Source organism: Brachybacterium avium (assembly GCF_002216795.1).
GTDB classification, from domain to species: Bacteria; Actinomycetota; Actinomycetes; order Actinomycetales; family Dermabacteraceae; genus Brachybacterium; species Brachybacterium avium.
Map to the genome: position 1 here is coordinate 2,337,363 of NZ_CP022316.1, position 230,686 is coordinate 2,568,048.

A 230,686-nucleotide genomic window follows, 5' to 3' on the forward strand; every position below is an offset into this window, starting at 1 on the left:
CTGCTCGAGCAGCCCGAGCCCGCAGAGCACCCCGGTGCGGCCGGCTCCCGGCCCACGCTGGACGCGGCGATCACTGCACTGTTCGTGCGCCTGGACGCGGACGGCCTGGAGAGCCTGTCACCGCATCGAGGCCATCCCGGCCACCTCGCCCGGCCGCGCCCCCTCGAGGTCCACGCCGCCGTGAATCGGTACCGCGGCCTCCGGCTCCACGAGGGCTGACGGGCGCCTCGCCTCCACTGGGCGTAACGACCCCCACGCGAGCATGGCGTGGAAGACTGGGGCAACGCACTCAACACCCTCGAAGGAAGCAGCATGAATACATTCCTCGGCATCGGGATCATCGGGTTCATAGCCCTGGTCGTCGTCGCCCTCCTCGTCATCGCGGCGATCGCCTTCTTCATCATCCGCCGGTGGATCAAGGTCGCCCGCGCGGATGAGGCGCTCGTGGTCTCCGGCAAGAGTCAGAAGAACGAGGACGGCACCACCTCGGCGACCACGGTCGTGGTCAACGGGAAGGCGATCGTCAACCCGATCACCCAGCGCCACGAGGTCATCTCGCTGCGCCAGCGCCAGGTGAACATGCGCGCCGAAGCGCAGTCCGCGGACAACGTCACGGTCACCGTCGAAGCCGTCGCGCTGGTGAAGATCGGTTCGAAGAGCGATCTGGTGCGTCGGGCGGCCGAGCGCTTCGGCTCCCAGGACGAGGCGATCGAGCCCTTCACCCAGGATCAGCTCGAGGGCGTGCTGCGCGGCGTCGTCGCCCAGCAGACGGTCATCTCCCTAATGCGCGACCGCAAGGTGTTCTCCGAGCAGATCGCCGAGACGGTCATCCCGGAGCTGCGCGAGCAGGGTCTCATCCTCGACTCCTTCCAGATCCGCGGTATCACCGACGATGTCGGCTATATCCAGTCCCTCGGCGCCCCGGAGATCGAGGCGAAGCGCCAGGCGGCCGAGATCAGCCAGACCAACGCCGAGCGTGCTGTCGCCAAGGAGCAGATCCGCAACGACGAGCAGAACCTCGTCGAGAACCAGGCGCTGGACACGAACCGCGCCAACGCCCAGGCGGAGGTGGGTCGTGCGCGGGCGAAGGCTGAGCAGGCCGAGGCCCTCGCCGGCGAGAAGTCCCGCCAGGAAGTCCTCCAGCAGCAGGCCGAGAACAAGCAGGCGCAGCTGGATGCGGACGTCAAGCGCGTCGCCGACGCCGAGCAGTACCGTCGCCAGAAGGATGCCGACGCCGACGCCTACGAGCAGCGTCGTCAGGCGGAGGCCCGCGCCGAGGTCGCCGAGGCCGATGCGCGCGCCGTGAAGATGCGCGCCGAGGCCGACGCCGAGGCCGAGCGCCTGGCCGGCGAGGCCCGTGCCGATGCCATGCGCGCCGAGGCCGAGGCTCTGAAGGAGAACCAGGAGGCGCTGCTCGCCCAGCGCGTCGTGGATCAGCTGCCCACCCTCATGGAGACCTTCGCCAAGGGCTACGCGCAGATCGGCAACATCACCGTGGTCAGCTCCGACGGCAACGACGGGGACGTGGCCGGCAAGCAGTTCTCCGGCGAGTCCGCCGGGGCCCTGCGCGGGGTGTTCGACACGGTCGAGTCCACGCTGGGGCTGAACATCCCGGACCTCATCCAGGGACGCGTCACCGGCGCGGCCCAGGGCGACGCGCTCGGCGCCGCGCTGCGGGAGCAGACCGGCGATCAGCCGGCGGGGAATGCGGCGGGCAAGCGCGCCGCCACGGCTCCTGCCGGTGACGCGCCGACGGATGCCGGAGCGGACCAGACGCACTGAGACGGAAACGCCGCGCGCCACCGGCGCGGGGCGTCACCCACACTGCAGGGGAACCGGCGGCGCACTGAGCGCCGCCGGTTCCTCATGTGGTGCCCTCGGTCAGGCTCGCGGGCGGCAGCCAGTCCGCGCCGAGCAGCTGGGCGACGCCCTCGAGACCGGTGGTGTCGCCGCCGACGGTGTCGGAGGCGGCAGCGATCCGCTCCACCATCACCTTGGAGACCTGCTCCTCGACGGTGCCCTCCGCGTAGGCGATGTGCCAGGGGGAGACCTGGTGGTCGCGGTGGGTGCGGCCGGTGACCTGCCGGCCCGCGATCCCGGAGAAGCGGGCCTGATGGAACAGGCCCATCCTCGGCTCGGTGCTCGCCTGACGGCCGCCTTCGAGGGTCTCCCCGGCGTGCAGGCTGATCGAGGCGACCGTGGTGAACACGCACACCTTCGCCTGCCCGGTCTGGAACCGCAGCCGCTCCGCCTCGACGTCGAACCGGCCCTGGCCATAGATCGTGGCGACCTCGAGACCGGCATCGCGCAACCGTTCGGTGATCGGTTCGGCGGCGGTCCCGACGAACTCGACCGAGCACGCCACCTGTCGTTCGGCCTCGACCTGCTGGGAAATCCACGCGACCGTCGAGTCGACGCGGATCAGCCCGGCCTTCTGCCGGAAGCGCAGCAGGGCTGCGCGGCCCTTGGCGGTGTTCCGGCCGCGTCGGGCGATGTCCATCTCGCGGCAGAACTCTCCCCATTCCGCCTCGTACGCCGCGCGTTCGGCCGGGGTGAGCGCCACCGGCATCCCGGAGATCGGCACCGGCCCCCACGGCGCGGCGCGATGCAGCATCGCGGGCGGCTGCTCATCCTCGAGCCAGCCGCGCACCAGCGATAGATCCGCGGCGCGACGGCTCGCCTCGGTGGTCCAGGTGGCGCCGTAGCGGCCCTTCTCCACCCCGACCCCGTGGCGCTCCAGCGCGGTCGCGAAGGTGGCGCCGGGCTGGGTCGCCGTCGTCCACTCCTTCATCGACTCCCCGTGGTGCTGGGCGTAGGCGGGGGCGAGGTAGGGCAGCTCGAGCGGCGTGTGGCCGGGGGTCGCCGTCGTCGCGATGACGAAGGGCGCCTTCTCATGCGGTGTGCTGTGCCCGGAGAGCCTCGCCCAGAGCTTCCACCGCTTGGTGGTGGTGCGCCTCAGCGCATGGGCCTCATCGGCGATGATCACGTCCCACTCGTGGGCGAGGACCTTCTCCAGGCGGTCCCAGGTGATCACCACCCATTCCAGGCCGGCATCGCCCAGCGCCGTGATGGTGCGGCACCAGTGCCCGATCGTGATCGCGGCGGGCCGGTCGGCGACCACCAGCACCCGCTGCGCACCACGGAGGTCGCCCACCGCGCTCGCGCCGAGGACGGCGGAGATCGTCTTGCCCACGCCCGGCTCGTCGGCCAGCAGGAACTGCCGCCCACCGTTCGCGGCCCGCTCCGCGATCGCATCGGCTGCCTCGTACTGGTTCTGGCGGGGTTCGAGATCCTCGGCCGGCTCCGGGCTCGGCGTCGGCGCTCCGGGGTTCAGGGTGTTCTCGAGGAACCGCCCGAGCGTGTGCGGGCCCGGGGCATACGGCGCGAGGTGTACCGGCAGGGTGCGGCCGACGAAGAGGTGCATCTTCACAGCCGGATGCCAGGAGGCGCCCTCGACCTGGGTGCCGTAGGGGACGTCCAGCACCCACAGCCGCTCGCCCGGGCCGACGAACGGCAGCGGCCGCTGCGACTGCTTCATTCCCGACCGGCGCGGGGACCTGCGGCGACGGCGGGTGCTGGAGCGGCGAGGGGTCGTCACTCCGCGACCCTACCGGGGTCGTCCATGACCAGGCGTCCCTCCGCTGAACTCGTCACTCGGGGAGCGCATTGGGCATTGTGCGGGTTCTCGTGGAAGCTTGTCATGCATGCATCTCCGTCATCGGAGTGAACGCTGGTTGCCGTTTCGGGGACGCTCGTCGGACGGCTGAGCCGCTTCGACAGCGGTCGCGGACGCGTGGAGTTCCCCGCGAACCGGTTCCCCGCGGTGCTCGCTGCGCCGGATGCGAAGAAGCGAGTCCGGTCCCTCCCCGCGTGCTCAGCGCTCGAGCTCGGCTGCGAACCCCTTCATGTATCCATCGAGCAGATCAGCGGCGAGTTCGCTGCGCATGTGGCGCAGCAGCACCGGTCTCAGCCGGGCATCGTGGAGCGTGTCGAGCACCGCTCGGCCATCGGCGGGGGCGAATGCCTCGGCGGCGCGGCCCGCATAGTGGTAGCTCGCTGCGGCGACGATGTCGTAGTCGGTGGCTGCGAGCGCTTTCTCGTCCTCCCAGACCGGATCGTCGAACGGGGCCTCAGAGAGGGCCGCGAGGATGACTCGCAGGTCGAGCCCGTCTTTCGGGTTGACAGCATGTCGGTCCCTCCATGCAAGCACCTTGAGTGCTGTCTGCGCCGGAGCACTCGCGACATGGATCTCGGTGCCCTGCGGCATCCGCACCGAGACTGACGTGGCGTGCGCTTCCTGCAGCCCGTTCACGTCCAGGAGGTGATCGTCGGCGAAGCGGACCTCCCGACCCTGCTCGTTGCTTCCGAAGGGGATGATGTCGATGTCGACGCCGCGCACCGTGAACTTATGCTCCGAGGTTCCCTTTCGACTCAAGCGATCCGCCAACTCTGTGAGCTGTTCACCGACGTGGATTGCGACGCCAATATCGATGTCCTCCGTGGCACGGATCGGAACCGTGTGCTGAAGGGCATGGATGACGAGATCGCGCGCTGCGGCACCGACCACGATGTACTCGAGTCCCAGCTCCGTGCAGAGGGTGGACAGTTCAGCGAGGACCTCTTCGGCGACCGGTATGTCGGTGCGACCCGTCAGATCGATCATCAGGCGTCGCCGAACAGCTGAGCACGGATCTCATCGACCCGAGGGTCGTCCTCGAGCAGCAGATCTGCCCTGAGCAGCGGCCTCGGGGCGAGGCCGTCCGATCCCGGCGGTGGCGATGTCCAGAGCGTAGGGCGGATCCGCACCGGTCCTTCGATTGATCGGCGAAGACGTCCCTGGCGGATGAATTCCGGCCGGGCTTCAGGCGGAAGGTGGACCAGAGCCTCGGACGGCCGGATCGGTGCGCCGAGCTGCGCGGCGGCGAGCTCGGATCCGAGAAGAGCACCCTGGGGAAGGTCTGCCTTCAGGAGGTCCGACGGATCGTGCCAGACGTCGCTGGTGAATCGCGTCTCTGGCCACGCAGTCGGCTGCACCGCCGAATAGGCGACGACCCATTCGTCCTCGAGTGCGGCGGGACGCAGTACCAGATTGCTTGTGTCGAGCATGGAGGGTGTGCGCTCGCGCAGCGCGCGGACGACACGATTGACGGTGCCGATCGACGCGCCGGAACTTGCTGCCAGGTCGCGCTGGACGACTCGACGGCCCTGCTGGTGCGCTATCAGCAGGGCGAACGTGACGGGGAGGCCCGCACGTGTGAAAGGAGCTGCGGCGGGTGTCCGAGTTGTCCCGGCGTCTCGGTTGCCGGCGATCTCGATGAGCAGTCCTGGCGACCGCAGAGAGGCATTGCCCGTCGAATCCACGTACCCTCCCCAACCTCGTTCGGCGAGGGCCTGTGCACGGGCCGGGGTGATGTGGCGGGTCAGCAGGATCGTCTGCTCATCGTGGGGCAGGAAGGTGAGCCCGGCGGAACTGACGGTTGCGCTGGCCACTGCGCGGAACTCGTACTGCGTGGTTCCGGTGTCGAGGAGCAGAGCTCCGGTGGAGATGGTTCCCTCCAGGGTCGTTTCGTGACGCCACTCGACTCGGATGCCGGCCGCCGTGAGGTGCTCGAGCGCGCTCGTGATGACTGCCTGGGCTCCGCCTCCCGGATGTTCAATCATCTGCATGTGTTCAATGTACTGGAACGGGATCAGATATTGAACATCTTGGTCCGATGGCGAAACTGGCGGGTCGGACGTCGCTGCTGCGTCCTCGAGGTGCTGGCTCTCATCGCGGTGCGCGCCGCTCGTGAGGGCTTCTCCTCTCACCCGTCGGCGCGCAGCCCCACCCCGAACCCGGTCTCCGGGTCCGCCACGGCCACCGCCAGCGTCGTATCCGACTGCCCGTAGTACGCGAACCACGCCCCGCGGAACTTCACGAGCCCCTCGACGAAGGTGACGTTGGAGATCAGCCCGTGGGTGTCCTCGTAGGTCTGGGGTCGCAGCCACGGCTCCTGCAGGCGGGCCATCACCTTCGTCGGCTCGGCGGGGTCGATGAGGATCTGACCGCAGCGGTAGTCGACGTCCACGGTGCCGTCCGCGTGGATCTCGCGGGTGGCCCCGTTGGTGAGCATCAGCAGCAGGCCGTCGTCGGTGAGCACCGGGGAGGTCCCGATCTCGACCAGGGCCTCGTCGAAGGTGCCGGGGGTGGGCAGGTACATCGGTTCGTCGTCGGTGGTGCCGGGGGTCCAGTGGATGAGGTCGTCGCTGGTGGCCCAGTAGATGCCGCCCTCGCCGAAGTACATCCACCATCTGCCGTCGATCTGTTGGGGCACGATCACGCCGGCCTTGGACCAGTTGTGGCCGCGCGGGTCCATGACCTTGAAGGTGTCGAAGTCGGTGAACAGCGGGCCGTGCTTGGTCCAGCTGCGCAGGTCGGTCGAGGTGGCCAGGCACAGCTGCGCCATGGTGCGGTCCCAGCCGGTGTAGGTGAGGTAGTAGGTGCCGTCGATGAACGCGATCCGGGGGTCCTCGCAGCCGAACCGCTCATAGTCGTGCTCGGGGGAGAGGATCGGGGCGTCCTCCCGCTCGAAGGTGAAGCCGTCGTCGCTGAACGCGATCCCGATGTGGGAGACGATGTCCTCCGCATGCGCCCGGTACAGCAGCACCACCTGGTCGTCGATGACCAGCGCGGCGGGGTTGTACAGGTTCGAGGACTCCCAGGAATCGCCCTTGGGGCGCAGGATCGGGTTGTGCTCGTAGGGGATGAAGGGGCCGAGCGGGAACGTGGCTCCGCCGAACAGGGGCACGGTGGACATGAATCTCCTCGAGAAGGGTGAGAGGGCGGGGAGGGCTTTCAGCCCTTGACCCCGGAGCTGATGTCGGAGGCCTGGAAGTAGCGCTGGAAGAACACGAACAGCAGCACGACGGGGAAGGCGAGGGTGGCCGCGCCGGCGAGGATCGCGCCGTTGGGGTTGGTGGCGGTCTGGGAGACGTTCGAGATGTAGTTCGCCAGCGCCACGGCCAAGGGCTGCAGCTCGGCGTTCTTGGTGATCAGGAACGGCCACAGGAACTCGTTCCACGGGCCGATGAAGGTGATCAGGGCGACCGTGGCGATGGCCGGCTTCACCAGCGGCACTGCGATCGAGGTCATGATCCGCAGCTCGGAGGCGCCGTCGATGCGCGCGGCCTCGAACAGCGACTCCGGCAGCGACAGGAAGAACTGACGGAAGATGAACACCGCGGTGGTGTTGATCAGGAATGGCAGGATCATGCCCAGGTACGAGTCGCCGAGCCCGTAGGTGCGGGTCACCTGCACATACAGCGGGATCATCAGCAGCTGGAAGGGGATCGCCTGCACGCCCAGCATGATCGCGAACAGGGCGCCACGGCCCCGCCACTGCAGCCGGGATAGCGAGTATCCGGCGGCGAGTCCGAAGGTCAGGGTGCCGGCGAGCACGCCGATCGTGAAGACCAGCGAGTTCACCAGGGACCGGATCAGGTGCAGCCGGGCGTTGATGTCGGTGAAGTTCTGCAGGGTCCAGCCGCCGGTGGGGAACAGGTCCGTCGGCGAGCTGGTGGGGCTCGATTGGAAGGCGCCGACCGCCATGAACCAGAACGGGAAGATGAAGGCGAGCGCGCAGAGGGTCAGGACCGCGTACAGCACGAGGAGGCTGCGCCGCGTGCCGTGGTGGGAGGCGCCGGCGCCGGATCCCTTGGTGCGGGTGCGGGAGGCCATGTCAGTTCTCCTTTCCGGTGCGGGCGGCGAGTATCGACAGCACGCCGATGCCGATCACCAGCAGCACGCCGATCGCCGAGGCGACATCCGGATTGGTCTGCTGGATGCCCTTCTGGTAGATGAGCAGCACCGGGGTGGCGGAGGCGCCGTCGGGCCCGCCGCCGTTGGTCAGCAGGTACGGCTCGGTGAACAGGTTCGCGCCGGTGATGATCGCGAGGATCAGCACCAGGGCGGTCACGGAGCGCACCCCGGGCACGGTGACGTTGCGGAACCGGCCCACCACGCCGGCACCGTCCATCTCCGCCGATTCGTACAACTCCTTCGGGATGCCCTGCAGCGCGGCGAGATACAGCAGGATGTAGAACCCCAGTTGCTTCCACGTCACATACAGCGCGATCGAGGGCATCGCCAGCGTGCTGTTGACCAGCCACGACGGATCCGGGGCAAGCGGCCCGAGGATCGTGTTGACCAGGCCGTGGCGGGAGAACAGCAGCATCCACACGCCGATCAGCGACACGCTCGCGGTGACGTACGGGATGTAGAACGCGACCCGGAACGCGGAGGCGAAGCGCACGATCCTGTTCAGTGCGGAGGCGAGCACCAGCGAGAGGACCGCGGTCAGCGGAACGTTGATCACCAGGAACACAGCGATGTTCTTGAAGGACTGGCGCACCTGCGGATCGGTGACTGCGCTGATGTAGTTGTCGAACCCCACGAAGGGATGCTCGACCACCGCGGTGGGCGCGGTGAAGAAGTAGTCCTGGAACGAGATCCACACCGCCTGGATCAGCGGCCAGGCCATCACCGCCGCCAGGAACAGCACGTACGGCAGCGCCAGCAGCACACCCAGCGGCTGAGCTCTGAGGGCGCCGCCGAGCGGGCGCCGGGAGCGCCGGGGCCGCGCGGGGGCGTCGTGCGTGGTGGTGGTCATGATCAGCCCTGGACGAGCTGGTCGATCTTCTCGGCCGCGGTCTGCAAGGCGTCCTCAACGGGCTGCTTGCCGAAGATCACGGCGGCGGAGTACTCGTCGCGGAAGGTCTGCCACACCTCGATCGAGTTTTGGATGTTGGGGACGTCCACGACCCGCTCCGCCTGGGAGGCGAACACCGTGTAGTCGGGGTTCTCCTCGAAGTAGTCGGGGTAGGCGTCCAGCAGCCCGGCACGCAGCGGCATCTGCCCGGTGGCCTCGAGGAAGGCGCCGTCCTGCTCCTTCGAAGTGGCGAACTTCAGGAATTCCCAGGCGGTGGCCTGGTTCTTCGAGGTGGTGAACATGGAGACGTTCTTCGAGTCGGCGAAGGTCTTCACACTCGAAGGGTCGGAACCGTCGGCTGTGGGGACCGGCATGAAGCCGACGGGGAAGGCGTCCTTGTAGGAGCTGATCGCCCAGGGCCCGGCGCTCTGCATCGCGGTCTTGCCGGTGGCCATCGCATCATCCGTGGAGGCCTCCTTCGGGGCGAGCTCCTCGGAGTAGATCGAGGCCCAGAGATTCGCGACGGCCAGACCGTCCTCGGAGGCGAAGGTGGATTTGCCGTCCTCGACCAGCTGCATGCCGTCGGTCTGCGCGATGTACAGCGGATAGAAATCGAACCAGGGCTGGAAGAACTCATTGGTGGGCGAGGGCCAGATAGCGGCCTGCGCCGCCCCGGACTCGACGATCTTCCGGGCCCCTTCGAGGAAGGACTCATGGGAGTTCATCCCGGGGTCCTCCGGATCGATCCCGGCCTTCTCGAACAGGTCCTTGTTGAACATGATCATCACGGGGTTCGACTTCCAGGGCAGCAGGTAGTACTTCCCCTCCTCGTCCGCATATCCCTTCGCGACCTCGGCGCCGGAGCGCTCCTCGATGTAGCTCGCGCCGTCCTCGAAGGTGGTCAGGTCGATCAGGCCTCCCTGCTTCACCCAGCCGGGAGCCGCGGCGGTGGAGATGTTGAAGATCAGATCCGGGGTGGTGCCGGCGGTGATCGCGGCGGTGATCGCCTCCTCGGAGCTCTGCCCGGCAGGGATCTCCTGGGCCTTGACCTGCTCGTCGGGGTGATCGGCGTTCCACGCCTCGACCACCGCCTTGCCCCAGGCGACCTCCTGCTCGTTGTTCGACAGCCAGACGGAGATCGCGCCGCGAGCCTCGACGGCGTCACCCCCGGAGCCTCCGCCGCTGCTGCAGGCGGCGAGAGTGGCGGCGGCCAGCGGTGCGGCGATCACGCCGGTCGTGAAGGTGCGGCGGTTGATGTTCATCGTTGAACTCCTCGGGTGTGGCGGTGGTCAGGGCCGCGGCGGCGGGGCGATGCTGTCGCGCGGGAGGACGGTGGTGTGATCGGCCAGGACTGCGCCGGGGTCCTCCCCGGCGAGTGCGGCCAGCAAGGTGGTGACGGCGAGCTGGCCGCGCTGGACGGCGCCAGTGCTCACGGTGGTCAGGGCGGGGGAGAGGTGGGCGGAGAGCTCGCTGTCGTCGTAGCCGGACAGCGAGAGGTCCTCGGGGACGCGAACGCCCCGGCTGCGGGCGAGGGAGAGGCCGGCGATGGCCATCATGTCGTTGGCGAACAGGATCGCGGTGGGCGGCTGGGGCAGGTCCAGCAGCTGTGCGGTGGCGTCCCGGCCGGAGGAGGCGGTGAAGTCGCCTTCGATGACGAGGGAATCGTCCAGGCCTCGCTTGCGCATGGCGGCGCTGAAGGCCTCCTGGCGGATGCGGCCGTGGATGTAGTGGGCCGGGCCTGCGACGTGCGCGATCCGGGTGTGCCCGGCCTCGGCCATCAGCGCCACCAGCTCGGTGATGGCGGGGGAGTCGTCGGAGAAGACGGTGGGCAGCCCGGCGGTCTCGCCGCGGGTGGGCTCGTGGGCGCTGAGCACCACGGCGGGCAGGCCCAGGCGCTGCACGAGGGCGAAGCGGGGATCGTCGATCTCGACGTCCAGCAGGATCACGCCGTCGGCGCGACCGGCGGCCAGCCGCTCGTAGACCAGGTGCTCGGCCTCGGCGGTGGTGACGGCATGGAGCATCAGCCCCATGTCGTGCTCGGCCAGCACCCGTTCGCAGCCGGAGAGGAACTTGGAGAAGAAGGCGTCGGTGGCCAGCACCTCGGGGTCCCGGGCCATGACCAGACCGATCGCGCCGGTGCGGGCGGTGGCCAGGGCCCTCGCGCGATGGCTGGCGGTCCAGTTCAGCTCCGCGGCTGCGGAGAAGATGCGCTGGCGCGTCTCCTCGGAGACCGGGCGCTTGCCGGAATAGGCCAGGGAGACGGTGCCCTTGGAGACGCCGGCGTGGCGGGCGACGTCGCCGATCGTGACCTTGCTGGGGGCGCTCACCGAGTGACTCCTCCTCGAATGCTGGTCATGGTCCGCGCGGGCTGTCGAGGCCGCGCGCAAACCGGTTTGACAACTCACTATCAAACCGGTTTGTTCTCGGGGTGTCAACAGGTCTGGTGAGCTTCCGGGTCTCGGATGCGCACCGATCCTCGCTGTGGAGGCCGCCCGCAGGGCCCTGTGGGGCGACGATGTGCGGTCATCGAAGGGCTCCGCGTGCTTCCCGTCGACTCCACGCCGCCCGTCGTGCACGGCGTGCGTATCGAGGACTGTCGGTGGGGCTGGCCGACCAGCCCGCAGTCTCCGCTCCTGCGCTGCCGTCGCCGAAGCCTGTCAAGAGGCTTGACAGGGTCGATAGGCTCGTGGTCTTCGTCCCTCAGCTTCGAGCCTTGACGCCCCGCGTACACCCGTGAGGTCTGAGCCGGAAAACCGGCCCTATCCTGGGTATATGCACAACTCTATCTCTGCGCCCACAGCGCCTTCGGGCGGTTTCGCTGCGACGCTCCTGCGCCGCCCGGCCCCGGGTGCGGTGCTGCCTCTCTTGCTGGCCGCGGTGCTCAGCGCGCTGCTGCTGTACGTGGCCGCAGTGATCCTCCTCGACGTGCCGATCTCCTCGGTGCTGACCGTGATCGGCCTGGCCGCGGCGCTGCTGCTGTGGAGACTCCCGCGGGGAGGGCTGCTGATCGCGGATGCCGTGGTGCTCTCGCTCGTCGGCCTCGTGCTCTACCTCGCCGGGCTCGATCTGATCACCTTCTGCCTGGCGGGGATCGTCGGGGCGCTCGCGCTGCGGCGGTACACGCGCGGCTGGCTCTACCTCGCTACCGGTGCGGTGGCGCTGGCCTCGGGCTCGTCGAGCATCACCATGGCCCTGAACGAAGGGCTCGTGCCGAGGCTGTTCACCGAGGCGGTGCCGTGGATAAACCTGCACCTGCCGGTGCTGGTGCTGGGCCTGGTCATGACGGGGATCGCGCTCGTCTTCCTGGCGGTGGGCACCTGGAAGCTCGCGCTGCACCTCGACGTGCTCGCCCTCGCCCTGCTCGTCGCCGCGGCGGCGCATCTCGCGGCCGGTGTGCTGGGGTTCGTGTCGATGAACCTGCCGATGATGCTCGCCGAGCTGTTCCCGAACGTGTACTCGTTCGACGAGGACTCGCTGGCGATGACGAGCTCCATGATCGCGATGCTGCAGATGAACTCCAAGGCCGTCCTCATGGGCGCGCTCATCCCGCTCGCGGCCGTGGTCGCGGCGATCGTGCGACTGGCCCGTCAGCCCAGGATCTCGCTTCGTGGGGCTCCCCTGGAGCCGACGTCGATGCTCGTGGCGGGACTGACCGCGGTGACGCTGGCAGTCCCCGGCCTTCTCCTCCTGGTGCTGTCGCGGATCGGCGATGACAACCCGGGGCAGATCATCCTCCCGTTCGTGATCGACGGAGCGGGCCTGGCGCTGTGGATCGTCGCCGTGATCGCCTGGTGGCGGCACACCGAGGTGGTGCGCGACCAGTACGCGCCCGGCGGCGACATGACGAGCACGGACCTCGCGGTCACGCTGCTCCTCGCCGCCGCTCCCGGACTGCTGGCGGTGCTCGGCATCGCGCTGGAGTTCATTCCGTGAGCCGATGAGCCGGCGGGAGCATCACGGCGGTGCGGCATCCAGGGCGCGAGATGAGCAGCCGGTGCGGATCGCGCTGCCGACGGTGACACGGATGCCACGGGGGTCCGTCTCGAGCAGTGCGCTCAGGAGACGCCCACCGTGCGGAACCCGGCATTGCCCATCGAGGAGTCCGGCGTGTTCTGGGAGCGCGCGGAGCAGCGGTAGCGATTGCAGTACGAGGCGTGGCACAGATAGCTTCCGCCGCGCATCACCCTGCCGCGTCCGCTCGCGGGACCGCGGGGGTCCTCACGGGGCGAGGCCCGGTAGTAGTTCGGGGAGAACCAGTCCGCACACCACTCCCACACGTTGCCGACGGCCTGCCAGAGGCCAAAGCCGTTGGGCTGGAACCAGCGTGCCGGGGCCGTGGTCGCGAACCCGTCCTCGACCGTGTTGGAGCTCGGGAAGGTCCCCTGCCAGATGTTGGCGCGCCAGCCCCCGTGGTCGACCTCCTCGTCACCCCAGGGGTACCTCGCCCGGTCGAGCCCGCCGCGCGCCGCGTACTCCCATTCCGCTTCGGTCGGGAGTCGGCGTCCCGCCCAGTCGCAGTAGGCGACGGCGTCGTGCCAGCTGACGTGCGTGACCGGGTGGTCTCCGAGGTCGTCGAGGCTCGAGTCGCGCCCGCCGGGGTGGCGCCAGTCCGCGCCGCGCACCCCGATCCACCAGGGCGTGCGCGCGGCGGGCCCCTCGAGATCCTGCGGGGGTGCGGAGACCGCTACGTGGAACACGGCGGAGACGCCGAAGCGCTCCGCCTCGGTGACGTACCCGGTAGCCGCCGTGAAGCGGGCGAAGTCGTCGTTGGTCACGGTGGTGGCATCCATCGTGAAGGCGTCGAGCGCGACCTCGTGCAGCGGGACCTCGCCGTCGATCGGATGGCGATCCCCGGAGGAATCCCCCATCACGAAGACGCCGGCGGGGATCGGGGCCTGGGGAACGAGGTGCTCGCCGGTGCCCGATGACCCCGCATGGTGCAGTGCCGCGGGCGCAAGCGCAGGCTCGGGCGCAGGGGCGACGGTGCGGGAGCTGTCCCGCCCCGGCGGATGGCAGCCGCATCCGGCCGGCTCCTGCGGTGGTCCGAGCCCCGAGGCGGAGTCCGGGCTCTCCTGGCGATTGGTCATAAGGGCTCCTCGCTCGCCCCGGGCGCGGGGATCGGCTCTGCGAGGGCTGCCACGGCGCGTGCCGCGGCGGCCACGATCTCCTCGGCCCGGGCGTCATCGCGGTCCACCAGCCAGCCGAGGGTCAGGCCGTCGGTGAGGGAGACCAGGAGCTTCGCGGCCGTGGGCAGCGGTACCGTCCAGCAGTGGCCGGTGTGCTCCGCGGCCAGCTGCAGCGAGGCGGCCGCGATGCGGGTGTACTGCGCGTACAGCTCTCGGGCGAGCGGGGGCCGGGCGCGCAGGGCGTACTGCGTCAGCTCGAGCATCGCCTGCTCGTGGAGGGGATCGGCCCGCAGGTGGTCCAGGTAGCCCCTCAGGCCCTCTGTGAGCAGCTCGACCAGCGATTTCCCGGTGAGGACGGCGGGCAGCACGGCCTTCTCCTCGTTCGCCAGCACCTCGGTGATGAGCAGGTCGATCAGCTCGTCCCGGGACTCGAAGGCGTAGTGGAAGCTCGCCAGCGACATCCCGGCCTCCGCGACGATCGCACGGGTCGATGCCGCGCCCAGCCCCTGCGAGGCCACGACCCGGAACGCGGCGGCGATCAGCGCGCGGCGGCGCTCTTCGACCGGGGTCCGGGCCATGGGTCATCCTCCTGGGCCATCCGTGGATCGTGTCCGTCGCCGCTGGTGGATCCGGGGATCTGCGGGCGGCGCGAGGCTTGCGCTTCGGGTATGTGACCTCCTACACTACCGGAACTGGGACGAGTGTCCCACTGTGTGAGCATTCGCTGCGGACGTCGCTGTCCGCATACAGGAGACGATGATGTCCGACCGCAGCCACAGCAGTTCCGACACCGCCTCGATCGGGCGGATGCTGCCCCCCTCGTTCGTCGTCGGCACCGCGACCGCGTCGGCGCAGATCGAGGGCGCGACCCGTGCCGGGCGCCGCACCGCCAGCGTGTGGGACCGCTTCAGTGCGGAACCCGGCCGCATCCAGGACGGCACCACGACTGCGGTCACTGCCGATCACTATCACCGGTACCGCGAGGACGTCGCCCTGATGGCCGAGCTCGGCGCCGACGCGTACCGCTTCTCCCTGGGCTGGACGCGACTGCAGCCGGAGGGGCGCGGGCCGCTGGACCCCGGCGGCGTCGCGTTCTACGACCGGCTCCTGGACGAGCTGCACGAGGCGGGCATCTCCCCGTTCGTCACGCTGACCCACTGGGATCTGCCGGCGGAGTACGAGCAGGGCTGGCTCGACCGTGACACCGCGGCCCGGCTCGGGGAGCTCGCCGCGCTGGTGGGGGAGCGCTTCGCCGACCGGGTGGACCACTGGATCACCCTGAACGAGCCGGCAACCGTGACCCTGAACGGCTACGCCCTGGGCCTGCACGCCCCCGGCAGGGAGCTGACCTTCGACGCCCTCCCGGCGGTGCACCATCAGCTGCTCGGCCACGGCCTCGCGGTACAGGCGCTCCGCGCCGCGGGCGCGGACTCCGTCGGCATCACCAACGTCCACTCGCCCGTCCAGCCCGCCGGGGACGGGGAGGAGGACGCCCTCATGGCCGCCCTCTTCGACATCGTGCACAACCGGGTCTTCGCCGATCCGGTCCTGCTCGGGCACTACCCCGAGGTCCCGTCGGAGCTCGAGGAGCTGTTCGGGGCGTTCGCCGGCGTGCCGCAGGAGGATCTGGCGACCATCGCCCAGCCGCTGGACTTCTACGGCCTGAACTACTACATGCCCACCAAGGTCGCCGCCGGCGCCGGGACCGGCCACAGCCCCGACGGCACGAGCGAGGCGATGGCCGGGCTGCCATTCCGCCTCGAACCCTTCGAGGAGTACCCCACCACCGGGTTCGGCTGGCCGATCGCGCCGGAGTACTTCGGCGCCGCGCTCAGCGAGATGCAGCAGCGGTACGGGGACGTGCTGCCGCCGGTGTACATCACCGAGAACGGCGCCAGCTTCGCCGAACAACCCGACGAGAGCGGCCGGGTCCAGGACACCGACCGCATCGACTACCTCGCAGGCCACCTCAGCACTGCCCTGGCGGCCGTCGCCCCCGGCGGCGAGGCCGAGGGGATCGACCTGCGCGGCTACTTCGTGTGGTCACTGATGGACAACTGGGAATGGGCGGCGGGCTTCACCCAGCGCTTCGGGATCGTGCACGTCGACTTCGAAACCGGCTCCCGCACCCCGAAGGCGTCCTTCCAGTGGCTGCACGACGTGATGCGCGCTCGCCGGATGGCCTGAGCATGGACATCGCGGCAGGGGCCCCGCCGCAGCCGGCAGCGCGGCTGGCCCCGGTGAGCGGGGCCTGGCTGGTGCTGTTCGCCCTGGCCTGGTTCGGGTTCTGGCTGCTGGTGATGCTGCCGGGACAGTTCATGGTGGTGCACCTGGCCAGCGCCATCGACCCCGCCGAGAAGGTCGCCGTCGGCTCGTTCCTGATCGCCGAGATGGCCGCGATCATGGTGGTCGGGGTGCCGGTGATCGGCTGGCTCTGCGACCGCACCCGCAACCGGTTCGGCCGCCGACGCACCTGGGCCCTGGCCGGCACCGTCGTCGCCACCGCCGCCTTCGCCGGGGTCGGGTTCCAGACCTCGCTGCGAGGAGCGGCGGTGCTGCTGGGCGTCGTGGCGCTCGGCCAGGCTTCGGTGCTCGTCTCCCTCTCGGCGATCATCGCCGACCGGGTCCCGCCCGCACAGCGCGGCCGGGCCTCCGCCGCGATGGGCCTGCCGCAGGTGATCGCGCTCGCCGCCGGGATGATCATCGTCACCGAGCTGGTGACCGGGATCCGCGCGAGCTGGGCGGTGATCGCCGGGCTCGCCCTGCTCGCACCGCTGCCGTTCCTGCTGATATTCGAGGAACAGGCACCTTCCGAGGGCGTCCGTCGCCCGCGCATATGGCGCTGGAGGCCGGAGGCGCTGCGCGGCTACCGCGATCTGGGCTGGGCGGGGCTCTCCCGGGTGCTGGTGAACGCCGGCAACCTGGTGGGCACCACCTACCTGCTGTTCTTCCTCGCCGACGTGCTGCACCTGCCCCACCCTGAGAGCGGCCTGCTCGTGCTCACCCTCACCTACCTCGGCGCCAGCGCGACCGCCTCCTGGCTGGGTGGGGTGCTGACCGACCGGTGGCGCGCACGAAAAGTGCTGGTCGCGATCAGCGCAGGCCTGCAAGCCGTCGCCGCGCTCACGCTCGCGCTGGTCCCGACCTGGCCGAGCAGCCTTATCGCCGCGGTGCTGCTGGGCCTGGGATACGGACTGTTCCTCTCCGTCGACCAGGCGCTGCTGACGGATCTGCTGCCCGACCCCGCGACCCGGGCCCGGGACCTGGGCATCGTGAACTCGGCCCAGCACCTGCCCATCGCGCCGCTGGTGGGATGGGTGGTCCTGACCGTGGCCGGCTACGCCGAGCTGTACATCGCCGCAGCGACGATCATCGCGCTGGGCGGCATCGCCGTGTTCCGCATCCGTTCGGTGCGGTGAAGGGAGAACTGATGAAGGCCATCATGGTCATGTTCGACACGCTGAACCGCAGGTTCCTGCCCCCGTACGGGGCGACCGGTGTGCACGCCCCGAACTTCACCCGCCTCGCGCAGCGCTCCGTCCAGTTCGACAACTGCTATGGCGGGTCCATGCCGTGCATGCCCGCCCGACGGGAACTGCACACCGGAAGGTATAACTTCCTGCACCGCGGCTGGGGTCCGCTGGAACCGTTCGACGACTCGGTGCCGCAGATGCTCGGCGACGCCGGCATCTACACCCACCTGGTCACCGATCACCAGCACTACTGGCTGGACGGCGGAGCGACCTACCATCCGCGCTTCCGCACCTTCGAGCTGTTCCGCGGCCAGGAGGGCGATGAGTGGAAGGGCCGCGTCGCCGATCCGGACCTCACCAACGTCTCGCCGTATGCGAGCAACCGGGATCTGCGCCGCCAGGACGTGATCAACCGGGAGTACATGGCCACCGAGGCCGAGCACCCGCAGACCAGGACCTTCGACGCCGGCCTGGAATTCATCGAGACCAACCTCGACAGCGATGACTGGTTCGTGCAGATCGAGACCTTCGACCCCCATGAGCCGTTCTTCAGCTACGAGCAGTACCACCAGCTCTACCCCGAGTCTGGAGAGGCCGGCGGCCGCGATTTCGACTGGCCCGACTACAAGGAGGTCACCGAGACCCCCGAGGAGCTCGCCCACCTGCGCCGCCGCTATTCCGCCCTACTCTCGATGTGCGACCAGTCGCTGGGCCGGGTGCTGGATGCGATGGACACCCATGATCTGTGGGAGGACACGATGCTGATCGTGTGCACCGACCACGGCCTGCTGCTGGGCGAGCACGACTGGCTGGGCAAGAACGTCCCACCGTTCTACGACGAGACGATCCACCTGCCCCTGTTCGTGTGGGATCCGCGCTCCCGCGTCGCGGATGCGCGCCGTGACCACGTGGTCCAGATGATCGACATCGGCCCCACGCTGCTGGACCTGTTCGACGTGCCGGCCACCCCCGACATGCAGGGCGAGAGCCTCGCCTCCGTGATCACCGACGGCCCACCGATGCGGGAGGCAGCGATGTTCGGGATCCACGGAGGCCACGCCAACGTCACCGACGGGCGCTATGTCTACATGCGCGCCTGCGTCACCCCCGACAACCAGCCGCTGAACGAATACACGTTGATGCCGACCAACATGCGCGGCCGGTTCCCGACCGACCTCCTCCAGCAGGCCGAGCTGGTCCCGCCGCTGAGCTTCACCAAGGGGGTGCCCGTCATGAGGGTGCCGGCGCTGGCGCCGACCAACCCCGCGGCATTCGGGAGCCTGCTGTTCGACCTGGAGACCGACCCGCGCCAGGAGAACCCGCTGACGGATCAGGCGCTCGAGCTGCGGATGGCGCGCCTGCTCGTGGACGCCATGCGCGCCAACGACGCCCCGCTCGAGCAGTACGAACGGCTCGGACTGCCCGCGACCGGTGAGGTGGCCACGGATCACCTGGTCCTGGAAGCGCAGGATCTGCCGAGCGACGCCCCGGTGCTGGACCGGGACGCGCTGCAGCACTCGATCGTCGCCACCCGCACCGTGCGCGAGCTGCTCGCGGACCCCAACACCCGCGCCGTGCTGCGCGCCGTGCTCGGCGAGATCGTCGACGGGCCGCTGCCGCCCGAGGCGCTGGAGATGACGCTGCTGGACATCGCGACGGTGACCGTCGGGATGATCCCGCCGGAAGCCGTGCACGCGATCGCCGAGCAGCTGGACGGGCCTGCCGCATCGGTCGATGCCGACGGGCCCTGAGCGCCTCAGGTCAGCAGCCTCACTGGTCTGACAGGGAGAAGCGGTTCGTCATCCGGTTGCTCGCGGTGAACAGCACAGAGCCCAGCAGAGCATCGGTCGCCTCCCGGATCTGCTCAGCGATCCGAGTGTTCGCCGCGGCCAGCAGCTCCGGGACGTCCTTGGCGGAGCCGGCCCCGGTCGCCGCCGCGTCAGCGGCGTGCACGGCGGCGCGGCCGAGAGCGAGGGTGCTCAGCTGATAGCTCTCGATGAGCGGGATGGTCTCTGCAAAGTGCGCATCGGCCAGCGCCGCGATCATCCGCGAGGCCCAGTAGAAGCTGTCGGTGCTGACCGTCCCGGTGGTGGTCGCGAGATACGCGGGGGCCTCCTCGACGTTCGTGAACATCGGGATCAGCGTATTGAACGGGTTCGAGGCATAGGAGATCCACTGCAGGGCCCGGGAGGGCTCGGGATTGTCCGGCCGGATCTGCAGGATCGCCAGCGCGTTGTGGCGGTTGATGCCGATCGGGCGGAAGGCGCGGCGCTCCGCCTCGGTGCCGTGGGACGAGTACGGATCGAACACGGTGCCCTGGTAATGGGAGCTGAGCACGTCCTTGACGTCCTCGATCGTGAGCCTCCGCTCGGGGCGCCGGCTCCACGGGAGGTCATCGGAGTCCGGGCTCGCACCGGGGCGGCCGCTGTCCCAGTCCTCGCCGTGGGGGTTCAGGGTGCGCTGCATGAACCAGGCGCGGGGCGTGTTGTAGACGTGATCGTGCGCGGAGTGGGAGCCGAAGGCCTCGCGAGGATTGAACACCGCGGCGTCTGCTGCGGGGCTGCCCGGCAGAGTGAGATCCAGGTGATGCTCGCGCACGAACTCTCGCAGATCGGGGCTCGCGAGATGGTCGCGTCCGGGGCCCTCGGCGTCGTCGAGATCGAAGGAATCGATGCCCAGCTGGTTCGGCATCGTCACGTAGTGATCCTCCGGCACGCGTCGCGCGATCCAGTGATGCCCGCCCACGGTCTCCAGCCACCAGATGTCCTGCTCGTCGCTGAAGGCGATCCCGTTCATCTCATAGGTGCCGTGCTCGGCCAGCAGCGCACCGAGGCGCTCCACGCCCTCGCGGGCGCTGCGGATATAGGGGAGGACCAGGGTCACGAAGTCCTCCTCACCGAACCCGCCGGGCTGCTCCGGCCGGTGCTCGCTCGTGCCGGGCTCGCCGACGGCGGGGACAAGCTCGACCAGAGGATCCGCGCCGAGCACGCGGGGGTTGGAGGTGATGGTCTCGGTGGCGCTCATCGCGACGTTCGCCGCGTTGATCCCGGCGCAGGCCCAGATCCCCTCATCCGGCAGGGCATTCGGGATAGCGGTGTACCGCAGCGGATCGCCCGGCAGCTGGATCGTGCGTCGACCGATCACGCTGGTGTAGGTGCGCGGCTGGTCCGCCGGGCGCACCACCACGACCCGCTTGGGGTCGAACGTGCCGTTCGAGGAATCCTCGGTGCGGGCGACCAGGGGCGAGCCGTCGGCGCTGGCATCGCGGCCGACGAGGAGGGTGGTGCAGGGCATGGGGCGATCTCCTGAGACAAAACGGGGTCGGGCCTTCAGAGCGGGGACCAGGACAGGGCCCACGGTAGACCTCGTGACGGGATCGGTCGCGGTGCGTGAGATCCGGCCAGCACTCCGCATGGATCGTGCGCCGCCGAGCGGGATGACGTCCCGAACTCTCGCGCATCACAGGCCCCGATTTGGTCACGCCGTTCTGCCATGCGTGACGTTGCAGAGTCGCGCGAGGGGTGATGAGCATGCATGATGCACCTCCTTCAAACCAACGAACACTTGCAACCGATTCACCTATCGGTGCTGCAACCCCGTGACCGCGACTATTGCGGGTAGCGGTCCGGCAGACTGTGTGCATGTCCAATAACTATGTCGACGAGGGCGCAGAGGCGGCCACCAGAGCGTCCCGGCCTGCCCCAGAACTCAAAATCGCGGCCGAAGGCGGCGAGGTCATCGCTCACATGCTCGGAGACGGTCGGTCCGTCATCAACCCGGCAACGACGATCTGGACCGCGGCGTCGTCGGAAGAGCTTCGGGCCAGAATCGGGGACAACCTGAACATCGGGACAGCCGAAAGCCAATGGGACAAACTCGATCAGCAACTCCAGGGCGCCTCCCAGGAGGTGATCCTCCTTGCGGCCGAACTGGCGTTCCTGCGCGAACATGCCCTGCGGTCGGCTCGGCCTGAGACCCGCCGTGCTCATGTCGAAAGGGTGCTGGCACACCTACAACACCCGGTAGCTATTCCAGAGCCGATGTCGACCTGGCTGGCCCGCCCCGTCGGGACGGGGCTGCCGCACGATCAGGTGACAGTTGGGGTGTCAGGCCGCGAGGCTCACGACCGGGTTCATGATGGTCTCGTATTCGATGGGGGTCAATCGGCCCAGGCGGGCCTGCCGGCGACGTCGGTGGTAGCTCCTCTCTATCCAGGTGATGATCGCGATCCGGAGCTCCTCTCGGGTCCGCCACCGCTTGCGGTCCAGGACGTTCTTCTGCAGTAACGAGAAGAACGATTCCATTGCGGCGTTATCCCCGGCGGCACCGACCTGGCCCATCGACCCGATCAGGTGATGACGGTTCAGGGCATGCACGAATTTCCGGGACCTGAACTGCGATCCTCGGTCCGAATGCACGATGCAACCGGCGGCGTCGCGACGTCTGGATATCGCGTTGTCCAGGGCATTCACCGCGAGCCGGGCCTTCATTCGGTCGCTGATCGAGTAGCCGACGATGCGGCCGGAGAACACGTCCTTGATGGCGCAGAGGTAGAGCTTGCCCTCATCGGTCCAGTGCTCAGTGATATCGGTCAGCCAGAGTTCGTTGACGTCGTCTGCGGAGAAGTCTCGCTTGACGAGGTCGTCGTGCACGGGCGGTCCGGGGCGTTTCCCGTTCTTGCCGCGCTTCTTCCCGAACACGGACCACCACTGGTTGTCCCGGCAGATCCTCCACGCCGTGCGTTCACACATCTCCTCGCCGGCTTCGGCGGCTTCGTCGACGAGGAGCCGGTAGCCGTACTCGGGGTCGTCGAGGTGGGCGTCCAGCAGGGCGTTGGCTCGGTAGGCCTCGATCAGCTCGGCGTTGGTGACCTGTTGTTGCCGCCAGCGGTAGTAGGGCTGACGGGAGAGCTTCAGGACCCGCAGGGACACCGCGACGGGGATGCCGTCAGCGGCGAGCTCGCTCACGAGCGGGTAGAACCTTTTCCCGGCAGGTTCGCCTGCGAGAGATAGGCGGCCGCGCGGCGCAGGACCTCGTTCTCCTGCTCCAGCAGCCGAATCCGTTTGCGAGCGTCGCGCAACTCCGTGGAGTCCTCACGCGTCTTGCCTGGGCGGTTGCCGTCGTCGATGTCGGCTTGGCGGATCCATTTGTGCAGCGTCATCTCGTGGACGCCGAAGTCCTTCGCGATCTGAGCGATCGTGACGCCGTCCTCACGGGACCGGGCCACTCGCACAACGTCTTCGCGGAACTCCTGGGGGTAGGGAGCGGGCATGGCGCACATCCTTCCAGGCCGCCCTACGGGCAAGCCAGACCAGATGTCACCCATCGGTGCGGCAGCCCCTATCCTGCAGTGCCATCGCGTCCTGCGCGGCCTGCGCCGCCGAGGGCCCAACGATTTCTCCATCCGCAGCACGGCGGACATAATCGGAACTCATCTTCCGAAGAGCGTCGAGAACATCGTTGTCCACGGTGTGAAGGACGTTCTGCCTCAACGACGACATGGAACTGCTCCTCCCGCGACATCCGTGTCACTGCTCGTTCCGCGAACGACGTCGCGGCGCTACCGCAGCTCGCTGTGCGGTCCGTTCCGCATCTTATGGGGCGAGTGTGACAAGGTGAGGGACAAGTTCCCTCCACCGCGGTCACCGAGTATCACTTGCGAAGTGGTCAGCGCTTCAGCCGGCACAGTTTTCTTCTGCATGCATGGACCGCCCAGGGGAGAGCGCCGCGGGCACGTGTTCCAGTTCGCCGCGGTTCGGCGCGTCGCCCGGCTCGTTTCATTTTCGCCAGCGTGTGTGATGCGCTGACGACCGGGGTGCGTGCGCCTCCTCCAGAGCAGACGAACCCTCAACGTTGTATCGGTCCAACCTGGCACCGCGTATCGAGCGTGCTCGCTCACGACAGTTCGTTCGCCCGTAGTTGGGACGAGGCGGAGGTGTTCGCGGACGCGATGAGGATTCTTGTGGCCCAAGCGCCGAAGCTGCTTGCCCGTCCACTCGCGTGGAGTATTGCCGGAGCCATCAACCGTAAGAGGGCGCAGGCGGGACTCGCGCAGGCGAAGGTTCATGGCGAACCCGGCGAAATCACGAAGCCCGGCCCCAGACGTGCCATCGCGCCTGCCAGCGACCTCGTATCGCATCTCGGGGAGTCTGCCGCGGGACAGATAGGACCTGATCGCGTTGATCTCGATGGTTGCGCATTCGGCAGAGACGTTGTCCATACGCCACGCGGAGAGACGGTTCCCGCGATCAGTGATCACGAGACCCATGGTGGTCGGGAGCCCATGGACATCCTTCAGCGTCGCATAGGGCCGACCGAATCCTTATCGACTCTCCTGCAGCGCATCAGCGCTCACCACGAGTGCGAACCGGTTCTCGAGCGCGTCGAGGAAGACGCCTGTGACGTGTGGTTGCTTTCCTGCGTGCAACGCGCTGAATACGGCTGTGAGTGCAGTGAGCCCGGACGCGAAGTCCTGCGCGAGATCGGTCTCCCGAAGAGTCCGGAGCAGCGGAGAGGCGGTCTCCGGCGCGATATGAGGCACGATCTGGAGGGTCGAGTCGTGCCTGGCGGCCCTCTCCACGGGAGGGACGGAAGCCTTCGATCCTTCGCGTGAGGGAGCCGAGGTGTCCTGTGCCCCCGGGGTCGGCTCCGGCGTGGGAAAGAGCTGTTGTGACTTCAAGGTCTACAGAACGCGCTCCGCCATCCTTGACGCGGTCTCGCTCGGAAGCTCTTTTCGAAGCTCCTGGCGCACGAGGGTGGGGACTTCGGTGTGGGGGACGTGCCGCGAGTGGGTCGTCGCGATGACGCGAATGATCGCTTCCCGCACGGAGTCGAGGGGAACCCCGGGCAGACGCTTCCACTTGGCGCGAAGGGTCTTGTCGACGTGGCTGATCAGATCCGGAGGTGCAGTCCCCTTGGCCTGCTTCGTCCAGAACGCCAGGCGTTGCTCCGCTTGCAGCTGCTCAGCAGTGGGAGCCGCCCAACCGAGTTGTGGACGCAGACCGGCCTTCTGCGGCAGGCGCGATGCCTTCGGCGCTGGCTGTGGGGAACGCACCTGCGTTCCGGTTGCAGGTCCCGCTGTGGTCACCGATCCGTAGCCGACCGCGCTCTTTCGCGCTGCCCTGGGTTGTGCACCGTCGCGCGGCAATGGGTTATCTGAATCGCGCCGCCTCGATGCCTTCGATCGCCGGTCTTCCTGTTCTGCGGCTGGACGCTTACGTCTGGGATTTTCGGGTTCGAGTTCCCGTCGGAGCGCCTGAAGCGCCGTTTGCGCACCAGGATGACTGTGGTGAGCATGTCGAGTTCTTCCCCAGCGACGATATGTGATCTCATGCGGTGGTGCTGGCCGAGGCCCGTCGAACGAGCGCCCGCCAAATGTGCCATGCCCCGCTTCGGAGATTCTCCCTGTATAGGACGACAATCCTGGAATCTATCGCCGTCGCAAGTGGCCGGCTCGCCGTGAGCTGCGGGTGCCTCGATGAACTGATCGCCGTCATCTTCCAAGTCGACCGTGGCGCAAATCGTTGAGGTGTACCGCTTCTGACAGGGAAGTGTATCCCGGCCCGGATCGACAAGACCGGCCGGAAGTGTCGGGGACCCCCGGTAACGTTGGGCATGGGCCAAAAGTGCAACCCATGGTCCAAAAGTGCAACCTAAGCCGCACGCCCAGGCGCAGAGGAGTATGACCTGATGAAGCGCAGAGCAGCCAGATCGATCCGCTGCGAAGACCGTGGAGCGCTCGCAGCCTCGACGCGTCTGTCGCGCGTGTCCTCTAGGAACTATCGATGACGGCTTCGCTCACCGACTATCAGTCAAAGTACTTCGCTCATGAGCTGCAGCGCAGCTACGCCAACGACCACGTCGGCAAGCTCGCCGGCCTGTTGTTCGACGCTCAGGTCGAGCCGAAGCCTCACCAGATAGACGCCGCACTCTTCGCGTTGCAAACCCCGTTCTTGCCGGGGGTGATCCTGGCGGACGAGGTCGGCCTCGGGAAGACGATCGAGGCGGGCATCGTGATCTCGCAGTACTGGGCCGAGCGCAAGCGGCGCATTCTGATCATCGCGCCGTCGAACCTGCGTCAGCAGTGGAAGCAGGAGTTGTACGAGAAGTTCCTCATCTCATCCACGATCCTCGACGCCAAGTCGAAGGACTCGCTGCTCGCGAAGACCGACGCCCGTGCCGCTGAGGTGCTCATCTGTTCGTACGAGTTCGCCCTTCGCCACGAGACCTCACTGCTGAAGTCGTGGGATCTGGTAGTGGCTGACGAAGCACACCGCCTGCGCAGCTACTGGAACGGCAAGGCGAAGATGGCTGAGGCCGTCTCGCACGTCGCCCGCAGCGCGCACAAGACGGTGCTGCTGACGGCGACGCCGCTGCAGAACAAGCTCGAGGAGCTGTACGGCCTCGTCTCGATCTTTGACCCTGACTACTTCTACTCGCTGGACGCGTTCCGTGAGCGGTACATCAAGAACCGCGACATGACCGGCGATGATGATCTCGTCGAGCGTGTGGCATCGATCTCGAAGCGAACGCTTCGGAAGAACGCCAGCAAGTACATCCGCTTCACCAAGCGTGAACCATTGACGGTGCAGTTCACGCCGTCGCCCGACGAGGTGCGCCTGTACGACCTGGTCAACGACTACCTCCAGCGCGACGAGCTGTTCGCCTTCGCGGGCTCGCAGCGTCATCTCTCAGCGCTGATCATTCGTAAGCGCCTCGGTTCGTCGACGTATGCCGTGGCGAGCACGCTGGAGAACATCGCTAACCGCCTGGCGGACGAGGTGGCCGCTGGCAAGCTCCGTGACAACCGTGGTGGCCTGTTCCTGGCTGACTTAGAGGTCGGTGACGAACTCGAGGAAGAGATCGTCGAGGAGGCTGAGGAGACCGCGGCTCAGGCCTCAAGCGCGCAACTCGATGCCGAGACCCTCAAGCGTATGCGCGCCGAAGTCGATGAACTCCGCGAGTACGCCGCGCTTGCCCGTTCGATCACCGTCAACCAGAAGGCGGTCAAGCTGCACGAGGCTCTCGACATGGGCTTTGAGCGCCTGCGGGAGCTGGGTGCTGCCGAGAAGGCAATCATCTTCACCGACTCGACCAAGACGCAGGAGTACATAGCCCGCACGCTGGCCGCTGCCGGTCGTGACGAAGGCGTCGTGCTGTTCAATGGCTCGAACACGTCGCCGGAGCAGACTGCGATCTATCAGGCGTGGCTGACGGCGAACAGGAACGGCGACCTGATCACGGGCATCCCGGCGGTCGATCGCCGCAAGGCCCTCGTAGACTACTTCCGCGAGCAGGGCACGATCATGATCGCGACTGAGGCGGCGGCTGAGGGTATCAACCTGCAGTTCTGTTCGATGTTGGTCAATTACGACCTGCCGTGGAACCCGCAGCGCGTCGAGCAGCGAATTGGCCGTGTGCACCGCTTCGGTCAGAAGCACAACGTCGTCGTCGTGAACTTCAGCAACAAGGGCAACGTCGCCGAGCAGCGCATCTTGGAGTTATTGACCGACAAGTTCCAATTGTTCTCGAGCGTGTTCGGCGCCAGCGACGAGGTGCTTGGCGCGGTGGAGGACGGCCTCGACTTCGAGAAGCGGATCAGTGACATCCTCACCCGCTGCAAGACGGCCGTCGAGATCGGTGCAGCATTCAAGCAACTCGAGGACCAGTTCGCAGGCGAGATCTCGAAGGAGATGGCCAGCGCGAAGGCGAAGGTCTTCGACCACCTCGACCCGCACGTGCAGGACCGCCTCAAGGCGTACGACGAGCAGTCGGGCGAGGTGCTCAACAAGTTCGAGCGTCTCCTGCTTGCGATCACCCAGCACGAGCTCCGCGATGTCGCGACGTTCGAGGGCGACGGCCGCACGTTCGTCCTGAACCAGGCGCCGACCAAGGATGCGCCGACCGGCCGCTACTTCTTCAAGTCGAAGCCGCTCCCGAACGCGCACCAGTACCGCTACGCCAGTCCACTCTCGCAGCACGTCGCAGACACCGCGAAGTCGCACGAAACACCCGAGCGCGAGCTAACCTTCTCGCTCGGCCAATCGAAGCGCGCCAGCAACGTTGTCAAGGCGCTCGAGGGCCAGAGCGGCGAGCTGACGGTCAATCTGCTGACCTTCACGATGCGGGCCCGCGACGAGGACATTTCCGAGTCGTACATGCTTGCCGGTGGCATGGCCGACGACGGCCAGTACCTGAACGAGGAAGACGTCGCTGACATCCTCGACCTCGCCTGCCTCGACGTGGGTGAACAACCAGTCGCGGTCGACGTCGCGAAGGTCGAATCGCAGCTCAAGGCGCGGTTCGGCGAGTTGGAGAAAGAAGTTCAGGGGCGCAACTCTCGCTACTACGACCAGCAGGAGGAACTGCTCTACCGTAACCAGCAGGATCGCAAGGCCGAGCACGAAGGCAAAATCCGCGAGTACCGTACCAAGGAGAAGGAAGCCCGCAAAGCGGCGAAACAAGCGGATGACCCTATGGAGCAGCTCGAGCTCAAGCGTGAGGCTCGCAAGTGGCAGCGCCGGGCTGACGAAGCCGACGATGACTTCCGCGATGCGCGCCGCAAGTTGCAAGCCGAGATCGACGAGAAGCTCGACATGATCGAGCAATCCCTGCAGGGTAGCCAGGACACTGAGCACCTGTTCGCGATCCGTTGGCGCATCGTCGCGTAGCGGTCAGCGTTCACAAGAGGCATCGAAGTTGTTCAACTTAGGAAAGAGAAACACCCGATGAGGGAAGAAATCCACGAAACACTATCCACCACCCCGAACTTCCAGACCGAGCTGGCAGCGCAGCTTGCTGAGTTGATGCCCGAGGTCATTGCCGACGGTAAGGTGGACGTGGAAAAGCTCACGGAACTGCTGGACGGCGACGCCGCCGAAACCAGCGAGCGATTCGGGCTGTTCTGGCCTGGCAAGAAGCGCGCCCTGCGTGCGGCGCAGGAGCCGACGACCGCAACGCTGCGACCGGACTTTGAGAAGTCGAAGGACTGGGATACGACGAAGAACGTGTTCATCGAGGGTGACAACCTCGAGGTGCTGAAGATCCTGCAGAAGCACTACCACGCCAAGATCAAGATGATCTACATCGATCCGCCGTACAACACCGGCAAGGACTTCGTCTACCCGGACAACTACAAGGAGGGGCTCGACACCTACCTCGAGTGGACGCGCCAGGTCAACGAAGAGGGCAAGAAGCTCTCGACCAACGCCGATACAGAGGGGCGCTACCACTCCAACTGGCTCAACATGATGTACCCGCGGCTCAAGCTCGCGCGGAACCTGCTGACCGAGGATGGCGTCATTTTTGTCTCGATCGATGATCACGAGCAAGGGCAGTTGCGTCGATTGATGGATGAAATTTTCGGAGAATCAAATTTCGTCGCACAAATTGTCTGGGAGAAGGTTCACACTCGAAAGAACTCTGCGCGTCAGTTCTCCGTGAGTCATGACTATGTGCTCTGTTACGCGCGAAAGAAGATGCAGGAGCCTGGCGATGGGGGGTTTCAGCGTTCACTACTTCCTCGCGACAACACGAGCGCCTATAAGAACCCGGATGGTGATCCGCAAGGCCCCTGGAAGGCTGACCCAATCTATGCGAACAACCCTTACGACGCTGATTATGTGATTACGAAGCCCGATGGCACAGAAATCAGTCGGCCAAGCGGTCAATACTGGCGCTACAGCAAAGCGACGATCGATGAGGCAATCCGAACGCGAGCACTCATTTGGGGTAGCGGTTCTTCGATGCCCATGATTAAGAGGTACCTCGCTGACGTGCAGGATGGTATGGTGCCGGTCACCCTGTTTAGCAGGGTGTTTGCTGGCGACAATTCGTCTGCCAAGTCAGAAGTGAAAGATCTCTTTGGTGGCAAGCCGTTGTTTAGCTACCCCAAGCCGACTCGCCTGATTCAGCGCCTTATTCAGATTGCTGGTGTTGGGGCGGGCGATTACGTGCTGGACTTCTTCGCTGGATCTGGGTCGACTGCGCACGCGACAATGGCCTTGAGTGCTTCGGATGGAATTTTTAGGCGCTCAATTTCGGTTCAACTTCCTGAGCCGACACTTAGCGACTCGGAGGCCGCCTCGGAAGGATATGGCGATATTGCAGCGCTGAGTCGTGAGCGCATTTCGCGTGCAGGGGTAGCCATTGCAAAGAATTTCCCCGGAACCGGTGTGGATCTAGGATTCCGGGCGTATGTACTGATCGACACGAATTTCGCCAAGTGGAAGGTGTCAAGCGACGTTGACCGCAACCAGCTCGAGCAGCACCTCTTCGACCTGCGTGAGTCCAGCAGCGAGGATGGCGTGTCGGCGGACGATCTTCTCTCTGAGATCCTCCTCAAGCAGGGTTACTCGCTGGCCGAGCAGATTGCTCCGGTCGATGTGGCCGGCCTCAACCTGCGCTCGGTGGGCGATGGCATTGTGCTCGCCTACCTGAACGAGCACGTCAAGCCGACACTCGAACAGCTGCGAGCGGTGACGGATGAGGATCCGCAGCGTCTGATCGTCCTTGAGGATGCGTTCCAGGGCGACGACCAGCTCAAAACCAACCTGGCCCAGCTCTGCAAGAGCCGCGGCATCGAACATTGGACGGCGTAATGAGTAGTGGATTCAAGTTTGACGCCAGCCAGGAGTACCAGCTCGATGCCATCAACTCGGTTGTCGACCTGTTGGATGGGCAGCCGAAAGATGGCGAGAAGCTGGAGACGACGCTTCGTGGCCCGGTGGCCGCTGCCGACTTGAGTGACAATGTGGCGCTCGACCTCGATCTCTCGCAGGAGGTCGGCGCTGTCGGTAACCGCCTAGTGCTCGACCGCGACACGGTTCTCGCCAACTTGCAGCGAGTGCAGGACAAGAACGGCCTCGAGGTTGCTTCGAAGCTCTTTGATGATTCTGCGCTTGATTTCGACATCGAGATGGAGACGGGTACAGGTAAGACGTACGTGTACCTCCGCACCATCTTTGAACTGGCCGAGCGGTACAACTTCACGAAGTTCGTCATTCTCGTTCCGAGCGTGGCGATCCGTGAAGGTGTGAACACGAGCATCCGACTCATGCGCTCGCACTTTGAGAACCTCTACAAGAAGCGCAACATCACCTTCGACTCGTCTGTGTACAGCGGTAAGACGGCCGAAGAGGTGCAGTCGTTCGCGACGTCGACCAACGTGCAGATCATGGTCATGACGATCGATTCGATCCGTGGCAACGCGAATACGCGCATCATCCACCAGACGCGCGACAAGCTGAACGGGCTCAAACCGATCGACTACTTGAAGGCCACGCATCCAGTCGTCATCATGGACGAGCCGCAGAACATGGAGTCCCTGCTCTCTCAGTCGGCCGTGGGCGAGCTGGACCCCGTGTTCACGCTGCGCTACAGCGCGACGCATAAGAGACTCCGCAACGTTGTCTACCGGCTCGATCCGGTCGATGCACACGACCTCGGTCTGGTTAAGCAGATCGTCGTGGCTGACGTGCAGCAGCAAGGTGCGGACGCGTCGCCGTACATCAAGTTGGTCGAGGTCAAGAACGACAAGGGTTGGGTTGCCCGGCTGGAACTGTCCGGCCGCAAGGCCGACGGTTCGCTCGAGCGGCGCGTGGTGAACGTGAAACAGAACCAGGAGCTGTCCGACCCTCGCCTGACGAACAACGCGAACTACGACGGCTGGCGCGTCAACGAGATGAGCATCGAACCCGCGTACGTCGACCTGACGCTGCACGGCTACCTGTATCAGGGTGAGAGCATCGGCGGATCGTCGGGCGCGATTTACAAGGAGATGATCCGCGAGACGATCAAGGAGCACCTGCGCAAGGAGACGCAGTTGCGCGCTAAGGGTATCAAGGTGCTCAGCCTGTTCTTCATCGACAAGGTCGAGAGCTTCCTCGGTGACGGCTCGAACAACAACGATGCGAACGGCCAGTTCGTGCAGTGGTTTGACGAGTTGTTCCGTGAAGAGCGCGCCAAGTCTCCGCAGTGGCAGGAGTTGCTCCCGCAGGATCCGGCCGAGCTGCGTCGCGGCTACTTCTCTGTCCTCAAGGGCAAGAAGGGTGCCGCAGATAGGTTCCAGGACACGTCCGGCACCACCAAGGCTGACGACGACGCATACGAGCTGATCATGCAGCAGAAAGAGCGTCTGCTCGACGAGAATGAGCCGACGCGGTTTGTGTTCAGCCACTCTGCCCTGCGCGAGGGCTGGGACAACCCGAATGTCTTTCAGATCTGCACGCTGCGTGAGATGGGGGCCGAGACGGAGCGACGCCAGACGCTCGGCCGTGGTCTGCGCCTGCCAGTTGCGAAGGGCGAGGGCGGTTTCGAGCGCGTTGCAGACCGCGGTATCGCGACGCTCACGGTCGTGGCGAACGAGTCGTATATGCAGTTCGCCGATGCGCTCCAGAAGGAGTACAAGGACGCGGGTGTCGAGATCGGTCGAGTGCGCAAGTCGGAGTTCTCGAAGATCCCGCTGCAGGATTCTGATGGCTCGATCACCGATGAGAACCTCGGCTATGAGGGATCTGTGTCGATATGGGAGTACCTGCTCGCGCAGGAGTTCATCGATCGGGATGGCATTGTTCATCCGAAGTTCCAGCCAAACGCTGAGGGTTTCAGCCTCAACATGCCTGCAGACTTCATGTGGGCCGAGCCGTTCGTCATCGATCTGATCAGTCGCACCCATATCGGTAAGTACGTAAAGCCCAAGAGCAAGCGTCAGTCCCGCACGCTCAACAAGGAGCTGTTCGCGAACCCGGAGTTCGAGAAGTTCTGGGAGACGATCAGCCGCCGCACCACGTACCGCGTCGAAGTCGAGCGCGACAAGATCATCGAGAACTCGGTCAAAGCGATCAAGGAAGCCCCGGACATCGACCCGCTGCGCATCCAGGTCACCCGCGCGGGCGTGAAGGTGCTTCGCGGCGGCGCGAAGGGCCAGGAACTCGGGTCACGTCAGCAGGAACTCCGAGGCAGCTACGACCTGCCCGACATCATCGGAGAGTTGCAGGAGGCCACTTCCCTCACCCGCAAGACCATTGTCGACGTCCTCGTCGGCAGCGGGCGGCTGGGCGAGTTCATCGCGAACCCGAACGACTTCATCGCCATGACGAAGCGCCTACTGCAGACCGAGCTCGCCAAGCTCGTCGTCCACGGCGTGCAGTACGAGAAGATCGCAGGTTCCGTCTACGAACTACGTGAGTTGCGCAAGGACGGCGAGGAGGAGAAGGAACGTTTCCTCGACCAGATGTACAAGCTGGAGAACGCTGACAAGTCGAACTTCGACTACGTCGTCTACGACTCCGACCCCGAGCGCCAGTTTGCGGAACTGCTCGACGGTCGCGAGGACATTAAGTTCTTCATGAAGCTGCCCAACAAGTTCAAGATCGACACCCCGGTCGGTCCCTACAACCCGGATTGGGCGATCGTGAAACACGAGGACGGCGAAGAGCATGTCTACATGATCCGCGAGACGAAGAGTACCGAAGACGAAATCAAGCGCCGCCCGACGGAGAACGCCAAGATCAAGTCGGCGAAGCAGCACTTCGAGGCTATCGGCGTGCGGGACTACGCGGTGTCGGTGCCGGGAAGCTGGAGGATCTAGCTGTAGTTGGTCATGGCGTGAATATTCGCCTCGCTGGGGCTGATGCGCGTGAATGTGTCACATTGACCTGTGGCACCCAACGGCGCTGCAGGGAAGGATGTACATCTTGCCCGCGCCGGGTGGCCGGTGAAAGCTTTCTGTCGCCCCAACGCAGTCCACTGACCGACGCCCGCCGTCGCGCACCGGTGCCGTGGAGGTCTCGGCACTGGACCTGGAACGCATCAGTCTGAACGTCGTGCCTCGGCCCGTCGCTCCTCCATGAGTTTGCGATACGGCTCCTTGAGCCGCCTCAGCTGGCGTCCGTCTGGGAGAGACCAGAAGGCCCAACCATTGGTCGAACCGCCGCGCGCCACTTTGCCGGCTCCGGAGGGCGTGTCGTAGGCCGTGCCGTTGAAATCGATCCTCCCGTCGGCCAGAACTGTGGCGGTGGCGTCTCGGCCGCCTCGTGCACGCAAGGTGGTCCCGGGCTCGACGAGTCCCACAGCGACGATATGGCGGAAGTCGATCCATGAAGTGTCGAGTCCCGCCTTGCGGGCCTCTGGCACCACGGTGTGGCCTTCAGGCACCGGCCACGTGCGCTTCACAGCGTTCACGTTGATCGTGGTCCTTCGGTCGATGCTCGCTTCATTCCACTCTGCCGTGTCACGCAGGGAACGGTTCAACAGGAGGACATCGTGCCGCGTCATCGCCTCCTGCTTTCCCGACCACACTCGATTTGAGACCGAGGAGTTCAGCGGGGTGGTCAACAGAGTGAGGTTGCCGAGCCGGTGGACGTGCTCGTCGCGATCGATCTCCGCCTGTTCAGTACTGACCGGCCAGTTCTGACGCCATTGCCGGGGAAGGATGTGCTCGATGTTCATCGTGTCCCGGGGAACGCGGCTCCCGCTCCAGGCACCCCGTCCCGACGTGTACCCGCGGGCGTCATCCTCGATGGCTTCAAGCACCATCCGCAGGCGGGCCCTGGGGAGCGTGCGGTAAAGGGGCACGGTATGAAGCGCGCGCTCGATCTCTGCATCCGGCGGCCAGTAGTTTCCTGGGCTGTCGAATCTCTCGAGCAGGGCGCGTAGCGTCGCCGCGACCTCGGTCGGGTTCGCTGCGCGGAGATCCCGGATGAGCTGCGCAACTGTGCGGGACATGTCCGCGGCGGTGAGCCCGAGAATCGCGCGCCGGACCACCCAGCTCTCGAACCATTGAAGTGCCTCTTCCGCCTCGTCCCGCCCGATGCCGTTGGCACCATCGAAGAGCCACAGGACGAGCGGGGTGGCTGCTCTCGTACCCGCAGCAAGAGAGCGATAGAAGAACAGCGCCACCGGTTCGATGGCACCCTCTTTAGCGCTTGCTGCGGCGATCCATCCTTGGTATGCCACCGCGTGAGCGTGGAGGACGCGGACCACATCGATCACGGACCCGGAGTTCTCGTACTCGAGCCAGTGCTTGAACCGTGCGAACGTGGCAGGGGTGCGCACCTCCTCGCCGGTCTGAGCGACGAGCCAATGGTTCAGGAAGAGAGACACCTGGGGAAGTGTGAAACGGCCCAGCCGCACCTCGCTCGTCCAGAACGGTTCATCGAACAGCCGCCAGTTCGCCTCGTACGCTATTCGGATGTCCGCGCCTTCGGCCTCCAGCTTCTGGAAGACGAGGTTCTTGACGAGGTCCGCCTGGGTCAGAGGTGTTCCGCGTGCGTTCAGCGTCTCAAAGATGGATTGGGAGTCCTCGTCGGTGCGGAGGCTGATCACGACGATCTCGAAACCGCGACTCAGCGTCATCGCGAGCGACGTTGATCGTTGGCCGGCGTGCTCAGGGTCCCCGCGTCCCACCCATGCGGTGACCTGATCGTAGAAGTATCGGTGGGCGGCCAGGATCAGGTGGGGCGCCGTCGGCGTCTCGAGGTCGAGGGGGCCGCTCCGGAGCATCGCCTGCTGGAACGGGATCCCGTCCCCGTTGGTGTGGCGCAGCTTGAGTCGCTCCGTGCCTTCGAACCCGAGGTCCTCGTCGTGAAGGGTGAGTTTTCGGAGGTTGTTGGCGGGCGCGATCTGCCCCGCATCTCGCAGCGCCGCGCTGGCTGCATTGAGCAGAAGCTGGAGCGTGGTGAGGCGCTGTTGTCCATCGATGAGTGAGTATTCCGCAGCGAAGCCCATCGGTCCACTGCTCTGCTGCATGACCACGGCCCCGAGAAAGTGCGTGGCGGTAGGCGCCTGAGCCATGCGCAACTCGACGAGGCGCACCACGTCCTCCCAGAGCGGAGCCCATTGGCGTTCTTCAGTCCAGACGTACGGCCGCTGGAACAGCGGGATCTCCAACGTTTGGGTCAGCTGGAAGAGCTGGCCGGGGGTCTGAACTCGGGTTTCCATACCCCGACCCTATTCATATCCAGTGCGGAGCGGTGCGTGATCAGGCGAGTGGCTCGAGCCGAAGCGGTTCCCACCCCAGTGCCCGGAACAGCAGGTTTACCATCTCCGCATGATGGGCCCGCACATCCTCGTCATTCCAACTTCCCGTCTCCGCCCGTCGGGCCATGATCTCCAGCTTTAAGCTCTGCCGGCGTGCAGCGTGGTTGTTCGCCTTCTGGGCCGGGAGGTAGTTGCTGAACTTGGAGTTCGTGCTGACGGTGACGAGCGCCAGATTCCCCAACCAATGCAGCAGGCCCTGGTCGCGCAGGCGGTACTCATGCGAGCTGTGCTCGACGTCCTCGGTACCGGGGGAGAAGTGCTCCACAGACGTGCGGTAACTGAAGGTGAAGTCCCACTGATTCATCTCCTCCACCAGCAGATAGTCCAGGTAGGTGTACACGATCCGCGGGATCGCGAAGCCGAGAGGGAGGCCGTCCGGACTGGTCTTCTCCTTCTCGGGTCGGGGGTGATCGCGTCGCGGACCCGCTCGCGCGCGTGCGCCTCGAGTCGGTCCAGGAAGCCCTGCGCCGTGACCGGTTCGCTGCGGTCAGCGAGCTCGGTGACGTAACGGAGCGCGTCGGTCATCCAGTGCATCGTGCGTGGTGACGTGTAGGTGATGCGCAGGGCCGATTGCAGCAGCAGGATCCGGCGCTGCAGGCTGCCGGACCCGGCCCCCGACTCGCCAGCTGCAAAGGTCGAGGGGTATCTCGGAGTGTCCTGGAGCAAGCGACCGCGGCGCGATGTACCCCGCGCAAGCCGGTATAGCGACCAGCTGCCGGGCTCCTCATCGGTGGTCGACTCATGGCCCGTGGTCAGAGTGGCGTCGCGCTTGAGGATGTATTGATCGAAGAGGAATCGGATCCGCAGCAGATCGGTGGTGAACGTCCGGACCCAGCTCCCACGGTCGGAAGTCGGCAGGTCATCGAGATGCTCGGAAAACCGTTGCACGAGAAGTTTGTCGTCGAGCTGGCGGTCGCTCCGTGCCGAGTTGTCGTCCGGCTTGCGAACGGCGAGCACGTGCAGGAGCAGGGTCGGGAAGGTGATCTGTGAGGTGAAGCGGTCGCCTTCGTCCGCATCGTCGGCTTCCGCCATGACGTCGGAGCGGGAGTACGCCGTGAGCGCTTCGTCAAACGACATCGCTGCGGAACCCGGAGCGATGTCCTCGTCGTCCGGGGGATGGTTCTTGTTGGACCGTCCGTCCACGAGCTGCGACCGGAGCCTGATGAAGTCCGCGGTCGGCACGGTCTCCCATTCCGGGCCGAAGACCTCTCTGCGCAGGGCAGTATTGCCGGCGGTGGTCGTCATGCCCACGTAGTGCTCCATGTCGGAGCACGCGGTCCAGACGTGGTTCAGCAGTGCCCGGTCCAGTGGGTCCGTGAGGTGGCGCAGCAGGCGCGCTTTGACGATGTCGACCGGACTGAGCTGGGCTCCGCGAGTATTCATGATCTCGAAGTACCGATTCAGATCGGTATTCCGGTCGATCGGCATCCTGATGAGCATGACCTGGTGCAGCAGGTAGTTGATCACCCCAGGGGCGAGGAACCGTGCGCCTTTGGGGTCGCCATCGAGGAACTCGTCGATGATCTGTGCGGCGCGCAGGATGCCGGAGTCCTCGCGGTCTGCCTCATCGTCGGGCAGCGCAGCTGCAGAGTCCGCGACGCCGCGCAGAGCCCGGGTCGCCTTCTCGCGAGCCTCGTAGGTGAGGGGTTGCAGCTGGTCGAGGACACCCGACAGCGCGCCCCGGACGCGGAGCTTCATGAGCAGGATGTACAGCGTGGTCAGGCGCTGCTGGCCGTCGATCACATCGAACGGATCATCGGGCCGGCCCGGAGGGGCGACCACGAGATTGCCGAGGAAGTAGTCCTTCGACTCGTCCTGTTCGGCCTCGTCGAGGACGTCGAGGATCAAGCGGTGGATCTGCTCCTCACCCCAGGTGTAGTTGCGCTGGTACAGCGGGATCGAGTATCTGAGTGCGTCGGGACTGAAGAGGCGGCCCACGGAGACGGCCTGAACCTCGTTGGGTGCAATCGTCTGGGTCATCTCAGTGGGCCTCCGTCAGCAGGGCGTGAAGGTGCAGATCGTCAGGGTTGTCTGTCCGTGAGGACTGTGGTGAGCGCATGTTCTCCAGCGCGATGCCGCGAGGGTCGAGGCTGTCGCGGATGGTGGCGAACAGATTCAGCTCATTCATGCCATCGAGGCCTGTGCTGAGGCCACGCGCATAGTTGTCCGTGCTCTTCCAGCCGAGACGCTCGTACGCGAGGCGCAGCGCATAGGCCCAGCGGAAGAGGTGCCGCCTGGCCTGCGGCAGGTCCTGCTCCGAGTACTTGTTCGTGTAGTACAGCGCTGCGGCGACGTAGAGCTCCCGGCAGTATCTATATCGAGCACCCTCATGGAACACCGACAGATCCGATTTCGAAACACCATCGCTCGTGGCATCGTCGAAGAGGACCGTGTCGAGGCGTTGCGATTCCTCGAGCATGAAGGCCGCGTAATCGAAGAAGGACTTTCCAGCTGACACGGGGGCATCCAGCTGATGACGAGCGCGCTTCAAGTCCCGGATGGCTGCTGCATCGGCCTCGGGGTGGGCCCACTCCTGCAAGCCGGGCAGGACAGCCTTGGCTGCGCGGTGGTATTCCGCGCCAGGCAGTCGGCGCGTGGCGCGGCTGACCCCTTGAAGAGGTCGAGATCCGCTGTGGTGAACGCATGAGCGGGCAGGTTCCGGCTCCACCAGTGGATGCGGGCGAGATAGGTGCCGAAGAGCCGGTCGAGGTCGTTCTCGTCGGCCTTCTCCCACTGCTCCACCACGGCCCGCTGCTCCGACGTACTGGCCTCGGACATCTCCCGCAGGTGGAACGCCTTCAGCAGATCGTGCGGGCGCAGCGCCTTGCCGCGGAAGTTCTGCGAGTCGAAGAACTGGAACGCCTCGTCCTCGTCATCGGTGACGATCTGCAGAACCTGAGCCCGGGTATCGAGGAAGTCGCGGTATCGGGCGAGCTGCTCGTCGGAGTGCCGAAGATCAGTGACCCGTCGGGACAGTTCCTGATGCACGAGGTGGATCGGGGTGTTCCCGCTTTTCGGAAGCGGGAGCTCCTGCCCCCGCAGCAGAGCGCGAAGCAGGTGAAGTGTCAGCAGACGCTGCTGCCCGTCGACCACCTCGAAGCGTGAGTCGTCCGGGCGCCTGAGCAGGATGACCGTGCCCATGATGTAGGGGTGCTCGGGCCTATGCGTGAGGGCGTCGGCTACGTCGGTGAACAGCTGCGCGGCTATGCGCGGGGTCCACGAGTACGGTCGCTGGAAGTCCGGGATCCGCAGCGTAGGGGCGTGGGGGCCGAGGAGCCCGTCGACGGAGACGAAGTCCAGCAGCTCGGTGTTGATCGCCATGCATTCGACAGTAACGGAGAGACCGGCGCGCAAGGACGGGGATTCCGAAGGCAGCGTTCGCAGGTCGGACGTGAACGTAGGGGACAACGACTGCCCGGCGAGGGCCCTCGAATGTCGGCATCTCCAGGCAGAATAGAGCGGACGCCGTCGGCGATGGGCTGGCAGGCAGCAGAAACGAGGGGTCGATGAAAAACCTGTCTGCAGTGACTACGGATGATATTCGGGAAGCCGCGCGCCTCCACGATGAGCTCGGCGAGCGAGAGTTCCTGTCCCGCTATGGCTTCGGCCGCTCGACGAAGTATCGATTGGAGCTCGACGGAGTCTCGTACCCGTCAAAGGCAATCCTGGGCGTGGCACATGAATTCGCGACGGGGACGGCACTCGTCTCGGAGGAGTTCACGGGTGGGCTACAAGAAACGGTCCGCGTTCTGGAGCGGCTGGGCTTCTCGGTCTCCGGAGGCCCAACTGCGAGCGGCACCGAGACTGAAGACCGAGATCACGCCACCTACATGCTGCTGTGGAATCCATCGAACTTCCGTTGGGACGATGCACACCGACTCGAGATCCTGGACGCCTCGCTGGACGGCGAGACCGTAGAGGGGCAATGGTCGATCTACGCAAATCGGAAACAGATCAGGGTTGGAGACCGGATCTTCTTGCGGAAGACGGGGCAGCACGCACCCGGAGTGATCGCCTCAGGGTGGGTGGTGAGCGAGGTCTACACGGCGCTGCACTGGGACCAGACACGGCCGGGCGAGACCTACTACATCGACATCGAATGGGACGCAATGCTCGACACTGAGGATGTTCTCGAAACATCGGCGCTTGCCAGCGAGTTCCCGCACTCGGTGTGGACGGCTGCCGGAGGTGGGGCATCCATCCCCGACGACATCGCGGCGGAACTCGAGCGAGATTGGGCGCGGCATCTGGCCTCCGAGATCGCTACAGGCGGCGGAGAAGATTCAGGAAATCGAGCATATCGAGAAGAGATCAAACGCGAATACGGCGAGGTTCTCGCCCGTCGCCGCAAGCACCAACGCGCTTTTCGGAAGCTGTTGCTGGCCGAGCGAGAGCACCGCTGTGCCTACGACCAGTGCGACATCGATGAGCCCAGGATCTTAGACGCCGCGCACATCATTCCCGATTCCGAAGAAGGGGAGCCGGTGCTCGAGAACGGGCTGCTTATGTGCAGGAATCACCATAGAGCGATGGACCTGGAGCTACTCGTCTACGACGGCGCCGAGTTCCACTGGTCTGGGGACGTCACACCCTTCTGATCTCCGCTCCAACGGATTTCGAAGGAGGGCCCCTATGAGCAGCTCCGCTTCGGCCCCATTTTCGACGCCCAGTCGATGTTCTGTTGCTGGAACCGGACATCCCTCCAATTTGCCGCGTACCTCTGAGAATCGCATTGCTTGCGACAGTCATGAAGATGTGCTCCGCTCACCCCCGCACGGCCGCCACCGTCGCACTGCCCGCACCCAACACCCGCGCCTGCTCCTCCGCCACCAGCCGCTTCGCGATCGCCACGTCGCCCGTCTCCACGGCGTCCAGATCGGAGTCCTTGGTGGCGGATTCGCGCGCGTACTCGTCGAACACCTTGGTCTTCTCGCCCAGCAGCTCGACCACGCGTGGATCTACTCCCTCGTCGGAGAGGAGCCGGTGCACCTGCACGGAGCGTTGCTGGCCCATGCGGTAGGCGCGGGCGATCGCTTGTACTTCGAGCGAAGGTTTGAGCTGCGGTTCGCAGATCACCACCACGGAGGCTGCCTGGATGTTGAGTCCTTCGCCGCCGGCTTGAATCTGGGAGATGAGCACGCCTCCTCCTGGAGCGCTGGAGAACTCATCGATGATCTCCTGGCGCCGCCCCGCGCTCACTGCACCGCTGATGGGGCCGTGCACGGTGCCCGGCAGAAGCTCGCTGAGCGAGTCGATCACGGTGCGGAAGAACGAGAAGACGATGACCTTGCGGCTGTTCGCCTTTGCATCGTCAACGATCTCCTGGAGGCGCTCGACCTTGTTGGAGCGAGTCCCCGCCTCCATTGCCGCGCGTCGCATGCCCATGAAGTTCCCGGCGGCGACCTGCGCCTCGTAGGCACGCTGGTCCTCGCTGGAGAACTCGATCCAGTCCGCGATCTCGTTGAGCTCGGGCAGCTCCTTCAGCACGTCCTCCTGGTTGCGCCGCAGGTATGCAGGGGCGATGTGCTGTCGGAATGCCACCGGCAGCAGCCCCTCGGAGGAGCGGGCGAGGGAGGGGTCGAGGTAGCTGAGCAGCGTGCGGAACTCCTCGAGCCGGTTCTCGATGGGAGTGCCGGTCATGAGGATCGCGTGGGAGGCGCGCTCCAGCTGTGCCACGCTGTTCCGGGTTCGCCTCGCCTCCGGGTTTTTGATCTTGTGGGCCTCATCGACAACGACGGTGTCGAGCCGGTCGAACTCGCCAGAGCGTAAGAGACGGCCCAGCGTCTCGAAGGTCGTGACGGCGACCCCGCCATGGCGCTGCCAGTGCGATGCGGCCGTGTCCCGCTCTGCGCCATGCAGACGGTGTGCGGCGATCGAGGACTTCGACTCGATCTCCCGGATCCAGTTCGCGACCACTGCTGCCGGACAGACCACCAGCGTGTGGCTCTGACCCCTTCGGGTGAGATGGGCGATCGCCGCCAATGCCTCGATCGTCTTCCCCAGCCCCATCTCGTCGCCGATGATCACCTTCCGCTGACGGACGATGAATCGAGCGGCGAAGTGCTGGTACCGGCGCAGACTCTCCAGCGTGAGCAGCTCGGTGTCCAGCTCGACGCTCTCCACCAGCCGGATCAGACGCTCGGGAAGGTCACCGTGGGTGTTCTGGGCGAGGCGATCCTCGTAGCCTAGCTCTGTCAACAGGGCGAAGTAGTCGCTTGGCCGTGCGGTGAAGTCCTCGTCCACTCCGGCGGCAAGTCGTGCACACTGCTCCGCGTCCAGGTGCAGCCCTGCGTTTCGCGCCTCCTGTCGCTGTACGAAGGAGCGCAGGGAATCCTGGAGGGCGCGACCCTGGGAACCGTTCTTCCCGATGAGGAGCGCAGGCGCATGGCCGGCCTCTGAGGAGTAGGGGGTGGTCCATGTGCCGTGCTGCGTCGCTTCGGCGACGCGACGGGCGAAAGCCTCCATCCGCAGGCTCAGCTGCCGGTCTGCGGTCGCGCCACGTTCACGCAGCCGGTGGTCGAGCAGCGCCTTGAGGGCGCATCGCAGGTTGGCTGCGTCCGGGATCTCTGCTGCGAGGTCGATCTTCGCCTGCTCGCGAGCGTGCCCTTGCACCTGCTGCGCCGCGATCGCCAGAGTGTGCGCGGTGTCGGAGCCGATGCCGTCGAGCGCGGCGAGCCTGGCAGCGTGCCAGCCCGCGAGATCGGCGACGGAGAGTATCCCGGCTCGTTCGAGTGCCTTTGAGGGAAATCTGCCGACGGAGACCCGGGTGCGGAAATGATCCATGTCGATGTCCGCCAGCAGCGCCTGGGCGGACCCGTCGACGACGGTCTCTGCTGCGGCACGTGCGCCGTCCTCGAGGACAGCACCCTCGCGGGCTGCCTCGGCGCTCGTGAGCAGGGCAATGGTGATGTCGCGCAGCTCGTGCGTGGGCAACACCATGATCCCGCTGCCGTCCGTTCCGAGCGCTGCGGCGGTCGCCTGACGGAGATGGTCGGGATCGAGCGCGGAGCCGGCGTTATCGACGGGCCGTGCGCGTGCGAGGTCGCGCTGCGTCTGCGGTGTGCCCGCGAATTCGAGATGCGCCATCAGGCCCGAGGTGGCGCGGTCCCGTGCCTCCGCATCCGGTGCGCGACCGAGGAGCCGGCGGAAGAGGCCTTGCGGGGTGGCGAGCGGGATCGCCTCGGGAATATAGCCGACGAGCTGCTCGAGCCAGGAATCGAAGGGCGGCGGCAGGGCCTCCAGCTGCTGCGCGGCGAGCTCTGCATGGAAGAGGTCGGCATCGCGCGGGAGGAGCGGGAGGAGCCGGCCGTGGATGCCGTCGACGGCGGCGGGGGTGCCTTCGCCACTCGGCACGAGGTCATGAGCCGCGGGCAGGAGCAGCGGGACCGCGCGCTTCTCGAGGTGGTGTCGCGCCTCATCGCCGGCGTCCCGGGTGGCCTGTCGGGCTGTCAACAGAGCACGGGCCTGGTCCTGTAACGCGGTGGCGTCGGTGACCACCTGTGCTCGGTCGGCGCGGGTCAGATCCACCATCGTGTCAGGCGCCGACCATGCGTGCGAAGGCCTCTTCGGTGATGATCGGGATCCCGTACGCGCGGGCCTTGGCCGCCTTGCCGGACTGCGAGTTCGGATCCGCAGCCACCACCAGCGCGGTCTTCTTGGTGACGCTGCCGGGGACGTAGTCGAGCTCCCGGGCGAGAGCTTCCCATGAAGCACGGTCGCGGACCATGGCGCCGGTGAAGACGATCCGGTCACCGGGAGCGAGGTCGATGCCGGCCGTGCCGAGCCTCAGGGCAGCTCCATGTCCGCCAGGAGCATTGCCGTGTCCACTGCCGCCAGCAGCGTCGAGCGACCGGATGCTCGTGGCAGCCTCGAGCGCGCGGACGACGTCCCCCTCCCGTAGTCCCAGCGCTGTGGCGATTCGGTCCAGGTCGCTGCGCTCCTGCTCGGTGACCACTCCGTCCTCGAGCGCGACCTCCGCCATCGCGTCGAGATATCGCCCGTGCAGGTCCAGAACGGCGCCGCGGGTAAGTCCCAGGGCGTATGCGACCTCGACCAGTGCGTCCTTCTCGTGCTCGGCGAGCACACCGTCGAGCAGAGCGCGCTCGAGGGTCTCGAGGTAGGAGTCGACACGCGCGTCCGCCGTGCGCGGCATCCGCGAGAGGATCCGGTCCAGCCAGGCGTCGGGTCGTGCGGAGAGGGTGGCTTCGCGGGGGTGCACCCGCGCTGGAGCGCCGGTCACGGGGAGGGCCAGATCTGCGCCGAGGAGATTTCGTGCTCCTCCTGCCAGGGGAGCGTACCGCTGCCCTCGAGCAGCGAGAGGTAATGGCCCAGCAGTTGCGCGGTGGCGCGGGCGTCGGCCAGCGCGGAGTGCGCGTCCACGAGCTCGATGCCGCTGGCGGCACAGCAATCGGCGAGCTTGCGGGACGGCGCCTCGAGGAAGACGCTCGACCACTGCATCGTGCAGAGCCCGGACAGCGGCAGCAGGGCGGGCGTCATCTGCGCCTGCAGCAGCTCCGCCTCGAGGAAGCGCAGGTCGAACGGAGCGTTGTGAGCCACGATCGTGCGGCCCTGCACGCTCTCCAGCAGTATCGGAGCGAGGTCGCGGAAGTGCGGGGCACCGGCCACATCGGTGGCAGTGATGCCGTGAACGTGCGAGTTGCTGATGTCCCGGCCCGGGTTCACGAGCGAGGCCCACTCGCGTTCGATCTCGCCACTCTCCGAAACCTCCACGACCCCGATCTCGAGGATGCGGTGATGTTTCGCTGGCGAGAATCCAGTCGTCTCGAGATCGATGACGGCGTACCCGGTCAAAGCTCCTACCTTCCTACGGCTCTCCTGGTCACACAGAGCTTTCCACCGGGACCCGACAGTTGTAGGAGAACTGTGGTCTCGAGATGATGACGATCTCGGCCGGCGTGGGGGTCGATAGAGGACTATGCGAGCTGCGAAACTGGTGTCCGAGCATGTCCAAGGGTGCTCGGCGCGAGATCCGTCGCTGCCCTTCGGCGGTGCTCACACCAGGACGAATGGTTCGGTCGACGCCCCTGAGTCGAGTGCGCCCCTCAGCAGCTCACCATGCGGTCGTGATGCTCTCTCACGTCCTGGTTGTTCCGGTTCCCAGTCTCCGCTCGGCGCTCCATCGGCTCGAGTTTCAAGCTCTGCCGCCGCGCAGCAGTTGAGTTCCGAACAGTGGCGTAACGCGGTGCCCCCGTGATCGTCTCTGACGAGGGCGCGGCCGGCAAGGGCATGCTGGTATGGATGCTCGGAGTCCCGGCAAAGTCGCTCGAGGTGGACGAACCGGAACGAGGCGCTGAGCTGTCCGATGAGGACCTCACGGCCGGCCGCAGCAGCAGAGCTGGCTCGCTGAACCAGACCCTCACACCGCTGCGAAGCACCCCGCCGCCACAGGCGCCTCGTGGTCGTCCTCGGCGGTGAGTCCCTGCCTCGGAACCTTCCGCGTGATCGCCTCAGGCCACCCGTACCGAGATCTCGACCGGCTCCACGGGTGCCTCGAGCGTTCCATGGCTCTGGTCGCAGTCCTCTTCGACCTCTCGGGTCCGCGTGCAGTACAGCACCCGCACCGTCGTCTCACCGGCGGCGAGCCCGTGGATCTCGACGGCGAACTGCTGGGTGCTGCCTGGGGCCTGGGTGCTGTCGGACGCCGGCTCCACGCCGAACACCTTCTCACCGATGGCGACGTCTGCCTCGACGATCGCGGGATCGCCCATGGAGACCACGCCCCAGTAGTCGCCCACGCCGAGCGATCCCTCGGGCAGGGAGACCTGCACGATCTCGCCTGCGGTCACCTCGACCGCGGCCGTGCCCTCCGGCAGGAGGGTGCCCTCGCTCGGTGCGGCCTGCGTCGTGGTCGCCTGGTCGCTGGGTTCCGTGCTCGGGTCCTCTCCGACCGGGAGGAGCGAGCATCCGCTGAGCAGGACCGCGCCCGTCGCCGCGAGGAGGACCCGTCCCCGGCGGGCGAGGCGCGCTCTGCGCGAGACCGTCGCGCCGGGTCTCGTCATCGCTGCCTTCCTGATGGGGGCCACTCCCCATTCCCTTCGCCCGAGATCGAATCCACTGTGCCATGGAACACGATCGCAGTTGCTCGAGGACGGCCGCCCGATGACCGTGGACAACGGCGGGATCACCGAACCGGCGCATGGCGAGATCGCCGGTGAACATGCGTACAAGGTCTCCGCCGTGGACGTGGAGAACGGCACGGTCACCGTGGTGAACCCCTGGGGCGATGAGGAGCCTGTGACGATGAAGTACGACGAATACGTGGACACCTTCCAGGGCACTGCCGTGGGCAGGACCGAGGCGCCGTCGCTCGGAGACCGCTTCGGAGAGCTCTTCGACGGGACCAGCGGTTACTGACTTACGGGTCAGCGTGGGTCGCAGTGTCCTCACCCTCGACGATGTGACGCGGGCACACGTCAGACGTGGTCGCCTGCGATGACGACGCTGGACCTGACAGCGTGGCGTTTGCGGCCCTGGGTCCGGAGCACACGAACATTCGGGAAGCTCGGCCCCGGGCCCGTCCGGAGACAGCGGCTCACCCCGCGACTGCCTCCACACCCAGCCGCTCCTGCTCCTCCGTGGGCCGCGGCGTAGGCATCGCTGAGCGCCGAATGCGCCTGCTGGTTCGTGAAACCCATTGCGGCGCAGCAGTCCCCGAGCTTCCTGCGATGGGCGACCTGATCGAGCGGTCCCACGAGAACCCCTTCCGGCCAGCGGCAGATGAAGACGTGATCATCGCAAAATGGGCTGACGGGCAGCGCGGCGTCGTGACAGTTCGTTTGTCAGAGTTCGTGGTCTGTCGGAGCCCGTGGGGAGACTGCCGGTGATGATCCGCCGAACAGCGCGGGCCCCAGGACGAAAGGATGCGCCGAAGTCGGCGGCGCAGGTGATGACATGACCATGCCTCCCTATCGCTACGACGGCGGAACGCCGAGCGACAGCGCACCCGCCGGCCCCGGCACGTCGTCCGGACCCCCGGCGGCGACAGCGACCTCGGCGCCGCTCGCCACGGCCGCGCTCATCGTCTGCATCGCCGCGTTCGTGCTCGGGCTGGTGCCGCTTCTCGGTGCCGCGCTCGGGCTCGTCGGCATCGTCCTGGTCATCGTCGCAGCCCGTCGTGGGCTCGCGACGAAGCGCACCTATGCCGGTGCGCTGGCTGCGGCCGTCGGCGCTTTGGCATCGATCGCGGCGTCCATCGCGCTCGTCGGCCTCGTGCTGACCCCGAACGATCCCGGCACCTCGGGGCCGACGGTCGCTGCGGAGGGGATTGAGGAGGCCGACCAGGACGTGGATACCGAGACCGAGACCGAGACCGAGCCGTCGGACCCGGCGGAGGAGGATTCCGCCCCCGAGGCGGACCCGGTGACGGAGAACGAACCGCTCGCCGAGGAGGAGCCCGTCGCCACGCAGGAGGCGCCCCGCGAGCCGACGGAGGGGCCCAGCCCGGCGCCGACCGAGGCGCCGGATCTCAGCATCTACGAGGAGCTGGACGAGCGCACCCTCGCCCAGATCGTCAAGGCGCCGGATGACCACCTCGGGCGCCAGGTGATCGTCTACGGCGCGATCACCCAGCTGGACGCCGCGACAGGCAAGTGCTTCGTCCGGATCTCCATCGCCGAGGCTCCGCAGGATGCTTGGTACGACTATGAGCACAACTCCGTCGGTTTCGCGGGCGATGGCGAATCCGACTGCCCGGTGCTCGACCCCTTCGTCGCCGACGACGAGGTGAAGCTGTGGATCACCATCGGCGGGAGCATCAGCTACGACACCCAGATCGGCGGCAGCACGACCGTGCCCGCCTACCTGATCGATGAGGCCGAGCTGCTGTGATCTCCGCAGGGGAGCGCGGGGTACGGGAACCACGTCTCCTTCGACGATCCGATGCCGGCGAGCGTCTTCGTGCAGGCGATCCACAACCCTCATGTACTAGAACTAGTATCCAGATGTACAGTGGTGTCATGGCCGACGTGACCCGGACCCAGCTGAACCAGCAGACCGCTCGTGTCCTCGCCCGCGTCGAAGCCGGCGAGGAGATCACCGTGACCGATCGTGGCCGCCCTATCGCCCAGCTGAGCCCGGTGCCCTCGGACCGCCGGGCGCGTCGGTTGGCCACGGGCGCGCTCCGCCGCGCGCCGGAGCGAGGCATCCCGGAGATCCGCAGCCCGTTGCGCGGATGGAGCACCGAGCAGATGCTCGAGGACATGCGCGGGGACCGGCCGTGATCTACCTGGACACCTCCGCGGCGTACAAGCTCCTCAGCCGGGAGCCCGAGGTGAGCGAGGTCGAGGCGCTGTTCGCTGAGGGGACCGAGCTGCTGTCCTCGCGGCTGCTCGAGGTCGAGCTTCAGGCGACCGTGCTCCGCCGAGGGGGAGCGCTGGAGGACGTCGCGGCGATCCTGCGCCGCGTGGAGCTCGATGCGGTCGACGACGAGATCATCGACCACGCCTTGTCCCTGCAGGCGGGGCTGCGCGCGATGGACGCACTGCACCTGTCGACCGCGCTGCTGTACGGGACGGACGTCTCCGCGATCGCGACCTATGATCGCGAGCTCGCCCTCGCGGCCGAGCGGCACGGCCTCGCCATTCATCGCTGACCTCGGCCCGGTCGCTGCCCAGAACCGGTCCTGGCTGCTCACGCCGCCCCCAGGGCTCGGCGACGCCCCGCTCGCGGAGGACCAGCCGAACGTCATGCACATCGACGCCGTCGCGCTCGCCGAGGGCACGGAAAGACCCGGCCTCGCGCACCTCCGATGCCAGTACCGTGGCCCCATGTCTTCGGATGACCCCACCGATCATGAGCTCATGCGCCACTTCCGCGAGCAGCTCGGCACCATGAGCCACGAGGAGATCCATGCGGTCCTCGCCGGCCTGCTCGACCCGTCGGGCGGGGAGATGGCGCGCCCCACGCGGCCAGACCTGCGCCGTCCGCCCTTCGGTGAGCCGGCGCTGCTCCGGGTGCGGGTGGACCTCCAGCACGCGGTCCCACCGATCTGGCGCCGGCTCGAGCTGCGCTCGGACCTCACCCTCGAGCAGACGCACGAAATCCTCCAGACTGCCTTCGGGTGGTTCGACGCGCACCTGTGGCGCTTCGCCGCCGGCGGGCACCCCTTCGACCTCGACTCGCAGCTGTTCCTGTGCCCGTACGACGTCGAGGATGGGGAGGACGACGGGCTCCCCGCCTCGCAGGTGAGGCTGGACGAACTGCTGCAGGTCGATGGTGATCGCCTGGCCTATGTCTATGACTACGGCGACGACTGGCAGCTGCGGTTGCGCCTGGAGTCGGTGCGCCCGGCGGCGGATGGGTCCCCGCCGGTTCGGGCACTCGGGGGTCGGCGCGCCGCGCCGCCCGAGGACTGCGGAGGGCTCACCCGCGCCGAGGATCTCGCCGAGGTGCTCCCGGATCCGGCGCATTTCGACCTCGCCGAGCTCCAGCAAGCCCTCGAGATCTCCGATCTCGACCCCACCGCGTACGGAGCTTCTCCCGTCCTGACCGCAGTGCTGACCCGCCTGCCTCCCTCCTCGCTGCGGGAGGACCTGCTCGCGCGGGCGCTGCTGATGACCACGGCCACCGAACCGCCGGAGCTGGACGAGCTCCGCACCGCGCTGCGCGGGATCTCCTGGTTCCTCGACCGCGCGGCCGCGGGTGGCCTGCCGCTGACCTCGGCCGGCTATCTCACGCCGAAGGAGGTCGAAGCGGCGAGCCAGGTGGTGCCCGAGATGGCCGACTGGATCGGGAAGAACAACCGCGAGAACCTGGCGCTCCCACTGCTCCATGTGCGCGAGGCTCTCCAGCATCTGAAGATCCTGCGGAAGTTCAAGGGGCAGCTGCTGCCCACCCGTCGGGCGCTGCCCGCGGCGGAGGACCCCGGCGCCCTGTGGTCCCTCCTCGCCGCCTCCCTGATCCCAGCCCCAGGCTCCTTCGAGCACGACGCCACCGTGCTGCTGCTCGCCCACATCGGCTCCACCCCGAGCGGCACGGCAGTGGACCCGGAGGCGACCCCGACAGCGCTCGGGCGGCTCGGCTGGCGGACCCCTGAGGGGGTCGTCGATCGCTGGATGGTGCGCGATCTGCCCGCCGCCACCGTGCTGCGGAATATCACTCCGGAGCAGGGGCGCCGGGCGGTGCGCGGCGGCTGGTCCGATGCCGCGCGGGCGCTCGCGCGGGCGGCGCTCGCGCTCGGGTGAGCCCCTCAGATACCGCACGTCCAGTCGGGCTCGGGGAGCGCCACCGCTGTCTGCCCCGGTGCTCACTATGGGTCGGTGAAATCGAACCGGAGGGCCCTGTTGCGGGGAGTCATGTAGGCGTCGCCGGGACCAGGCAGCGATGCGCTGCGTCCACGAGGCCAGAGCCATGTCGAGCTCGAAGCTACTCTAAGATTCTTCGAGTAGCTTCGAGTAGCTTCGAGCAGCTTCGAGTCGGCACCGACGGCCGTTGCACTCTTCACGGCAGTGACCATGTGGCACGGGGGTCGCGAGGCGACTTCCCGTCCCAGCGGATCACTCCGCTGGTGCGCATCTCCTCGAGCTGCGCCCGCACCCAGGGGCGGGAGCGTCCGGTGGCCGCGACGATGTCTCCGGTGCCGAGCGGGTGATCGCCGCGGCGAAGCACGGTGAGGATCTCTTCAGCCCCTCGGGGCAGTGCCGCCTGCTGTTCGGGACTCATGCGGCTGAGCGCAGTCAAGGTGAGGCGCACGCTTCCGCTGGTCTGGTGGTAGTCGGGATCCGTGAGGCCGACCAGGCGCATCTCCTCGAACATGCGTCGGATGCCCTCTCCGCGTTCCTGGGTGATTCCGAGGTCGGCGCACACGCGCGCGATCCGAGGATTCCGTGCGTATCTGGCGATATCCAGCGGCTTGGTGGGTCCGCGAGTCCAGGGAATCGGCCGGGGCTCTCGATCTCGATGCGTGAAGGGAAGATGTCCACACGGATGTGGTCTCCCGCCATCGAGTAGCTGCGACGCACGACGGCATTGACGAAGCCTTCGAACCAGGCGTCCTTCGGTACGAGGGAGTGGTCGGTGAACCGACCGCCGGACCCGAGAGCTCGGCGGTGCGGCATCCATGACTCGATACGCGCAGCGGCATCATCGATGACGCGGGCGATCGGCCCCTCGAGGCGCACATCCATGCCGGACTCGACGGTCTGGCGCCGGCCGGTCCCGGCGATGTCATCGCTGAAGCGCGTGACGCGGACGTGCGCCTGCGGAAGCCAGTCCTGCGGGCGCTTGCCGAGCAGGAGGACCGCGGCCTGGGTGAGCGTGCCGTCCCGGCGAAGCAGGCTCCGTGCCTGGAGCGCAGTACGGTCATCAGCGGCCGCACCGATCGACTCGCGAAACTCGGTGAGCTCTTCGGTGTCGAGGTCCTCGATGGTGGCACCGGTGGCCGGTTCGTATTCGAACTGTGCGCTGCCGCGGTCGTAGTCGAGCTCACGGCGCTGGGGGTAGGAGAGCTTCTTCGATTCGTCTCCGACGCGCAGGAACACGTCGCCGTTCACGGTCTCGTGGACGTGCTCGCTCGGAGGGATGTCGATGCGGAGGACGGAGCGGTCGCCATCGAGTGGCAGTCGATTGACGTGTGTGCGCACCGGAGGAACCGTGAAATCGATCCCGGCCTGTCGGAGCGGGTTCTCCTTGTCGACGGTGATCACATCACCCCTGGCGCAGCGCCGCCCGAGCCGTCTCGCGCACCGGGTCCGTGGGCGCCTCGAGCAAGGACGACGGGGTCTGGCTGAAGCTCCAGTCGGAGCAGGACGAGCGCGGCGCCCGGGTCCCGCACCGGGACGTCGCCCTGGTGCTCGAGCACTACGCAAGGTGGTGCCGCCGGTGCGGCCGCCCCGTCGTCTTCCGGCCCCTGGACGTGCCCGGGCACTGAGTGCAGTGGGAGCGACCTTCGCTCCCCAGCGCGTCCGCCTCGCGACCACCAGGCCGGCATCCACCACCCTTGAACCCCACCCCACCCAGTGCTACGCTCCCGCATGGAAACGTTTCCATCAACGCTGATGACGAGGAGCCGCAGATGTCTCGACCCACCATCAAAGACATCGCCGCCGAGGCGGGCGTCGCGCTCGGCACCGCCTCGCGCGCCCTCTCCGGCAACGGCTCCGTCGCCACCGAGACCCGCGAGCGGGTGCTCGCCGCGGCCGAGCGGCTGGACTTCATCCCCAACGCCCAGGCCCGGGCCCTGCGCTCGGAGCGCACCGAGACGATCGGCCTGCTGATCCCTGATGTGCGGAACCCCTTCTTCGCCGAACTGGCCCACGTCGTCGAGCGCGAGGCCCGCTCCTCGGGCCTGTCCGTGGTGCTGTGCAGCGCGAACGAGGATCCCGAGCTGATGCGCCAGTACATGCTGGTGCTGCGCCAGCAGCGGGTGGACGGGATCATCGTCGCCCCCTTCTCCACCGCCCACGACACCCTGCAGGCCGTCAAGGGCGCCGGGATGCCGCTGGTGTTCGTGGACCGCACCATCCCCGGCATGGATGTCCCCGCCGTCGTCTCCGACACTGGGGCCGCGATCCGTGACGCCGTCCACGCCCTCGTCAGCGGGGGAGCGCAGCGGCTGGGGTTCCTCTCCGGCCCCGCCCAGGCCTCCACCGGCGTGGAGCGGCTTGCCGAGTTCACCGCCGCGGTCGAGGACATCGGCATCGAGACGGTCGTCCAGCACGGCGACTTCCAGGAGGAGGCCGGCCACGACGGCATGCGGGCCCTGCTCGCCGCCGGGGTGGACGCGGTGCTGGCGGCGGATTCCCGGATGACGCTCGGCGCCGTGCGGGAATGCCTCGAGACCGGGATCGTCCCCGCCCGCGACCTGCCCTTCATCGGCTTCGACGACATCGCCCCCTTCGCGCTCCTGCAGCCGCCGCTGCCGCTGATCTGCCAGGACCTCGAGGGCATGGCCACCACCGCCGTGCGCCTGCTGAACGCTCAGCTTCGCGGCGAGACCCCCCGCACCGAGCACCGCCTGCCCGCCCACCTGCGCCTGCCCACCGGCGAGGCGCTCACCAACCCCTCCACCTCCACGGAAGCCGAGGTCCCACACCATGACTGACGCGCAACCCGCCCTGCTCACCCTCGAGGGGGTGAGCAAATCCTTCGGCCCGGTCACCGTCATCGATGACGTCACCGTGCATGTCCGCGCCGGCCAGGTCGAGGTCCTCCTCGGCGAGAACGGCGCCGGGAAGTCCACGCTAATCAAGATGATGTCCGGCATCTACCAGCCGGGCGCCGGCCGGATCCTGGTCGACGGCTCCCCCGTCCAGCTGCCCGATGTCAGAGCCGCTGAACGGCACGGCATCGCCACCATCCACCAGGAGCTGAACCTGGTGCCCCAGCTCAGCGTCGCCGAGAACATCACGCTCGGCCGCACCCCGAAGCGTTTCGGCATGGTCGACCGCCGCCGGATGCACCAGATCGCCCGGGACGCGCTCGAGCAGATCGGTCTCGACGTCGACCTCGATCAGCCCGTCGGCGAGCTCGGCATCGCCCGCCAGCAGCTGGTCGAGATCGCCAAGGCGCTCTCCCAGAACGCGCGCCTGCTGATCCTCGACGAGCCGACCGCCGCCCTCACCGGGCGCGAGATCGATGCCCTGTTCCGGGTGGTCGAGGATCTGAAGAGCCAGAACGTCGGCATGGTGTTCATCTCCCACCATCTCGATGAGATCCCCCGCATCGGCGACACCGTCTCCGTGCTGCGCGACGGCAAGTTCATCGCCACCGTCCCCGCCGACACCTCCCAGGACGAGCTCGTCTCCCTCATGGTGGGCCGCGACATCGCCGACCAGTTCCCCCGCAAGCGCCCCGAGACCCAGGGCGAGGTGCTGCTCGAGGTCGAGGGCCTGACCAGCGAGGGCACCTTCGAAGGCGTCGACTTCACCGTCCACGCCGGAGAGGTGCTCGGCATCGCCGGGCTCGTCGGCGCGGGACGCACCGAGGTGCTGCGCGCCGTGTTCGGCGCCGATCCCTACGACGCCGGCTCCGTGACCCTGCAGGGCCGGCCCCTGCGCAGCCACGACGTCGGCCGCTCCATCGCCCGGGGCCTGGGCCTGGTGCCCGAGGACCGCAAGACCCAGGGCCTGGTGCTGGATGCGGGCGTCGCCGAGAACGCCGGCTACGCCACCCTGCGCTCCACCGCCAAGAGGGGCCTCGCCGACCGGCGCGGCCAGCGCCGCCGCGCCGCGAAGGTCACCGAGCAGCTCTCGGTGAAGATGGCGGGCCTGGACCAGCCGATCCGCAACCTCTCCGGCGGCAACCAGCAGAAGGTCGTCTTCGCCCGCTGGGTGATGGCCGGCTCCACCGTGCTGCTGCTGGACGAACCCACCCGCGGCGTCGACGTCGGCGCCAAGGTCGAGATCTACGAGCTGATCAACGAGATCACCGAGGCCGGCGGCGCCGTCGTCATGGTCTCCAGCGAACTGCCCGAGGTGCTCGGCATGAGCGACCGCATCCTCGTGATGAGCAACGGCCAGGTCGCCGGGACCCTCGACGCGAACGACGCCACCGAGGACTCCGTCATGAGCCTCGCCGTCTCCGCCATCTCGTCGGCCGTGACCGACGAGGACCCCACCACGCCGACCGCCGAGGCGTCCTGACGGGCCCCGCCCGCCGCCCCACCCTCCCCTCCGAAAGGAGCCGCGGCATGACCGCGACCACTACCTCACCCAGCCCCACCACCCGCAAGGGCCCCACCACCCTGTCGCGCCTCGGCCACTGGGCGATGAACAACGGCGCCCTCGTGGGCCTGATCCTGCTGTGCATCGGCCTGTTCATCGCCACCCCGAGCTTCCTGACCGTCCCGAACCTCATCAACATCGGCATCCAGGCCTCCGTCGTCGCGATCCTCGCCTTCGGCATGACCTTCGTGATCGTCACCGCCGGCATCGACCTCTCCGTCGGCTCCGTCGCAGCGCTCGGCGCCGTGGTCTCCGCCTACTCCTTCGCCTCGCTGAACCTGCCCGGCATCCTCACCCTCGTGGTGGGGCTGCTGATCGGTGCACTGGCCGGCGCGATCTCGGGCCTGTCCATCGCCTACGGCAAGCTGCCCTCCTTCATCGCGACGCTCGCGATGATGAGCGTGGCCCGCGGCCTGACCCTCGTCGTCTCCAACGGCACCCCCATCACCACCTCGAAGTCCGTCTCCTTCATGGGCGGCAGCCTCGGCGGCTTCCCCGTCCCGATCCTGGCGATGGTGGTCGCGGGGGTGGTGTGCTGGTTCATCCTCACCCGCACCGTGCTGGGCCGCTCCATGTACGCCATCGGCGGCAACGAGGAGGCCGCGCGACTGTCCGGCCTGCCCGTCAAGAAGATCCTCGTGATCGTCTACGCCCTCTCCGGCCTGTTCGCGGGCCTCGCCGGGATGGTCCTCGCCGGGCGGCTCTCCTCCGCCGGCCCCCAGGCCGGTGTCGGCTACGAGCTGGACGCGATCGCCGCCGTCGTCATCGGTGGGGCGTCGCTGGCCGGCGGCTCCGGCCGCGCCACCGGCACCCTGGTCGGCGCGATCCTGCTGGCCGTGATCCGCAACGGGCTGAACATCCTCAACGTCTCCTCGTTCTGGCAGCAGGTCGTGATCGGCCTGGTGATCGCCCTGGCCGTCGGCTTCGACGTGCTGCGCCGCAAGACCTCCCGCTGACCCACCCCACCACCCCACTGACAACCCACGGGAGCCCGAGCTCCCCGCAGAGAAGGAGATCGCCATGATCACCATCACCAAGTCCATGACCAGCCGCCGCGGCCTGTTCGCCCTCACCGCCGCGGCCGCCGCCGGCGTCACCCTGACCGCCTGCAACCGCGGCGGCGGCGAGGCGGAGGGCGGCGGCCAGCGCGTCATGCTCGCCGTCTCCACCCAGACCAACCCCTTCTTCGTCGAGCTCGTCGAGGGCGCGAAGGCGGAGGCCGAGGCCCAGGGCGTCACCCTGGACATCCAGGATGCCTCCGACGACTCCGCCACCCAGGCCAACCAGCTCGCCAACGCCATCACCCAGGGCATCTCCCTGGTGATCGTCAACCCCACCGACTCCGACGCCGTCTCCACCTCCGTCGAGGCGCTGAACAACGCCGACATCCCGTCATCGCCGTGGATCGTGACGCCACCTCCGGGGAGCTGGCCAGCTTCGTCGCCTCGGACAACGTCGCCGGCGGCACCCAGGCCGCCGAGGCGCTCGCCGCCGCGATCGGTGAGGAGGGCCAGGTGATCGTGCTGCAGGGCGTGCCCGGCTCCTCCGCCTCCCGCGACCGCGGCCAGGGCTTCACCGAGGGCATCGAGCAGTTCTCCGACATCACCGTGGTCGCCCAGCAGACCGCGAACTTCGACCGCGCCGAAGGCCTGAACGTGGCCACCAACCTGCTGCAGGCCAACCCCGACGTGGTCGGCATCTTCTGCGAGAACGACGAGATGGCGCTCGGCGCGATCGAGGCGCTCGGCGACCGCGCCGGCTCCGAGGTGATGGTGGTGGGCTTCGACGGGACCGAGGAGGGCATCGCCGCGGTCGCCGACGGCACCCTGGAGGCCACCATCGCCCAGCAGCCCGCCGAGCTCGGGAAGCAGTCCGTCGCCGAGGCCGTCAAGGTCCTCGCCGACGAGGATGTCGAGCCCGAGGTCTCCGTCGAGGTCGTCACCATCACCGAGGACAACGCAGGCGAGTTCGAGTGAGCCCCGCAGACACGATCGCGGTGGTCGGGTCGATCAACGTCGACCTCAGCGCCCAAGTGGCCCGCCACCCCCAGCCGGGGGAGACCCTCCACGGCCGCGGCGGACAGATGACGCCCGGCGGCAAGGGCGCGAACCAGGCCGTCGCCGCCGCGAAGCTCGGCGGGAGCGTGCAGATGATCGGCGCCGTCGGCACCGACGCCCAGGCCGAGGTGGGCCTGTCCGGCCTGCGCGCGGCCGACGTGGGCCTGGACGGCGTGCGCGAGATCGAGGGGCCGACGGGCCTGGCGATCGTGACCGTCGCCGAGGACGGCGAGAACACCATCGTGGTGATCGCCGGCGCCAACGACGCCGTGGACGCCGCCCAGGTGACCGCCTCCCGCGAGGTGCTCGAGGGTGCGGCGATCGTGGTGTGCCAGGGCGAGATCCCCCGAGACGGGATCGAGGCCCTGCCCGCTCTCGTACAGGGACGGTTCCTGCACAACCCCGCCCCGGTCATGGAGCTGGACCCGGCCGTGCTGCGGGCCTCCGACCCGCTGGTGGTCAACGAGCACGAGGCCGCCCTGGTCCTCGCGCAGCTGACCCCCGAGATGGACCCGCCGCAGCAGCCGGAACTGATCGCAGGCGCCCTGCGCGCCGCCGGCATCGCCTCCGTGGTCCTGACCCTGGGGGCGCAGGGCTCACTCGTGGCCGACTCCGACGGGACCCACAGGATCCCCGCGGCGCCGGTGACCGCAGTGGACACCACCGGCGCCGGCGACGCGTTCATCGGCGCGCTCGCCGTCGGCCTCGCCCGCAGCGAGTCCCTCCCGGTCGCGGCCCGCTTCGCCTCCCGGGTCGGGGCCTTCGCCGCCACCGGCCACGGCGCCCAGCCCAGCTACCCCGGCAGCGAGGACCAGCTGCCGCAGCTGGACGGAGCAGGGGCATGAAGCGCCGCGGGATCCTCCACCCCGAGCTCAGCGCGCACCTGGCCCGCCTCGGCCACACCGACACCTTCGTGATCGGCGACTGCGGCCTGCCCATCCCGCCGGGAGTGGCGCGCGTGGACCTCGCCGTGACCCTCGGCGTGCCCGGCTTCGCCGAGGTGACCGACTCGATCCTCGCCGAGATCGAGGTGGAGGCCGCCGTGATCGCCGCCGAGGCCGCGGGCTCCCCGGCGGGGGAGGTGCTTCGGGCGCGGTTCCCGGGCGCCGCGAGCGTGGCGCACGAGGAGTTCAAGCAGCTCACGGCCCAGGCGCGCTTCGTGGTGCGCACGGGGGAGACCACCCCGTTCTCGAACGTGATCGTGCGATGCGGGGTGCCGTTCTAGACGCAGCGTTCCCCTCAGGATCCAGCCCCGCAGCATGCCGGCCCAGGCGTCGGCCGTGCTGCGGGGCTGACCCGCACGAGGACCTGCTACTGCCGGTCGTCGATCGGCTCGACGTCGTCGGGCTCTTCGGGGACGTGCGGGCTGGGATCGGTGTGCGGCACGCGGGTCGGCGTGATCACGGACTCGTAGGCGTGCTCGTTGGAGTACTGCAGGAACGCCAGATGCGCCTCGTACCGGTCGATGACGTCGTCGATCACCTGCTGGGACGTCAGCCCCATGAGGTCGTACCCCTCCGAGCCGGTCTGCGTGAACACCTCGAGGCGGTAGTACACATCCGCGCCCCGGGACATGCTGCGGGCACCGAAGGTGGGGACGGCGGCCTGCACGGGCGCGACCCGGTACTGGAAGTCCCGCTGCCCCTCGGGCATCGTCACCACCAGCGTGTACTCGGAGATCGCGCCGCCGGCTCCGGGGCCGGTCGTGAGCGAGGCCGTGTAGCCGAGCTTCGTGAACTCCGCCGAGACGTCCCGCAGCGCGGGGGAGATCACGTCGGTCTCGAACCGTGCGACGGCGCGCTCGGTGGGGTAGGACCGGATCTGCGCGAGCCGCTGCCGCCACGTCTTCTCGGGCGCGTGGCCGCCGTGCGCGGCGACCTGCGGCGTGCGCCTCGTGATCCCCTCGCGTTCGGCGCGTTCCATCCGCAGCACCTTCGAGAACGAGGCCATCACCAGATAGACGATGATCGTCACCGGCAGCGCGAAGATCAGCGTCGCCAGCTCCATCGTGCGCACGCCCCCGGCGATCAGCATCCCGATCGTCAGCACCGCCGTGACCAGCGCCCAGTAGATGCGCAGCCACTTCGCGCCGTCCTGCGCGGGATCGGGGATGGAGGAGGAGAAGTTGGCCATCACCATGGCGCCGGAGTTGGCGCTGGTGAGGTAGAAGAGCATGCCGGAGAGGGTGGCCAGGCCGATCAGGAAGCTCGCCCCGGGCAGGGACTGCAGCAGGGCGTACCAGCCGTGCTGCGGGTTGGCCATCGCGAGCGCCGCGAACTCGGAGTCCCCGTCCAGCACCTTGCGCAGTGCGGAGTTCCCGAAGATCGTCACGATGAGGAAGTCGCACAGCACCGGCGCGGTGATCGCCGCGATCACGAACTCGCGCAGTGTGCGCCCGCGGGAGATGCGGGCGAGGAACAGGCCCACGAACGGCCCCCACGCGAGCCAGAACGCCCAGAAGAACAGGGTCCAGCTGCTCATCCATTCGGCGCCGCCGTCGACGTATCCGAAGGTCTCCAGGGTCCGGGCGGGCAGGGTGAAGACGAAGCGGCCGATGTTCTCGACCATCGTGCTGAGCAGGAAGGCGGTGTTCCCGCTGATCAGGATGTACGCGATCATCGCGCCGGCCACCCAGAGGTTCAGCTCGGAGATCATGCGGATCCCCTTGTCGACCCCCGAGGTGCAGGCCGCGATCGTCATCACGACGGCGACGGCGACCAGCGCGATCTGCAGCGCCAGACCCTCGGGCAGCCCGAACAGGAGGGAGAAGCCGACGTTCAGCAGGACCACCCCGATGCCCATCGAGGTGGCGACGCCGAAGACGGTGCCCACGAGGGCGAAGATGTCGATCGCGTCGCCCATCCGGCCGCGGACCCGCTTGCCGAGCAGCGGGTACAGGGCCGCGCGGATCGACAGCGGCATGCCCCAGCGGTAGGCGAAGTACCCCATCGCCATGCCGAGCAGGGCGTAGACGGACCAGCCGGCGATCCCGTAGTGGAACATCGTCCAGATCACCGCATCCTGCGCCGCCTCGGCGGATTCCGGCGTCACCGACGGGGGAGCGATGTACTGCGTGACCGGGCCGGTCACCGAGTAGAACAGCATGTCGATGCCCACCCCGGCGGCGAACAGCATCGAGACCCAGGTGAACAGGTTGTACTGGGGCCGGGAGTGGTCCGGTCCCAGCCGGACCCCGCCCTCCTTGGAAAAGGCGACCCAGAGCACGAACAGGATCGCCAGCGTGATGGTCAGCACGTAGAACCAGCCGAGGTTCACGGAGATCCAGTCGACGGCGAGGTTCATCGTCCCGGCGGCGTGGTCGGGGGAGAGGATCGCCCAGACCGAGAACGTGAGGATGATCAGCGATGCGCTGACGAAGACCAGCCAGTTGATGCGCGGCTGCGCACGGTCGGCGAAGTCCGCAGGGCCCTTGGTGCGCAGCTCCGTGCTCGAGGACGGGGGCGCGTGTCCTTGTCGGCGGTGCGGCGCTCGGTGGCGCCGAACTGGCCGCGCTGGACTTCCGGTGCGGGCAGGTGCTCCGCGGATCGCTGCGCGTCATCGGGCTCCGGCACGTCGTTCTCCTTTCGCTCGAGGGGCGGCGTCCGAAGCGTACCTCCGGTGCGTCGTGACCTGCGGGGGCGACCGTTGCAGGGTGAGCACGTCGACGCCAGCGCGCGACGGTGCGGTTCCCGGGCGCCGAGGCGGTGCCGCATGACGGGCTCACGCAGTGCACGGCCCGGGCGCGATTGCAGGTGCGCACCGGGGAGGGGACGCGCCTCCGATCGCGAGGGGTGCTCACACCATGCGAACGCAGGGGTGGACCGTGGTGCCGCCGCACGATAGACTGAATCACCCTTGCGATAGTGATTCAGGAGGTGTGGTGATGGGCGTGATGATCGCTGCGATCGAAAGCGCACGCACGGCAGCCGGCCTGTCGCAACGCGAATTAGCGGACAGGGCGGGTGTTTCGCAGCCGACCTTGCAGCGCATCCTCGCTGGCACACGCCCGGCCAAGATGCCGGAGATCGTCCTGATCGCTGACGCGGTGGGGTGCACCGTTGCTCAGCTCACCGGAAGTGCCGTGGCGGACCGTGTGCAATGCGCGGCCCGCTCGACGAATGGCGAGGGCATGGACGCTATGCGTCAGCGCCTCCTGCACTTCATGGAGCTTGACGCCTACCTCGATGACCACGCGATCCCAGCGCTCTGATGGTCGGCGCGGAGCAGCAGGCCGAGACGGCCGCTGAGGCATTCCGGCAGCAGTACCGCCTGGGAGTTCAACCTCTCGGGGATCTCGTAGCACTGATCGAGCAGACTACGGGGCACGATGTCGCAGTGCTTGAGGCGCCGGCGGACTCCCATGGGCTGACGATGCGTGACCCGGTGCGAGACCGGACGTTCATCGGCGTCGCTCGCACTCGGCATCCGATGCGTCAGCGCAGCACGCTCGCCCACGAGCTTGCTCACGTGGTGTTCGGCGATTGGACACAGGGCCTCGCGAAGCGTTCACCGGAAGAGATCCGTGCCGATGCCTTCGCCCGGCACCTGCTGACTCCCCGTGCGGGGCTCACCGCGTTCCTCGGCGAGGGGCACCATGCCGAGGCGTCCACGCTGTCTGCCGTCGTGCAGAGATTCCTCGTCTCACCCGCGATCGCAGCGATCGCGATGAGGGACGCCGGATTGATCGACTCGAGTAGATGCGATTCCTGGAGGGTGCTGAGCACGCCTCACCTGGCCACACGCTTCGGGTGGAGTGATCATTACGCCACGCTGCAAGCGGACTCCGACCGCCTTCGTGCGCCTCAGGGACTGGTCGCTCGAACGATCGCCGGGTACGCGGCGGGGGTGATCTCAGCCCAAGCCGTCGCCACCGTGCGAGGCGTGCCCGTCGAGACGGTGCAGGATGAACTGGCCGCTGCCGGAATCGTTCCAGAGCAGCTGGACCCGGAAGACTATGAACTCCATGAGCTGCCCGAGCCCACGATCGACGTGAGCGATCTGGAGGATGCGGACCCGTCGACATGACTCCGCGGCCGATCATGGATGCCGGGCCGGGCCTCAACTTCTTCGCGCTCACCAAGGAGCGGATGCTCTTCGCCACGGTGGGCCAGCGCGTACGTGCCACCAAGGACCTGGGCGAGATGATGGTCGTTGCTCACGCCGTCGTCGCCGCTGAAGCCGGCGATGAGATGACTGTGCTCATCGATGACGGGGGAGGGCGACGTCTGGCTGCTCTGGAAGCACAACGACTCGACCGTCTTCGTGGTGCAGGGCGCCCAGTGGGCCAGATGCGCCTCATCAGCACGATGACGGTGCTGAGGAACGCCGCGGGCAAACGGGAGCTCCCGGATCGCCAGTCGATGCGCGATCTGTACACGCGGATGCGCCGCCTCGACGATGGCCTCGTGCCACTGGATCAGACGGACCTGATGACGCTGCCCTGCTGGTCCGTACCGCGTGAAGTGCGTTGACTCTGAGCCTCGATCCACCGATGGACTGAGCGGCGACTGGCCGCGGGAAGATGGCTTCACGGATCGCTGACCAGGCCGTTTCCGAGGGGCGATCCTGGGCTGGCGCAAGCGCTTCCGGCCCAGCGCCGGTGCCCTGGACCTGATCGGGATGACACCTCCGCGTCGTGAATTTCCATCGGCCTGGGCTGATCCCCGTGCTCGACCCACTCCTGCGGGGCAACGTGCGGTGCGGGGTGCCGTGGTGAACGGAGCATCCCTCCCCGGGCCTCACCCCCGCAGCGTCCGATGCGCGATCGCCGCCGCGATGACCATCAGCCCCGCGCCGATCCCGCTGGTCAGCAGAGCACCGGAGTCGAAGGCGTGCTGGGCGGAGTCCAGCAGCACCTGACCGGTGCGGGCCGGCAGCTCGGCGGCCACCGTCGTCGCCCCGCCGAGGGTCTCCGAGGCCGCGGCGTGCTGCGAGGCTGTGAGCCCGGCGGGCACCTCGAGGTGGCTGCGGTAGGCGGCGTTCAGCAGGCTGCCCAGCACGGCGGTGCCGAGGACGGCCCCGGTCTCGTACGCGGTCTCGGAGATCGCCGAGGCGGCCCCGGCCTTCTCGGCCGGGACGGCGGAGAGGATGAGGTCGTTGCTGATCGTCTCGGCAGTGCCCACCCCCGCGCCGAGGACCGCGAACGCCAGCAGCAGCACGAGGTCGCCGCCCCAGAAGCTCGAGACCATCACCAGCGCGAATCCGGTGGCGTTCAGGCAGAGCCCCACCACCACGGCGGTGGCCGGGGTGATGTGGCGGACCACCCGCACCACCAGCAGCCCGGAGGCGATCGTCACCACCAGGCCCGGCAGCAGCAGGAGCCCCGCCTCCATCGGGCTGTGGCCGCTGACCAGCTGCAGGTGCTGCGAGACGAAGTACAAGAACCCCACCAGCGAGAACACGCTGAGCAGGTTCGCGGCCACCGCGCCGGTGAACACCGGGCGGGTGAACAGCGTGACGTCGAGCATCGGCACCGGCCGGGCCAGCTGCCGGCGCACGAAGGCCGCCCCGCACAGCACCGCGATCACCGCGCAGGCGATCGCGGGGATATCGAGGCCCGTGGTGGAGACGCGCTTGATCGCATAGACCAGCGGCGTCATCGTCGCCAGGGCGAGCAGCACGCTGGGAGGATCCACCGGTCCCGGCGCAGGATCCTTCGACTCCGGGATCAGGAGCGGGCCGAGCAGCAGCAGCGGGAGCATCACGGGGACGGAGAGCAGGAACACCGAGCCCCAGGCGAAGTGCTCCAGCAGGAATCCGCCGACGATCGGGCCCAGTGCCGCTCCTCCCGAGAACCCGGCCGCCCAGATCGCGATCGCGGTGCGGCGCTGGGTGGGGTCGGTGAAGATGTTACGGATCAGTGAGAGCGTGGCCGGCATGAGCATGGCCCCGAACACGGCCATCAGGGCGCGTGCGGCGATCAGGATCCCGGCGGTCGGGGAGAACGCGGCCAGGGCCGAGATCAGCGTGAAGCCGCTGCCGCCGATCAGCAGCAGCCGCCGACGCCCGAGACGGTCGCCCAGGCTGCCCATCGGCACCAGCAGGCCGGCGAGGATCAGCGGGTAGATGTCCACGATCCACAGCAGCTGCTGGCCGCTGGGGGTGAGCGCCTCGGAGATCGCGGGCAGCGCGAAGGCGAGCACCGTGTTGTCGATGGCGACCAGCAGGACCGGGAGCATCAGCACCGCCAGGGCCCACCACCGAGAGGGGGCGCGGACGGGTGAGGCAGCCGTGTCGAGGGCAGGCGGCACGGGAACCTCCAGGATGTGTGCGGGACGAGCTCACACTAAACCGTCCAGACGGTACAGTTCAAGGCGGATCAGCCCCGAGGGCGCGTAAGGTCGCTCTCATGTCCGCCCGCGATGCCCTGCTCACCGCCTATCAGACGCTGCTCCTGGCCGAGGGGCAGCGAGCGACCACCCTCGAGGCGGTCGCGGCCGAGGCCGGGGTCTCCAAGGGCGGGCTCCTCTACCACTTCCGGTCCAAGGACGCGCTCGCCGAGGCCCTGATCGACCGGCTCGAGGAGCTGGTCGGCGAGGACCGCGAGGCGATGCGGAAGGCCGAGGACGGCCCGTCGCACTACTACGTGCGCACCTCCGTCTGGACGGATTCCCCGCTGGACCGAGCGCTCGTCGCCGTGGCCCAGCTCGCCCAGGAATCCCATGCCGGTGCCCGCGCGGCGATGGCCCGGGCGCGCGAAGCGTGGCTCGAGCTCATCATCGAGGAGGTCGCCCACCTGCCGACCGCCCGCGCGATCCTGCTCATCGGCGACGGGCTCTACTTCGATGCCGCGCTCACCGGCGGCGACCACGCCGATGCCGCGCACTTCGGACCCGACGAGCTGATGCCGGTGATCGGTCACCTCCTCGACAGCGCCCCGCGCTGAGCACGGCTGCGACGAAGCGGTCCCGCCGCAGTGAACTGCACGCGCGCGGCGGTCGCAGAGCCCCGCTGTGAGCGGGCGGTGGACGGCGTCGTGCCGGCCAGGGATGCTGAGGTCATGACGGCAAACCTGTATGAGCTGGCCATCCGGTGGCGCCGGGAGCTCCATCGGATCCCGGGTATCGCCTTCGACGTCGGCGAGACGGCGGACTTCGTCGCCCGGATCTGCACGGATCTCGGATGGGAGGTGACGACCGGCGTCGGCGGTAGTGGTGTCGTCGCCTCGTTGACGCGAGGTACCAGCACCCGCTCGATCGCGCTGCGCGCGGATATGGACGGGTTGCCGATCGAGGAGCGCACCGGGGTCGCCCACAGCTCACGCAATGCCGGCGCCATGCACGCCTGCGGCCATGACGGGCACATGGCGATGGTGCTCGGTGCCGCCGCCGCGCTGACGGAGGGCGCCGACTGGGAGGGCACCGTTCGCCTCGTTTTCCAGCCGGCCGAGGAGCCCGGGACCGGCGCCGAGGCCATGCTCGCCGACGGACTGTTCGCCCGCTTCCCCATCGACGAGATCTACGGACTGCACAACCTGCCCGGGCTGCCCGAGGGAGAGATCCACACGCGCAGCGGACCGCTCATGGCCGCGGAGGACAACTTCGAGATCGCCGTCACCGGCAGAGGCGGGCATGCCTCGGCCCCGCACCTCGTCCTCGACCCCCTGGTCATCGCCGCGGGGATCGCCCGCGCCCACCGGGCCGTATCCGAGGTGTCCTACACGCGCGTCTTCCGCCCGACGATCAACGACCCGGGCTGTGCCCGCCACGCGACGGCCGCGGCCGCGGCGGCCGTCGGCGATGACCGGGTCGACCCGACTTGCCAGCCGATCACCGCCAGCGAGGACTTCGCCGCCTTCGCCCGCGCCGTGCCGGCCTGCTTCGCCCTCCTCGGCGCCGGGGAGATCGCCGACGACGGCACAGCGCCGCTGCACAGCCGGCGTTTTGACTACAACGACGCGATCCTCCCCGTCGGGATCGACTACTTCACCGCACTCGTCCGTGCCCGACTGACAAAGGAGAACCAAGCATGAGCACTGCCGAGCCCACCGCCCGACGCTGGGTCGCGAGTGACCGCGACCCGTCCTGGTCCTGCCCGGACCCGGACGAGGCGGCGCAGCTCTTCCACCGCACCCTCGACGGCTACGCCCCGACCCGCTGGTGGAACTGCCGGAGCTGGCCCGCGAGCTCGGCGTCGGCGCCGTCGTCGCGAAGGACGAATCCACCCGGCTGGGGCTGCCGGCCTTCAAGGCCCTCGGAGCGTCGTGGGCGGTCCACCGCGCGCTCCAGACAGCGGGCCGACGACCCGGGGCCGAGGTGGTCACGGCGACCGACGGCAATCACGGGCGGGCCGTGGCCCACTTCGCCCGCGCGGCCGGGCGCCCGGCCCGCATCATGGTGCCGGCAGGAGGTGTCCACCCCTCGGCGATCGCGGCGATCCGTGCCGAGGGCGCCGAAGTGGTGGAGGTGGACGGCTCCTACGACCAGACGGTCCGCGCCGCCGCCGACTATGCGTCGGAGCACGACGGGGTGCTCGTCCAGGACACCGCCTGGGACGGCTACGAGGAGGTGCCGGGGTGGATCGTCGAGGGCTATGCGACTCTGTTCTCGGAGATCGATACCCAGCTGCGCGATGCCGGACGGGGCAGCCCGGATCTCCTGCTCGTCCCCACCGGGGTCGGCTCGCTGCTGCAGGCCGCGCTGGCCCACCACCGCTGCCGCAGCAGGTCCGGCAGCACTGCTGTCGTCTCCGTCGAACCCGACGCCGCGGCCTGCATCGGGCCCAGCCTCGTGGCAGGGCGTCCCGTCACCGTGGAGACCGGGACGACGATCTTGTCCGGGCTGAACTGCGGCACCCCCTCCTCGCTGGCCTGGCCGCTGATCCGTGGCGGGCTCGACGCCGCGGTCACGGTGAGCGATCAGGGAGCGATCGACGCGGCGCACGGCCTGGCGGCCCTCGGGGTCGAGGCCGGGCCGTGCGGGGCGGCTTCCCTGGCGGGCGCGCGGGAGGTCCTGACGGGCCACGAGGGGCAGGCGCGCAGGCGGCACCTGGGTCTGGGACCGGACAGCGTGGTCGTGCTGCTGATCACCGAGGGGGCTGCGGCCAATCCCGTGGCGGCGGCCTGAGCATCCAGCCGTGCGCACGAAGGGATGCCGGGCGTGCGGAGGTCAGCGGATCCCGCGCGCTCGCGCCTGCAGCTCCCGGATCTCAGCGCTGAGCTCCGCATCCGGCCCTGCCACCTCGACCCCCGGCGCGACCACCTGGATTGGCAGCGGAGCGACCGGCCCCGCCGGTGCTCCCCACTCCTGGCCCCACGCGCTCAGCTGCACGGCGCTGCTGGCGTAGACGATCCGGCCGAGCCCCACCCAGGCGTGGGCGGCGGCGCACATCGGGCAGTGCTCGCCGGAGGTGAACACCGTCGCAGCCGCGCGCTGGGCGGGGGAGAGGTGCTCGGCGGCCCAGCGCGCGATCGCGAACTCGGGGTGCTGGGTGTCGTCGCCGCCGGCGACCCGGTTGCGATCTGCGAACAGCTCCGTCCCCTCCGCGTCGACCAGGAGCGAGCCGAAGGGCTCGTCCCCGGCTGCGAGCGCCTCTTCGGCGAGGTCCACGCAGCGGCGCAGCCAGGCGCGCTCGGCATCTGTGAGAGCAGCGTTGGGGCGGGCGGCAGGATCAGTCATGGCTCCACTGAACCATGCGAACTCGAACCAGGCACGGGTGCACCGCAGGATGTCTCCGTCCGCCCGCAGGCGGCTGCGTCCAGGAACGGAGCGCAGCGGGCGGAGGCAGGCGCCGAGGTGCTCGTCATCCCTTGATGGATCCGGTCAGCACCCCCTTGGTGAAGTACTTCTGCAGGAACGGGTACACGCAGAGGATGGGCAGCGTGGCCAGCACGATCACCGCGTTCTGCACGCTGACGGCAGGGGGCGGCGGTTCATTCGGATTGGTCACGCTCGCGATGTCCGAGTTCTGCACCACGAACTGGTTGAGCACCACCTGGATCGGCCATTTCTCCGTGTCGTTGATGTAGATCATCGCGTTGAAGAAGACGTTCCAGTAGCCCACTGCGTAGAACAGTGCGATCACGGCGATCACCGCCTTCGACAGCGGGATGACGATGGTGAAGAAGATCCGCGGCTCGGAGGCGCCGTCGATGCGGGCCGCCTCCAGCAGCTCGCTGGGCAGGCCCATGAAGAAGGCACGCATGACCACCATGTTGAACGGGGAGATCAGCACCGGGAGGATCAGCGCCCAGTAGGTGTCCAACAGCCCCAGGTTCTTCACCAGCAGATAGTTGGGGATGAGCCCGGCGCCGAACAGCATGGTCAGCAGCACCATCAGCAGCACGCCGCGGGCGCCCGGGGTGAATCGGGTCCGGGTCAGGCCGTAGGCGAGCAGGGCGGTCGCCAGGGTGGACAGGAGAGTCCCGACAATGGTGATGAACGCGGAGTTCATCAGCGCGCGGGAGATGATCCCACCACCCAGGATCGATTTGTAGGCACCGGTGGAGAAGCTGGTGGGGAACAGCTGCCCGGAGGTGACCGACTCGGGGGCGGCGAAGCTCATCCCGATCACGTAGACGAAGGGGTAGAGCATCACCAGGCACACCGCGATGATGAAGACGACCTTGAGCGCCTGCAGACCGGTGGACGGGGCCTCCTGCCAGATGGGGCGCCGGGCGCCGCGTCGACGCTTCGGCGGTGGCGTCGTCGTCTCGTGGGCCAGCTCGGTGGCTCCGCGCAGTCCTGTGGTGGTCATCAGATCACTCCTTCCCCGCCGAGCAGCTTGGCGATCTTGTTGGCGCCGAGGACGAGGATCGTTGCGATCACGCCCTTGATGAGTCCGGCCGCCGTGGCGACCCCCCAATCCCCGCCGGCGATGCCGCGGAAGTACACGAAGGTGTCCAGCACCTGTGCGGCGTCGGCGCCCACCGCAGGCTGCTGCAGCAGCATCTGCTCGAAGCCGACTGTCAGCGCGGTCCCGACATTGAGGATGAGCAGCATCGAGATGACCGGCATCATGCCCGGCAGGGTGATGTGCCACATCCGGCGCCAGGAGCTCGCCCCGTCGGTGGCGGCCGATTCGTACAGCTCGCTGGGGATGGCGACGATCGCCGCGAAGAAGATGATCGTCCCCCAGCCGACGTCCTTCCAGATCACCTGACTGGTGACGAGGATCTTGAAGGTCTCGGGATTGGCCATGATGTTGACGCCGTCGACGCCCACCCTCTCGAGCACCTCGGAGACGAGGCCCGCGCCGCCCAGGATCTTCTGCCAGATGGAGACCACGACCACCCACGAGATGAAGTGGGGCAGGTAGACGATGGTCTGGATGCCGCGCTTGATCCGGTTCGAGATCAGCGAGTTCAGGAACAGCGCGAGGATGATCGGCGCCGGGAAGGCGAACACGATCTGCAAGAAGGCGATGATCAGCGTGTTGGTCAGAGCGCGGATCACTTCCGGGTCGTGCACGATGCTGCGGAAGTTCTCCAGCCCGATCCACTCGGACCCGAAGATCCCGCGGAACGGGGAGAAGTCCTGGAACGCGACCACGTTCCCCAGCAGAGGGATGTAGTGGAAGATCGCGAAGTAGAGCACGCCGGGAAGGATGAAGAGGTAGGTCCACTTCTCCTTGAGGAGACGTCGTCCCAGCGGGACGCGTCGGGGTGAGGCGTCGCGCACGGATGTGTCAGCGAGTGTCCGCGGTGGCTTCTGCGACACCGGGAGCTGATTCAGCGCCATCGGATCAGCTCGCCTCGTCCAGCTGCTTCTGGAAGTCGTCCAGGACGTCCTGACCGCCGCGGTCCAGCCAGGTCTGCTGCAGCTCGGCGGCGTCCGTGACCGGGCGGCGGCCGGAGACGATGGCGTTGTAGTAGTCCTTGTGGACCTGATCCAGCTTCGAGGAATTGCGGATCTGCACCGGAGAGACCAGCGAGTCGACCTTCGAGACGGAGCCGGAGCTCGTGGCGGACTCCAGCGTCTCCTTGATGTTCTCCAGCATGTCCTTGTTCACCTCGGGCAGCTGGTTGACCCGGTTCTGCAGCAGCCCCAGCCAGGTGCAGGCTCCCTCGGTGGGCGGGTTGTCGGCCGGGACCAGATTCTTGTCCGCGTCGAAGTCGAACTGGCGCCCTTCGATGCCGCTGTTGAGGAACAGGGCCTCCTGGGACCCGAACGGCGAGCGGTAGTAGTCGCAGATGCGCAGCAGCTCCCGGACCCGGTCCTCGTCCTTGCCCCGATCGGCGGGGATGCAGACCATGCCGCCGGAGGACTTCCCGAGCGCGTGCTTCCCGACACCGCCCTCGACCGAGGGCATGGCGTAGTGGACGAATTCTGCGGTCGGCACGGCCTTCTTGCACAGATTGATGCGCCCGGCATCGGGCACCCAGTAGAAGCCGGCGAAGGATGCTTCGTAGTTCAGCTGCTGACCCTGCTTGAACAGCTCGGGGTTCGCCTGCCCCAGCGCGTCGGGGTGGAAGAAGCCTCCCTTCCACAGCTCGGCCATGAAGGCCAGGTGATCCTCGTACTGGGGGAGCAGATACTTGTGGGTGACCTTCCCGTCGACGATCTGGAACTCCTGCCCCAGGTCGTGCAGCGGTTCGAAGGTGGTGGGCTCCAGCGCGCCGTGGCCGAACACCTCGCGGCCGCCCACGGTCCCCAGCTTCGCCAGCTCGAGCCACAGGGACTTGAGATCCTCGGCGTCCTCCGGCACGGCGTCGACGCCGACCTCCTTCATCGCGTCCAGACGCAGCACCAGGAGGTTGTTGCGCACCGGATCCGGGTTCGGCACGCCCAGCAGCGCGCCGTTGCGCGCCGTATCCGTCCAGGCGCCCTGCGGGGTGGTCGCGATGTTGGGGTACTGCTCGACCTTGTCGCCCTCGAGGTAGTCGTTCAGCTCGAGGAACGCGCCGTCGGAGAGGGCGCGTGCGGCGTTGGGATCGCTGGGCTGGATGTAGACGAAGTCGGGCAGCTGTCCGGAGGCGAGCAGTGTGGCGAGCTTGTCGCCGTAGGAGGCGGCGGGAACCATCGTGATGTCGAAGGAGTCGACCCCGAGCTCATCCTCGAGCTGCTGCCAGACCTGGTTCTCGTCGTGGCCGGTGACCGGGGCGCCCCACAGGATCTGGAAGCTCGAGAGGGAACCGCCCGAGGCGGGCTTCTCGGTGACGACGTCCCGGTATGCGCCGGGGGAGCCGACGTAGAGCGGGGCGACCCCCTCGATGTCGCTGGTGATGAGCCCGTCGACCGCCTCGACCTCGGAGGTGGTCGGGATCTTCAGCTCCTCGTGGGGGCCATTGGCGGAGCTGCTGGAGGATGAACCGCAGCTGCTGAGGAGGCCGGCTGCGGTGAGCGAGGCGCCCGCAAGGCCGAGGGCCTGCCGACGGGTGGGGGCGTTGCTGCGGTCTTGTCCGGGGGAACGACGCTGCTCCATGAGGACTCCTTCGTGCCGGGCCCGCGATAGCGGGCGGTCAGAGTGTTGCGAGGAGTGACAGATTCTCCGTCGCGATCGCCCACTGTAGTGAACCAATTCACGGTCACGCAACGCCTTGCGGGTCGCCGCACGGAGCGCTGCGGCCTCCAGGGGGAGTGCTTCCGCTCCTTATCGGCCTGTGACCTGGAGGAATGGCCGCACAGTCGAACGGTGGTGACATTTTGGTGTCGCATGCTGCGGCGATTGTGGTGCGCGCAATCGGCACGCCAGTGCCGAACTAGTGTCCATTTTATGACAGTCGGGAGATGTCGTGGAGGGAGTGCGTCAGCGGGTCGCTCTCAGGCAGCTCCTCCGCGCGGCGAGGAGTTCGGCGAGTGCCTCCAGGTGCTGCACACCCACGTCGGCTGCCGACCGAGCGGTGGTGGTTCCCGGACGTCGCCTCCGAGGCGGGGTGCGGAGCCGTCACCCGTCCAGCGCAGAGGAGGCGAGCTCCTCGACCAGCACTGCCTGCGTCCTCATCGCGCGCAGTGCTGCGATGCCTGCGGCATCGAGGTCACCCGAGGTGGTGGCCAGGCTCAGCTCCAGCGTGCGGGTGACCAGCGGCAGCGCCCGTCGCTGCAGCGACGCCCGGACCGCCTCGGCGAACTCCGGACCGGCCGCTGCGAGCTCGCCGCCCAGGACGACGGCATCGGGATCCATGATGTTGCAGACCATCGCCAGGGCGCGGCCCACCGTCTCGCCGGCATCGGCGAAGATCGTGGAGCACGCATGGGAGCCGTGCGCCATCGCCTCGACCGCGTCTGCGACGTCGGCGTCCGCACCGAGCGCGACCTGGAGTCGTTCGGTGATCGCATCCAGGCCGGTGTACAGCATCAGGCAGCCCCGATTGCCGCATCCGCACGGCGGGCCCATCGGGTCGATGCTGACATGGCCGAGCTCACCGGCGCCCCCGTGGCTGCCAGGGTTGATCGTCCCATCGACGACCTGGCCCATCGTGATGCCCCAGGAGAGATGGACATAGACCAGGCTGCGCGGCCGCGGAGCGCTGAGTGCGTGATACTCCGCGAGGGAGATCAACCGGGCGGCATTCTCGATGAGCACCGGTGCAGAGCTCCACCGTGAGGCCTCCCGCTTCGGATTGACCCCGCGCCACGCCCCGGCTCCCTGCTCCGAGAGGATCTCGCCGCTCTCACGATCGCACTGCGTGTTCACCGCGAGATGTACGCGCAGGATCTGGGACTCCTCGAGGCCGCATTCGGCGAGCAGCCCGCTGAGCAGCGTCTGCGCCCGTTCCATGCGCTCGCGGCCCGGTTCGTCGCGCCGGCACTCCTGGCCGGCGGTCCGCAGCAGTCGGCCGTCGAGCGATCCGACGACGAGAGTCGTGGAGGTCATGCGGAACACCGCAGAGACCAGGACGCCCCGCTGCGGGGAGACCCCCAGCTGCTGCTTGAGCGGTGGGCGGTCGGGCGGTGTCGCGGCCGGCGCCTCGCGCTCCAGGGTGACGAGGGTGCCGTCCTCGATCAGTGCGGCGGCGAGATTGGAGATCGTCGTGCGCGAGACGTCGAGCGCGCGGGACAGTTCAGCGCGGTGAGTCGGCCCTTCGCTGATCAGATGGCCGAGGAGGCGTCGAGCGGTGATACTTGGATGTGCCCTCATCCTGCTGACTGTAGTGCCCTGCGCCGTGATACTTGTGAGAGTGGCTGAGAATGAGGCTCGGAAAACAGTCGGTAAACGGACGCACTCCTCGCAGATTGACAGCGATGCCATACTGAGTGTCCATTTTCGTAACAGATGGAGAGCGTTCATGATGTCTGCGGGCACGACCGAGGTCAGTACGTCACCGAGATCCGGAGGGCGAGGTTCCGCGGCTGTCGAGTGCGAAGGGCCGCAGCGTTCGACGCTGATCCCCGGACCGCTGGCTCCGGCCGAGCCGGTCCACGCGTGGCGCGGGCTGATGCTCGACTCGGCGCGCACCTGCTGGGATGCCGAGGTCGTGCACGAACTGCTCGAGGTGATGTCGCGCTACCGGCTCAATCGGCTGCACTGGCACCTCACCGACGACTCCGGGTGGAGATTCGCCGTTCCCGGCTACGAGCGGCTCACTGAGATCGGAGCACACCTGCCGCGACCGGACTACCAGTGGTACGACAACGTCCTTCCCGCCAAGCGCGAGATGGCCGACAGCCTGGCTCGGAGTCGGGACCTCGGCGGTCAGTACACCGCTGAGGAGATCGCCGAGGTGGTCGACCACGCTCGGCGTCTCGGCATCGAGATCCTGCCCGAGGTCGATCTGCCCGGGCACATGGCCGCGGCGATCCGTTCCTATCCGGAACTGGGCGACCCGCGGCTGCGGGACGTCGACCCTGCGCAGTGGGACCATCCCAACGACCTGCTGTGGCCGAGCGAAGCCGCCTTCGACTTCCTCACGGCCTCGTTGAGGACGGTGATGGACCTGTTTCCCTTCTCCGCCGTGCACATCGGCGGCGACGAGTGCAAGTACTGGATCTGGGAGTCGGATCCCGACCTCGTCGCCCGATTCGGTGACGGTGTCGACTCGGCGAGGCCGCCCCTGCCCGACGCGCAGGAGAGGGCTGAGGCGCAGCGGGCGGAGAGCGGTCCCGGGTCCGGGAGCAGCGGTCTCGGCCCGCGCCTGCAGGCGCACTTCACCGACCACGCCCGCTCCGTGCTCGCCGAGAGATCGCGCCGACCGGCGGCCTGGGACGAGCTGCTCGACAGCTCCACCACCGGGGACGAGCTGATCGTCGCCTGGCGACACCGGGCCGGTGCCTCGTCGGCTCTGGGGAGCGGCAACGACTGGATCTTCGCCGACTGCGCCCACCTCTACCTCAACCGGGTCGCTGATGATCCCGAGACGGAGCCGCCGGGGATGTTCGGCACCATCACCCCACGAGGCATCATCGAGCTCGAGATCCCTGAGTCCCCCACGCTGCGCGGCGTCCAGGCGGCGGTCTGGACCGAGTTCATCCTCGACCGGGAGCACCTGCACCATCAGCTGTTCCCGCGGCTGCTCGCCGTCGCCGAACGTGCCTGGTGCGGTGCGGACGTCGAGTGGGAGGAGTTCGCCCCGCGCCTGCAGGCCGAGACCGCCTGGCTGCGCGCCCAGGGGGTCCTCCCGGCTGAGGAGCCCACCACCACGTCGTGAGGTGCGAGGTCCGAGCGGTTCGGCAGCCGCCCCGCTGCTCCGGTGCGCCGGACGGCGAACGGCGCGGTATCCACGTGTCTGAGTGCGACCCGCGCCGTTCACGCTCATCACTGCTTGCCGAGGATCCCCTCGCCGCCGTCCACGTTCAGCAGCGTGCCGGTGACGTACCCGGCCTCTGCCGAGCACAGCCACACCGCAGCATCCGCCTGCTCACGCGGCTCCGCTGCGCGCTTCATCGGGATCGCTGAGGTGTAGCCCTCGTACTCGCGCGGGGAGGAGTCCTTCCACGCGGCGAGGGCCGCGGTGAAGGTGGCGCCGGGGCAGATCGCGTTCACGCGGATCCCCTGCTCGGCGTATTCGAGCGCGGCGGTCTGCGTCATGCCGTTCAGCGCCCACTTCGAGGCGTTGTAGGGCGACAGGCCCGGGCTGCCGTTCTTGCCGGACATCGAGGACGTGTTCACGATCGCCCCGAAGCCCTGCTTCTCCATCTGGCGCAGCTCATGCTTCATGAAGCTCATGGTGCCGAACACGTTCAGCGTGAACACCCGGTCCCACATCGCGCGCTCCTGCTGGGTGAACGGGGTCGCGGCGGTGCCGATGCCGGCGTTGTTGTGGGCGAAGTCGAGCGTCTCCCACAGCTCGACCGTGCGCGCCACCATCTGCGCGGCGAAGTCCTCGTCGGAGGCGTCGCCGACCATCGTCTCCACGGTCCCGCCGGCCTCCCGGATCAGCCGTGCGGTCTCCTCGAGCGGCTCCGCGGCGATGTCCATGATCATCACGTTCGCCCCGGCACTGGCGAAGGCGAGCGCGCTGGCACGGCCGATGCCCCCGCCCGCTCCGGTGATGATCCCGTTCTTCCCTGACATGTCAGGCATGACGACTCCTTCGTAGCGATTCTCGGCGCGAGTGCCGCGTCGCTGTCACCGTAGCGGAGAGGCCTGCGAGGAATATTCTTCCCGCTCGCGATAGTCCGTGCCGCGTCGACCGCTGACGTCCTGCTGGTGCTGGAGGCGGCGCGGGAGACGGGGCTCCCGCTCGCGGTGCGCGGCGGCGGCCACAACATCGCCGGCCTCGACGCGGTGGACGACGGGATGGTGCTGGACCTCGGCCGCCTAAGGGACGTGCACGTCGATCGGCGGACCCGGCTCGTGACCGCCGCGCTCCAGCATCCCGGGCACGAGTAGCTGGGCGCTGATCAGCGCCTCGGCCGCATTGACTCTGAACTCGTCGATCAGACCCTCCACAGTCAGGGTGGTGGGATCCCCGATCGTGGTGGCGCCGGCGTTGCAGAGCAGCGCGTCCGGGACAGCAGCACCGCCGCGCAGCCTTCGGCCCCGAATCGGTGCGCGACAGCAGCGCCGATTCCCGGCGTGTCACGGCCGTGCTCAGGACGGGCCGTGCACGCCCTTGGGCACTGCGGATCTGGACATCGGGGCCCGCAGCCCGGCGTGCGAGAGAAGATGAGAGCTTCTCCCCGTTCCGCACCCAGAGGGTCCGTCCGGCAACAGCCGGCGTCCCCGGTGCTCCACATCACCCACCCCTTGATCGGCAAGGCCCCATGATCTCTCGCTCCACCGACACCACCACGAGGGAGACGTTCCCTGTTCCGGGCGGTGAACCGCCGGCGCTCTCGGCGGCCGGCGGGCCCGCCGGGGCATCGCGGGGCAGATGGGCGCTGCTGCTGCTCGGGATCGGGCTGATCCTGCTCGGGCTGAACCTGCGCATCGGCATCGCTGCGATCGGGCCGGTGATCGGTGACATCCGTGCCTCGCTCGGCCTGTCGGCGACCACGGTGAGCCTGCTGACCACGATCCCGGTCGTCGTGTTCGGCGCGTTCGCGTTCCTCACCCCGGGCCTGACGCGGCGGCTCGGGATGCACCGCCTGCTCGGGGTGGTGCTGCTCGTCCTGGCGGCGGGGATCCTGCTGCGGCTGCAGCCGAGCATGCTGGCCCTGTTCGCCGGAACGGTGCTCGTCGGCGCCGCCATCGCGGTCGGCAACGTCGTGATGCCGGCGGCGATCAAGCAGGACTTCTCCCATCGGATCGGGGTGATGATGGGCCTGTACACGATGGCGCTGTTCGTCGGCGCGGCCTTCGCCTCGGGGCTGACGGCGCCGCTGCTGCCCGTGTTCGGAGGGAGCTGGCGTGCGGCTCTCGCCATCTGGGCGGTGCCCGCGCTGCTCGCCCTGACCGTATGGGTGCCACAGCTGCGACGCGCGCCGGGACGGATGAAGGCCGGCCGATCGGTCGCCGATGCGCCGAGCGAGCACGGAGAGCCGCCGTTCCGGTCGATCCTCACCGACCCGGTCGCGATCGCGGTGACCGGGTTCATGGGCCTGCAGAGCCTGAGCTACTACACGACGGTGACGTGGGTGCCGACCATCCTGCAGGACGCGGGGATGGAGGTGAGCGCCGCAGGGGCGATGATCGCCTACTCCGCGTTTCCCGCCGCGCTCGCCGCCCTGGTCTCGCCGGCGCTGGCGTCGCGGACGCGCCCGGCCTGGTTGCCGCCGGTTCTGGCCGTGCTGCTCCTCGGCGCCGCCTATCTCGGGCTGATCGTCTCCGCCGCGGACGGAGCCTGGGTGTGGATGACGCTGCTCGGGCTGGGGCTCGGGGCATCGATCAGCCTCTCGCTCACTTACATCGTGTGGCGATCGCCGACCGCGCACCTCACCGGGCACCTCTCGACGATGTCGCAGGGCTTCGGCTACCTGATCGCGGGGCTCGGCCCCCTCGGGGTCGGCGCGCTTCACAGTCTCACCGGGAGCTGGACCGAGCCGTTGGCCGTTCTCGGCGCGATCCTGATCCTCCAGCTGTTCTCCGGGGTCGTCGCGAGCCGCCCGGTGCACATCCGTGCCCGCGGGGCGCACGGCGTCGAGGCTGCCGAGCGGGAGGCGGGCGAGGAGTGCAGCTCGCACTGATCAGGCTGCTGTGCATATCCTGACCGCACAGGACCACGGCAGGGAGGCATCGTCATGACCGCTCGATCCGAGAACCCGCACCACGAGCCGTTCCGCGGCCCCGGTGGGTCGCCGGTCCCCGCGCTCGAGGAGGACGAGTCGGCCGCGCCTCGCCCGGAGGAGGAGATCGCGGATCAGCTGCGGTCCGAGCCGGAGGCTGACGCCCGCGCCGAAGGCGACGCCTGACGGGCACCCCGAGCGCCGGTCACCGCACCGGCACCTCGACTCCATGCATCGCACCGCGCCGGCGGAGCAGGATCCCTCGCGCGGCGCGGGACCCGCTCGCCGCGCTGCAGGGCGGGATGGGGTCGTTCGCAGGCCTTCGACCGAGGCGGGACCTTCCAGCTCTTCGTGACGATGCTCCGGCCGTACATGAAGGACGTCTGACCAGGCCACTGGCCGAGGGAGACCTGCCCAGCCAGGATCCCGCGAACACCTGAGGAAAGTGCATCATGACCGCTCGACCCAACATCATCATCGTCCTGGCCGACGATCTCGGCTTCTCCGACATCGCTCCGTTCGGCGGCGAGATCGACACCCCGAACCTCACCCGGCTCTCCGACCGGGGCATCCGCATGAGCTCCTACTATGTGACGCCGCGATGCAGCCCCTCCCGCGCCGCCCTGATGACCGGCCAGAACCCGCACAGCGTCGGGATCGGGGTGCTCACCACGGACAACCGGCCGAACGGCTATCCCGGTTCCCTCTCCACCGAGGTGCCGACGATCGCCGAGCGCCTCACGGAGCAGGGGTACTCCTGCGGGCTCTTCGGCAAGTGGCATCTCAGCAGCGATATCGAGAACCCCGGCGAGACCGGGCCTACCCGGCGCGGTTTCGAGGAGTTCCACGGCATCCTCCAGGGCTCCTCGGGATACTTCCGTCCCCGGCTCATGGACGGCGAGGAGCGGGTGGCCGAGCAGGAGCTGGAGGAGGACTTCCACCTCACCGACCACGTCACCCAGCGGGCGGTCGACTTCATCCGCCGCCAGGGCCAGGCCGGGGCACCCTTCCTCGCGATGCTCACTTATACGGCCCCGCACTGGCCGCTCCACGCCCGCGAGGAGGAGATCGCGAAATATCGCGAACGCTACGCAGGCGGCTGGGACGGAATGCGTCAGCAGCGGCTCGAGGGGCTGCACCGGGAGGGTCTGTACAGCGAGATCCACGGCGTCGCCGCCGGCCAGGACCTCCCGGCGTGGGGAGAGAACGCGCAGTGGGAGATCGAGCGGATGTCGGTCTACGCCGCTCAGGTCGAGGCGATGGACCGCGGGATCGGCGCGGTGCTGGACTCGCTCGAGGAGGCCGGGGTCGACGACGACACCCTGGTGCTGTTCTTCTCGGACAACGGCGGCTGCGCGGAGGAACTGCCGACGGACAACCCGCACTTCCCGCGGAAGACGGAGCCCCGCACCACCCGCACCGGGGACCCGGTGCGGTTCGGGAACGATCCAGCGATCATGCCCGGCCCGGCAGACACCTTCCAGAGCTACGGCGTCAACTGGGCCACCGTCTCGAACACCCCGTTTAGGAAGTGGAAGAGCTGGGTCCATGAAGGCGGTATCTCGACCCCGTTCCTGGCCTCCTGGCCCGCCGGGGGGATCCCCTCAGGCGGCGCCGTGAGCCCGGATCTGGGCCACGTCACGGACATCCTGCCCACGGTCCTCGACATCGTCGGCGCCGACCGTACCGGAGTGGGGAAGAGCCTCCTGAGCTCCTGGCAGCACCCCGACGAGGTAGGACCCGAGCGGACGCTCTGCTGGGAGCACATCGGGAACGCCGCCGTCCGTCGCGGCAGCTGGAAGCTGGTGCGTGAATGGGGCAGCCCCTGGGAGCTCTACGACCTCGCCACCGACCGTATCGAGGCCCACGACCTCTCCCAGCAGCACCCGGAGCTGGTCGCCGAGCTCGAGCAGATCTATGCCCGGTGGTGCGAGGAGCAGGGCGTCATCGACTGGCAGGACGTCCTGGACGACCACGCCGAGAGGGGACTGGCGCCCGGTCAGGCGACGTCGTGAGCTGAGGGTGGGTAGAGGGGCACTTGATGCAGCACTCCTCGGAGATGTGCGCGAGGGCAGAAGAGCCCGTCATGGCCCCGTTGAACCCCGGTTTCCGCCGGTCTCGCCGCGCGGAGCCCCCAGCTGATCGCTGATCTCCTGGGCTTCGGTGCGGAGTAGGTCAGCGAGATCGAGCTCAGCGCGATGCTCCACCCGGGCCGAGGGGCCGGCCACCGTCAGCGCGGCGTGCACCGAGCCCGTGTGGTCCCGGATCGGGACGGAGACGCTGGACAGGCCTAGCTCCTGCTCCTGGGAGCACAGTGCATAGCCCTGCTGGCGCACTCGTTCGAGCTCGTCGAGGAGGGCTGCTGGGTCGACGATCGTCTGCGGGGTGCTCCGTTGCAGCGGCTCTTCGAGCAGCCGGTCGAGGAACGCTGGATCCTGCCCCGCCAGCAATACTTTGCCGGAGGCGTTGGAGTGCAGCGGAGATCTCCGCCCCACATTGGCCACCATCGAGAAGGCCTCGTCGGACTGCCCACGATCCACATAGAGCACGGAGCCGTCGTCGATGATCGCCAGCAGTACTGCCTCGCCGGTCCTTGCGGCCAAGCGGTCCAGATGCAGCCGGGCCACCCGGGTCACGTCCACACCGCGCAGCACTGCGGTGCCCAGCTCGTACATTCCCCAGTCCAGCGAGTACCGGGCATCTGGACTCTTCCGCACCAGTCCCTCGATCTCGAGAGTCTTCAGGAGGTTGTAGACGGCCGGTTTGCTCAGCTGCACCGACCGCGCGAGATCGCTGAGCGAGCTCGGCTCGGTGGAGTGACTGATCTCCTTCAGTACGGTGACTGCGCGCGTCACCGATTGCACGGTGCGTGGAGCAGGCGTCTCGCCGTCCGTCGTGGTCATCCGATCCCCTTGTCTTCGTCGATCGCACCTCGGATCAGTGCCGATGGTACGCAGGGCGCCATGGCGCACCATTGGTGAACGGTGGACACCGGCCACTACGTTAACTCATTGCTAACGCTATTTGCGTAGAGTCATTGCATTGCTCGACGAAGTCGCCTAATCTCCAAGCAACGGACCCGCATAAAAGACCGCAGCCACAGCGGCGAGCGGCCGGAGCTCCGAAGATCCCCCATCGCAACGAGGCGAAAGCAAGGCAGTGAGCGCACATCCAGCAGCAGGACCCACGAACCTTCAGACTCCGGCCGCCCCCGCCGGTCTCGACGGTGAGGGTGACGAGATCTATCGCGAGGCGTTCGACGTCGCGCGGGTACAGGTGCGCCGCTTGCTTGTTGCGCATCCCGGAGCCTTCCCCACCTACACCGATGGCGGAGCCTGGCACCTGGGGGATGATCCGTGGGCGCCGACCTGGTCCGCAGGGTTTCTCACCGGGATGCTCTGGATGTTCTCCGATCGCGACCCCACCGGGTGGTGGCGCGAGCAGGCTGAGGCGTACAGCGAGCTGCTCGAGCATCGCAAGCACGACACCGGCACCCACGACATCGGCTTCCTCTTCACTCCCAGCTGGGGACGCTGGCACGCCCGCTCGCCCAGCAGGCGCACGCGAGAGGTCCTGATCGCCGCCGGCCGGACCATGGGTGGGCGCTTTAATCCCCACGGCCGCTATCTCAGCACCTGGGTCGACCCGGGGAGCACCTTCATCGACGTCATGATGAACATCGCGATCATCTATCAGGCGGCGGCGCTCAGCGGGGATACCTCGCTCGCGGAGATCGCGACCTCCCATGCCCGCACCTCGCGGCGCTTCCTGGTCCGCGGTGACGGGACCAGTGTGCACGAGGGCTGGTTCGACCCGGAGACGGGGATCTTCGAGCGCGCCGCCACCCATCAGGGCTGCCGTGCGGACTCCAGCTGGGTGCGTGGCCACGCCTGGGCGATCTACGGATTCACCGATGCCTTCACCTGGAGCGGGGAGACCGCCTTCCTTGACACGGCCCGCCTGCTCGCCGACACCTACATCGATCGTTCCGGCGACCTACTGGTCCCGCCGAACGACTGGGAGGATCCGCAACCGCCGCTTCCTTACGAATCTTCAGCCGGCGCCATCGCGGCTGCGGGACTGCTGCGGCTGGCCGACGTCGACCCCACGCACCTGAGCCGAGCGGACAGCGAGCGGTACCGCACCTTCGCCCGCCAGGTGGTCGCCGAGCTCAGCGGGCCCACCTTCCTCGCTCGACCCGGCTCCGACTGGGAGGGCGTGCTGAGGCACGGGACCTACCACTACAACAACGGCGTCGGTGTCGACGAGAGCGTGATGTGGGGAGAGCACTACTACGTCGAGGCGCTCCACCACATCCTCCAGTCCTCGACGTCCTGACCCATCGCCGCACAGCGCCCTTCGCCGGTGGCGGAGGGGTGCGAGAAAGAGAGCAGCACAATGCGATTCCTCAGCGCAGAGGAGGCCGTCGCCCTCATCCCGGATGCGGCCACCGTCCTGGTGGACGGCTCCGGCGGCGGCGTCAACGAGCCCGGGAAGGTTCTGGCCGCCCTCGAGGAGCGATTCCTCAACACCGCCTCGCCGCGGGGGCTGACCGTCGTCCACATCTCCGGGATGGGCTCCGGGAACGGCGACGGGATCGACCATCTTGCCCATGAGGGGTTGACCACGAGGGTGATCGGCGGTCACTGGGCCTGGTCCCGGAAGATGCAGGAGCTCGCCGTCGACGAGAGGATCAAGGCTTACTGCCTGCCCCAGGGGACGCTGTCCCATCTGCTGCGCGAGATCGCTGGCGCCCGGCCAGGGCCCCTGTCCGAGGTCGGCATCGGCACCTCGGTGGATCCGCGGCTCGATGGCGGACGCCTGAACGATTCCGCCGTCGAATCGATCAATGAGATCGTCGAGCTCGGCGGGCGCACGTGGATCCACACTCCGTCGTTCCCGATCGACGTCACGATCCTGCGGGGCACCACAGCCGACGAGCACGGGAATGTGTCCATGGAGGGTGAGGGCCTGCTCGCCGAGACCCTGGCTGCGGCCCAGGCGGCGAAGGCAGGTAACGGCCTGGTGATCGCTCAGGTCCGCAATCGGGTGCCCTACGGGGAGATCGAAGCCGACCGCGTCCGTGTCCCCGGGGTCCTCATCGATGCGATCGTGGTCGACCCCCTGCAGCGGCTCTCCCACGCTATCGAGCGAGACACACTGCTGGAGGGTCGCCGACGGAACACAGATCTCGAGATCCCTCCCATTCCGTTCACCGTCCGCAAGGTCATTGCGCGCCGAGCCGCCGAAGAGGTGCGAGCCCGGGAGACCGTCAACCTCGGTTTCGGGATGCCGGACGGCGTGGCCGCGGTCCTCGCGGAGGCGGGCCTCGCCGGAGACGTGACGTTCACCGTGGAGCAGGGCCACGTCGGCGGCATCCCCGCGGGCGGCGGGGACTTCGGTATGGCCCGCAACGCCCAGTCCTCGATCGATGCCGGTGCGCAGTTCGACTGGTACGACGGCGGCGGGCTTGACCTCGCGGTGCTCAGCTTCGCCCAGGTCGACACCGCAGGGAATGTCAACGTGAGCCGCTTCGGCCGTCGCCTGGCAGGGATCGGCGGCTTCGTGAACATCTCCCAGGGAGCGAAGCGGGTCATCTTTGTGGGGACCTTCGAGGCCGGCGCTGCGCCCACGCTCGATGGTCGCGGCGGGATTGCACTCGCCGGAACCGGAACCCGCAAGTTCGTGGACCGGGTCGAGCAGATCAGCTTCTCCGGCGCTGTGGCCGCAGAGCAGGGCAAGCAGATCCTCTATATCACCGAACGAGCCGTCTTTGCGCTGACCTCCACCGGCCTGATGCTCACCGAAGTCGCACCGGGCCTGGACCCCGAGCGTGACGTGCTCGCCCACATGGGCTTCCGCCCCGCCATCTCGCCGAACCTGCGCGAGATGAGCCCGGCGCTGTTCGGCGACGGCCCGTTCCCGCTCCAGCTGGCCACCGTCACCCACCAGGAAGAGGCTTCTCGATGACTCTCTCGATCTCCACAGCCGAAGACGGGATCCTGCTCGCCACGATCGACCGGGCCGCCAAGGGCAACGCCCTGGACACCCCAACCATCGACGCGCTCGGTGCGCTCGCCGGTGAGCTGCACGCCGATCCAGCACAGGCTCGCGCGCTGCTCATCACCGGCGCCGGAGACCGTGCCTTCTCCGCCGGAGCGGACATCTCCACCCTGCGGGGCCTCTCCGCCGACGATGCCCGCCGGCAGATGCTCCACGGACAGGACGTCTTCGAACGGATCGAGGCCCTGCCCATGGTCACGGTCGCAGTGCTCAACGGCGTCGCTCTCGGCGGGGGCCTCGAGCTCGCCATGGCCTGCGACCTGCGCACCGCTGCGCTCTCCGCCCGTCTCGGCCAGCCGGAGATCACCCTCGCCAACATCCCCGGCTGGGGAGGCACGCAGCGCCTGCCCCGCCTTGTCGGAAAGGGCCGGGCACTGGAGATGATCCTGTCCGGAGACCCGATCAGTGCCGAGACTGCGTTCGGCTGGGGGCTGGTCAACGCCGTCGGCGAGGACGCACTCGCCGAGGCGCTCGCTCTGACCTCGCGCATCATCCGCCATGTTCCGGGAGCGGTCGCTGCAGCGAAGGACGCCGTCGCTGTGGGGGAGGCGGCCGGTATTCAGCATGGAATGCGGCATGAGGCCGAGCTCGTCGGACAGCGCTGCAACACCCCCGAGCAGCGCGAGGCCGTCGAAGCATTTCTGCACCGCCGGAAGCCCCACCCGGAGGACCAGCGTTAACTCCTCGCTCACGCCTATTGACCGATGGTGATCGACGTGCTCCACTTAACTCAACGTTTTGCGATGCAAATCGACTAGACCGCATCGTGGACCACCCGCCCTGACGTTCTCCCGATGCGCTCCACTTGGACGTCATCGACGAACGACGCCCTTCCCGCATCACCCCACGAATGAGGAGAATGACAATGAAGTCACGATTCACGCGACGCTCGCTTCTCGGCGGAGCAGCTGTCGGCGCCGCTGCCCTCTCCCTGCCTGCCTGCTCCCGTTTCAGCGGCGGTGACGGCGACACGACGCTGCTGATGTCCACCTCCCAGAGCGAGAATGCTCCGATCGTGCAGGGGCTGCAGGCCTGGGCCGATGCTGTTGCCGAGGAATCCGACGGCGCCCTGACCGTCGAGATCCATCCCTCTGGTTCGCTGGGCAGCGACGAAGATGTCATCGAACAGGCGCTGCAGGGGGCGAACATTGCGCTCCTGACCGACGGCGGCCGGATGAGCAACTACGTCGCCGACATCGGCATCATCGGGATGGCCTACATCACCGACAGCTACGACGACGTCGTCGCCATCACCGAATCCGACACCTTCAAGGGCTGGGACGAGGAGCTCTTGGGACAGAACATCAAGATGCTGGCCTACAACTGGTATGACGGGCCTCGCAACTTCTACACCAACACGCTCATCGAGGCGCCGGAGGACCTCGGCGGTCTCCGAATCCGCACCCCCGGAGCGCCCGCCTGGGCGGAGTCCGTCCGCTCCCTGGGCGCCGAGCCGATCGCGATGTCATGGGGCGAGACCTACAACGCCATGCAGAGCGGCGCGATCGACGGGGTCGAGGCACAATCCACCTCCGCCTACCCCAGCTCGACCTTCGAGGTCGCCGCCAACATGGCGCGAACCGAACACTTCCACCTCGCCCAGTTCATCATGGCCGGAAACGGGTGGTTCGAATCCATCCCGGAGGACCTGCGCACGGTGCTCGTCGATACCTGCAAGGCCCAGGGCACGGAGAACGCGCAGCTGGTGATCGACAAGGGCGGCGAGTTCGAGGATCTGATGGCCGAGGAGGGCCTGGAGATCAACGAGCCTGACAAGGCCCCGTTCATCGAGGCGTCGCAGGCGGCCTACGACAAGCTCGGCTTCACGGAGCTGCGAGACCAGTTGTGGTCAGAGATCGGTAAGTGAACCACGCACGTTCGGAGTCGGAGGCGAGATGCAAGCCCTGAAGAATGCCTACGCCCTCTTCTGCAGGATCGAGCAGGCGCTCGTGGCACTGCTCATCGTGGCGATCACCCTGCTGATCTTCGGATCTGCAGTGGCGCGCACACTGGGGCATCCGGTCAACATCACGACCGATCTGGCTCTGCTGATGTTCGCCTGGGTCGTCTTCATCGGAGCGGACGTCTCGCTCCAACAGGCGGACTTCCTGAGGGTTGAAATCCTCCTGAAGACCTTCCCGCTGAAGCTGCAGAAGATCCTCTACTACATCTTCTCGGTGGCGGCCATCGTGGTGCTCGCGCTCATCGTGAACCTCGGCGTGCCGCTGGCGCTGGACAACTCGGCACGGCTCTTCCAGACGCTCGGGATCAGCTATGCCTGGGCGACCATGAGCGCGCCCGTCGGCTGCGCGCTGATGATCGTGACGATCGTCCTGAAGATGGTCAAGCACTGGCGCGACGAAGAAATCGTCCTCGTCCAGAGTGAGGCGATCTGATGCTGACAGCCGCCATTGTCTTCGTGATCCTGCTCGCCTTCGGTATGCCGGTGGCGTTCACCATCGCGATCGCGGGCCTGGCGTTCTTCTTGATGAACCCCGGCCTTCCCATGTCGATCATGGCCCAGAACGTCGTCAGCCCCAGCCAGAGCTACACCATGCTGGCCATCCCGCTGTTCATCTTCGCGGGCAACCTGATGAACGCCACGGGGATCACCTCTCGGCTGATCACCCTGTCCAATGTGCTGACCGGCCACATGTACGGCAGTCTCGGGCAAGTCTCCGCCGTGCTCTCCACAATGATGGGAGGCATCTCCGGGTCGGCCAACGCCGATGCGGCGATGCAGTCCCGTATCCTCGGCCCCGCGATGGTGGAGCGGGGCTACTCCCGCGGCTACTCGGCCGCTGTCAACGGGGTGACAGGCCTGATCACGGCCACGATCCCGCCGAGCATGGGCCTGATCATCTTCGGGTCCGTGGGCGAGGTCTCCATCGGCCGGCTGTTCGCCGCAGGCGTGATCCCCGGGGTCCTGATGATGGTCGTGCTGATGACGGTCATCCGGTTCACTTCGAAGCATCGTGGCTACGCGCCGGTGAGGCCGAAGCCGGCCTCGCTGAAAGAGGTCGGCAAGGCGACGGTCCCGGCGTTCTGGGCTCTGATCTTCCCGGTGATCCTCATCTTGGGCATCCGGTTCGGCATCTTCACGCCCTCGGAGTCCGGTGCCTTCGCCTGCCTCTACGCGATCTTCGTCGGCGCGGTCATCTACCGCGAGCTGACCTGGAAGACGTTCATGGAGACTCTGAAGAACACGACCAAGGACATCGGCATCATCATGTTCCTGGTCGCGGTGTCCGGGATGATCGCCTACGGCGTGACCTACGACGGGGTGCCCCAGAGCATCGCCGGGTCGCTGACGTCGTTGACCTCGAACCCGTACTTCACGATGGTGCTGGTGATCCTACTGCTGATCGTGGGCGGGATGCTGATCGAGACCACCGTGCTCGCGCTGCTGCTGCCGCCAATCCTTCTGCCGGTGGTGACCGCTGTAGGGATCGACCCCGTCCAATTCGGCATCATCATGATGACGATCGTGACCATGGGCATCATGACCCCACCGGTCGGCATCGCGCTGTACACGACGTCGTCGATTCTCGGGACGAGTCCGGAGAGTGTCGCCAAGGAAGCCATGCCGCTGCTCGGTGCCGTGGTGCTGCTGGTGGTCGCCTTGGTGGTCTTCCCGCAGATCTCGCTGTTCTTGCCGAACCTCATCTTCGGCGCGTAGGGGCGGCCCGGCAGTGCATCTGCCGCCGTCGAGAGCAGTGCAGGGGGCCGGCGTCCGCGAGTTTCGCGGCACCGGCCCCTCGGCCATATCGCGACAGCCCGAGCTGGTGGTGCTCAACGAGGAGGTCCCCGCCCTGGATGTCACGGCGCAGGCGCAGATCCGGCGCCTGCATGCCGAGCTGGGACTGACCTACCTGTTGATCTCGCATGACCTCGCCGTGGTGCGGGAGGTCGCCGACACCGACCCTCAGCTGCGATCCAGCGCCTCCGGCAGCTCCTCGTGGCACGCCGCCGGCGCCTCGGCGTCCGGCGCCGCGGGCAGCACGCCCTTCCCGTCGGGGCGGGGGATCGCACCCAGCAGCGCCTGGGTGTACGGGTGCAGCGGATCGGCCCAGACCAGCGCCGTCGGTCCCGATTCGACGATCTTCCCCCGGTACATCACGGCCACCCGGTCGGCCATGATCCGCACCACCGACAGGTCATGGGAGATGAACAGCATCCCGGCCCCGGCGGCCAGGCACAGCCGGCGCATCATCGAGGCGACCTCGGCCTGGCTGGAGGCGTCCAGCGCCGAGATCGGCTCGTCGGCCACCAGCAGGTCGGGCTGAGCGGCCAGGGCGCGGGCGATCGCGATCCGCTGGCGCTGCCCGCCGGAGAACTGGTGCGGGTAGCGGGAGACCATCGCGGGATCCAGGCCCACGGCGCCGAGCCAGGTCCCGGGCGAATCGGAGCTGAGACCGCGGGCCCTGGCGGCGGCGACGCCGTCGGCGATCTGGTCGCCGATCCGCTTGCGCGGGTTCAGCGAGGAGTTCGGGTCCTGGAAGACCATCTGCATGGCGGTCAGGTCGGCGGCACGGCGCCGCAGCCCCAGCGGCGGCACGGGCCTGCCCCGGAACTGGACCTCCCCGGAGCGGGGCTTCTCCATGCCGATCACCGCGCGGGCGGTGGAGGACTTCCCACAGCCGCTCTCGCCGACCAGCGCCAGCACCTCCCCGGCCGTGATCGTCAGCGAGACGCCGTCCACGGCGCGGACGGTGCGATGGCCGCGGTACTCGATCGTGAGGTCCGTGGCGTCCAGTACAGTGCTCATTCGTCGTCCTCCACGAGTGACTGCTGCGCATCGGGCATCGAGTCCAGCAGGGTGCGGGTGTAGACGTGCTGGGGATCGGTGAAGACGTCGTGAGTGCTGCCGGACTCCACGATCTGCCCGTAGCGCATCACCGCCACCTCGTCCGCGACGGCGCTCATCACGCCGAGGTCATGGGTCACCAGCAGCACCGCCAGGTCGCGGTCGTCCACCAGCTCGCGCAGCAGATGGAGGATTCCCGCCTGTACGGTGACGTCCAGGGCGGTGGTCGGCTCGTCGGCCAGCAGCACCTCAGGGTCGCACGCCAGCGCCACCGCGATCGCGATGCGCTGGCGCTGCCCGCCGGAGAACTGGTGCGGGTACCGGCGCAGCGCTTCGGCGGGTTCGGGCACCCGCACCTGGGTCAGCAGGTCCACGGCCCGCTGCTGCGCATCCCGCCGGTTCAGCCGCAGATGGGCACGCACATGGTCGGTGAGCTGCGCCCCGATGGTCAGCTGCGGGTGCAGGCTCGCGGAGGGGTCCTGGAACACCATGGCGACGCGACGGCCACGGATGGTGTTCAACCGGCGCGGACGCAGCCCCACCAGCTCGGTCCCGGCCAGGCGGATCGAGCCGTCCACGCGTGCGGTCGCCGGCAGCAGCCCCAGCACGGCCATCGCGCTGACGGTCTTGCCGGAGCCGGATTCCCCGGCGAGGCCCTGGATCCGGCCGGCGGTGAGGTCCAGGGAGATGCCGCGCACGACCTCCACCGGGTCGTGCCGCCCGAAGGCGATGGTCAGATCGCGGATGCTGAGCACGCTCATCGGCCCTCCTCCGTCGCCGGGGTCTCGATCGGGGTCGCGGCGGGGTCCGCCTCGGCGGGATCGGTGGTGCCGGCCGCACCTTCGCGCTCCGCGGAGGAGAGGGGGTCCAGTGCGTCGCGCAGGGAGTCGCCGATGAAGTTGAACGCCATCACCACGGTGAGGATCGCCAGGCCCGGGAACACCCCGAGCCACCAGGCATCGATGTGGTCCATCGCCCCGGAGATCATCGACCCCCATTCGGCCGTGGGCGGCTGCGCCCCCAGGCCCAGGAACGACAGGCCCGTCAGCAGCAGGATCGCGGTGCCGATGTCGAGGGAGGCGAGCACCAGCACGGGACCGGCGATATTGGGCAGGATGTCGCTGCCCAGGGAGCGCCACGGCGAATAGCCCAGCAGGCGCCCGGCGATCACGAAGTTCTGGGTGCGCAGGCTCAGCACCAGCGAGCGCACCACACGGGCGTACTGCGGCCAGGAGACCACCACCCCCGCGATCACCGCGTTGAACAGCGACGGGCCCAGCGACGCGGCGATGATCATCGCCAGGATGACGGTGGGGAAAGCCATCATCAGATCGGTCAGGCGCATCAGCGCCTCGTCGACCCAGCCGCCCACGTACCCGGCGACGGAGCCGATCAGCGTGCCCAGCACGGTCGCGCACACCACCATGAGCAGGGCCAAGGGCATGGTGACCCGGGCACCGGTCAGCAGGCGCGAGAACACGTCGCGGCCCACCTGGTCGGTGCCCAGCAGCGAGACCTCCCCCGGTGGGGTGAGGCGGGTCAGCTCCTGGGCGAGCGGATCGTGCGGCACCACCCAGGGCGCGATGATCGCCACGACCACCCAGGCCAGGGCGATCACGGCACCGACCACGGCCAGGGGGGTGCGCCAGGCGGCGGGGATCGCGCGGAGCAGACGCCCCCGGCGCGGCCGGTTGCGTGCAGGGGTCGCGGCGCTCATGCCAGCCTCACTCTCGGATCGAGGACGCCGTACAGGAGGTCGACCGCGAAGTTGATCACCAGGTAGATGACGCCCACCACCAGGCCCACACCCATCACGCCGGGTAGGTCCAGGTTGATGGCGGAGTTGAAGGCATAGGTGCCCAGTCCCGGCCAGGCGTACACCGCCTCCACCAGCACGGTGCCGGACAGCAGCACGCCGAAGGCCACGCCCACCACGGTGAGGATCGGCAGCGAGGCACCGCGCAGCACGTAGGCGACGATCACGCGGCGCGCGGGCAGCCCCTTGGCCCGGGCGGCGCGGACGTAGTCGGTATCGAGCACCTCGAGCACCGCCGCCCGGATGAAGCGGGTGAGCAGGCCGATGGTGAACAGCGACAGCACCAGCACCGGCAGCGCGAGATGCGCGAGCGCATCGAAGAAGCCGACGGGGTCGCCGCCCAGGATGAAGTCGACCGTGTACAGCCCGGTGACCGTCGGCGGCGGCGTGAACGCCGGATCCAACCGCCCCGCTCCCGGTGCGACGCCCAGGCGCAGGAAGAAGGTGTGGTACGCCATGATGGCCAGCCAGAACGTCGGGACGCTCAGCCCCAGCAGCGAGACCACGCGCAGCACCTGATCGGTGGCCCGGCCGCGATGGTGGGCGGCGATGGTGCCCAGGGTGAGGCCGACGGCGAGGCTGACGATGATCGCCCCGAGTGCGATCTCGATCGTGGCGGGGACGGCGGTGGCCAGTTCGGTCGCCACCGGACGGCCGGTCTTGATCGAGGTGCCCAGATCTCCCTGGAGCAGGTTGGTCAAGTAGATCAGGTAGCGCTCGGGAATGGACTTGTCCAGGCCGTGCTGCTCGACGTAGGCCGCCACGGTGGCGGGGTTGCTCGCCGCTCCCTCGCCGAGCGCCGCAGCGATCGGATCGCCGGGCACCAGGGCGGTGAGCACGAAGGTCACCATGGTGACCCCGAGCATCAGCAGCACTGAGGTGCCGAGGCGACGCAGGACGTACCCCAGCAGCGGCCAGCGCTGCCAGAACCGAGGGGGTTGCAGGGGTGTGGCGGTGGATGTCATGGCAGGCAGGCTCAGCCGGCCGGCTGGATCAGCGGGATGTCGAGCGTCCAGTTGGTGTTGTTCTGGACATTGGTGACCGAGGTGTCGCTGGCCAGGTTCAGGCCCGGCACGATCAGGGGGACGAAGGGTCCTTCCTCCTGCATCGCGGTCGCGTATTCGCTCATCGCCTGCTCGCGCTCCTCGACCGAGGTCGCATCCTGGGCGGCGGTGACGAGCTCGGCGATCTCGGGGTCGTCCTCGGCTTCCCAGCCGGCACGCAGGCCCACCTTCTCCCCGGGCCCGAAGGGAAGGAAGGAGGAGGAGTCGGCGAAGTCGGGACCCCAGTACCACATGGAGAACGCCTCGGTGCCGTTCACGTAGGGCTCGATCTCGGTGGCGAACGGGGCGGGGGCGAGGTCGACGGCGAGCCCGATGCCCTTCAGCTGGGCCTGGACCCGCTCGGCGACCGGGGTGAACTCCACGCCGCCGACGGGGTTGTCGCTCGGGAACTGCAGGGAGATCGTCTCGCCGTCGTACCCGGAGTCCTCCAGCGCCTTCTTCGCCCGCTCGGGATCCGGGGTGACGCCGCTGTCCAGCGCGCCCAGGAACATCGGCGGGATCACGCCGGTGGCCTGCTCGGAGCCTTCACCGGCGAGCTGGAGGAGCTCCTCGTAGTTCAGTGCGTAGCGCACCGCCTCGGCGAACTTCGGGTTCGCCGTGACCTTGCCGACCTCCTCGTTCTGATTGACCAGCAGGAAGATCGTCTGCGCGGACGGCGACGAGGAGACGGTGAAGCCCTCGCCGAGCCCGGCGACCTGGTCGCCGTTGAGGTCGACGGCCAGGTTCGAGTCCCCGCCCTGGAGGTTGATCAGCTGGGTGGCGCTCTCGGTGACGTTGCGGATCACGATGCGGTCGAAGCTCGGGGCGTACTCGCCGTTGTACTCGGGATTGGGCACGAGCACCGCACGAGAGGTGATGTCCATCGAGTCCAGCATGTACGGGCCGGAGCCGGCGGAGGTCGAGCCCAGGAAATCCTCGGCGGCATCGTCCTCGCCGGTGGTGCCGCCATTCTCCTTGACCGCTGCCGAGTTGAGGATGGACAGCGCTGGGTTCGTCACGATCGCCGGCAGCTCCAGGGATGGCCCGTCGGTGGTGAGGGTGACGGTCGTGTCGTCCACCTTCTCCACGGAGATGCCGTTCATCAGGAAGTTCGCCTTGGACTCGGTGATGCCCTGGACCCGGGTCAGGGAGAAGACGACGTCGTCGGCCGTGACCGGGGCTCCATCGGAGAAGGTGCGCCCTTCCACCAGCGTGAAGGTGAAGGCGGTGGCGTCCTCGTTCTGCTCCACCGTGGCCAGGGAGGGGATCGGCTCGTCCTCGGCGGACCCCTCGAAGGTCAGCAGGGTGTCGTAGATGGCGTGCAGCATCATGTTGCCCGTGGGCACGTAGTTGCGGCCCGGGTCACCGGTCTCCAGCGAGAACGCGGTGTCGATCACCAGGGTCCCTCCGCCGGCCCCTTCGCCACCGCCGCCCGAGGTGTTGTTGGAGGAGTTGCCGCCGGAGCAGCCGGCGAGTGCGAGGCTCGCGCCGAGCCCGAGTGCGATGACGGTGCGACGAGAAGTGCGGAGCACAGAAGCCTCCAACGGTGAGTGACCCGTGCTGGACGGGTCGCGGGACAACGGGTGTGTCAGCAAACTATATGTCCACCGTCACACCCTCTCGTGGACTTCATTACTGGGCGAGACGACTCATGCGACAGACTGTCCAGAATGGAGAGCGAAACGACGAGGACCTCAGGACGTTCCGCCGCAGGAATCGATGACATCAGCTATCGCATCCTTCAGGTGCTGCGAGATCACGGTCGAATATCGATGGCGGCCCTCGCCCAGGAGGTCGGCGTGTCCCGCTCGAACGCCTATGCGCGGGTCGAAGCGCTGACGGAGGCGGGAGTGATCACCGGCTATTCGGCGCGGATCGATCCGGTCCGCGCCGGGCTGGGGATCTGCACCCTGGTGTTCGTCACGACGCACCCGCAGAGGCTCCGCGAGTTCCTTGAGGAGATCGCGGACATCCCGGAGGTCGAGTCCGCGAAGATCACCACCGGTGAGCACGACGTCATGCTGCTGACCCGCGGCGCCGGGGTCGAGCACGTGCACAGCTTCGTGGTGGGCGTGCTCGCGGCGCTGCCGCAGGTCAAGAGCGTGGAGACGGTGCTGGTCCTCGACGAGGTCTTCGATCGGGGCCAGCTGCTCCCCACGGATCTGGGCGATCGCCGGGAACTGGCCGCTGAGCGCGGACTGCTGCGCTACACGCGGGCGAATCCGGACCGTCCCAGCAGCATCGAGTGACGTCGGACGCCGCGGCCCAGCCTCAGACCTGCAGGCAGACGCTCTCGTGCGGGGCGCCGTCGATGGCGAACTCCTCGATCAGCGCGATCCGGCCCTCCCGCTCTTCGACCCGACTGGTCGCGTCGCCGCGCACCACGCTGTGATCGGCGATGAGTTCGTGCGCGAACGAGATCGCGAGCGTCGCCTCGCTGAGGCGACCCACGAAGCGCCCCTCGGTCACCGTGTCACCGGTGTAGCTGCCCCACACCAGCTCGCCGTGCTGGTGGTAGACGAAGCGGGTGGGGGAGTCCGGATCCACCGCCGACGCGGTGGAGGAGAGCATGTCGAAGGTGAGGCCGTCGAGGGAGAGAGCGGAATGGGTAGTCACGAGGCGAGTATGGCCCATCGGGACGCACCCTTGCCGAGCGGTCGCCGATGCGGGCGGAGGCACCGCGGCCCCGCCCCTCGACCGATCGGCCCGAAGCATTGCCGCGCCAGGCCGCGCTCGTTAGCGTGGGAAGCGACCGAGCAGTTCATCGACCAGGAGGAGCTCTCATGAACGAGACCGTTGCAGTCCCCGCCCCCGCCGGCGCGAAGCGCACGAAGAAGGAGAACGCCGAGAGCGGTTTCCTCGCTCCGGCGGCGCTCGCCAAGAACCTCCAGGCGGTCCTCGTGGACCTCACGGCGCTGCACCTGGTGGGCAAGCAGGCGCACTGGAACATCGTGGGCCCGAACTTCCGCGATCTGCATCTGAACCTCGATGAGGTCGTCGACATCGCTCGTGCGAGCGCGGATGACGTCGCCGAGCGGATGCGCGCCCTCCACGCGACCCCCGATGCCCGCCCGGCCGTGGTCGCCGAGCAGTCCTCCCTGCCGGAGTTCCCGCAGGGCGAGGTTCACACCCACGACGCGATCGACCTGGTCACCACGGCGATCGAGAACACCGTGGGCACCATGCGCAACGTCCACGACGAGGTCGACGAGGCCGATCCCACCTCGGCGGACATCCTCCACGGCATCCTCGAGAAGCTCGAGCAGCAGGCCTGGTTCATCAGCGCAGAGACGCGCACCCCGCAGCAGCGCTGACCTGCATCCCCGACGACGGCGGCCGGGCGGCGGAAAACCGCCGCCCACCCGTCGTCGGGGCGTACCGTGCGCCGGACGATCGGCGAGATCGCCCGGCGCGATGCCGCCGTCACGGTCGCCCGGCAGGGGAGCGGGGGCACCGCCTCGAAGCAGGTACCGTCGACACCATCCATGGCGGTGCCCCCGCGCCTGAGCCTGCACGCCCCCGGCTCGGCGCGAGCACCGCCCTCCCTGTTCATCCCGAGGCTCCGATCTCGGACGAAGGAGCGCCATGAGCGTCCCCCATCTGCTCGACCACATCGTCATCGCCGGCCCTGACCTGGCCGAGACCGTGGACTGGTTCCGCGAGCTCACCGGCGTCACCCCCGCCCCCGGCGGCGCCCACCCCACCGGCACCGCCAACGCGCTGGTGGCCCTCACGGTCAACGGCGAGCCGCGCCCGCACTACCTCGAGCTGATCGGCCCCGACCCCGAGCGGGAGGGGGAGGAGCTGCCGAAGACCTTCAGCATCAACCGCCTGAAGAAGCCCACCCTCATCACCTACGCCGTGCATCCGAGCAGGATCGACCAGGTCGTCGAGCGTGCCCGCGCCGCCGGCTTCGACCCCGGTGACGTGCAGGACCTCTCCCGCCGCACCCCGGACGGCACGGAGCTCTCGTGGCGGCTCACCCAGGCGCAGGCCCCGCGCAACTACGCCGTCCCCTTCCTCATCGACTGGGGCGAGACCACCCAGCCTGGCCTGGGCGACCTGCCCTCGATCGAACTGGTCTCCTTCGAGCGGATCGAGGTCAACCCCGCCCCGCAGCAGAAGGCCACCGACGCGCTCGGCCTCGGTGACGGGGTCGCGGCGATCCGCCAGGCTCAGGGCTCCCGCTTCGTGCTGCAGCTGCGCACCGAGGACGGCCGCGAGATCCAGATCTGAGCAGAGCGCCTCAGCCCTCGCCGCCGACGGCCCGCGTGTAGCGCAGCAGCAGCTCGTCACCGGCCTGCAGCACGGCGGCGAGCTCCATCGCCGTGGGCACGGAGAGCGGCGAATGGGCGATGCGGGCCGCCGGCCCCGTCTCGAGCGTCGGGGCGAGGGTGAGGCACAGCTCGTCGACCACGCCGGCCGTGAGGAACGAGCCGAAAAGAGTGGGCCCGCCCTCGCAGTGGACCCGCCGCAGCCCCCGTCGGCCGAGCTCCTCGCGCACCCGCACCGGATCCACCTCGGTCTCACCCGCGTCGACGACGTCCGCCACCTCCGCGAGCGCCGCCCGACGCTCCGCCGGTGCGTCGGTGACGGTGAGCACGAGCGGCCGCACCGGGGCCTCGGTGAAGATCGAGGAACCGGGGTCCAGGTCCAGGCGGCGGGTCACCAGCGCGAACACCGGCTGCGGGGCGAGACCGTGCTCCACCCGCCAGCGCTCGGACTCCTCGGGCAGCCGCATCGCCCCGTAGCCCTCGGCGCGCGCGGTGCCCGCACCGAGCAGCAGCACGTCGGCCCAGCGGCGCAGCAGCTCGAAGACGCGGTGGTCGGCGTCATCGCCCAGCCCGCCGGAGAGCCCGTCACGGGTGACCGCCCCGTCGAGGCTGGAGATGAAGTTCATTCGCAGCCAGGGCCCGGCCGGCGGGGCATAGCCCTGCAGCAGCTGGTCATCGGTCAGCGCCGTGCCGGGGATGGGCCAGAGCGAGTCGATCGGGGTCATGCAGTGCCTCCTGGGGAGCGGCCGGGGTCGGGGGTCGAGGCCAGTGCGCGCAGGTCCACCCGTCGGCCGCGGAAGGGGACGTGCTCCTGTGCCAGCAGGGAGGGGGCGGTCCCGCCGTGGCAGGTGGCCGGGGTGCCGTCGGCGCGGACGATGCGCCACCAGGGGATGTCCTCCAGGGCGGCGACATGGCGGCCCACCTGGCGCGGATGCAGTCCGGTCTCGACGGCGATCTCGCCGTAGGTCATCACCTGGCCGGGACGGATCGTCGCGGCGACGGCGCGGACGGCCTCGCGGGGATCCTCCACGACGACTCCTCTCCCTGGCTCACTGCACGCCCGTTCCGCCGCTGAGGCGGCAGCGGCCCTTCGGCGACACCGCGGGGCACCGTTCCGACGGCCGGATGCGTTCCTGCCCGCACTCTAGCCCTGCCCGGGAGGCCGCCCGGGGTGAGGGGCGAGACAGGGACGACGCCCCTGCGGCGGGTCTATGGTGAAAGAGGCGAGCCCGGGACCCACGGCACGGCCTGCAGGCGGCGCCGACCCGTAGGACGCGCGGGATCGGAGGTGATCACCGTCAGCGGGCCGGAGCGCCCCGCGTCCCCGCCGCCGCACGCACGAGGACGTGCCCCCGGTGCCCGAGCCGGCATCACCGGCCCGGCAGGCACCGAGCGGCATCGCAGGACACCGCGGCCGGGACCTCCGCGCCGCCGACGCACCCAGTGAAGGAGCCACACCATGTCTTCTGATTCGCTCTATCCCCAGGCCACCCCCGCGGTCGGCGCTCGCCGCAAGGAGCTCGCCCCGACGGTCGACGCCGCGTTCAACGCCTTCAGCAAGGCCGTCTTCGCCGATGGCGCCCTGCCCGGCAGCACGAAGCAGCTGATCGCCGTGGCCGTCGCCCACGTGACCCAGTGCCCGTACTGCATCAAGGGGCACACCCGCCTCGCCTCCCGCGCCGGCGCCACGGACGAGCAGATCATGGAGGCGATCTGGGTCGCCGCCGAGATGCGCGCCGGCGGTGCCTACGCCCACTCCACCCTCGCCCTGGACGTGCTGGACGGCCACGAGCACCACGCCTGATCCGCTGGCGGAACGCCTCACAGCGGCTCGTCGAGCTGCCGGAGCTCCGCGATCCGCTATGGCACCACGTTGTAGTTCACCCGGAACAGGTTCCGGGGGTCGTACTCCCGCTTGACCTGCTGCAACCGGTGATACGTCTGCTCGCCGTAGGCCCGACGCGTGAGGTCGGAGATGGGCTCTCTGAATTCACGGGCGCGGAAGTTCACGTACTCGCCGTGCTCGCCGAGCCGCTTCATCGCCGCCCCGGCCTGCTCGGCGAAGGCGGTGAAGCGGGCATCCTCGCTGGGGTCGTGCCAGTACCCGTTGATCGCCATCCAGAACCGGGCGGTGCGATTGGGGAACGCCGTCGCCTGCGGTGACACTCGTGCGAAGGCCCCGCCCAGGTGGTGGATGTCGATAGAGGTGCCCCGTCCGGGCAGTGCCGCGGCGACCGCGGTGATCGTGTCCAGCGCATCCTCATCCATCCGGGAGAACGCCGTGTTGCGCCAGAACCCGCGCGCCGCCACGGTGAACAGCGCATCTGCCGCACTCTGCCACTGCGGCCACGAGATCGGGCCGATGTCGGCCTCATCCGGCGGCGCCGCCTGAGACAGCCGCTCCAGCAGCGCCCGCCCGCGCGCCTCGTCCTCGCCCACCCAGGTGCAGCGCAGCAGCAGCCACGGCTCATCACCCATCCCGCGATGCTGCGGCAGCACCATCACCGTAAGGATCGAGGTGAGCGCATCAGGGAGATCGCGGCTCCAGCGTTCGAAGGCCGCCAGCGCCCGACGCCACTGGGCCGGGCGATAGTACAGCGTCGCGCCCAGCACCGGATCGGGCAGCGCCACCGCCTCGTAGGTGAAGGAGGTGACCACCCCGAAGTTGCCGCCGCCCCCGCGTAGCCCCCAGAACAGCTCCGCATGCTCGTGCTCGCTCGCAGTGATCTGCTCCCCGTCGGCGGTGATCAGCTCGGCCCGCACCAGACGATCCAGCGCCAGCCCCGCCTGCCGCACCAGCCAGCCCACGCCCCCGCCGAGCGTCATCCCCGCGATCCCGGGGGTGGAGACCGTCCCCAGCGGCACGGCCAGACGATACGGAGCGGTCGCCGCGTCGACATCACCCGTGCGGGCTCCGGGCGCCGCCGTGACCAGCCGCGTCGCCGGGTCGACCCTCACCTCCCGCAGCTGGCCGAGGTCCAGCACGATCCCGTCGTCGACTGTGCCGAGACCCGCGTTGCTGTGCCCGCCGCCCCGCACCGCCAGCGGCAGTCCGGTGGTACGAGCCGCCTCCAGAACGGGCGGGATATCCGCCACGGAGGCCGCGCGGACGATCAGCAGCGGATACCGGTCGATCAGCTGGTTCCACACCTCGCGGGCCTCGTCGTACCCCGCCTCGCCGGGCTCGAGCACCTGGCCCTGCACCTGGCTCCGCATCCGGCGCAGGGCGGGCATCGCCTCAGGGACCGGGAATCCGCCCGTCGTGGACGACATATCTGCCTGCGCTCTCTGCACCGGTGCGTGAGCATCTCGCCCGAGCCCCCGTGCCTGTCACCCGCGGGCGGCGACAACCCGGCCATCGAACGGCCGACGGCGCGCGCCGCGGAACCTGCCGTGAACTGCATGGATCGTACTGTTGACCGTACTCTGGGCGCCCGTGCGGAGCAACGGACCACCGGGCTCGCGCCGATTCTGCGACAGTAGGAGCACCCCTCGAGCCGCTCATCCGCCCGACCAGCACCCGTCGTCCCCCGAAGGAGACCTATGCCCACCCCCACCGAGCTCGACGCGATCACCCAGGCCGACCTGATCGCCGCCGGTGCGACTCGCTGGTCCCGCGGCGACGACGTGATCGGAGCGTTCGTCGCCGAGATGGACTTCGGCATCGCCGAGCCCATCACCCGCCGACTCCACCGGGAGGTGGACCGCGGCTCCTTCGGTTACCTGCCCTCACCGATGGTGAGCGAGCTGCAGCAGGCCACCGCCGGGTTCCTGCGCCGTCGGACGGGATGGGAGGTCGCTCCCGGGGACATCCACGAGATGCCGGACGTCATCGCGATCTTCGCCACGGTGCTCGAGCACTTCCTCGCCCCGGACGCGAAGATCATCGTCCCCACCCCGGCCTACATGCCATTCCTCGAGGTGCCCGCACTGCACGGCCGCGAAGTCATCGAGGTCCCGATGCTGCAGGACGCGGACGGCCGCCACCACTACGACCTCACCGCGATCGACGCCGCATTCGATGCGGGCGGCGGGCTGTTCGTCCACACCAACCCGCACAACCCCACCGGGCGGGTGATGACCCGTGAGGAGCTCGAACCGCTTGCCGCGCTGGTGGACCGCAGGGGCGGGCGGGTGTTCTCCGACGAGATCTGGCTGCCGCTGGTGCTCGAGGGCGAGCACGTCCCCTACGCCTCGCTGAACGACACCGCCGCCGGGCACACGATCACCGCAGTCGCCGCGTCCAAGGCCTTCAACCTGCCGGGGCTGAAGTGCGCGCAGCTGATCACCAGCAACGACACCGACCGGGAGCGCTTCGTCGAGGTGGGCCACTTCGCCCGCCACGGCGCCGCGAACCTCGGCCTCGCCGCTACCTGCGCCGCCTACGACGAGGCAGAGCAGTGGCTCGACGACATCCTCGCCTACCTGCGCCGCAACCGTGACACCGTCACCGAGCTGGTCACCGAGCTCCTGCCCAAGGCGCGGCTGACCACGCCGGAGGGCACCTATGTGGCCTGGCTCGACCTGCGCGAGTACGGCATCACCGGCTCCCTCCACGACCACCTGCTCGAGCACGCCCGCGTCGAGTGCACCGAGGGCACCGACTGCGGCGCGGTCGGGGAGGGGCACGTGCGGCTGATCTTCGCGATGCCGCATCCGCTGCTGGTCGAGGCGATCACCCGCATCGCGCGGGTGCTGGAGCCGGGCCGAGCCGCATGATGTCGGCCCAGAGCGGGCCGGGCTCGCCCAGCGGCGACGGCAGCGGAGCAGTCTTCTTCTCCGCTGCTCCGGAGCCGGACACCACGGATCCTGTCGACGCCGCCGGTCAGGGACAGACGGGCTGGCCCTGGTTCCTCCCGCAGTCCGGGCTGCGGCGCGATCTGCTGGAGAGCGCCGCTGATGTCGACCAGGACCCGGCCGGAGCGGCTGCGGTCTACGCAGGGATTCCCCTGGTGCACGGGGCGGTGCGGCTGCTCGAGCACGTGGGGGAGGGCTGCGAGGTCACCTCTGACGGTGCGCTGCCCCTGGCTGACGTCCGCGCTCTGGTCGTGTCCTGGCAGCTCGACCTCGGCGGGCAGGAGCTCACCTCGATGTGGCAGGTCGGTGAGGTCGTCGGCCCCTGGAACGCCCTGGTCAGCGGCGGCTGGTTGGAGCTGTCCAGCACCTGGGTCGGACCGGGGGAGGGCATGGCGCCAGCGGTTCCGCAGGCGGAGGAGCCCGCAGCGTTCGTCCGCTTCGCCCGGGCGCTGATCCTGCTGCTGCTCCTCGACGTCCTGAAGCAGAGCCCCGAGGACGGTGGCCTGTTCGGTGACCCCGACACCTTCGCCGCCCTGATGCACACCGTCGAGCCCGAGGGGCTCCTGCTGCCGGCCGAGATCCGCATCGCGCTGGACCGCGGCCTGGTCCCCGAGGACCCCGGCGGGGATCCCGACATGGACGAGATCCAGCGGTACTGGCGCGCGCAGCGGGATCTGACGGCACTGGCCGCCTACGGGCTGCTGAGCCGGGAGACCTCCGCCGACGGGCAGGACACCAGCTTCCATGGCGCCATCGAGGTGATCGTCGAGGCCTTCGGCGCGCAGGAGATCCTCAGCGAGCTCGACGAACCGCAGTGACTCGACGTGCCGCAGTGACTCGATGGACCCCAGTGACTCGAGGGACCGCCGCGAGCGGCCTCGCTCCCGGCCGCGTCAGGTCCGCAGATGCGAGGCGCCGTTCAGATCCAGGATCGTGCCGGAGGCCCACTGCGCCTCGGGCGCGGTGAGATAGAGGATCGCGGCGGCGACCTCCTCGGCGGTGCCCACCCGGCCGAAGGGGCTCTGCGCCCGCAGCGAGGCCCCGTCGGGTCCGGCGAGCTTGTCCTGCTGCCGTTCGGTGGCCACGAAGCCCGGCGCGACCGAGGCGACCGCGATCCCGTGCGGCGCGAGCGCCACCGCCATCGACTGGCCGAAGGCGTGCAGCCCGGCCTTCGCCGCCGCGTAGGCGGGGGCATCCGGCTCGCCGCGGAACGCGCCGCGGGAGCCGACGTTCACGATCACGCCCGGGGCCTGACGGGCGATCAGGGAGCGGGCCACCAGGTAGCTGAGGTTCGCCGGCGCGGTGAGATCGACGTCGATCATGCGGGTCAGCCGCTGTTGCCAGGTCGCGAAATCGACCTCGTCCACGCGGTGATCGGTCTCGGTGCCCGGGGCGATGCCGGCATTGTTCACCAGCACGTCGACCTGGCCGAGCTCGGCCACAGCCTCCTCGACAACGCGCTGGGCCGTTCCGGGAGCGGAGAGATCCCCGCCGATGAGCACATGGCCGTCGCCGTGCAGTGCGGAAAGGGTCTGCTCCGCCTCCTCGCGGCGACTGCCGTAGTGTACGGCCAACTTTTCGCCTCGCTCGCTGAGCGCGATCGCCGTAGCCCGGCCGATCCCGCGCGATGCCCCCGTGACCAGTGCGCCCCTCATCCTGTTCCTCTCCACGCTCCCGCCCAGCTCGACGGGCGACAGCGCCATCATCCCCCAGACACGGTGCTCGACCGAGTCCCGGCCGGGGCCTTCGCCGCAGCGGAGCCACCAGAACTCTGACGCATATAGGCGTTGAACGGATGTGGAGCGTTCAACCGTCACCTGAGGCAGAGTTCTGGTGGTGGGAATCCGGGGCAGCACTCTGGTGGCTGGAAGCTGGGGCAGCACTCTGGTGGCTGGAATCTGGGCAGCACTCTGGTGGCGCCGGCCGCAACCCTGCTCACGCCGCCCGGCTCACCGCCGCCAGAAGAAGCAGTGCTCGACGCCGCTCGGCGCGGTGATCCGCTCGAGGTGGAAGCGGTCCTCGAGCTCCTCGGGACGCTCCCACAGCCGCAGCCCGGTCCCGTACTCGAGCGGTGCGATCGCCACGTGCATCTCATCGATGAGATCCGCGTCGAGGAACTCGCGCAGCGTGGTGACCCCGCCGCCGATGCGCACGTCCTTCCCATCGGCCGCGGCCTTCGCCTGCGCCAGTGCCTGGGCCGGGGCGGCGTCCACGAAATAGAAGGTGGTCTCTCCGACCCTCAGCGGGGGCCGCTCGTGGTGGGTGAGCACGAACACCGGGGAGTGGAACGGCGGCTCCTCACCCCACCAGCCGATCCAGCCGTCGTCCGGCCAGGGTCCGCGCTGCGGGCCGAACTTGTGCCGGCCCATGATCTCGGCACCGATGCCCTGGGCGAAGTCGCGGGTCAGCCGGTCCTCGAACCCCCGGCTGCCGCCCGGAGCCGTCCGCCCGGGGAAGTGCGCGGTCTCGAAGGCCCAGGCCATCAGCTCGCCGGGGTCGACGTGGCCGAAGGGACGCTGAAAGGTCTGCTCCTGGCCAGCGTCGATGCCGTCGCGGGAGACACCGAAGCTCTGGACGCGCACACGCTGCGTCATGACGGGATCCTCTCGATGAGCCGAGCTCCCATCGTGCTCCTCGTGGACGCGGCTGTCACCCTGTCGCTATCGGTTCCCCACCCGAACTCCGACGTATATGAGGGTGGAACGCTCACATATGGCGCTCCACCCTCATATACGTCAGGAATCTGGTGGCCGGGTCAGTCCCGTGAGTCCTTGTCGCCGAACATGCCCTCGGCTGCGCCCTTGACGGTGTCGCGAGCGTCCTGGAGCTTGTCCTTGGCGTCGGCCTTGCCCTGCTGGGCCTGGCCCTCGGTCTCAGCCTCCTTGTCGCCGGTGAGCTTGCCCAGGCCTTCCTTGGCCTGGCCGCCCAGCTTGTCCTTCGCGTTCTCGAACTTCTCGTCAGCACTCATTGCCAACCTCCTGTGTCGAGGGTGCGCGCCGATGGCGCGCGGTGGTCTCGAGTGTAGGACGGCGACGCCCGATGCGCCTGACCTGCCGGTCGGAGCGGAGCTCAGCGCCCCGGCCCCCGCCGCCCCTCACATCTCCTGCGCCGCCAACGGGATCCGCCCCCCGGCCAGCACCATGTCCACCTGACGCGAGGAGAGCCGGTGGGTCAGCGTCACCTCGCGCCCGCAGATCGTCCCGTGCAGTGCGCCGCCCTCGCGCAGCGCGTCGTGGATGCCCTCGAGCACCACCTCGTCGCCGGCGGAAGCCGCCTCGAGGTCGGCCGGGTCCGCGAACTCCAGCGGCAAGATCCCGAAGTTGGCGAGGTTCTGCCAGTGGATCCGGGCGAAGCTCACCGCGATCACGGCGCGCAGCCCCAGGTAGCGCGGGGCGATCACCGCATGTTCGCGGGAGGAGCCCTGCCCGTAGTTCTTCCCGGCGAGCACCACGTGCCCCGCCTCGGCCTCGCGCGACCGATCGGGATAGGTCTCGTCGATCCGGGTGAAGGAGAACTCGGCGATCTTGGGGATGTTGGAGCGGAAGGGCAGCACCCGGGAGCCGGCCGGCATGATCTCGTCGGTGGAGACGTCATCCCCCATCACCAGCAGGGCCGGCACCCGCAGCTCGTCCTCGACGGGGGAGAAGTCCGGCAGGGTGGAGATGTTCGGCCCCTTGATCAGCTCCACCTGCGCGGCCTCCGCCGGCGGCAGGGGCGCCGTCAGCATGCTGTCCACCTTCGAGTAGAACTCGGGCATCGCGGGGCGCGGATAGGCGAGGTCGTGGCTGTCCTCGAGGGTGCGCGGATCGGTGATCTTCCCGGTCAGGGCCGCGGCGGCGGCGGTCTCGGGGGAGCACAGCCAGACGGCGTCCTCCTCGGTGCCGGAGCGGCCGGGGAAGTTCCTCGGCATGGTGCGCAGGGAGTTGCGGCCGCTGGCGGGAGCCTGCCCCATCCCGATGCAGCCCATGCAACCGGACTGGTGGATGCGGGCGCCCGCGCCGACCAGCGACCCCAGCCAGCTGCCGGAGATCAGATCGGCGAGGACCTCGCGGGAGGTGGGGTTGATGTCCAGGGAGAGGCCGTGCGCGATCTGCCGACCCTCGAGGATCTCGGCGACCACCGCGAAGTCCCGCAGCCCGGGGTTCGCCGAGGAGCCGACGACCACCTGGGCGACGTCCTCACCGGCCACGGAGGCGACGGTGACCACGTTGCCGGGGGAGGAGGGCATCGCGATCAGCGGCTCCAGCTGGGAGAGGTCGATGTGCTCGGTGTGGTCGTACTCCGCGCCCTCGTCGGCCTCCCAGCGCTCGAACTGGTCGCCGCGGCCGACGGCCTCGAGGTAGTCGCGGGCGGCGTCGTCGGCCGGGAAGACGGTCGCGGTCGCCCCCAGCTCGGCGCCCATGTTCGCGATGACGTGCCGGTCCATCGCGGTGAGCTGCGCGAGGCCCTCGCCGTGGTACTCGATGATGCGGCCCACGCCGCCGCTGACCCCGTGACGGCGCAGCATCTCCAGGACCACGTCCTTCGCGCTGACCCAGTCGGGCATCGTGCCCGTCAGCTCCACACCCCAGACCTCCGGCATGCTCACGTACAGCGGCTGCCCGGCCATCGCCATCGCGATCTCGAGACCGCCCACGCCGATCGCCAGCATCCCCAGCGCTCCGGCGGCGCAGGTATGGGAGTCCGAGCCGATCAGCAGCGCGCCGGGGCGCCCGAAGTGCGCCTGGTGGACGGGATGGGAGACGCCGTTGCCGGCCTGGGAGAACCACAGCCCGAAGCGCTCGGCCGCGGACTGCAGGAACAGGTGGTCGTCGGGGTTCTTCTCATCGGTCTGCAGCAGGTTGTGATCGACGTACTGCACCGACAGCTCGGTGCGGATCCGGTCCAGGCCCATCGACTCCAGCTCGAGCATCACCATGGTGCCGGTGGCGTCCTGGGTGAGGGTCTGGTCCACCCGCAGGCCGATCTCGGCGCCGGGATCGGGTGTCCCCTCCACGAGATGGGCAGCGATGAGCTTCTGGGCGACAGTGCTGGGCATGGCGCGATCCTCCTCGAAGAGCAACCGCCGACGGGGCCCGTCGGCGGACCTCCCCCCACCGTAGGCCTGCTCCCCGGTGAACGCCATCGCACAGGCGAGCGGCTCGCCTCCCGGACCGCGCTTGCGCCCTGCGGCCCAGCGTGTACTCTCGCCGCATGCAGAACCGTTGGTTTACCTATGCGAAGTCGGCTCCGGAGGGGCCGGCGACCGTATAGCGTCCCCAACCCTCCAGAGCCGACAAGGGCAGAGCAGATGCTCTGCCCTTCGCCATTCCCGGCGGGCTCTGAGCATCGGGTCCGCCCTCACCACAGGACAGGACCCATGACTGCTCTCGCCACCGCCCCCGCTGCCGACCGCCACATCGCGAGCTTCACGCCGCTGCCCACCCCGGCGGAGCTGCTCGCCGAGCTCCCGCTCGACCCCGCCGCCGCCGCACAGATCGCCCAGCACCGCGAGCAGGTGCGCGCCGTGCTCGAGGGCCACGATGACCGCCTGCTCGTCGTCGTCGGCCCCTGCTCGATCCATGACCCCGAGGCCGGGCTGGACTACGCGCGCCGCCTCGCCGCGATCGGGGACGAGCTGGGGGAGGGGCTGCTGCTGGTGATGCGCACCTACTTCGAGAAGCCCCGCACCACCGTCGGCTGGAAGGGCCTGATCAACGACCCGCACCTGGACGGCAGCCACGAAATCGCCACCGGTCTGCGCCGCGCTCGCAGCTTCCTGCGCGAGGTCACCGCGCTCGGCCTGCCCGCCGCGACCGAGTTCCTCGAACCGATCAGCCCGCAGTACATCGCGGACCTCATCAGCTGGGGCGCGATCGGGGCCCGCACCACCGAGAGCCAGATCCACCGCCAGCTCGCCTCCGGGCTGTCGATGCCGATCGGCTTCAAGAACGGCACCGACGGCGGCATCCAGAGCGCACTGGACGCGATCGCCGCGGCCTCCGCCCCGCAGTCGTTCCTCGGCATCGGGGCCGACGGGCTGGCGAACCTCGTCTCCACCACCGGGAACCCCGATGCCCACCTCATCCTGCGCGGCGGGGCCGACGGGCCGAACTGGGGCCCGAGCCCCGTGCGCACCGCAGCTGAGCGTCTGGCCGCCGGCGATCTCCCGCGGCGCCTGATCATCGACGCCAGCCACGGCAACTCCGGCAAGGACCACGTGCGCCAGGCCGAGGTCGCCACCATGCTCGGTGAGCAGATCGCGGCCGACGGTGCGGCGGTCGCCGGGGTGATGCTCGAGAGCAACCTGGTCGCCGGTGCGCAGAGCCTCGACGTCGACGCGGGCCCGGTCGGCCTGGTGCGCGGCCAGTCCGTGACCGACAAGTGCATGGACTGGAGGACCACCGAGGCCGTGCTGCGCGCGCTCGCCGCAGGAGCGCGCCGCCGCCGCACCCGCGCCTGCTGACCCGCTCCGCCGCCGCGCCCGCTCCGCCGCCCGGACGGCCTCAGCCGGCGCGGCGCAGGGTGGCCACGATCGTCTCGCGGACCCGGTCGGCCATCCCGGGACCGTCCACGGGAGCGCGGCCGAGGACCTGGAACGGGATGAACTCGCGCCAGTGCGGGCCGAAGTTCAGCAGCCGCTCCATGTCGGAGGCCGGATCGATCCGCACCCCGGCGAGCTCCTCGTAGTCGGTGAGGAACCCCATCGCGGCCTCGGCGGAGAACAGCACGGCGAGGTTGAGCCGGCAATGGCCCACGTCCACGCCGCGGTCTGCGAGGCCGACGGTGGGCCAGTCCACCACCGCCGAGATCTCCTCCTCCCGCCAGAGCACGTTGAAGTGCTGGTAGTCGCCGTGGCTGAGCACGGCGCGGTCGGGATCGACGGGTCCGTCAGCGAGCTCGCGGGCGGCGCGGGCGAGTCCCGGGTCGCCATTCTGGTCCAGCCACGACAGCTCGGCTGTGTCCGCCGGCTCGCACGGGGCCAGCGCGGGCGGGGGCACCGCATGGATCCGTGCCAGCATCGCAGCGAGCCGGCGCACCCAGGCGCGCGGCTCGGCGGGGGCGAGCTCGACCCTGCCGGGCAGGAAGTGCGTGAGCGTCGTCGGCCGTCCGGTGGCAGCGCCGTCGGGGTCGGCGGCCAGCAGCGAGGGGACCGGCAGGCCGACCTCGGCCAGGGCATCCAGCCCGGCGACCTCGCGGCGCACCATCTCCTGGTCGCTCTCGCGCTCCCCTGGCCAGCGCCGCACCACGAGGTCGCCCTGACCGTCGGCGCGCCGCAGCTGCAGCATCTGTCCCGTGATGCCGCCGGTCAGGGTCTGCACCAGCGAGACCTCGCCGACGACGGGGGAGAGCCAGGCGAGCAGCGCTGGGTCGAGGGCTGCTGTCTCGGACGTCGCAGTCATGGGGCAGAGCCTGTCAGAGGCGCCCGCCGTCTTCAATCGCCGCCCGCAGCGGGCCCGGATACAGTCGCTCCATGGTGACGACGCCCGGTCCGACGTGGTGGGAGCAGCAGCATGCCCTGCTGCTCGAGATCGCCCAGGGCGGCTCCGAGGCATGGGACGATGCCGGGCCGCCGTACTCCGACGCGCTCCTGCAGCTGCTCGACGAGGTCGAGACGGCCTTCGCGGAGACCGGCACCGACACCCCCGCCTGGGAGGACCCGCATCTGAGCGCCGACGGCGAGCTGCGCGACAGCCGCGAGGAGGAGTACAGCCGCTGCCTGGACCCCGGCAAGTACCGGATCCTCTGGGCCCGGGCCGAGGCCTGGACCCGCGTGCTCACCGCCCGCGGCTGGGCCGACGCCGACGAGGGCACCGGGCTCATCTGGGCCGTCACGCCGTACGTCGACCGGTACCGCACCACCGTGCTGCGACCCCGTCGGCCCGACGCCCAGCCCCTGGTCCTCGCCCGCACCGCACCGGATACGGCGACCGGCAGCACCGACCTCACCGGGCGCGATGCCCTGGTCATGGGGCTCGTGCTCGGGATCGGAGACCCGCCGGTCCCCGTGAGCACCACCCCGGACTGCGGCTGCGATGCCTGCGACTCCGGCTCCCGCGACGTGCTCGAGGAGCTGGACCGCACGATCCTCTCGATCGTCGACGGCTCCTTCGAGACCGTGCTGACCCCTGGCTGGACCAGCCATCGCACCTCCTTCGGCGCCGGCGGCGGCAGCGGCGAGGAGGACGCCGACCTCGACGTGACGGTCACGGCGCAGCCCTGGGCCGAGAACTGGACGCCTCGGCCGCTCTGCCCGGCGATCCAGCCGCCGCGGAGCAGCCCGGTCAGTGCACCGAGAAGCCGCCGTCCACGGCGATCGACTGACCGGTGACGTAGGCCGAGCCGGGGCCCGCGAGGAACACCGCGGCGCCGGCGAAGTCCTCGGCCAGCCCGTTCCGGCCGACGAGGGTGCGGGCTGCGAGGGCCTCGACCCGGGCTGGGTCGGAGCTCAGCCGTCGGAACAGGGATTCGAGGGTGGTCGTGGAGCTCATCGGTCGAGGGTACCGAGTCGGTGGGCGTACGCCGGTCGGTGAGGGTTCTGCGGCTCAAGCTCGGATCCTGATCTCCGTGAGAGGTAGGATCTCTGGCGGATTGAGGTTGGGACCTGCTGGGAATCGGGGCTTTTCAGTGCGGTGCCACCCTCATCATCATCGGGTGTCTCGACTAGGCTGGGCCGAACGTCACCGACCGGAAGAAGCAGCCCATGAGCGATGTCCACCCCCCGCGCGAGGAGACCGACGACTTCACCCCGGACGGCCTCGAGGCCGCCGGCGCCGGAGGACCGGTGCAGGACACCGGGTACGTCAGACCCACCGATCCGCGCACGCTCGCCGCCCTCGAGCACTGGCAGGACCTGAAGTTCGGGCTGATCGTGCACTGGGGGCTGTACACGCATCTGGGGCAGGCGGGATCGTGGTCCCTGTGCCGGGAGAACCTGGCGCCCTTCATGGCCATGAACGAGGACTTCCACGGCACCGAAGCCGAGTGGAACACGCACTACTACGAGTCCCGGCACACCTTCTCCGGACAGGACTACGACCCCCGGGAGTGGGCGCTGGCAGCGCGCGAAGCTGGCATGAAGTACCTGGTGCTCACCACCAAGCACCACGACGGCTTCGCCATGTTCGACACGAAGTACTCCTCGCTGAAGTCGACCGCGGAGGACTGCGGGCTGGGCCGCGACGTGGTGCGGGAGACCTTCGACGCCTTCCGCGAGCAGGGTCTCGAGACTGGCGTCTACTTTTCCAAGCCGGACTGGGCCCATCCCTCCTACTGGGACAAGGGCAGGGAGATCACAGATCGCTGGTCCAATGTGGATCCCGAGACGGAACCCGAGCATTGGCGTCCCTTCGTGGAGCACACCCATCGTCAGGTGGAGGAGCTGCTCACCGAGTACGGCGAGGTGAACGTGCTGTGGCTGGACGGCGGCTGGTGCCGTGCCCCGCGGGAGCCGATCGCAATGGACGCTCTGGCCGATCGGGCCCGCGAGCTGCAGCCGGACATCCTCGTGGTGGACCGCACCGTCCACGGCCGCAACGAGAACTACCGCACGCCGGAGCAGGAGCTGCCCGAGGTGCGGCTGCCCTACCCGTGGGAATCCTGCATCACCTTCACCCGCGCCTGGTGCTCCTTCGCTCCGGAGGAGCGGACCAAGCCCGTCGGCGACGCGATCGCGAACCTGATCACGATCATCGCCCGCGGAGGGAACTACCTGCTGGGGGTGGGCCCGGATGCGACCGGCGCCATGAGCTCGCACATCAAGCGCGGACTGCAGGCCATCGGCACCTGGGTCGCGGCGCACGGATCGGCGATCTACGGCACCCGGGCCCTCGAGGCGGAACCGCGCCTGCAGGGCGCGGCCGCCCAGGAACAGTGGTTCACGACGGGATCGGACGGTGCGCTGAACCTGTTCTTCCTCCCGGAGGACATCCGGGGCCTGGACCGCGACCATCCTGCTCGCCTGCTGCCGGCGGGAGAGCTGCGCATCTCCAGCGCGGAGCTGCCGACGGGGCTGCTCACCGCGAGGGTGCTGGACGGCGGCGCCGAGGTCCCGGTGACCCGCGATGGTGCAGACGCCGTGCTGCAGCTGCCGGCCGTCCCAGTGCGTTTTGCGGCCTGCGTGCGGATCGAGGGGGAGAGGTCATGAGCGATGCCCCGAACATCCTGTTCGTCCTGACCGACGACCAGGGACCCTGGGCGCTGGGCCGGGAGACTCCCGAGCTCCTCACCCCGACCCTGGACCGGCTCGCCGCGGAGGGCACCTACCTGGAGCGGTTCTTCTGCGCCTCTCCCGTGTGCTCCCCGGCCCGTGCCTCCCTGCTGACCGGCCGGATGCCGTCGGCGCACGGCGTGCACGATTGGCTGCGCCCGGAAGGGGTCGAGCCCCCGGGACCGCAGAGCGCCTACATCGACTCCCTCCCCACCTTCACCCAGGCGCTGGCGGATGGTGGCTACCATTGCGGCCTGGCCGGGAAATGGCATGTGGGCAACTCCCACGAGCCCGCCGCCGGTTTCGAGTACTGGTACACGCACCGGCTCGGCGGCAGCTCCTACTACGACGCCCCCATCTGGGAGTTCGACGAGGAGTCCGGCCGCACCACTGTCGAACCGCGTGAAGCGGAGGAGCCGCGCTACTTCACGGACGCGGTCGGGGACCACGGCGTGGACTTCCTGCGCCGCCACGCCGCCGAGGGAGAGGGCAGGCCGTTCTTCCTGCAGCTGGCCACCACGGCCCCGCATGCGCCGTGGACGAACGGCAACCATCCCGACGAGCTCGTGGACCTGTACGCCGACACCGATTTCCCCTCGGTCCCGGCGCCCGCACCGCATCCGTGGTCCAACGGCCGTGTCGTCGCGGATCCGGTCGAGCATCGCCACCGGAACCTGGCCGGCTACGCCGCCGCGGTCACCGGCATCGATCGGATGCTGGCCCGGGTGCTCGCCGAGGCCGAGGAGCAGGGGCTGCTGGAGAACACCATCGTCCTGTTCACCTCCGACAACGGCTTCTCCTGCGGACACCATGGCATCTGGGGCAAGGGGAACGGCACCTTCCCGCTGAATTTCTGGGAGAACTCGATCCGGGTCCCGTTCATCGCCTGGGGGCCGGGTCGGATCGCGGCCGGGCGGGTGAGTGATCACCTGGTCAGCGCCACCAGCGTGTTCGAGACGGTGCTGGAGCTCGCCGGCGTCACCGCGCCGCCGGATCCGCTGCGCATCGGGCGCAGCGTCGCCGCGCTGCTGACCACCGAGGAGCAGACCGTCGAGCCCCCGCCGTCGGAGATCCTGGTCCTGGACGAGTACGGCGACAACCGCATGATCCGCACAACACGGTGGAAGTACGTCACGCGCCGCGAGGGGCCCGAGGAGCTGTACGACCTCGAGACCGATCCCGAGGAGGCGCGCGACCTCTCCGCGGACCCGGCGTGCGCCGCAGTGCGGGACGATCTCGCCACCCGTCTGCGTGAGCGGTTCGCCCGGTGCAGCGAGCCCGGCCTGGACGGCTGGGACCTGCCGGTCACCGGCAAGGGGCAGAACAGACCGCTGGGCAGCGAGGATCGACAGGGCGCCTTCGAGCAGTAGCGGAGCGCCACCCCACCGGGGCGGCCCGGCCGCCCGCTCAGACGGCCGGCTCGTCCTCCGCCGCGGTGCCCCTCAGCGTCACGGCGAGGATCGTCGCGGCAGTGGTCAGCACCCCACCGAAGGCGAAGGCCCAGCCGGCGCCGCTGGCCTGGGCGACGCCGGTGGATGCCCCGGCCGCTGCCGCGACGGCGGAGCCGAGGGTCAGCAGCGCGATGAACACGGCCGTGCCCAGCGCCGCGGCGAGCTGCTGCAGGGTGTTGAGGATGGCGGAGCCGTGACCGTACAGCGAGCGCGGCAGCGCCCCCAGGGACAGCGCCATCAGCGGGGTCATGACCATGGCCATGCCGATGCCGAGAGGGATGTTCAGCGCGATGATCAGGCCCTGGGTGGCGTCGCCGTCCAGCAGCACCACCTCGAGCCAGCACGCCAGGGCCATCAGCGCGGCGCCGGGGACCACGAGCGGGCGCGGGCCCACCCGGTCGTAGGCGGCACCGACCAGCGGGCCGAGCACCCCGGAGGCGGCCGCGCCGGGCAGCATGGTCAGGCCCACCGTGAAGGAGGACATGCCCAGCGCACCGGTCATGTACAGCGGCAGCGCCACGACCGTGCCGAGCATGGTGGCGAAGCTCAGCAGGATCACCAGCACCGAGACCGAGAAGGTGCGGACCTTCAGCGGTCGCAGGTCCAGCAGCGGCTCCTGGCCGCGGGCGCGACGGCGCACCTGGCGGAAGGTGAACAGCGTCAGGGACAGCGCGCCCACCGCGAGGACGATCAGGGGCATCACGCGATTGCTGCCGTCGACGACGGCGCTGATCGAGGCCAGCGCGTAGATCATGCCGCCGAAGCCGATCGCGGACAGTACCACCGAGACGACGTCCAGCCCCACCTTCTCGGGATCGGTGTAGTTGCGCATGAACAGCAGGCCGATGACCAGGGCGACCACGATGATCGGCAGCATCATCACGAACAGGCGGTGCCAGGACCAGTGCTCGAGGATGAAACCGGAGATCGACGGGCCGAGCGCCGGCGCGGCGGAGATGACCACACCCACCAGCCCCATCACCAGGCCGCGGGCGCGCAGCGGCACCAGCGCGAGGATCGTGGTCATCAGCAGGGGCAGCACCATCGCGGTGCCCGCGGCCTGCACCACGCGTGCGCCCAGCAGCACCGTGAAGGTGGGTGCCGCCGCAGCGGCGAGGGTGCCGACCAGGAACAGCAGCATCGCGGTCGTGAACACGCTGCGGGTGGTCAGGCGCTTCATCAGGAAGCCGGTGGTCGGGATGACCACCGCCATCGTCAGCATGAACCCGGTGGAGAGCCACTGCGCGGTGACCGCGGTGATCGTGAGGTCCGCCATCAGCACCGGCAGCGCGACCGCCAGCATGGTCTCGTTCAGGATCATCACGAAAGCGGAGATCACCAGCACCGCGATGATCGGGGTGACCTTGACGCCCGCGGGCACGTCGCCGTCGGCTCCCGAGGTGCGGGCGCCGGGGGACTCGACGGCGGGGAACTCTCCGGTGGGGTGGGCGTGTGCGTCGTCATGAGGGGACGTGCTTTCTTCATCGAGGTACCAGAGGGCCGGAACCCGCCATGTCCGCGCGCGCCCGAGAGGGGGCGGAGCAGTCGGGTCACCCTCCGGTGGGCCGACGGACACCGTCCGCGGCCACCCTGATCCTGTCACGGAGACCCGCTTTTCGTCACCGTGATATGAGACGCGCCCTCCTCGCCGCCGACCTCACCCCCGGTGCTGCTGCCACCACAGCGCCGCCTGCACCCGGGACTCCAGCTGCATCTTCACCAGCGCATGGGAGAGATGCGACTTCACCGTGGTGACCTCGACGAACAGCTCGCTCGCGATCTGCTGGTTCGTTCTGCCCCGCGCGACCAGGGCGAGCACATCCTCCTCCCGGCGGGTGAAGCGGGGAACGGGACCGGGCGGGGCGGGCGGCTCCGCGGCAGGCGGCGCGTCCGTCCCCCGTCCCTGCAGGGCCTCGAGCACGGCCCGGGTCGCGCTCGCGGAGAGCACCGCATCGCCACGATGCACGTCCCGCACCGCGGCGAGGATCCGCTGCGGGCTCTCGGTCTTCACCAGATACCCGTCGGCCCCGGCCCGAAGCGCCCCGAGCACATAGTCGTCCAGATCGAAACCCGATATCACCAGCACGTTCGCACCGGTCTCGCGCAGCTGCGGGGTGATCTCGATGCCGGTGGCTCCCGGCATGCGCACGTCGGTGAGGACCACGTCCGGCCGGTGCTCACGGGTCGCGGCCACTGCGGCGTCGCCGTCGGCCGCCTCGGCGACCACGGTGATGTCCGGGGCGGAGCCCAGCAGCGCCACCAGTCCGGAGCGCACGGCCGGATGGTCCTCGGCCACCACCACCCGGATCGGCGGGGCCGGTGCCGCAGCGGCGCTGTCGTCGTGAGATGGGCGGGTCATGAGCGGGGCTCCTCGGCGAGACGGTCGGGACCAGGGCGGGAGATGCCGCGATCGACCTGCAGCGGCAGCTGGGCGAGCACCTCCCAGGTGTCGGCCGCAGCCCCGTCGGCCGAGGCCGGCGCGGGTCCCGAGCTCGCGCTGCCACCCACCGCCGCTGCCCGGTGCGCGATCGCTCCGCGCCCCATCCCGGTGCCCACCGCGCGGGGTGACCCGCGGTGATTGCGCAGCGCGAATCGCACCTCCGCCGCCTCCACCGCCGCCTCCATCGAGAGCGGTGCCCGGCCGTGGCGCACCGCGTTGGTGACGGCCTCGGCGCCGATCCGCAGCAGTGCGGCCTGCACCGCGGGATCCACCTGCCCGGGGTCGTGGAGGGCCGGGTCGATGCTGACCCGTGCCTCCGGGTCCCTGCCCCGCAGCCGCGAGGTCAGCGAGGGCCAGTCGAGGGTCGCCGACGGCAGGGTGCCCGCCTCCTCGGTGGAGAGCACCCCGATCATCGAGCGCAGGTCACGCAGCGCTGCATGCGCAGACTCCCGCGCGGTGGTCAGGGAGGCGTCTCGCGCGGGCCGGTCCTCGAGACTCGCGGCGAGGCTGGTGTGCAGGGACACGGCGCTGAGATGCCCGGCGATCACATCGTGCAGGTCATGGGCGATGCTGCGCCGTTCGGTCTCCACCGCGTGGGCGGCGCGGGTGGTGGCCAGCTCGTGCTCGAGGCCGGCGAGGTGCTCGGCGGAGCGTCGGGCGTCGCGGTGGTGGCGCACCTCCCAGCCCCACAGCAGCGGGGTCGAGATCAGCAGCGCCGAGATCAGCACGATGACGAAGACGACCTCGCCGGGCGCCCGGGCCAGCAGCCCGGCCAGCACCGCGAGCGCACCGACCGCGGACGCGATCCAGGTGGTGGCCCGGGCCAGGCGTCGGCTGCCGTGCATGACCGGGACGAACAGCGCCTCGAACAGCAGGAAGTACGCCGAGATCTGCCCACCCGCGACGATCTCGACGAGGCTGAGCGGACCGGCCATCGCCAGGACGACCGCGGGGCGCCGACGCCGCCAGAGCAGGCTCAGGCAGGCGGCGAGCATCAGCGCCACCGAGACCTCCGGCGGCCAGGCACCGTCCTGGACCAGGAAGCCGGAGTTCGCGACGCCGGAGGCCGCGAGCACCAGCACGAGCAGCGCATACATGCCCACCACCAGCAGGTCCCGCCCTGCCGCGGGTGGGTTCGCCGGGCCGGGGTCGGGGAGAGCCGGTGCGGGGGACATGCTCCGAGGGTACGGCGGGAGCACCCTCCGAGCCCGGGGACTGCACGCAGTTCCTCCCAAGGGAGGAAGCGCAGGGGCCCGGCCGACGGGAGCATGGAGGGCATGGAATCGTTGATGGACGCCGCCGGCCCGCTCGGCCTGGTCCTGCTCGCGCTGGTGGACTCCACCTCGATGGGTACCCTGGTGATCCCCGTGATCCTGCTCGTGGTGGGCCAGGGCGGGGCGCTGCGGATCGCCGGCCGCACCCTGCTGTACCTCGCGGTGATCGGGGTGTTCTACCTGCTGCTGGGCATCGCGCTGCTGGCCGGGCTGCTGCCGCTGATCGGCTCCTTCGGGCATCTGCTGGCCGCCCCGCAGGTGATGCTGGTGCTCGCCGTGATCGGGGTGCTGCTGGTCATCTGGTCCTTCCGTCTGGACCCCAAGGCCGTCGCCAAGCGTGGCGGCGATCCCGAGGCTGCGGCCCGCCGCTGGACCTCCCGTGCCCGCCGCGCCTCCGGCCGGCCCTCCCTCCTGATCGCGCTCGCGCTCACCGCGGGCGTCATCGAGGCAGCGTCGATGATCCCGTACCTCGCCGCGATGGGGATCCTCGCCGATATGGAGGTGGGCCTCGCCTCCGGCTCCCTGCTCCTGGCGGGATACTGCGCCGTGATGATCCTCCCCGGTGCGCTGCTTTGCGGGGTGCGGGCCGTGCTCGGTGGCCGGGCCGATGCTCTCCTGGACCGCGTCCACGAGTGGGCGGTGAGGAACGCAGCCACCTCCCTCTCCTGGGTCGTCGGCATCATCGGCGTGCTCATCGCGCTGAACACCGCGGGCCCGGCCCTGGCCTGGCTCACCGGCAGCGGATCGTCCTGACCGGCGGCCTGCGGGAACCAGCGCGATGACCGGCCGGTAGACTCCAGTGGTCCGACCGAACACCGCGCGCCGTCGCGCGGCAGCTCACAAGGGGATACCACGATGACGCGCACGGATGACGGCCCCGAGCCCACGACCACGGCACCCTCGCCTCGGGCGACGGTGACCCTCGCCGACGTCGCCCGGGCCGCCGGGGTCTCCCTCGCCACCGCCTCCTTCGTGCTCTCCGGCCGCGGCACCTCCCGTTCCGCGGGATCGACCGCCACCAAGGAGAAGGTGCGCGCGGCCGCCGCTGAGCTGGGTTACGTCCCCAATCGCCACGCGCAGGCGATGCGCACGGGGCGCGGCGGCGGCATCGTGATGGCCCTGGGAACCCTCGATGACCCCTGGGGGGTGCAGCTCACCGCGAGGGTGCGCGATGACGCGCTGCGCCACGACCTCTCCACGCTGGTCCTGGCCGACGAGCGCTGGTTCGAGTACCTGCTGGGAGCCTCGGCCGACGCAGCCTTCATCACCAGCATCGACTTCATCGAGCAGGGCCCGGAGCGGGTGCGGCGCCTCGCCGCCTCGACCCAGACCGGGATCGTCGCGTTCAGTGCAGAGATGGAGCCCGAGGACTTCGACGTGGTCGCCTCCACCCCGACCTCGGCGATCGGTCGCGCCTATGCCCAGCTGCGCGGGCGCCACGACCGGGTGCAGCTGCTCGCGCCGGACCTCTCGCGGCGCATCGGCGGCACCCTGGCACATCCGCGCACCCGTGCCTTCCTCGACGCGGCGCGTGCCCATGGCGACACCTCCGCGGAGAGCCTGGTGCACATCGTCCCCGACGGCAGCCACGAGGCCTTCCTCGCCGGGCTCGCCTGGCTCACCGGCCCGGACCGCCCTGGGGCCGTCGTCTGCTTCACCGGGTACCAGGCCGTCGCGCTGCAGGTCGCGGCCGAGCGGGTCGGGCTGCGCGTCCCCGATGACCTGGAGTTCCTCTCCATCGGTGACATCCCCGCCTCCACCGAATTCTTCGGGCCCATCAGCTACTACGGTGTCGACGACGTGTTCGCACGGCTGTCGTCGATCATCGTGGATCGGGCCGTGGAGCGGGCCGGACGACCCGGCAACCTGCACACCTTCGACTGGGAGTTCTTCCCCGGCGTGACCACCCGCGAGACCGACGGAGCACGATGACGACCACCTGGACCCTGCCCGGCATGCGACTGAGCGACCTCACCCTGCCGGTGCCGCTGGACCACGCCGACCCCACCGGCGCGCAGCTCGAGGTGTTCGCCCGCGTGGTCACCGCCGACGGCGGCGAGGACCGCCCGTACCTCGTCTTCCTGCAGGGCGGCCCCGGCTCCGAGGCGCCGCGCCCGCTTGAGGCCTCCTCACCCGGCTGGCTCGCCCGTGCGCTGCGCGAGCACCAGGTGGTGATGCTCGACCAGCGCGGCACCGGCCGCTCCACCCCCGTCGGCCCCGACACCCCGTTGCCCGAGGGCGCGATCCCCGGAGCCGAGACCCTGCGCGAGGCGACCGCCTCGCAGCAGGCGCAGTACCTCACCCACTTCCGAGCCGACGCGATCGTCCGCGATGCCGAACTGCTGCGCGAGCATCTCGAGGTCGAGGCCTGGTCCCTGCTGGGGCAGTCCTTCGGCGGCTTCACCGCCCTGCGCTACCTCAGCGCCGCCGCCGGGAGCGTGGAGAAGGCACTGTTCACCGGCGGCCTGCCCACGGTCGGGCCCGGCATGGACGAGGTCTATGCCACCACCTGGCAGGGCATGATCGGTCGCAGCGAACGCTACTGGGCCCGCTTCCCGGGGGACCGCGACCGCTTCCGCCGCCTCGCCGATGCTGCGGACGCCGGACGGCTGCGGCTCCCGGATGGTCAGCGGGTGGGAGTGGAACGACTGCGCCGCCTCGGCCACCTGCTGGGCGCCTCCCAGGGCGCCGAGCGTCTCCACTACCTGCTGGACCTCGACCCCTCCGCCCCGGCCCTGGCCCATGACCTCGCCGCCGCGCTGCCCTTCGGTGGGCGCAATCCGCTGTACGCGGTGATCCACGAGAGCTGTTGGGCCGACGGGGTCGCCACCCGCTGGGCCGCCGATCGCGCCCAGCCGGCCGCGGTGAAGGAGGACCCGACGCTGCTGGCCGGGGAGCACATCCATCGCGACCTCTTCGCCGAGGATCCGGAGCTCGCCGTCTGGGCCGAAGCCGCAGACCTGCTCGCCGAGCACGAATGGCCGGCGCTGTACGACGAGTCCGCGCTGCGGGCGGCCGAGGTCCCCGGCGCTGCCGCGGTCTACTACGACGACGCCTATGTGCCGCGCGAGTATTCGATGGCCACCGCCGCGCTCCTGCCGCGACTGCGGACCTGGGTCACCAGCGAATACGAGCACAACGGCCTGCGCGCGAGTAGGCAGGGCGTCCTGGACCACCTCCTCGACCTCGCCGCCGGCCGCCGCCCCGCCTGAGCCGGGCCTGAGCCGCCGCGCCGCCCGCCCCGGGCCAGGCCAGAGCCTCCGCCCCGCCCGAGCCGGGCCAGGGCCTTCGCCCCTCCCGAGCCGGGGCCGGGCCGGGGCTCGAGAACAGCGGCGCACCGATCCGTTCCCCCGATCCCGTTCATGGGTGAGCGATATCGGGGGACTGGGCGCAGGGCGGTGGCGTGGCGTGGCGTGGAGCGATCAGCGCAACGGGTACGTGCGTGCCGCCCCCCCCCGCCTCAGGCGTCGACCACGAGCCGGAACCCCTTGTTGCCGCTGGCATCCTCGGCGGCGGTGGAGGAGCGGGCGGCGACCCGGTAGCGGTTGCAGTACGAGTCGTGGCACAGGTAGGACCCGCCGCGCATCACCCGCACATCGCCGGTGAGCGAGTCTGCAGGGCCTGTGGCCCAGGCGTCGCTGCACCACTCCCACACGTTCCCGGCCACCTCGTACAGCCCGAAGCCGTTGGGCGGGAAGGACCGCACCGGTGCGGTGCCGAGGAACCCGTCCTCGAGGGTGTTGCGCACGGGGAAGGCACCCTGCCAGATGTTGCAGCGGTGCTCACCGCCCGGGGTCAGCTCCTCACCCCACGCGTAGCGGGCCTGGTCCAGGCCCCCGCGTGCGGCCTTCTCCCACTCCGCCTCGCGGGGCAGCCGCATCCCGCACCAGCTCGCGAACGCCTCCGCATCCCGCAGTGACACGTGCACCACCGGATGCTCGCCGCGCCCGGTGAGATCCGATCCCGGACCTTCCGGGGCGTCCCAGCGCGCACCTTCGACCGCCCGCCACCAGGGCGTGCCCGGCGGTTTGCGGCTCGCCCGGCGCAGCTCCTTCTCCAGCAGTGCACCGAACACGAACGACCAGCCGAACTCCTCGGCCTCGGTGACGTACCCGGTTTCGGCCACGAACGCCGCGAACTCGGCACCCGTCACGCAGGCGGCATCGATCCGGAAAGCGGGCACCTCGACCGTGCGCACGGGGGACTCGCCATCGCCCACGTTGCGGTCCGCATCCTCGGTGCCCATCCGGAAGGGCCCGGCCCCGATGAGCACGGCCCGCTGGGCACGGGCCCGGACCTCCGCGACCGGCGCGGCGATCGCGAGGAGCGAGGAATCCGCTGCGACGTCGCGGGCATTCGCGGCGTCCCCGTCGGCCCCCGCGGGTTCCATCCCGGCCCGCCCGGCGGCGCAGCAGCTGCCCGTCCCTGCCATCAGCAGTCCTTCCTCGCGTCGAGCGCGGACGGCGGCGCCGCGCAGACTTCACGGTAGCCCGGTTCGTCCCGTCGGCCGAAGCAGGAATGCGGAACCGGTGGTGACGCGGCGCACATCCCGGTACGGTCGATGATCGTGCGCCGGCGCGCACCCGATCCGACGACGACGACGGAGGTCTCCCGTGAACCAGGCACCATCTCGACGAACGGCCCGACAGGACGACGGGGGTGCCCGCCCCGGCCGCCGCCGGCTCCTGGCCTCCTTCGGCGCCCTCCCGGCCGGCGCCGTCCTCGCCTCCGCCGGCGCCGCCACCGCCGCTCCCGGCGGCAAGGACAGAGGGAAGGGGAAGGGCGGCGCCGCCCACGGCGACTTCCGCCTCGGGGTGGAGAACCTGCTGGAGCCGGAGGCGCTGGAGACCCTGCGCGATGCGCGCGTCGGCCTGATCACCAACCCCACCGGCACCGACCGCGAGCTGCGCTCCACGATCGACCTGCTGGTCGAGGCCCAGGACGCCGGCGGCTTCACGATGGCCGCCCTGTTCGGCCCCGAGCACGGGGTGCGCGGCGCCGAACCGGCCGGCGGCTCCGTCGGCGACTACATCGACGAGAAGACCGGCCTGCCCGTCCGCTCCCTCTACGGCGACACCCAGAAGCCCACCCCGGAGATGCTCGCCGACGTGGACGTGCTGATCTTCGACATCCAGGACATCGGCACCCGCTTCTACACCTACATCTGGACGATGTACTACGCGATGGAGGCCGCCGGCGAGAACGGGAAGCGGTTCCTCGTGCTGGATCGTCCGAACCCGCTGGGCACCGATATCGAGGGCTTCCTGCTCGAGCCCGAGCTGTCGAGCTTCGTGGGGCTGCGCGAGATCCCGCAGACCCACGGCCTCACCGTGGGCGAGCTCGCCCAGCTGTTCAACGGCGAGTTCCTCGACGGCGTCGTCTCCCTCGAGGTGATCGCGATGAGCGGCTACGACGCCGAGGACCCCGCAGCCGCGGACCTCCCCTGGGTGCTGCCCTCCCCGAACATCCCCACCGCGGACACCGCCGTGGTCTACGCGGGCACGGGCCTGATCGAGTCGCTGAACATCTCCGAGGGCCGCGGCACCACCATCCCGTTCCTCTGGTTCGGCGCCCCGTTCATCACCGAGTCCGATGTCGACGCGGTCATCGCGGAGCTGCAGGCCGCGGAGCTGCCGGGCGTGCTCTATCGGCCGATGTTCACCACCCCCGTCTCCTCCAAGCACGCCGGCGAGTTCTGCGGCGGCCTGCAGCTGCATGTCACGGATCCGCTCGCCTACGAGCCGGTGCGCACCGGCATCCACGTGCTCTCCGCGCTGCTGGCCACCGTCGAGGAGGTCGACTGGCGCGAGGGCGAGGACTGCCGCACCGAGGAGGACGTCTGCTGGATCGACAAGCTCTCCGGCACCAAGCGCACCCGCGCGATGCTCGAGGCGGGGGAGAGCGCCGAGTCGATCGTCACCGCCTGGCGCCGCGAGTCCCGCCGCTTCCAACTGACCACCGAGCGCTACCGCCTCTACTGAGCAGGAGCATCCCATGAACCCCCAGCACCCCATCGCCCGCCGCACCTTCACCGCGGCCGCCCTCGCCGGAGCCGGCACCGCCATCGGCCTGCCCGCCGCCGCCCACGCCGCCCCCGCCGGGACGGGCGGGGACCGCCACCAGCACCGCATCGAGGAGCTCCTGGCAGGCATGAGCCTCGAGCAGAAGATCGGCCAGCTGTTCGTCGCCGTCGGCTACGGCGCCACCGCCGATGCGCCCCACCCCTCGAACACGGCCACCACCGGCGTGGACACCATCGCAGAGATCGTCCGCACCCATCACGTGGGCGGGCTGATCTACTTCGTGTGGAGCGACAACCTCCAGGACATCGAGCAGATCGCGACGCTCTCGAACGACGCCCAGGACGCCGCCCGCGACAGCGGCGGCATCCCGCTGGTGATCAGCGCCGACGAGGAGCGCGGCGTGGTCTACCGCCTGCCCGCGCCCGCCACGCCCCTGCCGGGTCAGATGGCGCTCGGCGCCACCGGCTCCCGCGCCCATACCCGCAAGGCCGGGGACATCGTGGGCACCGAGATGCGGGCCGCCGGCCTCCACCAGGCCTTCTCGCCGGTGGTCGACGTCAACATCGAGGCGCAGAACCCGGTGATCGGGGTGCGCTCCCTCGGGGCGGACCCGCAGGCGGTCGCCCGCCTCGCCGCCGCTCAGATCCGGGGCATCCAGGGGGCGAACTGCTCCGCCGCGGCCAAGCACTTCCCCGGCCACGGGGACACCGCGACCGACTCCCATCTGGGGCTGCCGGTCATCGACCACACCCGCGAGGAGCTCGCCGCCCTCGACCTGCCGCCCTTCGTCGCGGCGATCGACGAGGGCGTGGACTCCATCATGACCGCGCACATCATGGTCCCCGCGCTCGACGACTCCGGGGTCCCGGCGACCCTCTCGCCCCCGATCCTCACCGGCCTGCTGCGCGAGGAGCTCGGCTTCGAGGGCGTGATCGTCACCGATTCGCTCGCCATGGACGGGGTGCGCACCCTGTTCAGCGATGACCGGGTCCCCGTCGAGGCGATCCTCGCAGGCGCCGACCAGATGCTCATGCCGCCGGACCTCACCGTCGCGATCGGCGGCGTGCGAGATGCCGTCGCCGACGGGGAGATCACCGAGGAGCGCCTGGACCGGTCCGTGCGCCGCATCCTGCGCCAGAAGCTCGAGCGCGGTCTGTTCGAGCAGGTGCAGGTCGACCCGGCCACGGCCGCCGACTCGATCGGGACCCGCCGCTCGATGAGCTCCGCCCAGCGCATGGCCGAGGACTCGATCACCCGGATCCTCGACGACGGCAGCACCCTCCCGCTCGCGAGCGGCACGAGAGTGCTGATCACCGGTAGCGGCACCACCGCGAAGTTCGAGGTGACCTCCCGCGAGCTGGCCACCCAGGGTCTGAAGGTCATCGCCCTGCCGGAGCCGGACCGCGAGCAGGCCGCCGTGGTCGCCGAGGGCGTCGACGCGGTGCTGGTGTTCACCTCCTCGGCCGGCTTCGTCACTCCCAGGACACAGGTGGAGCTGGTCGAGGCACTGGTCGCGACCGGCGTCCCCGTGATCCACGCCGCGCTGCGCAACCCCTACGACGTGGTGCACGTGGGAGATGTGGCGGTGTCGCTGGCGGCCTACGGCAACGCCGACGCCTCGCTGCGCGCGCTCGCCGGGGTGCTCCTCGGCGAGGTGCGGACCCGCGGCACGCTCCCGGTCCCGATCCCGCAGGCCGACGGCACCGGGGAGGCGTACCCGCTCGGGCACGGGCTGCGCTGAGCCGTGGGCTACGGGCGCGGGGCAGGGACCAGATCCTCGTGCGCCCGCCGTTCCGCTGCCTCCCGGGCCAGACGCCGACGCCGCGCATTGACCCATGCAGTGGTGAACACCAGGCCGGTCACCACCATCACGGAGGTCATCACGCCGATCACCACGGCGAAGGTGGCCTGGAGGGTGGCCAGGGAGAGCAGGGCGCTGGAGATGATGATGCCCAGCGCGTTCGCGGTGCGCAGCTGCGCGAACACCTCGGCCCGGTGCTCGGGGCCACCAGACGGTCCAGCACCAGGGAGTAGTAGGTGGACAGCGGTGCCAGCACCGCTCCGACCAGCAGCGCCCCGATCACCGTGGTCGTCACCGAGTTCCCGAAGCCCACGGCCGCCACGCCGAGGGCGGTCACCGCGAGCCAGGCCAGCACGGTGCGGCGACGCGGCATCCGATTGTGCACGCTCACCCAGATCCCGCCGAGGATCGAGGTCACGCAGATCGCGACCGGGAACAGCACGCCCCAGGCCGCCGGCATCCCGAAGGAGACCGCCATCGAGACCGCGCCGATCTCGATCGCCGCGATCGACGCCGCGCTGGCCCCGCCGCACACGAGCCACAGCAGGATCATCGGGGTCAGGCGCAGCCGGCTGCGACGCTGCTCCGGGCCCGGAGCGGTGGCAGTCGCGATCCGCGGCAGCAGCAGCACCGGGCCCACCCCAGCACGACCATCGCCCAGGCCGCGGCCTGGGGGGAGAAGCTGCCCAGCGCTGCGGCGAGCACCGGGGAGCTGACGAAGACGACCTCGTTGAGGGTGGCGGCGATGCCGAGCGCCCGGGGCAGACGGCCTGCCGGCACCAGGTGGTTCAGCACGGCGCGCAGGTTCCCGTAGGCCGCACCGTTGACCAGCCCGGCCAGCGCCGCACCGGCCACCACGAGCGGGAAGGGGGCGCCGAGGCCGGCGAGGAGGGCGATCCCCACCAGTGCCAGCGTGCGCAGGCCGATCAGCACCCGCAGGAGCGGGATCGGGGAGAAGCGGCGACCGAAGCGCGTGATCGGCACTGCGCCGAGCACCTGCGCGAGCGTCATCGCGAGCATCATCGCCGCGCCGCTCGCGGCATCACCGGTCAGCGGCAGCGCGATCAGCGAGAACGCGATCGGAGCGGCGGCCTGCGGGACCGTGAAGGAGCCGTAGGAGGCGAACCAGCGCAGCAGGGGTCCGTTCGGCCGGCGCACCCGGGTGGGTGCGGCGGGGGCGAGAGCGGTGTGTCCGGCCATGGAGGACCTCCTTCGACGGGTGGGGAGCAGGGGCGATGCCACTACTGCGCAACATAGTGCGCACACGACCTGGTGCGCAATATAGTTCCCGTCACCCCGGCTAGGATTCGAGGCACAGACGGCACCAGGACGGCCAGGAGGTCCGGGATGAGCGGTGGGATGCGCCCCGCAGTGGTGGAGCTGCTCGGCGAGCGGATCCGCTCCGCGCGCCAGGAGCAGGACCTCAGCGTCGGCGCGCTCGCCGAGCTCAGCGAGGTCTCCCGCCGGATGCTCACCCAGATCGAGCTCGGCCAGGCGAATCCGTCGGTCGCGATCCTGGATCGCATCGCTGCCGGGCTCGGCACCACCTTCGCCGCCCTGATGGGGGTGGGGGCAGGGGACGCGCCCGAGGGCGTCGAGATCTGGTCCACGAGCACCGGCAGCTGGGCCGTGCTGCTGGACGCGGTGGACACCGAGGCGCTCTCGGTGGAGACCTGGAAGTGGAAGCTGCTGGGCGAGGACGTCTACGAGGGCGGCGGGGGCATCCCGCTCCCGGGCCTCATGCATCACGTGATCGACGGGGCGCTCGAGATCGAGACCGACGAGTCCGTGCAGGTCATCGAGGCCGGGGGCTCCGGCCGGGTATCCGCCGGCGGGCCCTACCGCTATCGCGCCCAGCAGGGGCAGGCGGCCGTGTTCTTCAGCGTCGCCCTGCTCGCCCGCCCCGCGCGCGGGGCAGGCGGGAGCTACGGTGGACGGCACGACGATCGAGGAGGCACGTCATGAGCGAGAAGTTCGCAGTCGGTGACCATGTCAGCTGGAACTCCGAGGCCGGTCGCGTCTCGGGCACCATCACCGAGGTCCACACGGAGGACTTCGACTACAAGGGCCACACCCGCCGTGCGAGCGAGGACGAGCCCCAGTACGAGATCGCCAGCGACAAGACCGACCACATCGCCGCCCACAAGGGCTCCACGCTCCGCCGGCTCAGCAGCTAGTCGGACACGCGGCGGCAGCAGTTCTGCGAAATGGGGGACGCCACGGCGTCGTTGCCTGCACACTGAGGCTCATGACGGCGAAGGATCAGCACAGCACCGTGTGGCGCGGACCGGTCACCGACCAGGAGCTCTCGAGCCTGCACGCCGCCGCCTTCGACCACCCCGAGGAGCTCGAACCCTGGACGGAGCGGCTCGAGCGCTATTCCCTCGGCTGGGTCACGGTGCGGCGCGACGAGCGGCTGGTCGGCTTCTGCAACATCATCACCGACGGCGGGCACCACGCCTTCCTGCTCGACGTCATCGTCCAGCCCGGGCACCAGGGCACCGGCATCGGCAAGGAGCTCGTGCACCGCGCGATCGAGGAGTGCCGCTCCAGCGCCGTCGACTGGCTCCACGTCGACTTCGAGGCGGACCTGGGCCCCTTCTACATGACCGAGGGGCTGTTCCGACGCAGCACCGCCGGCATCTTGAAGGTCTGAGTCCACACCGTAGGCTGACCGCATGAGTGCACCCACCCGCCGCCTCGGCTCCCTGACCGTCTCCGCCCTCGGACTGGGCGCCATGCCGCTGTCGATGGGGCGCGGCGAGCCCGCCCCGCACGACCGCGCGATGGCCACCGTCCACGCCGCCCTCGATGCCGGGATCACCCTGCTCGACACCGCCGACATCTACGCCCCCAGCTGGGACACCATGGGGCACAACGAGAAGCTCGTCAGCGAGGCGCTGCGCAGCTGGAACGGGGACCGCTCCTCGGTGGTGGTCGCCACCAAGGGCGGCATCACCCGCTCCGCAGAGGGCGGCGGCCGCGACGGCTCCGCCACCTATCTCCGCGCCGCGCTGGAGAAGTCGCTGGCGGCCCTCGGCACCGACACCATCGACCTGTACTACTGGCACCGCCCGGACCGCAGCATCCGCTACGCCGACGCCGTCGAGGCGCTCGCCGCTCTCCAGCAGGAGGGCCTGATCCGCGAGATCGGCATCTCCAACGCGAACGTCGAGGAGATCGACGTGGCCCGCGACGTGCTGGGCGAGGGCGGGCTGGCCGCCGTGCAGAACGAGTTCTCCCCGACCTTCTTCCACACCAGCCGCCACGAGCTCACCCACTGCGGCGAGCACGGCATCACCTTCGTGCCCTGGTCGCCGCTGGGCGGCACCGGCGGTGGGGCGGCCGCGGTGGGGGAGCGGTTCCCGCAGATCCAGCGCATCGCCGAGGCCCACGGCGTGAGCCCGCAGCAGGTGGTCCTGGCCTGGGAGCTGTCCCTGGGCGAGCATGTCCTCCCGATCCCCGGCGCCAGCCGTCCCGAGTCGATCACCGACTCCGCCGGCGCGCTGAGCCTCGAGCTCACCGACGCCGAGCGCGAGGAGCTGGACCGGATCATCGCCTGACGGTGAGGAGAATCCCGTGGCGGATCCCGGCCCAGGGGCGTAGCGTGTCCGCGTCCACGTCGGGAGAGGAGCACGGCATGAGCATCACGCCTGCAGGGAGCGGGGCGGCCGGCACGGCCTGCTCGGTGTGACCCGGCGCGACCGCGCACCGTCATGAACATCGCCTGAACTCTCCCGCGCAGCCTGCCCGACCTCGGTGTCCGGTGCCGTGCGCCTCCCGTGAGGACCCCCATGATCCCCCTGACCGATTCCCTGATCCGCAGCTCTTTCGTCAACGCCACCAAGGGCGAGGCCAAGCGTGCCCTGCTGCCCGACCTCGACGCCGTCGACTGGGAGCGCCTGGACCTGCTGGGCTGGCAGGACGCGAAGCGTCCGAAGCTGCACTACGTGAGCCTCGAGCTCGACGGCGAGGTGGCGACCATCCAGCTGCGCGGCGCTGAGCGTCCACCGGTGAAGAAGCTGCTGTGCTCCTGGTGCGAGGACATCGTCGACGGCAACCGGGCGGCGAGCTTCGTGGCTCCGCTGGGCGGCGACGCCGGCCGACGGGGCAACACCATCGGCACCGCGATCTGCGCCGACCTGCGCTGCTCGCGCAATGTGCGCCGCGCGCCGTCCTCCTACGAGCTGCGCTCCGAGGATCCCGCGCTGCTGGCGTACCACCGCGAGCAGAAGATCGCCGGCCTGCGGGAGCGCTCGACCCGCTTCGTCCGCGCCGTCAAGGCAGGCTGATCACGACGTCCGCCCGGTCGCGGGTGCCCGCGACCAGGCGGGCGTTCTCCTCGTCGGTCCCCAGCGACCACTCCCGGGCGTCCCGCGGTGACTTCCCGAAACGCTGATGCCGCTCGATCAGCCGTCGGTGGCGCAGCGCCTCGGGCACCTCGACGAACCAGCGTGCATCCAGCAGTGCGCCGACGTGCACCCAGGGTCCCTGCTCGCACAGCAGATAGTTCCCCTCGGTGATGATCAGCGGCACCTCGGCGGGCACCTCGATCGCCCCGGCGAGGGGCTGTTCGAGGTCCCGTGCGAACATCGGCGCCCACACCGACGGATCCTGCGGCCTCGCCGCGTGCAGTCTCTGCAGCAGCGCCACATAGCCCGCGGCGTCGAAGGTGTCCGGTGCGCCCTTGCGCTGCGCACGGCCCAGCCGCTCCAGCGCCGCATCCGCGAGGTGGAAGCCGTCCATCGGCACCACCGCGCAGGAGCCCTCGGGCAGGCGCTCGGCCAGCAGCTCAGTGAGCGTCGACTTCCCGGCCCCGGGCGCGCCCGTGATCCCCAGCAGCCGCCGCCCGCCGCTGCGCCGCGCCTGGTCCAGCAGGGTCAGCGCGGCGGTGACGGCCTGCTCAGCGTGCATGCTCATGCAACCGGACCTCGACCACCTCGCCGCGCAGCGGGAGATGCATCAGGATCCGCTGTGGTGCCCGGCCTGCCGCCGCCAGCGCGCGGGAGTAGGTGGACAGCTGCCCCAGGTACTCCCTCCGCACGTGCCCGACCGGATCCTCGCCCGGATACGATTTGTGATCCACCAGCACGATCTCGCCGGAGGGCAGGTGCAGCAGCGTGTCTACCCAGCCCTCCATCACCTGGGCATCCTCGTTCCACCAGGTGATCGGCTGCTCGGTGAGCTCTTCGGCGCCGGGGAAAGCGGCATCGACATGGTCCAGCCAGGCCTGCCCCGCTCCGGCCAGCGCGTCGGCGCCGAGCGCCCGCTGCACGCTCCAGCGCTGCACCAGTCGCCGTGCGGCCCGCTCGCGCTGGCCCGTGTCCAGGGCGCGCAGGGGCAGGGCGAGGTAGCCGTGCACGGCCTCGCCCACCCGCTCCCAGCCCTGACCACCGGCCGGGACCAGCCGTGGCCCGATCCGCACCGGCTCCTGCACGGCGCCGAGCTCCTCGCGGGACTCGGTGCCCGAGGCCTGGAACCGTGCTGACGCGCCACGCACTGTGGCAGGGCGCGGCAGCGACAGATCGGTCGCGGCCAGCGGGCTGCGACCGGAGCGATAGCCGGGGGAGTCCTCGTCGACCTCGGTCGTCGTCGCCCGGACCACCGCGGGCAGCGTCACCGATCCGAGCTGCAGCGCCTCGGTCCCGACCTCCCAGCGCACCAGCGGCTCCTCGCCCGGCTCCGGCAGCAGGGCGTCCAGCACCGGCGCGGAGCCGTGACCGCTGAGCACCGTCACGTCCCGCGCCCGGGTGAGCGCGACGTACTGCAGGCGCCCGGCCTCGTCCCGCTCCGTCTCCGCGCTGCGCAGCGCATGCGCGGATTCCGCGAGCCGCTCCTGCAGGGGGGCGAAGCGGGGGAGCACCTTCGGCCAGTAGCGCAGGGCACGGCCGGTCAGCGGCTCCATCACGTCCAGCTCTGCGGCCGGGACCACGAACACGCCGCTGGTGCCGGAATGCTCTTTGGGATCCTGCTGCATGACCACCACCTGGGGCCACTCCAGGCCCTTCGCGCCGTGGATCGTGCCCACCCAGACGGTGCCGGGGGTGCCGGTCAGGTCCGGGCCGCGGTCGGTGTCCTCGAGCGCCGCCCGCAGCCCGGTCAGCGTGATCGGGGCGGAGGCGGAACGAGCCTGGTCGGCGTACTCCGCGGCGACCTTGCGCAGCGCGTCCAGGGTGCGCAGCCGCTGGTCCGGGGTGGACCAGGAACGGATCAGCTCGGGCAGGTCGAGGGCGTCGGCGAGGCCGGTGATCATCTCGACGGGGGTGAGGGAGATGCACTCCTCGCGCAGGCTTCGCAGCCCGGCGAGCACATCGGCCTGCCACCAGGAGCGGAAGACCTGCCGTCGGGCCTCGTCGTCCGGCGCGGCGGTGAGCTGGGCGAACCAGCGGCCGTGCGCGGGATGCCCGGTCAGCAGGTCCACCAGTTCGGTGAGGGCGAGGGTGTCGCTGCCGTCGAGGGTGACCGCGAGCGCCGCGCGCATGAGGCGACCCTCCCGGGAGGCGAGCAGCGGCACCCCCTCGCCGGAGGCGGGGATCCCGCGGGCGGTGAGCGCCTCGACCACCTGTGCGGCCTGGGCGTTCGAGCGGACCAGCACGGCGATGTCCTCCGGCCCCGCGCCCTCCTCGGACAGCAGCGAGAGCACTCCGTCGGCGACGCCGCGCGCATGCTTGGCCTGCGACGGCCGGCCACTGTACTGCGGGGTCCAGGCCTCGAGCCGGCCCTCCGGATGGTCGCGCTCGGCCCGGGCGCGTGCCGCCTCGGGCGCCGCGGTGAGCACCACCTGCGCTCGGGGGAGCTGCGGGAAGATCCGGGGGAACACCTGGTTGACCAGCTCGAGCACCTGGTCCTGGGAGCGCCAGGAGTGCTCGAGATCGTCGACCGTGCCCTCGCCGAGCGTCGAGGAGCCGGCGCGGATCTCGTCCAGCACCCCCAGCATGAGGTCCGGGTCTGCGTCGCGGAAGCTATAGATCGCCTGTTTCGGGTCCCCCACCCAGATCAGGTCCTCGACCAGCTCGCCGAGGGCCAGGAACAGGGCGAGCTGGATGGGGGAGGTGTCCTGGAACTCGTCGACCGCGAGCAGCCGGAACCGGGAGCGGACTGCGGTGCGGGCGCGCTCGCTGCGGCGCAGCACCTCCAGGGCGAGGACCTCCTGGTCGATGAAGTCCATCAGCCCCAGCTCGTCCTTGTACCGCGCGTAGGCGTCCAGGGAGGTGGCCGCAGTGGTCATGACCAGGGTGATCAGCGCGCGCACATCGGCTTGGAACTGCGGGTTCGCCGGCAGTTCGGCCTTGATCTGCTGCGCGATACCCACCAGCGCCGTGTCCGTGTCCTTGCCGTAGACATACCCTTTCTCGCCGCCGGCGGCCTTGGAGGCGGTGACGGCGGAGAGCTTCGCCCACTGGGACCAGGGAGCCCGGTCCCGGCGCGCCAGGGTGCGGCGCAGCGATTCCAGCGCGTCGATCCCCTTCCGCACCGAGTTCAGCGATCCCTTGGCGATCGGCGGCTTGCCGGCACCGGTCGCGGGCGCCTCGGAGGCGGCGAGGTCCTCGCGCAGGCCCCGGATCGCCGTCTCCAGGCCGCTGAGCCAGGCGGCGCGCCGGTCCGGTCCCTCCACGAGCCGTGCGGCCCCGCGGTACTCCTGCCAGGCGGTATCGGCCGCGTCCCGCAGCTGTTGCGCGCCGATGGCGTTGGTCCGCGCCTTCTCGGCGAGGGAGCGCACGTGGGCGCGCCAGGACGGGGAGCTGCCGAAGGAGAAGGCGGGATCCTCGTCGCCATCGTGCTCGGTGCGGGCCAGCAGGTCGCTGGCGCGGGAGCCCGCCTCGGCGGCGGCCTCGTCGATCGCGGCGGAGAATGCGGCCTTCTGCCGGACCTCGTCCAGCTCCTGCACATCGGGCGAGATCCCGAGATCCAGCGCGAATTCGCGCACCAGGCGCCCCGCCACCGAGTTGACGGTGCCGATCAGGGCGCTGCCGACGCCCTGGGCATCGTCGAAGCGGTGCTGCTCCAGCAGCGTGCGGTGCACGCGGTCCACCAGCTCGGAGGCCGCTCTGCGGGTGAAAGTGGTCGCGATCAGCTGCGAGGGGTGCAGGCCCTCCCCGATGCGGTCGGCGATCTCGTGGGTCAGCCGGTGGGTCTTGCCGGACCCTGCCGAGGCGTTGATCAGGGTGAAGCTCATCGTCCGTCTCCGATCAGCCCGCACAGCTGGGCGTAGTCTCCGATGCCGCAGTGGTCCTCGACCAGCACCCGTCCCCGCCCGCGGGCGGCCTCGCGCGCCGTCCCGATCGCGGTGCGGCGCTTGGCGTAGGGCGCATCGGTCTTCAGGCCTGCCTCATCGAGCAGGGTCCGGCAGCCGAGCCGCACCTGTCCCGCGGCGATCTCGTCGAGCGCCTCGGAGGCGCTGGCGAGCATCCGCTGCCAGGCGTCGTCGACGTCCATCGGGGGGCGGTGGCGCGGATCCAGGGCCGGCTCAGCGGCGACGAACTCTCCGCTGCGCAGCAGGAAATACCCCACCCCAGCAGGCTCAGCCGGCTCAGCAGATTCGCCCGGCCCTGCTGCCTCCTGGGCGAGCGACCAGGCGTAGGTGGCGAGCTGGATCGCGTCCCCGCTGTCATAGAGATCCGCGTAGCGGCGCAGGCTGCTGGTCCACTTCAGGTCCAGGATCAGCGGTCTCCCGGCGGCGTCGACGGCGTCCACGTCCCGGGAGCCGGCGATGATCACCGGGTGCGGTCCGGTGTCCAGCGGCAGCTCCAGCGGCAGTTCGAAACGGGTCTCGGTGCCGGTGATCTGCAGGCCGGCCTCGGCGGTGCGCCCGAACAGCTCGGCGAGGGAGCGGCCGGCGCGGCCGCGGATCTCGGCACGCTCGGCGGCGCGGCCGGGCAGGTCCAGCTCGGAGGCGAGCTGCGGGACCAGCTGGTCGAAGACCTCGCCGATGCGCTCGGCCGACGGGGGTGTCAGCGACCGGCCGCGCTCCTGCACGAGGGTCTCCACCACCGCGTGCACCAGGGTGCCGATCATCCGCGGCCCGGTGGGCAGGGCCGCGACGGAGGCCGGGCGGATCCCCAGCGCGTACTGCAGCACCCAGCGGTGCGGGCAGCCGATGAGCGTGTCGAGCTGGCTGTACGAGACCCGGCTCGGCAGCAGATGCGTGAGGTCCCCCGCCGTGCGCGAGGCGGAGGTGTCGGGGCAGGGGTGCTCCTCGGCGGGGGTCCGCACCTCCAGGCTGCGCCCTGCGAGGGACCAGCGGTCGCCGTCCAGCAGCGATTCCGGGGTGAGCCGGTCCTGTTCCGTGCGCCCGGCATCGGTCTCCAGGCGGGCGAGCAGGCTGCTGGGCCGCCCGGCGTCCTCGAGCCGCCTTCCCGGCAGCACCGCGATCACCGTGTCCGCCCCGGCCAGGCCCGCGATCCCAGCCTCGACCTGCAGGGCGGTGAGTGTCTCGGGCTCCAGCAGGTGGGCTCCGCCGGCGGTCAGCGCCGCAGTCTCCCCCTCGTCCCAGAGGACCGGGGGCGAGACGCCGTCCGCCTCCGGACCCCACCACAGCACGGTGCCGCCGGTGGCCGGCAGCTGGGCGGGGCGGGTGGTCACGGTCCACTCCGCGACCTCCGCGCCGGCGAGAGCGGAGCTGCCCCCGCCGCCGCAGGCGTCGATGATCTGCTGCACGGTGCGGCGGCTGAGCGGGGTCGAGGGGTCGAGCATCCCCAGCACCTGGCGCAGCGTCTGCACCTGGGTGAGGCTCGCCCGCAGGTCGCCGTCGCGGTGGCCGACGGCGCGCAACCTGTCCGCGAGCCATCCCAGACGGGTGGAGAGCACCTCCGGGAACAGGGCATCAGCCGGGAGCGGATCGGTCACCAGGCGATCGATCTCGCGGGCAGAGACCATCACCTTCGCCGCGTCCTCGCGCTCCTGCAGCCGGGCGAGGGCCTCGCGCCAGGCCGGGCCGCCCACCCCGGGCTCGCTCGCCAGCGCGCGCAGCAGCGCCCGGCGCACCGGTGCCGGCACCAGCCCGATCGGGTCCCCCTCGGCCTCGAGCGCGGGCAGCACCCGCAGATCCAGCAGTGCGGCGAGCTGGTGGACATCCACCGGCGCGGTCGCGACGTCCAGGTACAGCCCCAGCACCTGGTGGGAGGCACGATCGGTGGAGCTCTCCACCGCGCCCACCGCCGGCAGCTCCCGCCGGTGCAGGGCCGCGTCGAGCACGGCGGTATCCGTGGTGGCCAGCACATGCAGTCCCGTGGAGGGACCGGCGGCGAGGTACCGCGCGGCGACATCCGCGGCGGTCCATTCATCGCGGCACTGGACCACGACCACCTCGGGCGGTGCCCCGTCGCGGGCACTGCGCCGCGCGACCTCGACCCCGGCCGCGCCCAGCAGCGTCAGCAGTCGCGGCCACAGCCCGGGCAGGTTCGCCGGATCCTCCGCCGCGAGCAGACGGTCGATCCCGAGCGGCCAGTCGGCGCCTTCCCGCGCGAGCTCGGCGACCACCTCGGCGAGATCGTCGGCAGCACCCGGGGCGAGCGTCGCCGGATCCCCGTCGGCATCGACCGTGCCGGGCATCCCCACCACCGCATGACGCTCCACTGCGGCCAGTGCCGCGAGCCGCGGCGGCAGATCCGCATCCTCCGCCGCTCGCCACCCGGCGTCCACCGCGGCGTCGCGCCAGCCCAGCAGCTGCCGGGCGGTGCTCCACGGGTCGAGCGCGAAGGAGCGTGCGGGCCAGAACCCGTCCTGCTCGCACTGCTCGATGAGCCGCAGGTACTGCGCGGTCCGCACCGCCGGATCGATCGAGGGTCGGCTCAGCCCCAGCCGGGTCTGCAGCAGACCGAGCAGCCCGCGCGGCCCCATCCGCACCTGTCCGGCCGTCCCGCCGGAGGCGGCGTCGGCCCAGGAGGCGCCGTCGAGGGACCAGCCGAACTCGATCTGCATGAACGCTCCTGTGTCGCAGGTCTCAGGCCCCTGTGGGACCGCAGTCCCACCCTAGGGGAGGGGCCGACGTCCGAGCCCTGCGACGCAGCCATCGCGGGCCAGGAGATCAGGAGACCACCGCCGAGGCCCCGGAGAGCTCAGAAGCGCGCGAACTCCCGCACCCACGCCGCCTCGGACTGCACGGGCCGTCCGGGCACCAGCGCGCCGTCGGCCACGAAGCCCTCCTCGCGCCCGGCCAGCTCCCCGGCCAGCAGTTCGCGAAGACCTGCCAGCTCCTCCGCGTGCTCCGCCGAGTCGGCGAGGTCCCGCTCCTCGTGCGGATCGGCCTCGAGATCGAAGAGCTGTTCGTGCCCGTCGCCGGAGAACCACACGTACTTGAAGCGCTCGGAGCGGATCCACTGCATCGAGTGACGCCCCAGCGAGCCGATCAGATGCTCCCCGTGCAGATGGTCGCGCACCGTGCCGCCGGCCGTCGCCGCACGCAGATCGCCGCCGTCCAGACCCTCCGGCACCTCGACGCCGGCGAGCCCCAGCATCGTCGGCATCAGGTCCCGCAGCTCGGCGATCCCGGCGACCTCTCCCGGCGCTCCCCAGCCCTCCCGCCAGCGCGGCGGGACATGCATCACCAGCGGCACCCGGGCGGAGCCCTCGTATCCCACGGACTTCCGGTACATGTCGTGATCGCCCATCATGTCGCCGTGGTCGGAGACGAACACGATCACGGTGTCCTCGAGCAGGCCCTGATCCGAGAGCGTCTCCTTCAGCCGGTTCAGCTGCAGGTCGATGAACTCGATCGATCCGTAGTAGCCGGCCCGCACCTGCTGGTGGGTGCTCTCCTTCTGCGCCCCGAACTCCGCCTCGGAGCCGAAGTCGTGGCGGTGCTCGTCGAACCGGACGACCCAGTCGCCCATCGCCCGCCGGGGGGACCGGCGATCGCGGTACTTGTCCCACAGCCACTGCGGGGGATCGAACGGTGCATGCGGCCGATGGAAGGACATGTAGAGGAAGAACGGTCGGGTCGGATCGCGCCGTTCGAGGAAGCGGAACGACTCATCGGCCACCCAGCGGGTGGGGTGCAGCCGCTCCTGACGCTCCCAGGGCCGGGCCGTCATCGCATTGCACCCGATCCCCGTCTCCTGGTAGTCGGCACGCGGATCACCGGTCTCGCGACGGAGGAACTCCACGTAGTCGTCGATCCGGGCCGACGGGCCGCGGCTGAGCTGCCGTGAGGTGTGCAGGAATCCGTCGTGCAGGAGCACCTCGTCGAAGCCGCACCGCGCGCGATCGGGGAACACGTGCATCTTCCCCACGCCGAAGGTCTGGTACCCGGCCTCGCCCAGCGTGGACTGCAGCGTCACCGGATATGCATCGGGGAAGGAGATCCCTTCCCGGTAGCCGTAGCGACCGTGCAGGGCGGGGGACTTCCCGGTGAACATCGCGACCCGCGCGGGAACGCACGTCGGGGTGGCGGAATAGGCCCGGGTGAATCGGTATCCGCCCCGCGCCATGTCGTCGAGGTTCGGGGTGTCGATGTGGTCGTTGCCGGCGACGCCCATCGCATCGGCGCGCATCTCGTCGACGCAGACCAGGATGATGTGGGGTCGTTCGTAGGAGGGGGTGGTCACGGCAGCGGTCAACCTTTCACTGCGCCGGAGAAGGACTCGATGAAGTACTTCTGGAGAACGATGAATACGATGATGATCGGCAGCAGGGCGATCGTCGACGCGGCCGACATCATGCCCCAGTCGCTGAAATACTGGTTCTGGAGGCTGTAGATGCCCACGGCGAGCGTGCGCAGATCCGGCTGGGAGAGCGTGAGCACCAGGGGGAGCAGGAAGTCGTTCCAGGCGTGCATGAACTGCAGGATGACCGCAGTGGCGAGGACGGGTTTCGCCAATGGGAGGTAGACCTGCGCGAAGATGCGGAGGAACCCCGCACCGTCCATGGTCGCCGCCTCTTCGAGCTCTTTGGGGAGCTGCGCGAAATAGCCGGCGAAGAGGAGCACGACGATCACGCTCACGCCGCCCGCCTCGGCGAGCGTGATGCCCCACAGGCTGCCCGAAAGTCCGAGGCTGTCGATCAGGTCGAAGATCGGGATCACGGTGTATCCCTGCGGGAGGAATACGACCAGTGCGAGCAGCGCGTAGATGACCTTCTTCCCCGGGAAGGTGTAGCGGCCGAGGACGTATCCGAGAAGGGCGTTCACGGTCACGGAGATCAGGATCGACATCCCGGTCACGAAGATCGTGTTCAGGAAATACCGGCCCATGTCGGCTTCGTGCCAGGCGCGGACATAGCTGTCCAGGTGGAGTGTCGAGGTGAACGGGTTCAAGGACCCGAAGATCTCCGCGTTCGACTTCAGCGAGCTGGAGAACACCCAGATGAAGGGGTAGACCCAGACCAGCGCGATCGGCAGCAGGATGAAGATGCCGACGATCAGCGCGAGCCGTTCGGAGCGCTTGAGGCGCCGGCGGCGGGGCGAGGGCTGCGGCGCCTCTTCGGTCGCGGCGACTCCCGCGTCCGGCATCGCTGTGGTGTTCAGGCTCATCGGTCGAGCCTCGCTCTCTGATCGGCGACGAGTTTCAGCGCCCAGGCCTGCAGCAGGGCGATCAGCAGGGTGGCGAGTCCGAAGAAGCAGCCTGCCGCAGAGGCGTAGCCGAGGCGTGGTATCCCTCCGGCGGCATCCGGTGCGAAGGCGGTGCGGAAGATATATACCTCCACGACCTCCGAGGAGTAGTACGGGCCACCACCGGTCAACGCCTGGATCAGGGCGAAGGCGTGCAGGTTCTCGTTCGCGGTGAGGATCACGATGATCACCGCGAAGGGGATCAGGATCGGCAGGGTGATCTTGATGAGCTGCTGGACGGCGCCGGCCCCGTCGACCTCGGCAGCCTCGTAGTACTCCGACGGCACGGTCTGCAGCGCAGCGAGCCAGTAGATGAGGGTCATCCCGAAGTTCTTCCACGTATGGAGCAGCAGTGCGCTCCACAGTGCCAGGTGCGGATCTGACAGGAACTCGATCGGGGTGTCGGTGAGCCCAGTGCTCTTGAGGAAGAAGGCGATCGGCCCGTTGCTGGGGGAGAGGACGAAGGTGAGCACGACGCCGATGACCGAGGCGGCCGCCATCACCGGCAGGAAGAACACCGTACGGAAGAAGGTCGAGAGTCTGCCGCGGATGATGTTGTTCAGGACGATCGCGAGGATCAGTGCGAGCGCGACGCGCAGCGGGACCCCGATGAGGACGAAGACCATCGAACGGCCGAAGGATCCCCAGAACATCCCGTCGCCGAGGAGCTCGCGGTAGTTGGACAGGCCCACGAAGCTCTTGGCATCGCTGAACCCGTTCCACTGCGTGAGGGAGAAGTACCAGGAGGCGCCCATCGGGTAGAAGACGAACATGGCGGTCAGCACCATGCCGGGGATGATGAAGAGATAGATCCAGAACAGATCACCGCGGCGCGCGCGCACCCGCCGGGCGGGCGCGCGCCGACGAGGCGGCGAGAGGGCGGTCGAGGTCATCTCAGCCCTCGAGCTCGTCGTAGTCCTGCGCCGTGTAGTCGAGGCTCGGATCCCAGTTCGGGAACTGGAGCTGAGAGATGTCGACGTCCGCACCTTCGGTCTGTGCGGCGTCGAAGGCCTTCTCCATCGCCTCGTCGAGACGCGAATCAAGGTCGGACAGCGCTGCCTCCGCGTCGCTGATCTGGCCGGTCAGGATCCCCTCGATGGTCCCCGCGATGCCGGGGTCGGTGGCCTGGAGGTTGAGCTTGACGACCCCGGCGTGCTCGCTGCGGATCTCGAACTGCGGGCAGGCGCGCATGTAGGTGGCCGCGAGATCGGCGACCAGCTTGGCCCTCGGGTTGAGCGCGGAGGTGTCGGCGGAGGAGTTCGCCTCCTCGATCGTGGACTGGAAGAAGCCCTCGGTGAGCTCCACCATCGCCCGCTGCCCCTCGAGCGACCCCATGAACTTGATGACGGCTGCGGCGGCATCCGTGTTCGTGCTGTCGGCGTACAGCCAGGACATGTTTGCCCCGGTCTCCCGGAACGGGATGGTGTATTCGCTGCCGTCGGGGGAGGGCAGGGGGAGGATCGTGTACTCGAAATCGGGATAGTCCTTGGCCCACTGCGAGATGTCCCACGGCCCGTTGAGGGAGATCCCGGCCAGTCCGGAGGGGAACTGGGCGCGAGCGTCCGCGTCCTTCAGCGTGAGGTATCCGGGGACGAAGGAGCCGTCATCGATCATCGAGCGCACGAAGTCCAGGGCCTCGAGGAACTCCGGTGCGGAGTACTCGTACTTCCCGGTCCGCATGTTCATGCCTTCGGAGTTGCCCAGCCAGCCCGCGGTGTTCGCGAGGTTCGCGATCACGATGTCCAGGTGATCGGAGGTCGAGAGGATTCCCGGCGTGCCCGAGGCGGTGATCTCCTTGGCCAGGGACCGGAGGTCGTCCCAGGTGGACACTGATTCCACGGGGGTCGACACGCCGGCGGCCTCGGCCGCTTCATGGGAGATGTATTGGGTGATGTCCAAGCGCCGGGTCGAGTTCATCGGCCAGCTGTAGACCTTGCCGTCGAAGACGTGCACGCCGTTGATCAGTGCGGTGTCGGGGAATCCCGCCTTCCACTCCGCGAAGTCGGGAATCGCGTCATCGAGGGGCTGGACCCAGCCTTCGCTGATCGCGGACTCGGCCGGGACGTTCTGCGGCAGCGCGAAGACGTCCGGCGCTGAGCCGTTCCGGATCCCCAGCGGCACCACCTGATTGACCTGGTCCCATCCCGAACCGTCGTACTGGACCTGGATCTCGGGGAACTGCTCGCCGAAGCTGGTGATCACCGGATCGATGAACAGTGCCTTGAGGTCGCCGGAGTCCATCCAGCTCAGCGCCGTGGCCTGTGAGGCATCTGCGTCGAAGTCGAAGGAGAAGTCCTCGGACCCGGCGGCGACCTCCTCGGCACCGGTGCCGGAACCGGTCTCGACGGAGCACGCGCTCAGACCGGCCGCGAGCGCTGCCGCGCCACCGATCAGGGAGCGACGACGGAATCGGGGGGTGCTGACGGTCATGGATGCCTCCTTGCATCGCCGTGCGGCCCGAGCCGGTCACGGACGTCCGTGGTATTTCGATTAACCATCACCTACAATGTGTGATGTGAACCACTCTGTCAAGACCATGTCGAGCAGCGATCAGAAAGGTTCGGCTCGGCGGCCGACCCAGGCGGACGTCGCACGCCTGGCAGGCGTGTCCACCGCGACCGTCTCCCACGTGCTGAGCGGCCGCGCCGACCGCAAGGGAGCCGGGAACGCGCAGACCCGAGCCAGGGTCGAGCGCGCGATGAAGCAACTCGATTACCGCCCGAACTGGGCAGGGCGCGCACTGCGCCGGCAGCGCACCGGCCTCGTCGGTGCGCTCGTCTCAGCGGGAGGCAATCCGTGGCGGGACAGCCTGATCACCGTGGCGAAGCGGGAGCTCGCGAAGCGCTCGCTCGACCTCGTCGTCTTCCCCGACGTCGGGGAGGACGAGGCGACCGACAGGCTCGCGGAACTCCTGGACCGCGGTGCGGTGGACGCCTGCTTCACGGTGCATCTGGAGGAGGCGGGCGAGGTGGCGGAACGCCTGGAACGGTGCCCGATCCCGAGTGTGGCCTTCGCCGAAGGGGACGCCGCCGGCCTCCCGACCGTGCGGCACGGCTATGCGGAGGCCGCGGCGGAGGCCGCCGTCCGACTGCGCGACAGAGGGGTGCGACGATTCATGATCGCTACCGAGGCGATGGGGCCGGGGCACAGCCTCTGGCGCGACGTCGTCGACCCGATCCGCACGGCTCTGGCAGGGGGCGATGCCGACGAACTGAGGGCCGAGCACCTCGAGATCGACTACCGGATCAGCGCCGATCTCGGTCCCCTGGACTGGGCGTCCCTCGAGGCTGCCGGACCGGAGGACCCGATCGTGCTGATGTGCTCGAGTGACCGGTTGGCGATCCAGATCGCGGCCGAATGCGAACGACGGTCGATCGACATCGGGCGGGCCGTCGGGGTCGTGGGCCGCGGCGATATCGCCGAGGCCGCAGAGCGCCGCATCCCGCTGAGCACACTGGGCACGTCGGAGACCAGGTACGAGGACGTCTTCGCAGCTCTCGCGGCGTCGGCCGAGAGCGGCGAGAAGCTCGAGTCGGGCTGGGAGTTCCCCTGGCATGTGATCGAGCGGGCGTCCACCGCCGGGATCGGCCGGCAGGCATGAGCGAGGGCCCGGCGCATTCGCTGCGCCGGGCCCTCGGGGCGGTCCGGTCTCAGAACTGGTCGGCAGATCCCGGATGAGCCCACGGCGGCTGTGAGTCCTGGGTCTGCTGCCGCGCCTCACGGGCACGCTGCTCGGCCTGCTGCCGAGCTCGCGTCGCGCGCTGCTCCTCCTGCTCGCGCAGCTGATCGGCGGAGACGCGCCGACGGTCCTCGACCTCATCCGCGTCGGCGTCCTTCGACGCCTCGGCGGCGGCCTGTGACTGCAGCATCGCTGTGCGGATCTCGTCCCCATGGAGCCGACGGCGCCGGGGTTCGAGGGCAGGTACAGCACGTTGGAGCGGGAGTTCCGGGCCACGTCCTGCATGGTGTCGAAGTACTGCGTCATCAGCAGCAGCTGCTCGGCGGAGTTCTCGATGCCCACCTTGCGCAGCATCTCGTACTGCTCGGCGATGCCCAGTGCGATCGCCTTGCGCTGGGCGGCGACGCCCTCACCCTGGAGGCGCTTGGACTCGGCCTCGGCCTCGGCCTGGGTGACGCGCTTGATCTTGTCCGCCTCGGCGAGCGACTGGGCCGCGACCCGGTCGCGCTGGGCGGCGTTGATGGAGTTCATCGAGTCGCGCACCCGCTGGTCCGGGGAGATGTCCTGGACCAGGGTGTTGATGATGTAGAAGCCGAACTCCCGCATGCGCTCCGAGAGCGTGGACTCGACGCTGCGGGCGATGTCGTCCTTCGACTCGAAGGCCTGGTCCAGCTCGAGGCCGGACAGCGCCGAGCGCACGGTGTCGAACACGTAGGAGCGGATCTGCGCCTCGGGGTTCGACAGCTTGTAGTACGCGTCGATGACCTGCTCGTCGCGGATCTTGTACTGGACCGCGACCGGCACGTTGACGAACACGTTGTCCTTGGTCTTGGACTCGATGTTCACCTCGAGCTGCTGCACGCGCAGCGAGACCGGTCGGGTGGTGTTGTCGATGAACGGGGTCTTGAAGTTCAGGCCCGCCTGCGCGACCCGCTTGAACTTGCCGAACCTCTCGACGATGATCGCTTCCTGCGTGTGCACCGTGAACATCAGCGAGGTGCGCAGCCCGCCGAACAGCAGCGCCGCGACGACCACGACGAGTATCAGGACGCCCACGATGACGACCAGGGCGACGATTGCGCCTTCCATGTGTTCCCCTTTTCTTGGTGATGAAGTCTGTGACCTACGCTACCAACCGAGCCGGTTGGTCGTCACCGCAGACCGAGCTCGCTCTCGATCCGTCGGGCGATCCGCACGGGCGGCACCAGCGGGGCATAGCGGCGCAGCACCTTCCCCTCGCCGTCGATGAGGAACTTGGTGAAGTTCCAGGCGATGCGGCCGCCGATCACCCCGGCCTTCTGCGCGCACATCCACTTCCACAGCGGGTGCGCGGTGGGCCCGTTGACGTCGATCTTCGAGAACAGCGGGAAGCGGACGTCGTAGGTGGAGGCGCAGATCTCCTTGGTCTCCTCGTCGGTGCCGGGATCCTGGTGGAACTGGTCCGAGGGGAAGCCGAGCACCGTGAAGCCGTGCTCCGCGTAGCGGTCCGTCAGCTCCTGCAGGCTCGTCAGCTGGGGGGTGAAGGCGCACTCGGTGGCGATGTTGACGACGAGGACCAGACGTCCGCGGTACTCACTCATCTCCCGATGCTCACCATCGATGGTGAGAGCGGAGAAGTCGTGGAAAGTCGACTCGGACATGGTCTCCTGACTCGGCTAGTAGGTGACGTGCGCCTCCATCGTAGAACGCAGTCCTGGGCGTGCGCCGGGACCGCGGGCTCAGGCTCTGCCTTCTGCCTGGGCTCCTGCCGCTCGTTCCTCGCTCAGGCGAGGAACGCATCGACCTCGTCGCGGGTCGGGGCGCTCTCGGTCCCGCGCCGGGTCACAGCGATCGCCGCGGCGGCGTTCGCGCGGGTGGCGGCGGATTCCCAGTCCGCACCGAGGGCACGCTCTGCCAGCAGCACCCCGGTATGGGTGTCACCGGCGCCGTTGGTGTCCACTGGCGTCTGCGGGAAAGCGGGGATCTGGGTGCCACGACCGTGGTGGAAGACCAGGCATCCCCGCTCCCCGTCCCGCACGACCACCACCGCGCCGGGGCGCAGGCGCCGGCGGAGCGCCTCCGGGGTGTCCTCGAGCGCATCGAGATCGGTCAGCGCTCGCGCCTCGTCGGCGTTCGAGGTCCACACCGTGGTGCAGGCCAGCACCCGCTGCCGGACCTCGCGGGGGAAGTCGGCGAAGGGGGCGCCGGGATCGAGCACCACATCCACGTCGGCCGGCAGTGTCTCGAGGAACTCCAGCAGCGGCTCCCGGGTGGGCTCGAACAGGCTGTACCCGGAGATGCACACCAGGTCCCCCACCTGTGGCTCGAGGGTCGCGAGCGAGGTGGCGGTGATCTGCCGCTCCGCCCCGTACACGGTGAGGAACGTCCGTTCGGCCGACGGTTCCAGCAGCACCGTGCAGTACCCGGTATCGGCGTCGGGGCGCGGCGCATCGGAGAGGGCGACCCCGTCCCGGGCCAGCGCCTCCCGGATCAGGTCGCCGTACGGACCGGTGCCGTGCGCCCCGCCGTGCACCGCCACTGCCCCGGTGCGGGCAGCCGCGATCAGTGTGGTCACCGCGCCGCCCGCGTACTTCTGCTCACGGCGCACGTTGGCGTTCCCGCCGCGCGGCGGGAGCTCGTCGATCTCGAGGATGAGGTCGACGAGCGCCTGGGCGGTGTGGAGCACGCGGGACATGGGCACGAGTCTAGGTGGGAGCATGAGCCCATGCCCCCTGCTCCCGCTGGATCCCGCCGCCGCGGCCCGCTGCTCGTCCTCGTCTCCCTCCTCGCGATCATCGCCGTGGTGATCGCTGTTCTGCAGTGGCGGGACCGCTTCGGCTCCGGCGAGGCGGAGGCCGAGGAGCTCGCCGCCGCGCTCTCCGCGGGCGAGGCCCCGGACCAGGCCGAGCACGACCGGATCCTCGGCCCGCTGCTCGAGGCCGGGGCGGTCCCGCAGGTCTCCCTCGCCGACCCCGGCAGCGCCCGGGACGGCATCCGCACCGCCACCCTCGAGTGGACCTGGACCCTTCCGAATGGCGACGGGACCTGGGAGTACACCACCCCCGCGACCCTGCGCCGCGGCGAGGACGGCTGGAGGGCGGAGCTCGCCCCCGCGGCCTATGCCCCTGACCTCACCGCGAGCGAGCACCTCGAGCTCACCACGCTCGACCCGGCGCTGGGCAGCATCACCGATCGCGACGGCACCGTGCTGTTCAGCGAACTGCCGGTGATCACGCTGGGCTTGGACAAGACGCAGCTCGATGAGGGCGAGCTGGACTCCTCCGCACGGGACCTGGCCGGACTGCTCGGCATCGACGCCGACCGCTACGCGCAGAGCGTCACGGGCCACGGCCCCGACGCGTTCGTCGCCGCGCTGACCATCCGCGAGGAGGCCGCGGGCGACTATCCACTGGAAGAGGCCGCACAGGTCGCCGGGTACCTCGCCGTGGACGGGACCCGGCCCCTGGCCATCCAGCGCGACTACGCGCCGGGTGTGCTCGGCTCCCTGCGGGAGGCCAGCGCCGAGGACATCGAGGACTCCGACGGGCAGCTCGAGGCCGGGGACCTGGTCCCCAGCGGCGGCGTGATCGCCGCGGCCCGCGACGAGGTGCTCGGCACCCCCGGCCTCGAGGTCCGCGCGGTCGACGAGGACTCCGACGCCACCCGTTCCCTGCACCGCATCGAGCCGGTCGACGGCAGCGCCGTGCCCACCACGCTGGATGACGATGTGCAGCGCCTGGCCACCGCCGCGATCTCCGAGGAGGACTCGCCCTCGGCCGTGATCGTGCTGCAGCCCTCGAGCGGGGATGTGCTCGCCGCCACCCTCGGGCCGACCGGTCAGTCCTACCCGGTGGGTCTCGTCGGCCGGTACGCCCCGGGCTCGACCTTCAAGGCCGTCACCGCACTGTCCCTCCTGCGCGCGGGCCTCACCCCGGACACCGAGATCGAGTGCCCCGAGACCGCGGTCGTCGCGGGCCGCAGCTTCAAGAACGCCGACTCGATGAACCCCTCCCTGTTCGGGACGATGCCGCTGCGCTCCGCGATCGCCCACTCCTGCAACACGGCGATGCTGCTCCAGCACGAGACGGTGGACCAGGTGGCCCTCGCCGATGCCGCGACCACGCTCGGCATCGGCCAGGACGCCCCGGCGGGTCTGGACGCGTTCATGGGCTCGGTGGATCCGCAGGACACCGGGGCCGAGCACGCCGCGGCGATGATGGGGCAGGGCCGCGTGCTCGCCTCACCGCTGTCGATGGCGGTGGTGCTCGCGAGCGTGCAGAACGGCGCGACCGTCGCCCCGCGGATCCTCGCCGACCAGCAGCCGGTCACCCCGGAGGTACCCACCCCGCTCACCGAGCAGGAGACCGCGCAGATGCAGGAGATGCTGCGCGGAGTGGTCACCGACGGCAGCCTCGACGAGTTCGCGGACCTGCCCGGCGAGCCCGTGATCGGCAAGACCGGCACCGCCGAGTGGGTGGACGAGGACGGCGAGCTGAAGCTCCACTCCTGGGTGATCGTCGCCCAGGGCGACCTGGTGGTCGCGGCCTTCGTCGAGGACGGCAGCTACGGCTCGGTCACCGCCGGACCGATCGCCCGCGAGGTGCTCGAGGGGCTCTGACCTCCAGCGCGCGAGACCCTCAGAGCCCGGCCGCCACCTCGACCGCCTGACGGATGGCCCGTTCGGCATCCAGCTCCGCGGCGACGTCGGCCCCGCCGATCACATGCACCCGCGGCGTGCGGCCCTTCCGCGCGGCGGTCACTTCCGCGGCGAGATCATCCACGCTCACCTGCCCGGCGCAGACCACGATCGTGTCCACCGCGAGCACCGTCTCCTGCTCGTCCTCGACGAGGTGCAGACCGTCCTCGTCGACGTGACGGTAGGTCACGCCGCGGTGCTGGATCACGCCTGCATGGCGCAGCTCCGCCCGGTGCACCCAGCCGGTGGTGCGGCCCAGCCCCGCCCCGATCCGGGTCTCCTTGCGCTGCAGCAGATGGACCTCGCGCCGCGGCTCCTCGACCGGACGGGTGGTGACGCCGCCGCGGTGCTCCTCATCGGCCGGGACGACGCCCCAGTGCTGCTTCCAGGCGGCGATGTCCAGGGTGGGGGAGGGGCGCGGGGCGCTGAGGAACTCGGCCACGTCGACCCCGATGCCGCCCGCACCGATGATCGCCACCCGCTGACCGGCCTCGGCCCGGCCCTCGAGCAGGTCGGCATAGCTGATCACCTGCGGCCCGCCTTCGGCGGGCAGCGTGATCTCGCGCGGTACGACGCCGGTGGCGACGATGACGTCGTGGAAGCCGGCCAGGTCGCGGGCCGTCGGCCGGGTCTCCAGCCGGATCCCGACGCCCGCGGCCGCCAGCCGCATCCGCCAGGACTGCAGCGCCTGCGCGTAGTCCTCCTTGCCGGGAATGCGAGCGGCCAGCCGCAGCTGCCCGCCGATCTCGGCGGTGGCCTCGTAGAGGGTGACGATATGGCCGCGCTCGGCGGCGGCGAGTGCCGCCTCGAGCCCCGCGGGTCCCGCGCCGACGACGGCGACCTTGCGGGCGCGGCGCTCGATCACCGGCTTCAGCACCAGCTCCGTCTCAAACCCGGCCCGGGGGTTGACCAGGCAGCTGGCCCGCTTCCCGACGAACACCTTGTCCAGGCAGGCCTGGTTGCAGGAGATGCAGGCGACGACCTGCGCCGCCTGATCGTCGGCGAGCTTGCGCGGCAGGTGCGGGTCCGCGAGCAGTGGTCGGGCCATGGAGACCAGATCCGCCTGACCGCCGGCGAGGACCTCCTCGGCGACCGCGGGATCGTGGATCCGGTTCGAGGCGATGACCGGCACATCGACCAGGTCGCGCAGCGCCGCCGCGTTCTCGGCGAAGGCGGCGCGCGGCACGGAGGTGACGATCGTGGGGACCCGCGCCTCGTGCCAGCCGATGCCGGAGGAGAGCACATCCACACCGCGCTCGGTGAGGCCGTGGGCGAGAGCGGTGGTCTCCTGCCAGGTCTGGCCGCCCGGGACCAGATCCAGCAGGGAGATGCGGTAGCTGAGCAGGGCGCCCTCGCCGATCGCCTCACGCACCGCGGCGGCCACGGCCAGCGGCAGCGCCCGTCGCCCCTCGGCCCCGCGCCCCCAGCGGTCCCGGCGCCGGTTCGTGGCGGGAGCGAGGAACTGGTTGAGCAGGTAGCCCTCGGAGCCCATGATCTCGACGCCGTCGTACCCGGCCTCGACCGCGAGGCGGGCCGCCTCGGCGAAGTGCTGGACGGTGCGTCCCACGCCGCGGCGGGTCAGGCGCCGGGCGCGGAACGGGGAGAGCTTGGACTTCCCCGCGGCCGACGAGGCGGCCAGCGGATGGAAGGCATAGCGGCCCGCGTGCAGCAGCTGCAGCAGGATCCGGCCGTCGGCCTCGTGGACCTCGCGGGTGATCACCCGGTGGCCGCGCAGGGTGCGGTCATCGGCCTGGGCACCGCGCGGGGTGAGGCGACCGGTGCGGTCGGGGGAGAAGCCTCCGGTGACGATCAGCCCGACGCCGCCGCGGGCGCGCTCGCCGAGATAGGCGGCGAGCTTCTTCGCGTCGGCCGGGCGGTCCTCGAGGCCCACATGCATCGAGCCCATCACGATCCGGTTGCGCACCTCGAACGGTCCCAGGTCCAGCGGCGAGAGCAGCCGGGTGAAGGAGCGGCGTGCGGTCGGAGAGGGAAGCGGCACTGACATAGGGCTGATTCTGCCAGCAACCGCCGACGCTGCTGCGTCGAGGCACCGCGCCGCCCGGTCCCGCATGCACTGCGTACCCTGGAGGAGACCCCCTGTCACCGGAGCGAGGAGCCCCCATTGTCGTCGCGCATGCTGATCATCGTCGATGTCCAGAACGACTTCTGCGAAGGCGGTGCGCTGGGCGTCGAGGGCGGGGCCGAGGTCGCGGCCCGGATCGTCGGCCTCGTGCGATCACAGGAGGAGCGGTACGACCGCATCCTGGTCAGCCAGGACTGGCATCGCGGGGACACGGACAACGGCGGGCACTTCGCCGTCCCGCCGGCCGCACCGGATTTCGTCGACACCTGGCCGGTGCACTGCGTGGCGGAGACACCCGGCGCAGCGCTGCACCCGGAGATGGCGGCGCTCGCCGCGGAGCTGGGGGATCGGCTCGAGATCGTGCAGAAGGGCTACGGCCTCCCCTCCTACAGCGTCCTGGAGGGCACGGTCGTCGCCACCGATGAATCGGTGCAGGATCTGCTCGCCGACGGCGACTGGGAGCGGATCGACGTGGTGGGTCTCGCCTATGACTTCTGCGTGCGGGAGACGGCGCTCGGTGCGGTGGCGGCCGGCGCACCGGTGCGGGTGCTCAGCGATCTCACCGCTGCCGTGCATCCGGCGGGGATCCCCGCGCTCGAGCAGGAGCTGGCGGAGGCAGGCGTGGAGATCACCGCTTCCTGAGGGCGAGGGACGGTCCGGGGCGGCTGCTGCGCCGTCGTCAGTCGCCGGATCAGAAGGGCGGCGTGGTCTCGTCGAGGGTGGGCCCGGGAGGGATGATCCGGCGGGCATGACGGCCGGGGTAGGCCTTCGCGAACGCGTCGGCGCGCTGCTCCGCGACCCGTTCCGTGCGGGGTCGGGCCTTCTCCTCGGCGTGGAGACGCGTCGCGTCCGCGTGGGCGCGCTGGTGGACTCGCCAGGCTCGTTCGAGTGCTTCGACGGAGTGTGGTGTGAGGAGATCCGTGTTCTCTCTGGTGCGGGTCCGGACTTCGCCGTCGAGGACCCAGGACGTCTCCCTTGGCCCTGCGGTGGTGGAGCCGTCCCCGCCGCCGGGATCGTCGTCCGGGTTGCGGGTGGGGTCGATCAGTCCGGCGGTCTTGAGCTTGTGGTGCAGCCAGCAGAGCCGGTGGAGGTTCCACAGGCTGGTCTGGCCGCCCTTGCCGGGATGGTCGTGGTCGTACTCGATGATGTGGTCGTCCTCCGCCGCGATCACGGTGGCCCGGGTGCAGCCGGGCGCGGCGCAGACGGCGTGGCGTAGCCGCAGCTGGAGCCGCATCTGTGCAGTCGGGTGATAGGTCTGGGCGGTCACGGGAAGGTGGGCGCCGCTGATCGGATCGGTCAGGATCCGCTGCCAGGTGCTCTCCCCGGCCGCGAGCAGTCGTGCCTGCTCTGCCGGGACCGGTGTCATCCCCTCCAGCATCGCGGGCGCATCATCGACACCCAGCAGCGTGGTGGCGGGGACGGTGACCAGGATCTTGTACGGGCTCGAGGTCTCCTGGACGGGGTCGATGTCCAGGACCGAGTGGACCAGGATCGCGTATCGCAGCGTGCGCAACGAGAGGGCTCTGCCGCGCTCGTGGAGGTTCTCATCGATGTCGAAGGGCAGCGGTCCTTCGACCCCGTCCTCCAGACCGGCACGCTGGGCCTTCTGGACGGTGCGGGAGGCGATGTCGAGCCGGTGGGCGAGGGCCTGGATCTCCGGGATCGGACCCGTGACGTACAGCGAGGCGGTGCCGGTCTCGGTGTTGACGTCCACGATCTCCACGTTTCGGGACTCCGACGGCGGAGTGGGGACCGTTCCCGCGACCGCCAGGGCGACGGCGAGGGTGACCTGCTTGTCGAAGGTCGCCTTCGACACCGACGGGATCTCCACGCCGGACATATGGGCGTCGACCTGCCGGACCTGGTCCTCGGACAGGCGACGGACGTGCCGGATCAGGGAGTGGTGCCAGGCCTCGGGCAGGTCCCCTGCGCGCACGTGCTCGAAGGTCAGCGGCATCCACTCCACGGCGGTGTGGGCGTCGGTGACCTGCACCTGAGCATGGAAGCAGCTGCACCGCAGCCCGGTTGCGACCTTCAGCGCCGTCACATCCGCGTCATCCAGCAGCCCCTGCACGGCGGGGTCCTCTCGGAAGAACGTCGAGAGCTGACGGAGCTGATGGGCATAGAGCCGGGCACGGGTCTTCATCGTCTGATGCATCGAGAGCACCCGAGCTGCTTCGAGGCTGCCGGGCTCGACCTCCTCCAGGATGTACTCCTCGGACAGTGCGCGCCGCGCCCGCGCCCGCCATGTCGGGGAGTCGGCGGAGGAGGGGGCGACACGAGCGGTGCGGACATGTCCGGGATCCTCAGCGGCGGCCTCGCCGGCCGGGTCGTGGCCCTCGACAGCGGGATCCCGAGGCCTGTCGACGTCGTCGTGCGACCTGCCGACCGCGTCGTGCGTCCCGCCGGAGGCGTCTGTGCGACCGAACTCCTGGTCCTCGAACTCACCCACCGTCGCCACCCCCTCCCCGCGCCAGAGCACTTCTCGAACCGCATCTGCGATATCCCTCAACCGTATTCTGTGCGCAACCAATACTGAAGGGTCACCATGAAATGGGGATGAATCTGTGGATAACTCCGCTGTGTGGAGGAATGGTTCTGTGGATAACCACCAGGTGTGGAGGAACGATCCGCGCAGACGACTCGCGAGTGACCCGCAAGAACGATGTCTGAGCAGGTCGAGAGGCGTTGTGGGCCGATATCGCGCCTGCCTGCCGTGCGGACTGTCGAGAAAGCCTCCGGTGTGGCGGAAACCCGGTTCGCAGAGGGAGGAAAAGGGTGATGAACGGCGCCTCGATCGAAGTCAAGAGGGGTCCGGAAAATGTGCAAAAAGCGGAGTGTGGAGGAAAGGTGCGCGGGACTTTCTGTCGTCGGCACCTTTCCTACTCGGCACCTTTCCTCTTCGGCACCTATCCTCCCCGGCTGCTCCCCGGCTCCTCCCCGTCGGCGCCTTCCCCTCCGGTGCAGCGCCGCGCCGGGCCGCCGCACCGGAGCCCTCCCGCGACGCCTGCCCGCGCCGCCCACACGCGAGGCCTGTACATACACCGACATACAGAGCACCATGGCTCCATGGCGATCTCTCCCTCGAACCGCATGCCGCCCTCGCACCGCACGACATCCACCAGCCCCGCGGCCGCCCGCACCATCTCTGGGGCCAACCCCTTCACCCCCGGCTTCGGCCTCACTCCGATGATCCTCGCCGGACGCGAGGTGGCGATCGACGAGTTCACCGCGGCGCTCGCCGGGAACATCCCCGAGGCGCGGGCGATCCTGATCTCCGGCGCCCGCGGCTCCGGCAAGACCGTGCTGCTGACCGAGTTCCGGGAGCTCGCGCTCGAGGCGGGCTGGACCGATCTGCGTATGCACACCTCCTCCACCTCGCTCATCGAGGAGCTGCGCAGCCAGGCCATCGCCCGCCTGCGGGAGATGGATCCGGAGGCCGAGATCTCCCGGCTCACCTCCGCGCGGGCGTTCAACGTCGGCGCCTCCCGGGATATCGTCCGGCGCTACGAGGGGGAGGGGGAGGTGCTCACCACGGTGCTGGACCGACTCGCCCAGCTGTGCGACGAGGACGGCGGCGGTCTGCTGATCACCCTGGACGAGCTGCAGTCGGTGGACCGCGACCAGCTGCACGCCCTCACCCAGCACGTGCAGGACCTCATCGGCTCCGGCCATGCGGTCGCCTTCATCGCTGCCGGGGTGCGCCCCGGAGTCGACGCCCTGCTGGACCACGAGCGCACCACCTTCCTGCGCCGGGCGCACCGGATCGAGGTGGGCAGCGTCGACGTCGGCACGGCGGCGGAGGCGATCCGCATGACCATCGCCGACACCGCGCGGACGATCACCCCGGAGGCGACGGTGCTGGCCGGCGAGATCTCGCGGGGCTATCCGTACCTGATCCAGCTCATCGGGTCGAAGGCCTGGCAGAACAGCGGTGACGCGGAGACCATCGAGATCGAGGACGTGCGCGGCGGGCGGGAATCCGTGATCGCGGCGATGATCAAGAACGTCCACGGCCCGGCGCTGCGGGGGCTGAGCTCCCGCAAGCGCGAATACCTCCACGCGATGCTCGAGGACGAGGGCCCCTCCGCCGTCGGCGACATCGCCCGGCGAATGGACATCGACCCCCGCAACCAGTCCACCTACCGCGAGCGGCTCATCGAGGAGGAGCTGATCCGACCAGCCGGGCGCGGCTTCGTCGAGTTCGCGCTGCCCTACCTCGGCGACGCGCTGCGGCACGAGGCGCGGGAGGGAGTGGGGGCCGACGTCGAACCCGATAAGGGAGTTAGTCGTTCCCATCGGGCCCGGCGCAAGGGCCGACCATAGTCGATGGTCATGGCCCGGCTGCGTCAGTAGCGTGGACGACGCCATGAACTCGAGATCCCTCGCTCCGTCCCGCCCGGCACGCAGCGGCACCACCGGGCCCATCACCCGTGGGCTGCGATGGCTCGGCGTGCTCGCCGCCGGTGGGATCACGGCGTGGATCATCGTGCGGTACCCCTCCCTCCCGGACACCGTCGCCACGCATTTCACGGTGAGCGGGCAAGCCGACGACTGGGGACCGAAATGGTCGATCCTGGTGCTCGCCGGCGTGATGCTGCTCCTCTCGCTGGCCCTCGCCGCACTGTCGGTACGCCCGCGGCTCTTCAACTATCCGGTGGCGGTCACCGCGAGCAACGCCCAGGCCATCTACCGCGAAGGGGAGCGGATGATGGTCGGGACGCTGCTCGGCGTGGTGCTGCTCTATCTCGGGATCGCCTGGTCCGTGGTGCTGACCGGCGGAACGGCGCTGACCGTCAGCGGGATCGTGCTGATGCTCGCAGCGACCATCATCGGGATCGTGCGCCTGGTGCGCGTCGGGCGCTGAGAGCCCGCCCTCAGACCCGGGCGAGGGCGAGCGCGAGGTTGTCCGGTCCGCCGGCGGTCAGCGCCAGCTCGACGAGCGACCCCGCCAGCGCCTCGAGATCCTCCGTCCCGCCGGTCAGCGCCTGGGCGAGGACCGCGGGATCCACCACGGCGTGCAGCCCGTCGGTCGCCACCAGCACCAGATCCCCCGGGGCGAGCCGGCGCATCAGCAGATCCGGGGCGGTGGGGGCGCCCGCAGCGAGGGCGCGGTTCAGCACGGCACGCTCCGGATGCGCGGCGACCTCCTCGGGGGAGAGCCGGCCCGCCTCGACCAGGGAGCGCAGGCGGGTGTGGTCCTGGGTGACGTGCTCGACCTGCCCGCCGTGCACCCGCACCACCCGGGTGTCCCCGAGATGCGCCACGTGCAGTCGATCCCCATCGAGCACCGCCGCGGTGAGGGTGGAGCCGGCATCTCCCTTGGTCGGTACCAGCGCTTCCACCGCGGACCACGCCGTCTCCAGCGCGGTGAGCGGCGCGGCCGACGGGTCGGCTCCGAGCTCGCGCTCGAGCGCCGCCGCGAGCGTCGACAGGATCCGCGACGCGAGATCGTCCGCGCTGCCGAAGCCGTCGGCGACGGCGAGCAGGGTGCGCCCGCCGGGAAGCTCGCGCACGAGCACGGCATCCTGCTGGGCGGTGCGCACCAGGCCCTGATGCAGCGCCGAGGCGGTGCGGGGCGCAGCGGTGGCTGAGGTGGGGGAGATGGTCATGATGTCCTCCGAAGGGAGCTCCCCGAGATCACGGGCGAGGGCGGTGACGGCGGCGGCGCGGGAGAGGGCGTCGGCCTCCTCCTGCCGCCACCACGAGCGCAGCTCCGCAGCAGCGGCGCCGGTCTCCAGATCGCACAGCACGCCGATGCGGGCGAGCCCCATCCCGAGGCCGCGCAGCGCGGCGATGAGTCGGGCCCGCTGCACCTGGTCCGTCCCGTAGGAGCGGTAGCCGGTGAACGGGTCGACCCGGCGCGGCACCAGCAGCCCCGAGTCGGCGTAGAGGCGCAGCGCCTTCGGGCTCAGGCCGCTCGCGGCGGCCAGCTCCCCGATGCTCAGCAGCGTCTCGTCCATGCGATCCTCCGTCATGCCTCACCCGATCTCCCGGGCACCGGGTCCGTCCCGGTGATGACCACGCTCGGGATTGTCCCCGGGGAGAGTCAAGCCGTGCGCGGGGAAATTCCGTCGACCAGCGAGGATCCCGCATGATCCACTGACCCCATGCATCTGACGATCCGCCACCTGGACCCCACCTCCGAGGTCGAGCTTGACCAGTATCTCGCCCTGGACAGGGCACTGGACGAGCACACCTACGGCGGCAGCCAGGCGATGACCCGCGAGCAGCTGCGCACGCAGCTCGCCGGCTCCCCGTACTGGAGCGTGCGGCGCTGGGTCGCCGTCGTCGAGTCGATGGAGGGCGGCGAGAGCCTCGTCGGCCGCGCCAGCACGTTCATGCCGCTGCAGGAGAACCTCGAGACCATCTCCGTCGGCGTCTCCATCCATCCCGCGTTCCGCGGCCAGGGGATCGCGACCGCGATGGTCCAGGAGGTGCTGCTCCCCGCGATCCGCGAATCCGGCCGCACCCTGGTCGAGGGGTACGGCGAGATTCCGGCCGACGGCGACGCCGACGCCCCTGAGCTGCCGGTGAACCGTCTGGCCCGCCGGGTCGGGATCACCCGCAAGAACCTCGCCGTCTGCCGCGCGCTGCCGCTCCCCCTGAACGAGACGCTGCTGGAGACGCTGCAGGCCGAGGTCGAGGAGGAGCTCGGCGAGTACCGCATCGAGCTGTGGGACGGCGAGATCCCCGAGGAGCACCTGCTCGCCTACGGCCTGCTGCTGCGCCAGCTCGAGCTCGACGAGCCCGACGAGGAGGTCGAGCACGAGGCGTCCGAGTACACGCCGGAGCGCATCCGCGAGAGCGAGCGGCGGATGCGCGAGGCGGGAACGGCGCGGATCGCCGCGGTCGCCCTCGCGCCCGACGGCAGCTTCGTCGGCAACTCCGAGGTCCACGTCCACACCGCGCCGGGCAGCACCCTCGGCTGGCAGGAGAACACCCTGGTCATGCCCGAGCATCGGGGGCACCGGCTGGGCCTCGCGCTGAAGGTCGCCACCCATCGGCAGCTGCGCGAGCGCGCCCCGCAGCTGCGCTCGCTGGTGACCTGGAACTCGCATGTGAACCCGTGGATGATCGAGATCAACGAGAAGCTCGGATACCAGATCGTGTACCGGGAGCTGGTGCTGCAGGGCCGACCCTCGCTCTGAGTCCCCGACACGCCGCCCCGCCTCCCGTTCCCTGCCGCCCGTCGGGCTAGGTTCGGCGGCACGGGAAGGGGCTGTAGATGACCGTGCAGGCGAAGCACCGCAGGAAGTCGCGGCGAGGGCGACCGCATGAGCAGTTCACCATCGCCATCGCGATCCTCTCGCTGGTGATGGCCGGAGGTATGGTCGCCGGCCTCGCGACCAGCGCGATCGGGCCCGACGACGGGCGGACGGCCGCCGGCGCGGCACCGGAGATGCCGCCGGGCGACCCCTCGGACACCACCCGCCTGGTGCATCTGGACCGCATCACCGGGGACATCACCCCGAAGTCCGTGGTCGCGAGCCCCACCGGCACCGTCATCGCCAACAACATGATGTACAGCCACTCCTCGACGCTGTACGACGCCGAGACCCTCGAGCTCACCGACACGGTCCGCGACGAGGTCGACCTCGCCGAGTTCGGCGTCCCGGAGCGGGCCGGGGTCACCCAGGGCGCTCCCGTCGAGGCGGTGTTCTCACCGGATGGGAAGTACGCCTACGTCTCCCAGTACCGGCTCCAGGGCCCCGGCGCGGGCGAGGTCGCGCACGACGACTGCCGGGCCGGCGAGCAGGTCGGGCCCTCCGCGGTGTTCCGCCTCGACGTCGCCGCCGGCCAGTGGGACCAGGTGATCGAGGTGGGCCGGGTCCCGAAGTTCATCTCCCTCTCCGCGGACGGCAGCCGCGCCCTGGTCTCGAACTGGTGCGACGAGACCGTCTCCGTGCTCGACCTCGAGGCCGGGCAGGAGACCCGGGTGATCCCCATCGACTCCGCACCCCGCGGCAGCGTGATCCTGCCCGACAATCGCACCGCCTATGTGACCGCGATGTTCGCCGATGAGCTGTTCCGGGTGGACCTCGTCACCGGCGAGAGCGAGCTCGTGCTCGAGACCGGCCGCAAGCCCCGCCACCTGGTGCTCTCACCCGATGCGAGCAGGATGTATCTGACCGTCTCCGGCAGCGACCGGCTGGTCGAGCTCGACGCCTCCACCGGTGAGGTGCTGCGCACCGCCGAGACCGGCCGCGAGCCCCGCACCATGGCGATCTCCCCGGACGGCCTGGCGCTGTACATCGTGAACTACTACGCCAACACCGTCTCCAAGTTCGACACCGCGACACTGCAGGAGATCCAGACGGTCGAGGTGGGGAAGAACCCCATCGGCATCACCTACGAACCCACCCAGCGCCGGGTCTGGGTCGCGAACTACGCCGGCTCGATCGACGTCTTCGACGACACCGCCGGTGGCACCATGGAGCCATGAACCAGAACATCGACGGCATCGTCACCGCCTCCCGGGAGGTTGCTGCCCCGGCCGAGACGCTCTTCGCCCTGATCGCCGACCCTGCGCAGCAGCCCCGCTGGGACGGCAACGACAACCTCGCCGACGCCGCACCCGGCCAGCGGGTCCATGCCGTCGGCGACGTGTTCGTGATGACGAACCAGAACGGCGGGGTGCGCGACAACCACATCGTCGCCTTCGCCGAGGGGCGCGAGATCGCCTGGCGCACCGCACCGCACGGCGAGCAGCCGCCCGGCCACCAGTGGGGCTGGCAGCTCGAACCGCTCGCAGATGGCGGAACCCGTGTCACCCACACCTACGACTTCACCGCACTGCCGGCCGAGCAGGAGAAGCGCCTGGCCAAGGCACGCCTGATGACTCCCGAGAAGCTGCGGGCCTCGATCGACCGCCTGGCGGCGCTCGCCGAGGAGGGCGAGGACTCCTGAGCTCGCCGCAGGAACCACCGGATCGGCCCGTCGACCCCAGGACCCGCGGGCCGATGATGGACCCCGCCGTCGCCCGGATCGAATCGACGATCGAACAGGCGATGCGCCGCGGCGACTTCGACGACCTGCCCGGGGCCGGGGAGCCGCTGGACCTGCCCGCCTCCCACGACCCGGACTGGTGGATCAACCAGCGCCTGGCCAACGGCGAGATCGATCGCGAGGCGCTGCTGCCGGTGGTGGTGCTGCTGCGCAAGGAGTACGAGCGGCGCGAGCAGACCCTCGCCGCCCTCCCGCACGAGCGCGCCGCACGCGAGTACGCCGAGGACTTCACCGAGCGGGTCCACCAGGACCGCCGCGCGAACCCCTTCCAGACGATGCTCGCCCCGGCCTGGGATCCGGAGGACGCGGCGCGGCGCTGGCGGGAGCTGCGGGCGGCGGCGCCGGAGCCCGCGCCGGTGCCGACGGAGCCGCAGCCCCCGCACGCACCGGCCGCTCGGTCACCGCGCCGGCGGTGGTGGCCCTTCGGCAGGCGGACCTGATCAGCGGGCCTGCCCACCGCGCCCGCAGGCGGCGCGCCACTCCTCGGGGTCGGCCACAGCAGGCGGCGCACCGTTCGCCCGCAGCCAGGTGCACACGTTCACGCAGTCGCGGCGCAGGAACTCCGCGCCGTGCGGATTCGCGATCAGGTCCAGTACCTGCGGGACGTCGATGATCACGGGATCGGGCTCGGACTGCCGGGTGTCGGCGAGGAGGTTGTACGGGGAGAGGTCGCCGTGGACCAGGCCCAGCTGGGCGAGGTCGATGACCACGCCCCGCAGCAGCTCCGCCCAGCGCGTGATCGTGGCAGCGTCTGGCGTCGTCTCGTGCAGGCGCGGGGCCGCGACGGCACCGCGCTCGTCGTCGGTACCGATGAACTCCATCAACAGCTCGGTGCCGAGGATCTGCACCGGGTACGGGACCGGCAGACCGGCCTGCCAGAGCCGGCCCAGCACGTCGAACTCGGTGCGGGCCCACTGCGAGGCCGCCACCTGCTTGCCGAACGCTGAGCTCTTGGCGACCGCTCTGGCCTCCCTCGAGTCCTTGAGACGGCGGCCCTCGGTGTAGGCGTGGGAACGATGGAAGGTCGAGTGCTCGGGTGAGCGGTAGCGCTTGGCGACCAGCAGAGCAGCCTCGCCCGCGGCGCCGGTGAGGTGCTCGGTGGGCAGGGCGCGCTCGATGAGGAAGGCATCCGCCTCCTTACCGGTCTTGAGGATCCCGAGCTCGGTATCGATCGCGCCGTCATGCTGGACCACCCAGTCGGGGAAGGGCTGCGGGCCGCGATCGATGATGTGGGCGGTCTCCGGCCATGTGGACCAGCGCTGGTCGTCGTCGAGCTCGGCGACGGAGAGGAAGTGCATCGACTTCGCGAAGAAGGCGTCCCGGTCGAAGGACGTGGTCATGGGATCTCCTGAGGGAGGACCTGCGAATGCTCAGCAGGTCGGAGCGGAAGGGAGGACTGCACGGGTCAGCACGGCGGGGACCATCAGCTCCTCCTTCCCTCAGGGCTCCATCCGGAACCGGTATCACCGTACGACGGGGAGGCGGCGGGGCGCGAGGGAATTCTCGGAGCCTGGGGAGCGCCGGGGGAGGAGTGGCCCGGAAGCCGTCCGCTGCGGGACACTGTTCCCATGTTTCTCGAGAACCTCGGCGTCGACGCCCTGGACCCTCTCCGCCTCGGCCGCTTCTGGGAAGCGGCGCTGGGCACGACCTCGCTCACGGTGGAGCCCGACCTCCTCGAGACGCGGCTGGACCTCGACGGGACCGCGTATCTGGACCTGTGCTTCGTGCGGGTGCCCGCACCGAACCAGGCGCCGCTGCGCCTGCAGCTCGCGCTGCGCGGCGGGACGGAGCAGGCCGACGTGGTCGAGCGCCTGCGAGGACTCGGCGCCGAGGAGCTCGACAGCGGGCATGGTGGGCAGCCCCGGGGCGAGCTCGCCGACGTCGAGGGGAGAGCCTTCCGCGTGAGGGGCGAGCAGGAGGAGTGCGTCGATACGGGACCGCTCGCGGCGGTGCTGCTGGAGTCCGCCGATCCGGAGCGGGACGCGGAGTTCTGGGCCTGGCTGAGCGGCTGGGCGCCGGCGCCGGACCGCGGGGCGCACACCCTGCGCCACCCGTCCCTGCATGGACCGCTGCTCGAGCTCGTCCCGGAGCGGGCGCCCAAGCGGCCCGATGCGAAGAATCCGATCCACCTCGACGTGCGCCTCGAGCCGGGCGAGGACCCCGAGGAGATCGCCGCCGAGATCGAGCGGCGCGGCGGCCGCGAGATGCACCCCGACTGGGGAGAGCTGCCCTGGCGGGTGCATCAGGACCCCTCCGGGAACGAGTTCTGCGTGCTGCCCGCGCCGGCGGTCGCGCCGTGAGCGACGGGCGGCGGACCGCCGCCTTCCTGTCCGTGCTGCTGGGGGCGGCCGGGGTCCTGCACCTCACCCGGCCCGCACCCTTCGACAGCATCGTCCCGCCCGTACTGCCCGGGCCGGCGCGCACCTACACCTGCGCCTCGGGCGCGGCGGAGCTCGTCGTCGCGGGCCTGCTCGCGCATCCGCGCACCCGCCGCCTCGGCGGGCACGCTGCGACCGCACTGCTGGTCGCCGTGTTCCCCGCGAATGTGCAGATGGCGTACGACTGGCGCCATGCCCGACCGCGGAAGCGGGTGATCGCGCTGGCACGCCTGCCGCTGCAGGGCGTGCTCATCGCGCAGGCTCGGCGCGTGGCGCGATGACCGCGCCCCTGACCCTCCCCGTCGACGGCCTCGAGCGGCGTCGGGTCCAGCGACGCACCATCGCGGTGCTGATCGCGGGCCAGATCATCTCCGGCCTCGGGATCGGTGCGGCGGTGAGCATGGGCGCGCTGCTGGTCGCCGCAGTGACCGGCAGCGAGGCGTGGTCCGGGATGGCCGCGACGATGAACACCCTCGGTGCCGCGCTGTTCGCCATCCCCCTGGCGCTGCTCGCCCGTCGCCGGGGCCGACGGATCTCCCTGACCACCGGAGCCGTGACGGCAGCGCTCGGCGCCTTCGCAGTGGTCGTCTCCGCGGTCCTCGACAACCCGTTCCTGCTGCTGCTGAGCATGGCGGTGCTGGGCATCGGCTCCGCCCTGAACTTCCATTCACGGTTCGCCGCCACCGACCTGGCGACCGACTCCACCCGCGGCCGGGACCTCTCCCTGGTGGTGTGGTCCACGACGATCGGCGCCGTCGTCGGCCCGAACCTCGCCGAGCCCAGCGACGTCCTCGGCCGCTCCCTGGGCCTGCCGGAGCTCACCGGCGGTTTCGTGATCGCCGCGGCCGCTCAGCTGCTGGGCGCCCTGCTCTACGCGGTCGCGCTGCGCCCGGACCCGCTGCTGCTCGCCCTGGGTCCGCATCGCGCAGTGCCCGCCGGGCCGCAGCGACGGGCCGCGCGAGGCCTCGCGATCCTGCGCAGCAACCTCACCGCCCGCCGCGCGGTGCTGGCCACCAGCCTCAGCCATGCGGTGATGGTGGCGCTGATGGGGATGACACCCATCCACCTGATGGGCCACGGCGCGGACCTCACGATCGTCGGGATCACCATCAGCCTCCACATCGCCGGGATGTTCGGGATCTCCCCAGTGTTCGGTCTGCTCACCGACCGGGTCGGGGGCCGGGCGGTGATCCTGCTCGGCCAGGTGCTGCTGACGGCGGCGCTGCTGGTCGCGGCGCTGGGATCCCAGAGCAACCAGCTGGTCGCGATCGCTCTGGTGCTGCTGGGGTTGGGGTGGTCGGCCTCCAACGTCGCCGGGTCCACGATGCTCAGCGGCGCCGTCCCCGTCGAGCAGCGGCCCGCCACCCAGGGCACCTCGGACCTGCTGATGAACCTCGCCGGTGCGGGCGGTGGGGCGCTGGCCGGGCTGATCCTGGCCGGGGTCGGCTTCTCCGGCCTCGCCCTCTGCCTCCTGATGCCGGTCGCCGTGGTGACCCTCGACCAGCTGGTGCGGCGCCGCTGAGACGGGCGAGAGCTGACGAATGCCCCACATCATTACTATCGACCATAGTAACTATGTGGGAGGGTAGCGCCGGATGCCGCACCCGACCCGACCGGAGGACCCATGTCTCGCGCCCATCGATCCGACCCCACGCATGCGTCGCGGGACGGCGTCCTGCGTCGCTGGGGGATCCCGGTGGGGATCGGGGTCGCCGTCGCCGCGCTGATCGCCGGGGTGTTCTGGGTTCAGCAGGAACCGGCGACCACGCCCACGCAGGGCAGCGGCGGGAGCTCGACGAGCTCCGAGCAGCCGGCGGCGATCGAGCATCCGGAATCGGTGGCCGCCCCCGATCTCAGCTCCCAGGAGGGGCGGGATCCCGATGACCAGCTCGCCGAGGGGCCCGTCGATGCGCCGGTCGTGCTGGTCATGTTCTCGGACTTCCAGTGCTCGTTCTGTGCGAAGTGGTCCGACGAGACCCTGCCGGAGATGCGCGAGTACGTCGAGCGCGGTGAGCTGCGCATCGAGTACCGCGATGTGAACATCTACGGCGAGGACTCCGAGCGCGCCGCCCGGGCGAGCCTCGCTGCCGCGATGCAGGGTGAGCATGCGCAGTACCACGCACTGCTGTTCGAGGACGGCGAGATCCGCTCCGGCCAGGGGCTCAGCGAGGAGTCGCTGGTCGAGCTGGCCGGGCAGATCGGCCTGGACACGGAGCAGTTCGCGGCCGATATGAACTCGGAGCAGGTCGCCGAGACGATCGCGGAGAACGCGCAGCAGGGCATCGACCTCGGGGCGATGTCGACCCCGGCCTTCATCATTGGCGGCACCCCGACCGCCGGCGCGCAGCCCACCGAGGTGTTCACCGAGCTGGTGGACAAGGCGCTGGCCGAGAGCGAGGGCTGAGATGGAGGTCGGACTCCTCACCGCCTTCTTCGGCGGGGCGCTCGCGCTCCTCAGTCCGTGCGGAGCGCTCCTGCTGCCGGGCTTCTTCGCCTCCACCGTGACCTCCCGCGCCGCCCTGCTCCCGCACGCCGTGGTGTTCTATCTCGGTCTGGTGGTGACCCTGGTCCCGCTCGGCGTCGGCGCCGGGGCGCTCGGAGCCCTGGTGATCGGGCACCGCACCCTGCTGATCGGCATCACCTCGCTGGTGCTGGTGCTGCTCGGCGCCCTGCACGCCCTGGGCCTCGGCTTCGATCTCAGCCGGGCCCTCCCGGGCTTCGACCGTCTCCAGCAGCGCTCGACCCAGGGCTCCGGGCTCGCCCGCAGCTTCGTGCTCGGCGCCGTCGGCGGGATCGCCGGATTCTGCGCGGGGCCGATCCTCGGCGCCGTGCTCACCCTGGCCATGGGTCAGGGGAACATGCTCCTGGCCGGGATCCTGCTCGCCGTTTACGGCGCCGGGATGGTGGTGCCGCTGACCATCCTGGCGGCGGTCTGGAACCGCCTGGGCAGCCGGGGCAGGAACCTGCTGCGCGGCCGCGAGTTCACGCTGCTGGGGCGACGCCTGCACACCACCACCTTCATCACCGGAGTGGTGATCATCGCCCTCGGCATCGTGTTCTGGGTGACCAACGGCCTGGTCACCATGCCCTCTCTCGTCCCCACCAGCACCCTCGCCCGCTGGCAGGCGGGCAGCGCCGGTCTCAACGACCCCGTCGTGCAGATCGCCGTGATCCTCGCGCTCGGGGCCCTGGCCCTGCTGCTGTGGTGGCGGTGGGACCGGCGTCGGCGGCGGGAGCAGGACGCCCCGACCACCATCACCCTGACCCCGGGGAGGCGGCCATGAGGCGCCGCAGCGTCCTGGCCGCCCTGCCGCTGGGTCTGCTCGGCCTCAGCGCCTGCGGTCCGGACGGCGGCGGCGAGCCCGCCGGTCCGGCGCCGGCGGCCCCGGTCGAGCACCCCGAGCCCGTGCAGGTCGGCGAGCTCGCCGAGGTGGTGGAGTACACCGAGGTGCGGCTGCCGCTGGAGATGACCCCGATGGTCGTCGTCGACCCCGGCTGGACCGCCGTCCCCCTCCAGCTCGACGGCATCTTCCTCGGCTATCGCGAGGAGGAGGAGCAGCTGCGGTTCCTCGCCGTCGACCAGGACGGCACCGTGCTGTGGCGGGCGGACCGCCCCCTGAGCTGCACCGGGTACGTGCTGACCCGCGGGCCGAAGAAGACGCCGATCGCGGTGCTCGCCGATCTGGCCGCCGCCGAGCAGGAGGGGGCCTGGGCGATGACCCTGACGGCCTATGACCTGCGGACCGCCGAGCCCCTCTGGGGCCCGGTCGAGGCGCCCGGCCCCCAGGCCGCCCCCGGCCTGGTCTATGCGGCACCGACCGATCAGGCGATGGGGGAGGGCGGCCCGCGCACGGCGCTGTCCGGCGTCACCGGGGAAGTCCTGCTGGCCGAGGTGGATCTCGCCGACGGCCGCATCCTCGGCGAGCATCTGGGCGCGCTGGTGCGCACCGAGGGCTCCGAGCTGCTGGCCAGCGGCGCCGCCGGCGAGGAGCTCTGGCGCAGCCCGTTGCCCGCCGGGGTCGAACCGGCCCGGGCACGGTTGCGCGGCACCGTCGATCCGACCACCTCCTTCGCCGTGATCGGCGACCAGGACTCGCCCGGTGCGGTGATCGACCTCGCCGACGGCCGGGTGATCGCCGAAGGCGCGGATGCCGTGGCCCGGGATCACGTCCTCGAGATCACCGTGGTCGTCTCGGGCACGACCGTGCGCGGGCTCGAGGACGACGGCACCGAGAAGTGGACCCATGAGGATCCCGAGCCGCTCCAGCTGCTCTGCGCCGGGGAGCGCCTGGCCTACGCCGTCCGCCCCGAGGAGGGCACGCTCGTGGTGCTGGACACGAACCACGGCCTGATGGTCCAGCCCTACGACGTCGACCTGACCGGACCGCTCGCCGTCCCCCAGGTGTTCTCCGCGGACACCGCCGCCGCCGTGCGCATCGAGGAGCAGTTCTTCCTGGTCACCACCGAGTTCGACGAGGACTTCGGCCTGCGGGAATGAGCGCTCACAGCAGCAGCGGGCAGCCGTTCAGCAGCAGCACGGCATAGGGGGCGACGGCGACCGCCGCGAGGCCGAGCAGCGCCGCCAGCAGGGCGGACAGCGTGACGACCGGCACCAGCGCCGAGCGCGCGGCCGCCGGGGAGACCAGGTGCCCGATCCGGTCGGGTCCGATGCCCGCCGGTCCCCTCGCGTGCAGCAGGGCGCCGGGCGCGGCTGACGGCCCGGGGGCCCCGCACTCGCCGAGGGTGAGCAGTGCGCTGGCCAGGGCCGGGGTGCCGCTGCGGTGCCGGGAGGCGTCGTCCGCGGCGATCTCCAGCAGGTGCGGCACCGCGACCGCGACCGCATCGAACAGCGGGATGAGGCGCAGCGGGCCGACCATCGCCTCCAGCACCGCCAGCAGCGTGTGATGGTGCTGGGCGAGATGGGCCGCCTCATGCTCGAGGACGGCGGAGAGCTCGTCCGCGCCCAGGGAGTCCAGCAGGCCGCGGGAGACGACGATGCCTCCGCGGCGGCGCGGCAGCGCGAACGCCAGCGGCGTCGGATCCGGGACCAGCAGCACCCGATGTCCGGCGAGGACGGTGCGCACCGCCGACGCCCGCACCTCGGCGAGGACGGACCGCGTGGATCGGGCCCGGCGGAGCAACCCCCGCACGGCGGCCGTCCCCATCAGCACGGTCCCGGCCAGTGGCAGCAGGAGCAGGGCCGCCATCGGCACCGGCAGCTCGACCGGGGCGGCGGCGAAGGGGCTGGCCGCGGCGAGGCAGCGCTGGCAGACCTCGCCGGCGGAGCCCGCGAGCAGCCGGGGACCGCTGGGCAGCCCGGCCAGGGCCACGCTGAGCACCGCCGCCGCCGTCGACCACACCGCCAGGGCCCCGAGCAGCAGCCCGGAGGCCAGGCGCGGGGCGCGCATCAGCAGCGGGGAGCTCCAGCGCACCAGGCGCGGACCGGTCAATGCGAGCAGGACGAGCGCGAGGGTGAGCAGCGCGAACAGGGGAAGCGTCACGCCGGCGCCGATCCGGGATCCGGGGCGCCGGTGCCGTCGTGGCCGTTGAGGTACTCGCGCAGCAGCGCGGCCTCCCGATCGTCCATGCCCTTGACGAAGCGCAGGATCGAGGCGCTGCGGTCATTGCTGCTGGACAGCGCCTGCTCCATCAGTCGGGCGGCGTGCTCCGAGCGCGGGTGGCGCGGTCGATACCGCACCGAGCGCCCCACCCGGCAGCCGGAGACCAGGTCCTTGCGCCCGAGATTCGAGAGCACCGTGGCGATCGTGGTGTATGCGTGGTGGTCGCCCAGGCCGGAGATCAGCTCGCGGATCGTCAGCTCCTCGTGCTCCCACAGCTGCTCCATCACCTGCTGCTCCAGGGTCCCCAGACGCACCTGCTGGAAGGGTCGGGAGTCCTCGGTCCCGCTCATAGGATCGCCGCCGAACGGGCCGAACGGGCCGGCTCCGCAGTGGGGAGGGGGCAGGCGACCTGGCCCCGCAGGCGCGAGAGCACCGCGATCACCGAGAGCACGAGGGCGAGGGCGGCCAGGAAGGGCTGGGCGGGCGCGAACCAGGTCAGCGCCCCGCTGTACCCGAGCGCGAGCAGCGCGAGCTTGTTGCACACGGGGCAGCCCACGGCGAACCAGGCCAGCATGCCGGCCGCGGTCCCGGTGCGGGCATCACGGCGCTCGCCGGCGTCGGCGGCGCTCCCGGACCGTGCCGCGCGGTCTCCCGGAGGCGCCACGTAGGTGGCGATCAGGAGACCCATCAGGGCGGAGGTGAGCAGCCAGACCGGGTAGTTCCACGGCACGGTGGGGATGTCCCGGGAGAAGAGCGAGTTGGGGATCAGCACGGTCGCCAGTCCCATGGCGATCGCGATCCCGGTCGCGGCGACGACGGCGGTGAGCACCTGCCGGATGCCCCATCCCCGCAGTGCGGAGGCGGACAGGCGGAGGGTCTCCCCGAGGAGGCGGGGCCAGCGCGAGATCTGTGGCATGGCCTTCACTATGCCTCATTCATTACTATCGCGGATAGTCGTCGTGAGGAGGTCGTCGGCCGCGGCGAGCCGACCGCTCAGAGCCGGGCCTCGAGCCGTCCAGCGACCACGGTCGCCAGCACCCAGGTCTCCCGCAGCCGCTCCGCCGTCTCCCGGGCCGCGGAGTCGTCCATCAGGCCGTCGGCCCCCAGCGGCACGTCGGCGAAGGGGTCCTCCTCCAGCAGCACCACATCACCCACCCCGCCCACCTGGAGGGAGGTGACGCCGTCGGTCGAGGCGGCGAGGGCCTCGCGGGGCTGCAGCTGCTGCTCGGGATGCCAGCCCGAGCGCTCATCGGCGCTGCGGTGCACGGCGGCGGCCATCGCCAGCCACGGGTCCAGCGGCGCGACCGGGGCATCGGAACCCAGCGCGAGCGGCACCCCGGCGCGCAGCAGATCCCGCAGCCGGAAGGCCTGGGTGCCGTGGCCGGGCCAGAGGGACTCGGTGGCATCACGATCGTCCAGCAGGTGCGCGGGCTGCACGGAGGCGGTGACGCCGAGGGCCGCCATCGCGTCGATGTCGTCTTCGGTGAGCATCTGCGCATGCTCGATGCTCGCGGTGATGCCGACGGCCCGGATCGCCTCGAGCGCGACCTGCGCGGCGGCATCGCCGATCGCATGCACCGCCGCGTCGAGCCCCTGGGCCTTCGCCTGGGCAAGGGCGTCCCGCAGCGCCTGCGGGCCCACGCTGAGGACCCCGCGCCCGGCATAGCCATGGCCGTCGGTGTACGCATCGCGGGTGTATGCCGAATGGGAGCCGAGCGCCCCGTCGACGATCACCTTCAGCGGGCCCATCGTCACCAGGCCCCGCGCATCCAGCACCGTCCCCGTCGGGCCGGGGGCCGCCGCGAGCTCCTCGGGATAGACGGAGGTGCGGATCCGCATCCGCGGCGCACGCAACGGCCAGGTCTCCCAGGGACGCCCCCACTCCATGTCCACCAGCCCCACCACCCCGCGCTGCAGCGCCTGCCGCTGCATCATCGCCGCCCCGGTCGCAACGGCATCGGCGACCCCGGGCAGCACCGGCAGCAGGGGGACCACCGAGAACCACTCCTCCTCGGCCACGATCCCGTCCCGCGGGGGCAGCGCCAGCCGATGCAGCGCCGCCGAGTTCAGCCAGGCATGGTGGGCATCCCCGCCGATCAGCACCGTCGGGACCGAGCCCGTCGCCTCGTCGAGCGCCGGCACCGTCGGCTGCACGGCGAAGTCCACCAGGCGATGCCCGAACCCGACCAGCGCCTGATCCCTCATGCCCGCCTCGCGGCGCGCGGCCAGCTCGGCCCGCACCAGCTCGAGGATCACCCCCACGCTGCCCGCGCCGCCGGTGTCCAGGCGGGCATGGGCCTGCGCGAGCTGCCCGGTGTGGACATGCCGGTCCCACAGCCCGGGGATCGCGAGCGCTCCCTCGCCGTCCAGGGCCTCCTCGCCGGGCACGGGGGAGAGGTCCGGGGCGATCTCGGTGATCACGCCGTCATGGATCCGCAGGTCCACCGGCGCGTCAGGAGCTTCGCCCGTGGCGGCGTCGAACGGCCGCACCTGTCTGATCAGCACCGATCCAGAGTAGCCCCCGCCGGGCAGACCATGACGACTGTCATGGGCAGGGGGTGATCGCGGGGACTGGGGCGCGGCGCCCGCGGCCGGGAGGCTGGAGCCATGACCACGACGACCGCGCCCGTTCCCGACACCTCGACCATCACCGCTGCGATCAGCCTCTGCGGCGTCACCAGGACCTACGGCGGCGTTCGCGCCCTGGACAGCCTCGACCTCGAGATCCGCCCCGGCGAGATCGTCGCGCTGCTGGGCCCCAACGGTGCCGGCAAATCCACCGCGATGGAGATGATGGTGGGGATCGCGACACCGGAGGCCGGGCAGGTGCACATCCTCGGCACCGACCCAGCCACCGCCACCCGCACCGGACTGATCGGCACCATGCTCCAGGCCGGCGCGCTGCTGCCCGACCAGAGCGTCCGCTCGATGCTGCGGATGCTCCACTCCCTGCAGGCCCACCCCATGCCGATGGACGAGGTCGTCTCCCAGGCCGATGTCGGTGAGCTGCTGCGGCGGAAGATGGGGGCGCTCTCCGGCGGGCAGGCCCAGCGGGTCCGCTTCGCGATCGCCCTGCTCGGCGACCCGCAGGTGCTGCTGCTGGACGAGCCCACCGTCGGCATGGACATCGGCGCCCGCCGCGCCTTCTGGGGCCAGATGCGCGCCGTCGCCGCGACCGGCCGCACCGTCGTCTTCGCCACCCATCAGCTCGAGGAGGCCGAGCGCGAGGCCGCCCGCGTCGTGGTCATGGATCGCGGCCGCGTGGTCGCCGACGGCACCGGCGCCGAGATCAGCGCCGCCGTCGCCGGGCGCGTGATCACCCTGGGCGGCGTCGCGCCCGCCCAGATCGCGAACCTTCCCGGGGTCGAGAGCGCCGCGGCCGACGAGACCGACCCGCGCCGGGTGCGCGCCCTCTGCACGGACTCCGATGCGGCACTGGCCGCACTGTTCACCGGACCCCTCGCCGCCGAGGTCCACGAGGTCCTGGTCTCCGCACCCGGCCTCGAGGAGGCGTTCTTGCGCATCACCGACCACGACGCCGACCACGAAGGAGACCGCCGATGAGCCACCCCGCCGCCACCGCTGCAGGAACCACCACCGACCTTCGGAGCTCCGCCATGACGTCACCGCCCGAGAACATCACGCTCACGTCCACAGCGCCTGCCGCCCGCGCCGCGGCCGCCCCCTCGGACGCCTCCCGCACTCTGCGCTATGCGCTGCACACCACGGCGATGACCGTCACCGACGTCATGTTCATGGTCTTCACCATCGCGATGCCGGTGGGGATGTACCTGCTGTTCGGGATGATGTTCGGCGACCAGGGCGGGGGAGAGGCCCGCGGGATGATCATGGTGAACATGGCCGCCTACGGCGGGCTCGGCGCCGCCGTCACCGCCGGCACCCAGATCCAGGAGGACCAGCGCACCGGCTTCCTGCGCCAGCTGATCGTCGCCGGGCTGTCGCCGCGCTCCTTCCTGGCCGGTTCCGTGATGGCCGCCAGCGCCGTCATCATCCCGGCGCTGATCGCGGTGAGCGTGGTGGGGCTCGCGACCGGCGTCGAGGTCGGCCCGGCCGCATTCCTCCTCACCATCGTGGTGCTCTGGCTGGGGCTGCTGCCCACGATCCTCATCGGCATCGTGCTCGGCATGGTGCTCAAGGGCGGCACCGCGATGGCCGGCGGCGTCGTCACCATGATGGCGATGGCGATCTTCGGCGGGCTCTGGATGCCGCTGGAGATGTTCCCGACCTGGATGCAGCAGATCGGTCACGCGATCCCCACCTACTGGATCTCCCAGCTGGGGCAGTGGTCGATGTACGGCGGAGACCTGCCGGTGACCGGGCTGCTGGTGATCGGTGCCTGGACCCTCGGGCTCGGCGTGCTGTGCGCCCTCAGCCTGCGCGGCGCGGTGGGCCTGAAGCGCCGCTGACACAATGACCTCCATGCGGACACGTGAGGCGATCGAGCGGGAGACCTGGGTGCGCGGCACCGAGGCAGAGGCCGCGGCACGCCCCGTCACCCCGCGCGGGATCCTGCGGGCAGCGAAGGAGTCCGGCGGGCTCGCCTTCTCGATCCCCCCGGTGCTGTTCATCATGATCCCCGTCGTGTTCGCGTGGACCCAGGCGCCCGCCCGCGCGGCGCTGCTGGTGACGGTGATGCTCGCGCTCTATGCGCTCCTGTTCGTCGCCACCAGCGGCATCGGCCTCTACCCGCTGCGGATACGGGTGCTCTGGTTCGCGGCCTGCACCCTGCTGCTGCTGGCCATGATCCCGCTGCTCGGACCGAACCTGCTGTTCATGGTGATGTTCCAGGCCATGACGCACGTGCTGCTGCTGCCCTGGCGCTGGGCGCTGCCCTCGATGCTGCTGATGAGCCTGACCGTCGTGGTGCTCGCCTTCGTCCTGGACGTGCCGATCGCGGCCGGCCTGGCGGTGATGGGCACAGTGATGTCCTGGGGCATCGGGTACGGGGTGCGCCAGCAGATGCTCCAGGAGCAGCTCGAGGCCGCCCAGCAGCGCAACGCCGTGCTCGCCGTCGCCGCGGAGCGCGAGCGGATCGGCCGCGACCTCCACGACCTCGTCGGCCACTCCCTCACCTCGCTGACCATCTCCGCGCAGCTCGCCCGCCGCCTGCTGGACTCGGACCCCGAGGCGGCCCGCATCCAGCTCGAGCACATCGAGGTCACCGTGCGCCAGGCGCTCGCGGACGTCCGCGCGACCGCCAGCGGCATGCAGCACGTGCGCGCCGCGACCGAGATCGCCTCCGCCCGCACGGTGCTGGGCACCGTCGGCATCCAGGCCGAGGTCCCCACCGCGCTGCCCCCGTTGCACGACGACCTCGCCGAGCTGTTCGGCTTCGTCATCCGCGAAGGGGTCACCAACATCGTGCGCCACTCCCGCGCCACCCGCGCCGAGATCCGCGTCGACGAGAACTCCGTGAGCGTCGAGGACGACGGCGTCGGCATCGCCCAGGGCGCGGAGCGCTCCGGGCTGCGCGGCCTCGAGGCGCGGGTGGCGCTCGCCGGCGGTCGCCTCGAGGTGGCCTCCAGCGAGACCGGCACCCGCGTCACCGCAGTGATGGGAGCGACCTCATGATCCGCCTGGTGGTCGCGGACGACCAGGCGATCCTGCGCTCCGGCCTGGTCGCGCTGCTGGGCCTGGAATCCGATGTGGAGGTGGTGGGGGAGGCGGCCGACGGGGCGGGCACCCTCGCCGCCGTCGCCGAGCATCACCCCGATGTGCTGCTGCTGGACGTGCAGATGCCGGCCGGCACCACGGCCGACGGGAAGCCCGGACCGAAGGACGGCATCGCCGTCGCCGAGACCCTGCGAGGAGCCGCGCAGGCGCCGCGGATCATCGTGCTGACCACCTTCGGCAGGGCCGGCTACCTGCGCCGCACCATGGAGGCCGGGGCCGGCGGGTTCATGGTCAAGGACACCCCCGTCGAGCAGCTGGTGGACGCGATCCGCCGCGTCCACCAGGGATTGCGGGTGGTGGATCCGGAGCTGGCCGCCCAGTCCCTCGCCGTCGGCTCCAGCCCGCTGACGCTCAAGGAGACCGAGGTGCTGCAGGCCGCCGCCGCCGGCGGCACCACCGCCCGCATCGCCCAGTCCCTCTTCCTCTCCGAGGGCACCGTGCGCAACCACATCTCCGCCGCGATCGGGAAGCTCGGGGTGACGGGCCGTGCCGAGGCCGTGAGGGCCGCCTCCGAGAACGGCTGGATCTGAGCCCTCCGCAGTCCGGCCGCGTACCCTGCCGGGGTGACCACGATCGAATCCCTGCTCGGCATGCTGATCAACATCAGCGTCCCGGCCTTCGCGATCGCGTCCATGCTCTCGATGGGGCTGCGCACCCCGCTGCGCGCCTTCCGCCGGCAGCTGCGCGACCGTCGCACCGTCTTCGCCGTGCTCGGTGCGAACTTCGTGGTGGTCCCGGCCGTGGGCACCCTGCTGATCTGGCTTATGGAGGGGCTGCTCCCGCACCAGACCGGCGAGGGCTTCGTCATCGCCCTGTGCGCCGCCGGCGCCCCCTTCGTGCTGCAGCTCGGGGCGATGGCGCGCATCCCCTACGGCGAGACCGCCGGACCGATGGCGGTGCTGCTGCTCGGCTCGATCCTCTTCATGCCGCTGGTGGTGCCGTTCCTGCTGCAGGACGTGTCCGTCCACGGCTGGTCGGTGGCACGGCTGCTGCTGGGCACCATGCTCTCGCCGATGATCGCGGGCATCGTCATCGCCGCCGTCTGGCCGGGGCGCGCCGATCGGTTCGCGCGCATCGCGGGCGGTGTCGCCGCGGTCTCCGCGGTGCTGATGTTCCTCTCCGGCTTCGGGGCGAACAGCGGTCTGGTGCTGAGCCTGGTGTTCTCTCCAGTGCTGCTGGTGGCCGCAGGCCTGGTGGCGCTGGCGTTCGTCGCCGGGCGCTTCGCCGGTGACCTGGCAGGGGAGACCCTCACCGTGCCCGACGGCCCCGCGATCCTCACCAGCCAGCGCAACATCGCCGCCGCCCTGCTGGTGGCCCGCACCGGGACCGGCGGAGCGGACGGCGACGGCTCGATCGTGGTCGCGATCCTGCTGCTCAGCGCCGTCGGCTTCGTGATGCTGGTGCCCTACGCCCTGCTCAGCGGGGTGCTGCGCCGCCACCGGGCGGGGGAGAAGATCTCCCTCGGGGTGCTGCTGGGCGTCGTCGGCCCGAAGAGCGACTGAGCACCGCGCCGCGCTGCGCACTGCACCCCCGCGCGCCGCGCTGCGTCCCTGCGCTGCGCTGCTCCGCCTCGCGCCGCGCTGCGTTACCCCTCGGTACCCAGTCTGAGCTGTCGCTATCGCGTTACGGCGGCGACAGCTGAGGCAGGTTACTGAGGAGTACCAGACTTGCGCCGACGAGCCAGTCTTGCGCCGACGAGCAGGTTGCCGGGTGCCGAGGAGTCCGGGTGCCGCGGAGCATGGGGAGAGGAGTCCCACGTGGGCAGGCGCTGTGCGGACACCTAGGCTTGAGCGGTGTCCTCCCTGCTGCGCATCATCCGCTTCACCCGTGCCCTCGCCCCGCTGTACACCGCGATCATCGTCTGCTCGGTGCTCACCGCGGTCGCGGGCCTGGCGGTCCCCTTCCTGATCGGTCATGCCACAGACACCGTGGCCGGCGCTGTGAACGGCCAGACCGCGACCGGCACCGCAGTGCGGACCGTGCTCCTGATCGCCGGGGCGGTGCTGCTGGCGGAGCTGGCCGTGACCGTGATCTCCAACGTTGGCGGATGGTTCGGCGACGTGATGAGCAACCGGATGCGCACCATCCTCTCGGTGCGCTACTACGACAAGCTGCTGCACCTGCCGCAGCGCTGGTTCGACGGCGAGATCACCGGCACCATCGTGGCCCGGTTGAACCGTTCGATCACCGAGATCACGAACTTCACCAAGATGATGTCGAACTCCTTCGCCTCGATGCTGATCACCACCGTCGCGGTGCTCGCCATCAGCGCCTGGTACGCCTGGCCGCTCACCGTGCTGCTGCTCATCGTGTTCCCCGTCTACGTGTGGCTGACCTCGTTGACCTCCGTGAAGTGGCAGCGCCTCGAGGGGCGCAAGAACGAGCAGATCGATATCGCCTCGGGCCGCTTCGCCGAGGTGGTCGGCCAGATCCGGGTGGTGAAGTCCTTCGTGCGCGAGCGCGGGGAGCTCGAGGACTTCTCCCGCCGCTTCCGCTCCACCGATGCGACCACCCGCGAGCAGTCCACCCACTGGCACCGGATGGACGTGATCCGGCGGGCGTTCCTGAACCTCATCTTCTTCGGGATCTACGCGATCATCTTCGTGCGCACCGTGCAGGGTGCCTTCTCCCTCGGCGAGATGGTGCTGCTGGTGCAGCTGATGGCCATGGCCAAGGCGCCGGTGGAGTCGATGAGCTGGGTGATCGACTCCGCGCAGCGCGCGATCGCCGGCTCCAAGGACTACTTCCGGGTGATGGAGACCGCGGTCGATCCGCGTACCGCCGCGGTGATGGCCGCACGGCCCGTCGATGCACGGGATGCGGGTCATGCGGACGGCACGGCGGGGGAGCTGCCGACGCCCGCGGGCGAGAGCGCGCCCGCCGCTGCGCTCGCCGTCTCGCCGGTGCCGGGCGCCCCCGTCGTCGCCTTTAGGGAGGTGTCCTTCGCCTACGAGGACGACGACGACGTGCTGCACGGCATCGATTTCCAGATCGACCGTGGCGAGAAGATCGCGCTGGTGGGTGAGTCCGGCGGCGGCAAGTCCACCATCGTGAACCTGCTGCTGGGGCTCTACGAGCCGCGTCGTGGCAGCGTGGAGGTGGTGGGCCATCCCAGCGCGGAGCTGCCGCTGGACCAGCTGCGTGCCCGCATCGGCGTGGTCTTCCAGGACGCCTCCCTGTTCTCCGGCACGATCCGCGAGAACATCGCCTACGGCCGCCCCGAGGCGAGCGAGGAGGAGGTGGTCGCCGCTGCGCGCCGCGCCAACGCCGAGGCGTTCATCCTCCGCTTCCCCGACGGCTACGAGCAGGTGATCGGGGAGCGCGGGCTGAAGCTCTCCGGCGGGCAGCGACAGCGGATCGCGGTGGCCCGCGCGATCCTCAAGGACGCTCCGGTGCTGGTGCTGGACGAGGCGACCTCGGCATTGGACACCAAGGCCGAGATCCAGGTGCAGAAGGGACTGGACGAGCTGATGACCGGCCGCACCTCGCTGATCATCGCCCACCGCCTCTCCACCATCGCCGAGGTGGATCGCATCATCACCCTGCGCGACGGCAACATCGACGAGATCGGCTCTCCCGCCGAGCTCGCGACCTCCGGCGGGATCTACGCCCAGCTGCTCGCGCTGCAGAGCTCCGGGGACAGCCGCAAGCTCGCGAAGTTCGACATCACCGGCTGAGCAGTCGGGGCAGCACCCGCACCAGCGCCACCATGCCCAGCAGCTCGACGAGGGTCTGAGTGACGACGGCGGCGGGGACTAGCGGGGACGGCATCGCCAGGGCCAGCGGGAGCACGACGAGGGAGTTGCGGGTCGCCGCGGAGAAGGTCAGGGCACGGGCCGACGGGGTCTCGAGGCGCGCGAGACGTGCGGCGAGGATCCCGGCCGCCGTCGCCAGCACCAGGAAGCCGGCGTACACCGGCACCAGGACCAGCAGGGCAGTGCCCGCGCCGAGCACCCGCGGGGTCTGGGAGGCGACCACCGTGAACAGGACCAGCATCATCAGCGGCACCATCGCGGGGGAGAGATCGAGACGCGGGGCCAGGCGCTGGAGCAGCGCAGCGGCCAGCAGCGGAAGCAGCACCAGCAGCACCAGGGCCCGCAGGAACGGGCCGGCCTCGATCATCCCCCGCGCCGTGCCGCCGCTCAGCAGCGGCACCAGCACCGGCAGGGCGACGAGCTGGGCGAGCATCAGCAGCGGGGTCGCGGCGAGCAACCGCTCGTGCGCCCCGCCCGCGAGCGCGCTGAACACGATGACGTAGTCGATGCACGGCGCCAGCAGCACCAGCAGGGCGCCGACCAGCAGCTCGGGAGAGCTCGCCAACGGTCGGGTGAGCGCCCAGACGATCAGGGGGACGACCAGGAAGTTCACGGCCAGCAGGGTCAGCAGGAACCGGCCGTCTTGCAGCGCCGCGCCGATCCCGCGCAGCGGGATCCCGTGGAAGGTCACCAGTAGCAGCGCCGCGATCGTGGGCTCGACGGCGAGCTCGAGCGGTCCCGGCGCGGCGGGCAGCAGCGCCCCAAGCGCGAGGCCGACGGCGATCGCCGCGAGGTAGAGCGGGACCTGATGGCGGTCCAGGGCATCACCGAGGCGCCGGATATCCATGCATCGGACAATAGTCGGGCTGAGCCCCGGCAGGGCGTCGGGCGTCCTCCTCCTCGCGCCGCAGGACCACAACCCTTCGCAGGAGGTCCGCCGGGGGCTAGCCTCGAGAGCGTCGGGACAGGCAGAGGCCACTCGGGCCGGCGTCCCGCGCGTCGCGTCCACAGGAGGAACCATGGAACTCGTCCCCGGAAACAGTCTGCTCACCGCCACCCCCGAGGAGGGTCGCCGGCTCGCGGTGACCCTCGCTCGCAAGACCATCGGCTTCATGCAGCCCGACGCGAGCGTGCGCGAGGTGCTGCGCCCCGCCTACGCGAACGACGCCGACTCCCTGACTGCGGCCGGTCAGGTCGTGGCCACCGAGTTCCAGACCATCGCCGCCGCCAACGACTACTGGCGCGGCTGAGAGGCACCTGGAGCGAGGACGCCACCGATCCTCATCGGTGGCGTCCTCGCTCCAGGTGTGCGCGGATCCAGGCGGCGTTCGGCAGGCTCGGGATAGCATGGGCCCGATCACACACTTCGGGGGCGACGAAGGAGCTCACATGGGATTCATCCAGGCATTCAAGGGCGCTGTCGGCGGGATGCTCGCCGACCAGTGGAAGGACTTCCTCACCGTCCCGAACGGGCTGCCGCAGACGGCGGCACTGTTCCCGGCGGTGCCGCAGGGCACGAACGCGGGCCGCGGCTCGAACACCCGCGGCAGCGAGAACGTCATCTCCAACGGCTCCAAGATCCTGGTGCCGCAGGGATACGGCCTGATCACCGTGGTCGACGGGCGGGCGACGGGCCTGATCACCGAGGCCGGCGGTTATGAGTTCAACGACCAGTCCCCGGATGCGCGCTCCGTCTTCGCCGGCGACGAGCTGCTGGCCTCGACCGTCGGCACCTCCTGGGAGCGCTTCAAGTTCGGCGGTCGCCCCTCCTCGCAGCAGCTCGCCTTCTACGTGAGCCTCAAGGAGATCCCGAACAACCGCTTCGGCACCCAGTCGGAGATCTACTGGGACGACGCCTACCTCAACACCCAGGTGGGTGCGGTCTGCCGCGGCTCCTACACCCTGCGGATCATCGACCCGCTGCTGTTCGTGCACAACTTCGTGCCCGCCACCTTCATCTCCGCGAACGCCCCGGTGTTCGACTTCAGCGACGTCGACAACGCCGCCGGCGGGCAGCTGTTCCGCGAGGTCGTCGGCTCCCTCGCGCAGGCCTTCTCCCGCTACACGAACGATCCTGACAAGGGCAACCGCATCTCCCGCATCCAGGGGGACTCGGTGGGCTTCGCCCAGTCGCTGTCCGCGGCCGTCGAGGAGGGCTACCGCTGGTCCAGCGATCGCGGCCTCGCGATCGTGAAGACCGCGATCGTCTCCATCGAGTACGACAAGAACACCCGTGAGCTGCTGAAGGACGTGCAGAAGGCCGACGCCCTCTCCGGCGCCCGCTCGCAGTCCTTCATGAACCAGGCCGCCGCGCGCGGCGTGCAGGCCGCCGGCGAGACCGGTGGCGGTGCGGGCCTGGCCATGTTCGGTGCGGGCATGGGAGCGGCCGGCGGCATGGTCAACCCGGTCCAGCCCTGGGCCCCGCCGGGCCAGCAGGCCCCGCAGCAGCAGGCCCCGCAGCAGCAGGCGCCCCAGCAGCAGGCGGAGCCCGCCCCCGCCGATCCGGTGGCCCAGCTCGCCCAGTACAAGCAGATGCTCGACCAGGGCCTGATCACCGAAGCGGACTACGAGGCGGCGAAGAAGGCCGCGCTCGGTCTCTGACCCGGCACGGAACATCGCGATGAGCGTCCCTCCCCAGGACCCGCACGGGCCGCAGCCGGACCGACCCGCCGGGCCTGACCAGCCCGGCGGGCCGGTCCCGCCCGCGCAGAGCGGTCAGCAGCCCCCAGCCGGGCAGCCGCCGATGCTCGGCGACGAGGCGGTCGCGGAGGCCGCGGAGGCCGCCCGGCGGCACGCCGCGAACCGGATCATCGACACCAGCTCCGGCCAGGACGACGGGCTGAACAAGTGCCCCAGCTGCGGCAGTTCGGAGATCCGGTACTCGCTCACCGCGAAGGCGCTGGTCTGCTCCTACTGCCGGCACACCTGGAACGAGGAGAACGCCGAGCAGGCCTTCGGACTGGACTCCTCGATCGCGGACCTGCGCGGCCACGTCATGGCCTCCGGCACCGCGGATGTCCGCGAGGATCTCACCATGGTCACCCTGAAGTGCCAGGGCTGCGGCGCCGAGGTGGTCATCAACGTCGACCAGGACCTGCAGGCCCGTTGCCACTGGTGCCGCCAGACCCTGTCGATCAACTCCCAGATCCCCAACGGTGCGGTCCCCGACGCGGTGCTCCCCTTCCAGCTGACCCGCGAGGAGGCGATCGAGCGCATCGATGCCTTCACCGCGAAGCGGCGGACCTTCGCCCACCACCGCTTCAAGGAGGAGTACGTCCCGGACAACGTGATGGGCGTGTACATCCCCTACCTGGTCGTGGACGGCAACATGCACGCGGTGCTGCAGGGCACCGGCGAGCTCACCACCCGCCAGTACACCGTGACCCACGGCAGCGGCGACAACAAGCGCACCGAGACCTATTACGACGCCGACGTCTTCGGCGTCCAACGGGCCTTCGACCTGCTGGTGGACGACCTCACGATCGAGTCCGCCGAGCGGTTCAACGCCCAGGACAACGAGCAGGCCACGAACAACATCCTCAATGCCGTGCAGCCGTACGACACCGAGAACGCCGTCATCTATAACTCGAACTACCTCAAGAACTTCACCTCCGAACGGCGTGACCTCAACGTGCGCGACGTCGATGACGATGTGGAGAACCATTTCCTGGCGATCGCCCGGGCCAAGGCCGTTCCCACCATCAACCGGTACGACCGCGGGGTGCGGTGGGAGCGGGAGGGCGTGGCCGTGCGCGGCACCCGCTGGGTCTCGGTGTACGTGCCGGTCTGGCTGTACAGCTACGCCGACTCCGCCATGGGGAAGGACTCGCTGGTCCACTACATCGCGGTCAACGGGCGCAACGGCAACACGATGGGGTCGGTGCCGGTCTCGCATCCGAAGATCTTCGCCGTGTCCTGCGCCGCCGGCACCGTCGCCGCGGTGATCGGCGCGATCATCGGCTTCAGCCAGTTCCTGTTCTGAGGAGACGGACCATGACCACCGCTCATCCGCACCCCCGAGGAGGACGCCATGCTGCCGCTGCTCGCTGAGCTCTCCGCCGACCCGGCGACCATGATGCTGCTGGCTGATTCCGACTCCGGGGCCGGCGGCATCGCCATCCCCTTCCTGGCGGGACCGGCGGTGTTCGCGGCGGTGTACGGCGGCATCTACCGCTACTACCGCAACACCGACAAGCGGCACCACTTCGAGCGGGACACGGAGGTCGCGGTGGGCAACCTCCGCTCCGGCGACCGCAAGGTCGGCGAGAACAATCGCCAGCAGAACCGCCGGATGCGCGACGACAACAGCACCGACCACCTCCGCCGCGTGCGCCGCATCGCGGTGGACTGACGTGAGCACCGGGCCCGCGGCCGCAGGCACTGCGGCCGACGATGCAGAGGTGATCGTCGTCGGAGCGGGCCTGGCCGGGCTCGTGGCCGCCACCGAGATCGCCGACGCCGGCAGGCGCGTGCTGCTGCTGGAGCGCGAGGGGAGCAGGACCTGGGCGGGCAGGCCTGGTGGAGCTTCGGCGGGCTCTTCCTCATCGACTCCCCGGAGCAGCGCCGGCTGGGGATCCGCGACAGCCTCGACCTCGCCCGGCAGGACTGGCTGGGCTCCGCCGCCTTCGACAGCCCGGAGGATCAGTGGCCGCGCCGCTGGGCGGAGGCGTACCTGCAGTTCGCGGCGGGGGAGAAGCGGGAATGGCTGCGCGGTCTCGGCCATCGCAGCTTCCCCGTGGTCGGCTGGGCCGAGCGCGGCGACGGCCGCGCCGAGGGGCACGGCAACTCGGTGCCGCGCTTCCACATCACCTGGGGCACGGGGCCCGGGATCGTCGAGCCCTTCACCGCCAAGCTCGCCGCGCACCGGGCGAGCGGCCGCATCGTGCTGCGCACCCGCCGCGCCGTCCGCGAGCTGCTGGTCGAGGGTGAGCGCGTGACCGGGGTGCGCGGGGAGGTGCTGGCCGCGGATGCCACCCCGCGCGGCATCGGGTCGAGCCGGGAGGTCACCGGCGAGTTCACCCACCGGGCTGCGGCCGTGCTGATCGCCACCGGCGGCATCGGCGGCAACGAGGAGCTGGTGCGGAGCCTGTGGCCCGCTGAGCTGGGGACCATGCCCGAGCAGTTCGTGCACGGGGTTCCGGCGAGCGTCGACGGCACCGGGATGCTGGCCGCGGAGCGGGCCGGCGCGCGCTGGATCCACCGCGACCGGATGTGGCACTACACCGAGGGGATCCGCAACTGGGACCCGGTGTGGCGCGGTCACGGCATCCGCATCCTGCCCGGCCCCTCCTCGCTCTGGATCGACGCCCGCGGGCGGCGCCTGCCCGCCCCGGCCTATCCCGGCTTCGACACCACCTCGACCCTGCGCCATCTGCGCACCACCGGGCACAACCACTCCTGGTTCGTGCTCACCCGGAAGATCATCGAGAAGGAGTTCGCCCTCTCCGGCAGCGAGCAGAATCCGGATCTCACCGGCAAGGACTGGCGGCAGGTGCTGGGCCGGGTGAAGCCCGGCGCCCCCGGCCCGGTGCAGGCCTTCCTCGACCACGGCGAGGACTTCCTGCAGGCGCGGAGCGTTCCCGAGCTGGTGGGGAAGATGAATGCGCTGACGGGCGAGGAGCTGGTCGACGCCGGCGAGCTCGAGCAGCTCATCCGCGCCCGCGATGCGGAGCTGCGCCACCCGTACTCGAAGGACGCCCAGCTCACGGCGCTGCGCGGAGCACGGAAGTACGTGGGGGATCGGCTGATCCGTACCGCCGCCCCGCATGCCCTGCTGGATCCGCAGGCCGGGCCGCTGATCGCGGTGCGCCTGCATGTGCTGCTGCGCAAGACCCTCGGCGGGCTGGAGACGGACCTGGGCGGCAGGGTGCAGCGCACCGCCGGTGCCGCCGAGGCCGGGCCCGGGGCGCTGCCGGGACTCTATGCGGCCGGTGAGGCCAGCGGCTTCGGCGGCGGCGGGGTGCACGGACACAACGCTCTGGAGGGCACCTTCCTGGGTGGCTGCCTGTTCTCCGGCCGACAGGCCGCGCAGGGGATTCTCGTAGATCTGCGCTGAGATCCGGACTGACCTGCAGTGATCTGCATCATATCCACATCGTGAAAACGAAATTTCGAATTGGTGTTGCTTTCGTCTCACCGGTGGGCTAGTTTTCTCCCACGACACCGGCGCCGTTGTTCTGGCATGGATAACCATCGGGCTGGTTCGCGCAGATCCTGACCGCAACCGTGCCCTCGTGAAGGACCAGCGTCGGCGCTCGCCGCGCAGGTCGAGGAGCGTGCGGCGATGGAGCCCACACAGATCACCGTCAACGGACGACCCCTGACCACTGCGGGGGCCGAGCCGCACACCAACCTGCTGACCTGGCTGCGTGACCAGGGGCTGACCGGAGCCAAGGAGGGCTGCGCGGAAGGGGAGTGCGGTGCCTGCGCCGTGCTCGTCGCCCGCCCCGACGGCGAGGGCGGCTCCCGCTGGACGTCGCTGAACTCCTGCCTGCCGCCGGCGCTCGCCTTCGCCGACCAGGAGATCGTCACCGCCGAGGGCCTCGGCGGCGCCCCCGGGATCGGCGAGGACGCCGAGCTGCACCCCGTCCAGCGCGAGATGGCCGAGCGCGGCGGCTCCCAGTGCGGCTTCTGCACCCCCGGCTTCGTGTGCTCGATGGCCGCGGAGTACTACCGTCCCGAGCGCCTCGCCGACGCGGAGGAGGCGACCGGCGAGCCGGCCGACGAGCCCGGGGATCACGACCACGAGTGCGGCGCCAACGGCTTCGACCTCCACGCCCTCAGCGGCAACCTCTGCCGCTGCACGGGCTACCGGCCGATCCGCGACGCCGCCTACGCCCTCGGCGACCCCGCGCAGGATGATCCCCTGGCCCGGCGCCGCGAGCATTCCGCCCCCGGGGCTCCGGCGGTGAGCGTCACCAGCGGCGGGGCCGAGTTCCACCGCCCGGCGGACCTCCCCGAGCTGCTGCGGCGCGTCGCCTCCGCGCCAGAGGCGACGCTCGTCGCGGGCGCGACCGACGTCGGGGTGGAGACCAACATCCTGCACCGGCGGCCCCCGCTGCAGCTGGCGATCGACCACCTGAGCGAGCTGCGCACCCTGATCCAGACCCCGGAGCACCTCGAGATCGGCGCCGCGCTGACCCTCTCCGAGATCGAGCGCGACCTCGACGGCCGCGTCCCGCTGCTGGCCCAGCTCTTCCCCCAGTTCGCCTCGCGGCTGATCCGCAACAGCGCCACCCTGGGCGGCAACATCGGCACCGGCTCCCCGATCGGGGACTCCGCCCCGGCGCTGCTGGCCCTGGACGCCCGGATCGTCCTCGCCTCCGTCGACGGTGAACGGGAGGTGCCGATCAGCGAGTACTTCACCGGCTATCGGCAGACCGTCCGCGCCCCGCACGAGATCATCCGGGCGCTGCGCATCCCCCTGCCGGTGCTGCCGGCCACCACCTTCCTGAAGATCGCCAAGCGGCGCTTCGATGACATCTCCTCCGTCGCCGTCGCGATCGCGCTGCAGGTCGAGGACGGCCGGGTCCACCGGGCCCGGATCGGGCTCGGCGGCGTGGCCGCCACCCCGCTGCGCGGCGAGGCGGCCGAGGAGGTCCTGACCGGAGCCCCGTGGACCGCACCCACCGTCCGTGAGGCGGCCGCGGTGCTCGCCGCCACCGGCACCCCGATGGATGACCACCGAGCCAGCTCCCGCTACCGCCGGGCGATGCTCGAACAGTCCCTGCTGCGCTTCTATGCCCGCAGCCGACCGACCGCACAGACGGAGGTTCCGCGATGAGCAGCCATTCCCCCCTCTCCCAGCGCCCGGAGCCGAGCGACGGCTCCGTCGGCCGGAGCATCCCCCACGAGAGCGCCGCCGAGCACGTCACCGGCGCCGCGATGTACACCGATGACCTCATCGACCGCACCGCGGACGTCCTGCACGCCTGGCCCGTCCAGGCGCCGCACGCCCACGCCCGGGTGGTCTCGCTGCGCACCGCCGCGGCGCTCGAGGTGCCCGGCGTGGTCCGGGTGCTCACCGCCGAGGACGTCCCGGGCCTGAACGACTCGGGCATCAAGGGCGACGAGCCGCTGTTCCCCACCGAAGTCATGTTCCACGGCCATGCCGTGTGCTGGGTGCTCGGCGAGACGCTCGAGGCGGCCCGCCGCGGCGGCGAGCAGGTCGAGGTCGAGTACGAGGAGCTCGACTCGCTGATCACGCTGCCCGAGGCGATCGCCGCCGGCAGTTTCCAGGGCCGGCAGCCGGTGGTCTCCTCGGGAGATCCGCGCGCCGCGCTCGAGGGGGCCGCCCACCGCTTCCGCGGCGAGTTCAGCTTCGGCGGTCAGGAGCACTTCTACCTCGAGACCCAGGCCTCCCTCGCCCACGTCGACGAGGCCGGGCAGCTGTTCATCCAGTCCTCCACCCAGCATCCCAGCGAGACCCAGGAGATCATCTCCCAGGTGCTGGGGATCTCCGCCCACGAGATCACCGTGCAGTCCCTGCGCATGGGTGGCGCCTTCGGCGGCAAGGAGATGCAGTCCCACGGACTGGCCGCGATCGCCGCATTGGGCACCGTGGCCACCGGCCGACCCGTCCGGGTGCGGCTCAGCCGCACCCAGGACCTCACCATGACCGGCAAGCGCCACCCCTTCCACGCCGAGTGGGAGGTGGGCTTCGACGCCGAGGGCCGCCTGCTGGCCCTGCTGGCCACCATCACGGCCGATGGCGGGTGGTCGCTGGACATGTCCGAGGCGGTGCTCTCGCGGGCGCTGTGCCACGTGGACAACTCCTACCTGATCCCGCACATCGAGGTGCAGGGCCGCATCGCCCAGACCCACAAGACCTCCCAGACCGCCTTCCGCGGCTTCGGCGGCCCGCAGGGCATGCTGGTGATCGAGGACATCCTGGGCCGCTGCGCCCCCGAGCTGGGGCTGGACCCCGCCGAACTGCGCCGACGGAACTTCTACCGCCCCGGGGACACCACCCCCTACGGGCAGGAGGTCCGCCACGCGGAGCGCATCGGGCAGATCTGGCAGGAGCTGGAGGGCCGCGCCGACGTGACCGCCCGCCAGGAGGGGATCGCCCGCTTCAACGCGAGCCATCGCGACACCAAGCGGGCACTGGCGATGACCCCGGTGAAGTTCGGCATCTCCTTCAACCTCACCGCCTTCAACCAGGCCGGGGCGCTGGTGCACGTGTACAAGGACGGCTCGGTGCTGATCAACCACGGCGGCACCGAGATGGGGCAGGGCCTGCACACCAAGATGCGCCAGGTCGCCTCCAGCGCCCTCGGCGTCCCGCTGGCGAGGGTGCGACTGGCCCCCACCCGCACCGACAAGGTCCCCAACACCTCCGCCACCGCGGCCAGCTCCGGCACGGACCTCAACGGCGGCGCGGTCAAGAACGCCTGCGAGCAGATCCGCGAACGGCTCGAACAGGTCGCCTCACGCCTGCTCGGGGTCCATCCCGAGGACGTGCGCATCGCCGACGGCATGGTCCGCGGGCCCTGGAGCCTGCCCGGCGCGGAGGAGCGCCTGCTGCGCTTCGAGGAGGTCGTCAAGGAGGCCTACCTCCAGCGGGTCCAGCTCTTCGCCGCCGGCTACTACCGCACCGCCGGGATCCACTGGGACGCGGCCCGCATGCAGGGCGACCCCTTCAAGTACTTCGCCTATGGCGCCGCCGCCAGCGAGGTCGAGGTGGACGGCTTCACCGGCGCCTACCGCCTGCTGCGCACCGACATCGTCCACGACGTCGGCGACACCCTCAGCCCGCTGATCGACCTCGGCCAGATCGAGGGCGGCTTCGTGCAGGGCACCGGATGGCTCACCCTCGAGGAGCTGCGCTGGGACGAGAGCGACGGGCCGCGGCGCGGCCGCCTCGCCACCCAGGGCGCGAGCACCTACAAGCTGCCCAGCTTCTCCGAGATGCCGCCCGAGCTGAACGTGCACCTGCTCGAGCGCGCCACGGAGACCGGGGTCGTCTACGGCTCCAAGGCCGTGGGCGAGCCGCCGTTCATGCTGGCCTTCTCGGTGCGCGAGGCGCTGCGCGGAGCAGCAGCAGCGTTCGGCCCCGCCGGCCGTGCGCTGGAGCTGGCCAGCCCCGCCACCCCCGAGGCCGTGTTCTGGGCGATCGAGGAGGCACGAGCGGCGCGAGAGAGGTGCGAGGCCGCCGCAGAACCCGACATCGGCACCGTCGAGCGGGCGGCCGAGCCCTCCCCGCCCCTGACCCCCGCCAACCCCCGCTGACATGGACTGGCTGAGCGCCCTCGTCGCGCAGCGCGCCCAGGGCAGCCCCGCCGTGCTGGTCACCGTCACCCGCACCCGTGGCCACACCCCCGCGACCCGGGGGCGAAGATGCTGGTCACCGACCAGGACACCGTCGACACCATCGGCGGCGGCAACCTGGAGGAGACCGTCATCGAGCGGGCTCGCGAGATGCTCCGCGACGGTGACCGCCGACCGGAGCTGATGGAGATGAAGCTCAACCCCCACGCCCCCACCCGCCACGGCCGCCAATGCTGCGGCGGAGAGGCCGAGGTGCTGCTGGAGCCGCAGCAGGTCCCGCCGACGGTCGCGATCTTCGGCATCGGCCATGTCGGTTTCGAGCTCGCCCATGTGCTGCGGCGGCATCGGCTCGTGCTGCAGCTGGTGGACAGCCGCGCCGAGCAGGTCGCCCCCGACCGACTGGGAAGCCTCCCCGAGGGGCCGGCGCGGGTGCACGGCCATCACGCCCCCGCCCCGGAGACCGTGCTGCGCGAGCTGCCCGACGGCGCGCACGTGCTGATCATGACCCACGACCACGCCGAGGACCTGGTGCTGTGCGACGCCGCGCTGCAGCGGGGCGGAGAGCTCGGCTCCATCGGCGTCATCGGCTCCGACGCCAAATGGTCCCGCTTCCGCACCCAGCTGCGCGCGGCGGGGCACCAGGACACGGCGATCGACCGCATCAGCTGCCCGCTCGGCCTGCCCGGCGTCGGCGGGAAGGAACCCGCCGTGATCGCACTCAGCACCGCCGCCGCGCTGGTGACGACCCTCCAGCACGCCCAGGAGGCGGACCCCGCGGGCTGACCCGCACCCACCCAGAACCCAGCGTCGGACCGCCCCGTGCGGTCCCGCGCCGATCAGCCGCACCCACTCGGCGGACCGCCCGCCGGAACGGACAGGAGAGCCCGTGCCCATCTACCTCGCCACCGTGCTGGACACCCCCGGCGATCTCGGGGAGGAGGACGGCCTGCGGGCCGACACCGATCTCGCCCTGGTCGTCCGCGACGGCGTCATCGTGGCCCGCACCGACCTCGACTCCGCCCGCCGGGACCACCCCGCCGAGACCCTCGTGGACCTGCGCGACGGCATCCTGCTGCCGGGCTTCGTCGACACCCACGTCCACTTCCCCCAGGTCCGCGTGATCGGAGGCCTGGGCCGCCCCCTGCTGGACTGGCTGGCCGAACGCGCACTGCCCGAAGAGGCCCGACTGGCGGACGTCGAGTACGCCCGCGGCGTCGCCGCCGACTTCCTCTCCGGCCTCACCCAGGCCGGCACCACCACCGCGATGGTGTTCGGCTCCCACTTCCCCCGCGCCGTCGACGCGCTGTTCGAGCAGGCCGAGCGGAGCGGCCATCGGATCACCACCGGACTGGTGCTCAGCGATCGCCTGCTGCGCGAGGACCTGCTGCAGACCCCCGCGGCCGCCCTCGAGGCCAGCCGCGAGCTGGCCCGGCGCTGGCACGGCCGGGGCCGGCTGCGCTACGCGATCACCCCGCGCTTCTCCCTGTCCACCACCGACGAGATGCTGGCCGCGGCCGGGTCCCTGCTGACCGGGGACGAGCTGGGCACCCCGCGGGATCTGTGGTTCACCAGCCACCTCAACGAGAACGACGAGGAGATCGCCCAGGTGCGCGAGCTCTTCCCCGCCGCGAGCGGGTACCTCGACACCTATACCCGCCACGGCCTGGTCACCGAACGCTCCGTCTTCGCGCACAACGTCCACCCCGAGCCCGCGGAGCTCGCCGCGCTCGCCGCGGCCGGCGCCGCGGTGGCCCACTGCCCCAGCTCGAACGGCGCCCTGGGCAGCGGCCTGTTCCCCCTGCGGGCGCATCTCGAGGCCGGGGTGCGGATCGCGCTGGGCACCGATGTCGGCGCCGGCACCGGGTTCAGCCTGCTCAAGGAGGGCCTGCAGGCCTACCTGGTCCAGCAGCTCAGCGGCCGGGAGGGCATCACCCTGAGCGCAGCGGACCTGCTGCACCTGGCCACCCGCTCCGGTGCCCTCGCGCTCGGACTCGCCGACCAGGTCGGCGACCTGTCCGTCGGCAAGCAGTTCGACGCCGTGCGCATCCTGCCGCCGCAGGGGAGCACCCTCGGTGTCGCCCTGCACCACACCGAGACCGCGAGCGACGCGCTCGCCACCCTCTTCGCCCAGGGCACCCCCGCCGACATCCATGAGGTGTGGGTGGCCGGGCAGGAGATCAAGAACGGGCCGTCGATGACGACGGTCCCCGCCGATGAGGAGACAGCAGCATGAGCACTGACAGCAGGGCCGGCACCGACGCCGGCCAGGACCCGAGCACTGCCGCAGCATCCCCGCCCCCGGCCCGCGCCGGCGGCCTCAAGGGGAGGATCGACCGCTACTTCGGGATCTCCGCCGCCGGATCGAATTTCGTACGCGAGGGTCGCGCAGGTCTGGTCACCTTCCTGACCATGAGCTACATCCTGTTCGTCAACCCGATCGTGCTGGGTGCGGCGATCACGGACGTGCCCAACGTGGGCGTGCAGCTGCTGATGGTCACGGCGATCGCCTCCTGCGTGGGCTGTCTGCTGATGGGCCTGATCGCCCGCTACCCCTTCGCCCTGGCGCCCAGCATGGGGCTGAACGCCTTCTTCTCCTACACCGTGGTGCTGGGGATGGGGGTGGAGTGGCGCACCGCCCTGGGTGCCGTGTTCATCTCGGGCATCCTGTTCGTGCTCCTCAGCGTGATCGGGCTGCGCAAGGCGATCGTCATGTCGATCCCGCACGGCCTGAAGCTCGCCATCATGGCCGGCATCGGCTGCTTCCTGGCCCTGCTCGGGTTCCGCAGCGGGGGGCTCGTGGTCACCGACGAGGCGACCCTGGTGACGCTGGGCGACCTCACCTCGCCCGTGGCCTGGGTGGCGATGTTCGGCCTGCTGGCCACCGCGGTGCTGCTGCAGCTGAAGGTCAAGGGAGCGCTCCTCTGGGGCCTCGGCGCGACCTCCCTGTTCGCCGTCCTCACCCGGGCGAAGGTCTATGACGGCGGGGCCGACGGTGCCCTGCAGTCGTTCCCCGGCTTCGCCGACGGTCTGGTCGCACTGCCGGTCTGGCCCGGTGACCTGGTGGGAGAGCTGGACATCGCCGGCGCCTTCGGCATCGGCCTGTTCTCCGTCGTGTTCACCTTCTTCTTCGTCGACTTCTTCGACGCGACCGGCACCATGACCGGCCTCGCCCAGAAGGCGGGCTACCTCGATGAGGGCCAGGACATGCCGCGCGGCAGGCGCACCTTCTCCATGGACGGCATCGCCACGATGTTCGGCGCCCTCATGGGCACCTCCACCACCGGCGCCTATGTGGAGAGCGCCTCCGGCATCCAGGACGGCGGCCGCACCGGTGCGACCGTCACCGTCACCGGGGTGCTCTTCCTCGGCGCCCTGTTCTTCTGGCCGCTGGCCTCGGTGATCCCCGGTGCCGCCACCGCACCGGTGCTGATCCTGGTGGGCGCCATGATGATGGACGGCATCCGCGGCATCGACTGGAACGAGATCTGCGAGGGGGTCCCCTCCTTCCTCGCGATCCTGGTGATGCCCCTGACCTTCTCGATCGCCAACGGTGTGAGCGCGGGCATCATCAGCTACTGCGCGATCAAGGTCTTCACCGGCCGCGGCAAGGAGATCAGCCCCATCCTCTACATCGTCGCGGCGCTGCTGGTGGCCCGATACATCATCGTCGACGTCTGAGCCGCCCCGTACGGCCCGCCCCGGGGACCGATGCTCGCGCCCGGGGCGGGCCGTCGGTGTGTCGCCGGTGCGCAGCGCCCCCTGCCGACCATCCACAGCGCAGCCCGTCGAGGTTGTCGTGACTGCGCCGATCACGCACAATGGAGACCATGACACCTCGAGTGACCCGACGCCGCGCGCTCGCCGCGGCGGCCGCGGCCGGCATCGGTCTGCCCACCGCCGCCACCGCTCAGGCCGCCTCGCAGCCGTCCCGGCCCCGAGGGCGTTTCGAGCACCTGCGCATCGCCACGTTCAACGCCTCGCTGAACCGGGCGGAGGAGGGGCAGCTGCTCGAGGACCTGAGGGACGGCACGGATGAGCAGATCCGGGCGGTGGCCGAGATCATCCAGATCAACAATCCCGACGTCCTGCTGCTGAACGAGTTCGACTTCGACGAGTCCGGCGAGGGCGTCGACCTCTTCCGCGAGAAGTACCTCGAGGTCGGCCAGAACGGCAAGAGCCCGGTCCGTTACCCCTATGCCTTCACCGCCCCCGTGAACACCGGTGTGCCCAGCGGGCTCGATCTGAACCATGACGGGCGGGCGGACGGGCCGGATGACGCGTGGGGCTTCGGCGCATTCCCCGGCCAGTACGGCATGGTGATCCTCTCGCGCTATCCGATCCTCACCGAGCAGGTGCGCACCTTCCAGAATCTCCGCTGGGCCGATATGCCCAGCAATCTGCTGCCCACCGAGTACTACGGCCCGGAGATCGCCGGCGAGCTGCGGCTGAGCTCGAAATCCCACTGGGACGTGCCGGTGCGGGTCGGCTCGAGCACCCTCCACGTGCTCGCCTCCCACCCCACCCCGCCCAGCTTCGACGGCCCCGAGAAGCGGAACCAGCGACGCAACCACGACGAGATCCGGCTGTGGGCCGACTATCTCAGCCCGGGACAGCGCTCACGCTGGATCAAGGATGATGCCGGCACCCGAGGAGGGCTCGGCCCCAGCGAGCAGTTCGTGATCCTCGGCGACCTGAACTCCGACCCCCTCGACGGCGACTCCTGGCCCGGAGCGATCGAGCAGCTGCTCTCGCATCCCCGGGTGCAGGACACCGAGCCCGGCAGCGACGGCGCCGCCGAGGGCTCCGAGACGCAGGGCGGCGCGAACCTCCAGCACACCGGCGATCCTCGTCTCGACACCGCTGACTTCAACGACGACCCCGCTCCGGGGAACCTGCGCGTGGACTACGTGCTGCCCTCCCGGCCGCTCCAGGTGGTCTTCTCGGCCGTCTACTGGCCATCGACGGGCGAGCCCGGCAGCGAGCTGACCGGCTCCTACCCGTTCCCCGCCTCGGACCATCGCCTGGTGCGGGTGGACCTGCAGGTGAAGGGCTGAGGCCGCAGCGGGCATAGGCTCAGACCATGACCACTGCACTGCCCCCGCTGCTGGACACCGCCGCGCTGCATGCCCTCCTCGAGGACGCGGCACGCGGCAGCCACGCACTCCATCTGCTCGACGTCCGCTGGGCGCTCGACGGGTCCAAGGGGCACGGCACCTACCTCGCCGGGCACCTGCCCGGAGCCGTCTACATCGATCTGGACACCGAGCTCGCCGCTCCCGCCAGCCCCGAGGCGGGCCGCCACCCCCTGCCGGAGCCCGAGGACCTCGCCGCCTCGCTGCGCCGGGCCGGGGTCACGGAGGGCTCGGTCATCATCGCCTACGACGACAGCAACGGCGCCCCGGCCGGGCGCCTGGTGTGGATGCTGCGGGCGCTCGGCCACGACGCCGCACTCCTGAGCGGCGGGCTGTCCGCCTGGGACGGCGAGCTGGAGACCGCGGACGTGCGACCCGAACCCGGGGACGTCACCGCACGTGCCTGGCCCGGCCACCGCATCGCGACCGCTGACGAGGTCGCCGGCGCCCAGGGCCTGGTCGTCGATGCCCGCGCCCCGGAGCGCTACCGCGGCGACAGCGAACCGATCGACCCCCGGGCCGGGCATGTCCCGGGCGCCGTGAACCTGCCCTTCGCCGGGAACCTCGACGAGAAGGGCCGCTTCATGGACCCCCGGGAACTGCGTCGCCGGTTCGAGGCCGCCGGCGTGAGCGAGGACCGCGAGACGATCGTGTACTGCGGCTCCGGGGTCACCGCGACCCACGACCTGCTGGCGCTGGAGAGCGCCGGCTTCACCCGGCTGCGGCTGTTCCCGGGCTCGTGGTCCCAGTGGAGCGCGGACGCCACCCGTCCGGTCGCCCTCGGCCCGAACCCCTGAGCCCCCCACCGCAGCTCACCCCTGCGGATGGATCTCCCGGATCGCGCGGACGATGGCGCGGTGCTGCGCCGCCCGGGCACGCTGCTCCACCGCGCTCTCGCCCTCGCGCACGGCCTGCCCCAGCACCGCGGCCCAGATCGGGACCATCTCCTCATGATAGGAGTGGCCGTGCCCGCCGGCTGCCGCGATGGACAGCGGCATATCGGCCGCGATCTGCCAGAACGTGATCCAGGGGAACCAGCGCATCGCCGGCGTGACATCGTGGCCCACCCGCTCCTGCAGCCAGGCCGGCTCCCGCCAGAGCAGGGGGAGGTCCAGCCAGACCACCGGATCCGAGGCATGCTGGGCATAGACGACCCGCGGATGCTGCCACTGCTCGTACAGCCCGCCCCAGTAGTCGCGATGCAGATCCCGCGGTCGGGTGACCACCCGGATATGGCGGCCGCCGTCGATGACCGGGGCCACTGCCGGCGAGCCGGCGCGGGAGCGGGCGGTCAGCTGCTGCCACAGCGGCGTGAAGCTGGGGGTGCCCGTCCACACCGCACCGTCGACGGTGGAGAGCATCTCGGGCACATCGCGGAAGGCGGCCTGCCCGCCGAAGGACCCCAGCGACTCCCCGGCCGCATAGAGTGCGGGCCGTCGGTCCGCGGGCAGCCGGGCCAGTCGCCGCCGCACCGCCTCGAGCAGCAGCCGGCCGGCGCGCTCGGGGAGCGGCGGTCGATGAGGTAGGTCACGGGGCTGGGGTAGTACGAGTACTGGATCGACGCAGTCGCGCAGTTCCCCGCGGTGAGGAACTCGATCGCGGACAGCGACCACTCCTGCAGCCAGCCGGTCCCGGTCCCGGTGAACAGCACCAGCACCTCGCGGTCCCAGGCCCCGGTGCGGTCCAGCTCCGCCACCACCGCATCGACGGTGTCCTCGAGCGTTCGGGTCCCCGACTTCGCGGCGTAGACGCGGATCGGCTCGAGCGCCTCGCGACCGACCGTGCGGGAGATCAGCTCCCGGTCCGCGCCGCCGGAGACGATCTTGCGCCCGGGGGCGCCGAGGGACTGCCAGGTCTCCAGCGACTGCGGGCCTCCGGAGCGCAGAGAGGACAGGGGTCGGGCGACGTCCGGGGAGATCAGCCGGTTCGCGGCATCCGCCCGCTCGATCACGGTCTCCAGCACCCGGCCGCGGATCAGCCGGTCGGCGATCACGGCGACGGTCGCGACGGTCAGGAGCAGGGAGAGCACCTTCACCAGGCGTCGGGGGAGGTAGGGGCGCAGCAGCGCCCGGTACAGGCGGGTGGTCTCGATCGTGGAGCGGGCCAGGCCAAGCGCGAGGAAGGAGGCGCCGAGCCCGGCCGCCGAGCCCACCACGTGGGTGGCGAGGTTCTTGGGCTCCTCGTGCACCAGATGGCTGATCTCCCGCTGGCGCAGCACCCCGCGCACCCAGGAGTAGGTCGAGATGCCCACCAGCGCCCCTGCCCCGGCCCAGCGCGCGCGGCGGCGGTGATCCGGAGCGATCCGGACCTGCAGGCCGATCTCCCGGCCCAGGCGCCGCACCACGCGGCCGGCCAGCACCCCGCTGGCGTAGCCGTACACCTCGGACAGTCCGATGTTCACTGCCCACATCCACCAGGTGCGGGGCAGCAGGCTCGGGGAGGTCGAGATCCAGGCGGTCGCCGAGGCGCCGAGGAAGCCGGCGGTGTCCAGGGGCGCGATGATCGCGGAGCGCCGGGCACGCCGACCGCTGCCGCGGCTCGCGGCGCGCACCGCAGCGGCGGCGCCCCGGAGCCAGCTGGTCGGGCCGGAGGGGGAGGAGGCGGAGCCGGAGAGCATGCGGGCAGGGTATCGGACCCGCCCCGCCGCTCGACAGTGGAGATCGAGGTCGTCCAGGGGGCGGCACCGCCGCCTGGACGCGCCGCTTGTTCGTACCCTGGGGGCATGAAGATCCTGCTGCCCGACACCGTTCCGCTGAACCCCGTGCTGCCGGAGGGATGGGAGGCGGTGACGATCGATGCCCGCGCCGAGATCCCTGCCGAGCACCACGACGCCGCAGTGCTGGTGGTGTGGGGAGCCTCCCGCCGCCACCTCGCCTCCGCGGCCGAGCACCTGGACGGGCTGCGGCTGGTGCAGTCGCTGTCGGCCGGGGTGGATGGCATCCTCGCCGCAGGGTTCGACCAGGACGTCGTCATCGCTGCCGGCGCCGGGCTGCACTCGCTGACCGTGAGCGAGCATTCCCTGGCCCTGCTGCTGAGCCTGCTGCGCCGGTTGCCCGAATGCCGCGAGGCCCAGCAGCGTCACGAGTGGTCCTCGGAGCTCGGCGGGCTGCAGCCGCTGAACCCCGCGGGCCGACTCACCACCCTGATCGGGGCCCGGGTGCTGATCTGGGGCTTCGGCCAGATCGGGCAGACCCTCGCCCCGACCCTGCAGGCGCTCGGCGCCGAGGTGCGCGGAGCGGCCCGCAGCGCCGGCACCCGCTCCGGCTTCGAGGTCATCGCCGACAGCGAGGTGCCAGCGGCGCTGCCTGAGGTCGATGTGCTGATCAACATCCTGCCCGCCACCGAGGCGACCACCGGGATCGTGGGCCGCGAGGTGCTCGCCGCGCTGCCCGATCACGCGATCCTGCTGAACGTGGGCCGCGGGGCGACCGTGGACCAGGTGGCGCTGCGGGAGGCCCTCGAGGCGGGCACCCTCGGCGGCGCCGCCGTCGACGTCACCGACCCGGAGCCGCTGCCCGAGGACGACCCGCTGTGGGACGCGCCTCGGCTGCTGATCACGCCGCATGCGGCGGGCGGACGCCCCGTCGGCGCGGATGAGCGGATCACCGCGAACCTCCGCGCGCTCGTCGATGGCCGGGAGATCCTGCACGTGGCGACGCGCTGACCCGGCACGGGGAGCACCCGGAAGAGGAGGAGGCCCGGTGGCAGCTGCCACCGGGCCTCCTCGGCTCAGGACGGATCCTGCGGCATCGAGGATGCCGCGGCGATCAGGAGTCCCGGGTGAACGGGTTCCGCGGACCGCGGCGACGGCCGCTGCGGCCCCCGGGAGCGGATCCCTCGCCGTCGGCGGGGACGGTCGGGACCTCGCCCGTGAAGGTCGACAGGTGCTCCGAGACCTGCGCCTCGACCTGCTCGGCGACCCGGCCCTCGACCCGGTCGCTGACCTCGTCGGTGAGCTCATCGGAGTAGCGCTCCATGAACTCCCGCTGGCGCAGGCGCAGCTCGAGCCGCTCGATGACCGTGACCTCCTCGCCCAGCGAGCGCCACAGCGAGATGGCCATACCGATCATCACCACGGAGAACGGCAGTGCGGAGAGCAGGGCCAGTGCCTGCAGCCCCTCCATGCCAGAGGCCCCGTCGCCCGACAGCGAGCTGACCCAGATCAGGACCGCAGCGATGACGCCGGAGGTCGCAGCCCAGAAGATACGGGTGATCCGGGGCGGGTTCGGGTCGCCCTTGTGGGCGATCATGTCCATCACGAAGGCGCCCGAGTCGGCGCTGGTGATGAAGAAGATCGACACCAGGATGACGGCGACGCCGGACAGCACCGCCCCGGCGGGCAGCTGCGCGAAGGTGTCGAACAGCGCGGTGTTCGCATCGATCGCGCCGTCCGCATCGGTGAAGTCGATGCCCTCGATGACGGACTTGTACAGCGCGGTGCCGCCCATGACGGTGAACCACAGGAAGGTCAGCGCGGTCGGGACCAGCAGCACGCCGGTGATGAACTCGCGGACGGTGCGGCCCTTGGAGATGCGGGCGATGAAGACGCCGACGAAGGGCGACCAGGAGATCCACCAGCCCCAGTAGAAGGTGGTCCAGCCGCTGATCCAGGTGGCACCCTCCTCGCCGCGGAACGGCAGGGTCTGGAAGGCGAGCTGCAGGAAGTTCTGCAGGTAGAAGCCGATGTTCGAGACCACGTCACGCAGCAGGAACAGGGTCGGGCCGAGGATCAGCACGGTGATCAGCAGCAGTGCGGCCAGGCCCATGTTCAGGTTCGACAGGATCTTGATGCCCTTGTCGACGCCGCTCGCGGCCGACAGGGTGGCCAGGCCGGTCACCACGAGGATGATGATGATCTGCACCGTGGTCGAGTTGGGCAGCACCCCGAGGTGGTCCAGTCCCGCGGCGATCTGGTTGACGCCGAAGCCGAGCGAGGTGGCGATGCCGAACAGGGTGCCCACCAGGGCGATGATGTCGATGACGTCACCGATCCAGGTGTCGGTGCGCTTGCCCAGGATCGGCTCGAGCGCCCAGCGGATCGAGACCGGGCGGCCCTTGCGGTGCACGGCGTAGGCGACGGCGAGGCCGACGATCACGTAGATGCCCCAGGCGTGCAGGCCCCAGTGCAGGAAGGTCTGGCCCAGCGCGCGCTCGGCGCGGTCCGGGTCCGCGAGGCCCGCGGCGTTCGGCGGAGCCCCGGCCTCGCTGTAGAAGGTCAGCGGCTCTGCCGCGCCCCAGAAGACCAGACCGATGCCCATGCCGGCGGCGAAGAGCATCGCGAACCAGGAGAACATGCTGAACTCGGGCTTGTCGTCATCCTTGCCGAGCTTGATCTGGCCCATGCGGCTGGCCGCGATCACGATCGCGAAGAACACGAACGCGGTGACGATCAGGACGTAGTACCAGCCGATCGAGTTCACGACGGTGGAGTTCAGGGTCGAGATCGCGGAATTGAACGCGTCCGGCAGGAGCAGGGCGAACAGCACTGCGAGCAGGATGATCCCGGCGGAGATGAAGAAGACCGGCTTCGAGAGGGAGTATCCGGGGGTCGCCGGAGGCGTGGGGCTGCCGTCCGGCGTCGTCCCGAGGTCGGTCGAGGAGGAGGGTGGCGGCGAGGCCTTCGATGAGGTCACGGATTCACTTTCGGCAGGGGATCGGGGCTAGGGGCCCTTCACCGTAACGTGCTCGGCACTATCACGGCAGTGGGGAGCGCCTGGGTGCGCGGTGGGAGCCCTCCCGGGTGCGACACCCCACAGCGGTGACGGCCCGGATGTGATCTCGTACGGATCTCGCCGCTCGGGCCGGCGCCGCGCCCTCAGCGGGTGCGGTCCTCGGCGAGCTGCTGGACGGCGCGGGCGGAGATCTCGGAGACCACGTCCAGCTCGAGGTGGAACTGCTGCCCGGCCGCCGGGCCGCACAGATCCGAGACCGCGCGCAGGGCGACGAAGGGGACCCCGAGGACCTCGGCGGAGCGGGCGCTGGCGGTGGTCTCCATGTCGGCGCTCAGCGCCGCGGGGAACCGTTCCCGCATCGGATCCGCGATCTCCGCGGTGACGAAGGCATCGCCGGAGAGCATCAGCCCGCGGCGCACGCCCCGGCCCTCACCCTGCCCGTCGGCCCGCAGCGCCGCCTGCTCGGCGATGTCCACCCGGGCCGGCACCGCCGCGAAGCGCACGGGCCCGCCGGGCACCTGGCCGGGGGCATAGCCGAAGGCGGTCGCGTCGGCGATCGAGTAGGTGAAGGTCTCGCCGACGATCAGCGTCCCCACCTCGACATCCGCCGCGAGACCGCCGCAGGAGCCGGCGGCGACGACCAGCCCGGGAGCCGTGGCGAGGATCCCCCAGGTCGCTGCCGCGGAGGCGGCGGCGATGCCGATCCCGGTGGTGACCACCACCGTGTCGGCTCCCGCGAGCCGGCCGCGGCGCGCGGTGACGCCCGTGGCGAAGGGCGTCGTCAGATCGCGGGCGCCCTCGAGCCGTGCGTGCAGGGGGGCCGCCTCTTCGGGCATCGCGACGAGGACCAGCAGGGGGCCGTCGAGGCCGGCGGCTGGGGCAGAGGACGTCGCGGCGGTGGAAGCGGTCGAGGCAGGCATGATCGAAGGTTACCGGGATCACGGGCCGAGCCCTGGGCGTCGCGCACAGCGGGGTTCGTTAGGCTGGTCGCATCCGTCAGCGAGATGGCCCGCAGGGGTCGTGGACAGGAGGCAGTGATGGGTCGGATCCGAGACGCCGTGGTGACGGGGGCGCGCGCCGTGCGGCGCATCCCGATCCCTTCGACCCTGACCCATCAGGCACTGCGGGAGGCCCGCAGCCCGCTGCCCCCGGGGCACGTGCTGAAGGCCCACGCCATCGAGCACGAGATGATCGGCCGCACCCGCGCCGTCTGGCTCGACGGGCACCAGGCGAGCAACGGCCTCATCATCTATCTCCACGGCGGCGCCTACGTCTCCGGCCCGTTCTCCAGCGACTGGGCATGGCTGTCCCGCCAGGTCGACGCGCTGGGCTGCGCCGGGCTGATGCTCGACTACCGCAACGCCCCCGACCACCAGCACCCGGTGGGCCGGGACGACGTCGAGGCGGCACTCGCAGCGCTCGCGGCCGACGGCCGGCTCGACGGCCGGCCCTGGGTGCTGGCCGGCCAGCATTCCGGCGGCGGCCTGGCCTTCGTCATCGCTCGGAGGCTGCGCGAGCAGGGGGACATCCCCGCCCCGTCGGCGCTGATCGCCATGTCGCCCTGGCTCGACCTCGAGCTCTCCAACGCCGGGATCACGGAGACCGATCAGGTCGATCCGGTCCACGAGCGGCGCCTGCTGCGCGATGCGGCCCGTCGCTACGCCGGCCGCACCCCGCTGGACGACCCTGATCTCTCCCCGATCAACGCGAGCCTGGAAGGGCTGCCGCCCGTCCATCTCAGCGTGGGGATGCGGGACCTGTTCCTCTCAGAGGTGCGGGTGGCGAAGCTGCAGCTCGAGGAGAACGGTGCGGACCTGCACTACCGCGAGATCAGCGGCCGGCTCGGCCTGCAGCTGATCTCCCGCAAGGGCGAGGACATCGAGCGGCTCCACCGGGAGCAGGCGGAGCTGCTGGCCCGCGCGCTCGAGACGGACAGCTGAGCATCAGCCGCAGCGCGGTTCAGGGCTCGACGATCACCAGGGCGGCGCCCGGGGCGCAGGCGCTCCAGCGACGTCGCGGCATCAGGCGGATCATCCCGGCGACGAGCAGGGCGTGCCCGACCGTGTAGGTGATCATCACCAGCTCGGTGCTGAAGGCGATCGAGGCACCCGGCAGGAACCAGTCCATCGCCAGCAGCGAGCTGGACAGCAGGAACAGCGTCCCGCCGGACCAGGTCAGCCCGTTCCCGCCGGCGGAGAGGAAGGCCATCACCGCCAGCGCCACCGCATAGGCGGCGACCACGGGCAACAGGGAGCCGGCGCCGTCCGCGCAGGCCACGAACAGCCCCACCACGACGGCGCCGTAGGGGATCGCCAGAGCGATGCGCATGCCATCGCGGGTGCGCAGCCACAGCGGTGCCAGCGCGGCCGCGTAGAAGATCAGCGCCCCCAGGAAACCGGCCGCGGTGACCAGCTGGGCGGACTGCGGCAGGAGCTGGCCGAGGGTGTCCCCGGCCCAGGCGCACAGCAGCCCCCCGATCAGCAGCGTGGTGGTGCGGGAGCGGTGCGGGGCGGCGGTCAGCAGCACCGCCAGCAGCAGGGGTGCGAACAGCGGCTGCGACAGGCGCCGGAGCATGTCGGCGTCCGTGAGCACGGCACCGATGTTCACCGCCGCCGCGAGCGCATACGCCGCCCAGAGCGCGAGATGGAGTGAACGAATCGGTGGCACTGCTCAAGAGTAGGAAGCGCCTTCGACCCGGACCAGGTGGAGGACCGTCGATGACGGGCACGTTTGGGTAACGCCAGGGCACGTTTCGGTCACGGCCGCGGACATTGGTGCAGAACCGCTGGGCGAGGGCCCCTCAGGGATCACCCGCCCGCCGCCTCACATCTGCTGCGGCGCGTTCACGCCGAGGGCGTCGAGGCCCTCGACGAGGACCCGCTCGGTGAGCTCGGCGAGGGTGAGCCGTCCGGCCTGCACCTCCGTGTCGGCCTCCTTGAGGATGGGGGAGGCCTCGTAGAAGGAGGTGAAGGTCTGCGCGAGCGAGAACAGGTAGGCGCACAGCCGGTGCGGCTCGAACTCGGCGCCCGCGCTGACCAGCGTCGGCCCGAATTCCAGCAGTGCCAGCGCGAGCGCCCGCTCCGCATCGTCGTCCACCCGCGGCGCCGGCGCGGCGGTGATGCCCTGGGCCGAGGCCTTGCGGCTGATCGAGCGGATCCGCGCCACCGCGTACTGCAGGTACGGGGCGGTGTTGCCGGTCAGCGCCAGCATCCGGTCGAGGTCGAAGGTGTAGTCCGAGTCGTGGGCGGTGGAGAGGTCGGCGTACTTCACGCCGCCGATGCCGATGTCATGTGCGATCTGTTCCCGCTCGGCCTCCGGCAGGTCGGGACGCAGCTCGTCGATGACCGTGCGGGCCGTGCCCACGGCCTCCTCCAGCAGCGCCATCAGCCGCAGCGAGGAGCCGGAGCGGGTGCGCAGGATCTTGCCGTCGTCACCGAGCACCGATCCGATCTTCACATGCTCCGCCCGGACCTCCGCGGGCAGCCAGCCGGCCTCCCGGGCCGCGGTGAACACCATCTGGAAGTGCAGTCCCTGCGCGGAGCCGACCACGTAGCCGATCCGATCCGCGCCCAGGGTGCCCACCCGGTGCCGGATCGCGGCGAGGTCCGTGGTGGCATAGCCGTAGCCGCCGTCGGACTTGCGGATGATCAGCGGCAGCGGCTGCTCGTCCCGGCCGATGAAGCCCTCGGGGAACACGCACAGCGCCCCGTCGGAGATCCGCGCGATGCCGGCGGCTTCGAGATCGTCGCAGACCGCCTCGAGCAGGTCGTTGTAGGTGGACTCCCCGGCCAGGTGCTCATCGGTGAGGGTCACATCGAGCATGTCGTAGATGCGGTGGAAGTACTGCTTGGACAGCTCCACCAGATTCGTCCAGATCCGCAGCGACTCGGCGTCGCCGGACTGCACCGTCGCCACCCGGCGCCGGGCACGGGAGGCGAAGTCCCCGCCCTCGAGATCGGAACCGGGCGCCCCCGCCTTCTCCGCAGCGTCGAACTTCGCCCGTGCGGACTGGTAGAAGGCGTTCGGGTCCGTGCGCACCAGGTCCGCCTCGGCGCTGTCCTCGCCCACCTCCAGCAGGTGCTCGATGAGCATGCCGAAGGGGGTGCCCCAATCGCCGATGTGGTTCTGGCGGATCACGGTGTGGCCCAGCTTCTCCAGAGTGCGCACGATGGAGTCGCCCACCACGGTGGTGCGCAGGTGGCCGACATGCATCTCCTTGGCGACGTTCGGCGCCGAGTAGTCGACCACCACGGTCTCGGACCGCTCGGGGGAGGGCACGCCCAGGGCGGCCGACGGCTCCACCAGCTCCGCGACCTGCGCCGCCACCCAATCGGTGCGCAGGCGGAGGTTCAGGAAGCCGGGACCGGCGATCTCCGGCTCTTCCGCGATGTCCTCGAGGTCGACGGCGGCGACGATCTCCGCGGCGATGTCACGGGGCTTGCGCCCCAGCCGCTTGGCCAGGCCCATCGCGGCATTGCACTGGAAGTCCGCGAACTGCGAGGGGCGGATGATCGGGTCCGCCTCGGCGTACTCGGGTCCGAAGGCGGCGGCGAAAGCGGTCTGGAAGCGCTGGGTCAGCGCGATCTCGGGAGCAGGCATGGCCCCAGGGTAATCGGCGAGCGCGCCCGGGATCCCGTCCGGGCCCGCTGCGGGGGAACGAGTGCGACCGAGCGCACCCCGAGCGGGGGCGCCGGGGTCGTCCTCGGGGGCATCCCCCTCCCCAGCCGTCGCCGCGATGCCTAGGCTGGAGCCATGCGCTCCCTGCTCTCACTGGTCCTGAACATCATCTGGCTGCTCACCGCGGGCTGGGCCCTCTTCCTGGCCTACCTGCTCGCGGGCATCCTCGCCTGCATCCTCATCGTCACCCTCCCGTTCGGCATCGCCTCCTTCCGCATCGCCGGCTTCGTGATCTGGCCCTTCGGGCGCGAGGTCGTGGACACCGGCCGCGGCGGTGCGGGCAGCGCGCTGGGCAACGTGATCTGGTTCGTCATCGCCGGCTGGTGGCTGGCGCTGGGTCATGTCGGCACCGCCCTCGCCCAGGCCGTCACCATCATCGGCATCCCGCTGGCGTGGGCGAACCTCAAGCTCATCCCGGTGACCTGCTTCCCCTTCGGCAAGGAGGTCATGGATTCGGGCTCCGCCCGGGCCCGGATGCTCCCGACGGTCCGCTGACCGGTGGCGCCGCTCGATCCGTCCGCCCCGCTCGATCCCGTCGACCAGGACGAGTACCGCCGCCTCAGCGACCTGCTCGCCGTCGGCGTGGCCGTCGCGAGCACCCGGCAGGGCGGTCACGACCTGGTCGTCACCGTCGATTCCTATCTCGACCTCTCCTACGACCCGCCCACCATGCTGATCGCGCTGTACGGGATGTCCCGTGCGGCGGAGGCGGTGGAGGAGGCCGGGCACTTCTGTCTCACCCTGCTCGCTGCCGAGCAGCAGGCCCTCGCCGATCGCTTCGGCACCCCGGGCGCCCCGCTGCAGGGCATGCTCAACGGCCTGGAGGTGTCCCGCACCCGGGACGGCGACGCGATCCTTCCCGACGGCCTCGCCCACTTCGCGATCCGGATCGAGCAGGCCGTGGACGCCGCCACCCACCGGCTGCTCATCGGCCCGGTGGTGGAGATCGGGGAGGGACGGATCGGGGCGGAGCCCGCGCTGCGCTTCGCCGGGGAGAAGCGGACCCTGCGCTGACCGGGGGCCCAGGAGCGGCGACTATCCTCGGCACCATGGATCTGCTCCGCACCGTCGTGGACCGGCAGCCGTGAACCCGCTGCTGCGGCTGGCGCTGCGCCTGCTCTCCGCCGTGCGCGTCGACATGCGGGAGGACTACGCCCGGGTGCGGCGGATGCAGCGCCAGCTGGCCGCGCTGCCACCGGTCCGCTACCGGACGCCCACCTGGGACACCTTCTCCGACAGCGGGGACGGCAGGCGCGTCCCGGTGCGGGTGTTCACCCCGCGCGAGCAGCGGCGGGAGGAGCTGCTGCTGTTCTTCCACGGGGGCGGCTGGGTCACCGGTGACATCGAGAGCTACACCCCGGCCTGCGCCACGATGGCCGATCTCACCGGCTGCCGCGTCGCCTCCGTCGACTACCGCCTCGCCCCCGAGCACCCCTTCCCGGCCGGGCTCGAGGACTGCTACGGCACCGCGCGCCGGCTGCTGGAGGATCCGCGTCGTGCCGGTCTGACGGATGCGGGCAAGATCGTGCTGGTGGGCGACTCGGCCGGCGGCAACCTGGCCGCGGTCGTCTCCCTGCTGCTGCGGGAGCAGGGCCACCGCCCGCCAGATCGGCAGATCCTGCTCTACCCCGTCACCCACTGGGACCACGACCCCGAGACCTCGCCCTTCGAGTCGGTGCGCCGCCACGGCGAGGACTATCGGCTGACCAGCACCGAGATGCGCGACTATCTCGACCTGTACGTGCCCGATCCGGCGCAGCGCCGCAGCCGGCTGGTCGCCCCGCTGATGGCCCCCGATCTCACCGGACAGCCCGAGACCCTGATGATCACCGCCGAGCTCGATCTGCTGTGCGATGAGGGAGAGGCCTACGCGCAGGCGCTCGCCGGGGCCGGCAACCGGGTGCAGCTGCACCGCGTGGAGAACGCACTGCACGGCTTCATCGCGCTGCCGCGCTTCGCCCGCCCGCTGAAGGACGCCTATGAGGTGATCGACGAGTTCCTCGACGGCGCCCCGCCCCGGAGAGAGACACCGTGAAGCGCCGCCACTGGGTCCGTCTGGACAACGTCTCCAACATCTTCCCCGCCGCCCGCAGCGACGTGGACCCCAAGGTGTTCCGGCTCGGGGCCGAGGTCGACCACGAGGTCGACCCGGCGCTGCTGCAACTGGCCCTCGAGGAGACCTTCGAGCGCTTCCCGCTCTACCACGCGGTGCTGCGCCGCGGCGTGTTCTGGCACTACCTCCAGGACAGCGAGCTGCAGCCCGAGGTGACGGCCGAGACCGAGCAGGTCTGCGCCCCGCTCTACCAGGCGGACCGGCGCACGCTGCTGTTCCGGGTGGTCCACCACCGTCGGCGCATCTCGCTCGAGGTGTTCCATGCCCTCTCCGACGGCACCGGGGCGCTGTGGTTCCTCACCGACCTGCTCACCGCGTACACCCGGCGGCGCTTCCCCGGCGAGTCCCCGGCCGCCGACGAGCTGGCCGAGCAGGTGCGCCCGGGCGCGAGCGAACGCCCCGACCCGCCCCCGGCGCAGATCGGCACGCATCCCGGGGCGCAGGCCGCGGAGGAGGTGCACGAGCTGACCACGGACTCCTTCGCCCACTACTTCCGGGGCCGACGCCGACGTCGCGCCCCCTCCTCCCACGAGGAGGATTTCACCCGGGAGGCCGCGCCGGCGGTGCTCACCGTCGAGGAGGCCGAGGACCCGGAGGCCCTGCAGGCCGCCGGAGGTGAGGACGAGGTCCCGCCCGCGCCGCGCCCGCCTCGTCGCAGGACCCACCGGGTGCGGGGCACCCGCACCCCGGACAACCGCACCCGCGCCCTCGAGCTGTCCATGCCGGCCGCTCCCGTGCTGGGCCTGGCGAAGGCCGAGGGAGTGGCCCTGACCATGTACCTCACCGCGCTGTTCTTCGAGGCGATCCGCCGCACCGACGAGGGCGCACTCGCCGGCTCCACCATGGCGGCCTCGGTGCCGGTGAACCTGCGGCAGTTCTTCCCTTCCACCTCCGCCCGGAACTTCTTCGCGACCATCCGGGTCGAGCACACCTTCGGCGAGGGCGATGATTCGCCCGGGGCGGTCGCCCGGGGCCTCCAGGAGGCGTTCAGCGCCGAGGCGACCCCGGAGGCGCTCGAGCGCAGGCTCCACCGGCTGATCCGGGTGGAGCGCTGGCCGCTGGCCCGGATCGTGCCGCGGCCGATCAAGGATGCGATGCTCAGCGTGATCAACCACGTGAACAACCGCTCGCTCACGGTCGCGATCTCCAACCTCGGCCGGGTCACGCTGCCCGCGCCGGCCCAGTCGCATGTGGGGCGGATGCAGTTCCACGTCTCCGCGGTGCGCCCGCAGTTCTGCGTGATCTCCCATGACGGGCATCTGACCATCGGCTTCACCTCCCCGTATGTGGAGACCGCCCATGTGCGGGAGTACGCGAGACTGCTCACCGCCGCCGGGATCGAGGTCTCGCTCGCCGCTGCTCGGACCACCGAGGAGGAGCTCGCGGGGGTGGAACCATGAGGACCTGCGCCGGCTGCTCCCTCCGGATCGAGGGCGAGTGGGAGCACTGTCCCCTGTGCGGTGGCGCCCTGCACGGCCGGGCGGAGCCGAGCCCGTACCCGGCGGTGCCGCTGCGCTTCTCCCGCCGCCGGGTGCTGCGCGTGCTGATGCTCAGCTCCCTGGGCGTGATCGTGCTGTCCTTCCTCGCCCAGCTGCTGTTCGGCCACGAGGCGGAGAGCCTGGGCGTGCTGCGCTCCGTGTGGCTGGGGATCGCGACGACCTGGTTGGTGGTGCTGATGGCGGTGAGCAAACGGCGCAACCTCGCCAAGTTCATCGTCTACCTGGTGGTCGCCGCCGGCGGGGTGAACGTGTACTGGGACTTCCTCACGCAATGGTCCGGCTGGTCGCTGACCTACGTGCTCCCGATCCTCTGCTCCGCTTCGATCATCGGCCTGCTGATCACGGTGCGGCTGATCCGGATGGAGCTGGCCGACTATGTCGTCTACAGCGGGCTGACGGTGCTGCTGGGGCTGACCCCGATCGTGTTCCTGTCACTGGGGTGGGTGGGAGTGGCGCTGCCCTCGGTGATCTGCGGCGCCCTCAGCATCGCCGTCGTGGTGCTGCTGCTGACGCTGCGCGGCGGCGCGGTGCGGCACGAGCTCGCCACACGCCTGCATCTGTAGTCCGCCCGCTCGCCATCGGCGCGCCGACGGTCTCAGCGGAGCGCACCTCCTTAAGATGCAAGACGCACCTCCGCACACGCGATGCGGAGCCGAACAGCCCGTGGGCGCCCACCAGCAGGAGAGAAGGTCGATGGACAGGGAGCGGCACGAGGACGAGCCCGAGGGCGCCGATTGGATCTTCGCCGCCGGCGATCCCCATAGTCTGCCCACCGACCGTCTGCCGGATCGGGCCGAGTTCGATCGTTACGCCACCCCGCTGCTGGCCCGCCGCGGCGCCGGTCCGCGGATGCCGCCCGGCGGGAACGAGACCGTCGATCTCAGCGCGCTGGATCTCCAGGCCCCCGGTGCTGATCCCGCTGCTGATCCCGGTGCTGAGCCCGCTGCCGCGACCGGCGCGATCCCGATGCTCGGCCCCGATGGCGACCCCGTCACCGAGGAGTCCGAGGTCGAGTACGGCCCGGACGACGAGGACGTGCTGATCGCGCCGCTCGCCCGACCGCGAGCGGTCTCCTACGCACGTTCGGGCACCACCCCGAACGCGGAGGAGGACGAGGTCCCGTGGAACGGGTTCGTGCTCCCGGATCGCTTCAAGGAGCTCGGCGTCTTCGACGCGCTGCGGGATGTGGCCGCCCTGATCTGCCTGGCCGCAGCCCTGACCACGACCTTCACTCTCGCTCATAGCCCGCTGCTGGAGCTGCTGGGGAAGATCGCGATCGGGTCGGCGCTGCTGGCCCTGGTGCTCGTGCACCTGCTGCGCTGGGTGCCGGAGAAGCCTCCGCGCCGCGCGGTGCGGGTGCTGCGGATCGTCGGCATGCTGCCGGCGCTGGCCACCGCCGTCACCGTGGTCGTCGCCGACCTCGTGCTCTCGCTGCCCGAGCTGTTCGCGTCGCTGCCGGAGGGGCCGCCCATCGGCATCGGCATCGGTGTCTCCCTGCTCCTGCTCGGAGCGATCCTCGGCATCGAGCCGCGGGCGCACGAGGGCTATGTCCCGCAGGCCCAGGCGCGCCGGGCGGCCCGCTCGCTCCTGGTCGGCGTGGGGATCGCCGCCGCCGTGGCCCTGCTGATCGCCCTGGTGATGATCGTGGGCCGGATCTTCACGACCGGGTGGCCGTACTCCCTGATCACCTTCGGGAACACCGTGATCTCCGCCCTCCTGCTGGGGATCGTGCTGGTCTCCGCGCTGCGCCGGGAGCGCTCCTGGTACGTGCTGTCCACCGCGGTGGTGGCGGCCCTGGTGGTCGCCGCCCTGGCCGACAGCACCCTCGAGCTCCAGTTCGCGGCGCCCCTGAGCTTCGCCTCCGGCTTCGTCTACCTGCCGTTCCTGGTCGCGGCCTTCGGTCTGATGATCTCCCGCTCCTTCGTGCGCAGCATGCCGGTGTCCTTCCGCCGCACCGACTGGCTGGTCTACTGCGTGCGGGCCTTCGAGTTCAGCGCCGTCATGCACGCCGCCGCGGTGCTGTGGCACCTGCTGGCCGCGATCGCCGCCCTCGGCGGGCGGGCGCCCGGCAGCCCCGTCCTCCATCTCATCGATGCCGTGGTGTGCATCTGCTTCGTGGTCGTCTCCCTGTTCGGCCGCACCTCGCTGCTGTCCCGTCCGGCCGTGAGCGCCCGCGCCAGCGGCGTGGTCGCCGGGCTGATCCTGGTGGTCGTCGGGTTCCTCGATGTCATCGTGAACTCCTTGGCGATGGCCGCCGGGGCCGGTCTGGTCACCGGCGGGACCGCCCTGGCGCTCGGGCTCGCCGTGGCGCTGATGCTCACGGTGCCCGCCCCGGTGCGCGACGAGTTCGGCTCCCCGGACGTCACCCGGATGTTCGCCGACTTCCGAGCCCGGGACGGTGGCTCCGGCTCCCTGCTCGAGCGGGTCCCCGATGTCAGTGCGGAGACCGCCCGACGCAAGGTCTTCCCCGGCCGCTGACCGGCGCCGCGCCGCACGACCCTCCCCACCCCCTGGAGAACCATGTTCCGCTGGACCCTGCACGGCGACGGCCGCACCATCGCCCCCGACGCGATCGTCCGGCCCGAGGAGCGGCTGGCCTGGCCGCTGACCATCGGGATCGGCGCCCAGCACGTGATCGCCATGTTCGGTGCCACCTTCCTGGTGCCGCTGATCACCGGCTTCCCACCCTCGACCACGCTGCTGTTCTCCGGTATCGGCACCCTGCTGTTCCTGACCATCACCCGCAACAAGGTGCCCAGCTACCTGGGCTCCTCCTTCGCCTTCATCGCCCCGATCACCGCCTCCACCCAGGCCGACTCGATGGGCGCCGCGCTCGGCGGCATCATGGTCACCGGCGTGCTGCTGGCACTGCTGGGGCTCCTGGTCCAGAAGGTCGGCACCGGGTGGATCTCGGTGCTCATGCCCCCGGTGGTGATGGGGTCGATCGTCGCCCTGATCGGGCTGAATCTCGTGCCCACGACGTATGAGAACAACTTCTCGCAGTCCCCGCTCACGGCCACCTTGACCCTGCTCGCGATCATCCTGTGCACCGCCCTGTTCCGCGGCCTGCTGGGCCGTATCAGCGTGCTGGTCGGCGTCGTGGCGGGGTACGCGATCGCCGTGCTGCGCGGGGAGGTCGACTTCACGCCCGTGCAGGAGGCCGCCTGGTTCGGGCTGCCCGAGTTCCATCACCCGGAGTTCAACCTCGGCCTGCTGCCGATCTTCCTGCCCGTGATCGTGGTGCTGCTGGCCGAGAACGTCGGGCATGTGACCAGCGTCGGGACCATGACCGGCAAGAACCTCGACCACATGGTGGGCCGCACGCTCACGGCCGACGGCCTGGCCACAGCGCTCTCCGCCGGCTTCGGCGGCTCACCGACCACGACCTACGGCGAGAACATCGGCGTGATGAGCGCGACCCGCGTCTACTCCACCGCCGCGTACTGGGTCGCGGGCCTGGTGGCGATCGGGCTGGCCATGTCGCCCAAGATCGGTGCCGTCATCAACACGATCCCGCCGGGAGTGCTCGGCGGAGTCACCTTCGTGCTGTACGGGCTGATCGCGATCGTCGGCTTCCGCATGTGGATCGACGGCAGGGTCGACTTCTCCCGGCCCAGGAACCAGCTGACCGCGGGCGTCGCTCTGGTGATCGCGATCGCGGATCTGCACTGGGAGATCGGCGGGTTCGCCTTCACCGGTATCGCCCTGGGCACCGTGGCCGCCCTCGCCATCTATCACGGGATGCGCCAGCTCGGCCGTCTGACCGGCACCGAGAGGGTCACCGAGCCCGCCGAGGCGGTCGCCCTCGACAGCGCGGGCTGAGACCCGGCGCCGCCCTGCTCAGCCGTCCGCAGCGGCTGCGGTCAGCAGCGAGAAGAGGTCCTTGGGATCGTCGGGATCGGCGATCACGTCGATCCAGCTCAGCAGGTCGGTGCCCTGCGTCGCCTCCTGGGCGCAGCGCAGCGCCGAGAAGTCCGCGAGCGCGAAGCCGACGGAGTCGAAGACGGTGATCTCCGCATCGTCGGCCCGGCCCGCAGCCTCCCCGGCGAGCACCTCCCACAGCTCGGTGACCTCGAAGTCCTCGGGCAGCTGCTGGATCTCTCCCTCGATGCGGGTCTGCGGGGCGTACTCCACCACCACCCGGGCCGCCTCGAGGATCCCCGGATCCAGCTCGGTCTTGCCCGGGCAGTCACCGCCGATCGCGTTCACGTGCACCCCGGGCCGCACCTGGTCGCGGCGCAGCACCGCGGCACGGGCCTTGTCGGCGGTGCAGGTCGTGATCACGTCGGCCCCGGCGATCGCCTCGTCCACCGACTCGGCCAGGTGCACCGTGATGCCGAGCGGCTCGAGGTTGCGCCGCACCTTCTCCATCGCCGACTGGTCCACGTCGAACACCCGCAGCTGATCGATCCCGAGCACGGCCCGGAAGGCGAGCGCCTGGAACTCCGCCTGCGACCCGGCCCCCAGCATCGCGTGCACCCGGGCCCCGGTGCGGACGAGCTCGCGGGCCGCCAGCGCCGACAGCGCCGCGGTGCGCAGCGCGGTCAGCAGGGTCATCTCGGCGAAGAAGATCGGGTACCCGTTGTCCATATCGGCGAGCACCCCGAAGGCGGTGACCGTCTGCAGCCCGCGCGCCGGGTTCAGCGGGTGGCCGTTGACGTACTTGAAGGCGTACAGCTCCCCGTCGGTGATCGGCATCAGCTCGACCACGCCGTACGGCGTGTGGCTGGCCACGCGGGGGATCTTCTCGAAGGAGTCCCAGCGGCTCAGATCCTCCTCGAGGACCCGGACCATGCTGGTCAGGACGTTCTCCGTGCCGTCGCGCTGGATCCAGCGGCTCATACCGGGCACATCGAGCAGATGGGGCATCGTCGTCATCTCCCGTCGGTGGGCGCGTCATCGCGCAGAGGGTCGAGGAGTCGGTGTGTCGGGGGTCTCTCCCGGCTCCAGGATAGGCCCGGAACGCGAACCGGGCGGGTCGACCGGAGAAATGCCGGTCGACCCGCCCGTCGGGGTGGTGCTGTCGTGGCTCAGAAGAAGCCGAGCTTGTTCTCCGAGTAGCTGACCAGCATGTTCTTGGTCTGCTGGTAGTGGTCGAGCATCATCAGGTGGTTCTCGCGGCCGATGCCGGAGGACTTGTACCCGCCGAACGCGGAGTGCGCCGGGTAGGAGTGGTAGTTGTTCACCCAGACCCGGCCCGCCTGGATCGCCCGACCGGCACGGTAGATGGTGTTCTGCTGCCGGCTCCACACGCCCGAGCCGAGCCCGTACAAGGTGTCGTTGGCGATCGAGATCGCCTGGTCGTAGTCGCTGAAGCGGGTCAGGGCCAGCACCGGGCCGAAGATCTCCTCCTGGAAGATGCGCATCGAGTTCTCGCCCTCGAACACGGTGGGCGTCACGTAGTAGCCGCCGGAGAGGTGGCCGCCGAGGTCGGCGCGCTCACCACCGGTGAGCAGCTTCGCGCCCTCCTGCTTCCCGATGTCGAGGTAGGAGAGGATCTTCTCGAGCTGATCGTTGCTGGCCTGTGCACCGATCATGGTGTCGGTATTCAGCGGGTCACCCTGCTTCGTGGCCTCGACCCGGGCGATGCCGTCGGCGACGAAGCCGTCGTAGATCGACTCCTGCACCAGCGCGCGCGAGGGGCAGGTGCACACCTCGCCCTGGTTCAGGGAGAACATCGCGAAGCCCTCGAGAGCCTTGTCGTAGAAATTGTCCTTCTGCGCAGCGACGTCCTCGAAGAAGATGTTCGGGCTCTTGCCACCCAGCTCCAGGGTCACCGGGATCAGGTTCTGCGAGGCGTACTGCATGATCAGGCGGCCGGTGGTGGTCTCGCCGGTGAAGGCGATCTTCGCGATCCGCTGGTTCGAGGCCAGCGGTTTGCCGGCCTCGGCCCCGAAGCCGTTGACGATGTTGAGCACGCCGTCCGGCAGCAGGTCACCGATCAGCTCGGCGAGCACCAGGATCGAGGCCGGGGTCTGTTCGGCGGGCTTGAGCACCACGCAGTTGCCGGCCGCGAGCGCGGGGGCCAGCTTCCAGGTGGCCATGAGGATCGGGAAGTTCCAGGGGATGATCTGCCCGACCACGCCGAGCGGTTCGTGGAAATGGTAGGCGACCGTGTCGTCGTCGATCTGGGAGAGCGCGCCCTCCTGCGCCCGGATCGCACCGGCGAAGTAGCGGAAGTGATCCGCCGCCAGCGGCAGGTCCGCGTTCAGGCACTCCCGGATCGGCTTGCCGTTGTCCCAGGTCTCGGCGACGGCGAGGAGTTCGAGGTTCTCCTCGATGCGGTCAGCGATCTTGTTGAGCATCACCGCACGCTCGGCGACCGAGGTCTTCCCCCAGGCGGGTGCCGCGGCGTGGGCGGCGTCCAGCGCCACCTCGATGTCCTCGGCGGTGGAGCGGGCGACCTCGGTGAAGATCTCGCCGGTCACGGGGGACGGGTTCTCGAAGTACTCGCCCTTGACGGGCGGGACCCACTGGCCGCCGATGAAGTTCTCGTAGCGGGGCTTGAAGCTGACCTTCGCGCCCTCGGTGCCGGGGCGTGCGTAGACAGTCATGGCGTTCCTTTCGCTGCGGTGCGGGGCCGACGACGTCGTCGGCTCCATCGCACCGTAACCCAGGTCACGTTGCACGGACGTTGCGCGGGGCCGACGGGGTCAGTCGCTCTCCCCGCGAAGCGCACGGGCCCTCGCGACCGCGGCCGACCGTTCCGGGGCGTCGGCCGGGGCGAACTCGAGGATCGCCATCAGCACTTCGAGGTCGTCCTCCACCTCGGGCCGCTGCGCGTAGCGCCACAGCTGGGCGGTGGTGCCTCTCTCCAGCAGCAGTTCGCGCAGGTGGGCCCCCATTCGTCGGCCCCACCGGCGGATCGCCGGAGCCTCTGAACCCGTCAGCAGGTCACCGGAGCAGTGCGTGAGGGCGGCGGCCACGTCACCGCGTTCGAGGGCTGCTCGGGCGCGCTGCAGATCGCTGTCGACCGGCCCCAGCAGACGGTACGGACGCGACGCGATCTCCAGGCCGGGGACGGCGGAGAGCACCTTGCGCAGCCGCACGACCTCCGCGCGCACCGTGCCCTCGGCGGTCGTGCTCCCGTGCAGCTGCTCCGCCAGCTCTCCGCCGCTGATGCCGTCCGGGTTCAGATGCAGCAGGGTGAGCAGCTCGGCGTGCCGGCCGCTGAGCTCGATGCTGCTCGCTCCCTGGCGCAGCAGCGGGGTGCGGCTCCCGGTGAGCAGCAGCTCCGCCGGGGCGGTGGGGGAGCGGGGGAGGATCCGTGGCCGGGAGGTGGCGCTCCCTGCGAGCTCTGCGGCACTGATGGGCAGCCGTGAGCGCAGCTCCTCCTGCACCGCCCGGGCAGTGGCCTCGAGCAGCGGCAGCACCAGCGGGGAGACCGCTTCGGCGCTGCCGGTGACGTCCAGGACCCCGAGGGTCTCCTGCGTGTGCGGGTGCAGCACCGGGACCGCACTGCAGCTCCAGGGGTGGACGGCCTCGTGGAAATGCTCGGCGCCGACCACCTGCATCGACGAGGCAGTGGTCAGCGCGAGAGCAGGGGCGGAGGTGCCCATGACGGATTCGGACCAGTCGGCGCCGGCGGCGAAGCCCATGTCATCCGCGCGGGAGATCAGCTGGGGCCGGCCCTCGACCCACAGCAGTCGTCCGTCCGCATCGCCGAGGGCGACCATCAGCCCGGCCTCGACGGCCGGATCGATCAGCCGGGAGCGCAGCAGCGGCAGCACGACGGAGAACAGGTGGCTGCGGCGCGCTTCGGTGAGGCTGCCGCCCTCGAGCGCGACCCCGGTGCGGGCGGTGCCGGCGGGCAGGGCGGCGAGCGAACGGCGCCACGAGGCGAGCACCGGCGGGCGGATCAGGCTCCCGTCGCCGCGCAGCTCGGCGTCCGCCCGCAGGTCCTCATGGGCGCGCAGCAGTCGCGCCTGATAGGCGGAGTCCGTCGGTGACCAGCGGGTGGCGGTCATCCGGACGTGCTCACGGGGGCCGGTGCGGAAGGGCATGCGTTGATCACGATCCACCTCGTCGTCGCTCGCGTCACAGCTGAGCTGACCGTACCCCGCGCGCGCGGGCGAGGCAACGGCGCCGAACCGTCCCGCTATACCGCGGCCGGGGCTGCCGAGGTGCGGGTATTCGGGCTCGAGCTGGGCAGCTGGGGCGAGACCTCCGCCTGCCGCGGAGACAGGTGGATCCCGGCGAGCATGCAGCGCACTGAGCCGCCGGCCGCCTCGATCGTGGGCACGGGCACGGTGAGGATCGGGCTGGAGCGCTCGATCCGGCGGCGCTGCGTGGGCGTGAGCTGCGTAGCGGCCTGCGTCGACATCACCAGGAACCGGCCCTGGCGTCCGAGCACCTCGAGGCAGTTGCCGAGGAAGCCGTGCACCTGGGCCTCGGAGAGCTCCACGACCTCCCGGCCGCCGACCCGCAGTGAGTCCAGCACCTGGTCCCGTCGGGCGGAATCCCGGATCATCTCCGCACCGATCAGCGCGACCTCGGTCCCCACGCTCATCAGCACGTTCGTGTGGTAAACGGGCACCCCGGCCGCGTCGGACGCATCGAACAGCACCGGCTGGTACCCGAGGTCGGCACATGCCGCCCTGAACAGGTCCGGGTCCGCGCGACGGGAGCGGCAGGCATAGGCGATGCGCGCGACATGATCCAGCACCATCGCTCCGGTGCCCTCGAGGAACCGGTTCTCCTGCTCGGCGCCCGAGTAGTCGATCACCCGGTGCACGGCGAAGTGCTCGCGGAGGTGCTCGACGACGTCATCGCGTCGCTCCGTCCGGCGGTTCACGGCGTACATCGGGTAGAGCGCGAGGGTGCCGTCACCGTGCGTGGACAGCCAGTTGTTGGGGAACACGCTGTCGGGAGTCGTGGTGCCCTCGTCGTCGATGACGGTGACCCCCACCCCGGCGGTGTCCAGCACCTCGGCCAGGCCCGTCACCTCCGCCGCCGCCCGGCTCGCGATCTCCGCGGCAGGGGCGTCCAGGAGATGCTGGAAGGCGTTGTCGGCCGCCGTCTGCGGGTTCGGGTGGAAGTGGTGGGGGCGGACGAGGACGACGTGCGAAGGCGCCTGCCCGGTCATCTCAGCTCACCGGTGCCAGGACGTCGACCAGGGAGAACAGGTCCTTGGGGTCATCGGGCTGGGCGACCAGGTCCACCTCGTCCTGCAAGGCGCTGCCGGCAGTGGCATCCCGGGCGCAGCGCAGGGCGGCGAAGTCGGAGATCGCGAAGCCGACGGAGTCGAACAGGGTGATCTGCTCGGGGCTGGTGCGCCCCGCGGCGGCTCCGGTGAGCACCTCCCACAGCTCGGTGACCGGGAAGTCGGCAGCCATCTGCTGGATCTCGCCCTCGATGCGGGTCTGCGGCGTGAACTCGACGAACACCCCGGCCTGCTCGAGGATCCGGGCGTCCAGCTCGGTCTTGCCGGGGCAGTCGCCGCCGATCGCGTTCAGATGCACGCCGGGACGCACCTGCGAGACGTCCAGGATGGTGTTCTCGGCCTTGTCCGCGGTGCAAGTGGTGATGATGTCGGCGCCCGTCACCGCATCGTCGACCGAGGTCGCGGCGTGAACCCGGAAACCGAGCGGCTCCAGGTTCCGGCGCACCTTCTCGATCGCGTCGGGATCGATGTCGAAGACCCGCAGATCCTCGATGCCGAGCACCCCGCGGAAGGCCATCGCCTGGAACTCGGACTGCGACCCGGCCCCGATCAGGGCAAGGGTGCGGGAGTCGGGGCGGGCCAGCACCTTCGCGGCCATCGCGGAGGCCGCAGCGGTGCGCAGCGCGGTCAGCAGGGTCATCTCCGCGAGGAACGTCGGGTAGCCGTTGTCGACGTCGGCGAGGACGCCGAAGGCGGTGACGGTCTGGAAGCCGCGGGCCGGGTTCGAGGGATGACCGTTCACGTACTTGAAGGAGTACAGCTCGCCGTCCGAGGTGGGCATCAGCTCGATCACGCCGAGTGGGGTGTGGCTGGCGATCCGGGGGGTCTTGTCGAACTTCTCCCAGCGGCGGAAGTCCTGCTCCAGGTACTCGGTCATGCGCACCAGGATCTTCTCCGCGCCGTCGCGCCGGATCCATCGGGCCATGTTCGCGACATCGAGCAGCTGGGTCATCGTCTCGCCTCCTGGGTGCGGGGCCGGACGGGAGCGCCGGCACTGGTGCTTCCAGCCTAGAGTTCGCAGATGGCAGGCGGAATGGCGAAAATGCAGAAGTTCTGCCAAGTGTGGGCGCGTTCTGTGCAGCCGGTATTAGCATGATGTGCATGGAGCGCCTGACAGACCTCGACGAACGCCTGCTCGCCGCCCTGCGCAACGACGGCCGGGCCCCGATCGCGACCCTCGCCACCCGGCTGGGGGTGTCCCGGGCGACGATCACCAGTCGGATCGACAAGCTCACCGCCGCCGGGGTGATCGTCGGCTTCACCGTGCGGGTGCGGGACTACGCCGAGGCCTCGACCGTGCGCGCCACCTCGTTCATCGAGGTCGAGGGCCGCAGCACCGACCGCGTCATCGCCCACCTGCGCGGCTTCCCCGAGATCCAGTCCCTGCACACCACCAACGGCGGCTGGGACCTGGTGGCCGAGATCGCCTGCACCGACCTGCCGGCCTTCGATGACGTGCTGCGCCGGCTCCGCTCGATCGACGGCGTCGTCAACAGCGAGACCAGCCTGCTGCTGAGCTCCGTGCTGCGCTGAGGGCCGCGCACGCTCCCGGAGGTGGGATCCGGCGACGTGCTCCTGACGCGTGGACCCCGACAGGTCAGTTCTGAGGGCGCTCGTTGAACTGGAGCTTGTGCCCGTCAGGTGCTTCCACGGTCGCGTAGGTCCCCCACGGCTCGTAGGTCACGTCCGACGTCGTGGCACCTCGCGCTCTGAGCTGCTCGACGGTCACGGCCACATCGTCAGCGGCGAACGTCAAGAACGCGCCCTCACCGGGTCGCTTGTCGAAGGCTTCCGCGGCAGCCAGCACGATGGAGGTCTGTGCGCCTGAGGGCTTCACCTCGAGCCACCGCGACCCCTCGTTCATTTCGGCGTCCATGATGACCTCGAAGCCCAGGGTGTCTCGGTAGAACTCCAGGGCTGTGTCCTGATTGCTGACGTAGAGGATGGCGGAGGCGACTGACGTGATCATGTGCGAACGCTACGCGGCCTTCGGCGAGATCCACCACCGAGGTCGGACCCGACGCGACACGCCCGCCCAGACCGCCGATATCCCCCGTTCGTGGAGGGGATCGGTGGTGTGGACGGGCGTGTCGACAAGGGGCGGTGCGGCGTGAGCGGGCGGGCTCCAGTCAGCCGCGCCGGGCTCGGGCGACCATAGCTGTCCCGAGGCCGAGGGTCAGGACGAGGATCGCCGCCAGCGGCAGCAGCTCGGCACCGGTGCGCGCGAGCGGGCCGCCCGATCGTGCTGCCTCGGCGTCATCGGAGGATCCGTCGCCCGAGCCATTCGCCCCGGCCTGTCCGTCCGTCGACGCGGAGCCGGTGGAGCCGTCGCCCCCTGCGTCGTCATCGCCGCTGGGCTCCTGGGGAGCCGCCGAGTCGGACGGGTCGGAAGGAGTGGAGGGGCCCGACGGGTCGCCGGAATCCTCCCCGGACCCGCCCGGCTCCTCGGGCGAACCGGCTTGCGGGGCCACGAACACCGCGACGGTCTGTGCGGGCACGGTGACCGTCCCGGTCCCGGCATCCCAGCTCGCACCCTTGACGACCTCGTCGGCGCCGCCTGCCTGCACCTCGTGCAGCTGGTAATCGAGCCCGGCCATGCCGTCGATCGCCTCGCTGATCGGCTCGCCGGAGGCGTTGAACACTGTCACCACACCGTCCAGCGACGGGTCCACGTCGGCCCCGACGGTGTCGTCGATCCGCATCACCAGTAATCCCGCCGTCGCCTCCGGCCCCGCATTCGGGAAGCTCACCTTCTGGTGGATCAGGTCCGCGTCACCGAGGGTGAACAACGGCGAGGAGGAGCGCAGACGCAGCAGATCCAGGGTGACCTCGCTGGAGAACCCGATGTCCTCCGGGGCGGGATTCTTCGTCGGGTCCTCGAGCATCGGGGTCATCAGATCCCAGGCCTCGCCGTTCTTCTCCTCCGGCGGGAGTCCCTCGCCGAAGCCGCCCGTCTGCTGCGTCCAGTCGATCGTGTTGAAGTGGTCGCCGGAGTCATAGCTGTCGCGGTCCAGCGACTTCGAGCGCAGCAGATCCGTGCCGCCCGCCCAGAACGAGGGGGACTGACCCAGCGTGACGGTGGCCAGCGACAGCGTGTTCATCCGTACCCGCACATCCATCGGGGCGTCCTGCGGGAGCTTCCAGACGTTCATGTCCCACAGCGCCTCGTTGTCATGCGCGTCGACGTAGTTCACGGTCTCCTCGGGCTGGGTGGCGTACCCGGCCGGGGCTCCGTTGTAGTCGAGCTGGTCGCCGCGCACCACCTCGCCCGAGGAGCTCGGCAGCTCGAAGTCGGCGAGGTTCCCGGCCATCCCCAGGCGGATCAGGTCGGTGCGGTGGCGCAGATCGCTGCGCTGCTCCTGGGGGCCGGCCTCCGAGAACCCGTTCGGCATCGTCGCGAGCCCATTGCCGAAGCCCTGCATGGTGCGCTTGTCGGTGTCGAAGGGACTGCCTCCGTGGACAGCGTCCCGCAGCCGGTCGTTGAAGGTGCCGATCGAGGTGCCGCCCAGCTGGCCCTGCGTGGCCTGGGTGAAGCGAGCGTCGTCCGCGACCTCGCCGAAGTTCCAGCCCTCGCCGTAGAGGTAGATGCTCGTCCCGTCCACCCCGTCGGCCTCGAGGGTGAGGCCATCCAGCGCCTCGCGCACAGCGAGCATGTTCTCCACCGAGTGGTGGCCCATGAGGTCGAAGCGGAATCCGTCCACGTGGTACTGGCGGGCCCACATCACGGTCGAGTCGACCATGAGCTTCTGGCTCATCGCGTTCTCGGTCGCGATGTTCGAGCAGCAGGTCGAGTTCTCGACCGTGCCCTCGAGGCTGAGCCGGTGGTAGTAGCCGGGCACGATCCGGTCCAGCACGGACGTCGCGGCCTGGCCGTGCGCGGCAGTGTGGTTGTACACCTGATCCAGCACCACCTGCAGACCCATGTCGTGCAGCTCGCCCACCATGGAGCGGAACTCCCTGGTGCGCTCGCCACCGATCTGGTGGCCCTCGGTCGCATAGGAGCCCTCGGGGCTCATGAAGTGGAAGGGGTCGTAGCCCCAGTTGTACGCGTCCTGGTCGGCGACGGCGATGACGGCCGCCTGCTGCTCGGTCGAGGCCGGCCCGGCGTCGGCCGGGATCTCGGGCTCGACCTGCGCGTTCCGGTCCTCCTCGATGGTGGCGATGTCGAAGGTGGGCAGCAGGTGCACCGTGGTCATGCCCGCCTCGGCGAGCTCGGTCAGACGCGCCGAGCCGGTCGAGTCCGGATGGCCGAAGGCCGCGTAGCTGCCGCGCACGGACCCGGGCAGGGCCTCGTCCCCGGCGGAGAAGTCCCGCAGGTGCAGCTCGTAGATCGTCTGGTCGGCGAACTGCTCGACCACAGGGGCGGGGGTGTCGGTCCAGACCTCCGGCGCCCAGCGCGGATCGCTCAGGTCCAGCACCACCGAGTGCTGCGAGTTCAGAGTCAGTCCCACCGAGTAGGGGTCGGTGACGGTGCTGGTCGTGACCTCGCCGAGCTCGGGCACGAACACCTCGACAGTGAAGGTGTAGGCCTGGTCGAGCCAGTCCTCGCTGCCGACGGCGCTCCAGACGCCGTCCTCGCCGCGCTCCATCGCGACCTCGGTCGGGGCGGCGGTTCTCCTTGCCGCGTCCGCGGCCGGGCCGTGCAGCTGCAGCGTCACGCTCTTCGCCGTCGGCGCCCACAGTGACAGGGTGGGAACAGCGCCGTCCCAGCTCACGCCGAGGTCCTGGGCGGAGGCGCCCTCGGCGTAGAGCGCGTCGAGCACGCCGGCGACCTGCAGCCCGGTGAGCACCTCGATGCCGTCCGGGCCGTGCTGGACCACGGTCAGCTCACCGCGCAGCGCCTCCACCAGCACGGAGCGGTCCAGCTCCGGCAGGTCGAGCGCGAGGAAGTCCTTCAAGTGCGCGCGGCCCTCCAGCTCGGCGGCGTCCAAGGGCCCGTCACGCAGGGTCAGGTCGCCCAGACTGATGCCGCCGGTGACGGCGCCGCCCTCGACCGCGATCCCGCCCTCGGGCGCGGTGAACAGCTCCCAGCGGGTGTCCGCACCCTCGGTGACGAGATTCGTGGGCCAGGCGATGGTGCCGGCGTCCACGAAGTGGCCGAGCTGCTTGCCGGTGCCCTCGATCTGTGAGGCGGAGGCCTCGATCGTGAGCAGATGGGTCGCCTGGTCGTAGGTGAAGGTCACCAGTTCACCGTCCTCGGTGGAGAAGGAGTGGTTCGCGCCGTCACGGGCACCGTCCACTCCGTAGTTCTCATCCCAGGATCCTCCGTGGGCGGCCTTGAGCTCGTAGGACCCGCCGGGGATCGCGTCGGTGGTGAAGGTATAGATGCCGTCGCCGTCCGGATCCTGCATCCACGTGGCTAGGCAGTCGGGCATCCAGTCCTCGGGGCAGCCCAGCGCCGCGTTGAACGACCCGGGCAGGGTGACCAGCGGTCCCTGGCTGCTGTTCTGCACGACATGGGTGGCCGGGTCGTACCAGAAGGTGAGCGGTCCACCCTCGTGATGGTAGGTGAGGTCGTCGCCGCCGGGCACGCCGCCGGCGCCGTAGTTCTCGTCCCAGCTGCCGCCGACCGCGACCTTGTATGCGTGATCGCCAGCCGGGATGTCGAAGGTCCCGGTGTACTTCCCGGAGACCGCATCGAGGGTGAGCTGGGCGGCTTCACAGTCGGGCGTCCAGTCCCCGGAGCAGCCCATCGCGGCATTGTGCGAGCCGGGCACGGTCACGGAGTCCGCATCGATCCCGTCCGCGCCCTCGCCGGGGCCAGCAGCGGAGAGGTCCGCGCCGACGACGGCGGTGGTGGAGTCGGCGACCCGGTTCCCGGCCGCGTCGGTGGAGACCGCGCGGTACTCGATCAGGGTGCCGGCCGGCAGGGCGCCGACGTCGTGGAAGACGCGCGGGGTAGCGTCCTCCGCGGTGCCGAGCGCCGTCCAGGCGACCTCCCCGGCGAGGCGGTAGCTGAAGGCGGTCTCCGCCCAGCGATCCGCCGTGACCTGCGCGCTGATCGGGGCGAGGCCCTCGACCTTCCCACCGTCGACCGGGGTCAGGGCGAGTGCCTGCGCGTCACCGGCGGCGGCCACGGGCGCATCGGCGACCAGCACCACGGCGCCGAGGGAGGGCACAGTGAGCTCGACGGTCCCGTCGGCCGCGGCGGTCACCGCGGAATGGTCGCCATACAGCGAGGAAAAGCTCGCGCCCGGGGTGAGGGTGGTGAGCGTGACGGTGCGCGCCTCGGGAGCGTTGTTCAGTGCCACCAGGTGCTCGATCTTCTCGTCACGGTCCACCCGGGCGACGGCGTAGACACCGGCGCCGTCCTCGGCGTACAGCTCGATCTGTGCGCCGGTGGCGAGCGCAGGCGTGCTGGAGCGCAGGTTCGCCAGCTCGCTGATCAGCGGATACAGCTGGGTGCCGGTGGCGAAGTGCGCTCCGTCGCCGTAGGGGCTGCCGTCGATGAGGGTGTCGTCGAGATAGGACGGCACCTGGCTGGCGAACATCGACTGGCGGGCGTCCTTGTCGTTGCCATCGCCGACGAAGCCCTGCTCGTCGCCGTAGTAGATCACCGGCTGGCCGCGGGTGAGCAGCATCGTCTGGTGCGCGAAGGCGGTGCGCTCGGCGAGCCGGTCGGAACCGGACAGCAGGTTCCCGATACGGCCCATGTCGTGGTTGCCCACGAAGGTGGGCAGGTCCGCGGCGGAGGAGTCCGCCGTCGTGTAGTAGTCGTCGGCCGCGAACAGGCCCGACATGCCCTGCGCGGTGTAGCCCTTGGCCCAGTTCGCGGCGGAGGACTGGAAGGCGAAGTCGAGCACCGAGTCCATCTCGGTCTCGCGCACGTAGGGGGAGAGCTTCTGCGCGTCGGCGTCGTACACCTCGCCGAAGGTGAAGAACTGCTCGCCCGCCGGGGTCGCGCCCTGGTGCTCGACCAGGGTGTCGGTGAAGGACTGCCAGAACGGGAAGTCCACGTGCTTGGCGGTGTCGATGCGGAATCCGTCGATCCCGAAGTCCATCCAGGTGGTGTAGATGTCCTCCATCGTCGCGAGCACTCGAGGGTCCTCGGTCATGAGGTCGTCCAGGCCGTCGAAGTCGCCGAAGGTGACGGACTCGCCCTCCCACGTCGAGTTGCCGCGGTTGTGGTACATCGTCACGTCGTTCAGCGCCTCGGGCACCATCCGCGGCTGCTCTGCGGGGCGCACCGGCGTGTAGGGGAACGAGCTCGCCGGATCCATCGCCGGGAAGTCTGCGGACTGCGCCAGCGCGGTGACGTCCACCGGGCTCCCGTCCGCGTCGAGGTAGGGGGAGGTCGTCTGGTCGACGTAGTCGTACTGCCCCTCCTCGTAGTCGATGAGATCGGCGGTGTGGTTGGTGATGATGTCGAAGTAGACCTTGATGCCGCGCGAGTGGGCGTCCTCGATCAGCGCCTTGAGCTCCTCATTGGTGCCCAGATGCGGATCGATGGTGGTGAAGTCGGTGACCCAGTACCCGTGGTAGCCGGCGCTTGCGCCCTCGCCCTCGCCCTGGACGGGGTTGTTGGTGAAGGAGGGGGTGAGCCAGATCGAGGTCATCCCCAGGCCCTCGATGTAGTCGAGCTTCTCGTGCAGCCCGGCGATGTCGCCGCCCTGGTAGAAGCCCTTGTCGGTGGGGTCGAAGCCGTTCTCGAGACGGTCGCCCTCGATGCCGCCGGTGTCGTTGGAGGGGTCGCCGTTGGCGAACCGGTCGGTGAGCACGAAGTAGAAGATCTCGCCGCCTCCCGGGTGGCGGTAGGGGGCGTCGGCCAGCTCGGCGTCCTCCTCGGAGTACTCACCGCCCTGCTCGGCCAGTGCGACCGAGAGCCGGGAGGTCTCCTCGTCGAAGCGGAAGGTCACGCGGGCGGGGGCGGCGACGGCCAGCGGGATGTTCTCCTCGCCGCCGTCCAGGCCGTACGCCTGGTCCCAGGTGCCGCCGATCGCGGTCTTGAGCTCGAACTGCCCGGTGGGGATCTCGAAGGTGGACTCCCACTGCCCGGCCACGTCGGTGGGTGCGAGGGCGGTCGCCTCGCAGGCGGGATCCCAGTCCGTCTCGCAGCCCAGCTCGTCCTGCAGGGAACCGGTGAGCACCGGCTGGCTCGGGCCGACGGCATGGACCAGCGGGGCGGTGCCGAGGATCGTCGCCGTCGCCATGAGCAGCGCGGTGAGCACCGCCAGCAGACGGGAGGGGGCGGGGGAACGGGTGAGCTGAGCAGGCTGGGGGACCGGCATGCGGGGACTCCTTCGTCCGGGCACAGGCGTCGGTGGGAGCCGACCGCGCAGGGCGCGCAGGGGCCGACGAGGGTCGGCCATTCTGCAAGAACTTTCATCGAGCCCGCCACGGCTGTGCGGCGAACACCACTTCCACCGTAGGCAAAGCAGGTCACATGCTCAAGGGGGTCGACGAAACCTGCAAGAACTTTCAGTCTTGTCGGCACCTATCGCAGTGGGCGTCCGGAGCGAAGTCAGAGCTCCCGGCGGTCAGAGCACCAGGACTTCAGGCGCTGTGGCGAGGGTCGCCGCCGTGGTGAGCACGGCGTACCCCGTCAGCACCGTGCACAGCAGCCATTCGCGCGCGCTGCCGGCGTCACCCAGCACCGGCACCGCGAGGTCCCCGCTGCGCTGCCAGAGCGGGGAGGCGAACCGCTTCGGGGGCGTGAACGTCAGCGGCCAGGTGGGGAAGGGGATCCCGTCGGTGGTGAGCAGATCGCCGACCAGGTGGGTCAGCGTGCCGACGGCCACCGCTGCCGGCAGCCAGATCGAGGTGTCCGGGGCGGTGGCCGCGACGACCAGCCCGGCGATGAGGCCCACCACCCAGGGCAGCAGCCGTCCCGCGACCGTCTTCAGCGCCCTGGCTCCGAGCGCGCACAGGATCGTGACCAGCAGCGCAGCGCCGGCTTCGATCTCGCCGAGCACGGGCACCCGCACCTGCCAGTCGAGGCTGTTGACGACCGCAGCCAGGGCGGTGAAGACGACGACGGCAAGCAAGGTGTGGGTCGCCCCGCGATGCCTGGCCGCCCGGCTGACGGTGCGGGTGAGCATCCTGGTGAGCAGGCCCCCGGAGCGGGAGATGGTGGCGCTGGGGTGGTCGATGTCCGGCAGCAGGGCGGCACCGGTGGCGACCACGGCCCCGGCGAGCACCTGCCCGGAGCTGAGGTCCCACAGCCCGAGACCTGCCTCGTGCCCGCGCACGGTGGCGGTGCCGGCCAGGGCCATCCAGGCGGCGGTGCCGCTGATCGCGTGATGTCCGCCCATCATGGGCATCGTCCTCCTCGGGAGCCGGTCTGTGCAGCCTCACCAGGGAAGGGAGCGGACGAAGCCGCCGGTGGGACGCGGGACGTCGCCGGGGGAGGAGGGCCGCAGGGAAGACTACCGGCGGGTCATGACTGCCGACCGCCCGCTCACGCGGTCACCGCCGCCAGCAGCTCGAGCACGTGGCGGTAGCTCTTCCCGGTCGCGGCCTGCATCCCCAGCTCGCAGGTGCGGTTCGCGGAGACGTACCAGTCCGTCTCCCGCCGGGCGACCTCGGCCGCCTCGGCGGCGGTGGCCGAGGCGGTCAGCTCCGGATGCAGCATGCCGCGGTCGCCGGCGTAGCCGCAGCATCCCCAGTCCACCGGCACCACGACCTCCGCGGCGCAGGCCTCTGCGATCGCGACCAGGTCGTCCGTCGCTCCGAGATGGGTGGTCGAGCAGGTGGGATGCACGGTGACGGATCCGGCGCGCTCGCCGATCTCGAGCCGGTCCAGCAGGTGGCGTCGCACGAAGGTGATCGCATCGACCACTGCGACGTCGGTGCCCGCCATCGCCTCGAGGATCCCCTCGGTGCAGCTGGCGGCATCGACGACCACGGGCAGCCGCCCGTCGTCGCTCGCCGCCAGGAGCGTGGTGCGCACCTTCTCGTGCATCCGCTCCTTCGCCGCGGTCATGCCCTTGGAGGAGAACGGGGTGCCGCAGCAGAGCGAGGCGGCGTCGTCGGGCACCGCGAGCCGCATCCCGGCGCGCTGGGCGAGCAGGTTCAGCGCGGCGGGGACCCCGGCGGCGGCGCCCTCGTCCGCGGTCCCGCATCCGCAGTTCCCACCGCAGTCGCCGCTGCCTGCCCGGCGCGGCTCCTCCGCGGCGCCGAACATGGTGTGCACGCAGGCCGGCAGGTACACGGCGGCGACGTCGGCTGAGGCCCGTCCCCGTCCGCCGGCGAGCCGCACCGGTCCTCCCCGGCGCGGCAGCTCGGGCCGGTACTGCGGCACCGCCTCGGCGCCCAGCAGGGCCCGGCCCACGTCGGTCGCGGCGCGCGGCAGCACCGCCGGCACCGCCCCCGCCGCACCCATCGCGGCCGATGCCCCCGGGTCAGCAGATCCCAGCTCCCGGCCGCCGCCGACCACGCCGCATTCGGGGCGGCGGTCGCCTCCTCGGCCCGCAGCCGTCGCACCAGGTCACCGGTGTCGATGTCGACGGGGCAGGCGGTCACGCACATCCCGTCGACCGCGCAGGTCTGCAGCCCCTCGTACTCGTACGCCTCCCGGATGGCGCGCGCCGTGGCGAGGTCGCCGCGCTGCTCGGCGAGGTTCGCATCCCGGCGCAGCACGATCCGCTGCCGCGGGGTCAGGGTGAGGTCCTTGCTGGGGCATACCGGTTCGCAGTAGCCGCACTCCACGCAGCGATCCGCCTCCTCCTCGATGGCGATCACCGGCTTCAGATCGCGCATATGCGCGGAGGGATCATCGGTGAGCACCACCCCCGGATTCAGGATCCCGGCCGGATCCACCAGCGCCTTGATCTCCCGCATCACCCCGTACAGCTCCGACCCGTACTGCCGCTGGACGAACGGTGCCATCATCCGCCCCGTGCCGTGCTCGGCCTTGAGGTTCCCGCCGTGGCCCAGCACCAGGGAGACCATGTCCTCGGTGAACGCCTCGAGCCGGTCCCCGCCGCCCCCGAGATGCTCGTTCAGCAGGAAGTGGATGTTGCCGTCCTTCGCGTGCCCGAAGATCACCGACTCGTCGTAGCCGTGCCGGTCGAACAGGCCCTGCAGCCCCTGGCAGGTCGCCTCGAGCTCCGGCACCGGCACCGCCACGTCCTCGAGCAGCGCGGTGGATCCTGCCGGTCGCGCCCCGGCGATCGCCGCATACAGCCCCTTGCGGGTGGTCCACATCGCGGTGCGACGGGACGCCTCGGTGGTCATGTCGAAGGGGGCGGCGAGGTCGAGCGAGGCGGCGAGGGAGGAGGCGTCGGCCGACTTCTGGGCGAGCACCTCGCCCTCGTCGGCCCGATGCTCGACCAGCAGCGCCGCGTGGCCCTGGACCGCGAGCCCGAGAATCTCCTGCGGGGCGCCGGTGAGGGACTGCGCGACGATCAGCGAGCGGGCGTCCATCAGCTCCGCGGTCGCGAACCCTGCCCCCACCACCTCGGGCAGGGCGGCGGTCGCAGCGGTGAGGGAGGGCAGCACCAGCAGTCCGGTGGCGATGTGCTTCTGGATCGCGACGGTGCGGAAGGTGGCGGAGGAGACGAAGGCGAGCGTCCCCTCGGAGCCGACCACCAGGTGGGCGAGCACCTCGGCCGGGGTCTCGAAGTCCAGCAGCGCGTTGATCCCGTAGCCCATGGTGTTCTTCAGCGCGAAGCGCTCCCGGATGATGCGGGTCGCCGCCGCATCGTCCCGCACCCGCCGCATCAGCCGCAGCAGCCCCTCGTGGAGCGCGGGCTCCTCGCGCCGCAGGCGGGCATCCGCATCCGGTGCAGAGGTGTCCACGACGGTCCCGGAGGGCAGCACGAACCGCAGCGACTCCAGGGTGCGATACGAGTTCTCGGCGATCCCCGCCGCCATGCCCGAGGAGTTGTTCGCGATCACCCCGCCGATCGTGCACGCGATCTCGGAGGCCGGATCCGGGCCGAGGCGCCGCCCGTGCCGCAGCAGATGCGCATTGACCTGCCGCAGCGTCGCCCCGGGACCCACCCGCACGCGCTCGCCCGCATCGAGCACCTCGATCCGGCGGAAGTGGCGGCGCACATCGGCCAGCACCGAGTCCGACTGCGCCTGCCCGGACAGGCTCGTCCCGCCGGAGCGGAAGGTCAGCGGCCGACGGTCCAGCGTCGCCTGCCGCAGCAGCGCCACCACCTCGGCCTCGTCGGCGGGCGCGGTCACCGCCTCCGGCAGCAGCAGGTAGTGGGAGGCGTCGTGAGCGAGGGTGTGCCGGGCGACGACATCGGTGTCCAGCAGCGGCGGAACGGTCATGCCCCACGGTATCCCGGCAGGGAGAGGGGTCTGCGGGCTGTACCGTCGGGGGCGTGACGAGCGCACTGACCACGTACCTCGACCGACTCACCACCGCACTGTCCACCGCGACGACACCCGAGCTGCCCGACGCGGTGTCCCCGGATCGGGGCATCACCGGCGATGTGGAGACCCAGGGCGACATCCCCGACCTCTCCTTCCTCTCCGGGGCCGAGGAGAACCATCTCGGGGTCGCGGTCTGCGACATCGACGGGGAGATCACCGGCGCCGGCACCGACCACGAGTTCCCGATGCAGTCGATCTCGAAGGCCTTCGCCTACGGGGCGGCGATCGACCTGCACGGCATGGACTACGTCGACACCATCGTGGACGAGGAGCCCTCGGGGGAGGAGTTCAACGCCCTCAGCCTCGACCCGGTCACCAAGAAGCCGAAGAACCCGCTGGTCAACATCGGCGCGATCCGCACTCACGCGATGCTGGGCACCACCAAGGACGAGCGCACGCAGCGCCTGCGCGCGGTGCTCGACGCCGCCGCCGGCAGACCGCTGGAGCCCCATCGCGAGACCTGGCAGGAGGAGCTCAAGAGTGCGGACCGCAACCTGGCGCTGGCCTACATCCTCCGCGCCGCCGGCTCCATGACCGAGGACGCCACCGACGTAGTCGGCGGTTACATCGAGGGCTGCGCGGTGCTCACCTCCGTCACCGACCTCGCCGTGATGGCCGCGACCCTGGCCTCCGGCGGCACCAATCCGCTCACCGGGGAGAAGGTCTTCTCTCGGGTCGCCGCTCGCCAGGTGCTCTCGGTGATGCTCACCTGCGGGATGTACGACAACGCCGGTGACTGGGTCAGCGACGTGGGCCTGCCCGCGAAGTCCGGGGTGGGCGGCGGGATCATCGCCGCCCTGCCCTCCCGCTTCGGGGTGGCCAGCTACGCCCCGCAGCTGGACCTGCACGGCAACTCCGTGCGCGGCACCCTCTTCTTCGAACGGCTCAGCACCGACTTCGCCCTGCACATGCTCGACGGGGTGGAGCCCCGGGATCTTGAGGAGTGCGCGCAGGAGCTGATGGAGGTCGGCACGCACCCGTGAGGCGCCGCGGCGCACTGCTCACGCCGGCGGCAGCACGTACACGATGTCCTCGCCCTCGACAGAGGCCGGCCCGGGCACGGCGGTCAGGAGCATGACGGTGTCCTGGATCGCCTCGAAGGACCGGCGATGGGGCGGCATCTCGTGGAGCGTGCCGCTCTGGAGCACGAACGGCTCGGCGGCATCGACGCGGATCGCCCCGCGCAGGATGTAGAGCGTTCCCGGCACCTGGGAGTCATGCTCCTGGAAGCGCACCCCCTCGCGCAGCGCGATCACGGTCTGCTGCAGCGGACCGGTGCGCACCAGGTGATGCGTGTAGTGGCCGTCCGCAGCCTCTCGGGCACGGTCGATGGCAAGGGTGATGACGTTGGTCAGAGCAACCATGGCGAACTCCTCTGTCCGGGTCCTTCAGCATGTGCCAGCGCCGGGGGAAGGTCAATGCCGGGGGCGGCGCGGGTCCGGCGGGCGCCGCCTCGGTGTCGGTAGACTTCCCACCATGAGTTCCCCCTCGAGCAACGACCTGGTCCGCCGCCCCTTCGAGGGCCTGCCCCATGAGCAGGACCTGGTGGCGATGCGCCAGCTGATCCCGGCGGCGACCATGGCCGCGAAGACCACCGCCGAGTACGGCGCCCTCGATGTCGAGATCGCGACCATCCTGCCGATGGCCTGGCCCGCCGTGCGCCGCACCGACGGCTCCGTCACCGTCGGCATCCAGGCCGGCTACCCGGGCGGCGACCTCTCCCGCGGGATCGGCCAGGCGATCAAGCTCGCCGCCGCCCTCGAGCCCGGCAGCCCCATCACCACGGTGACCCTCGACGAGGACGCCCCGCGCCTGCAAGACATCCTCGATCTGGACGGTCCCTTCGAGATCCAGGTGCAGGACACCTTCGAGTTCTGGCTCGACCCCAGCGCCGAGCGCACCGGCGAGATCGAGGCCGCGATCTCCCAGGCCAACGACTCGATCATGCCCACCCGTGCGGTGCAGGGCCTGCCCCACGCCTACTGGGTCGACGCCGGTGCGAAGGAGCACCTGCGCTGGGTGCTGGACGCCGACGAGGAGAAGGTGATCGATGCGGTCACCCGCCTCCACGCCCGTCGTGAGTCCGCCATCGGAGAGGGCACCAAGTACGTCGGCTCCTTCCGTGCCGAGGGCCTCACCATCCCGGTGTGGGACCTGCCCAAGGGCTGCGGCGCCGAGGGGGTCGAGGCCGAGGCCGAGGCCTTCCGGACCCGCTTCGAGCAGGCGCTGGCCGTGACCGAACCGCTGACCACCCTGGAACGCCGGGCCCGGGGCGGCATCGTGGCGCGACAGGTGACGCTGCGATGAGCACCGCGGGGCCGCTGACGACGCACCGTCCAGCGAGTGTGGCCGTCGTGATCCCCGCCAAGAACGAGGCGGAGCGGATCGAGGCGACCATCGAGTCCGCGCGCCGGATCACGGGGGTGGACCTGGTGGTGGTCGTCGACGACGGCTCCACCGACGCCACCTCTGCCGTCGCGATGGGGGCCGACGCCCTGGTGGTGCGGCACAAGTCCAACCGCGGCAAGGCGGCGGCGATGGCCACCGGCGCGCAGCTGGTCGCGATCCGTGAGGGCGCCGAGAGGGCCGACGGCGGCGAGGACTTCTCCGAGGAGCTGCACGCCGAGCCGAGGGCGCAGGGGCACACCGGTCCGCTGCCGGTGATCGATCCGACGGACGCCGTGCCCCGCGCCCTGCTCTTCCTCGACGCCGACATGACCGACTCCGCCGTCGCTGCGCAGCCGCTGGTGGACGCGGTGCTCGGCGAGGGCGTGGACATGGCGATCGCCCTGCTGCCCCCGCAGGACGGTGCGAGCGGGATGGGCATCGTGGTGCGCACCGCTCGTCGCGGCATCCAGCGCGCCACCGGCTGGGAGCCGACCCAGCCGCTCTCCGGCACCCGCTGCATCACCCGCGAGACCTGGGAGGCCTGCCTCCCGCTCGCCCCCGGCTGGGGTGTGGAGACCTCGCTGACGATCGATGCGCTGACCGCCGGGTTCTGGGTCAAGGAGATCCCGGCACAGCTCCACCACCGCGCCACCGGCAAGGACCTGCGCGGCCAGCTGCATCGGGCCGCCCAGCTGCGCGACGTGGTGCGCGCCCTGGCTCGCAAGCGCCATCTGGCCGCGGATCTCACGGAGCCGGATATCGGCGAGGACGAGCGCTCCACCCTCGAGGATCCGGGGGAGGCCCCGCTGCCTGCCGGCCCCACGGATCACGACGAGGAGAAGACCTGGACCGTCGTCCCCGAGAAGGACGCCGCGGCTGCCGCCGGCCGCGCCGAGGGTCGTCGGGCCACTCTCGCCGACCTCCCTGTCTCCGGCGAGTTCTCCGATGACCAGACGCGGGCGCTGGGCGACGTGGACGTGGACCGCCTCGATGCGCTGCTGCGCGACCTGCCGGTGGAGGGTGACTTCGCCCCGGACGATGTCGTCTACCTCGCCGACATGGATCTCGAGACGCTCGCCGTCCGGCTCCACGACGCCCCGGTCGCAGCCCGCTTCGCCCCGGAGCATGCGGTGATCATCGCCTCCCATCTCGCAGCGGAGGAGCCGACGATCCCGGAATCCCTGCCCACGCCGCTCACCCCCGAGGAGTACACCTCGCTGGTGGTCCATGCCGCGGTGGAGGCGGAGAACGACTGATCAGGCGGAGGTGCGGTCGCGCCGCTCGCTCTCCTCGATCTCGTCGGCCTCCTGCGGAGTGGGCAGCAGCGCCGGCAGGTGGCACAGCCAGATCCCGAGCATCGCCGCGATCAGCACCGGCCCGGTGTCGTTGACCGCGTAGCCGACCCACCCCCCGGCCACCAGTGCGACCCGCACCGGGTAGGAGGCCGGGTGCTCGGCATCCAGCGCCGCGAGCCGTCGCCAGCGCAGCCGGCCCGGCATCAGGATCGCGACCGACGCGAGCACCGCGACCCCCATGAGCACCGCGAGCGCCGGATATCCCGTGATCATCCCGATGTTCTGGGAGAGTTTGCGGACCACCACCGAGACCAGCTCGCCGCTGAGCAGCTCATCGATGAAGCGCCCCAGATGTGTGCGGTCCTCGGCCGGCCGCAGCCAGTCCAGGAAGGACACCCCGAGCACGGCCACCGCGCCGCCCGCCCCGAGCGCGAGCACATGCCACGGCCGCGGACGGATCCCGGAGACCAGCAGCGCCAGCAGCCCGAAAGTGGGGATCGTGGCCAGCATCGAACCGAAGTCCGCACCCATCGACGGGGCGACGCACACGATCGCGACCAGGGAGCCGACGACCACCGTCCACACGGTCCGAGTGCGCGGGGTGCGGACCACCGCGAACAGGCACAGCAGGGCCACCAGCGACGCGGCCAGCACCATCCCGAACAAGTGGTTCGAGAGTCCGTAGAAGCGCCCGCCGGAGATCGGCTGCGCCCCCAGCGGCGAGGACAGCTGGAACCGGGAGCCGGTCGCGGATTCACCGAGGATCAGCAGCGCGACCAGCGCGGCCGAGACGCCCACCGGACCCAGCCGGTGATGCCGCCAGGGACCGGCCAGCACCAGCACGGACAGCACCGCGCAGCCGGCCCAGATCACCCCGGTCAGCGCCAGCGTCGGGCTCTCCGCCCGCCACCACGGCACCAGTGAGGCGAACAGCCCCACCGCGAGCGGCAGCGGCGCGATCGCGGCCAGGGCCCGGCCGACGGCGGCGAGCCGCGGCCGTCGCACCAGGGCCGGGACCAGCAGGACCACGATCCCGATGACGCCGAGCACGAACCACGAGCCGAGCGCGGGGACGGTCGCGGCATCGACCTGGGCCGCGGCCTGCGAGCGGTCCAGCGCCAGCTGCTGCGGATCCGCGTGATCGGTGCCGCGGAACGGCTGGCCGGGGATCAGGCCGTCGGCGCTCGCGCCGTGGGAGGCGAGGATCGTGGGCAGCACGTCGGTGAGCACCACCACCCCGGTCTGCTTGGTGGCGCCGCTGGTGAGGGCCTGCCCGGGGAAGGCCGTGTCGAGTGCGACCTGCAGCCCGACCGTGCGGGAGGCGACCGCTCCGGGCTGCTCGACCGCCTCCGGATGTTCGGGATCCGTCGCCGCGACGGAGACCAGCAGGGTGCGGGGAAGGTCCGAGGCATCGCAGCCGCCGAGCTCGTCCAGCACCGCGCCGACCACAGTATCCAGGGAGGTCAGCGCCTGTTTGCGGGCAGGACCATCGGCGCCGGGGAGCGACGGGGCGGTGACCTGGACGAGGTCTCCCGCGTCGAGGGCGTCGGCGATCTCGGTGTACGCCGTATCGGTCGCGGCATCCGGGTCTCGGGGCTCGTCCAGCTCGAGGGCATTCACCTCCACCCCCAGCTGCTCCCACTGATCCGCGGCCGGGGTGGGAATGCCGCTGGTGCGCGGTGCCTCCTCCGCCAGCCCGCGGTATCCGGAGTGCAGCGTCTCCAGACCCTGCCGCTTCGTGGAGACGACCGTGGTGGAGGTGGTGTTCATGGCACCCGCGCCGGAGCGGTCGGCGAGGCACTGCAGGTGCGGGGTGGTTTCGGGGTCGATGTCCTCCCAGCCGAGTCCCGCCGTCGCGATCACGAGGCGCACGGGGTCGTCGGGCTCGTCGGCGGAGGCGGCAGGCGCACTGGCGAGGAGCAGGGCGCCGAGCAGCAGCGCGAGCAGCACGGCGAGCGATGTTCGACGCACGGGGGCGGACAGATCCTGGAGCACGCCCCGATGCTACGGGGAGGCGGCGGCGGGTTCTGCGGCCTGCGCGGGTCCTCCACCTCACCCTCACCAGAATCACGTGAGCCGCTCCCCGGGGCGTGCAGAGGCGGTCCGGATGCGGTGAGCGCCCCGATGAGCCATATCGTGGTCGCCATGAACACTCCGACCCCACCGTATGAACAGGTCCGCCGGGAGATCATCGAGCAGATCCGCACGGGTGAGCTGACGCCGGGGGACAAGCTGCCCGCGATCCGTGTCCTGGCGGGTGACCTGGGCCTTGCCGCCGGCACCGTCGCCCGCGCCTACAAGCTGCTCGAGGAGTCCCAGATCGTGAGCACCCGACGGGGAGCCGGGACGACTGTCGCGCCCGGGGCCGTGATGGAGGCGCGCAAGCTCGCCTCGACGGCTCAGCGCGAGGCGGGCGGCCCGGTGGATGCGGGGCTGCTGGCGCTGTTCGCCGGTCCGATCGCCGCGGCGCGGGCACGCGGCGCCCGCGACGTCGAGATCCTCGCCTCGGTGCGCGCGGCGCTCTCGCAGGCCAGCGGTGCGGATCCCTCGTGACGGCGGCGCGCGAGCCGGCGTGATCCGGCTCGAGCGCCTGGGCCCGGAGCACGCCGCAGCGATCCTGGAGGGCCAGGACGCCGAGCTCGCCGGGGAGATCGTGGGGGAGCGGTGGAATCGCGGGAGCCTCGATTCCTTCCTCGCGCGGGCGGCACGATGGCGGGCCGACGGGCCGATCCGCGAATTCGCGGCCCGGTACGAGACGGAGGCCGAGACCGGTGCCCTGATCGGCGGTGGCGGGCTCAATCTCCTGGACCCCGGGCTGACGCGCGCAGAGGCCGCGCTGACGTATTGGGTCCTCGCCGCCCATCGTGGCCGCGGCCATGGGCGCGAGCTGGCGGCGGCACTGGTCGGCCGAGCGCAGGCCGACCCGCGGATCTCCCGCCTCGTGCTGCGCATCGCGCCGATGAACGGAGCCTCACGAACCCTCGCCCGGAGCATCGGCGCCGTGCCGACCGGTGAGGTGGAGCGCCATCCGGCCGATGCGGCACGCGTCGTGGACCGCTGGGTCCTGGAGCTGGACAGGAACTGAGATCCAGGGGGCTGGCGCACCCGCCCGGCCCCGCCGAGCACACCCTGTCGATGTTGTCACCCCATTCCGCAGAATGTGGATGAAGTGTGCGCCGAGATGTGGATATCGGAATGCGCGGGAGCGTGGATACGGATGATAGTCCCTCCCCACCGAGAGTTATCCA

Annotated in this window: 192 protein-coding genes and 5 pseudogenes (1 of these 197 running past the window's edge); 107 read left to right on the forward strand and 90 right to left on the reverse strand. The window is 70.1% G+C overall.

What is annotated here, in order from left to right:
* Together CFK39_RS10490 and CFK39_RS10495 are read left to right on the forward strand one after the other, a co-directional pair.
* On the forward strand, positions 1-219 hold the final stretch of the coding sequence (locus CFK39_RS10490) for an ABC-ATPase domain-containing protein (protein ID WP_089066398.1). Its footprint begins 1,491 nt before the window's first position; 219 of the gene's 1,710 nt are visible here — the last part of the coding sequence; its start codon lies beyond the left edge, outside the window; the stop codon is at positions 217-219.
* 93 nt (positions 220-312) lie between these two features.
* On the forward strand, positions 313-1,782 hold the full coding sequence (locus CFK39_RS10495) for a flotillin family protein (protein WP_089065409.1): 1,470 nt from the start codon (positions 313-315) through the stop codon (positions 1,780-1,782).
* Between the two features lie 82 nt (positions 1,783-1,864).
* Here CFK39_RS10495 and CFK39_RS10500 read toward each other — a convergent pair whose 3' ends face one another.
* The 8 genes from CFK39_RS10500 to CFK39_RS10535 form a co-directional block, all read right to left on the reverse strand.
* Positions 1,865-3,598, reverse strand: a complete 1,734-nt coding sequence (locus tag CFK39_RS10500; protein WP_089065410.1) for a DEAD/DEAH box helicase — start codon at positions 3,596-3,598, stop codon at positions 1,865-1,867.
* 276 nt (positions 3,599-3,874) lie between these two features.
* Positions 3,875-4,663, reverse strand: coding sequence for a nucleotidyl transferase AbiEii/AbiGii toxin family protein (locus tag CFK39_RS10505; protein ID WP_089065411.1), 789 nt, complete (start codon positions 4,661-4,663; stop codon positions 3,875-3,877).
* Positions 4,663-5,667, reverse strand: coding sequence for a type IV toxin-antitoxin system AbiEi family antitoxin (locus CFK39_RS10510; protein ID WP_089065412.1), 1,005 nt, complete (start codon positions 5,665-5,667; stop codon positions 4,663-4,665). The genes CFK39_RS10505 and CFK39_RS10510 overlap by 1 nt, the downstream gene beginning before the upstream one ends.
* 137 nt (positions 5,668-5,804) lie before the next feature.
* Entirely contained in the window at positions 5,805-6,797 is a 993-nt protein-coding gene (locus tag CFK39_RS10515) for a glycoside hydrolase family 130 protein (protein WP_089065413.1), read from the reverse strand.
* A gap of 38 nt (positions 6,798-6,835) precedes the next feature.
* Positions 6,836-7,717 (reverse strand): carbohydrate ABC transporter permease, encoded by an 882-nt coding sequence (locus CFK39_RS10520; protein ID WP_089065414.1) that lies wholly within the window; start codon positions 7,715-7,717, stop codon positions 6,836-6,838.
* Position 7,718: 1 nt separating this feature from the next.
* Positions 7,719-8,648, reverse strand: a complete 930-nt coding sequence (locus CFK39_RS10525) for a carbohydrate ABC transporter permease (protein ID WP_089065415.1) — start codon at positions 8,646-8,648, stop codon at positions 7,719-7,721.
* 2 nt (positions 8,649-8,650) lie between these two features.
* Positions 8,651-9,949, reverse strand: coding sequence for an extracellular solute-binding protein (locus tag CFK39_RS10530; protein WP_089065416.1), 1,299 nt, complete (start codon positions 9,947-9,949; stop codon positions 8,651-8,653).
* A 27-nt stretch (positions 9,950-9,976) separates the two neighbouring features.
* Positions 9,977-11,014 (reverse strand): LacI family DNA-binding transcriptional regulator, encoded by a 1,038-nt coding sequence (locus CFK39_RS10535; RefSeq protein WP_089065417.1) that lies wholly within the window; start codon positions 11,012-11,014, stop codon positions 9,977-9,979.
* A gap of 526 nt (positions 11,015-11,540) precedes the next feature.
* On the opposite strand from CFK39_RS10535, the gene CFK39_RS10540 reads away from it, so the two are divergent.
* Entirely contained in the window at positions 11,541-12,620 is a 1,080-nt protein-coding gene (locus tag CFK39_RS10540) for a hypothetical protein (RefSeq protein ID WP_089065418.1), read from the forward strand.
* Between the two features lie 122 nt (positions 12,621-12,742).
* Here the strand turns inward: CFK39_RS10540 and CFK39_RS10545 are convergent, their stop codons facing one another.
* Both CFK39_RS10545 and CFK39_RS10550 read right to left on the reverse strand, forming a co-directional pair.
* Positions 12,743-13,774, reverse strand: coding sequence for a formylglycine-generating enzyme family protein (locus CFK39_RS10545; protein ID WP_172805661.1), 1,032 nt, complete (start codon positions 13,772-13,774; stop codon positions 12,743-12,745).
* Positions 13,771-14,391, reverse strand: a complete 621-nt coding sequence (locus CFK39_RS10550; RefSeq protein ID WP_089065419.1) for a TetR/AcrR family transcriptional regulator — start codon at positions 14,389-14,391, stop codon at positions 13,771-13,773. The genes CFK39_RS10545 and CFK39_RS10550 overlap by 4 nt, the downstream gene beginning before the upstream one ends.
* Positions 14,392-14,569: 178 nt before the next feature.
* On the opposite strand from CFK39_RS10550, the gene CFK39_RS10555 reads away from it, so the two are divergent.
* From CFK39_RS10555 to CFK39_RS10565, 3 genes are read left to right on the forward strand one after another with little or no spacing between them, the layout of a single operon-like run.
* Positions 14,570-16,000 (forward strand): GH1 family beta-glucosidase, encoded by a 1,431-nt coding sequence (locus CFK39_RS10555; protein ID WP_089065420.1) that lies wholly within the window; start codon positions 14,570-14,572, stop codon positions 15,998-16,000.
* 2 nt (positions 16,001-16,002) lie between these two features.
* On the forward strand, positions 16,003-17,232 hold the full coding sequence (locus tag CFK39_RS10560; RefSeq protein WP_089065421.1) for an MFS transporter: 1,230 nt from the start codon (positions 16,003-16,005) through the stop codon (positions 17,230-17,232).
* Between the two features lie 11 nt (positions 17,233-17,243).
* Entirely contained in the window at positions 17,244-19,037 is a 1,794-nt protein-coding gene (locus CFK39_RS10565; protein ID WP_089065422.1) for a sulfatase, read from the forward strand.
* Between the two features lie 19 nt (positions 19,038-19,056).
* Here CFK39_RS10565 and CFK39_RS10570 read toward each other — a convergent pair whose 3' ends face one another.
* From CFK39_RS10570 to CFK39_RS10575, 3 genes are all read right to left on the reverse strand, one after another.
* On the reverse strand, positions 19,057-20,580 hold the full coding sequence (locus tag CFK39_RS10570; RefSeq protein ID WP_089065423.1) for a C69 family dipeptidase: 1,524 nt from the start codon (positions 20,578-20,580) through the stop codon (positions 19,057-19,059).
* A 314-nt stretch (positions 20,581-20,894) separates the two neighbouring features.
* Complete coding sequence (locus tag CFK39_RS16260; RefSeq protein ID WP_157697138.1) at positions 20,895-21,275, reverse strand: hypothetical protein; 381 nt, start codon at positions 21,273-21,275, stop codon at positions 20,895-20,897.
* 117 nt (positions 21,276-21,392) lie between these two features.
* A protein-coding gene (locus CFK39_RS10575; RefSeq protein ID WP_245822480.1) for an IS3 family transposase occupies positions 21,393-22,558 on the reverse strand; the annotation gives its coding sequence in 2 pieces (ribosomal slippage) (positions 21,393-22,271 and positions 22,274-22,558; 1,164 coding nt in all).
* Between the two features lie 2,512 nt (positions 22,559-25,070).
* On the opposite strand from CFK39_RS10575, the gene CFK39_RS10590 reads away from it, so the two are divergent.
* Genes CFK39_RS10590 through CFK39_RS10600 form a run of 3 tightly spaced genes read left to right on the forward strand, consistent with a single transcriptional unit; the run spans position 25,071 to position 32,875 of the window.
* Positions 25,071-27,956, forward strand: a complete 2,886-nt coding sequence (locus CFK39_RS10590; RefSeq protein ID WP_089065426.1) for an SNF2-related protein — start codon at positions 25,071-25,073, stop codon at positions 27,954-27,956.
* Positions 27,957-28,013: 57 nt separating this feature from the next.
* On the forward strand, positions 28,014-29,885 hold the full coding sequence (locus CFK39_RS10595; protein ID WP_089065427.1) for a site-specific DNA-methyltransferase: 1,872 nt from the start codon (positions 28,014-28,016) through the stop codon (positions 29,883-29,885).
* Entirely contained in the window at positions 29,885-32,875 is a 2,991-nt protein-coding gene (locus CFK39_RS10600; protein WP_089065428.1) for a restriction endonuclease, read from the forward strand. Before CFK39_RS10595 ends, CFK39_RS10600 begins: the two co-directional genes overlap by 1 nt.
* Positions 32,876-33,096: 221 nt before the next feature.
* Here the strand turns inward: CFK39_RS10600 and CFK39_RS10605 are convergent, their stop codons facing one another.
* The 4 genes and pseudogenes from CFK39_RS10605 to CFK39_RS17580 form a co-directional block, all read right to left on the reverse strand.
* On the reverse strand, positions 33,097-35,226 hold the full coding sequence (locus tag CFK39_RS10605) for a GmrSD restriction endonuclease domain-containing protein (RefSeq protein WP_089065429.1): 2,130 nt from the start codon (positions 35,224-35,226) through the stop codon (positions 33,097-33,099).
* Positions 35,227-35,266: 40 nt separating this feature from the next.
* Positions 35,267-35,629: a GmrSD restriction endonuclease domain-containing protein gene (locus CFK39_RS10610; protein WP_245823018.1), complete on the reverse strand. Its 363-nt coding sequence runs from the start codon at positions 35,627-35,629 to the stop codon at positions 35,267-35,269.
* Complete coding sequence (locus CFK39_RS10615; RefSeq protein ID WP_089065431.1) at positions 35,626-37,305, reverse strand: DUF262 domain-containing protein; 1,680 nt, start codon at positions 37,303-37,305, stop codon at positions 35,626-35,628. The genes CFK39_RS10610 and CFK39_RS10615 overlap by 4 nt, the downstream gene beginning before the upstream one ends.
* A gap of 1 nt (position 37,306) precedes the next feature.
* A pseudogene (locus CFK39_RS17580) lies at positions 37,307-38,646 on the reverse strand (DUF262 domain-containing protein).
* Between the two features lie 185 nt (positions 38,647-38,831).
* Here CFK39_RS17580 and CFK39_RS10630 point away from each other — a divergent pair.
* Positions 38,832-39,923, forward strand: a complete 1,092-nt coding sequence (locus tag CFK39_RS10630; protein WP_089065434.1) for an HNH endonuclease — start codon at positions 38,832-38,834, stop codon at positions 39,921-39,923.
* Between the two features lie 166 nt (positions 39,924-40,089).
* Here the strand turns inward: CFK39_RS10630 and CFK39_RS10635 are convergent, their stop codons facing one another.
* From CFK39_RS10635 to CFK39_RS10650, 4 genes are all read right to left on the reverse strand, one after another.
* Positions 40,090-42,855: a DEAD/DEAH box helicase gene (locus CFK39_RS10635; protein WP_089065435.1), complete on the reverse strand. Its 2,766-nt coding sequence runs from the start codon at positions 42,853-42,855 to the stop codon at positions 40,090-40,092.
* A gap of 4 nt (positions 42,856-42,859) precedes the next feature.
* Positions 42,860-43,564, reverse strand: coding sequence for a BRCT domain-containing protein (locus CFK39_RS10640; RefSeq protein WP_089065436.1), 705 nt, complete (start codon positions 43,562-43,564; stop codon positions 42,860-42,862).
* On the reverse strand, positions 43,561-44,136 hold the full coding sequence (locus tag CFK39_RS10645) for a 3'-5' exonuclease (protein WP_157697140.1): 576 nt from the start codon (positions 44,134-44,136) through the stop codon (positions 43,561-43,563). Before CFK39_RS10645 ends, CFK39_RS10640 begins: the two co-directional genes overlap by 4 nt.
* A gap of 656 nt (positions 44,137-44,792) precedes the next feature.
* Positions 44,793-45,344, reverse strand: a complete 552-nt coding sequence (locus tag CFK39_RS10650; protein WP_089065438.1) for a hypothetical protein — start codon at positions 45,342-45,344, stop codon at positions 44,793-44,795.
* Positions 45,345-45,444: 100 nt separating this feature from the next.
* On the opposite strand from CFK39_RS10650, the gene CFK39_RS10655 reads away from it, so the two are divergent.
* The 5 genes from CFK39_RS10655 to CFK39_RS10675 all read left to right on the forward strand — a co-directional run bounded on the left by CFK39_RS10655 (position 45,445) and on the right by CFK39_RS10675 (position 49,526).
* Positions 45,445-45,699: a hypothetical protein gene (locus tag CFK39_RS10655; protein ID WP_089065439.1), complete on the forward strand. Its 255-nt coding sequence runs from the start codon at positions 45,445-45,447 to the stop codon at positions 45,697-45,699.
* A 537-nt stretch (positions 45,700-46,236) separates the two neighbouring features.
* Positions 46,237-47,172: a hypothetical protein gene (locus CFK39_RS10660; protein WP_089065440.1), complete on the forward strand. Its 936-nt coding sequence runs from the start codon at positions 46,237-46,239 to the stop codon at positions 47,170-47,172.
* Positions 47,173-47,300: 128 nt separating this feature from the next.
* On the forward strand, positions 47,301-47,564 hold the full coding sequence (locus tag CFK39_RS10665) for a type II toxin-antitoxin system Phd/YefM family antitoxin (RefSeq protein WP_089065441.1): 264 nt from the start codon (positions 47,301-47,303) through the stop codon (positions 47,562-47,564).
* The gene (locus CFK39_RS10670) at positions 47,561-47,935 is read left to right on the forward strand and encodes a type II toxin-antitoxin system VapC family toxin (protein WP_157697141.1); all 375 of its coding nucleotides are present in this window, start codon (positions 47,561-47,563) and stop codon (positions 47,933-47,935) included. The genes CFK39_RS10665 and CFK39_RS10670 overlap by 4 nt, the downstream gene beginning before the upstream one ends.
* A gap of 175 nt (positions 47,936-48,110) precedes the next feature.
* Positions 48,111-49,526 (forward strand): plasmid pRiA4b ORF-3 family protein, encoded by a 1,416-nt coding sequence (locus CFK39_RS10675; RefSeq protein ID WP_157697142.1) that lies wholly within the window; start codon positions 48,111-48,113, stop codon positions 49,524-49,526.
* A gap of 256 nt (positions 49,527-49,782) precedes the next feature.
* On the opposite strand, the gene CFK39_RS17505 is transcribed toward CFK39_RS10675, so the two are convergent.
* Both CFK39_RS17505 and CFK39_RS16910 read right to left on the reverse strand, forming a co-directional pair.
* Positions 49,783-50,130 carry a hypothetical protein gene (locus CFK39_RS17505; RefSeq protein ID WP_420836220.1) on the reverse strand — a complete coding sequence of 116 codons (348 nt, stop codon included), beginning with the start codon at positions 50,128-50,130 and terminating at the stop codon, positions 49,783-49,785.
* Positions 50,019-50,987, reverse strand: a complete 969-nt coding sequence (locus tag CFK39_RS16910; protein ID WP_245822484.1) for a putative DNA binding domain-containing protein — start codon at positions 50,985-50,987, stop codon at positions 50,019-50,021. The genes CFK39_RS17505 and CFK39_RS16910 overlap by 112 nt, the downstream gene beginning before the upstream one ends.
* A 47-nt stretch (positions 50,988-51,034) precedes the next feature.
* Here CFK39_RS16910 and CFK39_RS16265 point away from each other — a divergent pair, with 47 nt between their 5' ends.
* The 7 genes and pseudogenes from CFK39_RS16265 (at position 51,035) to rbsD (ending at position 57,287) form a co-directional block, all read left to right on the forward strand.
* Positions 51,035-51,211, forward strand: coding sequence for a hypothetical protein (locus tag CFK39_RS16265; protein WP_157697143.1), 177 nt, complete (start codon positions 51,035-51,037; stop codon positions 51,209-51,211).
* 144 nt (positions 51,212-51,355) lie between these two features.
* Positions 51,356-52,384 carry a LacI family DNA-binding transcriptional regulator gene (locus CFK39_RS10690; protein WP_089065446.1) on the forward strand — a complete coding sequence of 343 codons (1,029 nt, stop codon included), beginning with the start codon at positions 51,356-51,358 and terminating at the stop codon, positions 52,382-52,384.
* The gene (locus tag CFK39_RS10695) at positions 52,377-53,924 is read left to right on the forward strand and encodes a sugar ABC transporter ATP-binding protein (protein ID WP_089065447.1); all 1,548 of its coding nucleotides are present in this window, start codon (positions 52,377-52,379) and stop codon (positions 53,922-53,924) included. The genes CFK39_RS10690 and CFK39_RS10695 overlap by 8 nt, the downstream gene beginning before the upstream one ends.
* A gap of 47 nt (positions 53,925-53,971) precedes the next feature.
* The gene (locus tag CFK39_RS10700; RefSeq protein ID WP_089065448.1) at positions 53,972-54,961 is read left to right on the forward strand and encodes an ABC transporter permease; all 990 of its coding nucleotides are present in this window, start codon (positions 53,972-53,974) and stop codon (positions 54,959-54,961) included.
* Positions 54,962-55,157: 196 nt separating this feature from the next.
* Positions 55,158-55,981 (forward strand): annotated as a pseudogene (locus CFK39_RS10705) (substrate-binding domain-containing protein).
* Positions 55,978-56,907, forward strand: a complete 930-nt coding sequence (locus CFK39_RS10710; RefSeq protein ID WP_089065449.1) for a ribokinase — start codon at positions 55,978-55,980, stop codon at positions 56,905-56,907. The pseudogene CFK39_RS10705 and the gene CFK39_RS10710 overlap by 4 nt, the downstream one beginning before the upstream one ends.
* Positions 56,904-57,287, forward strand: a complete 384-nt coding sequence (gene rbsD, locus CFK39_RS10715) for a D-ribose pyranase (protein ID WP_089065450.1) — start codon at positions 56,904-56,906, stop codon at positions 57,285-57,287. The genes CFK39_RS10710 and rbsD overlap by 4 nt, the downstream gene beginning before the upstream one ends.
* Before the next feature lie 86 nt (positions 57,288-57,373).
* Here rbsD and betT read toward each other — a convergent pair whose 3' ends face one another.
* Positions 57,374-59,503: a choline BCCT transporter BetT gene (betT, locus tag CFK39_RS10720; RefSeq protein ID WP_172805702.1), complete on the reverse strand. Its 2,130-nt coding sequence runs from the start codon at positions 59,501-59,503 to the stop codon at positions 57,374-57,376.
* 442 nt (positions 59,504-59,945) lie between these two features.
* Here betT and CFK39_RS10725 point away from each other — a divergent pair, with 442 nt between their 5' ends.
* From CFK39_RS10725 to CFK39_RS10735, 3 genes are read left to right on the forward strand one after another with little or no spacing between them, the layout of a single operon-like run.
* A complete protein-coding gene (locus CFK39_RS10725) occupies positions 59,946-60,272 on the forward strand; it encodes a helix-turn-helix domain-containing protein (protein WP_089065452.1) in 327 nt (108 codons plus the stop codon).
* Positions 60,272-61,087 carry an ImmA/IrrE family metallo-endopeptidase gene (locus CFK39_RS10730; protein WP_089065453.1) on the forward strand — a complete coding sequence of 272 codons (816 nt, stop codon included), beginning with the start codon at positions 60,272-60,274 and terminating at the stop codon, positions 61,085-61,087. Before CFK39_RS10725 ends, CFK39_RS10730 begins: the two co-directional genes overlap by 1 nt.
* Positions 61,084-61,533, forward strand: a complete 450-nt coding sequence (locus tag CFK39_RS10735; RefSeq protein ID WP_089065454.1) for a PIN domain-containing protein — start codon at positions 61,084-61,086, stop codon at positions 61,531-61,533. The genes CFK39_RS10730 and CFK39_RS10735 overlap by 4 nt, the downstream gene beginning before the upstream one ends.
* 267 nt (positions 61,534-61,800) lie before the next feature.
* Here the strand turns inward: CFK39_RS10735 and CFK39_RS10740 are convergent, their stop codons facing one another.
* A complete protein-coding gene (locus tag CFK39_RS10740) occupies positions 61,801-63,312 on the reverse strand; it encodes an MFS transporter (protein WP_245822487.1) in 1,512 nt (503 codons plus the stop codon).
* A gap of 98 nt (positions 63,313-63,410) precedes the next feature.
* Between CFK39_RS10740 and CFK39_RS17190 the strand changes: the two genes are divergently transcribed.
* From CFK39_RS17190 to CFK39_RS10755, 3 genes are all read left to right on the forward strand, one after another.
* Entirely contained in the window at positions 63,411-63,947 is a 537-nt protein-coding gene (locus CFK39_RS17190; RefSeq protein WP_089065455.1) for a TetR/AcrR family transcriptional regulator, read from the forward strand.
* Between the two features lie 114 nt (positions 63,948-64,061).
* The gene (locus CFK39_RS10750) at positions 64,062-65,033 is read left to right on the forward strand and encodes an amidohydrolase (protein ID WP_089065456.1); all 972 of its coding nucleotides are present in this window, start codon (positions 64,062-64,064) and stop codon (positions 65,031-65,033) included.
* A 127-nt stretch (positions 65,034-65,160) separates the two neighbouring features.
* Positions 65,161-66,126 (forward strand): pyridoxal-phosphate dependent enzyme, encoded by a 966-nt coding sequence (locus CFK39_RS10755; protein ID WP_089065457.1) that lies wholly within the window; start codon positions 65,161-65,163, stop codon positions 66,124-66,126.
* A gap of 42 nt (positions 66,127-66,168) precedes the next feature.
* On the opposite strand, the gene CFK39_RS10760 is transcribed toward CFK39_RS10755, so the two are convergent.
* The 5 genes from CFK39_RS10760 to CFK39_RS10780 all read right to left on the reverse strand — a co-directional run bounded on the left by CFK39_RS10760 (position 66,169) and on the right by CFK39_RS10780 (position 72,079).
* Positions 66,169-66,678 carry a nucleoside deaminase gene (locus CFK39_RS10760; protein WP_089065458.1) on the reverse strand — a complete coding sequence of 170 codons (510 nt, stop codon included), beginning with the start codon at positions 66,676-66,678 and terminating at the stop codon, positions 66,169-66,171.
* A 124-nt stretch (positions 66,679-66,802) separates the two neighbouring features.
* Positions 66,803-67,756 carry a carbohydrate ABC transporter permease gene (locus CFK39_RS10765; RefSeq protein WP_089065459.1) on the reverse strand — a complete coding sequence of 318 codons (954 nt, stop codon included), beginning with the start codon at positions 67,754-67,756 and terminating at the stop codon, positions 66,803-66,805.
* Positions 67,756-68,679, reverse strand: coding sequence for an ABC transporter permease (locus CFK39_RS10770; RefSeq protein ID WP_245822489.1), 924 nt, complete (start codon positions 68,677-68,679; stop codon positions 67,756-67,758). The genes CFK39_RS10765 and CFK39_RS10770 overlap by 1 nt, the downstream gene beginning before the upstream one ends.
* A 64-nt stretch (positions 68,680-68,743) precedes the next feature.
* Positions 68,744-70,423 (reverse strand): type 2 periplasmic-binding domain-containing protein, encoded by a 1,680-nt coding sequence (locus CFK39_RS10775; RefSeq protein WP_089065461.1) that lies wholly within the window; start codon positions 70,421-70,423, stop codon positions 68,744-68,746.
* A 462-nt stretch (positions 70,424-70,885) separates the two neighbouring features.
* Positions 70,886-72,079 carry an ROK family transcriptional regulator gene (locus CFK39_RS10780; RefSeq protein ID WP_089065462.1) on the reverse strand — a complete coding sequence of 398 codons (1,194 nt, stop codon included), beginning with the start codon at positions 72,077-72,079 and terminating at the stop codon, positions 70,886-70,888.
* A 148-nt stretch (positions 72,080-72,227) separates the two neighbouring features.
* Here CFK39_RS10780 and CFK39_RS10785 point away from each other — a divergent pair, with 148 nt between their 5' ends.
* Positions 72,228-73,586 carry a family 20 glycosylhydrolase gene (locus CFK39_RS10785; protein WP_157697144.1) on the forward strand — a complete coding sequence of 453 codons (1,359 nt, stop codon included), beginning with the start codon at positions 72,228-72,230 and terminating at the stop codon, positions 73,584-73,586.
* 107 nt (positions 73,587-73,693) lie between these two features.
* Here the strand turns inward: CFK39_RS10785 and CFK39_RS10790 are convergent, their stop codons facing one another.
* Positions 73,694-74,461, reverse strand: coding sequence for an SDR family NAD(P)-dependent oxidoreductase (locus CFK39_RS10790; protein WP_089065463.1), 768 nt, complete (start codon positions 74,459-74,461; stop codon positions 73,694-73,696).
* Positions 74,462-74,587: 126 nt separating this feature from the next.
* On the opposite strand from CFK39_RS10790, the gene CFK39_RS10795 reads away from it, so the two are divergent.
* The 4 genes from CFK39_RS10795 (at position 74,588) to CFK39_RS10805 (ending at position 78,560) form a co-directional block, all read left to right on the forward strand.
* Positions 74,588-74,770, forward strand: a complete 183-nt coding sequence (locus CFK39_RS10795; protein ID WP_245822491.1) for an FAD-binding protein — start codon at positions 74,588-74,590, stop codon at positions 74,768-74,770.
* Between the two features lie 374 nt (positions 74,771-75,144).
* Positions 75,145-76,506 carry a CynX/NimT family MFS transporter gene (locus tag CFK39_RS10800; protein WP_089065464.1) on the forward strand — a complete coding sequence of 454 codons (1,362 nt, stop codon included), beginning with the start codon at positions 75,145-75,147 and terminating at the stop codon, positions 76,504-76,506.
* A gap of 54 nt (positions 76,507-76,560) precedes the next feature.
* The gene (locus CFK39_RS16270; RefSeq protein ID WP_157697145.1) at positions 76,561-76,731 is read left to right on the forward strand and encodes a hypothetical protein; all 171 of its coding nucleotides are present in this window, start codon (positions 76,561-76,563) and stop codon (positions 76,729-76,731) included.
* Between the two features lie 266 nt (positions 76,732-76,997).
* Positions 76,998-78,560, forward strand: a complete 1,563-nt coding sequence (locus CFK39_RS10805) for an arylsulfatase (protein ID WP_089065465.1) — start codon at positions 76,998-77,000, stop codon at positions 78,558-78,560.
* 69 nt (positions 78,561-78,629) lie between these two features.
* Here CFK39_RS10805 and CFK39_RS10810 read toward each other — a convergent pair whose 3' ends face one another.
* A complete protein-coding gene (locus CFK39_RS10810) occupies positions 78,630-79,400 on the reverse strand; it encodes an IclR family transcriptional regulator (RefSeq protein WP_172805663.1) in 771 nt (256 codons plus the stop codon).
* Between the two features lie 304 nt (positions 79,401-79,704).
* Between CFK39_RS10810 and CFK39_RS10815 the strand changes: the two genes are divergently transcribed.
* The 6 genes from CFK39_RS10815 (at position 79,705) to CFK39_RS10840 (ending at position 86,287) form a co-directional block, all read left to right on the forward strand.
* Positions 79,705-80,883: a glycoside hydrolase family protein gene (locus CFK39_RS10815; protein WP_089065467.1), complete on the forward strand. Its 1,179-nt coding sequence runs from the start codon at positions 79,705-79,707 to the stop codon at positions 80,881-80,883.
* A 60-nt stretch (positions 80,884-80,943) separates the two neighbouring features.
* A complete protein-coding gene (locus CFK39_RS10820) occupies positions 80,944-82,515 on the forward strand; it encodes an acyl CoA:acetate/3-ketoacid CoA transferase (RefSeq protein ID WP_089065468.1) in 1,572 nt (523 codons plus the stop codon).
* Positions 82,512-83,288, forward strand: coding sequence for an enoyl-CoA hydratase/isomerase family protein (locus tag CFK39_RS10825; protein WP_089065469.1), 777 nt, complete (start codon positions 82,512-82,514; stop codon positions 83,286-83,288). Before CFK39_RS10820 ends, CFK39_RS10825 begins: the two co-directional genes overlap by 4 nt.
* A 185-nt stretch (positions 83,289-83,473) precedes the next feature.
* A complete protein-coding gene (locus CFK39_RS10830; RefSeq protein ID WP_089065470.1) occupies positions 83,474-84,475 on the forward strand; it encodes a C4-dicarboxylate TRAP transporter substrate-binding protein in 1,002 nt (333 codons plus the stop codon).
* 28 nt (positions 84,476-84,503) lie between these two features.
* Entirely contained in the window at positions 84,504-85,004 is a 501-nt protein-coding gene (locus tag CFK39_RS10835; RefSeq protein WP_089065471.1) for a TRAP transporter small permease, read from the forward strand.
* On the forward strand, positions 85,004-86,287 hold the full coding sequence (locus CFK39_RS10840) for a TRAP transporter large permease (protein WP_089065472.1): 1,284 nt from the start codon (positions 85,004-85,006) through the stop codon (positions 86,285-86,287). The genes CFK39_RS10835 and CFK39_RS10840 overlap by 1 nt, the downstream gene beginning before the upstream one ends.
* 246 nt (positions 86,288-86,533) lie before the next feature.
* Here the strand turns inward: CFK39_RS10840 and CFK39_RS17360 are convergent, their stop codons facing one another.
* From CFK39_RS17360 to CFK39_RS10865, 5 genes are read right to left on the reverse strand one after another with little or no spacing between them, the layout of a single operon-like run.
* Entirely contained in the window at positions 86,534-87,376 is an 843-nt protein-coding gene (locus tag CFK39_RS17360; RefSeq protein ID WP_089065473.1) for an ATP-binding cassette domain-containing protein, read from the reverse strand.
* Positions 87,373-88,176, reverse strand: coding sequence for an ABC transporter ATP-binding protein (locus tag CFK39_RS10850; protein WP_089065474.1), 804 nt, complete (start codon positions 88,174-88,176; stop codon positions 87,373-87,375). Before CFK39_RS10850 ends, CFK39_RS17360 begins: the two co-directional genes overlap by 4 nt.
* Positions 88,173-89,132, reverse strand: coding sequence for an ABC transporter permease (locus CFK39_RS10855; protein WP_089065475.1), 960 nt, complete (start codon positions 89,130-89,132; stop codon positions 88,173-88,175). Before CFK39_RS10855 ends, CFK39_RS10850 begins: the two co-directional genes overlap by 4 nt.
* Positions 89,129-90,196 (reverse strand): ABC transporter permease, encoded by a 1,068-nt coding sequence (locus CFK39_RS10860; protein ID WP_089065476.1) that lies wholly within the window; start codon positions 90,194-90,196, stop codon positions 89,129-89,131. The genes CFK39_RS10855 and CFK39_RS10860 overlap by 4 nt, the downstream gene beginning before the upstream one ends.
* Positions 90,197-90,207: 11 nt before the next feature.
* Complete coding sequence (locus tag CFK39_RS10865; RefSeq protein WP_089065477.1) at positions 90,208-91,806, reverse strand: ABC transporter substrate-binding protein; 1,599 nt, start codon at positions 91,804-91,806, stop codon at positions 90,208-90,210.
* Positions 91,807-92,046: 240 nt separating this feature from the next.
* Here CFK39_RS10865 and CFK39_RS10870 point away from each other — a divergent pair, with 240 nt between their 5' ends.
* Positions 92,047-92,523 (forward strand): Lrp/AsnC family transcriptional regulator, encoded by a 477-nt coding sequence (locus CFK39_RS10870; protein WP_245822493.1) that lies wholly within the window; start codon positions 92,047-92,049, stop codon positions 92,521-92,523.
* A 22-nt stretch (positions 92,524-92,545) separates the two neighbouring features.
* Here the strand turns inward: CFK39_RS10870 and CFK39_RS10875 are convergent, their stop codons facing one another.
* Positions 92,546-92,890 carry an avidin-fold protein gene (locus CFK39_RS10875; RefSeq protein WP_218192255.1) on the reverse strand — a complete coding sequence of 115 codons (345 nt, stop codon included), beginning with the start codon at positions 92,888-92,890 and terminating at the stop codon, positions 92,546-92,548.
* A 167-nt stretch (positions 92,891-93,057) separates the two neighbouring features.
* On the opposite strand from CFK39_RS10875, the gene CFK39_RS10880 reads away from it, so the two are divergent.
* Both CFK39_RS10880 and CFK39_RS10885 read left to right on the forward strand, forming a co-directional pair.
* Complete coding sequence (locus tag CFK39_RS10880; RefSeq protein ID WP_089065479.1) at positions 93,058-93,588, forward strand: Dps family protein; 531 nt, start codon at positions 93,058-93,060, stop codon at positions 93,586-93,588.
* Positions 93,589-93,859: 271 nt separating this feature from the next.
* Entirely contained in the window at positions 93,860-94,510 is a 651-nt protein-coding gene (locus CFK39_RS10885) for a VOC family protein (protein ID WP_089065480.1), read from the forward strand.
* 10 nt (positions 94,511-94,520) lie between these two features.
* Here the strand turns inward: CFK39_RS10885 and CFK39_RS10890 are convergent, their stop codons facing one another.
* Both CFK39_RS10890 and CFK39_RS10895 read right to left on the reverse strand, forming a co-directional pair.
* Positions 94,521-95,273 carry a pyrimidine reductase family protein gene (locus CFK39_RS10890; RefSeq protein ID WP_089065481.1) on the reverse strand — a complete coding sequence of 251 codons (753 nt, stop codon included), beginning with the start codon at positions 95,271-95,273 and terminating at the stop codon, positions 94,521-94,523.
* A complete protein-coding gene (locus CFK39_RS10895; RefSeq protein ID WP_089065482.1) occupies positions 95,270-95,578 on the reverse strand; it encodes an MGMT family protein in 309 nt (102 codons plus the stop codon). Before CFK39_RS10895 ends, CFK39_RS10890 begins: the two co-directional genes overlap by 4 nt.
* A 429-nt stretch (positions 95,579-96,007) precedes the next feature.
* Here CFK39_RS10895 and CFK39_RS10900 point away from each other — a divergent pair, with 429 nt between their 5' ends.
* Positions 96,008-96,352 carry a carboxymuconolactone decarboxylase family protein gene (locus CFK39_RS10900; protein WP_089065483.1) on the forward strand — a complete coding sequence of 115 codons (345 nt, stop codon included), beginning with the start codon at positions 96,008-96,010 and terminating at the stop codon, positions 96,350-96,352.
* A gap of 56 nt (positions 96,353-96,408) precedes the next feature.
* Here CFK39_RS10900 and CFK39_RS10905 read toward each other — a convergent pair whose 3' ends face one another.
* Complete coding sequence (locus tag CFK39_RS10905; RefSeq protein ID WP_245822495.1) at positions 96,409-97,821, reverse strand: FAD-binding oxidoreductase; 1,413 nt, start codon at positions 97,819-97,821, stop codon at positions 96,409-96,411.
* Positions 97,822-98,091: 270 nt separating this feature from the next.
* Between CFK39_RS10905 and CFK39_RS10910 the strand changes: the two genes are divergently transcribed.
* Positions 98,092-99,267: a MalY/PatB family protein gene (locus CFK39_RS10910; RefSeq protein ID WP_089065484.1), complete on the forward strand. Its 1,176-nt coding sequence runs from the start codon at positions 98,092-98,094 to the stop codon at positions 99,265-99,267.
* Positions 99,264-100,163: a hypothetical protein gene (locus tag CFK39_RS10915; protein ID WP_157697146.1), complete on the forward strand. Its 900-nt coding sequence runs from the start codon at positions 99,264-99,266 to the stop codon at positions 100,161-100,163. The genes CFK39_RS10910 and CFK39_RS10915 overlap by 4 nt, the downstream gene beginning before the upstream one ends.
* A gap of 75 nt (positions 100,164-100,238) precedes the next feature.
* Here CFK39_RS10915 and CFK39_RS10920 read toward each other — a convergent pair whose 3' ends face one another.
* From CFK39_RS10920 to CFK39_RS10935, 4 genes are all read right to left on the reverse strand, one after another.
* The gene (locus CFK39_RS10920; RefSeq protein ID WP_338027668.1) at positions 100,239-101,051 is read right to left on the reverse strand and encodes an SDR family NAD(P)-dependent oxidoreductase; all 813 of its coding nucleotides are present in this window, start codon (positions 101,049-101,051) and stop codon (positions 100,239-100,241) included.
* A 243-nt stretch (positions 101,052-101,294) separates the two neighbouring features.
* Entirely contained in the window at positions 101,295-101,939 is a 645-nt protein-coding gene (locus CFK39_RS10925; protein ID WP_089065487.1) for a dihydrofolate reductase family protein, read from the reverse strand.
* 161 nt (positions 101,940-102,100) lie between these two features.
* Positions 102,101-102,313 (reverse strand): CsbD family protein, encoded by a 213-nt coding sequence (locus CFK39_RS10930; protein ID WP_089065488.1) that lies wholly within the window; start codon positions 102,311-102,313, stop codon positions 102,101-102,103.
* 126 nt (positions 102,314-102,439) lie between these two features.
* Entirely contained in the window at positions 102,440-104,383 is a 1,944-nt protein-coding gene (locus CFK39_RS10935; protein ID WP_089065489.1) for an aconitate hydratase, read from the reverse strand.
* 321 nt (positions 104,384-104,704) lie between these two features.
* Here CFK39_RS10935 and CFK39_RS10940 point away from each other — a divergent pair, with 321 nt between their 5' ends.
* Positions 104,705-105,790 carry a 3-deoxy-7-phosphoheptulonate synthase gene (locus tag CFK39_RS10940; RefSeq protein WP_089065490.1) on the forward strand — a complete coding sequence of 362 codons (1,086 nt, stop codon included), beginning with the start codon at positions 104,705-104,707 and terminating at the stop codon, positions 105,788-105,790.
* A 40-nt stretch (positions 105,791-105,830) separates the two neighbouring features.
* On the opposite strand, the gene CFK39_RS10945 is transcribed toward CFK39_RS10940, so the two are convergent.
* On the reverse strand, positions 105,831-106,727 hold the full coding sequence (locus CFK39_RS10945; RefSeq protein ID WP_157697147.1) for a phosphotransferase: 897 nt from the start codon (positions 106,725-106,727) through the stop codon (positions 105,831-105,833).
* 71 nt (positions 106,728-106,798) lie between these two features.
* On the opposite strand from CFK39_RS10945, the gene CFK39_RS10950 reads away from it, so the two are divergent.
* The gene (locus CFK39_RS10950) at positions 106,799-107,656 is read left to right on the forward strand and encodes a DUF6226 family protein (RefSeq protein ID WP_157697148.1); all 858 of its coding nucleotides are present in this window, start codon (positions 106,799-106,801) and stop codon (positions 107,654-107,656) included.
* Here CFK39_RS10950 and CFK39_RS10955 read toward each other — a convergent pair.
* Positions 107,610-107,816: an SDR family oxidoreductase gene (locus CFK39_RS10955; RefSeq protein WP_245822497.1), complete on the reverse strand. Its 207-nt coding sequence runs from the start codon at positions 107,814-107,816 to the stop codon at positions 107,610-107,612. The genes CFK39_RS10950 and CFK39_RS10955 overlap by 47 nt on opposite strands.
* 212 nt (positions 107,817-108,028) lie before the next feature.
* On the opposite strand from CFK39_RS10955, the gene CFK39_RS10960 reads away from it, so the two are divergent.
* Both CFK39_RS10960 and CFK39_RS10965 read left to right on the forward strand, forming a co-directional pair.
* Entirely contained in the window at positions 108,029-109,471 is a 1,443-nt protein-coding gene (locus tag CFK39_RS10960; RefSeq protein WP_089065493.1) for an alpha-L-fucosidase, read from the forward strand.
* Complete coding sequence (locus CFK39_RS10965; protein ID WP_089065494.1) at positions 109,468-110,904, forward strand: sulfatase family protein; 1,437 nt, start codon at positions 109,468-109,470, stop codon at positions 110,902-110,904. The genes CFK39_RS10960 and CFK39_RS10965 overlap by 4 nt, the downstream gene beginning before the upstream one ends.
* A gap of 37 nt (positions 110,905-110,941) precedes the next feature.
* On the opposite strand, the gene CFK39_RS10970 is transcribed toward CFK39_RS10965, so the two are convergent.
* The 3 genes from CFK39_RS10970 to CFK39_RS10980 form a co-directional block, all read right to left on the reverse strand.
* Positions 110,942-112,366, reverse strand: coding sequence for a DHA2 family efflux MFS transporter permease subunit (locus tag CFK39_RS10970; RefSeq protein ID WP_245822499.1), 1,425 nt, complete (start codon positions 112,364-112,366; stop codon positions 110,942-110,944).
* 276 nt (positions 112,367-112,642) lie between these two features.
* Positions 112,643-113,344, reverse strand: a complete 702-nt coding sequence (locus tag CFK39_RS10975; protein ID WP_089065495.1) for a response regulator — start codon at positions 113,342-113,344, stop codon at positions 112,643-112,645.
* Positions 113,341-114,600, reverse strand: coding sequence for a sensor histidine kinase (locus CFK39_RS10980; protein WP_089065496.1), 1,260 nt, complete (start codon positions 114,598-114,600; stop codon positions 113,341-113,343). Before CFK39_RS10980 ends, CFK39_RS10975 begins: the two co-directional genes overlap by 4 nt.
* Positions 114,601-114,702: 102 nt before the next feature.
* Between CFK39_RS10980 and CFK39_RS10985 the strand changes: the two genes are divergently transcribed.
* The 3 genes from CFK39_RS10985 to CFK39_RS10995 all read left to right on the forward strand — a co-directional run bounded on the left by CFK39_RS10985 (position 114,703) and on the right by CFK39_RS10995 (position 117,911).
* Positions 114,703-115,452, forward strand: coding sequence for a GAP family protein (locus CFK39_RS10985; RefSeq protein WP_089066404.1), 750 nt, complete (start codon positions 114,703-114,705; stop codon positions 115,450-115,452).
* A gap of 102 nt (positions 115,453-115,554) precedes the next feature.
* A complete protein-coding gene (locus CFK39_RS10990; RefSeq protein ID WP_089065497.1) occupies positions 115,555-116,631 on the forward strand; it encodes a LacI family DNA-binding transcriptional regulator in 1,077 nt (358 codons plus the stop codon).
* On the forward strand, positions 116,628-117,911 hold the full coding sequence (locus CFK39_RS10995; RefSeq protein WP_089065498.1) for an alpha/beta fold hydrolase: 1,284 nt from the start codon (positions 116,628-116,630) through the stop codon (positions 117,909-117,911). Before CFK39_RS10990 ends, CFK39_RS10995 begins: the two co-directional genes overlap by 4 nt.
* A gap of 248 nt (positions 117,912-118,159) precedes the next feature.
* Here the strand turns inward: CFK39_RS10995 and CFK39_RS11000 are convergent, their stop codons facing one another.
* Positions 118,160-119,089: a formylglycine-generating enzyme family protein gene (locus CFK39_RS11000; protein WP_476727194.1), complete on the reverse strand. Its 930-nt coding sequence runs from the start codon at positions 119,087-119,089 to the stop codon at positions 118,160-118,162.
* A 223-nt stretch (positions 119,090-119,312) separates the two neighbouring features.
* On the opposite strand from CFK39_RS11000, the gene CFK39_RS11005 reads away from it, so the two are divergent.
* Entirely contained in the window at positions 119,313-120,680 is a 1,368-nt protein-coding gene (locus CFK39_RS11005) for an exo-beta-N-acetylmuramidase NamZ family protein (RefSeq protein ID WP_089065499.1), read from the forward strand.
* Between the two features lie 13 nt (positions 120,681-120,693).
* Positions 120,694-122,463: a glycoside hydrolase family 3 protein gene (locus CFK39_RS11010; RefSeq protein ID WP_089065500.1), complete on the forward strand. Its 1,770-nt coding sequence runs from the start codon at positions 120,694-120,696 to the stop codon at positions 122,461-122,463.
* 8 nt (positions 122,464-122,471) lie between these two features.
* Here CFK39_RS11010 and CFK39_RS16935 read toward each other — a convergent pair whose 3' ends face one another.
* From CFK39_RS16935 to CFK39_RS16945, 3 genes are read right to left on the reverse strand one after another with little or no spacing between them, the layout of a single operon-like run.
* Positions 122,472-122,708: a hypothetical protein gene (locus CFK39_RS16935; protein ID WP_245822503.1), complete on the reverse strand. Its 237-nt coding sequence runs from the start codon at positions 122,706-122,708 to the stop codon at positions 122,472-122,474.
* Positions 122,612-123,154: a hypothetical protein gene (locus CFK39_RS16940; protein ID WP_245822505.1), complete on the reverse strand. Its 543-nt coding sequence runs from the start codon at positions 123,152-123,154 to the stop codon at positions 122,612-122,614. The genes CFK39_RS16935 and CFK39_RS16940 overlap by 97 nt, the downstream gene beginning before the upstream one ends.
* Positions 123,082-123,723 (reverse strand): MFS transporter, encoded by a 642-nt coding sequence (locus tag CFK39_RS16945; RefSeq protein WP_245822507.1) that lies wholly within the window; start codon positions 123,721-123,723, stop codon positions 123,082-123,084. The genes CFK39_RS16940 and CFK39_RS16945 overlap by 73 nt, the downstream gene beginning before the upstream one ends.
* Positions 123,724-123,870: 147 nt before the next feature.
* Here CFK39_RS16945 and CFK39_RS11020 point away from each other — a divergent pair, with 147 nt between their 5' ends.
* The 5 genes from CFK39_RS11020 to CFK39_RS11040 all read left to right on the forward strand — a co-directional run bounded on the left by CFK39_RS11020 (position 123,871) and on the right by CFK39_RS11040 (position 126,815).
* Positions 123,871-124,488 carry a helix-turn-helix domain-containing protein gene (locus CFK39_RS11020; protein ID WP_089065501.1) on the forward strand — a complete coding sequence of 206 codons (618 nt, stop codon included), beginning with the start codon at positions 123,871-123,873 and terminating at the stop codon, positions 124,486-124,488.
* Positions 124,485-124,700, forward strand: a complete 216-nt coding sequence (locus CFK39_RS11025) for a hypervirulence associated TUDOR domain-containing protein (RefSeq protein ID WP_089065502.1) — start codon at positions 124,485-124,487, stop codon at positions 124,698-124,700. Before CFK39_RS11020 ends, CFK39_RS11025 begins: the two co-directional genes overlap by 4 nt.
* 71 nt (positions 124,701-124,771) lie before the next feature.
* Positions 124,772-125,179 (forward strand): GNAT family N-acetyltransferase, encoded by a 408-nt coding sequence (locus CFK39_RS11030; protein WP_089065503.1) that lies wholly within the window; start codon positions 124,772-124,774, stop codon positions 125,177-125,179.
* 22 nt (positions 125,180-125,201) lie between these two features.
* Positions 125,202-126,086 (forward strand): aldo/keto reductase, encoded by an 885-nt coding sequence (locus CFK39_RS11035; RefSeq protein WP_089065504.1) that lies wholly within the window; start codon positions 125,202-125,204, stop codon positions 126,084-126,086.
* A 231-nt stretch (positions 126,087-126,317) separates the two neighbouring features.
* Complete coding sequence (locus tag CFK39_RS11040; RefSeq protein ID WP_089065505.1) at positions 126,318-126,815, forward strand: FBP domain-containing protein; 498 nt, start codon at positions 126,318-126,320, stop codon at positions 126,813-126,815.
* Here the strand turns inward: CFK39_RS11040 and CFK39_RS11045 are convergent.
* From CFK39_RS11045 to CFK39_RS11075, 7 genes are all read right to left on the reverse strand, one after another.
* Positions 126,802-127,443 (reverse strand): nucleoside/nucleotide kinase family protein, encoded by a 642-nt coding sequence (locus CFK39_RS11045; protein WP_089065506.1) that lies wholly within the window; start codon positions 127,441-127,443, stop codon positions 126,802-126,804. The genes CFK39_RS11040 and CFK39_RS11045 overlap by 14 nt on opposite strands.
* Positions 127,427-130,699: a UvrD-helicase domain-containing protein gene (locus CFK39_RS11050; protein WP_089065507.1), complete on the reverse strand. Its 3,273-nt coding sequence runs from the start codon at positions 130,697-130,699 to the stop codon at positions 127,427-127,429. Before CFK39_RS11050 ends, CFK39_RS11045 begins: the two co-directional genes overlap by 17 nt.
* Positions 130,696-133,443: a PD-(D/E)XK nuclease family protein gene (locus CFK39_RS11055; RefSeq protein WP_089065508.1), complete on the reverse strand. Its 2,748-nt coding sequence runs from the start codon at positions 133,441-133,443 to the stop codon at positions 130,696-130,698. Before CFK39_RS11055 ends, CFK39_RS11050 begins: the two co-directional genes overlap by 4 nt.
* 137 nt (positions 133,444-133,580) lie before the next feature.
* Positions 133,581-135,068 (reverse strand): arylsulfatase, encoded by a 1,488-nt coding sequence (locus CFK39_RS11060; RefSeq protein WP_245822509.1) that lies wholly within the window; start codon positions 135,066-135,068, stop codon positions 133,581-133,583.
* 8 nt (positions 135,069-135,076) lie between these two features.
* Positions 135,077-135,991, reverse strand: a complete 915-nt coding sequence (locus tag CFK39_RS11065; RefSeq protein WP_218192256.1) for a carbohydrate ABC transporter permease — start codon at positions 135,989-135,991, stop codon at positions 135,077-135,079.
* Entirely contained in the window at positions 135,988-136,962 is a 975-nt protein-coding gene (locus tag CFK39_RS11070) for a carbohydrate ABC transporter permease (RefSeq protein ID WP_089065510.1), read from the reverse strand. Before CFK39_RS11070 ends, CFK39_RS11065 begins: the two co-directional genes overlap by 4 nt.
* A 1-nt stretch (position 136,963) precedes the next feature.
* Positions 136,964-138,499: an ABC transporter substrate-binding protein gene (locus CFK39_RS11075; protein ID WP_089065511.1), complete on the reverse strand. Its 1,536-nt coding sequence runs from the start codon at positions 138,497-138,499 to the stop codon at positions 136,964-136,966.
* 106 nt (positions 138,500-138,605) lie between these two features.
* Here CFK39_RS11075 and CFK39_RS11080 point away from each other — a divergent pair, with 106 nt between their 5' ends.
* Positions 138,606-139,670 (forward strand): LacI family DNA-binding transcriptional regulator, encoded by a 1,065-nt coding sequence (locus CFK39_RS11080; protein WP_420836221.1) that lies wholly within the window; start codon positions 138,606-138,608, stop codon positions 139,668-139,670.
* 49 nt (positions 139,671-139,719) lie between these two features.
* On the opposite strand, the pseudogene CFK39_RS11085 reads toward CFK39_RS11080, so the two are convergent.
* From CFK39_RS11085 to CFK39_RS11095, 3 genes and pseudogenes are all read right to left on the reverse strand, one after another.
* A pseudogene (locus CFK39_RS11085) lies at positions 139,720-140,837 on the reverse strand (SPFH domain-containing protein).
* A 62-nt stretch (positions 140,838-140,899) separates the two neighbouring features.
* Complete coding sequence (locus CFK39_RS11090; protein WP_089065513.1) at positions 140,900-141,388, reverse strand: glutathione peroxidase; 489 nt, start codon at positions 141,386-141,388, stop codon at positions 140,900-140,902.
* Positions 141,389-141,510: 122 nt separating this feature from the next.
* Positions 141,511-142,422 carry a PfkB family carbohydrate kinase gene (locus CFK39_RS11095; RefSeq protein ID WP_089065514.1) on the reverse strand — a complete coding sequence of 304 codons (912 nt, stop codon included), beginning with the start codon at positions 142,420-142,422 and terminating at the stop codon, positions 141,511-141,513.
* A 30-nt stretch (positions 142,423-142,452) separates the two neighbouring features.
* Between CFK39_RS11095 and CFK39_RS11100 the strand changes: the two genes are divergently transcribed.
* Positions 142,453-144,345: a penicillin-binding transpeptidase domain-containing protein gene (locus tag CFK39_RS11100; protein WP_089065515.1), complete on the forward strand. Its 1,893-nt coding sequence runs from the start codon at positions 142,453-142,455 to the stop codon at positions 144,343-144,345.
* Between the two features lie 19 nt (positions 144,346-144,364).
* Here CFK39_RS11100 and CFK39_RS11105 read toward each other — a convergent pair whose 3' ends face one another.
* Positions 144,365-146,428, reverse strand: coding sequence for an NADPH-dependent 2,4-dienoyl-CoA reductase (locus CFK39_RS11105; RefSeq protein WP_089065516.1), 2,064 nt, complete (start codon positions 146,426-146,428; stop codon positions 144,365-144,367).
* A gap of 117 nt (positions 146,429-146,545) precedes the next feature.
* On the opposite strand from CFK39_RS11105, the gene CFK39_RS11110 reads away from it, so the two are divergent.
* Entirely contained in the window at positions 146,546-147,148 is a 603-nt protein-coding gene (locus tag CFK39_RS11110) for an isochorismatase family protein (protein ID WP_245822511.1), read from the forward strand.
* A gap of 49 nt (positions 147,149-147,197) precedes the next feature.
* Here CFK39_RS11110 and CFK39_RS11115 read toward each other — a convergent pair whose 3' ends face one another.
* A complete protein-coding gene (locus CFK39_RS11115; RefSeq protein WP_177349003.1) occupies positions 147,198-148,967 on the reverse strand; it encodes an HNH endonuclease signature motif containing protein in 1,770 nt (589 codons plus the stop codon).
* A 608-nt stretch (positions 148,968-149,575) separates the two neighbouring features.
* On the opposite strand from CFK39_RS11115, the gene CFK39_RS11120 reads away from it, so the two are divergent.
* Together CFK39_RS11120 and CFK39_RS11125 are read left to right on the forward strand one after the other, a co-directional pair.
* Positions 149,576-150,832, forward strand: coding sequence for an AAA family ATPase (locus CFK39_RS11120; protein WP_245822513.1), 1,257 nt, complete (start codon positions 149,576-149,578; stop codon positions 150,830-150,832).
* 43 nt (positions 150,833-150,875) lie between these two features.
* Positions 150,876-151,373, forward strand: coding sequence for a DUF1648 domain-containing protein (locus CFK39_RS11125; RefSeq protein ID WP_089065518.1), 498 nt, complete (start codon positions 150,876-150,878; stop codon positions 151,371-151,373).
* Between the two features lie 10 nt (positions 151,374-151,383).
* Here CFK39_RS11125 and CFK39_RS11130 read toward each other — a convergent pair whose 3' ends face one another.
* The gene (locus CFK39_RS11130; protein WP_089065519.1) at positions 151,384-152,469 is read right to left on the reverse strand and encodes a MerR family transcriptional regulator; all 1,086 of its coding nucleotides are present in this window, start codon (positions 152,467-152,469) and stop codon (positions 151,384-151,386) included.
* Positions 152,470-152,616: 147 nt separating this feature from the next.
* Between CFK39_RS11130 and CFK39_RS11135 the strand changes: the two genes are divergently transcribed.
* The 4 genes from CFK39_RS11135 to CFK39_RS11150 all read left to right on the forward strand — a co-directional run bounded on the left by CFK39_RS11135 (position 152,617) and on the right by CFK39_RS11150 (position 155,955).
* Positions 152,617-153,657: a GNAT family N-acetyltransferase gene (locus tag CFK39_RS11135; protein ID WP_089065520.1), complete on the forward strand. Its 1,041-nt coding sequence runs from the start codon at positions 152,617-152,619 to the stop codon at positions 153,655-153,657.
* 77 nt (positions 153,658-153,734) lie between these two features.
* A complete protein-coding gene (locus tag CFK39_RS11140) occupies positions 153,735-154,952 on the forward strand; it encodes a YncE family protein (RefSeq protein WP_089065521.1) in 1,218 nt (405 codons plus the stop codon).
* Positions 154,949-155,416, forward strand: a complete 468-nt coding sequence (locus tag CFK39_RS11145) for an SRPBCC family protein (RefSeq protein WP_089065522.1) — start codon at positions 154,949-154,951, stop codon at positions 155,414-155,416. Before CFK39_RS11140 ends, CFK39_RS11145 begins: the two co-directional genes overlap by 4 nt.
* A gap of 53 nt (positions 155,417-155,469) precedes the next feature.
* Positions 155,470-155,955 (forward strand): DnaJ family domain-containing protein, encoded by a 486-nt coding sequence (locus tag CFK39_RS11150; RefSeq protein ID WP_089065523.1) that lies wholly within the window; start codon positions 155,470-155,472, stop codon positions 155,953-155,955.
* On the opposite strand, the gene CFK39_RS11155 is transcribed toward CFK39_RS11150, so the two are convergent.
* The gene (locus CFK39_RS11155) at positions 155,956-156,855 is read right to left on the reverse strand and encodes a serine protein kinase RIO (protein WP_089065524.1); all 900 of its coding nucleotides are present in this window, start codon (positions 156,853-156,855) and stop codon (positions 155,956-155,958) included.
* Between the two features lie 228 nt (positions 156,856-157,083).
* On the opposite strand from CFK39_RS11155, the gene CFK39_RS11160 reads away from it, so the two are divergent.
* The 6 genes from CFK39_RS11160 (at position 157,084) to CFK39_RS11185 (ending at position 162,391) form a co-directional block, all read left to right on the forward strand.
* Positions 157,084-157,815, forward strand: a complete 732-nt coding sequence (locus CFK39_RS11160) for a VOC family protein (protein ID WP_089065525.1) — start codon at positions 157,084-157,086, stop codon at positions 157,813-157,815.
* Positions 157,812-158,174, forward strand: coding sequence for a DoxX family protein (locus tag CFK39_RS11165; RefSeq protein WP_089065526.1), 363 nt, complete (start codon positions 157,812-157,814; stop codon positions 158,172-158,174). The genes CFK39_RS11160 and CFK39_RS11165 overlap by 4 nt, the downstream gene beginning before the upstream one ends.
* On the forward strand, positions 158,171-159,415 hold the full coding sequence (locus tag CFK39_RS11170) for an MFS transporter (RefSeq protein ID WP_089065527.1): 1,245 nt from the start codon (positions 158,171-158,173) through the stop codon (positions 159,413-159,415). Before CFK39_RS11165 ends, CFK39_RS11170 begins: the two co-directional genes overlap by 4 nt.
* Positions 159,416-159,517: 102 nt before the next feature.
* Complete coding sequence (locus CFK39_RS11175) at positions 159,518-160,297, forward strand: DsbA family protein (protein ID WP_089065528.1); 780 nt, start codon at positions 159,518-159,520, stop codon at positions 160,295-160,297.
* Position 160,298: 1 nt separating this feature from the next.
* The gene (locus CFK39_RS11180; RefSeq protein ID WP_089065529.1) at positions 160,299-161,177 is read left to right on the forward strand and encodes a cytochrome c biogenesis CcdA family protein; all 879 of its coding nucleotides are present in this window, start codon (positions 160,299-160,301) and stop codon (positions 161,175-161,177) included.
* On the forward strand, positions 161,174-162,391 hold the full coding sequence (locus tag CFK39_RS11185) for an outer membrane protein assembly factor BamB family protein (RefSeq protein ID WP_089065530.1): 1,218 nt from the start codon (positions 161,174-161,176) through the stop codon (positions 162,389-162,391). Before CFK39_RS11180 ends, CFK39_RS11185 begins: the two co-directional genes overlap by 4 nt.
* A gap of 4 nt (positions 162,392-162,395) precedes the next feature.
* On the opposite strand, the gene CFK39_RS11190 is transcribed toward CFK39_RS11185, so the two are convergent.
* The 4 genes from CFK39_RS11190 to CFK39_RS11205 all read right to left on the reverse strand — a co-directional run bounded on the left by CFK39_RS11190 (position 162,396) and on the right by CFK39_RS11205 (position 165,959).
* Positions 162,396-163,394 carry a M56 family metallopeptidase gene (locus CFK39_RS11190; protein ID WP_089065531.1) on the reverse strand — a complete coding sequence of 333 codons (999 nt, stop codon included), beginning with the start codon at positions 163,392-163,394 and terminating at the stop codon, positions 162,396-162,398.
* Positions 163,391-163,804: a BlaI/MecI/CopY family transcriptional regulator gene (locus CFK39_RS11195; protein ID WP_089065532.1), complete on the reverse strand. Its 414-nt coding sequence runs from the start codon at positions 163,802-163,804 to the stop codon at positions 163,391-163,393. Before CFK39_RS11195 ends, CFK39_RS11190 begins: the two co-directional genes overlap by 4 nt.
* Complete coding sequence (locus CFK39_RS11200; RefSeq protein WP_089066408.1) at positions 163,801-164,370, reverse strand: hypothetical protein; 570 nt, start codon at positions 164,368-164,370, stop codon at positions 163,801-163,803. The genes CFK39_RS11195 and CFK39_RS11200 overlap by 4 nt, the downstream gene beginning before the upstream one ends.
* 77 nt (positions 164,371-164,447) lie before the next feature.
* Complete coding sequence (locus CFK39_RS11205) at positions 164,448-165,959, reverse strand: amidohydrolase (RefSeq protein WP_089065533.1); 1,512 nt, start codon at positions 165,957-165,959, stop codon at positions 164,448-164,450.
* 102 nt (positions 165,960-166,061) lie between these two features.
* Between CFK39_RS11205 and CFK39_RS11210 the strand changes: the two genes are divergently transcribed.
* The 6 genes from CFK39_RS11210 to CFK39_RS11235 all read left to right on the forward strand — a co-directional run bounded on the left by CFK39_RS11210 (position 166,062) and on the right by CFK39_RS11235 (position 172,825).
* Complete coding sequence (locus tag CFK39_RS11210) at positions 166,062-167,018, forward strand: ABC transporter ATP-binding protein (RefSeq protein WP_089065534.1); 957 nt, start codon at positions 166,062-166,064, stop codon at positions 167,016-167,018.
* On the forward strand, positions 167,015-167,881 hold the full coding sequence (locus CFK39_RS11215) for an ABC transporter permease (protein ID WP_245822515.1): 867 nt from the start codon (positions 167,015-167,017) through the stop codon (positions 167,879-167,881). Before CFK39_RS11210 ends, CFK39_RS11215 begins: the two co-directional genes overlap by 4 nt.
* Before the next feature lie 13 nt (positions 167,882-167,894).
* Positions 167,895-169,046 (forward strand): sensor histidine kinase, encoded by a 1,152-nt coding sequence (locus tag CFK39_RS11220; RefSeq protein WP_245822517.1) that lies wholly within the window; start codon positions 167,895-167,897, stop codon positions 169,044-169,046.
* Positions 169,043-169,678, forward strand: a complete 636-nt coding sequence (locus CFK39_RS11225; RefSeq protein WP_089065536.1) for a response regulator transcription factor — start codon at positions 169,043-169,045, stop codon at positions 169,676-169,678. The genes CFK39_RS11220 and CFK39_RS11225 overlap by 4 nt, the downstream gene beginning before the upstream one ends.
* A 33-nt stretch (positions 169,679-169,711) precedes the next feature.
* A complete protein-coding gene (locus tag CFK39_RS11230; RefSeq protein WP_089065537.1) occupies positions 169,712-170,650 on the forward strand; it encodes a bile acid:sodium symporter family protein in 939 nt (312 codons plus the stop codon).
* A gap of 291 nt (positions 170,651-170,941) precedes the next feature.
* Positions 170,942-172,825, forward strand: a complete 1,884-nt coding sequence (locus CFK39_RS11235; protein WP_089065538.1) for an ABC transporter ATP-binding protein — start codon at positions 170,942-170,944, stop codon at positions 172,823-172,825.
* Here the strand turns inward: CFK39_RS11235 and CFK39_RS11240 are convergent.
* Positions 172,815-173,750, reverse strand: coding sequence for an arsenic resistance protein (locus tag CFK39_RS11240; RefSeq protein WP_089065539.1), 936 nt, complete (start codon positions 173,748-173,750; stop codon positions 172,815-172,817). The two genes, CFK39_RS11235 and CFK39_RS11240, sit on opposite strands and share 11 nt — an antisense overlap.
* Positions 173,751-173,922: 172 nt before the next feature.
* Here CFK39_RS11240 and CFK39_RS11245 point away from each other — a divergent pair, with 172 nt between their 5' ends.
* From CFK39_RS11245 to CFK39_RS11300, 12 genes and pseudogenes are all read left to right on the forward strand, one after another.
* Complete coding sequence (locus tag CFK39_RS11245) at positions 173,923-174,153, forward strand: hexameric tyrosine-coordinated heme protein (protein ID WP_089065540.1); 231 nt, start codon at positions 173,923-173,925, stop codon at positions 174,151-174,153.
* A gap of 139 nt (positions 174,154-174,292) precedes the next feature.
* Positions 174,293-175,504, forward strand: a complete 1,212-nt coding sequence (locus CFK39_RS11250; RefSeq protein ID WP_089065541.1) for an SPFH domain-containing protein — start codon at positions 174,293-174,295, stop codon at positions 175,502-175,504.
* A gap of 19 nt (positions 175,505-175,523) precedes the next feature.
* Positions 175,524-176,885, forward strand: coding sequence for a proline-rich domain-containing protein (locus CFK39_RS11255; protein WP_245822520.1), 1,362 nt, complete (start codon positions 175,524-175,526; stop codon positions 176,883-176,885).
* Between the two features lie 48 nt (positions 176,886-176,933).
* Positions 176,934-177,254: a hypothetical protein gene (locus CFK39_RS11260; protein ID WP_089065543.1), complete on the forward strand. Its 321-nt coding sequence runs from the start codon at positions 176,934-176,936 to the stop codon at positions 177,252-177,254.
* Between the two features lies 1 nt (position 177,255).
* A pseudogene (locus CFK39_RS11265) lies at positions 177,256-178,958 on the forward strand (FAD-binding dehydrogenase).
* Between the two features lie 228 nt (positions 178,959-179,186).
* Positions 179,187-180,686, forward strand: coding sequence for a xanthine dehydrogenase small subunit (locus CFK39_RS11270; RefSeq protein WP_089065544.1), 1,500 nt, complete (start codon positions 179,187-179,189; stop codon positions 180,684-180,686).
* Positions 180,683-183,133, forward strand: a complete 2,451-nt coding sequence (gene xdhB / locus CFK39_RS11275) for a xanthine dehydrogenase molybdopterin binding subunit (RefSeq protein ID WP_089065545.1) — start codon at positions 180,683-180,685, stop codon at positions 183,131-183,133. Before CFK39_RS11270 ends, xdhB begins: the two co-directional genes overlap by 4 nt.
* A 108-nt stretch (positions 183,134-183,241) precedes the next feature.
* Positions 183,242-183,955 (forward strand): xanthine dehydrogenase accessory protein XdhC, encoded by a 714-nt coding sequence (xdhC, locus tag CFK39_RS11280; protein WP_338027670.1) that lies wholly within the window; start codon positions 183,242-183,244, stop codon positions 183,953-183,955.
* Positions 183,956-184,058: 103 nt separating this feature from the next.
* A complete protein-coding gene (gene guaD / locus CFK39_RS11285; RefSeq protein ID WP_089065546.1) occupies positions 184,059-185,405 on the forward strand; it encodes a guanine deaminase in 1,347 nt (448 codons plus the stop codon).
* A complete protein-coding gene (locus tag CFK39_RS11290; RefSeq protein WP_089065547.1) occupies positions 185,402-186,850 on the forward strand; it encodes an NCS2 family permease in 1,449 nt (482 codons plus the stop codon). Before guaD ends, CFK39_RS11290 begins: the two co-directional genes overlap by 4 nt.
* 149 nt (positions 186,851-186,999) lie before the next feature.
* A complete protein-coding gene (locus CFK39_RS11295; protein WP_157697150.1) occupies positions 187,000-188,226 on the forward strand; it encodes an endonuclease/exonuclease/phosphatase family protein in 1,227 nt (408 codons plus the stop codon).
* A 26-nt stretch (positions 188,227-188,252) separates the two neighbouring features.
* The gene (locus tag CFK39_RS11300) at positions 188,253-189,101 is read left to right on the forward strand and encodes a sulfurtransferase (protein WP_089065549.1); all 849 of its coding nucleotides are present in this window, start codon (positions 188,253-188,255) and stop codon (positions 189,099-189,101) included.
* A 15-nt stretch (positions 189,102-189,116) separates the two neighbouring features.
* Here CFK39_RS11300 and CFK39_RS17510 read toward each other — a convergent pair.
* A pseudogene (locus CFK39_RS17510) lies at positions 189,117-190,921 on the reverse strand (alpha/beta hydrolase).
* Positions 190,922-191,026: 105 nt separating this feature from the next.
* Here CFK39_RS17510 and CFK39_RS11310 point away from each other — a divergent pair.
* On the forward strand, positions 191,027-191,968 hold the full coding sequence (locus tag CFK39_RS11310) for a phosphoglycerate dehydrogenase (protein WP_089065550.1): 942 nt from the start codon (positions 191,027-191,029) through the stop codon (positions 191,966-191,968).
* Between the two features lie 103 nt (positions 191,969-192,071).
* Here the strand turns inward: CFK39_RS11310 and CFK39_RS11315 are convergent, their stop codons facing one another.
* Complete coding sequence (locus CFK39_RS11315; protein WP_089065551.1) at positions 192,072-193,937, reverse strand: BCCT family transporter; 1,866 nt, start codon at positions 193,935-193,937, stop codon at positions 192,072-192,074.
* 182 nt (positions 193,938-194,119) lie between these two features.
* A complete protein-coding gene (gene mtnN, locus CFK39_RS11320) occupies positions 194,120-194,896 on the reverse strand; it encodes a 5'-methylthioadenosine/S-adenosylhomocysteine nucleosidase (protein WP_089065552.1) in 777 nt (258 codons plus the stop codon).
* Between the two features lie 117 nt (positions 194,897-195,013).
* Here mtnN and CFK39_RS11325 point away from each other — a divergent pair, with 117 nt between their 5' ends.
* Positions 195,014-195,916: an alpha/beta hydrolase fold domain-containing protein gene (locus CFK39_RS11325; RefSeq protein ID WP_089065553.1), complete on the forward strand. Its 903-nt coding sequence runs from the start codon at positions 195,014-195,016 to the stop codon at positions 195,914-195,916.
* A gap of 19 nt (positions 195,917-195,935) precedes the next feature.
* On the opposite strand, the gene CFK39_RS11330 is transcribed toward CFK39_RS11325, so the two are convergent.
* Entirely contained in the window at positions 195,936-196,643 is a 708-nt protein-coding gene (locus tag CFK39_RS11330) for a lysoplasmalogenase family protein (RefSeq protein ID WP_089065554.1), read from the reverse strand.
* Positions 196,644-196,799: 156 nt separating this feature from the next.
* Positions 196,800-198,575 carry an arginine--tRNA ligase gene (gene argS / locus CFK39_RS11335; protein WP_089065555.1) on the reverse strand — a complete coding sequence of 592 codons (1,776 nt, stop codon included), beginning with the start codon at positions 198,573-198,575 and terminating at the stop codon, positions 196,800-196,802.
* Between the two features lie 153 nt (positions 198,576-198,728).
* On the opposite strand from argS, the gene CFK39_RS11340 reads away from it, so the two are divergent.
* From CFK39_RS11340 to CFK39_RS11370, 7 genes are all read left to right on the forward strand, one after another.
* Entirely contained in the window at positions 198,729-199,148 is a 420-nt protein-coding gene (locus tag CFK39_RS11340) for a YccF domain-containing protein (protein ID WP_089065556.1), read from the forward strand.
* 3 nt (positions 199,149-199,151) lie between these two features.
* Positions 199,152-199,667, forward strand: coding sequence for a flavin reductase family protein (locus CFK39_RS11345; RefSeq protein WP_089065557.1), 516 nt, complete (start codon positions 199,152-199,154; stop codon positions 199,665-199,667).
* Between the two features lie 70 nt (positions 199,668-199,737).
* A complete protein-coding gene (locus tag CFK39_RS11350; protein WP_089065558.1) occupies positions 199,738-200,688 on the forward strand; it encodes an alpha/beta hydrolase in 951 nt (316 codons plus the stop codon).
* Positions 200,685-202,166: an alcohol acetyltransferase gene (locus CFK39_RS11355; protein ID WP_089065559.1), complete on the forward strand. Its 1,482-nt coding sequence runs from the start codon at positions 200,685-200,687 to the stop codon at positions 202,164-202,166. The genes CFK39_RS11350 and CFK39_RS11355 overlap by 4 nt, the downstream gene beginning before the upstream one ends.
* Positions 202,163-202,828 (forward strand): DUF6320 domain-containing protein, encoded by a 666-nt coding sequence (locus CFK39_RS11360; RefSeq protein WP_089065560.1) that lies wholly within the window; start codon positions 202,163-202,165, stop codon positions 202,826-202,828. The genes CFK39_RS11355 and CFK39_RS11360 overlap by 4 nt, the downstream gene beginning before the upstream one ends.
* A gap of 130 nt (positions 202,829-202,958) precedes the next feature.
* Positions 202,959-204,743: a DUF7937 domain-containing protein gene (locus CFK39_RS11365; RefSeq protein WP_089065561.1), complete on the forward strand. Its 1,785-nt coding sequence runs from the start codon at positions 202,959-202,961 to the stop codon at positions 204,741-204,743.
* 42 nt (positions 204,744-204,785) lie between these two features.
* Positions 204,786-206,087 carry a uracil-xanthine permease family protein gene (locus CFK39_RS11370; protein WP_089065562.1) on the forward strand — a complete coding sequence of 434 codons (1,302 nt, stop codon included), beginning with the start codon at positions 204,786-204,788 and terminating at the stop codon, positions 206,085-206,087.
* An 18-nt stretch (positions 206,088-206,105) separates the two neighbouring features.
* On the opposite strand, the gene CFK39_RS11375 is transcribed toward CFK39_RS11370, so the two are convergent.
* The 5 genes from CFK39_RS11375 to CFK39_RS11395 form a co-directional block, all read right to left on the reverse strand.
* The gene (locus CFK39_RS11375; RefSeq protein ID WP_089065563.1) at positions 206,106-207,134 is read right to left on the reverse strand and encodes an ornithine cyclodeaminase; all 1,029 of its coding nucleotides are present in this window, start codon (positions 207,132-207,134) and stop codon (positions 206,106-206,108) included.
* 161 nt (positions 207,135-207,295) lie between these two features.
* A complete protein-coding gene (gene adh, locus CFK39_RS11380; RefSeq protein ID WP_089065564.1) occupies positions 207,296-208,819 on the reverse strand; it encodes an aldehyde dehydrogenase in 1,524 nt (507 codons plus the stop codon).
* A gap of 99 nt (positions 208,820-208,918) precedes the next feature.
* A complete protein-coding gene (locus CFK39_RS11385; RefSeq protein ID WP_245822524.1) occupies positions 208,919-210,268 on the reverse strand; it encodes a helix-turn-helix domain-containing protein in 1,350 nt (449 codons plus the stop codon).
* A 95-nt stretch (positions 210,269-210,363) separates the two neighbouring features.
* Positions 210,364-211,350 (reverse strand): citrulline utilization hydrolase CtlX, encoded by a 987-nt coding sequence (gene ctlX, locus CFK39_RS11390; RefSeq protein ID WP_089065565.1) that lies wholly within the window; start codon positions 211,348-211,350, stop codon positions 210,364-210,366.
* A 1-nt stretch (position 211,351) separates the two neighbouring features.
* Positions 211,352-212,380 (reverse strand): ornithine cyclodeaminase, encoded by a 1,029-nt coding sequence (locus CFK39_RS11395; RefSeq protein ID WP_089065566.1) that lies wholly within the window; start codon positions 212,378-212,380, stop codon positions 211,352-211,354.
* A gap of 149 nt (positions 212,381-212,529) precedes the next feature.
* Between CFK39_RS11395 and CFK39_RS11400 the strand changes: the two genes are divergently transcribed.
* Positions 212,530-212,961, forward strand: a complete 432-nt coding sequence (locus CFK39_RS11400) for an Lrp/AsnC family transcriptional regulator (RefSeq protein WP_089065567.1) — start codon at positions 212,530-212,532, stop codon at positions 212,959-212,961.
* Positions 212,962-213,025: 64 nt separating this feature from the next.
* Here CFK39_RS11400 and CFK39_RS11405 read toward each other — a convergent pair whose 3' ends face one another.
* From CFK39_RS11405 to CFK39_RS11420, 5 genes are all read right to left on the reverse strand, one after another.
* The gene (locus CFK39_RS11405) at positions 213,026-213,397 is read right to left on the reverse strand and encodes a VOC family protein (protein ID WP_089065568.1); all 372 of its coding nucleotides are present in this window, start codon (positions 213,395-213,397) and stop codon (positions 213,026-213,028) included.
* Positions 213,398-213,557: 160 nt separating this feature from the next.
* Positions 213,558-219,656, reverse strand: coding sequence for a pullulanase-type alpha-1,6-glucosidase (gene pulA / locus CFK39_RS11410; RefSeq protein ID WP_157697151.1), 6,099 nt, complete (start codon positions 219,654-219,656; stop codon positions 213,558-213,560).
* Positions 219,657-219,905: 249 nt separating this feature from the next.
* Entirely contained in the window at positions 219,906-220,682 is a 777-nt protein-coding gene (locus tag CFK39_RS11415; RefSeq protein ID WP_157697152.1) for a metal-dependent hydrolase, read from the reverse strand.
* A 143-nt stretch (positions 220,683-220,825) separates the two neighbouring features.
* Positions 220,826-221,551, reverse strand: a complete 726-nt coding sequence (locus CFK39_RS16960; protein ID WP_245822525.1) for a heterodisulfide reductase-related iron-sulfur binding cluster — start codon at positions 221,549-221,551, stop codon at positions 220,826-220,828.
* The gene (locus CFK39_RS11420; protein ID WP_245822526.1) at positions 221,440-223,650 is read right to left on the reverse strand and encodes an FAD-binding and (Fe-S)-binding domain-containing protein; all 2,211 of its coding nucleotides are present in this window, start codon (positions 223,648-223,650) and stop codon (positions 221,440-221,442) included. Before CFK39_RS11420 ends, CFK39_RS16960 begins: the two co-directional genes overlap by 112 nt.
* A 53-nt stretch (positions 223,651-223,703) precedes the next feature.
* Here CFK39_RS11420 and glsA point away from each other — a divergent pair, with 53 nt between their 5' ends.
* The gene (gene glsA, locus CFK39_RS11425; protein ID WP_089065570.1) at positions 223,704-224,738 is read left to right on the forward strand and encodes a glutaminase A; all 1,035 of its coding nucleotides are present in this window, start codon (positions 223,704-223,706) and stop codon (positions 224,736-224,738) included.
* 18 nt (positions 224,739-224,756) lie between these two features.
* Here glsA and CFK39_RS11430 read toward each other — a convergent pair whose 3' ends face one another.
* On the reverse strand, positions 224,757-225,119 hold the full coding sequence (locus CFK39_RS11430; RefSeq protein ID WP_089065571.1) for a cupin domain-containing protein: 363 nt from the start codon (positions 225,117-225,119) through the stop codon (positions 224,757-224,759).
* A gap of 112 nt (positions 225,120-225,231) precedes the next feature.
* On the opposite strand from CFK39_RS11430, the gene CFK39_RS11435 reads away from it, so the two are divergent.
* Positions 225,232-226,062: a DUF5926 family protein gene (locus CFK39_RS11435; protein WP_089065572.1), complete on the forward strand. Its 831-nt coding sequence runs from the start codon at positions 225,232-225,234 to the stop codon at positions 226,060-226,062.
* A complete protein-coding gene (locus CFK39_RS11440) occupies positions 226,059-227,399 on the forward strand; it encodes a glycosyltransferase family 2 protein (RefSeq protein WP_089065573.1) in 1,341 nt (446 codons plus the stop codon). Before CFK39_RS11435 ends, CFK39_RS11440 begins: the two co-directional genes overlap by 4 nt.
* On the opposite strand, the gene CFK39_RS11445 is transcribed toward CFK39_RS11440, so the two are convergent.
* The gene (locus CFK39_RS11445; protein ID WP_245822528.1) at positions 227,400-229,433 is read right to left on the reverse strand and encodes a hypothetical protein; all 2,034 of its coding nucleotides are present in this window, start codon (positions 229,431-229,433) and stop codon (positions 227,400-227,402) included. It lies immediately after the preceding gene.
* A gap of 150 nt (positions 229,434-229,583) precedes the next feature.
* Between CFK39_RS11445 and CFK39_RS11450 the strand changes: the two genes are divergently transcribed.
* Together CFK39_RS11450 and CFK39_RS11455 are read left to right on the forward strand one after the other, a co-directional pair.
* Positions 229,584-229,991: a GntR family transcriptional regulator gene (locus CFK39_RS11450; RefSeq protein ID WP_089066412.1), complete on the forward strand. Its 408-nt coding sequence runs from the start codon at positions 229,584-229,586 to the stop codon at positions 229,989-229,991.
* A complete protein-coding gene (locus CFK39_RS11455; RefSeq protein WP_172805628.1) occupies positions 229,975-230,523 on the forward strand; it encodes a GNAT family N-acetyltransferase in 549 nt (182 codons plus the stop codon). The genes CFK39_RS11450 and CFK39_RS11455 overlap by 17 nt, the downstream gene beginning before the upstream one ends.
* Positions 230,524-230,686 lie beyond the last annotated feature (163 nt).

Coding starts and splice junctions, on each gene's coding strand:
- CFK39_RS10995 (WP_089065498.1), top strand. CDS start 116,628: ATGACGACCACCTGGACCCTGCCCGGCATGCGACTGAGCGACCTCACC.
- CFK39_RS10925 (WP_089065487.1), bottom strand. CDS start 101,939: ATGACGCAGCGTGTGCGCGTCCAGAGCTTCGGTGTCTCCCGCGACGGC.
- CFK39_RS10590 (WP_089065426.1), top strand. CDS start 25,071: ATGACGGCTTCGCTCACCGACTATCAGTCAAAGTACTTCGCTCATGAG.
- CFK39_RS11400 (WP_089065567.1), top strand. CDS start 212,530: ATGGAGCGCCTGACAGACCTCGACGAACGCCTGCTCGCCGCCCTGCGC.
- CFK39_RS10990 (WP_089065497.1), top strand. CDS start 115,555: ATGACGCGCACGGATGACGGCCCCGAGCCCACGACCACGGCACCCTCG.
- CFK39_RS10930 (WP_089065488.1), bottom strand. CDS start 102,313: ATGAGTGCTGACGAGAAGTTCGAGAACGCGAAGGACAAGCTGGGCGGC.
- CFK39_RS10890 (WP_089065481.1), bottom strand. CDS start 95,273: ATGACCCCGATCGACTCGCTCTGGCCCATCCCCGGCACGGCGCTGACC.
- CFK39_RS11395 (WP_089065566.1), bottom strand. CDS start 212,380: ATGACCCAGCTGCTCGATGTCGCGAACATGGCCCGATGGATCCGGCGC.
- CFK39_RS10775 (WP_089065461.1), bottom strand. CDS start 70,423: ATGGAGCAGCGTCGTTCCCCCGGACAAGACCGCAGCAACGCCCCCACC.
- CFK39_RS11220 (WP_245822517.1), top strand. CDS start 167,895: ATGCGGACACGTGAGGCGATCGAGCGGGAGACCTGGGTGCGCGGCACC.
- CFK39_RS11290 (WP_089065547.1), top strand. CDS start 185,402: ATGAGCACTGACAGCAGGGCCGGCACCGACGCCGGCCAGGACCCGAGC.
- CFK39_RS10880 (WP_089065479.1), top strand. CDS start 93,058: ATGAACGAGACCGTTGCAGTCCCCGCCCCCGCCGGCGCGAAGCGCACG.
- CFK39_RS10530 (WP_089065416.1), bottom strand. CDS start 9,949: ATGAACATCAACCGCCGCACCTTCACGACCGGCGTGATCGCCGCACCG.
- CFK39_RS11225 (WP_089065536.1), top strand. CDS start 169,043: ATGATCCGCCTGGTGGTCGCGGACGACCAGGCGATCCTGCGCTCCGGC.
- CFK39_RS16960 (WP_245822525.1), bottom strand. CDS start 221,551: ATGTTCGGCGCCGCGGAGGAGCCGCGCCGGGCAGGCAGCGGCGACTGC.
- CFK39_RS10915 (WP_157697146.1), top strand. CDS start 99,264: ATGATGTCGGCCCAGAGCGGGCCGGGCTCGCCCAGCGGCGACGGCAGC.
- CFK39_RS11180 (WP_089065529.1), top strand. CDS start 160,299: ATGGAGGTCGGACTCCTCACCGCCTTCTTCGGCGGGGCGCTCGCGCTC.
- CFK39_RS11440 (WP_089065573.1), top strand. CDS start 226,059: ATGAGCACCGCGGGGCCGCTGACGACGCACCGTCCAGCGAGTGTGGCC.
- CFK39_RS11200 (WP_089066408.1), bottom strand. CDS start 164,370: ATGCCACAGATCTCGCGCTGGCCCCGCCTCCTCGGGGAGACCCTCCGC.
- CFK39_RS10550 (WP_089065419.1), bottom strand. CDS start 14,391: ATGGCCCGGACCCCGGTCGAAGAGCGCCGCCGCGCGCTGATCGCCGCC.
- CFK39_RS11325 (WP_089065553.1), top strand. CDS start 195,014: ATGGGTCGGATCCGAGACGCCGTGGTGACGGGGGCGCGCGCCGTGCGG.
- CFK39_RS11250 (WP_089065541.1), top strand. CDS start 174,293: ATGGGATTCATCCAGGCATTCAAGGGCGCTGTCGGCGGGATGCTCGCC.
- CFK39_RS11260 (WP_089065543.1), top strand. CDS start 176,934: ATGCTGCCGCTGCTCGCTGAGCTCTCCGCCGACCCGGCGACCATGATG.
- CFK39_RS10955 (WP_245822497.1), bottom strand. CDS start 107,816: ATGAGCTCCACGACCACCCTCGAATCCCTGTTCCGACGGCTGAGCTCC.
- CFK39_RS10800 (WP_089065464.1), top strand. CDS start 75,145: ATGATCTCTCGCTCCACCGACACCACCACGAGGGAGACGTTCCCTGTT.
- CFK39_RS10690 (WP_089065446.1), top strand. CDS start 51,356: ATGTCTCGACCCACCATCAAAGACATCGCCGCCGAGGCGGGCGTCGCG.
- CFK39_RS10520 (WP_089065414.1), bottom strand. CDS start 7,717: ATGGCCTCCCGCACCCGCACCAAGGGATCCGGCGCCGGCGCCTCCCAC.
- CFK39_RS11075 (WP_089065511.1), bottom strand. CDS start 138,499: ATGACCGTCAGCACCCCCCGATTCCGTCGTCGCTCCCTGATCGGTGGC.
- CFK39_RS10855 (WP_089065475.1), bottom strand. CDS start 89,132: ATGAGCGCCGCGACCCCTGCACGCAACCGGCCGCGCCGGGGGCGTCTG.
- CFK39_RS11175 (WP_089065528.1), top strand. CDS start 159,518: ATGTCTCGCGCCCATCGATCCGACCCCACGCATGCGTCGCGGGACGGC.
- CFK39_RS10595 (WP_089065427.1), top strand. CDS start 28,014: ATGAGGGAAGAAATCCACGAAACACTATCCACCACCCCGAACTTCCAG.
- CFK39_RS11020 (WP_089065501.1), top strand. CDS start 123,871: ATGAGCGGTGGGATGCGCCCCGCAGTGGTGGAGCTGCTCGGCGAGCGG.
- CFK39_RS10910 (WP_089065484.1), top strand. CDS start 98,092: ATGCCCACCCCCACCGAGCTCGACGCGATCACCCAGGCCGACCTGATC.
- CFK39_RS10860 (WP_089065476.1), bottom strand. CDS start 90,196: ATGACATCCACCGCCACACCCCTGCAACCCCCTCGGTTCTGGCAGCGC.
- CFK39_RS16260 (WP_157697138.1), bottom strand. CDS start 21,275: ATGAGCACGGCGGGTCTCAGGCCGAGCCGACCGCAGGGCATGTTCGCG.
- CFK39_RS11430 (WP_089065571.1), bottom strand. CDS start 225,119: ATGGTTGCTCTGACCAACGTCATCACCCTTGCCATCGACCGTGCCCGA.
- CFK39_RS10675 (WP_157697142.1), top strand. CDS start 48,111: ATGTCTTCGGATGACCCCACCGATCATGAGCTCATGCGCCACTTCCGC.
- CFK39_RS10735 (WP_089065454.1), top strand. CDS start 61,084: ATGACTCCGCGGCCGATCATGGATGCCGGGCCGGGCCTCAACTTCTTC.
- CFK39_RS10730 (WP_089065453.1), top strand. CDS start 60,272: ATGGTCGGCGCGGAGCAGCAGGCCGAGACGGCCGCTGAGGCATTCCGG.
- CFK39_RS11155 (WP_089065524.1), bottom strand. CDS start 156,855: ATGACCACGTCCTTCGACCGGGACGCCTTCTTCGCGAAGTCGATGCAC.
- CFK39_RS11145 (WP_089065522.1), top strand. CDS start 154,949: ATGAACCAGAACATCGACGGCATCGTCACCGCCTCCCGGGAGGTTGCT.
- CFK39_RS11170 (WP_089065527.1), top strand. CDS start 158,171: ATGACCGCGCCCCTGACCCTCCCCGTCGACGGCCTCGAGCGGCGTCGG.
- CFK39_RS11090 (WP_089065513.1), bottom strand. CDS start 141,388: ATGTCCGAGTCGACTTTCCACGACTTCTCCGCTCTCACCATCGATGGT.
- CFK39_RS10790 (WP_089065463.1), bottom strand. CDS start 74,461: ATGCCTGACATGTCAGGGAAGAACGGGATCATCACCGGAGCGGGCGGG.
- CFK39_RS11375 (WP_089065563.1), bottom strand. CDS start 207,134: ATGCCCCATCTGCTCGATGTGCCCGGTATGAGCCGCTGGATCCAGCGC.
- CFK39_RS11385 (WP_245822524.1), bottom strand. CDS start 210,268: ATGCCCTTCCGCACCGGCCCCCGTGAGCACGTCCGGATGACCGCCACC.
- CFK39_RS10560 (WP_089065421.1), top strand. CDS start 16,003: ATGGACATCGCGGCAGGGGCCCCGCCGCAGCCGGCAGCGCGGCTGGCC.
- CFK39_RS10950 (WP_157697148.1), top strand. CDS start 106,799: ATGGTGACGACGCCCGGTCCGACGTGGTGGGAGCAGCAGCATGCCCTG.
- CFK39_RS11245 (WP_089065540.1), top strand. CDS start 173,923: ATGGAACTCGTCCCCGGAAACAGTCTGCTCACCGCCACCCCCGAGGAG.
- CFK39_RS11070 (WP_089065510.1), bottom strand. CDS start 136,962: ATGACCTCGACCGCCCTCTCGCCGCCTCGTCGGCGCGCGCCCGCCCGG.
- CFK39_RS10695 (WP_089065447.1), top strand. CDS start 52,377: ATGACTGACGCGCAACCCGCCCTGCTCACCCTCGAGGGGGTGAGCAAA.
- CFK39_RS10545 (WP_172805661.1), bottom strand. CDS start 13,774: ATGACCAATCGCCAGGAGAGCCCGGACTCCGCCTCGGGGCTCGGACCA.
- CFK39_RS11435 (WP_089065572.1), top strand. CDS start 225,232: ATGAGTTCCCCCTCGAGCAACGACCTGGTCCGCCGCCCCTTCGAGGGC.
- CFK39_RS10780 (WP_089065462.1), bottom strand. CDS start 72,079: ATGAGGGCACATCCAAGTATCACCGCTCGACGCCTCCTCGGCCATCTG.
- CFK39_RS11100 (WP_089065515.1), top strand. CDS start 142,453: ATGCCCCCTGCTCCCGCTGGATCCCGCCGCCGCGGCCCGCTGCTCGTC.
- CFK39_RS17190 (WP_089065455.1), top strand. CDS start 63,411: ATGTCCGCCCGCGATGCCCTGCTCACCGCCTATCAGACGCTGCTCCTG.
- CFK39_RS11130 (WP_089065519.1), bottom strand. CDS start 152,469: ATGGACGAGACGCTGCTGAGCATCGGGGAGCTGGCCGCCGCGAGCGGC.
- CFK39_RS10785 (WP_157697144.1), top strand. CDS start 72,228: ATGATGTCTGCGGGCACGACCGAGGTCAGTACGTCACCGAGATCCGGA.
- CFK39_RS16270 (WP_157697145.1), top strand. CDS start 76,561: ATGACCGCTCGATCCGAGAACCCGCACCACGAGCCGTTCCGCGGCCCC.
- CFK39_RS10820 (WP_089065468.1), top strand. CDS start 80,944: ATGCGATTCCTCAGCGCAGAGGAGGCCGTCGCCCTCATCCCGGATGCG.
- CFK39_RS11025 (WP_089065502.1), top strand. CDS start 124,485: ATGAGCGAGAAGTTCGCAGTCGGTGACCATGTCAGCTGGAACTCCGAG.
- CFK39_RS10835 (WP_089065471.1), top strand. CDS start 84,504: ATGCAAGCCCTGAAGAATGCCTACGCCCTCTTCTGCAGGATCGAGCAG.
- CFK39_RS10655 (WP_089065439.1), top strand. CDS start 45,445: ATGACCGTGGACAACGGCGGGATCACCGAACCGGCGCATGGCGAGATC.
- CFK39_RS16945 (WP_245822507.1), bottom strand. CDS start 123,723: ATGGCCGGACACACCGCTCTCGCCCCCGCCGCACCCACCCGGGTGCGC.
- CFK39_RS10600 (WP_089065428.1), top strand. CDS start 29,885: ATGAGTAGTGGATTCAAGTTTGACGCCAGCCAGGAGTACCAGCTCGAT.
- CFK39_RS11405 (WP_089065568.1), bottom strand. CDS start 213,397: ATGATCACGTCAGTCGCCTCCGCCATCCTCTACGTCAGCAATCAGGAC.
- CFK39_RS10565 (WP_089065422.1), top strand. CDS start 17,244: ATGAAGGCCATCATGGTCATGTTCGACACGCTGAACCGCAGGTTCCTG.
- CFK39_RS10920 (WP_338027668.1), bottom strand. CDS start 101,051: ATGATGGCGCTGTCGCCCGTCGAGCTGGGCGGGAGCGTGGAGAGGAAC.
- CFK39_RS11270 (WP_089065544.1), top strand. CDS start 179,187: ATGGAGCCCACACAGATCACCGTCAACGGACGACCCCTGACCACTGCG.
- CFK39_RS11150 (WP_089065523.1), top strand. CDS start 155,470: ATGATGGACCCCGCCGTCGCCCGGATCGAATCGACGATCGAACAGGCG.
- CFK39_RS10570 (WP_089065423.1), bottom strand. CDS start 20,580: ATGCCCTGCACCACCCTCCTCGTCGGCCGCGATGCCAGCGCCGACGGC.
- CFK39_RS11065 (WP_218192256.1), bottom strand. CDS start 135,991: ATGAGCCTGAACACCACAGCGATGCCGGACGCGGGAGTCGCCGCGACC.
- CFK39_RS10665 (WP_089065441.1), top strand. CDS start 47,301: ATGGCCGACGTGACCCGGACCCAGCTGAACCAGCAGACCGCTCGTGTC.
- CFK39_RS10525 (WP_089065415.1), bottom strand. CDS start 8,648: ATGACCACCACCACGCACGACGCCCCCGCGCGGCCCCGGCGCTCCCGG.
- CFK39_RS10825 (WP_089065469.1), top strand. CDS start 82,512: ATGACTCTCTCGATCTCCACAGCCGAAGACGGGATCCTGCTCGCCACG.
- CFK39_RS11140 (WP_089065521.1), top strand. CDS start 153,735: ATGACCGTGCAGGCGAAGCACCGCAGGAAGTCGCGGCGAGGGCGACCG.
- CFK39_RS10965 (WP_089065494.1), top strand. CDS start 109,468: ATGAGCGATGCCCCGAACATCCTGTTCGTCCTGACCGACGACCAGGGA.
- pulA (WP_157697151.1), bottom strand. CDS start 219,656: ATGCCGGTCCCCCAGCCTGCTCAGCTCACCCGTTCCCCCGCCCCCTCC.
- CFK39_RS11360 (WP_089065560.1), top strand. CDS start 202,163: ATGAGGACCTGCGCCGGCTGCTCCCTCCGGATCGAGGGCGAGTGGGAG.
- CFK39_RS10900 (WP_089065483.1), top strand. CDS start 96,008: ATGTCTTCTGATTCGCTCTATCCCCAGGCCACCCCCGCGGTCGGCGCT.
- CFK39_RS11040 (WP_089065505.1), top strand. CDS start 126,318: ATGATCCCCCTGACCGATTCCCTGATCCGCAGCTCTTTCGTCAACGCC.
- CFK39_RS11310 (WP_089065550.1), top strand. CDS start 191,027: ATGAAGATCCTGCTGCCCGACACCGTTCCGCTGAACCCCGTGCTGCCG.
- CFK39_RS10495 (WP_089065409.1), top strand. CDS start 313: ATGAATACATTCCTCGGCATCGGGATCATCGGGTTCATAGCCCTGGTC.
- CFK39_RS11450 (WP_089066412.1), top strand. CDS start 229,584: ATGAACACTCCGACCCCACCGTATGAACAGGTCCGCCGGGAGATCATC.
- CFK39_RS10515 (WP_089065413.1), bottom strand. CDS start 6,797: ATGTCCACCGTGCCCCTGTTCGGCGGAGCCACGTTCCCGCTCGGCCCC.
- CFK39_RS10980 (WP_089065496.1), bottom strand. CDS start 114,600: ATGTCCCCCGCACCGGCTCTCCCCGACCCCGGCCCGGCGAACCCACCC.
- CFK39_RS10605 (WP_089065429.1), bottom strand. CDS start 35,226: ATGGAAACCCGAGTTCAGACCCCCGGCCAGCTCTTCCAGCTGACCCAA.
- CFK39_RS10830 (WP_089065470.1), top strand. CDS start 83,474: ATGAAGTCACGATTCACGCGACGCTCGCTTCTCGGCGGAGCAGCTGTC.
- CFK39_RS11300 (WP_089065549.1), top strand. CDS start 188,253: ATGACCACTGCACTGCCCCCGCTGCTGGACACCGCCGCGCTGCATGCC.
- CFK39_RS10885 (WP_089065480.1), top strand. CDS start 93,860: ATGAGCGTCCCCCATCTGCTCGACCACATCGTCATCGCCGGCCCTGAC.
- CFK39_RS10940 (WP_089065490.1), top strand. CDS start 104,705: ATGACTGCTCTCGCCACCGCCCCCGCTGCCGACCGCCACATCGCGAGC.
- CFK39_RS10905 (WP_245822495.1), bottom strand. CDS start 97,821: ATGTCGTCCACGACGGGCGGATTCCCGGTCCCTGAGGCGATGCCCGCC.
- mtnN (WP_089065552.1), bottom strand. CDS start 194,896: ATGCCTGCCTCGACCGCTTCCACCGCCGCGACGTCCTCTGCCCCAGCC.
- CFK39_RS10870 (WP_245822493.1), top strand. CDS start 92,047: ATGGCGGCCCTCGCCCAGGAGGTCGGCGTGTCCCGCTCGAACGCCTAT.
- xdhB (WP_089065545.1), top strand. CDS start 180,683: ATGAGCAGCCATTCCCCCCTCTCCCAGCGCCCGGAGCCGAGCGACGGC.
- CFK39_RS11055 (WP_089065508.1), bottom strand. CDS start 133,443: ATGCAGATCGAGTTCGGCTGGTCCCTCGACGGCGCCTCCTGGGCCGAC.
- xdhC (WP_338027670.1), top strand. CDS start 183,242: ATGCTGGTCACCGACCAGGACACCGTCGACACCATCGGCGGCGGCAAC.
- CFK39_RS11340 (WP_089065556.1), top strand. CDS start 198,729: ATGCGCTCCCTGCTCTCACTGGTCCTGAACATCATCTGGCTGCTCACC.
- CFK39_RS10635 (WP_089065435.1), bottom strand. CDS start 42,855: ATGGTGGATCTGACCCGCGCCGACCGAGCACAGGTGGTCACCGACGCC.
- CFK39_RS10630 (WP_089065434.1), top strand. CDS start 38,832: ATGAAAAACCTGTCTGCAGTGACTACGGATGATATTCGGGAAGCCGCG.
- CFK39_RS11105 (WP_089065516.1), bottom strand. CDS start 146,428: ATGTCAGTGCCGCTTCCCTCTCCGACCGCACGCCGCTCCTTCACCCGG.
- CFK39_RS11295 (WP_157697150.1), top strand. CDS start 187,000: ATGACACCTCGAGTGACCCGACGCCGCGCGCTCGCCGCGGCGGCCGCG.
- CFK39_RS11185 (WP_089065530.1), top strand. CDS start 161,174: ATGAGGCGCCGCAGCGTCCTGGCCGCCCTGCCGCTGGGTCTGCTCGGC.
- CFK39_RS10700 (WP_089065448.1), top strand. CDS start 53,972: ATGACCGCGACCACTACCTCACCCAGCCCCACCACCCGCAAGGGCCCC.
- CFK39_RS11160 (WP_089065525.1), top strand. CDS start 157,084: ATGTTTCTCGAGAACCTCGGCGTCGACGCCCTGGACCCTCTCCGCCTC.
- CFK39_RS10615 (WP_089065431.1), bottom strand. CDS start 37,305: ATGACCCAGACGATTGCACCCAACGAGGTTCAGGCCGTCTCCGTGGGC.
- CFK39_RS11365 (WP_089065561.1), top strand. CDS start 202,959: ATGGACAGGGAGCGGCACGAGGACGAGCCCGAGGGCGCCGATTGGATC.
- CFK39_RS11035 (WP_089065504.1), top strand. CDS start 125,202: ATGAGTGCACCCACCCGCCGCCTCGGCTCCCTGACCGTCTCCGCCCTC.
- CFK39_RS11125 (WP_089065518.1), top strand. CDS start 150,876: ATGAACTCGAGATCCCTCGCTCCGTCCCGCCCGGCACGCAGCGGCACC.
- CFK39_RS11215 (WP_245822515.1), top strand. CDS start 167,015: ATGAGCCACCCCGCCGCCACCGCTGCAGGAACCACCACCGACCTTCGG.
- CFK39_RS10660 (WP_089065440.1), top strand. CDS start 46,237: ATGACCATGCCTCCCTATCGCTACGACGGCGGAACGCCGAGCGACAGC.
- CFK39_RS11000 (WP_476727194.1), bottom strand. CDS start 119,089: ATGGAACCCGCGGGGGCCGACGGGGACGCCGCGAATGCCCGCGACGTC.
- CFK39_RS11095 (WP_089065514.1), bottom strand. CDS start 142,422: ATGTCCCGCGTGCTCCACACCGCCCAGGCGCTCGTCGACCTCATCCTC.
- CFK39_RS17360 (WP_089065473.1), bottom strand. CDS start 87,376: ATGAGCACTGTACTGGACGCCACGGACCTCACGATCGAGTACCGCGGC.
- CFK39_RS10960 (WP_089065493.1), top strand. CDS start 108,029: ATGAGCGATGTCCACCCCCCGCGCGAGGAGACCGACGACTTCACCCCG.
- CFK39_RS10805 (WP_089065465.1), top strand. CDS start 76,998: ATGACCGCTCGACCCAACATCATCATCGTCCTGGCCGACGATCTCGGC.
- CFK39_RS10610 (WP_245823018.1), bottom strand. CDS start 35,629: ATGAATCAGTGGGACTTCACCTTCAGTTACCGCACGTCTGTGGAGCAC.
- CFK39_RS11255 (WP_245822520.1), top strand. CDS start 175,524: ATGAGCGTCCCTCCCCAGGACCCGCACGGGCCGCAGCCGGACCGACCC.
- CFK39_RS11080 (WP_420836221.1), top strand. CDS start 138,606: ATGTCGAGCAGCGATCAGAAAGGTTCGGCTCGGCGGCCGACCCAGGCG.
- CFK39_RS11010 (WP_089065500.1), top strand. CDS start 120,694: ATGAACCCCCAGCACCCCATCGCCCGCCGCACCTTCACCGCGGCCGCC.
- CFK39_RS10510 (WP_089065412.1), bottom strand. CDS start 5,667: ATGCAGATGATTGAACATCCGGGAGGCGGAGCCCAGGCAGTCATCACG.
- CFK39_RS11420 (WP_245822526.1), bottom strand. CDS start 223,650: ATGACCGTTCCGCCGCTGCTGGACACCGATGTCGTCGCCCGGCACACC.
- ctlX (WP_089065565.1), bottom strand. CDS start 211,350: ATGACCGGGCAGGCGCCTTCGCACGTCGTCCTCGTCCGCCCCCACCAC.
- CFK39_RS10725 (WP_089065452.1), top strand. CDS start 59,946: ATGGGCGTGATGATCGCTGCGATCGAAAGCGCACGCACGGCAGCCGGC.
- CFK39_RS10935 (WP_089065489.1), bottom strand. CDS start 104,383: ATGCCCAGCACTGTCGCCCAGAAGCTCATCGCTGCCCATCTCGTGGAG.
- CFK39_RS10760 (WP_089065458.1), bottom strand. CDS start 66,678: ATGACTGATCCTGCCGCCCGCCCCAACGCTGCTCTCACAGATGCCGAG.
- CFK39_RS10765 (WP_089065459.1), bottom strand. CDS start 67,756: ATGACCACCACAGGACTGCGCGGAGCCACCGAGCTGGCCCACGAGACG.
- CFK39_RS10850 (WP_089065474.1), bottom strand. CDS start 88,176: ATGAGCGTGCTCAGCATCCGCGATCTGACCATCGCCTTCGGGCGGCAC.
- CFK39_RS11045 (WP_089065506.1), bottom strand. CDS start 127,443: ATGAGCATGCACGCTGAGCAGGCCGTCACCGCCGCGCTGACCCTGCTG.
- rbsD (WP_089065450.1), top strand. CDS start 56,904: ATGAAGCGCCGCGGGATCCTCCACCCCGAGCTCAGCGCGCACCTGGCC.
- CFK39_RS11240 (WP_089065539.1), bottom strand. CDS start 173,750: ATGGATATCCGGCGCCTCGGTGATGCCCTGGACCGCCATCAGGTCCCG.
- CFK39_RS11050 (WP_089065507.1), bottom strand. CDS start 130,699: ATGAGCTTCACCCTGATCAACGCCTCGGCAGGGTCCGGCAAGACCCAC.
- adh (WP_089065564.1), bottom strand. CDS start 208,819: ATGACTGTCTACGCACGCCCCGGCACCGAGGGCGCGAAGGTCAGCTTC.
- CFK39_RS10750 (WP_089065456.1), top strand. CDS start 64,062: ATGACGGCAAACCTGTATGAGCTGGCCATCCGGTGGCGCCGGGAGCTC.
- CFK39_RS11135 (WP_089065520.1), top strand. CDS start 152,617: ATGCATCTGACGATCCGCCACCTGGACCCCACCTCCGAGGTCGAGCTT.
- CFK39_RS11030 (WP_089065503.1), top strand. CDS start 124,772: ATGACGGCGAAGGATCAGCACAGCACCGTGTGGCGCGGACCGGTCACC.
- CFK39_RS10840 (WP_089065472.1), top strand. CDS start 85,004: ATGCTGACAGCCGCCATTGTCTTCGTGATCCTGCTCGCCTTCGGTATG.
- argS (WP_089065555.1), bottom strand. CDS start 198,575: ATGCCTGCTCCCGAGATCGCGCTGACCCAGCGCTTCCAGACCGCTTTC.
- CFK39_RS10650 (WP_089065438.1), bottom strand. CDS start 45,344: ATGACGAGACCCGGCGCGACGGTCTCGCGCAGAGCGCGCCTCGCCCGC.
- CFK39_RS10945 (WP_157697147.1), bottom strand. CDS start 106,727: ATGACTGCGACGTCCGAGACAGCAGCCCTCGACCCAGCGCTGCTCGCC.
- CFK39_RS11195 (WP_089065532.1), bottom strand. CDS start 163,804: ATGAGCGGGACCGAGGACTCCCGACCCTTCCAGCAGGTGCGTCTGGGG.
- CFK39_RS10555 (WP_089065420.1), top strand. CDS start 14,570: ATGATGTCCGACCGCAGCCACAGCAGTTCCGACACCGCCTCGATCGGG.
- CFK39_RS10985 (WP_089066404.1), top strand. CDS start 114,703: ATGGAATCGTTGATGGACGCCGCCGGCCCGCTCGGCCTGGTCCTGCTC.
- CFK39_RS11210 (WP_089065534.1), top strand. CDS start 166,062: ATGACCACGACGACCGCGCCCGTTCCCGACACCTCGACCATCACCGCT.
- CFK39_RS11370 (WP_089065562.1), top strand. CDS start 204,786: ATGTTCCGCTGGACCCTGCACGGCGACGGCCGCACCATCGCCCCCGAC.
- CFK39_RS10975 (WP_089065495.1), bottom strand. CDS start 113,344: ATGACCCGCCCATCTCACGACGACAGCGCCGCTGCGGCACCGGCCCCG.
- CFK39_RS11415 (WP_157697152.1), bottom strand. CDS start 220,682: ATGATGGGCGGACATCACGCGATCAGCGGCACCGCCGCCTGGATGGCC.
- CFK39_RS10505 (WP_089065411.1), bottom strand. CDS start 4,663: ATGATCGATCTGACGGGTCGCACCGACATACCGGTCGCCGAAGAGGTC.
- CFK39_RS11120 (WP_245822513.1), top strand. CDS start 149,576: ATGGCGATCTCTCCCTCGAACCGCATGCCGCCCTCGCACCGCACGACA.